Genomic DNA, 177,485 nt, shown 5'->3' with positions numbered 1-177,485 from the left:
GGAAACCCCTTAAGGGGCGCGGGGAACTGCGCGACCAGCCACGGACGGCGGCCGGTCGCGACTCGGCGGGAGCCCCCTGGAGGGGCGCGGGGCTGTGTCGATCCGCGGCTCCGCCGCGTGGGCGCTCAGCGGACGGCGACTTGTAGCCGTGCTGGAGCGGAAACCCCTTAAGGGGCGCGGGGAACTGCGCGACCAGCCACGGACGGCGGCCGGTCGCGACTCGGCGGGAGCCCCCTGGAGGGGCGCGGGGCTGTACCGATCCGCGGCTCCGCCGCGTGGGCGCGACCAGCCACAGACGACGGTCAGCCGCGACTCCGCCGGACGGCGACGGCGGCTGGGCCTACGGCCTGATGAACTGCGGCCCCTGCGGAGGCAGCTGGAACTCCCCGCCAGTACCCACCGGCTGCGGATACCCGTACGCCGGAGGCGGAAAACCGTACCCCGCCTGCTGAGGCACCGCACTCGTAGGCGCCTCCGGAGGCAACGGCCGGGACACCTCCGCCGACGGCTCGCCCACAGCCTCCGGCACCCCCACCCCCTCCGGTCCCACCGCCGGAGGCAACTCCGCCTCGGACTCGTCCACGGAGATCCCGTAGTCCGTGGCCAGCCCCCGCAGCCCGTCCGAATACCCCTCCCCGAGGGCCCGGAACTTCCACCCGTCACCCCGCCGGTACAGCTCACCGCAGATCAGCGCGGTCTCCTGCCCCGTCTGCGGCTTGACGTCGAAGTACGCCAGCGGCTCACCCCCGGCCGTGGACGGGTCGTACAGCGAGATCCGCAGGGAACGTACGCGGTCGAACGTCACCCCGTCCGCCGATGCGACCAGCAGAATCCGGCCGACACTGGACTCGACACCGGAGAGATCTGTCTGGATCGTGTCGGTCAGGCCCTCGGCGACCCGTTTCTTGCCGAGCCGCCAGACCTGGCCGGAAGGGTGCCGGGGCTGGTTGTAGAAGACGAAGTCCTCGTCGGAGCGCACGCGACCGTCGGGGCCGAGGAGCAGCGCCGAGGCGTCGACGTCGGGCACGCCCTGCCCCGTCGTCCAGCGCAGCACGGCGCGCACCGTGGTGGTTTCGAGCGGGACGTTCGACCCCTTCAGCATCGCGTGCGTCATGCGGTCATCCTGCCTTCTCGGTCCTGGTCACGACAATGCGGGGGTGGGCCTGCCGTATGGGCGGCTGTGCGCACCTGCGTTACCTGAAATTCATGCCCTGCGGGAACCTGGGACATGGAGCCCTACGTACTATTACCGGCCACTCACATCATCACTTAGGTCAATCCGATACCACGGGGGAGCTTTATGCGTCATTTCGGGCACATCGCCCCAGAGGTACGGCGACGCCTCTTCCATCAGGAGCCGTGCGAGTTCACCGCCGGTTCCCCCGCCCGGCTGCTCTCCGCCGCCCTGGGCGCCACGCTGTACAGCCCGGCCACCAGGCCGCGGCTCGCCGACGACATCGTCAAGCAGTCGGCCCGCGGCGTGGTCTCGATGGTGCTGTGCCTCGAGGACTCGATCGACGACGCGGACGTGCCGGGCGGCGAGGAGAACCTCGTCCGCCAGTTCACCGAGCTCGCCGCCCGCGAGCCGTACGCCGACGACCCGCCGCTGCTGTTCATCCGGGTGCGCACCCCCGAGCAGATCCCGGACCTCGTCGACCGCCTCGGCCCCGCCGTGCGGGTGCTGTCCGGCTTCGTGATGCCCAAGTTCACCGAGGAACGCGGCATCCCCTTCCTGGAGGCCCTCGCCGCCGCCGAGGCGGCCTGCGGCCGGCGCCTGTTCGCGATGCCGGTCCTGGAGTCGCCCGAGCTGCTCTACCGCGAGTCGCGCGTGGACACCCTGGAGGGCATCTCCCGCGCCGTCGACAAGTACCGCGACCGGGTCCTGGCCCTGCGCCTCGGGGTGACCGATTTCTGCTCCTCCTACGGCCTGCGCCGGGCCCCCGACATGACCGCCTACGACGTCCAGATCGTGGCCTCCGTGATCGCCGACGTGGTCAACATGCTCGGCCGCGCCGACGGCACGGGCTTCACCGTGACCGGCCCGGTGTGGGAGTACTTCCGCGTGCAGGAACGTATGTTCAAGCCCCAGCTGCGGCGCAGCCCCTTCCTGGAGGGCCAGGCAGAGGAGCTGCGCGAGGCGCTGCTCGAACACGCGATGGACGGACTGCTGCGCGAGATCACCCTCGACCAGGCCAACGGCCTGACCGGCAAGACCTGCATCCACCCCTCCCACGTCCTGCCCGTGCACGCGCTGTCCGTCGTCAGCCACGAGGAGTACAGCGACGCCCAGGACATCCTGCGGCCGGAACGGCACGGTGGGGGTGTACTGCGATCGGCGTACACGAACAAGATGAACGAGGTGAAGCCGCACCGCGCCTGGGCCGAGCGGACCGTGCTGCGCGCCGAGGTGTTCGGCGTGGCGCGTGAGGACGTCGGTTTCGTGGAGCTGCTCGCCGCCGGGATTCCCGGCTGAAGACACAGGAACTCATGACTAACGCAGAGAACAACGGAGTCTGGTCCGGCACCTGGGTCGCCGAACGGCTCGGGGTCGAACTCATGGGCGACGACAGCCTGACGGCACTGCTGGGGCTCGCGCTGCGCCGCAACCCCAAGCGGGCCCATCTGCTGGTCTCCCATGTGCTCGGCAAGCATGTGCCGCAGTCCCCGTCCGTGGTGCACGGTCACGGCTTCGCCCTCGGCCGCCGGGTGCGCGAGCTGCTCGGCGCCGAGGAGGCGGCCCGCGCGGTCGTCCTCGGCTACGCCGAGACCGCCACCGGGCTCGGCCACAGCGTCGCCGACGGCCTCGGCCCCGCGCCCTACCTGCACTCCACCCGCCGCCCCGTTCCCGGCGTGGCCCGCGCGGGCGGCTTCGAGGAGTCCCACTCCCACGCCACCTCCCATCTACTCCTCCCGGAGGACCCGGCCCTGCTGGTCGGCGACGGCCCGCTGGTCCTGGTCGACGACGAGTTCTCCACGGGGAACACGGTGCTGAACACCGTCCGGGATCTGCACGAGCGGTATCCGCGCGGGCGGTACGTCGTCGTCGCCCTGGTCGACATGCGCTCCCCGGCGGACACGGCCCGCATGGAGCGGTTCGCCCGGGAGATCGGGGCGCGGGTCGACCTCGTGGCGGCGGCCTCGGGCACGGTGCGGCTTCCCGAGGGGGTGCTGGAGAAGGGGCAGGCCCTGGTGGCGCGGCACGAGGCCGGGGGTGCCGCTGGGGGTCGTTCGTCGGCTGCGGCGCCGTCGTGGCCGGTCGCGCAGTTCCCCGCGCCCCCAGAAGGGGCGCGAGCAACCCCCACCGGCCCACAGTCGCCCGACCGCCGCGTCACCCGGGTGGACCTGCGCTGGCCCACCGGCCTGCCCGACGGGGGCCGCCACGGCTTCACGCAGGCGCACCGGGAGCGACTGGAGTCCGCGCTCCCCGCCATGGCCGCCCGCCTGGCCGACGCCCTGCCCGGCCACGCGCGCCGCGTCCTCGTCCTGGGCAACGAGGAGCTGATGTACGCCCCCCTCCGCCTCGCGCACGCGCTGGAGCAGCGGCTGCCCTCGGCGGAGATACGGTTCTCCACCACCACCCGCTCGCCCGTCCTCGCCGTCGACGACCCCGGCTACGCCATCCGCACCCGCCTGGTCTTCCCCGCGCACGACGACCCCGCCGACGGCCCCGGCGACCGCTACGCCTACAACGTCGCCGGCGCCGGCTTCGACACCGTCGTCGCCGTCGTCGACTCCACCGGCGACACCCCCCTGCTGCACGCCCCCGACGGCCTGCTGGCCCGGCTCGCGGCCCATGCCCCCCAGGTCCTGCTCGCGGTCGTACCGTCCTACGTCCCCGAGCCCCTGGTCGTTCCCGAAAGGCCCGCCATGCTGTCCGAGCCCCTCCGCGGCCCCGCCTTCTCCTCCTACGCGCCCGACGAGGTCGGCTGGCTGCTCCAGGACCTCTCGGACGTCACGCTGGAGGCGCCGACCGAGGAGCGCGAGGAGGCCATCCAGAGCGGCGGCGCCCACTACGCCGAGTCGCTGCCGGTGGAGTACCAGCCCAGCGCGCAGTACCAGCAGCTGTTCCAGACCGCGCTGGAGGAGTCCGCGGCCCGGCTCGCCCAGGCCGTCGGCGCGGTCACCGAGCTCGTGCTCGCCGAGCGGTCCCCCCGCCCCGTACTGGTCTCCCTGGCCCGCGCGGGCACCCCGGTCGGCGTGCTGATGCGCCGCTGGGCCCGTCACCGGCACGGCCTCGACCTGCCGCACTACGCCGTGTCGATCGTGCGCGGCCGCGGTATCGACGCCAACGCCCTGCGCTACCTCGCCGCCCATCACGACCCCGCCGACGTCGTGTTCGTCGACGGCTGGACCGGCAAGGGCGCCATCACCCGCGAACTCGCCGCCGCCATCGAGGAGTTCGAGGCCTCCGGCGGCCCGGCCGGCTTCGACCCGGAGATCGCCGTACTCGCCGACCCCGGCTCCTGCGTGCGCACCTACGGCACCCGCGAGGACTTCCTCATCCCCTCCGCCTGCCTCAACTCCACGGTCTCCGGGCTGATATCGCGTACGGTGCTCAGGTCCGACCTGGTCGGCGCGGACGACTACCACGGCGCGAAGTTCTACCGCGAACTCGCCGGCGCGGACGTCTCGGTGGCCTTCCTGGACGCGGTGTCCGAGCGCTTCGACGAGGTCGGGGACGCCGTGGACGCGACGGTGAAGGAACTCCAGTCCGGCGACCGCGAGCCCACCTGGGAGGGCTGGGCCGCGGTCGAGCGCATCAGCGAGGAGTACGGCATCCACGACGTCAACCTCGTCAAGCCCGGCGTGGGCGAGACCACCCGGGTGCTGCTGCGCCGGGTGCCCTGGAAGATCCTGGCCCGGGTGGGGGCCGGCGCCGACCTCGACCACGTACGGCTGCTCGCCGAGCAGCGCGGCGTGCCCGTCGAGGAGGTCGCCGAACTGCCCTACACCTGCGTCGGGCTGATTCATCCCAAGTACACGCGCGGCGCGACGGGCGCCGACGGAAAGGCGGTGGCGCTCTGATGCCGGTGCTCGTGGCGAGCGATCTGGACCGGACGCTGATCTACTCCTCGGCGGCCCTTGCCCTGACCATGCCGGACGCGCGGGCACCACGCCTGCTGTGCGTCGAGGTGCACGAGAGCAGACCGCTGTCGTACCTCACCGAGACCGCGGCGGGTCTCCTGACGGAACTGGGCGACGCGGCCGTGTTCGTGCCGACGACGACCCGGACCCGTAAGCAGTACCAGCGCATCAACCTGCCCGGCCCGGTGCCGGAGTACGCGATCTGCGCCAACGGCGGACACATTCTCGTCGACGGCGTCTCCGACCCCGACTGGCAGGCCGCGGTCGAGGCCCGGCTCGCCGACGAGTGCGCGCCGCTCGCGGAGATCCGCGCCCACCTGGAGGTCTCCGCCGACCCGGTCTGGGTCCGCAAGCACCGCGTCGCCGAGGACCTGTTCGCCTACCTCGTCGTGGAGCGCGAGCTGCTCCCCGAGGAGTGGGTGAAGGAACTCGCCGTCTGGGCCGAGAACCGCGGCTGGACGGTGTCCTTGCAGGGCCGCAAGATCTACGCCGTTCCGAAGCCGCTGACCAAGAGCGCTGCGGTGCGGGAGGTGGCCCGCCGGGCGGGCGCCGACCTCACGCTGACGGCCGGGGACTCGCTCCTCGACGCGGATCTGCTGCTCGTCGCCGACCAGGGCTGGCGCCCGGGCCACGGCGAACTCGCCGAGGCGGAGTGGTCGGCCCCGATGATCACCGCCCTGCCGGAACGGGGCGTACTGGCGGGCGAGCGCATCCTCCGCGAGTTCCTGAAGGTGGTGCGGGGAGCGGACTGAGCTTGCTTGGCTGAGCTTGCTTCTAGGGTCGCGAGGTGACGTGAGCGCCCTTCTCGGGGGCGCGGGGAACTGCGCGACCACAGCCACGACGCGGCTTTTAGGGGCGCGGGGAACTGCGCGACCAGCCACGACGCGCCCGCACCCGACAACACACCACCCCAAGGGGCGCGAGGAACTGCGCAAGCTTTTAGGGGCGCGGGGAACTGCGCGACCAGCCACGACGCGCCCGCACCCGCGCAATGACAGCACTCAGCACACCCTGCCGGGCGCGGCGGCGCAGCACTACGAGTGTGGGCCAACAACCGTTGGCCCACACTCGTATGCCCATATCTGTTGGCTCAGCCGCAGCAGCCTCCGCCGCAGCAGCCTCCGCCGCAGCAGCCACCACCGCCACCGCCCCCGCCGCGCGGCGCCGCGGCCGGCGCACCGGCCGAGCCGCCGACCGCGACGGCCGACAGCAGCTTGACCGTGTCGTCGTGACCCGAGGGGCACGCGGCCGGCGCGGAGGACTCCGCCATGGGACGGCTCAGTTCGAACGTGTCGCCGCAGGTGCGGCACCGGTACTCGTAGCGAGGCATGCGCACAGGCTAACCGGCGTCCCCGGAATTCGGCCCTCGGGTTCAACCCTTGTCGTACGGTCGGCCAGGGTCCTTCGGCGGCAGCGCCGCACGGGTCTCCGCGTCCGGATCAGGTCCCGGGTGGCGCGCCTCGGCCTGCTGCGGGTGGCGGGCCTTCCAGTACGGGTTGTCGTGCGGCAGGGCCGAGCCGACCCTTCCGTACATGCCGAAGAACATCAGCAGCACGCCGACGACGAAGCTGAACATCACGTTCTGGATCTGGAAGGCGAGGAAGTTGTAGTCCGTCTCCAGCAGGGCCATGTTCACGAAGCCGCTGAGGATGAACAGCACGCCCAGGATCATGTTCAGCGTGGACGCGAAGTTCCCGCCGATCACCATGCCGACGAACAGCAGCACACCGACGCAGATGGAGAGCACGCTCAGCGCGCCGTTGGTGTTCAGGCCGATGACCTGGTCGCCGCCGGTGTCGAAGAAGCCGATGTTGTTCGTGAGCCCGAGGATGCCGAAAGCCAGGAGCGCCAGCCCCATCAGCCCGGCCCCGAACCGGTAGACCTTGCTCAGCCGGTGGTCGACGGGAAGGTGTTCGTCCAGCCTGATCCGGCGGCGCGATCCGGTGGGGAACGCGTGTGTGGCCATGTCCGCCTCCCTTGGGTGCGGTGGTAGCGGAGGCCGTACGTGTTCCCAATATCCGCCCGCCCCACCCCGTGGTGCAAACGGCGGACCCTCAGTGACCGCCGCCGCGCTCCTCGCGGATCCGCCCCACGACCTGGGCCACACCGCGCCGGACCGCCTCGGTCTCGGTCAGGAAGTGCCAGTAGTCGGGGTGGCGCCCCTCCAGCGTGCCGACGGCCCGCTCCAGCCGCGCCACCGACTCGTCGAGCGGGCGGGCGTGCCGGGGGTCGGGGGTGTTGCGGCCGGCCATGGCGAGCCGCTGCGCGTCCCGGATCGCGAACCGGGTCCGCTCGATCTCCTGCCGGGGGTCCTTCTGCACGGCGTTCAGCCGGGTGAGCCGGTCGCCGGCCGCGGAGACGGCCTCGTCGGTGCTGTTCAGCAGGGCCCGCACGGTCGACAGCAGGGCCGTCGCGTCCGCCCACCGCTGCTCCGCGCGGGCGGTGCGCGCCTCGGCGAGCTTCCCCTCGGCCTGCCGTACGTGCTCCTCGGACTCGTCGGGAACGTGCTGGAGGTCCTGCCAGCAGGCGGCCGTGAAACGCCGCCGCAGCTCGCTGAGCACGGGCTCGACCTGGCCGGCCCGGGTGGTGAGGGCCTGGGCACGGGTGCGCAGGGACACCAGCCGGTGGTCGATCTCGGCGGCCCGTTCCGGCAGCCGTTCGGCCTCGGCGCGGATCGCCTCGGCCTCGCGGGACACCCGCCCGGCCCGCTCCAGGGTCTGCGGCACGCCGTGCTGTCCGGCGCCCTGGTTGAGGCGGGTCAGTTCCGGGGCGAGGGCGGCGAGCCGGGCGGCCAGGTCGTCGGCGCGCAGCCCCGAGCCGCGCGCGGCGTCCAGCGCGTCGGACGCGGCCAGAAGGGCCTGCCGGGCCCGCTCCACGGCGGGCGCGAGCCGGGCCAGCTGGGTCTCGGCCTTGCCGAGCAGCGGGCCGAGGCCCTGCTCGAACCGGTCGAGGTCCTGCTTGACCCGGACCAGCTCGTCCTTGGCGGCGGTCAGCTCGGTGCGCGCGCGGGCGGCGGCTGAGGCCTCCAGGTCGTCACGGTCCAGGTCGTGGGCGTCGACGGCCTGGATGTAGCGGTGGCTGGCCTCGTCGATCCGGCGGCCCAGATCCGCGAACCCTTCGACGGCGCGCCGGGCGGCGGGGGAGGCGTCGACGGCGGCGATCGTCTCGATGGAGATCCGCAGATCCCGCTGGGCGGTGTCGAGTTCGTAGAACGCGGCCGCAGCGTCGTCCTTCGCGGCCTGCGCCTCCGCCCGCTGGCTGTCCGCCCGGCCGCCGAACCAGCGCCGGGTGCCGCCTCCGGCGAACGCGGCGGGCAGCGCGAGGGCGACCGCGAGCGGCAGCGCGGTCAGTGTCAGCGTGTCCCGCAGGGCCCGCCGCAGCGGTGAGGCCGGGGTGCGTGGGGGCGAGGGGCGTCGGGCGCGCGTCGACGGCGAATACGGCTGCGGTGGTTTCGCCGTCACATCCCTCTCCCGTGCTGTCGCGCCCTGCCGGTGTCATTCTCCCACCGGTTAAGGACGAACACACGGCCCGGTCAGTTCGCGGGGCGGACCATGAATTCGGGTGCGGGCGTGGCCGGGAGGTCAGTTCAGGGTGCTGACAGTGATCCTTCCGTCGCCCGTGCGCGCGGACAGGACGTGCTTGCTGGACTCGTCGCGGGGGACCTCCACGTCCACCGATCCGTCACCGGTGTTCGTCGTCACCCGGTATGCCGTCCGGGGCACTTCGAGGTGCACGGAGCCGTCGCCGGTGCGGGCGTCCACCAGGTCCGGTACGGCGCCCAGTTCGAGGTGGACGGAGCCGTCGCCGGTCCGGGCCCTGATCCGCCGCGCGTCCACGTCGGCACGGATGGAGCCGTCCCCGGTGCTCAGGTCCAGCGGGCCGGTGCTGTCGCTGACGCGGACGGAGCCGTCGCCGGTTCTGACGCTGAGGGCCGAGCGGAAGCCGCTGGCCTCGACGTCGCCGTCGCCGTCCTCGACCTTCACCGCGATGCCGCGCGGCACCTCGATACGGTGTCTGGCCTGGCAGTCGGCGAGGAATCCGGAGCAGTCCACGCGCAGCTTCAGCAGGTCGCCGGACATGGACCAGCTGATGCCGGGGCCGTCACCGATCACCACCTTGCCCGCGAACCACCGGGTGACGCCGACGCGGTCCTCCGGTCCGCCGTCCACGGCGACGATCTCCAGCGCCGAGTCCTCGGAGTCGACGGTCAGGGTGCGTCCCTCGAGCGCGAAGGAGCGTCGCTCGGGGTCCTTGTCGTCGCCGGGGGAGGCGCACCCCGTGAGTCCGGCGAAGGCGAGCGCGACGACACCGGCCACGGCGGCCGTGCGAGGCGTGAGGACGGAGCTGCCCATGACGATTCCCCCTGGTCTTCCCTGAAGACGACTGCGCCGGGCCCGGCGGCCCGCGCGACACCGTCGACCGTACGGGCCGGGCGCGGTCCGCGGGATCCGGGCTGCTCCCGGATCCTTGGTGGGGTTTTCCCCCGCACCCTCTCGGGGGCGCCCAGGGGCGCGCACTAAGGGTTTCGGGGCACCGCCCTGCGCCATGTAGGCTGTCGACTCGTCCTCGGGTGCGTAGCTCAGGGGTAGAGCGCCTGCCTTACAAGCAGGATGTCGGCGGTTCGAAACCGTCCGCGCCCACCAGAGACCGTCTGACCAGGGATTATCAGTCAGACGAACCACGTGAAGCGGCTTGGCTCCGGTATCAGACCCGGTTAGGCAAGCCGCTTCGCTATGTGGAACTTGCCTAGCCCAGGACACGCAGGAGCTACCCGTGTCGGCACAGGCCAGGAAGAGTCCTCTCAGGGCGTCTCAGGGAACCACCAGGAGCACCACGCTCCGATCCATCCCCAGCCAGCCAGACCGGTCAGACATCCGTCAGGCCACAGTCCAGGACTACGGAACCCATCTCAGGGCCAGCAACAACAAGCACGGTCGGCCATTCACGGAGAAGACGGTTCGGTCCTACGTGGAAGCTGTCAGGGCCCTGGATCAGTGGATGAGCCGAGAGGGCATGGAGGGAGACTTTCTCTCCGTCGAAACGGACACGCTGAACCTGTTCTTCCGGGCCTACTTCCAGGCTCACAGCCAGGGCGGAACCAATAGCACGCAGAGGAACCTTCGCCCGTTCTTCGTGTGGCTGGAGGAGGAGCACGACCACACCAATCCGTACCGAGACAAGAAGCTCCAGCGGTACGCACCTCCCTCTGCCAGTAAGCCCAAGACCCTGAGCCAGGAGTTCATTCGGGATCTGCTCAAGGTCACAGGCAACGGCAGTCCGAAGGTTCGGGAGTTCGAGAAGGTGAGAGACCACGCAGTCATCAGGGTTCTCACGGAGGGGCTGAGGGCTGAGGAGTTGCTGTCTCTCCGTCTGGATTCCCTCGACCTGGAACAGGGATTGGCTCAGGTAGTTCCCCTCAAGGATGCGAGAGCCACGGGAGAGGGCAGGATCATCCCGCTTCAGCCCAAGACTGTGGTTGCTCTGAGCCGGTACATCAGGGCCAGGGAGACTCACAAGATGGCCGACCTGGATTGGCTCTGGCTGGGCACTCGGAATCGTGGGCACCTCACCTACTCCGGTCTCTATCGGATGGTGAACCGCAGGGCCAAGGAAGCTGGGTACGAGGGATGTCACCCGCATCAGTTCCGGCACACAGCAACAGATGACTTGCTCTCTGCTGGTGTGTCGGGAGAGGACGTCATGACTATCCAGGGATGGAAGGATCCCACCATGCTCCGTCGCTATGCCTCAGACATGGCCGTGAGTAGGGCTGTGAAGGTGGCTAAGAAGCTGGGGGATAGGTACTAGCCCTCTCCGGTGGGGATGCTCCAGACGTCCGCTCCCCCGGAAGCTGAGAGGCAATGAGAGGGGTCGTGCTCCGGTCTGTCGTACCTGGGCGTGGTCCCGTGTGTGCCCGCTTAATCAGACGACACGAACCATCCCCAACATGGTGTAATAGAGGTACGGCAGGCGTACCCAAGTTCAGGTGCCTGTCCGTCTCCATTGGTTGGTTACGCAGTAGTTGAGGCTCGGTTCTCGTGGGGGAACCGGGCCTCTTCCTTTTGGCGGTGGTTACCCAAAACCAGTGGAGTTCCCAGGGTGGGGGTTGAGGAGAGATCACCCCCACACCTGCATCCGTTGTTACCCAAAGACCGATGGAGGTCAGGCAATGCGCAAGCACTACACCCGCACTCTCACTGGCTACCGCTGCATCAACCCGCAGTGCCGAGAGGAGTTCGATGACAGGAAGACTCTAGGGAAGCACTACGGCAAGGGAGGGGCTTGCATTCACCCACTCAGGATGGGAGCGCGCCTAATCCCCAACCTAGACATCAGCCCATACCACTGGAGCAAGGCAGCGTAAGACCCTGTACGGCCAGGAGAGAGGCTGAGAGGGCATGGCGAGACAACTACATACACCCACTCGCGAGAGGCCCTGAGAGAACCAGTCTTGGGGTCTTTCGCGTAGGTGGGGGAGCATCACTACCGGGGATGGGCGAGACGACTCGCCGCATCCCCTTGCACGTAAGCAGGTACCACCAATGGAGTTCGACCTATTCGAGGAGAAGCATGACGGAGTAGCTGAAGTTAGCTGCGCAATGAGTGGAGAGATCGAGCATCGAGGGGAAGCGAGAGAGCGAGGATTCGGGAACGGAAACCTGACCCTCTGCGATGCTCATGTGTTCGTGCTTGCCGCGTGGAGGAATGACCAGACAGCTAAGGAAGTGACTGAACTGTACGAGGCAGGGCTAATCACTGAGCACTCTGAGGGAATCACTTACTCAGTAGAGATGGACAACGGCAACGCCAAGACCGGGATGACCGAGAAGGGAAACCTTGGCCGTCTGATCAGGGTGAGCAAGGAACAGAACGGGGGGAAGCCCGTAAAGATCCTGGCCCTGTGGGAGGGAGGCAGGACAAGGGAGCTACTAGCACACCACCAGTGGCGAGACATTCGAGTGCCAGACCAGATGGAACAGTTCCGCCTTACTCCAGAATACCGCGCATGGACGGAGGCTCAGGGAATCCCTGGGAAGTACCGGGTAATGGTCGAGGAGTACGAGCGAGAGCAGAGCAGGAAGCTGCGCAACCGCGTAGACCTATTCAAGGAGGACTGATGTACAAGGTAACCAGCACTGAGGCCAGGGACGTGGTGGCCGATCTGCTAAGGCGAGTGACCCAGGGAAACGAAACCGTGGGAATCACGAGGTACGGGAAGGTGGAAGCGGTGCTGATCTCCAATGAGCGGTACGAGAAGCTGATCCGAAACCTGATGGAAGACAAGTAAGGGAACACCCTCTGAGCCTGGGGCCCTGCAAAGGCGGGCACCCACTCAATACACATCTGACCCTGGCCTGAGTGGTCGGGGTTTTTCTATGCCCAAGGAGGGGCTATGACCGAGAACGAGAAGACGTGCGCTGGACCAGAGTGCGACAGGCCGGTAAGGGCGTACGGACTATGCGCCACTCATGCACGGCAGAAGCTAAGGGGTCGTGACCTAATCCCTATCGGGTCGTACGTGAGGCCAGCAAAGGAGGGGTGCGACTTCCCCGAGTGTGACCGCAAGCATTACGCAAAGGGCCTGTGCTTCCAGCATTACAAGCAGCAGCTAGCAGGGAGGGAGCTAAAGGTGATCGGGGAGAACCGAGAGCGAGTGTGCAGCTTCCCCAACTGTGGACGTAAGCACCTTGCTCTAGGTCTATGCAAGCAGCATTACAGGGCGAAGAAGGCAGGGCGGAAGCTGGAGCCGATCAGGAAGTACACGAAGAAGGAGGAGCAGGGATGAGCAACGGACACTACGGCTGCCTCAAGTGCGGGAGGGAAATCCACCGCGACCACCTCTGCGATACCCACTGGAACCAGGAGCGCATATCTGCCGGGTCAAACAGAGAGATATGTCAGAGCAACACGAGCGACCTACTGGAGATCACGGGGATTGACTATGAAGCTTACTGGGAGGGTGATGAGTGGGTGGTCGAGATCTTCGATGATGAGTATGCGGAAGTGTTCGACAACTCCACTCGGATCATCGCGCTGAATACTGGCAAGCCAGTACACGAATGTCAGGTAGCGGCGGCATTCATCTTCGGGGTCAATCTGGGGGCACTAACGCTGGACGATCTACCGGAAGTCAGGGAGAGCGTGAGGGGGATCCTGGATCTCTTCCCGACGAACTACAGGGAATGGGAACTCTGACGGCCGAGATAAGGGTCAGCCGGCTCGGGGTCAGAACTGAATACGGAAAGCACACTTCAGAGGGGTCTCTGTCCAATGCGATAGAGGCCCCTTCTGCATGACCAAACCTGGGGCCCTGCAAAGGCGGGCACCCACTATCCAACCAAGGAGTAAGGCATGAGCAGCAACACTGCACTAGCAACGCTTGAGACCGAGTACATCCCAGAGTGGGACGGCAAGGTATTCACGTGGGAGGAGGCACTAGCGGCAGCGGAGGAAGTAGAGGACTTCATCGTTGACGGGGCTATCTCCAGTGCCACGACCCTTCTCTATGGAGAGAGCAAGACAGGGAAGTCCTACCTGGTGTGCGCTCTCGTGGCAGCAATGGTTACGGGCGGAACCTTCCTGGATAAGGAAGTGGATGACAGGCCATGGAAGGTGGCAATCCTCGGAACGGATGACAACGCACAGACCGAGTACGTCAAGCGAATCAGCACTGCACTCCCAGAGGGCATGGTTCCCCCGGTTGACATCTTCCAGCTGCCCATCATGCGGACCCCTGCTAAGTGGAAGTCCCTACACAAGAAGATCCTTGACCAGGGCTACAACTTCGTGGTTATCGACTCCCTGACTCAGGCCATTAACGGAACCATCAATAGTGACGAGACCATCCGAGACTTCTTCGATGGGGTGCGCCTGTTCGTGAACTCCGGGATCCCAGTCCTAGTAGTGGCTCACTCCTCCGAGAAGACTGGACCCAACGGGAAGTCTGACCTACCCCTAGGGTCCAGCACAATCACGCAGTCTGTCAGGCACAGGGTCTACGCCTACCGACAGAACGGCCGAGTGTTCCTCAAGTTCAAGGGGAACCACATCGCCGAGGAATACCGCATGACCCTTGCTCCTGGTGCAGGTGCTCGATTCACCGTTCTGGAGGAGAAGTCTCTTGCGGCACTGGCCGAGGAGAACGCCAAGAAGAAGGCCGACCGAGAGGCCAAGAAGGAAGCTGCGGCACAGGCCAAGGAGCAGGCAAAGCAGCAGAGGACTACTGCGACTCTGGACCGTAACGCCCGTATCGCCGAGTACGTCGTGACCAAGTGCCAGGGAATGAAGCCTGCGACTGTGGCTGACAAGCTCTCTCAGGAGTTCGGTGGGTCCAAGACTACGTACACCACGAACCTCTCTGGTGGCCGTGCCTATGGGGCTCTCCTGTCCGTGGATGGGGCGTACTGCTGGACCCGCAAGGAGGTCTGAGCCGGGAAGTTGTTGGGATTGTTGTTGTTGTCCCTCCCCCCCTATATAGGTGTTGTTAAGCCACAACAACAACAACTCCACACCACCACCTGCACCTATATACCCCCCACCCACTTTGAGAGTCCTTGACGGGCAGGTCGGGGGTTAACCCCTCCCCTGCCCTATCCATCGGAGAAGGAATGAGGGGGGTTCTTGGGATGACTCCGGTCCCGAGAGTCTTCGAGGGACGGAGAGTAGTCGGCATGTCAGGTCTGTCAGGTCTGGCTATGTCTCGCAGGAACCCCTCTGCTTACCCGAGTCCATGTTGCATTCGTGAGAGGTCACACTCTCATCCTCCGATCCTGGGTTAAACAACCCCGGGTCTCATCATCCATTCACCAGTCCCGAAGGAGGACTAACCATGCCTGTACGCACCTGCCCTTGGCTGCTGGACAACGGCTCTATCTGTTCTGCACCACCCAAGGATGACCGACACCGAATGGGGCTGTGTGGGCTTCATTCCTCCGTCCAGTACATGAGTCAGCTAGCCACACAGGGCCGACTACTGAACGAGCTAGAGGTAACGGAGCACAGCCCAGGATTCACCTACGTTGCTCTCACCTCCGATGGGAACTACCGCATTGGCCATGCCGGAACCTGGAAGCTACTCCTACCCAAGCTGAAGAGGGACCACGGGAATGGGGAGCTAAGCAAGGTGGTGGCCCTACTCGACGGAGGAAAGAGCCGTTACCTGACTCTCGTGCACATCCTCTCTCCGTTCTGGATTCAGGGCATGAGCAACACCTACGTACCGGACCAGGAGCTAGAGGGAATCGTTAGCCGACTACCCCTCTCCGGTGAGTACGACAAGCTACCTCGCAGTCTCACCGGTAAGCCGGACCTATTCACCTGGTAACGCGTTACCGACCAAGAGGGTGCCCGTAGGTACAGGGCATCGACGTAACCGTTACTCGTCTGCGTTACTCAACCAACCAGCGTTAGGCGTTACTCGTCTGGCGTTACTCACGAAGGAGATTCCATGTACGACGTTACTAACGAACTGCGAAGCGTTAGACGTACCCGTAAGACCGTTAGCGTTACTGTCTGGATCATTGCCGGTGCAGCCATCATCTTCAGTCTCATGACCGGTGCACCTCTGGTCTCGGCTCATTCTCAGTGGGAGTGGACTGGCTGGCTTCTACCGGTCCTGGTGGATGCGGCCCTAGTCCTATCCCTATCCGCTGATGCCGTACTAAGCAAGCACGGACTAAAGGGAGGGAGGTGGCCAACGGGGTTCAGGTGGATTACTGGCCTAGCTTCCCTGTTCCTCAACACCTGGGGCTCTCTATCCTCCGGTGACTGGGTGGGCGTAGCTATCCACTCCGTTGCTCCGGTCATTCTCATCTGTGCGTCTGAGGTGGCACCGATCTACCGCAGGAAGTTCCGAGACCTGGAGCTAACGCTAACGGAGGAAGTAACGGTAACGGTGGTAACGCAGTCGCTAACGCCGAAGATCAGTAACGCCGACGGTAACGCCACTGGTGTCGGTAACGTTCGAAGGGGCAGTAACGGAGCCAGGAAGAGTAACGGCAACGCCGAGAAGAACAAGGCTGCCATCCGTCGGGCGTTCCTGGATGGACTAACGCCGACACAGGCAGCGGAGAAGATCGGAGTAACGAGGGGATACGTTAGCCAGCGTTACAAGGAGATCAGGGCTGAGCTGAAGCTGACTACATGAGAAGGGGGAGCCGACTGGGTCGATCGCCCCTCTCGTGGATACTTTCAGTCCCGATCCTCCCGGTCCTTGTTGTAGAGGATCAGCCCTCCCATGGCTATGAATCCAGCCAGAGCAATTGGAGCGTAGCTGGCAAAGTCCTTATCCGTTGCGGCGGCGACGAGGAACCCGCCAAACGGAACCATCCCTGCCCCGATCGCTCCCCCGATAGGAGGTCTCCCAAGTACCCCGATGAACCACGCTCCAGCTATGAGAAGAAGGGTTCCCCACCAAGGCAGGAAGAACGAGGAACCCACCACACCAAGACCGAGCAAGAACCCCAAGCATCCCATTGCACATCCCCTCCCGATTCAGTTAACGCACGGAGTATGACAGAAGATCTGCCCCGAGAAACACGAGAGACCGGGGGCAAGGCTCCCCGGTCTTCTGTGTGAGGACGCTCTCTCATCTCCGCTTGTCTCGGCACTGGTAGCAGGAACAGGGCGGGTATTCGGAGGTCATGAGCACCTCCCCTGCCTGAATCACTCGGGCCGGTTTGATGACCGTCTTCTCTCCGGTCTCTCTGTTCAACCGGTACACCTCGATGCGCAGCGTCGCGAGAGGTGGTGCGTCTGTCTCGTCTGCCATGCCATGCATCGTGTGTCCCCAGTTGGGACGAACTTGGACCTGCGCAGGGACAGTTGGAAGGTCTGGGCGGTACCTTCGAAGAAGGCCCAAACGTCCCTGGGAGAGCCCTTGAACACTGCCCTACGATCAGCTATGGAGTCAGCCGGTCTCTCACCCAGACAGCTAGCACTGAGGGTCGGGATCTCCGGGAAGACGGTGGAACGGTGGATCACCAATGACGAACTGATCCCCCACGCCAGGAACCGTGATGACGCATGCAAGGCATTGGGAGTGGATGAGGAAATGCTCTGGCCTAAGGCAGTGAAGGAACGGATCAAGACGGGCGGAGACAGGGAGATCCTTCACAGCTATCCTTACCGATCTGCCTGCCCTTCCAATGTCTGGGGAGAACTGACAGAGCAAGCCACGTCGGAACTGTTCTTCGCCGGATACACGAACTACTTCCTGTGGACCCAGGTCCCGGACTTCCCCGGAATCCTGCGGAGGAAAGTGCGAGAGGGATGCCGCATAAGGTTCCTCCTGGGAGACCCCAATGGAGAAGTGACCCGACAGCGGGAAACCATCGAGGACGTGGCCCTTACCGTCTCCACTCGAATCAGGATCACCCTGGAGAACCTGGAGAGGCTAAGGGATATCGAAGGGATTGAGGCTCGATTCTCTTCTCCGGAAGATGCCGTCAATCACGTGTCCCTCTCCGTGTTCCGGTTTGATGATGAAGCACTGGTCACACCCCACTTGGCCAGGCTCGTTGGGCATGACTCACCCCTCCTGCATCTCCGGTCCATGGGCAAGGGAGGCATGTTCTCCCGCTTTTCTGACCATGCAGAGGAACTGTGGGAGAGGGCTGTTGCTATCCAGTCGGAGAAAACCACGGCCTAGGTCCACAGAAACACGACCTAGCACGGTGTAACTACTACCTACGCGCCGTTATTGCTATTGCGGAGACGACTGGTGACTAAGCACCTGCTCATCCTCCTGTCACACCTACCCCACACACGACACAGGGGTAGGTGATGTGGGTCACAGCTATTTATGGTGGAAATTTTAGGGGACTCACCTCCACCTCCACAGCGCCATTTAATAACCCCCGGGTTGTCCTAGTTTGTCCGCCGGGAAGTGAACACGTTCGAGAACCCTGTGGCCTGCGAGGACTCTGGACCGTCTGAATTCACCGGGAAAGCGGGAGAGGGGAAGAGGCGGGGGCCTCTCTCTTGTATTGATAAGGGCGCTGGATATCTCCATAAGGGCAGGGCAATACGGGACCGGAGAGAAGGCAGCACAGTCCCATCACCAGGGGTCAGGGCGCGATCACCACTCCACCCTTGACCTACCCCGTGCGTGTCCGCCTCCAGGGCTGTGGGGACGTGGCTGGACCCGAGGGGCCTAGGTGGGGGAGATAGGCCAGGAGAGAGGCGTACAGAGGTTTCCCCTGGTCAGGACTAGCGGTGACACCCACCAGAGGCGGGCCCGTCACCGGCCAGGGGGAGGGGAAGCAACTTGACTAGCTGGCCCTACGCAACCTGCCTGACTGGGCATGAGGGGTTGGCAAGGGTGCATCTTCCCTGGTAACAGTGGGGTCCTAGTCAAGCTGCCTTACAAGCAGGATGTCGGCGGTTCGAAACCGTCCGCGCCCACCACGGGAAGACCCCGACCGGTTCCGGTCGGGGTCTTCGTCGTGTTCAGGACTCCTCACGGGGCGGGCCGACGTGCTTGAGCCGGGAACGGGCCGTGACGCGGTCCGAGCCGGTCAACTCCGACCAGTAGCGGTGGGTGGTGACGAAGACGGCCAGTTCGTGTTCGCGGCGGCGGAGCTTCTCCACCTCGGCCTGCTCGTCCTCGGTCCAGCCGGGGGAGGCGGGACGTTCGACCTTGCGCCAGCCGGCGGTGTCGTGGAAGCCGTCGAGGGGCGTGACCGACCAGGGGAGTCGTTTCAGCAGGGCCGAGAGCTCGGCCCGGACCTGATGCAGCTCCTCCTGACCGGCAAGGAGGTCGCTCGGGAAGTCGTAGGTCGTAGCCACGCGGCAATGCTACGCCTGTTCGATTTTGAGCTGCGAGCCGCTTCGCGTGGTTCACGCGAAGGAGTGTTCCCCTTGGACTGTTCGAACGAGCGTCCGAGTGTTCGGCGCCTGTGAAGAGCCTTTCGTGACGGGCCCCGTACCGCGTCCACAGCGGGACGTCCCCACCGAGACGCCCGTGCCCGCGCGTCCCACGACGAACGGGTGCCCCCGGCGCGCTCGGCGCCCGGGACACCCGTCGCTCACCGCCGTGTCGCTCAGCCGGACGTGGCCCTCAGCTTCTCGACCAGGCTCGTCGCCACCGGCACCGGCACGCCGTGGCGCTCCGCCGCGCGCAGCAACGCCCCGCCGATCGCCTCCACTTCGAGCGCCCGGCCCGCCTCGGCGTCCCGCTGCATCGAGGACCTGGTGGCCGCCGGGAAGGAGTCGTAGCGGGCCAGCGCCTGGGCCGGGTCCGAGGGGCCGCCGGCCGCGCCGCTGACCGCCGCCGTCTCCGCCACCAGCGCGGTCAACTCCTCGCGATGGGTGGTCCGTACGTCGCCGAGCGGCAGGCCGTGGTGCGTGGTGAGCAGGGCGAAGGGCGCCAGGAAGGACATCTTCGCCCACAGCGCGGCCGCCTCGTCCGGGACGACCCGGGTGGCCGGACCGGCCGCCGAGAGGGCCGCCGCCAGGGCGTCCAGGCGCTCGGCCGGGACCCCGTCGCCCGCCAGGTCGATCTCCGCCATGGGGCTGGTGTGCTCGATCCGGCCCGGTGCCACCCGCGTCGACTCCACGCGGATCACCGCGGGCGCCACCCGGTCGGCGCGGTAGCGCTCGCGCAGGGCGGCGGGGTGCTCCACGCCGTTGAGGAACGGCACGAGCAGACCGTCGCCCAGCGCCTCGGCGGGCACGCGCGCGACGGCGTCGGCCAGCGCGGTCGCCTTCACGGCGACCAGGCAGGCGTCGACCGGTTCGCGCAGCTCGGTGTCCGCCTCCACGCGCGCGTGGAAGTCGCCGAAGAGGGTGCTGCGGACCTCGATCCCGGAGGTGCGCAGCGTGCCGGCGGTCTCCTCGCCCGCCAGGCAGATCACCCGGTGGCCGGAGCGGGAGAGCAGCGCCGCGAGCAGTCCGCCCACGCCGCCCGGACCCAGTACGGCGACGGTGAGTTCGTCGTGTGCCATGGGATGTGGCTCCTTGTCGTCGGTCGGCCCCGGTGCGGTGGCCGCCTCGGTGTCGATCATCACAGAGCGGGCATGCCCGTGGAAGCCTCCGGCCCCCCGCGGGGGCGGTCACCGGGGGCCGTTCCCCCGGTCCGCGGGCGGGTGCGAGGGCGTCGCGCGGTGACGGGTGCCGTACCGGTCTCAGCTCGCCCTGTGGGCGGTCCGGCCTCTGACCTCGAGGCCGGAGAGCAGTTCGGCGGTGGCCTCGGCGACGGCGTCGACGGCGTGCTCGAAGACCTCGCGGTTGTGCGCGGCCGGGGCACGGAAGCCGGACACCTTGCGGACGAACTGGAGGGCGGCGGCCCGGATGTCGTCCTCGGTCGCCTCCTCGGGGAGCGCGGGCGGGCGGAGGGTCTTGATGCTGCGGCACATGCCCCAAGTCTCCCGCCCGGGCACGGCTCCCGCAGTCGAACCCCGGTCTCGGCCCTGCAGTTCCTCCCGGCCCTTCGGGTCCTTCTGACCCTCCTGGCCCTTCCGCCCCGGCAGGCCCTACGCCGCCTCGGTCGCCGCCCGCGGCCGCCGCATCAGGTACGCCGCCCCCGACCCCGCCGCGAACAGCGCCAGCACCGACACCCCCGTGGCCAGCCAGCCCGCGCCCAGCCAGTGCGCGCCGAAGTACCCGAGGGCGACGCTGTACGCGGCCCAGGACAGGCCCGCCAGCGCGGACCAGGGCAGGAAGTCGCGGACGCGGCTGTGCGCGGCACCGGCGCCGAGGGAGACGACCGAGCGGCCCGCCGGGGCGAACCGGGCGAGTACGACCAGGGCGCCGCCGCCCCGGGCGAGGGCCGCGCCGAGACGTTCCTGCGCTAGGGCCAGCCTGCGGGAGCGGGCGATGGCACGGGCGGGCAGACTGCCGTCGCGCCGGGCCAGCTTGTACGCCACGAGGTCGCCCAGCACCGACGCGGTGGCCGCGCACAGGGTCAGGGCCAGGATGTCCGGGACGTCGTCGGGGACGCGCCCGGCCGCGGCGGCACCCGACCCGGCGGCGGCCGCCGTGGCCCCCATGATCACCAGGACGCCGCTCGGCAGCACGGGCAGGAACACGTCGAGCAGCACCGAGACGCCCACCAGGGCGTAGATCCATGGGGCACTGGCCAGCAGCCCCAGACTCTCGAACACAAGAAACTCCCCGTCATTCCCCCCCGTGGCCCGGCCCTGCCGCGGTGGTGCGCGGAAATGCGGCGAAGGGGGCCGTTGACAGCCACACAGCGTACGCCGGGCGTGTGACATCAGGTACACAGGGGGTTAGGGCCCTTGTCACGCGGCGGGTCGCGGGCTCCCGGCACGCCACGCCCCCTGCTCCTCCGTCAGTCAGACGCCCTCCGCCGGCTGGACGCCCTGCTCCTCCGTCAGTCAGACGCCCTCCATCAGCCGGACGCCCTCCGTCAGCCGGACGCCCCTACTCCTCCGTCAGCAGGACGTCCTCCACCGTCACCAGCCGCGCCCCGTGCCCGCCCTGCGACGCGTCCACGCCCCCGCCGCCCCGGCCGCCTCCGCCGTCGGGCCGGGCGCGTTCCAGGCGCAGGTCCGCGCCCCGCCCCCGCAGGGTCAGGGTCATCAGGTGGTTGCCGAACCACGGCCCGCCCGTCCGCCGCCAGTCGACGGAGGGCCGCGGCACCCCTCCGTGCCCCGCGAACCGGCGCCCCAGGGCCCGCCCGAACCGGCTCCAGCCGAAGCGGAAGCCCAGCCTTATCGAGCCGGGGATCGCGTTGTGGACGGGGGAGCAGGTCAGCTGGAGCGCCCGCGCGGTGGGGCCGGAGCCCTCGGGCCAGGACGGCTCGGCGACATAGGCGTGGTGGACGTCACCGGAGAGCACCAGCACGGTGGCGGGCGCCCGCGGTCCAGACCCGGCCTCGGCGATCAGGTCCGCGAGCGCCTCGAAGGACTGCGGGAACGCCGCCCAGTGCTCCAGGTCGGCCGCCCGCCGCAGCCGTTCCCCGAACCGCGCCCAGCGCTCCCCCTTCCCGCCCGTGCACAGCGCCGCGCTCCAGCCCTCCGCGTCGTGCACCAGGTGCGGCAGCAGCCAGGGCAGGGAGGTGCCGATCAGCAGATGGTCGTAGTCGCCCGGGGAGTCCAGCGCCTCGGTACGCAGCCATTCCGCCTCGCCCGGGTCGAGCATCGAGCGCGCACCCTCCTCCAGCACCCGCGCGGCCCGGCTGTCCACCATCAGCACCCGCACCCGCCCGAAGTCGCGCCGGTAGCTCCAGCGCACGGAGGCGGGCTCGGTGTCGGCCCGGCAGGCGAAGGCGCGCAACTCGTCGGTGCCGTCGGGGACTTCGCGCACGGCGGCGTAGACCGGGTCGGCGGCCAGTTCGACGGGGGTGAGGTTGCCGAGGTGCTGGTGGACCCAGTACGACATCAGGCCGCTGAGCACCCGCTCGCGCCACCAGGGCTTGGCCCGCATGTCGGTGACCCAGGCGGCGGAGGTGTTCCAGTCGTCGACGATGTCGTGGTCGTCGAAGATCATGCAGCTCGGCACGGTGGACAGCAGCCAGCGCACCTCGGGGTCGAGCCAGGACTCGTAGTAGAGCCGGGTGTACTCCTCGTAGTCCGCGACCTGGGTGCCCGGCGGGTCCGTGACGTCGCGGCGCGCGGCCAGCCATTCGCGGGTGGCCGGAGAGGTCTCGTCGGCGTACACCTGGTCGCCCAGCAGGAGCAGGACGTCGGGCCGCGGCGCGGAGGGGTCGGCCGCGAGGCGGGCGGCGAGGGTGTCGAGGGCGTCCGGGCCCACCGGGTCCTTGCCGCCCGCCGGGGGCGCGGCCCAACGGCAGGAGCCGAAGGCGACACGGACGGTTCCGGCCGCACCGGGGCCCACCTCGCAGGTGCGGATCTCGGAGGCCGGGAAGGCCGACCCGGGCTCCGGCCACACGCGCGTGCCGTCGAGGAACACCTCGTACGGCGTCGAGGTGCCGGGCGTGAGTCCGCCCACCTCGACCAGGGCGTAGTGGTGCCCCGCGATCTGGAAGGTGCGGGTGCCGCCGCCGGAGCCGTCGGCGCAGCGCACCTCGGCGGCGCAGGGGCGGCTCGTCTCGACCCATACGGTCGCGGACGAGCCGCCCGTGTATCTCAGCAGTGGTCCCAGCCGGAGTTCCGCCACGTCGTCGCCCCTTTTTCCGTCGCCCCCGTACGGTACGGAACGACGGGGGCCTGCGGCGAGGTTCCGCGCGGAATGGCGGATCAGCGGCCGGGCGGGGGAGCGCCGGTCAGCAGGGGGCCAGGTAGTTCTGGAGCGCTGCCTTCTCGGCGGAGTCGACCGAGAGGCCGTAGTAGTACTTCACCTGGACCCAGGCGCGCACATAGGTGCAGCGATAGGCGGTGCGGGACGGCATCCAGGTGGCCGGGTCCTGGTCGCCCTTGGCCTGGTTGACGTTGTCGGTGACCGCGATGAGCTGGGGGCGGGTCAGGTCGTTGGCGAACGACTGGCGCCTGGAGGTCGTCCAGGAACCGGCGCCGGAGTCCCAGGCCTCGGCCAGCGGGACGAGGTGGTCGATGTCGAGGTCGGAGGCGGCGGTCCAGGTGGCGCCGTCGTAGGGCGAGTACCAGCTGCCGCTGACGGAGGCACAGGCGGAGTCGGTGACGACGTTCGAGCCGTCGCGCTTGAGGACCGTCTCACGGGTGTTGCACGCGCCGGAGACGGTGATCCAGTGGGGGAAGAGGTCGCGGTTGTAGCCGGTGCGGTTCTCGGTCGCCACGGTGAGCGAGGCGAGGTAGCTGCGGGCGGTGGCGCCGCTGACCGGCGTGGGGAGCGCGGCGGAGGCGCTCGGGCCGTTGAGGAGGGACGCGGAGGCGAGGAGACCGGTGAGCGCCGCGACTATGCTCAGGCGTCGACGCGCGTAGAACTTGGCCATGTGAACTCCCTGGCGATGTGGGGGTGTTGGCGAGCGGGCGTGGGAATGCTCGCTCTGGTGCGTTGCGTACAGGTGTGCGCTCGGTGAGAAGTTAGTGACGCGCGCATGACACGACAAGATTTACGTTCGAACTTTCTCTCGCGTACCATGGGCACCGCAGAAGGGGAGTAGCTCTTCGCCGGACCGTCGACATACTGCTCAGCTCAGCTGGGCCGGCGCCCGGAACCGGACCTCCGTCAAGGACGGCGGACCGGCCAGCGAGACCTTCGGCAAGCAGTGCACACCCGTGCCCTCCGGCACGGGTGACGTGTGCTGTCCTTGCCGAGGTCGCGTCCGAAGGGTCAGCGCACGAACTCGGTGGGGGCGGTCCCGACCGATTGTGGAACGTTGATCAGTCTCACTGTCATGGCGGTCGTCTTCGGCGTCGTCTTCCTCGCCGAACTCCCCGACAAGACCGCCCTCGCGGGTCTCGTCCTCGGCACCCGCTACCGCGCCTCGTACGTCTTCGTCGGTGTCGCCGCCGCCTTCGCGGTGCATGTCGTGCTCGCCGTCGCGGCGGGGAGTGTGCTCACCCTGCTGCCCGCGCAGATCCTGTCGGCCCTCACCGGCGTGCTCTTCCTGGGCGGCGCGGCCGTGCTGCTGCTGAAGAAGGACGAGGACGAGGGCGAGGTCCGCAGGCCCGAGAACCAGTCCTTCGGCAAGGTCGCCGGGGCCGGGTTCATGCTCATCCTGGTCGCCGAGTTCGGCGATCTCACGCAGATCATGACGGCCAACCTCGCCGCCCGCTACGACGACCCGCTCTCGGTCGGCCTCGGCGCGGTGCTCGCGCTGTGGGCGGTCGCGGGGCTCGGCATCGTCGGCGGCAAGGCGCTGATGAAGCGGGTGCCGCTGAAGCTGATCACCAAGATCGCCGCGATGCTGATGCTGGCGCTCGGTCTGTGGAGCCTGTGGGAGGCCGTGACGGCCTAGTGCGGTGACCGGCCGGGGTGCCTGTCCGGGGTGGCCGTGACGGTCTGGTGCGGTGACCGGCCGGGGTGCCTGTCCGGGGTGGCCGTGACGGTCTGGTGCGGTGACCGGCCGGGGTGCCTGTCCAGGGAGGCCGTGGCGGCGTCGGGCTGTGACCGGTCGGGGCGCCTGTCCGGGGTGGCCCCGATCGCCCCGTGGCGCCTGCCGTGCGTGCTCGGGCGTGTCTTCGTCGGCCAGGCCCCGTGCGGCCGGGCTCGCGCGCTCGGGCGCGTCCTGCCTGTCGTGCTCCGGCACGCGCGCGTGGCGAGGTGACACCGGGGGCGCGAGCTGAACGGCGCGTGAAGATTTCTCCACATGCTCGCCGGATGCCGGAATTGTTTTGTACCGTAGAGAAACAAAGTGGCCCCCGCCCGTTTTCCCTGACCGGCGGGCGGGGCCGCCTTGTATCGCACCCAGGGGGACCGTCCGACGCCCCCTGACCATGCTTGGAGCTATCCCGATGACGGCCACCACCGTGCTCACCGCCCGCGCCCTCCTGCTCGACATGGACGGCACCCTCGTCAACTCGGACGCCGTCGTGGAGCGCATCTGGCGGCGCTGGGCCGAGCGGCACTCGCTCGACGGCGACGAGGTGATGAGGGTCGTCCACGGCCGCCAGGGCCACGCCTCCATGGCCCTCCTGCTGCCGCACCGGTCCATGGAGGCCAACCACGCCGACAACGCGCGCATGCTCGCCGAGGAGACCGCCGACATGGACGGCGTGGTCCCCGTACCCGGCGCGCACGCCTTCCTCGCGTTCCTCGGCGGCCTGCCGCACGCCCTGGTGACCTCGGCGGACGTCGGCCTGTCCACCGCGCGGATGGCGGCCGCCGGGCTCCCGCTCCCCGAGGTGCGGATCACCGCCGAGTCCGTCGGGGCCAGCAAGCCCGACCCCGAGGGCTTCCTCAAGGGCGCCGCCGAACTCGGTATCGACCCCGCCGACTGCGTCGTCTTCGAGGACTCCGGCGCGGGCATCGCGGCCGGGCGCGCCGCCGGGATGCGTGTCGTCGGCGTCGGTCCGCGTGCCGGAGCCCACGCCCCGGACGTGCACGTGCGCGACCTCACGCGGATCCGGATGGAGACGGCGGCCGACGGCACGATCCGGCTGCACGTCGACCAGGCGTGACACGGCCCCCATGGTGAAGCGGCCCCGCGGTGACGCCGCCGGGGAGCGGGGCCGTTACGGCTCCGAGGTCTCCGACTCCAGCATCGCCCGGGTCGGCTGGTCGTAGACGCCCATGTCGGACACCTCGAACAGGCCGCGGGCCCACTGGTAGTTGCGCAGGGCGTTCTCCAGCGGGTGGTTGAAGTTGCCGTTGACGTCGCCGTTGTAGAGGTACAGCTGGCGCAGCCGGGCCTGGAGCTCTGCGACCTCCGGCCCCTGGTCGCCCCGGCGCAGCACCGGGCCGTCGGCCGGAGCCGTGGTCTCCGGGTCCTCGGAGACCAGCGGGCTCGCCTCGGACACCGACGGAGTGGGCGAGGCCGACGCCGAGGGCGACTCGCTGGACTCCGAGGGCGACGGCGAGGCGCTCTCACTGGCCGACGGGGAGGCCGACTCGGACGGCGAGGCCGAGACCGAGGGGGACCCCTCCGCGCTGTCGCCCGGGGTCGCCGACGGCGAGGCCGCGTCACTGCTCGGCGTCTCCGGTGCCGCCTCCCGCACGTCCTCCGCCGTCGCGGTGTCCCGCGAGGGCGTGTCGTACTGGAACAGCCCGCTCGCCAGCCCGGCCGCCGCCACCACGGCCACGACGGCCCCGGCGGAGGCGATCAGCGCGGTACGCCGGGCACGGCCGCGACCGGCACCGCCGCCCGCCCGGCGCGACGGCGGGCCCGGCTGCCCGGCGTCCGAGGCCTCGAACAGCCGCAGGTCGTGGTCGCGCGGCGGCTCCACGGAGAGCCCCAGCGGGGTCGGCAGGGCCGTGGTGGGGGCCTCGGGCACCCCCTGCGCCCCCGCGGCGCCTGTCGCTCCGGCCGGGTCGCCCGGCGCGCTCCGGCCCGCCTGCGGCACGGCGGACAGCTGCATGGTCTCCTCGGCGTCGGCCTGCGAGGCGCGCGGAGCGGTCGGCGCCGCCGCGGGAGTCCCGGCAGAAGGAACCCCTGCCGAGGGAGCCCCGGCCGGCCCCTGGGCGCCATGCTCCGCGGGACCCCGCTGTGCCGGGTCCGAGCCCTGGCCCGTGGCCGCGGGCTTCGCGTTCGCGCCCGCGGCGTCGAGGTCGACGTACGGGCGGATGCGCAGCGGGTTGAAGTCCTCCGCCGCGGCGGCTTCCGCCGTGCGGGACTGGACGAGGGCGTCGGAGGCGCGGCGGCCGCAGCCGCAGGACGGGGTGTTGTCCGGGGCGCGGGACGCTCCGCACTCCGGGCATGGTTGTCCCTGCTGGTCTGCCACGTGTCCGTCCCCTCCCCTTGCGAGCACACGTGATTATGCAGACACCACCCACCGCACCCGCCCCAACCCCCCGGAATACAAGGCTCCCCCCGGCCCGCGAGGGGCACTCGACAGGCCATAACGGGACACACCCACCACGATGGAGTGGTACCGCGAGCCTCGGGAGGTCCGCATGGCCGACGACGCGCAAGGGGCCACCACCCCGGTGCTCCCCCCGGACAAGGGGACCGCCGGTCAGGAGAACGTCCCCGGCAACGTCCTCGTCTCCATCGGCGCCCTGCTCCTCGGGATGCTGCTCGCCGCGCTCGACCAGACCATCGTCTCCACCGCGCTGCCGACCATCGTCAGCGACCTGGGCGGCCTGGAGCACCTGTCCTGGGTGGTCACCGCCTACATGCTGGCCGCCACCGCCGCGACCCCGCTCTGGGGCAAGCTCGGCGACCAGTACGGGCGCAAGCGGCTGTTCCAGGCCGCCATCGTGATCTTCCTGATCGGCTCGGCGCTGTGCGGGCTCTCCCAGAACATGGCGGAGCTGATCGCCTTCCGCGCCGTGCAGGGCCTGGGCGGCGGCGGGCTGATGGTGCTGTCCATGGCGATCGTCGGCGACCTGGTCCCACCCCGCGAACGCGGCCGCTACCAGGGCCTGTTCGGTGCCGTGTTCGGCGCCACCAGCGTCCTCGGACCGCTGCTCGGCGGCCTGTTCACCCAGCATCTGAGCTGGCGCTGGGTGTTCTACGTCAACCTCCCCGTCGGCGCCGTCGCGCTCGTCGTCATCGCCACCGTGCTGCGGCTGCCGCCCAAGCGGACCAGGCACGTCATCGACTACCTCGGCACCTTCCTCATCGCCTCCGTCGCCACCTGCCTGGTCCTCGTCGCCTCCCTCGGCGGCACCACCTGGGACTGGGGATCGCCGCAGATCATCGGTCTTGCGGTACTGGGCGCCGTACTGACCGTGCTGTTCGTTGCGGTGGAACGGCGGGCGGCGGAACCCGTGCTGCCGCTGAAACTGTTCCGCATCCGCACCTTCACCCTGGCCGCCGTCATCAGCTTCATCGTGGGCTTCGCGATGTTCGGCGCGATGACCTTCCTGCCGACCTTCCTCCAGGTCGTGCACGGCATCAGCCCGACCATGTCCGGTGTGCACATGCTGCCGATGGTGATCGGGCTGCTGCTGGCGTCCACCGTCTCCGGCCAGATCGTCAGCCGCACCGGCCGCTGGAAGGTCTTCCCCGTGGCCGGCACCGGCGTCACCGCGCTCGGCCTGCTGCTGCTCGCGCAACTGGACGAGCACAGCTCGACCACCGAGATGAGCGCCTTCTTCTTCGTGTTCGGCCTGGGACTCGGCCTCGTGATGCAGGTGCTGGTCCTGATCGTGCAGAACGCCGTCGGCTACGAGGACCTCGGCGTCGCCACCTCCGGCGCGACCTTCTTCCGCTCCATCGGCGCGTCCTTCGGCGTCGCCGTCTTCGGCTCGGTCTTCTCCAACCGGCTCGCCGACCAGCTCACCGACGCCTTCCGCGGGGTGCGGCTGCCCGCCGGGGTCTCCGCCGACTCGCTGGCCGCCGACCCGCGCGGCATCCGGTCGCTGCCGTCGTCGCTGCGGCCGGACGTGCTGCACGCGTACGCGTCCGCGATCACCGATGTGTTCCTGTACGCCGCCCCGGTCGCCGTCACCGGCTTCGCGCTGGCGTGGTTCCTGCGGGAGGACCGGCTGCGGGCCTCGGTCACGGCGCCGGACGTCACCGAGACGCTGGCCAGCAACCCCGTCGAGCGGACCTCGTACGACGAGGTGTGCCGGGCGCTGTCGGTGCTGGGCACCCGCGAGGGGCGGCGGGAGGTCTACCGGACGATCACCGAGCGGGCCGGGTACGACCTGTTGCCCGCGGCGAGCTGGCTGCTGCTGCGGATCAAGCGGTACGGCTCGGTGGAGCCGGCCGTGCTGGCCGAGCGCAGCCCCGTGCCGCTGGCGGTGATCATGGAGGCCGCGCGGCAGGTGGAGGAACGCCGCCTCGCCACCCGGGCGGGCCTCGACCTCAGTCTCACCCCGCGGGGCGAACTGGCCGCCGAGCGGCTGTGGCGGGCCCGCGAGGAGTCGCTCGCGGAGCTGCTGGGCGACTGGTGGGGCCCGGACCGTCCCACGGATCTCGTCCAGTTGGTCAAGGAGCTGAACGACGAGCTGTGCGGCTCGGAGCGGGAGCAGCCGTACGACGGCGGGTCGGTGCAGCGTTTCGCCTGAAAGCGCGGTTCACGCCTGACCGGTTGGGGTCGGGTGTCATTCCCGACAGGCCCGGGGCGGGCGGGGCAAACCGTTTTCCGGCGGTCGTTTCAGGCGGCCCGCGCAGGCAACCCGGCTCCCGAGGCGGCCCCGCCAGGGGCTCGTCCGGACCGAGTATGCGGAAGGCATCCATGTCCACTGGACTGATCATCGCTCTGGTCGTGATCGGCGCCGTCCTGGTCGTCGCCGTAGCCGCCCTGATGGCACTGCGCTACGGCCGCTCGCACGGTCGCGGCGATCTGCGCAAGCGCTTCGGACCGGAGTACGACCGGGCCGTCACCCGCCACGACGGGGACACCAAGGCCGCCGAGCGGGACCTCGCGCGGCGCGTCGCACGCCACGGGGATCTGCGCATCGAGCCGCTGGACCCCGACCTGCAGGAACGCTTCCAGGCCCGCTGGGCGGCCGCGCAGGAGCGGTTCGTCGACGCTCCCCGCGAGGCCCTGTCCGAGGCGGACCATCTGCTCGGCGAGGCGGCCGAGGCGCGGGGCTTCCCGGACAGCGGGCACTACGACGAACAGCTCGCCGCGCTGTCCGTGCACCACGCCCGGCATGTGCAGGGCTATCGCCATGTGCACCGGCTCGCGCACGCGTCCGAGCACGCGCCGGGGTACGCGCCCGAGCAGCCCGCGACGGCCGGGCACGGAACGGCCGGTGACGGCGTGTCCGGGAACGGCGCGGCCACCGAGGAGATGCGTACGGCCATGATCGAGGCGCGCGAGCTGTTCCAGGACCTGGTGGGCGCGGGTGCCGTGGGATCGGGGACGAAGGGGAGTCGAGTCAAATGACCGAGGTGACAGGACGTACCGGCGGCACCGTCGCTCCGTTGCTCGCGCGCGACGAGTGCGACCGGCTCGAGCGGCGGTTGCGGCATGCCGTCGCCGAGTTCGTGGACGAGCCCAGGCATGCCGTGGAAGAGGCCGACCGGGCCGTGGAGGAGATCGCCACGCGGTTCACCGACGCGGTCGCACGGCGGCGGCGTGGGTTGCGGATGGCCTGGGAGGCCAGTGACGCCCCTCGGGGACAGGCCGATGACACCGAGTTGCTTCGGCTTGCCCTGCGCGACTACCGGGAGCTGGCGTTGCTGCTGTTGCACGACGGTGCCGAGTCGCACGGTGCCGAGTCGCACGGGGATGTCGGGCGGCGTCGGCATGTCAGTCCCGGGGCGCCTACCGCCGAGGACATCGGGGGGCGGGATGAGGCTCCGCCTCCTGCGTCTGATGCCGAGCGGGGGGCCAGGGCCAAGTCGGGGGACGACTCGCCGATTGTCGCGCCTACGCCGCCGGCGCGGTGACGTTTCGTTCTTCGGGCGCGGGGGCGTGGGGGCTGGTCGCGCAGTTCCCCGCGCCCCTGGAGATGCGCGGTTCCTCGCGGCCCCTCAGGGATGCGTGGTTCCTCGCCCCCTTTTGCGGGTGCGGGTGCGGGTCGCGCAGTTCCCCGCGCCCCTAAAAAGGTGCGCTGCTCCCCGTGGCCCTCAAAGATGCACGATGCGCAGTTCCCTGCGCCCCCAAAAGAAGGTGCGTGGTTCCTCGCGCCCCTCGAAGAGGGGCTAGGGGGCCGGGGGGTTGTGGGTGGTGCGCCAGTGGTGGGCTATTTCGTCGACGTCGTAGGGCTTGAGGCCCAGGGGTGGGCCTGGGGGTGGGCGGAACATCATTTCGCGGATCTTGGGGTTGATGGCCTCGATGATGCGGCGGGCGCTCTGCTCGGTGGGGGCTCGTAGAGCGGCGGCGAGGGCGTCCTCGGCCTCCTTGCGCAGGGCCAGGGTCGGCGGCAGGACCGCGAGGCCCTCGCGGGCCATCTTGCGCCGGACCCACCACAGCTCGTCGTAGGGCTGCTCGAGCTCGCTCGGCAGCGGCTTGCCCGCGCCCGGCAGTCCGGCGAACTCGCCCCGCGCCTCGGCGTCACGTATCTGCTTGTCGGTCCAGGACTCGAAGCTCACGCCCGGTGGCTTTCGCTCGGTCATGAACCCATTGTGCCGGACGTGATACCGCCGGGCGTTTTAGTATGCGGCGGCGGCTCCCAACCGGGCCGTCGTCCAAGGACCTTCCACTGGGGAGCGCACGTGCTCGAACTGACCATGGCCACCGTCTCCGGGCAGGAAGCGGGTGCCACGGCCGGCATGCTCATGGCCGACGCACCCACCGAGCCCGGTGCCGTGCTGCGGGTGGGCCGCGACAAGTCCCTGTGCCGGCTGGTGACGCCGGAGGACTGGTTGTTCATCTCCAGGGCGCACCTGGAGTTCCTCTGCGGCCCCGACGGGGTCTGGCAGGTGACGTGGCTGCGCGGCTCGCAGGCGGAGCCGTCCTCGGAGGTCCGGCTCGCGGTCGGCGAGTACGCCCAGACCATCCCCTACGGCGGCAGCGTCCGGCTGCCGCGCGGCGGCAACGGCGAGATCGTCGTCCAGGACCGCACCGCGCCGCGCAGCGTCAACGTCGGCTTCTACCACGAGGTCTGAGCCCCGCGGCGAAGCCCGGTCGGGCGAGCACGTCAGGCGAGCACGCGGGCCAGGGCGAAGCCGTCCCAGCCCTTCACGCCCACGGTCTGGACCGCCGTGCCGTCCAGCCGCGGATGCGAGGCGATGAGGTCGAGGGCGGCCCGCGTGCCCTGGACGTCGGGGGCGCCGCTGTCGGCGTCGAGGACCCGCCCGCCGCGCACCACGTTGTCCAGGACGATCACGCTGCCCGCGCGGGTGAGCTTCAGCGCCCACTCCACGTAGTGCGCGTTGTTGGCCTTGTCGGCGTCGATGAACACCAGGTCGAAGGGCGGCGGGTTCTCGTCGGCGAGCCGGGGCAGCGTCTCCAGGGCCGGTCCGGTCCGGACCTCGGCGACCTTGTCCAGGCCCGCACGGGCGAGGTTGCGGGCGGCGACCTCCGCGCGCTGGGGCTCGTACTCCAGGGTGACCAGACGGCCGTCCTCGGGCAGCGCGCGGGCCAGCCAGATGGTGCTGTAGCCGCCGAGGGTGCCGATCTCCAGGACCGTGCGGGCGCCCTGGATGCGGGCGAGGAGGTGGAGCAGCTTGCCCTGGGGGGCGGATACGGCGATCTCGGGGAGGCCGGCGGCCTCACTGTCGCGCAGGGCCGCCCGCAGCCCCTCGTCGTCGGGCGCGAGCTGAGCGGCGAAGTAGGCGTCCACGGCTTCCCACTGCTCTGACTGGCTCATGCACCTGTGCCTTTCATGTCTTCGTTGCCTTCATATCTTCGTTAGAGTCGCTAACTACTCGTGTCTGCGAATCTAGCCGGAGGACGCGGCCCGCACCGCCGATTTCACGCCGTTGGCGTTTCCGCCGCGCCGGGTGTGCGCGGACGCCCGGCGCCGACCCGGCCGCAGCGCGAACACGGCGCCCGCGGCGAGCGGCACCAGCACCCCGCCGACCGTCAGCAGTCACGGGGGGACGAGTTCCCCGAACCCGCACGGATCTCCGGCGACCGCGAACTGGCCCACGGCGACGGACGGCACCTTCCGGCAGGTCGTCCACGAGGGCCGGCTGTGCACGGTCGCGGGGCGCGTGCCGTCACCCCCGCGCCCGCGCGTACCCATTCGAACGGAAAGTCGAAGCGGAAACCGGCCATCCCCCAGCCCTCCGTACAGCCGCCGTCTACCCCCTGTGCGACGGCCCCGCCCAAGATCCGATTCCCGCTCGGGGGCACTTCTCGGCGATCGGGACGGACTCCGCGCAGGCGGCCGAATCCCCGCACGACTATCGTCATTCGGACAAAACGAGACGGACGTCAGGTGAAGCGGGGGTAGCCTGCGTCTCTCCCGGGGGCGGCGCGAAACCCCCGGGGTTCGCGGAGGACACCTCACCCACGCACGCACGTGGACGGACGGGGCGGGAGGCCGACGAGGCGTGGCGAATGCGGAGCACAGCGGGCGACCGGCGGAAGCCTTCGGAGCGACGGCCGTCGGCCCGGCCGGGACCCGCCTGCGCGCGGCCCGGCTCGGTCTGTGGACGATCGCCCTCGTCCTCGCCGTCAGACAGATGGCCGTGGTCGTCGGCTCGCCCCGCGGTGAACGGCTGACCGACCTGGAGACCTGGGTCGGCCCCGAGGGCGTCCTGCACGTCGAGGGCTCGCTCTACGACTCCACCCGCTTCACCGGCACGCCCTTCGGCGGCCTGGTCCTCAAGCCGCTCACCCGCGCGGCGGAGGAGGCGCTCGGCTGGGGCTGGACCTTCGGCACCCTGCTGCTGGTGGTCGCGCTCGGCCTGGTCGCCGTCCGCGCGCTGCCCCAGCCCGCCGGCCGGCGCACCTCGCTGTTCGCCGCGCCCGTGGCGATCTGCCTGCTCATGCTGTCGCTGCCGGTGCGCAACACCCTCTGGCTCGGCCAGACCAGCATCATCCCGGTCCTGCTCGTCCTGCTCGGCTGCTTCGCCATAAGAGGCGAGCGCGCGGGCGGTGTCCTGATCGGCCTCGCGGCGGCGCTCCAGCCGATCCTGCTGCTGTTCGCGCCGCTGCTGTGGTTCACCGAGCGGCGCCGGGCCGCCGCCACGGCCGGGGCCACCTTCGGCGCCGCCACCGTGCTCGCCTGGGCGGCCATGCCCGACGACTCCCACACCTACTGGGTGCACCACCTGGCGGGCGTGGGTCTCGGCGGCAAGGCCGACGCGCTCGCCAACCAGTCCCTGCACGGCGCCCTGCTGCGGCTAGGCCTCTCCGGGCCGCTGGAGATCGCGCTGTTCCTGACGCTGGGCGCCGCCGTCGCCGTCCTCGGCCTGCGCCGGGCCGTGCGCTACGCCCGCGACGGCCAGCTCCTGCTCGCCGTGGCGATCACCGGCTGCACGGCGGTCGTGGTCGCGCCGACGGCCTGGCAGCACCAGTTGCTGTGGGTGCTGCTCGCCGTGGTGGGCCGGGTCGGCAAGCGGGCCTCGGACCGCTTCGTCTGGCCGGTGGCCGTCGTCCTGGTGATGACGCTCCCGGCGAAGATGATGCTGCCGAACATGGCCTCCCTGTACCCGCTGCGGGACAACATGGTCCTGCTGGCCGCCCTGGCCGCCGCGGCCTTCCTCCCCTTCCTGTCCCGGACCTCGCCGTACTACCAGGAGCCCGTCCCGACCCGGTACGCCCCCCAGGTCCCGGCCCGCTTCCGGCACGTCCCGCTGCTGCCCTTCCTGCGCCGGGTGCTCAGCCGCCCCAACCTCCTGCTGGAACTGCTGCTCATCCGGGTCACCTACGCCGCCTACCAGCAGGTGCGGCTCGCGGCGACCGGCGGCACCAACGAAGGGGGGCGGGCGCGGGCCGAGGAGCACGGCGAGCAGATCCTGTCCCTGGAGCGGTTCCTGCGCCTCGACATCGAGCACGCGGTGAACCACGCGGTGGCCGGGGTCGGCTGGCTGCGGGAGTTCTTCGACTTCTACTACACGTCGTTCCACTTCGCGGTCCCGCTGACCGTCCTCGCCGTCCTGTACTGGCGCCGCCCGGTCGACTACCGCTGGGCCCGCTCCACCCTCGGCCTGACCACCCTGCTCGCCCTGGTCGGCTTCTGGCTCTACCCGCTCGCCCCGCCCCGCCTGATGCCCGGGCTCGGCGTCATCGACACCGTGCACGGCGTCCAGGACTTCTCCCAGCCGGACTACGGCACCCTGACCGCCCTCACCAACCAGTACGCGGCGATGCCCTCCCTGCACTTCGGCTGGTCCCTGTGGTGCGGCCTGGTCATCGCGATCGTCGCGCCCAGGGCCTGGATGAGGGCACTCGGCCTGCTCCACCCGCTGTTCACGGCCTCCGCGATCGTCGCGACCGGCAACCACTGGATCCTGGACGCGGTCGGCGGCGCGGCCGTCGTCCTCGCCGGCTTCGGGCTGGCGTACGTCTTCCAGGGCCCGCGGGCGAAGGCGGTCGCGGTCGTCGCGACCGAGGAGCGGCACCTGGTCAAGGGCACAGCCGCGAGCTGACCCCTCGCCCGGCCCGCCCCCTCCCACCAGACGTGCTTCAACTGTCGGGTGCAGGGAGGCAGGTTGACCACAATATTAGGTTGTGCTAATTTTTTGCGTGGCTGAACCCTATGAGCTGCGGTTCTTTGAAGACGTGTTGGACTGGATCAAGGTGCTCGCGAAGGAAGACCCGGACAGTCATCTCCACGTGATAGCCGCTCTGGAACGGCTGCAGGAAGTGGGTCCTGCGCTCCGTCGGCCGACCGTCGGGGCGATCGAGAAGAGTCGCTACCGGAACATGCGGGAATTACGTCCACGCAGCGGCGGGACGGTGAGCATCCGGATGCTGTTCGTCTTCGACCCGGAGCGGCGGGCCATCTTCCTTGTGGCGGGCAACAAAGCGACTGGTCGGCAGTGGGCAGCTTGGTATTCCAAGGCGATCAAGGAGGCGGACGGCAAGTACGCGGCTTATCTTGAGGCGCTGGAGCAGGAGAAGAAGGAAGGGCAGGGCAGATGAAGCTCGGCACCATGGCCGACCTCACGGCCGACATCACCCCCGAGAAGCGCGAGCGCATCGACGCCATCAAGGCGGAGCTGGTGGATGCCGAGCGTGGGCATGAACTGGCCGCTCTCCGTAAGGCGCAGGGTTTCACTCAGGTACAGGTGGCCCGGGCCATGGGCGTCACCCAGGGGCGGATCAGCCAGATCGAGCGGGGCCTTGCCCGCCTGGACACGTCGACCATGGCCGCGTATCTGCACGCCATCGGCGGCGAGCTGACCATAACAGCCACCGTGGGGAACGTTTCGGTGAAGCTGTAGGACGGAGCCTGGTCACGCCCCGAAATGATCTCCGTCGGCGTGGGGACGGTCGGTGTCGACCTCGAACCACACGGTCTTGCCCCCACCCGGCGCCGGACGCACACCCCACTTCTCCGTCACCGCCCCGACGAGACGCAGCCCCCGCCCCGACTCCGCGTCCGGCGGGAACTGCGTCACCGGCAGGGGCGGTTGCGGGCTGCCGTCCGTCACCTCCACCCGGACACCCGCCGTCTGCCGCAGGATCAGCAGCGTGCAGCGGCGGTCCGGGACGTGCCGTACGACGTTCGCGACCAGCTCCGTCAGGGCCAGTTCGGTCGCGTCCGTCAGCGCCGCCATGCCCCACTCCGCCAGCAGCGAGCGGGCGATACGGCGGATCGGGCCCGCGGAGTGCTCACCCACCATGAGGCTCATGCGGTAGTGGGGGCTGTAGGGGGCCAGGAGCGTGGGGGGAATGTATTCGTTCACGGTACGAGGCTGGCCTGCGGTGACTACGGTGGGCTACCGAACGGATACAACGGGGCCCGCTGTGGGCGCCGTTGGCCTGAGGGGAGCTGCGCGTGACGCACGTCAACGTCCTCGACCCGGGCGCCTCGCCGCTCGACTACTACGGCTTCGAGCTGCGGCGACACCGTGAGTCCGCCGGGCTGACGCAGCGCCAGCTCGGGGAGATCGTCAGCTACACGGGGTCGCTGATCGGCCAGATCGAGACCGCCCGAAAGGTGCCCACGCCGGAGTTCAGCGAGCGGGTGGATGCGGCGCTGGGGACGGGGGGTCTGCTGTCGCGGCTTGTAGATCTGGTGTTGCGGTCTCAACTACCCGTCTGGTTTCGGCAGGTTGCGGAGCTGGAGGCGCGGGCCGTCGAGATCTGCACCTTCCAGACCCATATGGTGCATGGCCTGCTTCAGACCGAGGGCTACGCCCGTTCCGTCCTCGGCGCGATGGACGAGACCGACCTCGACGACCGCACGGCGGTCCGGCTCGCGCGGCAGCGCATCTTCGAGAAGGACGAGTCGCCCGTCTTCTGGACGGTGCTCAGCGAGGCCGCGCTGCTCCAGGGGATGGGCGAGCCGTCGATGATGCGTGATCAACTCGCCCGCCTGCTGGCGCTGGAGGGCGACCCGCGGATCAACGTCCAGGTGCTGCCGTTTTCGGCCGGGGCACACGCGGGACTGACCGGCTCGTTCACCGTCTTCCACTTCGACCGTGACCCCGCCATCGTCTACACCGAGGGCTACGGCGCCGGTCATCCGACCGCAAATCCGGACACCGTCAAGGACTGTTCGCTCCGTTACGATCATCTCCGGGCCGCCGCACTGTCCCTCAAGGATTCGGCGGAGTTGATCCGGCGAGTGATGGAGGAACGCTATGCAGAACCAGGCGATTCGGTGGCGTAAGTCCAGCTACAGCAGCGATCAGGGCGGCGAGTGCGTCGAGTGCGCGCCGATCGGGGCCCTGGCCTGGCGCAAGTCCTCGTACAGCGGCGACCAAGGCGGCGACTGCCTCGAAGTCGCCGAATGCCCCAGCGCCGTCGCCGTCCGCGACTCCAAGAACACCGCGGGCCCGACCCTCACGCTCAGGCCCGCGGTGTTCACGGCGTTCACGGAGTGGGCGGCGGCTACAGCCGCTGAATGATCGTGCCGGTCGCCAGTGCGCCGCCCGCGCACATGGTGATCAGCGCGAACTCCCTGTCCGTGCGCTCCAGTTCGTGCAGGGCGGTCGTGATCAGGCGGGCGCCCGTCGCGCCCACGGGGTGACCGAGGGCGATCCCACCGCCGTTGACGTTGACCTTCTCCAGGTCCTGGTCGAAGACCTGCGCCCAGCTCAGTACGACGGACGCGAACGCCTCGTTGATCTCGACGACGTCGATGTCGCGCAGGGACATGCCCGCCTTGCCGAGGACGGCCTTGGTCGCGTCGACGGGGCCGTCGAGGTGGAAGTGCGGGTCGGCGCCGACCAGGGCCTGGGCGACGATCCGGGCCCTGGGCCGCAGCTTGAGGGCACGGGCCATCCGCTTGGACGCCCACATGATGGCCGCGGCGCCGTCGGAGATCTGGGAGGAGTTGCCGGCCGTGTGCACGGCGGTCGGCATCACCGGCTTCAGCCCGGCCAGGGCCTCCATGGACGTGTCGCGCAGGCCCTCGTCGCGGTCGACCAGGCGCCACATGCCCTGTCCCGCGAGCTGTTCCTCCTCGGTGGTGGGGACCTGGACGGCGAAGGTCTCCCGCTTGAAACGTTCCTCCGCCCAGGCGGTGGCCGCGCGCTGCTGGGAGAGCAGGCCGAGGCGGTCGACGTCCTCCCGGGAGAGGCATCGGCGGTGGGCGATGCGTTCGGCGGCCTGGAACTGGTTCGGGAGGTCGACGTTCCACTCGTCGGGGAACGGCTTGCCGGGGCCGTGCTTGGAGGCCGAGCCGAGCGGGACGCGGGACATGGACTCCACGCCGCAGGAGACGCCGACGTCGATGACGCCCGCCGCGATCATGTTGGCCGTCATGTGGGAGGCCTGCTGGGAGGAGCCGCACTGCGCGTCGACGGTCGTCGCGGCCGTCTCGTAGGGCAGGCCCATGGTCAGCCAGGCCGTGCGCGCCGGGTTCATGGTCTGCTCGCCGGCATGCGTCACCGTGCCGCCGACGATCTGCTCGACGCAGTCGGCGGGGATGCCGGTGCGGCCGAGGAGCTCGCGGTAGGTCTCGCCGAGAAGGTAGGCGGGGTGGAGGTTGGCGAGCGCGCCACCGCGCTTGCCGATGGGGGTGCGGACGGCTTCCACGATCACGGGTTCGGCGGCCATGGGTGCGGGTCCTCTCGGGCGGGGGGTGAGGGGGCTCTGAGGCGGCAGGGGACGGGCGCGCGGGCGTGGGTCTCCTTCGGAACCGGAATTAGTACGTGTTCTAGTTCTGTGAGCAGTCTGCGGATGTGATGCGGGTCACCGCAAGGGTCTTGCAGGTTGTAGCCGGTCGAACTACCTTCTCCGCGACCTCTTTCTGATGCATCGTCAGATAATTGGGAGCGGCCCATGTCCTGTCCCGCGCTTCCGGAGGGGTTCGACTTCACCGACCCCGACGTGCTCCACCACCGCGTGCCCCTGCCGGAGTTCGCCGAACTGCGGCTGGCCGAACCGGTCCGCTGGATACCGCAGACGGGGAACGTGGCCGGCTTCCAGGACGAGGGCTACTGGGCGGTGACCCGGCACGCCGACGTCCGTTACGTCTCCACGCACCCGGAGCTGTTCTCGTCGACCCTCAACACCGCGATCATCCGCTTCAACGAGCGCATCGAGCGCGACCGGATCGACGCCCAGCGGCTGATCCTGCTGAACATGGACCCGCCCGAGCACACCCGGGTGCGCCAGATCGTGCAGCGCGGCTTCACGCCACGGTCGATCCGGGCGCTGGAGGGGCGGCTGCGGGAGCGGGCCCGCGCGATCGTCGAGTCGGCGGCCGGGCGCGAGGGTGACTTCGACTTCGTGACGGAGGTCGCCTGCGAGCTGCCGCTCCAGGCCATCGCCGAACTGATCGGGGTGCCGCAGGACGACCGCGCGAAGATCTTCGACTGGTCGAACCGGATGATCGCCTACGACGACCCCGAGTACGCCGTCACGGAGGAGGTCGGCGCACAGTCGGCCGCGGAGATCATCGCGTACGCCATGAACATGGCCGCGGAGCGCAAGCGGTGTCCGGCGCACGACATCGTGACGACGCTGGTGGCGGCGGAGGACGAGGGCAATCTCGCCTCGGACGAGTTCGGGTTCTTCGTGCTGATGCTGGCGGTGGCGGGCAACGAGACCACGCGCAACGCCATCACGCACGGGATGCACGCCTTCCTCACGCACCCCGTGCAGTGGGAGCTGTTCAAGGCGGAGCGGCCGGGGACGGCGGCGGAGGAGATCGTGCGCTGGGCGACGCCCGTGGTGGCGTTCCAGCGGACGGCGACGCAGGACACGGAGCTGGGCGGGAAGCGGATCCGCAAGGGCGACCGGGTGGGGATCTTCTACGCCTCGGCCAATCACGACCCGGAGGTCTTCGACCGCCCCGAGGTCTTTGACGTCACCCGCGACCCCAATCCCCACCTCGGCTTCGGCGGGGGAGGTCCGCACTTCTGCCTGGGCAGGTCGCTGGCCGTGCTGGAGATCGAACTGATCTTCAACGCGATCGCCGACGCGATGCCGGGGCTGCGGCTGGCGCGGGAGCCGCGGCGGCTGCGGTCGGCGTGGATCAACGGGGTGAAGGAGTTGCGGGTCACCACGTCCTGAGCCGCGGCGGGAACGCGAGAAGCGGCGGCCCCGGGGATCGGGGGCCGCCGCCGTCACGTGAGCGGTGGGGAGGTCGTGCAGAACTGGGTGCTGCTGCCGCTCGTGGTGGTGCTGGTGGTGCCGGGGGTGCTGGTGCTGCTGACGCGGCCGGCATCGTCGGCTCAGTACCAGCCGTTGGCCTGCCAGAAGTTCCAGGCGCCGACGGGGGAGCCGTAGCGGGAGTTCATGTAGTCCAGACCCCACTCGATCTGGGTGGCGGCGTTGGTCTTCCAGTCGGAGCCGGCCGCGGCCATCTTGGAGCCGGGCAGGGCCTGGACCAGGCCGTAGGCGCCGGAGGAGGGGTTGGTGGCGTCCACGTCCCAGCCGCTCTCGTGCTCGACGATCTTCGCGAACGCGTTGTACTGCGTGGCGTTCGGGATCATCTTCTTCGCGATGGCCTGGGCCTCGTTCGCGGAGACCGTGGTGGCGGCCTGGGCGGGGGTCGCGGTCAGCGCGAGGCCGGCGGCGGTGCCGACGATGGCGGCGGTCGCGAGGGCCTTCTTCGGGGACAGGGCGCGGCGGATGTGAGCGAGAGACAAAACAGAACCTTTTCCTCGGGGGCATGTCCGTCGCGGCACTCCCGTGTACGTCCGGGACATGCGTCGGCGCCGAGGCCCGTGGGCTTGTCGGCGCCGTGCGACGTCATCCAGAGAAACAGGCTCGAGGGGCGTCCGCAATGACCGCTTTTACTAGTTGTGGTCGCATCTGCGAGGTGGGTCCCCCCTGTGACCTGCCTCTCAAAGTCCAGGTCAGAGCAGGTTATGGCATGCTCATGATGTCCTAGTTTGTCTACTACGGGGCTTCGTTGGTGACTTGGGTCATGTGGGGTGCTTCACCAGCGCCGTGACCCCTGGTGCGCGGCCCTTCACCCACCGGGGCCGCGGAACGTGACCCGGGCCTCGAAAGCGGCCCTGCGGGTGGCTCGGCGGAGGGCCTTGAGGAGGGTGGGGCCGAGGGTGACGGTGAGGACGATCGTGCACAGGGCGCGGCCCAGGTCCCAGCCGAGCGAGGTGGCCGCGCAGTAGGCGAGGAAACGGACGAGGTTCGAGGCCGGGCCCGCGCCGGGGTCCATGGCGATGGTCGTCGTCTCGGGGCTCATGAAGGTCCAGCCCTGCATGTTCATGAGCGTGCCGTAGCCGAAGGAGGCCACGAAGCCGTACACCGTCAGCATCAGGATCTCGGCCCGGCCGCGCAGCCGGTCCACGCCCGGCAGCAGGCCCGCGCCCATCGTGAACCAGCCCGCGATGAGCATCTGGTACGGCAGCCAGGGGCCCACCCCGCCCGTCAGCAGGCCCGAGGCGAACATCGTCACGCAGCCCAGGACGAAGCCGAAGCCCGGACCGAGGACCCTGCCGCTGAGCAGCATCAGGAAGAACATCGGCTCGATGCCCGCCGTGCCCGCGCCGATCGGGCGCAGGGCGGCGCCCGCGGCCGCCAGCATGCCGAGCATCGCCACGGCCTTGGGGCCGAGGCCCGACTCCGCGATCGTCGCCGCGACCACCGGCACCAGCAGCGCGAGCACACCCGCGAACAGCCAGGGCGCGTCCTGGGCGTGGGCCACCGCCGAGGCCTCGGGAGGGGCGAAGAAGGACCAGGTCAGCGAGGCCACACCGACGGCGCTCACCAGGGCGAGGGACGCCTTCGACCGGGGGCCGAGGCGGACCGCGCGGGCCTGGCGGGAGGCGTCCGGGGCCGGCCTCGCCCCGGTCTTCCCGGTCCTGAGGGGCTTCGGCGTCTTCGGCGTCGTCCGGGTCGTCCGGGTCTTCGGGGCGGGGATCATCCGAGGGCCCTTCTTACCTGGGCCACGGTCAGCCACTTCTGCGGGGCGAGGATCTTCGCCACCTGGGGCGCGTAGGAAGGGGAGGAGGTCACCACGTCCTGGGCCGGGCCGTCCGCGATCACCTCTCCGTCGGCCAGCATGACGACCCGGTGGGCCAGCTCGGCCGCCAGTTCCACATCGTGCGTGGCCAGCACGATCGCGTGGCCCTCGGCCGCCAGGCCGCGCAGCAGCGTGACCAGGCGGGCCTTGGCCGCGTAGTCCAGGCCCCGGGTCGGCTCGTCCAGCAGGAGCAGGGGCGGGCGGGCCGTGAGGATCACCGCCAGCGCCAGGGAGAGCCGCTGGCCCTCCGAGAGGTCGCGGGGGTGGGTCTCGTCCGCGACACCCGGCAGCAGCTCCGACACCAGCGCGCGGCAGGTGCCCGGCTCGGCCCCGGCGTCCCGGTCCGCCTGCGCGCACTCGCCCGCGACCGTGTCGGCGTAGAGGAGGTCGCGCGGTTCCTGGGGGACCAGGCCGACCCGGCGGACCAGCTCGCGCGGCGGTGTGCGGTGCGGGACGGCCCCGCCGGTGCGGACCGTGCCCGACTCGGGCTCGACCAGGCCGACCAGCGCGGAGAGCAGCGTCGACTTCCCGGCGCCGTTGCGGCCCATCAGGGCGATGGTCTCGCCCGGGGTGACGGTGAGGTCGACCTCGCGCAGGGCGGGGACGCGGCCGCGGCGCACGGCCAGGGAGCGGGCCTCGGCGACGGGTCCGCCCGGGGAGGCGGGGCCGGCGTCGGGGGTCCGCGTGGCGGCCGCGGTGGCCGTGGTGGTGGCGTTCCGGCGCCCGGCGAAGAGGCGGCGGAGGCGGCCGGGGGCCGGTATCGCCGGGGCGGGGAGCGCCGCTTCGGGCCGGGGTACCCGGAACTCCCGCGGCTCCGCCGGATGATCCACGACCGCGTACGGGTCCTGGTCGCGCAGTCGTTCGCGCAGGTCGCCCGCCCTGCGCCGGGCGTCGCGGACCGTCAGCGGCAACGGCGACCAGCCCGCCGCACGGCCGAGGCCCACGACCGGCGGGAAGACGGGGGAGACGGCCATGACCTCCGCCGGGGTGCCGAGGACCGGCGGGGCACCGGGGGAAGGGAGCAGCAGGACGCGGTCGGCGTAGTGGACGACCCGTTCCAGGCGGTGCTCGGCCACCAGGACCGTCGTGCCCAGGTCGTGCACCAGGCGCTGGAGGACCGCGAGGACCTCCTCCGCCGCCGCCGGGTCCAGCGCCGAGGTCGGCTCGTCGAGGACGAGGACGTCCGGGTGCGCCGTGAGCACCGACCCGATGGCGACCCGCTGCTGCTGCCCGCCGGACAGGGTGGCCAGCGGACGGTCCCGCAGCGGGGCCAGGCCCAGCAGGTCCAGCGTCTCCTCCACCCGGCGGCGCATCACGTCCGGGGCCAGGCCCAACGACTCCACGCCGTAGGCGAGTTCCTCCTCCACCGTGTCCGTCACGAAGTGGGACAGCGGGTCCTGGCCGACCGTACCGACCACGTCCGCGAGGTCGCGCGGCCTGTGCGTACGGGTGTCGCGGCCCGCCACCGTGACCCGGCCGCGCAGGGTGCCGCCGGTGAAGTGCGGGACCAGGCCGCCGACCGCGCCGAGGAGCGTGGACTTGCCGACGCCCGACGGGCCCACCAGCAGGACGAGTTCGCCCTCCGGGACCTCGAAGTCGACGCCCCGCACCGAGGGTTCGGCAGCGCCCTCGTAGGTGACGGAGACGTCCTCGAAGCGGATCACGACGGCTCCTCGGGGGACTTCGGTGGCTGCGGGGACCGCGGCGGGTTCGGGGGAGGCGTGACGAACGCCGGGAGCAGGCCCAGCAGACAGGCCGCCGCGGGCCAGAGGGGCAGTTCGGGGGCGACCAGCGGGATCACTCCGGGCTTCAGGGTGCCGGGCAGGCGGACCGCCGCGACGGACATCAGCGCCGCCACCGCCGCGCCCGAGCCCGCGACCAGCCAGGCCCGCGCGTCCCAGCGGTCGGGGCGGTAGCGGGTGCGCGGCGTGCGGCGGCCGCCCAGCCGGAGTCCGGCGACCGCGGCACCGAGCCCGGCGACCAGCACGGCCGCACCGTAGCTGCCGCCCGCCGCCGTGAGCAGGCCGTACATACCCGCGCACACGCCCAGCAGTCCGGCGATCGTCAGCGCCGTCGTCGTACGGCGGACCGCGGCGGGGACCTGGACCGTACGGCCGTATCCGCGCGAGTCCATCGCGGCGGCGAGGGCGACGGAACGCTCCAACGCGCCCTCCAGCACCGGCAGTCCGACATGCAGCAGTCCGCGGACGCCGCGGTCCGGACGGCCGCGCAGCCGGCGCGCGGCCCGCAGGCGCTGCACGTCGGCGATCAGGTTCGGGGCGAAGGTGAGCGCCACGACGACGGCGACACCGGTCTCGTACAGCGCGCCCGGCAGGGACTTCAGCAGCCGGGACGGGTTGGCGAGGGCGTTCGCGGCGCCGACGCAGATCAGCAGCGCCGCCAGCCGCAGGGCGTCGTAGAGCGCCCAGACCAGGCCCTCGGCGGTCACCCTGCCGCCCAGACGGATGCCCTGCGCCCAGTCGGGCAGCGGCACTTCGGGGAGTCGGAGCAGGACCGTCGTGCCCGGGATCGGCGAGCCGAGGAACACCGCGAACAGCAGCCGGACGCCGATCACGGCGAGCGCGAGCTTGGCGAAGGCGCCGTAGGAACGGGCCCAGGGGGCGTCGGGGCGGCGGGCCGCGACGACATAGCCGGAGACGGCGACGAGCAGTGCGAGCAGCAGGGGGTTGGTGGTGCGGGTGGCCGCGGTGCCCAGTCCCAAGGCCCACAGCCACCACGCACCGGGGTGGAGCGCGGTGGCCGTCCGGTCAGGCACGGCGGCGTGCCTGCCAGAGTCCGGCGGCGCCGAGCAGGACGACCACGCCGACACCGGCGACGAGCCCGAGGGACGGGCCGTCGTCCTCGGTCCCGCCGGCGGTGGTCCCGTTCCCGTCCTTCGCCTCGGCGGCGGGTCCGTCCCCGCCCGACACCTGCTCGCCGCAGCCCTGGCGCGGGTATCCGCTGATGGCGCAGAGCAGGGCGTTGGTGTCGTAGCGCAGGGGCTTGGCGACGGAGGCGAGGGCCTCGGCGGTCGTCGCGTCCGGCTCGACGCTCGCGCACACCGTGCGGGCGGGCGGCGGCCGTTCGCCGGACGGGGCGTCCCCGGGGGTGCCGAAGTCGAGGACCAGCGCGACGCGCTTCCTGCCCTCCCGCGCCGGGGTGTCCGCGCAGACCGTGGCGAAGTCGGCCTCGCCGCGCGGCTGGTCGGCGTCCTGGGAGTCCTCGCTGACCGCGAACCGGAAGCCCTGGAGGTCGCCGTCCGAGGGGCGGGCCGTGGCCGGGCCCTGGGTGGCGTAGACCCAGCGGGCGCCGTCGCGGTCCCAGAAGGACCAGTAGCGGTAGCCGGTGGCGTGGGCGGACTGGGCCGCGACGGTGAGGGTGAGCAGCAGCGCGGCCAGGATGGCCGGGACGAACCGGGCCTTCCCGGACGGCTGGAGGGACCGCAGGGTCACGGCCGGGGCTTCCGGCGGGCGCTGATCAGGAAGCCGATGCCGATGCCGCCGACCAGGCCGACGCCGACGATCCACCAGACGCTGACGCCCTCGTCGTCCTCGTCCTTCTCGTGCTCCTTGTCCTTCGTCCCGGCGCTCTGGGACGGGCTCGCCTCCGTCGGGGCCGGGCCGGTCGCGTTCAGCAGGGCGACCAGGTCCTCGCCGCCGAAGGCGCGCGGGTCGATGCCGCCGGCCTGGGCGGCGAGGACGAGCTGCGCGTAGGCGGCGGGGCCGCTCTGCGCGGCCCAGGTCAGGGCGTTGGACTCCAGCCAGCGCGCGGAGGCCGCGGCCTGCTCGCCGAAGCCGGCGGCGGCCAGGGCGATCACCGCGTCGGCGGTGTTGCCGAAGTCGGGCTGGTCCTCGGCGCCGGGCATCGAGGACATCAGGTGCTTGTCCTCGGCCAGGGCACCGGCGAGGTAGGAGGCTCCGTTGGCGGCGGCCCGCTCGCGGTCGCCGGGCTTCGCGCAGGAGGGCGCGGCCTTGTCGGCGGTGGCGTTCGTCCCGGCCAGGGCCTCGCCGAGGGAGCCCAGGACGGCGGCGGCGGTCGCGTCGGCGTTGGCGAACAGCTTGCCGCTCTTGTCGGGCTGGTAGGCGAAGGCGCCCGCGTCCTCGCCCGCGCAGGGCAGGGCGAGCGTGAGCAGGGCGTCGTAGGGGGACTTGCCGGCCTTCACGACCTTGTCGGGCCGCTCGCCCGCGGCGACCAGGGCGCCGATCACGACGGAGGTGGAGTTGGCGTCGCTGGCGCCGCCGGGGTTGTAGCCCCAGCCGCCGTCCTTGTTCTGGACCGACTTCAGCCAGGCGACGGCCTTGCCCGCGACCTTCTCCTCGCCGCCGGTGGCGGTGAGGGCCTGGACGGCGGCGGCCGTGGCGTTGGTGTCCAGCATCGTCCTGGCGTCGCAGGCCTTCGCCGGGTCGGGGCGGTAGGAGGCGAACGCGCCGTTCGCGCAGGCCTGTCCGGCCAGCCAGTCGACCGCCTTCGGGGCGGGGACCACGTTCTGCTCGGTCTGTGCGAGGAGGGTCAGCGACTGCCGCCAGACACCGTCGTAGGTCGGGTCGCCGGTGCCGTACAGGCCGTCGGGGAGCTGCGCCGACGGTGACGGCGAGGGGGCGGCGACGGCGGGCACGGCGGCACCGAGTACGGCGACGGCGGCGGCCAGGGCCGCTGCGCTGCGGCGGACGATCATGATCGGAGGGTGCCTCTCCCCTAGGGGAGCCGGGCAGCACGGGACGACCCCGGGCGGCTCGGCCCCGTATACCTCGACGGTGCCGTGCGGCGGCGGCTGCCGACGCGCGTGAGCCGGTCACGATTCCGTTGCGGGGCAGTCCGGCTCGCAGGGTTTCCTGCTCACGGTTGCGGGTCAGCGCCGGAATTGCACCGGCTTCCCCCCGTACGGGTGTGATGACGACGCCGTCACTTTACCGGCCCGTGGGCGGGTGGCCGTGGGGCGCCTGTCACACCGCCACGTAGGCCACGGGGGTGCTGCCCGGCACGGCCTCCGCCCGACCCTGTTTCACCAGTCGCCGCAGGTGGGCCTCGGCCTCCGATACGGCGATGGTGCGGGAGCCGTAGGGGATCTCGGACCAGGGCCGGTTCCAGTCCATGCGCTCGGCGAGCTGCCAGGGCGTGAGGGGCTCGGTGAGCAGGGCGAGCAGGCCGCTCAGCCGGGCCTCGTGATGGGCGAGGAGTTCCCGGACCCGGCCGGAGGCGTCGGTGAACGGGTGCTGGTGGGCGGGGAGCACCTCGGCGGGGGCGAGTCGGGTGAGCCGTTCCAGGGAGTCGAGGTAGTCGCCGAGCGGGTCGGTGACGGTGGTGTCGTCGGGGTCCTCGTAGAGGCCGATGTGCGGGGAGATCCCGGGCAGCAGATGGTCGCCGCTGAACAGGCGGCCGTGGCCGGGCCGGCCGGCCGGGTGGCGCTCCTCCAGGTGCAGGCAGACATGGCCGGGGGTGTGGCCCGGGGTCCAGATCGCGCGCAGGCGGCGGCCGGGCAGGGGGAGGAGGTCGCCGGGGACGATCTCGCGGTCGGGCAGGGCCGGTGCGAGGCCGGGGAGCGGGCCGCGCGCCTTGCGCAGGGGCGCCACGTGGGCCTCCGGGGCGCCCGCCGCGGCCAGTTTGGCGGCCATGTAGGCGTACCAGTGCCCGGGGCTGCTCTCGCGCGTGCGGCGTACGACCGCCGCGTCGGCCGCGTGCATCGCGATCCAGGCGCCGGACGCCTCCCGCACCTTGCCGGACAGGCCGTGGTGGTCGGGGTGGTGGTGCGTGACGACGACGCCGTGCACCTCCTCGGCGGACGTCCCGCAGGCGGCGAGCCCCTCGCCGAGCGCCTCCCAGGAGGCGGGGTCGTCCCAGCCGGTGTCGACCAGGACCGGGCCGCGGTCGGTGTCGACGACGTACACCAGCGTGTGCCCCAGCGGGTTGTCGGGGATCGGCACCTCGACGCCCCGTACGCCACCGCCGTGATCGACCACTCCCGCCATCGGCTCTCCCCCGCTCGACCGGACGTCCGGGACACCGCACAGAGGCCTCCCCGTGGGCCTAGGGCCCTTCTGGCGGATCTCCGCGGCGTCGCGACGCCCGGCACGCACCCGCGGCGCACGGCGCGAAGGGACAGGTGGCTCCGCCACGTGACCCTCCGCACCGCACGCCGAGCGCACGCACCGAACACCGCTCCTTCTCCCCGGAGATCCGTCAGAGGGGCCCTCGTCCACTATAGCCAGAACTGATGATCCGTCAGATAGTCATGCCATCCGATCCGCCGGCGGGGACGGGGGTGCCCGCGCGCCCCGTCAGCGTATGCGTCTGTTTCTGGCATCTTGCTGCAAAAGTAGTGAAGTACGGCAGATAGGGATGTTGTGATGACGCTGCAAGGACCCCGGGCCGTCACATCGAGGCGTGCGTCCGGCCGCCCGGCCGGCTTCGCGCGCGCCGCCGGAGCGACCCTGACCGCGGCCGCACTGCTCTGCGGGTGCAGCGCGCTGAAGCCCTACACACCACCTCGGCCCGTGACGGAGGACTCCCTGACGTTCTACGTCAGCCCGGACGGCGACGACGACAACGACGGCCTGTCCCCCAAGTCCGCCTGGCGCACCCTGAAGAGGGCGGACGAGGTGTCGTTCGAGCCGGGCGACCGGCTGCGGCTCCAGGGCGGCCGGCGCCTGGTCGGAGAGCTGACCATCGGACCGGAGGAGGCCGGCAGCGTCCGCGAGCCCGTCGTGATCGACTCCTACGGGGCCGGGAAGGCCACGATCGCCACGCGCGGGACGGCGGGCATCGCGGTGCACAACACCAGCGGAGTGGAGATCCGGAACCTGGCGATCACCGGCGACTCCGCCTCCCGCCGCCACGAGGACGGCATCAGGTTCTTCAACGACCTCGACGAGCGCAGGCGGCTGGCGCACGTGAGGATCTCCGGCGTCGACGTCTCCCGGTTCCGCAACGGCATCAGCATCGCCGCCGCCGCGGGGTCCCTGGGATTCCGCGACGTCGCCGTCACCGACTCCGCGACACACCACAACCAGAACGCCGGACTGGTCACCGTGGGGCCGCGCTTCGAGGCGGACGACCCCGACTACGCGCACCAGAAGGTCACGATCACGAGGGTCCGGGCGTACGCGAACTCCGGCGACCCGAAGGAGCACGACCGCAACACCGGCAGCGGCATGGTCCTGGGCAGCATCCGGCAGGCCGTCGTCCAGCGGTCCGCGGCCTACGACAACGGCGCGAAGTCCTCAGCCCGGGCCGACGAGGGCCCCGAGGGCATCTGGACGTACGACTCGACGCGTGTGGTCATCCAGAACAACATGGCGTACCGCAACCGCACCGGATCGCAGGTCGACGGCGGCGGCTTCGGGCTGGACAACAACGTGTCCCACTCAGTGCTCCAGTACAACCTGGCCTACGGCAACGACGGCCCCGGCTTCCTGGTCTACTCGGGCGAACCGACCAACATGCACAAGGACAACACGGTCCGGTTCAACTACAGCTGGGACGACGCCCGCAAACTGCCCGTCTACGGCGGCATCGTGGCCTACGGAACCCGCCTGCGCGACCTGGACATCTACAACAACACCGTGCTCCAGCGGTCCCCCGAAGGGGGCGAGCGGGCACCGGCGCTGCGGCTGCGCGCGGGCATCAGGAACGTCACCATCCGCAACAACATCCTCGTCACGGACGGCGCGCCCGTCCTGGACTCCGACACCCTCTTCGGTCAGGACCGGGTCCGGATCCAGGGCAACGACTACTACAGCACGGGCCCGTGGAAGCTGGTCTGGGGCGACGACGTCTTCGCCGGGCTGGACGACTGGCGCGACTCGTCCGGCCAGGAGGAGCACCGCACCGTTCCCACCGGTTCGACCGAGGACCCCTGCCTCGTCGACGCCGCCGCACCGGTGACCGACCGGGCGGGGGCCGGCAACCTCGTCGCCACCTGCGGCGGCCTGCTGGCGGGCGCGATGCCGCTGCGTTCCGTCGGCGTCGACCCCGGCCCCGTCGACTACTTCGGCGAACGGCTGAGCACCACAACGCTGGTGGGCGCCGCAGCTCCGCCGCGTCCGTCCGACGGGTCACCCACCCCGCGGCCGCGGCCCGAGGCCTGATCCACCGCGCCCCGCGGCCGGTCCGGCCGCGGGGCGCGTGCTGCGACGCCGCTACAGTGCCGCGGCAGCCAGAGCCGGCGCCGAGCGGCCGAGCGCGCGGACGGTCCAGCCGGCCGACCGCCACAGGGCGGCGTCGAGGTTGTTGCGGGCGTCGAGCAGCCGTGGACTGCGCACCACCCGGGCCATCTTGTCCGGGTCGAGCTCCCGGTAGCTGTCCCACTCCGTCAGATGCAGCACGACGTCCGCGCCCGCGCAGGCCACCGCCGGCTCGCTCTCGTAGCGCAGCTCGGGGTGGGCCAGCCGGGCGTTGTGGATGCCCTCCGGGTCATGGACCCGGACCTCGGCCCCCTCACCGTGGACGGCGGCGGCCACCGCGAGGGCGGGCGAGTCCCGTACGTCGTCGCTGTTCGGCTTGAAGGTGGCGCCGAGGACCGCGATCCGCCGCCCGGTGAGGCACCCGCCCGCCAGCTCGCGGGCGACGTCGACCGTACGCCGGCGCTGGCGGAGGTTGACGGCGTCGACACCGCCGAGGAAACTCAGCGCGTCCCCGACGCCCAGCTCCTCGGCCCGCGCGGCGAACGCCCGGATGTCCTTGGGCAGGCAGCCGCCCCCGAAGCCGAGGCCCGCCCGCAGGAAGCGGCGCCCGATACGGGAGTCGTGGCCGAGCGCGTCGGCGAGGGTGACCACGTCGGCGCCGGCCGCGTCGCAGATCTCCGCCATCGCGTTGATGAACGAGATCTTGGTGGCGAGAAAGGAGTTGGCCGAGACCTTCACCAGCTCCGCGGTGGCCGGGTCGGTGCTCAGATACGGGATCCGCGCCGCCAGCATCGGGGCGTACACCTCGCGCAGGGTGCGATCGGCGCGCGCCGAGGTGACGCCGACGACGATCCGGTCGGGCCGCAGGGTGTCCTCCACCGCGAAGCCCTCACGCAGGAACTCCGGGTTCCAGGCGAGCTCGACGTCCCGGGCCGTCGCGAGCCGGGCCGTGAGACGGGCCGTCGTTCCCACCGGCACCGTGGACTTGCCCACGATCAGGCAGGAGTCCTCCAGACGGGCGGCGAGACCGTCGACGACGCTGTCGACGTGACGCATGTCGGCGGCACCCGAATCGGCGCGCTGAGGTGTGCCGACGCAGACGAAGTGCACCTCGCCGAAGCGCGCCGCCTCCTCGAGCGAGGTGGTGAACCGCAGCCGTTTCGAGGCCAGAGCGCGCGTCAGCACCTCGTCGAGTCCGGGCTCGAAGAAGGGTGGTCTGCCCTCGGTGAGGGCTCTGATCTTCTCGACGTCGACGTCGACGCCGAGGACCTCGTGCCCGATGTCCGCCATGCACGCGGCGTGCACGGCACCGAGGTATCCCGTCCCGATGACGGTCATGCGCATGAGAGTGCTCCTGTCGTGGGTAGCTGTCAGCCGGCCGCGTAGCCGGCGGGGTTGAGTTCCTGGAAGCGCCAGGCGTCCCGGCACATGACGCCGAGATCACGCTTCGCGGTCCAGCCCCAGGCCGCGGCCACCGCGCGGGGATCGGCGACGAGCTCGGCGACGTCGCCCGCCCGCCGTCCGGTCACCTCGTAGGGGACGGGGCGTCCGCAGGCACGCGCGAAGGCGTTGACGAGGTCGAGAACCGACGACCCCACACCCGTGCCGAGGTTGAAGACCCGCATCCCCTTCTCGTCGTCGAGGTGCTCCAGCGCGCAGCGGTGACCCTCGGCCACGTCCATCACGTGGATGTAGTCACGGACACCGGTCCCGTCCGGGGTCGGGTAGTCGTCGCCGAAGACGCTGAGCCGCTCACGGCGGCCGACGGCGACCTGGGCCAGGTACGGCATGATGTTGTTCGGGATGCCCCGGGGGTCCTCGCCGAGCAGCCCGCAGGGGTGGGCGCCGACCGGGTTGAAGTACCGCAGCGCCAGCACGCTCAGCTCGGGCAGACGGCGGCACATGTCGGCCAGCAACTGCTCGCAGATCCACTTCGTGGAGGCGTACGGGTTCGTCGGCGCGGCCGGATCCGCCTCCGTCAGCGGCACCTTGGTCGCGTCGCCGTAGATCGAGCACGACGAGGAGAACACCAGCCGGTGCACACCGTGCGCCTGCATGGCCGACAGCAGGGCGGTCGTCCCGCCCACGTTGATGTCGTAGTAGGTGACCGGGATCTCGACGGACTCGCCCACCGCCTTCTTCGCCGCGAAGTGGATCACCGCGTCGACGGCGTGGGCCGCGAAGACGGCGTCCAGCGCGCTCCGGTCCCGCAGGTCGGCCCGGTAGGTGGTGACGGGGCGGCCGGCGATCTTCGCGACCCGTTCCAGCGCCTCGGGCGCGCTGTTGGAGTGGTCGTCCACGACGACGACCTCGTGTCCGTGCGCCAGGAGTTCCACGCAGGTGTGGCTGCCGATGAAACCGGCGCCGCCGGTGACCAGGACTGTCATGGGGGACATGCAGGATCCCTTCGCGGGAGGTCTGAGGGGTGGGGGACGGCCCGGGCCGGGGTCACCAGGCGAAGAGGCCGGCCGCGTAGACGGGGAACAGCCCCACGGCCAGCGCGAGCGGCAGCAGGGCGAGCAGTCCCAGGAACATGGGCAGCCGGGCCGTCCGCAGGGCCCGGAACCGCGAGACGCCCGCGCCGCGGGCCATCCCGCCGACGTGGAGCACGGTGACGGCGAGGGAGACCAGGGCGTATGTGAAGGAGCCCAGGATGCACAGGAACACGTAGCCCGCCGCGGGGCCGGTCAGCTCACCGATCACGGCACAGGCCGACAACGTGGTGGTGATGATCAGAAAGGGCGCGACGAGCCTCAGCGGCAGCCGCTCCAGCCCGTCCGCCGACTTGGGCGTCACCTTGAAGACCACCGGCCTGGGCCGGAGCCGCTGCCACACCGCCGCGGCCACACCCCAGGCGACGAACGGCCAGCGCGAGAGGCTGAACAGCACGCTCTCCCAGCTCACCACGGGAGCCTTGGCCGGCCGGAGCAGGCCGCGTCTGCGCACCAGCACGATGAGCAGCATCATGCACACGGACAACACCCAGTAGTGCGCCAGGAAGGACAGGTAGTTCACGTTCATCCACGGCAGCCCGGTGACCGCCGCGACGGGGGGCAGGGCGATGCCGGCCACCGTGGTCAGGGCGAGGAGCGGGTAGTACAGCAGCGCGAACGCGAACCTCACGCGCAGCGCGCCCCGCATACGGCCGAGGTGGCGGGGCAGCAGGCCGAGGAGCATCACCGCGAGGCTGCGGGACCACTGGAACTCCTGGGTGACCATGGCCCCGAACGTGATGGGGCCCTCGCCGTGCGCCTCGGCGTCGATCGCGAACGCCCCGTGCCAGCCCGCCGAGTTCATCAGGAACGTGGTCGAGAAGTCCTCGGCGAGCTCGGGCCCGACACCGCCGATGTCCCGCAGCGCCTCGGTGCGCACCGTGTAGTGGGAGCCGATGCACATGGGGGCCAGACCGGCGCTGTGACCCAGTTGCACCGCTCCGTGGAAGACGGCCTCCCGGTGCAGCCGGCCCCGGACCGACCAGGAGACCCCGGCGTTGGAGTCGCACACGCTGGGCGCCGCCACGTATCCGATGGCCGGGTCGGCGAACGGCCGCACCATCTCGCGGAGATACGTGGGAGCCGGCACGTGGTCGCAGTCCAACTGGGCCACGACGTCGTAGCGTTCGTAGCCCCAGTGGTCGTAGAAGAAGGCGAGGTTGCCCTCTTTGCAGCGGGTGCGGCGGGGCCAGGTCGCGCGGTGGTAGTCGGGCCGGTCCCGGCGGCACGAGACCCCCACACCCTGGGCGGCGCACCAGTCGAGGATCTCGTCGGTGGGGTCCTCGTCGCACAGCCACACGTCGTAGCTGTGGGGGAAGTCCTGGCGGAGCATCGCCTCCAGCGTCGTGCGGGCGATCTCCCACGGTTCCGAGGGCGCGCGGGTGACGACGAACCCGGTGCGCAGCCGGGGCACCGCGATCCGCGGGTCGAAGCGGCGCAGCCGGACGACCGTGAGGAAGAAGTACAGGGGCAGCAGCACGAGGTACAGCAGCAGCGCGCTGTTGATGCTCAGGCCGAACCAGCCGGCCCGGTGCTCGGGCCGCAGCCACCAGACCCAGAACGCGACCAGTCCGGCCAGCCAGCCGAGGGTGAGGAGGGCGACCTTCGCCCGGTCCGCCCTGCGGAACTGACGGACGAAACTGCCCGGCCGGGTGGGGAGTTCACGGGGTGGCCGGGAGAACACCGGGCCGTCGGCGGAGATCCCGGCGACGGCGCCCAGGGACAGCTCGCGGATCTGGTCCTGGAGCGGGTCCCCGGATCTGGGTCTGCCCGGAACGAGCAGACCGGTGGCTGGGGCCTCGTCCACGAGGCCGGGGTCCGTCGAAGACATGTGGGCGCGCTCCGAAGTGTGCGGGGTGGCGGCGCGACGTCCTCACGGCCGCCCGGTCGGGGAGCAGCCGGCGGAGCGGGCCACGGGGTGCCGTGCCCTGCCCGGCCGGGAGTGAAGGGGGAGGAGAGGCGGGAAGAGGGGCTCGGAGCGGCGCGGGGCGTCGCGGAGGGGACCGGGCGTCCTCAGAAGGGGGCGGTGGCGGGGGCCGGGGCGTCCGAGACGGGTTCCGGAGCGGCCTCGGTGCGGCGCTCGGGAAGCGCGGCGGCCGGGTCGCCCGGGCGGAGCGTGGGCACGGCGGCGAGGTATCCGGCGGGCAGTGGGGTGCTCTCGTCCTGGCCGCCGCGGATCGCGGCGGCCGCGGCGGAGAGCTCGGTGGGACGGGAGGCGAACCACTCGACCGTCCGGCGCAGCCCGTCCTCGACACCGACCTCGGGCGTCCAGCCGAGCACTTCCCGTGCCCGGGTGATCACCGGACGGCGGCGGCAGGGATCGTCGACGGGCAGCGGGTGGTACTCGACCGGGGACGGTGAGCCGGTGAGCTCGAGCACCTTCTCGGCCAGCTCCGTGACGGTCTGTTCCACCGGGTTTCCCAGATTGAAGGGGCCGAGTTCTCCCGAGTCGAGCAGTGCGAGAAGGCCTCGGACGAGGTCGTCGACATAGCAGAAGCTACGGGTCTGCTTTCCGTCGCCGTAAATGGTCAGCGGCTCGCCCATGAGGGCCTGGGTGATGAAGCTGGAGACCACCCGTCCGTCGTGCGGGCGCATCCGCGGGCCGTAGGTGTTGAAGATGCGGGCGATTCCGGCATCGACGCCGTGGGTGCGGTGATAGGCCACGGAGACGGCCTCGGCGAATCGCTTCGATTCGTCGTAGACGCTGCGCGGTCCGACCGGATTGACGTTGCCCCAGTACGACTCGGCCTGGGGGTGGATCAGGGGGTCGCCGTAGACCTCGCTGGTCGACGCGAGTACGAAGCGGGCCCGCTTCTCCCGCGCGAGGCGCAGGGCGTTCTCGGTGCCCCTGCTGCCGACGGCGAGGGTCTCCAGCGGCTGTCGCAGGTAGTCGGGCGGCGAGGCGGGACTCGCCAGGTGGGCGACGGCGTCGACCCGGCCGGGGACCTCGGCGGTGACGCTGACATCGACGTGCATGAACTCAAATGCGGGGTCGTGCAGCAGATGTTCGACGTTCCTGGGGTCGCCTGTCGACAAGTTGTCCAGGCAGACCACTTGATCCCCGCGTCTCAGCAGGGCATCGCAGAGATGCGAGCCGAGAAAGCCGCTGCCGCCGGTCACTACAACGCGCATGTGTTTCTCCAGGGAAGGGGGTCTGGAAAGCCACGCACCTCTCTCCCCTTGTCTGCCGTTGACGCACGTGTCGCCGGGAAGAGATCAGCTCTCGAGAATGCACGACGATCATACGGACGGAATTGGGATATTCCGGGCATCGCATTTGGGACTCCACCGTTTGGCGGAGGGGGTGTGGCCCGGTGGTCGGGGGCTCGGGGTTCCGTGCTTTGTGCGGTCGGGGGTGTTCGGGGTGCTCGGGGGTTCCGGGTCGGCGGGGAGCGCTTCCAGGCTTCGCGTCCGTCGGCATGTCGGTCCGCCGGTCCGTCGGCTCGTCGGCATGTCGACCTGCTGGTCTGTCGGCCTGGCGGCCTGCTGGCCCGTCAGCATGCCGACCTGCTTGCCTGCTGGCCCGTCAGCATGCCGACCTGCTTGCCTGCTGGCCCGTCAGCATGCCGACCTGCCGACCTGCCGGCCTGTCGGCCTGGCGGTCCGTAGGTCCGGCCCTCCGTCGCGCCCTGTCCCGCCCCGGCGGGCGGGCTCCCTCGTGCCGCGGCTGCCTGGCTTACTGCAACTAGAACTGGTATCAGTTCTGATACATCGTCAGAACTGGCTGCCCGGGGAGGCGTTCGGCCGTGACGGAGATCGTGGAGCATGGACAGCTGTTCATCGGCGGGAAGTTGACCGACCCGCTCGGACGAGACGTCATCGAGGTGATCTCGCCGCACACGGAGGAGGTCATCGGGCGGGTGCCGCACGCGTCGGCCGGGGACGTGGACCACGCGGTCGCCCTGGCGCGGCGGGCGTTCGACGAAGGACCCTGGCCGCGGCTGCCGTTGGAGGAGCGGATCGCGGTCGTCAGCCGGATCAGGGACGGCATCGCCGCCCGACACGAGCAGATCGCGCGGGTGATCTCCGCGGAGAACGGGTCGCCGTACTCCTGGAGCGTGCTCGCGCAGGCGCTCGGCGCGATGATGGTGTGGGACGCGGCGATCACGGTCGCGCGGGGGTTCACCCACGAGGAGCGGCGCGACGGTGTGCTCGGGCGCATCATGGTGCGGCGCGAGCCGGTCGGGGTGGTCGCGGCCGTGGTGCCCTGGAACGTCCCGCAGTTCGTCGCCGCCGCCAAGCTGGCGCCCGCGCTGCTGGCCGGCTGCCCGGTGATCCTCAAGCCCTCGCCGGAGGCGCCGCTGGACGCGTATCTGCTCGGCGAGATCGCCCGTGAGGCCGGGCTGCCCGAGGGGGTGCTGTCGATCCTGCCCGCCGACCGGGAGGTCAGCGAGTACCTCGTCGGGCACCCCGGGGTGGACAAGGTCTCCTTCACCGGGTCGGTCGCGGCGGGCAAGCGGGTGATGGAGGTGGCCGCGCGTCGTCTGACGCGGGTGACGCTGGAGCTGGGCGGCAAGTCGGCGGCCGTGGTGCTGCCGGACGCCGACGTGGCGACGACCGTCGCGGGCATCGTCCCGGCCGCGTGGATGAACAACGGCCAGGCGTGCGTGGCCCAGACCCGCATCCTGCTGCCGCGCTCACGGTACGAGGAGTTCGCCGAGGCCTTCGCGGCGGCGGCCGGCGCCCTCGTCGTCGGCGACCCGCTGGACCCCGCGACCCAGGTCGGCCCGCTGGTGGCGCGGCGCCAGCAGCAGCGCAGCCTCGACTACATCCGGATCGGCCAGGAGGAGGGCGCCAAGGTGCTCACCGGCGGCGGCCGCCCGGCCGGGCTCGACCGTGGCTGGTACGTCGAGCCGACCCTCTTCGGCGACGTCGACAACTCCATGCGGATCGCCCGCGAGGAGATCTTCGGCCCGGTGATCTGTCTGCTGCCCTACGGCGACGAGGCCGACGCGGTCCGCATCGCGAACGACTCAGAGTACGGGCTGAGCGGCAGCGTGTGGACGGCGGACGTCGAGCGGGGCATCGAGGTCGCCCGCCGCGTCCGCACCGGCACCTACTCCGTCAACACCTTCAGCCTCGACATGCTCGGGCCGTTCGGCGGCTACAAGAACAGCGGCATAGGGCGCGAGTTCGGCCCCGAGGGGTACGGCGCCTATCTGGAGCACAAGATGATCCACCTCCCGGCGGGGGCGTAGCCGCCATGGGCGACCGCTGGCACGTCGAGGTCGACCGCACCCTGTGTATCGGCTCCGCCCAGTGCGTCCACCGCGCCTCCCGCTCCTTCCACCTGGACACCGCCCGCCAGTCCCGCCCCCTCACCCCCGACGTCGACGCCGACGAACTCGTCCTGGAGGCGGCGGAGAACTGCCCCGTGGAGGCGATCACGCTCACGCTGCTGGAAAGCGGAGAGGCGGTGTTCCCGCCGGAGGAGTAGGCGCGGCCCGGGCGGCCGAAAAAAATCTTGACTTCAGGGGGTTCTGTCCGGCTCTGGGCGTTCTATCCTGAAATCAGCCTACGAGGCGAGTGAGGGAGTCCGAACCGGCGTAGCCGACTTCGGCGGGGAGCAGCGTATCCGCCGTCGCCGACGTCGACGGTCCGGGCTGAGAGGCCGGAAGGCAGCAGCAGGGCCGGAAGGCGACCCCCAGAACCTGATCCGGACCATACCGGCGAAGGGAACCCGTCTCGTAGGTCTTCTTGTGCGCTCAGAGCTCAGAGCTCAGAGCTCAGCGCTCAGCGCCCAGTGATCGGCTCTCGGCCGTCAGGCCTCGGCTCTCAGTCCCCGGCTCTCAGTCCTCGGTCGGTGCCGTCACGTCGATCAGGCGGCAGACCGTTTCGATGTCTATGCGGACCTGGGCGATGGAGGCGCGGCCCGAGAGCCAGGTGATGAGGGCCGAGTGCCAGGTGTGCTCGATGACGCGGACGGCGGAGAGCTGCGCCGGGGTCGGGGAGTCGAGGCCCATCGCGTCGAGGATGATCGCCGTGGTCTGGCGGGAGACCTGGTCGACCTCGGGGGAGACGCTGCGGTCGGCGAAGGTGAGGGCGCGGACCATCGCGTCGGCGAGGTGGGGCTCGCGCTGCAGGGCGCGGAAGGCCCGCATCAGGGTCTCCGCCACCCGCTCGGCGGCGGTCTCGCCCGTCGGCGGCTTCTTCCTCAGGGTGCCGTGCATGTGCTCCAGCTGGTCCTGCATCGTGGCGACCAGCAGATGCACCTTGGAGGGGAAGTAGCGGTAGAGCGTGCCCAGGGCGACCTGGGAGGACTCGGCCACCTCGCGCATCTGCACGGCGTCGAAACCGCCCTGGCCGGCCAGCTGGGCGCTCGCGTGCAGGATGCGCCGGCGCCGCGCCCGCTGCCGCTCGGTCAGCGGCGCCGACGCCTGGCGCGCGTCACCGGCTTCCACCTTGGCCGGCTTGGTTTCCGCAGGCATGGGTCCCGTTCCGTGACAGTCGGTGAGGAGGGGTGGGAGAAGGAGTGATCGGAGGCAGCATGCCAGGCTTCGGCCGTGGCGTGAATCACCTGATCCACTTCTCACAGCACGGCTACCTGCCGGTAGATTCGGATCCTCTTGAACGATCAAGTCTGTAACTTGTTCTAGATTAGCGTCCCGCGTAATCTCGCGGCACAGTGCAGGCAGAAGGGGGCCCAGGGTGACCGCTGAGGCCAGTCAGGCGGGCCCCTCGGCGGGGCCCGCGGCAGACGGCGAGCGACCGCTCCGTATCGCCCTCCTCACGTACAAGGGGAACCCGTTCTGCGGCGGCCAGGGCGTCTACGCCCGCCACCTCTCGCGTGAGCTCGCCCGCCTCGGTCACAGCGTCGAGGTCATCGGCGCCCAGCCCTACCCGGTCCTCGACGAGGGCGTGCCGCTCACCGAGCTGCCCAGCCTCGACCTGTACCGCCAGCCCGACCCGTTCCGCACCCCGGGCCGCGGGGAGTACCGCGACTGGATCGACGCCCTCGAGGTCGGGACCATGTGGACCGGCGGCTTCCCCGAGCCGCTGACCTTCTCCCTGCGCGCCCGCCGCCATCTGCGCGCCCGCCGCGGGGAGTTCGACGTCGTGCACGACAACCAGACCCTCGGCTACGGCCTGCTGGGCGACGTCGGCGCGCCGCTCGTCACCACGATCCACCACCCCATCACCGTCGACAGACAGTTGGAGCTGGACGCCGCCGAGGGCTGGCAGCGGCGCTACTCGGTGCGGCGCTGGTACGCCTTCACCCGGATGCAGAAGCGCGTCGCCCGGCGGCTGCCCTCCGTGCTCACCGTATCCGGCACCTCCCGCCAGGAGATCGTCGACCACCTCGGCGTACGGCAGGACCGTGTCCACGTCGTCCACATCGGCGCCGACACCGACCTGTTCTCGCCCGACCCCTCCGTGCCGCGTGTGCCCGGCCGGATCGTCACCACCTCCAGCGCGGACGTCCCGCTGAAGGGCCTGGTGTACCTCGTCGAGGCCCTGGCCAAGGTCCGGACCGAGCACCCCGACGCCCATCTCGTCGTCGTCGGCAAGCGGCCCACGGAGGGCCCCGTCGCCACGGCCGTCGAACGCTACGGTCTCGAAGGCGCCGTCGAGTTCGTCAAGGGCATCTCCGACGCGGAACTCGTCGGCCTCGTCCGCTCCGCGGAGGCGGCCTGCGTGCCGTCGCTCTACGAGGGCTTCTCCCTGCCCGCCGCCGAGGCCATGGCCACGGCCACGCCGCTGGTGGCGACGACCGGCGGTGCCATCCCGGAGGTCGCGGGCAAGGACGGCGAGACATGCCTCGCCGTACCGACCGGCGACGCGGGCGCCCTGGCCGCCGCGCTCGTACGGCTGCTGGACGACCGGGACCTCAGGACCCGGCTCGGCGCGGCGGGCCGCGAGCGCGTGCTGTCGAACTTCACCTGGGCCCGCGCCGCCGAAGGCACGGCCGCCCGGTACCGCGAGGCCATCGCCCTCTCCCGCGCCGGGGCCCTCTCCACGGCCCCACCAGCAGAAGCAGTCTCGACCCCCGAAAGCAGGGCCACGTGCTGACCGTCGACTTCTCCCGGTTCCCGCTCGCCCCGGGCGACCGCGTCCTGGACCTCGGCTGCGGTGCCGGGCGGCACGCGTTCGAGTGCTACCGGCGCGGCGCGCAGGTCGTGGCGCTGGACCAGAACGGTGAGGAGATCCGCGAGGTCGCCAAGTGGTTCGCGGCGATGAAGGAGGCCGGGGAGGCGCCCGAGGGCGCCACCGCCACCGCGATGGAGGGCGACGCCCTCGCCCTGCCCTTCCCCGACGAGTCCTTCGACGTCGTGATCATCTCCGAGGTCATGGAGCACATCCCGGACGACAAGGGCGTCCTCGCCGAGATGGTCCGGGTGCTCAGGCCGGGCGGCCGGATCGCCATCACCGTGCCGCGCTACGGCCCCGAGAAGATCTGCTGGGCGCTCTCCGACGCCTACCACGAGGTCGAGGGCGGCCACATCCGCATCTACAAGGCCGACGAGCTGCTCGGGAAGATCCGTGAGGCCGGGCTCAGGCCGTACGGCAGCCACCACGCGCACGCGCTGCACTCGCCGTACTGGTGGCTGAAGTGCGCCTTCGGCGTGGACAACGACAAGGCGCTGCCGGTGCGGGCGTACCACAAGCTGCTGGTCTGGGACATCATGAAGAAGCCGCTGGCCACGCGCGTCGCCGAGCAGGCGCTGAACCCGCTGATCGGCAAGAGCTTCGTGGCGTACGCGACCAAGCCGCACCTGCCGCGGGTCGCCGATGGAGCCGAGGGCACGGCCGTCACCGAGGGCACCGCCGTCACCGAGGCGGCCGGCAAGTGACCACTCCCCGGACGGAACACCTCGTCCTGCCCGGGGTCCTCACCGCCGAGCAGGCCGCCGCGACCGTCGCCGGCATCCTCGCCGTGCAGCGCGAGGACGGGGCGATCCCGTGGTTCCGCGGCCACCACCTCGACCCCTGGGACCACACCGAGGCCGCGATGGCCCTGGACACGGCTGGCGAGCACGAGGCCGCCGAGCGGGCCTACGACTGGCTCGCCCGGCACCAGAACGAGGACGGCTCCTGGTACGCGGCCTACGCGGACGGCGCGTTCGACGACGTCACCGACCGCGCGCGCGAGACCAACTTCGTCGCCTACATCGCCGTCGGCGTCTGGCACCACTACCTGTCCACCGGGGACGACGTCTTCCTGGACCGTATGTGGCCCACCGTCTACGCGGCGATCGAGTTCGTGCTGCGCCTCCAGCAGCCGGGCGGGCAGATCGGCTGGCGCCGCGACGACGACGGCACGCCGACCGCCGACGCGCTGCTCACCGGGTCCTCCTCCATCCACCAGGCCCTGCGCTGCGCGCTCGCCATCGCCGAGCAGCGTGAAGAGGCGCAACCGGACTGGGAGTTGGCCGTGGGCGCGCTGCGGCACGCCATCCGGCGGCATCCGGAGCGGTTCCTGGACAAGGGCCGTTACTCGATGGACTGGTACTACCCCGTGCTGGGCGGTGCGCTGACCGGGGCGGAGGCCAAGGCGCGCGTCGAGGAGGGCTGGGACGAGTTCGTCGTGCCCGGTCTCGGGGTGCGGTGCGTGGTGCCCAACCCGTGGGTCACCGGCGGTGAGTCCTGTGAGCTGGCGCTGACGCTGTGGGCGACGGGGGAGTCCGACCGGGCGCTGGAGGTGCTGAAGTCCGTTCAGCATCTCCGGGACGAGGACAGCGGGCTGTACTGGACGGGGTACGTCTTCGACGACGACGCCATCTGGCCTCTTGAGCTGACGAGTTGGACGGCGGGGTCGTTGTTGCTGGCAGTCGCCGCGCTCGGGGGGCACGAGGCGACGTGTGCGGTGTTCTCGGGGGAGCGGTTGCCCTTCGGGCTGGATCCTGACTGTGGTAGCTGCCGCGGCTGAGGGGTTGTCGCTTCCGGGGGTGCGGCCGGGGTGCGGGTTGTGGGGGCTTGTCGCGCAGTTTCCCGCGCCCCTAGGGGGTTGTCTCGTGTGTCTCTGAGATCTTGCGCGGTGGTTGGGGTTTTGCGCAGTTCCCCGCGCCCCTTGGAGTTCGGGCGCTTCCGTGTGTCGGGGTGCGGGGCGGTTGTGGCTTGTCGCGCAGTTCCTCGCGCCCCCCAAAAAAGACTGCCTCGCGGCTGTGGGAGGGCTCAGTGGCGGTGGACCCTGTGGGCTATGGCGTGGCCTATGAAGAGGTAGACGACGGCTGCTAGGCCGTAGCCTGCGACGACCCGGGCCCAGGCCTCGTCGAAGGTGAAGAGGTCGTGGGACCAGCCGGCCAGCCAGCGGGCGCTGTCGTGGATGAACTGGACGAAACTGTTGGACGGGTTGGCGTCCAGCAGGTACATCAGGATCCACAGGCCCAGGATGAAGGCCATGATGTCGGCCACGATCGCGATGACCCGGCCGGCCTGGTTGGCGCTGCTGTATCGAGGGGACATACCCTCCGGGTTGCCTCGTCCGGCCGTTCGAAACCATCCGGCCATTCGCCTTGCATTCCCCGGGAGTCGGCGCGTCCGGCCCGTCGTGTTCCATGCGGTCGCTGACGTTCCTGACCCCCTGAGTGGCAGAAGGGCCGCTGTCCGTGTCCGGAGCAAGTCCCTTTTGAGAAGCCCGGACTTACGACACTTCGGTTACGCAGGCGCCGGGTCCCGAGGCATGTATACCTCGCTCTGCCGCTGGCGCTGGGCGGGCTGATATCGCTGTCGGTCCCGGGCAATCTGGCGCGGCCCTTCGAACGGATCACGACCGTCGAGGCGCGGATGGCGTCGAAGTCGCACCACTCCCGGCGGGGACATCGTCCTGCGCGCTCCCTACGGCTCCGGCCGGCCCGCCGCCACCCTCGAGATCGCCTGCGAGGCGGCAGGCGTCCGTGAGGAGTTCCCCGTCGACGAGGACGCCGGCGGCGAGTTCCAGGCCCGCTGGCTGGGCAAGGTCCGCACCTGGGGTCGCGGGGCCGGTGAACTGAGCCCGGACCCGGTGGCCATCTTCCGCCGCGGGCAGGGGAGTTCGGTCGCAGAGGCCCCGGGTGCCGGCTGCGGTCGGGAGGATCAGGAGTTCAATTCCGCCAACACGCGCAGTGACTCCCGGTCCGGCGCCAGGGCGAGCAGGTCGGTCACCGGGCCCGCCCGCCACGACTCCAGCCGCTCCGCGACGCGTTCGCGCGGACCGACGAGGGAGATCTCGTCGGCGAACGCGTCCGGGACGGCGGCGACGGCCTCCTCCCGGCGCCCGGCGAGGAAGAGTTGCTGGACCCGCCGGGCCTCCTCCTCGTAACCCATCCGCGCCATCAGGTCGGCGTGGAAGTTGCGGACCGCGTGGCCCATGCCGCCGATGTAGAAGCCGAGCATGGTCTTCACCGGCAGCAGCCCCTCGGCGACGTCCGCGCAGACGCGGACCTGGGCCATGGGGGCGACCAGGAAGCCCTCCGGCGCCTCGGCGAGGGCCTTCTCGTACAGGTGCGCCCGGGTCGGCGACCAGTACAACGGCAGCCAGCCGTCGGCGATCCGGGTCGTCTGCGCGACGTTCCGCGGCCCCTCGGCGCCCAGCAGGACCGGCAGATCGGGTCGCAGGGGGTGGGTGATCGGCTTCAGCGCCCTGCCCAGGCCCGTGCCGTCCGGCCCGCGATAGGGAACGGGATGGAACCGCCCGTCGGCCTCGACCGGGGCGGCCCGCCGCAGGACCTGCCGTACGACGTCGACGTACTCCCGGGTCGCGGTCAGCGGGGACTTCGGGAACGGCCGCCCGTACCAGCCCTCCACCACCTGCGGCCCCGACAGCCCGAGGCCGAGCGTCATACGGCCGCCGGACAGATGGTCGAGGGTGAGGGCGTGCATGGCCGTGGTGACGGGGGAGCGGGCCGCCATCTGCGCGACCGCCGTGCCGAGGCGGATACGGGTGGTGTGCGCGGCGATCCAGGTGAGCGGCGTGAACGCGTCCGAGCCCCAACTCTCCGCCGTCCACACGGAGTCGTACCCGAGGCGCTCCGCCTCCCGGGCGAGCGGGAGGTGCCGGGGGTCGGGGCCGCGGCCCCAGTAGCCGAGCGCGAGACCGAGTCGCATACCCGTCCCTCTTCCTGACGTACCGTCAGATACGGCGTAAGGGTACGGCAACGGCCCCCCGCCCGGAAGGGCGAGGGGCCGTGCGTGCGTCAGGAGCGCTCAGCGGCGCTCAGCCGCGCTGGATGCCGCTGGTGTCCTGGAGGACACCGCGACGGCCGTCCTGCGTCTGCGCGACCAGGGTCCCGCCGCGCTGCTCGACCGCCAGGTACCAGGTGCCCGGGGCGAGTTCGGCGATCGGGGACTGCGAGCCGTCCTCGGCGAACAGCGGACGCGGGACCGGAACCGCGAACCAGAACGGGGAGAAGTCCCCGCCGCCGCCCTGCGGAGCCTGCTGCGGCTGTCCGCCGAAGGGCTGCTGGGGCTGCTGCGGCTGACCACCGAACGGCGCCTGCTGCGGCTGACCCGCACCCGGGTAGCCGTAGCCACCGGAGGGCTGGCCGCCGCCGTAGGGCTGGGGGGCGGCGGGGCGGGGGGCGGGCAGGAGCGGGGCGCTCAGCGCGGGGACGATCGGCGCGGCAATCACGCCGCCCGCGAGCACGAGGCCAGCGATCAAGCCGAGGATCAGGCCCACTCCCGCATCCTCGACGTCGATCGTCCACCACAGCAGGGCCCACGCGGACGCGATGCTCAGGGCGGCGCCGACAGGACCCAGCTCAAGTCCGGCGATCTTGCGCGGCTGAGGGAGCAGGCGGGCCAGCACCACGAGTGCGGCACCTGCCACACCCAGCATGTAGGTACCGAGGCCGAGGCCGAGGTTGAATCCCCAGGCGTTCGGGATGTCGACCGCCTCGCACACCGAGTCGGGGGCGTCACAGCCGGCCACATCGAGCAGCGACGCGATGAAGAGCAACACCGCTGCTCCGATCACCACGCCGTCGCCCCGAGTGAGGGAGCGGATATTCACTACTTGTCCTTCGTCAGTCGTCGTCTCGTCATCGGCAGCGATGACACTATCGTCCGAACGATCAGGGCGTACGCCCGGATCACGGGCGAGGTCATCACCCCCGCAGGAAACTCACGATTCCCTCGGAGATCCCCCGCGCGGCCTTCTGCCGCCACGCGCCGCTGGTGAGCAGCGCCGCGTCCTTGCTATCGCGCATGTTGCCGCACTCGACGAACACCTTGGGAACTGTTGAGAGATTGAGACCGCCCAGGTCCTCCCGCGTGACGAGACCGGTGCCGTCGCCCACGTAGTTGGAGGGCGCGCTGCCGGTCGCGCGGACGAAGTTGCCCGCGATGCGCTCGCCGAGATCGCGCGAGGACGCGACGATCGGGCGGGTGTCGGCGGCGCCCGAGTTCACGGCCTTCGGCAGGATTACATGGAAGCCGCGGTTGCCGGTCCCCGAGCCGTCGGCGTGGATCGAGACCACCGCGTCGGCCTCCGCCAGGTTGCCGATCCGGGCGCGCTCGTCGATGCACGGGCCGTACGGTCGGTCCGCGTCGTGCGTCAGCTTCACCGTCGCGCCCTGCTGTTGCAGCAGCGTGCGCAGCCGGTGGGCCACGTCGAGGGTGAACGTGGCCTCCGTGTAACCGGAGTTGGTGGAGGTGCCGGTGGTGTCGCACTCCTTGCGGGCGGTGCCGATGTCCACCTTGCGGTTGATCTCGGTGGTGTGCCGGAAGTTGCCCGCGTTGTGGCCGGGGTCGATCACCACGACCTTGCCCGCGAGGGGGCCCGAGGACGCCGCCGAGGTCGCGGACGGGCTCGGCGTCGGGTCGTCCCGGCCGGGCGCCTCGTCACCGGGGGCCGGGGACGCGCCGCGGGTGGCGACGTCCGGGGTCGCGGCGGGGGTGGACGAGGCCGCCGCGCGCCGCGGACCGCCCTCGTCCGCGGCCGTCGTCTCGTACACCAGCCAGCCCAGCAGCGCGCCCGGCACCAGCGCCGCGAGGGCGACGGTCAGCGGGCGGCGCCCACGGCGCGGCGGGGTCGGTTCGAATCCGGGACCTGTGTACGACACGCCTGCCACCTTAAGGGCCGTTCCCATACCGCAGGGCCCGGGGGCCTGCGGCCGCCGAAGTGTCCGCCTCGACACCTGACGGCGAGTAATTGAATTCGCAATTTATCAGAGTCGAAGCTCAGGGCTCCCTCAAGTCGCATCAACATCGGTGGTTCCTGTGTTCTCTTTGACCGAAGGTGATGCAAACCTGCTCACCGTGAACGAGGGGGAACGATATGGCCCGACGAATACGCCATTACGCGCTGACAGTTGCCGTCGCTACTGCCTGTCTCGCAGGCACGGTAAGCACTGCCCAGGCGCAGAGCGATGTCAGTGACCTTTCCGCTGCGGCTGCCCCGGCCGGAGACGTTGCCGACCCGCAGTTCGCTCCGTGGCTCCGCAAGCTCGTGAATGTGAAGTCCGCCGGGACGAAGTGTGGCAAGACCGCCATCGCGGCGGCATCGGGGCGCGGAAGGATGACACTTCGCATCGATGAGACGAGGACCGCGTCCAGCACGTACTCGAAGCACATCGACGCGACTTACAAGATCATAAGTGCGGGCGTCGGATGGGATGTCACGAAGTCTCGGAGCATTACCGTCAGTGGTAGCAAGGAAGTGCCTAACGGAAAATACGGCACCCTGACGGCTTACACCAAGTATTCCGGGAAGAAATTCGACGTTCAGGACACGACGACCCAAGAAATTATCCAGAAGAACAAGAGGGCTTGGAGGCCAATCGGCGTCTGTTTCAAGTACAAGCAGAGCTGAACGGTCGGTCTTTCGACCCGGCGGGTCACCGAGTCGCTGTCCGATGCTGGTCACCGTGTGGTCTCGCAGGTCCGGATGGGCTCCTGATGGAGATGGGCCCCAAGGCCAGCTCTGGGTGACACGGCAACGGCATTGGCTACGTCTGCCTTGAGGCAAGCCGCCTGCAGTGTCTGTGAGCGCTGCACGCGGCTTGCCGTGCGTATCCTCTCCGCGTAATTGGGATGCCGGGCGCGGCCGGCCCGTACTACGGTGACGTCGTCCAGGTGCGAAGGCCGCGGCTACTTCTCCTCCTAAGAAAAGATCGCCGCTGCCATCCCTGATCTCTGGACACCTGGCACCTCGTCCTGACGGTTCAGATTCCCGCGCCCGTGCGGCGCAGCACCCTCATCGAGCCCGTCGCCGAGACCTCCGTGAACGCCCCGGAGGCGAGTGCGCGCAGGTAGACGCGGTAGGGGGCCTGGCCGGTGAACTCGTCCACCGGGTCCGGGAACACGTCGTGGACGACCAGCAGCCCGCCCTCGGCGACATGCGGGGCCCAGCCCTCGTAGTCGCCGCTCGCGTGCTCGTCGGTGTGCCCGCCGTCGATGAACACGAAGCCCAGCGGGGAGTTCCAGAAGGCCGCGATCTGCGGCGAACGGCCGACCAGCGCCACCACGTGCTCCTCCAGGCCCGCGCGGTGCAGCGTGCGCCGGAACGTCGGCAGCGTGTCCATCAGGCCGATCTCCGGGTCGACCGTCTCCGGGTCGTGGTATTCCCAGCCCGGCTGCTGCTCCTCGCTGCCGCGGTGGTGGTCGAGCGTGAGCGCGCTCACCCCGGCCGCGCGGGCCGCGTCGGCGAGCAGGATCGTGGACCGCCCGCAGTACGTGCCGACCTCCAGCAGCGGCAGTCCCAGCGCCCCCGCCTCGACCGCGGCCGCGTACAGCGCGAGTCCCTCGTCGACGGGCATGAACCCCTTCGCGGCCTCGAAGGCGGCGAGGATCTCGGGCTTGGGGGCCGCGGCCATGCCGGTCCCTTTCGGTCGTACGTACAGGTCAGGCGGCTTATGCTGCCGCACCCCCTGCTGTGGGGACGACAGGGGGTGCGTGTGACGCGGCTTACGCGACGGCGGAACCCGTCAGCCCGGCTTCCGTCCGTCCGGCTCCCGTCCGTCCGGCTTCCGTCCGCCCGGTTCCCGTCCGTCCGGTTCTACGCGGTGACCGCTTCGTCGGCCTTGACGGTGGGAGGGAGGCAACGGTCCGGGCGGCTGATACGGCGCGTCACGGGCCGGGGGGCGTGGGTGTGCGGCTCAGAGCCAGCCCTGGCGGCGGGCCTCGCGCAGGGCCTCCGCGCGGTCGCGGGTGGCTGTCTTGTCGATCGCGGAGGAGAGGAGGTCGTGGACGGCGGACTCGGGCAGCCGGAGTGCCGTGGCGATGCCGGCGACCGTGGCGCCGTCGGCGGAGGCTCTCAGGACGTCGCGTTCGCGGGCGGTCAGCGGGCTCGTGCCGGTGCCGTGGGCCGCGGTGGCCAGGGCCGGGTCTATGACCGTCTCCCCGGTCAGGACCCGGCGGATCGCCGCCGTCAGATCCTCCAGGGGGCCGTCCTTCACCAGGAAGCCGGCCGCTCCCGCCTCCAGGGCCAGGCGCAGGCGGTCGGGTCCGGCGAAGGTGGCGAGGATCAGCACCCGGCAGTCGGGCACCTCGTCGCGCAGGGCGGCGGCGGCGTCCAGGCCGCTCATGCCGGGCAGTTCGATGTCCACCAGGGCCACGTCGGGGCGGTGCACCAGCGCGGCGTCCACGATCGCGTCCCCGCCGGCCACCTGGGCGACGACGTCCAGGTCGGGTTCCATGCCCAGCAGCACCGCCAGCGCCCCGCGCCGCATGCCGTGGTCCTCGGCGAGCAGAACCCGGACGGATCTGGCGGGACGGTACTCACGGGGCATTTCGTTCACGGTTCAAGAGTAGGTCGGCGGGGCCGGTCCGGAGCCCTCCGGGCACGGACGGTTCGGTGGCGGCGGCCCCCGGGTCGGGGTGACGGGTGACCTCCGTCTCTCACCTGACATACCGTCAGGAGCCTTCACAAGTGCACGCCCCTGGGTTATACAAAGGTCGCCGGACTGGAACGCGTTCTAGGTTCGCCCGTGACGGCCTCGGTGCGGTCGACGGTGCGGACGTCCGCACCGAGGTCTCAGACCCGTCAGGAGCCCCATGCCCATCGATGCCGCCAAGGCGCTCGCCGCCGAACCCCGCTCCGGCGAGATCGCCTGGACCGCCAAGGACGTCCTGCTCTATCACCTCGGCATCGGCGCGGGCCTGCCCGCCACCGACCCCGACGAACTGCGCTACACCCTGGAGAGCCGGCTGCACGTCCTGCCGAGCTTCGCCACGGTCGCCGGTTCCGGTGCGCCCGGGGTGATCAGCGGGCTCTCCCTGCCCGGCGTCGAGGTCGACCTCGCCCGGGTGCTGCACGGCGGTCAGGTCCTCACCGTGCACCGGCCGATCCCGGCCGCCGGGGAGGCGACCACCACGTCGTCGCCGGCCGCGGTCTACGACAAGGGCAAGGCCGCGATCCTGGTGCTGCGCACGGACGTGGCCGACGCCGACGGGCCGTTGTGGACCAACGACGCCCAGATCTATCTGCGCGGAGAGGGTGGCTGGGGCGGCGACCGCGGCCCCGACACCAGGACGGCGCCGCCGGCCGGGCGGCCCGACCGGGTCCTGGAGCGGACCGTCCGCGAGGACCAGGCCCTCCTCTACCGCCTCTCCGGCGACTGGAACCCCCTGCACGCGGACCCCGACTTCGCCAAGACCGCCGGATTCGACCGGCCGATCCTGCACGGGCTGTGCACCTACGGCATCACCCTGAAGGCGGCCGTCGACACGCTGCTCGGCGGCGAGGTGACGCGGGTGCGCTCCTACGCCACCCGGTTCGCCGGGGTCGTCTTCCCGGGCGAGACCCTGCGCATCCGGCTGTGGGCGCAGGACGGCGGTGTCGTCCGGGCCGAGGTCACCGCCGTCGAGCGGGGCGACGCCCCGGTCCTCACGGACACGGTCGTGCACCACACCTGACCGGGGCGAACCGAACCGCCCCCGAGCCGGGCGACCGTCACCGTGCCCGGGCGGAACGTCCCCGCACCGCACCCGAGCCGGGCGACCCTCACCACGCCCGGGCGGAACGCCCCCGCACCCGACCCGGAGGACCGCGCACCACACCCGAGCCCGAACGAGCCCCGGAGCGGGCTCGACCCGAGGGGAGCCGCACCATGCGCGCAGCCGTACTGCACGAGACAGGCCAGGAGAAGCTGGAGGTCCTCGAGGACGTCGAGGCGGTGGGCTTCGGTCCCGGCCGGGTCAGGATCCGGGTGCGGGCCACCGGCCTGTGCCACTCGGACCTGTCCGCGATGAGCGGCGTGCTGCCGCAGCCCGCCCCCTTCGTCCCCGGCCACGAGGGCGCGGGCGAGGTCGTCGAGGTGGGCGAGGGCGTCACCCGGGTCAAGCCCGGTGACCGGGTCGTGGTGTGCTGGCTGCCCGCCTGCGGCGCCTGCCCCGCCTGCCGGCGCGGGCAGACCGAGCTGTGCCTGGCCGGGTTCATGAACGCCGGCACCCCCAACTTCAAGCGCCCCACCGGCGACGTCTTCGGCTTCGCCGGGACCGGCACCTTCGCCGAGGAGGTCGTGGTCGACGCGGGCTGCGCGGTGCCGATCCCCGACGACGTGCCGTACGACATCGCCGCGCTCATCGGCTGCGGTGTCACCACCGGGCTCGGCGCGGCGCTCAACACGGCCGACCTGGACGCCGGTTCGTCGGTGGCCGTCATAGGCTGCGGCGGCGTCGGCATCTCGGCGATCCAGGGCGCACGGCTCAAGGGGGCCGCCGAGATCGTCGCCGTCGACCCGGTCGCCTCGCGCCGCGAGGCCGCGCTCAGGTTCGGCGCCACGAGGGCGGTCGCGCCGGAGGAACTCGCCGACGCCAAGCAGCAGCTCACCGGCGGCGAGGGCTTCGACCACGTCTTCGAGGTCGTCGGCCGCTCGGCCACCGCCCGCACCGCCTACGAGACGACCCGGCGCGGCGGCACCCTGGTCGTCGTCGGAGCGGGCGCCATGGACGACCATCTGCGGCTCAACATGTTCGAGCTGTTCTTCGACGAGAAGCGGATCCTGTCGTCCATGTACGGGGGCGGCGACGTGCTCCGTTCCTACGAGCGCACGATCGCCCTGTGGCGGGCGGGCCGGATCGACCTGGAGGGCCTGATCACCCACCGGGTGCCGCTGGCCGAGATCAACGAGGCCCTCGACCAGATGCGCACCGGCGCCGCCCTGCGCACCTGCGTGGAGATCTGATGTCCCCGCCGCTCCAGGGGCGCACCGCGATCGTCACCGGCGCCGGGCGGGGGCTGGGCCGGGCCGAGGCGCTCGAACTCGCCCGGCTCGGCGCGGCCGTCGTCGTCAACGACTACGGGCAGCCCGGCCGGGACGGCTCGGGCGCGGCCGGCGCGGGGCCCGCCGAGGAGGTCGTCGCCGAGATCCGCGCGGCGGGCGGCACCGCGCTCGCGCACACCGGGGACGTCGCCGACTTCGCCCAGGCGGGCGCGCTGGTCGGCCTGGCCGTCGCGGAGTTCGGCGGGCTCGACATCCTCGTCAACAACGCGGGCATCCTGCGCGACCGCATGGTCTTCTCCCTGACGGAGGCGGACTGGGACGCGGTCGTCCGTGTGCACCTCAAGGGCCACTTCAACACCACCCGCTTCGCCGCCGCGCACTGGCGGGAGCGGTCCAAGGCGAGGGGCGGGCCGGTGTACGGGCGGATCGTGAACACCTCCTCGGAGGCGTTCCTGGCGGGCTCCGCCGGGCAGCCCAACTACGCGGCGGCCAAGGGCGGGATCGTCGGCCTCACCACCTCCACCGCCCTGGCGCTCGCCAAGTACGGCGTCACCGTCAACGCCATCTGTCCGCGCGCCCGCACCCGGATGACCGAGGACGTCTTCGCGGGCCTCGCGGCGCCCGAGCAGGGCCTCGACCCGCTCGCCCCCGAGCACGTGGCCCCGCTCGTCGGCTATCTCGCCGCACCGGCCGCCGCCCGGATCAACGGGCAGTTGCTGGTGGTGCACGGCGGCATGGTCGCCGTCGTCGAACGGCCGAGGGTGCGGGCGCAGTTCGACAGCGAGCAGGAGACGTTCACGTACGACGAGCTCGACGCGCTGCTCACGCCGTACTACGCGGCCCGGCCGGACGGCGAGACCTTCGCGGCGGCGGAGGTGCTCGGGCTCAAGCGGAGCTGAGGCCGTATTCGGGCGGGTCGCGACCGGAGGGGGAACGGTTGCGGCGGGAGGGGGAACGGGCTGTGACCGGAGGGGGGTCGGCTGCGGCGGGAGGGGGAACGGGCGCAGCCAAAGGGGGAACGGCCGCGGCCCCGCACACCGGGTGGTGTGCGGGGCCGCGGACTCGTACCGTCCGGCCGGCCGTCAGGCCGCCGCCGTCTCGGCCGGCTGCTCCGCCGGCTTGCGGTGGCGCCCACGCGGGGCCGACTCGGTGTCCTGCACCGAGACCGGGCCCCGGTGTCTGCCGTGGCCGACCGCGTCGTGGACGTCGGCGGAAAGCCGCTGGGACGTACTGGCGTCGCTCATCGAAGAATTCACCCCGTCAAACATGATCTTCTTACAGCCGGGGGAGTCTAACCGGCACACCTCGGGTCGAATCCAGGCGGCCACGCCAACCGCCACTACTTCGTTACAAGACGCCCGAGCGGTGCCTCGGCGAGCGGCACGGGACGGGGTGCGACGGGAGCCGGGGGGTCCGGTTCCGCCGGCTCGCCCGGGGCGTCGTCCGGGTCGGGGGGCACCTCCGAGGCGGCCGTGCCGTCCCGGACCGGATCCCCCGGTCCCGTCGCACCCGCGGCCCCCGTCGTTCCCCCGGTCCGCGCCCACGGCGCGGGCCACTCGGCCACACCGCAGGGAGCGCCCTCGGTGACGTACGGCAGACGCAGCACGCCCTCCCCGGTCCACAGCCCGGAGCCCGCGAGCCAGCCCGGCGGCGGCGCGAGATGACGCACCCGGCGCTCGGCGGGCCGCCACACCCCGACCCAGCTGCCCACCGGCCCGTCCACCCGCAGGGCCACCGCACAGCCCTCCGGCGTCAGCACCTGCCCCGGCTGGATCGCGAACGGTGTGACCGCGCAGCCCTCCCCGCGCAGGCTCTCCGGGAACCGCACGGGCAGCGTGCTGCCCAGCACGCCCCAGCCCAGCCGTTCCACGCCCGGCGAGGGCGCGTCGGAGCCGATCAGCAGCAGACCGCTGTCCGGGTCGGCGCACAGCAGCCGGTCGTCGCTGTGGGGGGAGATCTGGAGCAGCGGCGACACCTGCCCGCCGCGGGCCAGGTCGACCGCGACCGTCTTGGTCACGCCCGCCACCTCGCGGTCCAGCGCCAGCAGCCGGCCCGCCCGGTCCAGCCAGACCCCGCCCGAGCAGCGGCCGGGGATCTCGGCGACCAGTTCCGGTCCGAAGGCGCCGCCCGCCACCAGCCACACCTCGCCGGCGCCCGGAGAGACCGTGAGGGCGTAGACCCGGTCGCCGCCCGGGGCCGGGGGCAGCAGCCGCGCGCGGCCCTCCACCGCGCCCAGCGGCAGCTCACCCGTGCCCGGACCCGTCGGGTAGAGCAGCGAGAACAGCTGCCGTCCCTCGGTGCGGCGGCTGATCAGGACCCGTCCGTCGGCCAGCGGCTGCACCTCGGTGCCGGGCTCCTCCGGCTGGTCGCCGGGCAGCGGTACCGCGTACGGCTCGGGGCCCAGCGTCCAGCGCTCCGGGAACCAGGAGTCGCCGCTGCGGGCGAGGCGGGCGGCGTAGGAACCGTCCGCCGTGATGACACACCCCGTCGCCGGTCCGCGGTCCTCCGCGTCCGCCGCGGCGGGTTCGATCGCACAGGCAGTCATCGTTCGGTCACCTCCGGCGACGAAGCTAGTTTTCGCACGCACAGACGTGGGACCGCCGGGCTGGCCCTTCACACGAAGGGGTGGCCGGGCCGCGGTTCGCCTGAGGGAACAGGGGCGTGTGTGCTCGGCGGTGTGCGGTGAGGCCGCCGTAGCCGTCCACGAGGGCCGTCGCGGCCGTACGCCAGGACCCGTCACGGCCGTCGTCCGAGGCCGGTTCCGGCCGTCGTCCGAAGCCGGTTCCGGCCCGCGATCCAGCCCGTTCCTGCCGCCGCCGAGGCCCGTCGCGGCCGGAGGCCGGGGAGCCGCGGCGGTGGGCGGCCGTGTCCGCGGGAGCGGCGCCGGTTCAGGCGCAAAGCGCAGCCAGGTAGCCTTTCCCCGTGCCCCGTCTGTCTGAAGTCATCGCCGCGCTCGACCACCTGTGGCCCGCCGAGCGGGCCGAGTCCTGGGACGCGGTCGGCACGGTCGTGGGTGACCCCGAGCAGGAGGTCATCAGGGTCCTGTTCGCCGTCGACCCCGTCCAGGAGATCGTCGACGAGGCGGTGGAGCTGGGCGCCGACCTGCTGGTCACCCACCACCCGCTCTACCTGCGCGGTACGACGACCGTCGCGGCCTCGCACTTCAAGGGCCGGGTCGTGCACACGCTGATCAAGAACGACATCGCGCTGCACGTCGCCCACACCAACGCCGACACCGCCGACCCCGGCGTGTCCGACGCCCTGGCCGGCGCCCTCGACCTCAGGGTCGTGGGGCCCCTGGTGCCGGACCCGACCGACCCGAACGGGCGCCGGGGCCTCGGCCGGGTGTGCGAACTGGACCATCCGCTGCCGCTGCGCGAGTTCGCCGCGAGGGCCGCCGAACGTCTGCCCGCCACCGCGCAGGGCATCCGGGTGGCCGGCGACCCCGAGGCCGTCGTCCGCACGGTCGCCGTCAGCGGCGGCTCCGGCGACAGCCTCTTCGACCAGGTCCGGGCGGCCGGCGTCGACGCCTTCCTCACCGCCGACCTGCGCCACCACCCCGTCTCCGAGGCCCGCGCCCACGGTCCCCTGGCGCTGCTCGACGCGGCGCACTGGGCCACCGAGTGGCCCTGGTGCGAGCTGGCCGCCGCCCAGCTCGACGAGATCTCCGACCGCCACGGCTGGGACCTGCGCGTCCACGTCTCGAAGACGGTCACCGACCCCTGGACCATCCACTCCCCTTCCCTTGGAGCCCCCAACTGAACGCCGCGCCCGCCGACCAGATCCGCCTTCTCGACGTCCAGGCCCTCGACGTACGCCTCCAGCAGCTCGCCCACAAGCGCCGCTCGCTGCCCGAGCACGCCGAGATCGAGTCGCTGACCCGGGACCTCACCCAGCTGCGTGACCTGCTGGTCGCCGCGCAGACCGAGGAGAGCGACACCGCCCGCGAGCAGACCAAGGCCGAGCAGGACGTCGACCAGGTCCGCCAGCGCGCCGCCCGCGACCAGCAGCGCCTGGACTCCGGCGCGGTCACCTCCCCCAAGGACCTGGAGAACCTCCAGCGCGAGATCGCCTCCCTCGCCAAGCGGCAGGGCGACCTCGAGGACGTCGTCCTGGAGGTCATGGAGCGCCGCGAGTCCGCGCAGGAGCGGGTGAGCGAGCTGACCGAGCGGGTCTCCTCCGTCCAGTCGAAGATCGACGACGCGACCGCCCGCCGGGACGCGGCCTTCGAGGAGATCGACGGCGAGGCCGCCACGGCCACCAAGGAGCGCGAGGTCGTCGCCGGTTCGGTCCCCGCGGACCTGCTGAAGCTCTACGACAAGCTGCGCGAGCAGCAGGGCGGCATCGGCGCGGCCAAGCTGTACGCCCGCACCTGCCAGGGCTGCCGCCAGGAGCTCGCCATCACCGAGCTCAACGAGATCCGCCAGGCCGCGCCCGACACCGTGGTGCGCTGCGAGAACTGCCGCCGCATCCTGGTGCGTACGTCCGAGTCCGGTCTGTAAGGGGCCCCGGGCGTGCGGGAGTTCGTCGTCGAGGCCGACGGCGGGTCGCGGGGCAACCCCGGCCCGGCCGGATACGGCGCGGTGGTCAGTGACGCGGTGACGGGGGAGACCCTGGCCGAGGAGTCGGAGTTCCTCGGGGTCGTCACCAACAACGTCGCCGAGTACCGGGGCCTGCTGGCCGGTCTGCGCGCGGCCCGTGCGCTGGACCCGGAGGCCGTCGTGCACGTCCGGATGGACTCCAAGCTCGTCGTGGAGCAGATGTCGGGGCGGTGGAAGATCAAGCACCCCGACATGAAGCCGCTCGCCCTGGAGGCGGGCCGGGTGTTCCCCGCCGACCGCGTGACCTACGAGTGGATCCCCCGGGAGCGCAACAAGCACGCAGACCGGCTGGCGAACGAGGCGATGGACGCGGGCACTTCGGGTCGGACCCGGGCCGCGGCCTCCCCGGCCAGGGAGAAGGCCCCGGCCGCAGAGGTCGAGGCCAACGTCAAAGCCGGGGCCGAGGTCGAGACCAGGGCCGAGGTCAAGGTCGAGGCCGGGGTCGAGGCCAGGACCGGGGCCGACGCGCGGGCCGCGAAGAGCGTGGCCGCCCCAGCCCCCGGGTGGGCCCCGGCCGACATGGGCGCACCCGCCACCTTCGTGCTGCTGCGCCACGGCGAGACCCCGCTGACGCCCGAGAAGCGGTTCTCCGGCAGCGGCGGCACCGACCCGTCCCTCTCCGCGGTGGGCCGTGAGCAGGCCGAGCGCGTGGCCGCCGCCCTCGCCAGGCGGGGGACGATCCAGGACGTCGTCGCCTCGCCGCTGGCCAGGACCCGGGAGACCGCCGGGTTCGTCGCCGACCGGCTCGGGCTGGAGGTCACCGTCGACGACGGGCTGCGGGAGACCGGCTTCGGCGCGTGGGAGGGGCTGACCTTCGGCGAGGTGCGGGAGAAGTACCCCGAGGACCTGAACGCCTGGCTGGCCGACCCCGAGGCCCGGCCCACCGGCGACGGCGAGAGCTTCGCCGAGACCGCCGTGCGGATCGCCGCCGCCCGCGACCGGCTGATCGCCGCGTACGCCGGCCGCACCGTCCTGCTGGTCACGCACGTCACGCCCATCAAGACGCTGGTACGGCTGGCCCTCGGCGCCCCGCCCGAGTCGCTGTTCCGGATGGAACTGTCGGCCGCCTCGCTCTCCGCGATCGCCTACTACGCCGACGGCAACGCCAGCGTGCGGCTGTTCAACGACACCTCGCACCTGCGCTGAGCCCCGCCGCCTCCCGCGCGAGCCGTTCGACGCGCGGCCAGTCGCGGGCGGCGACCGCGTCCGCCGGCAGCATCCAACTGCCGCCCACACAGCCGACGTTGGGCAGGGCCAGATAGTCGGGAGCGAGCGCCGGGCCGATCCCGCCGGTCGGGCAGAACCGGGCCTGGGGGAGCGGCCCGGAGAGCGACCGCAGGTACGCCGTGCCGCCCGCGGCCTGTGCCGGGAAGAACTTCATCTCCCGCACCCCGCGCTCCAGCAGCGCCACGACCTCGGACACCGTCGACACCCCCGGCAGGAACGGCAGCCCGGACCCGCGCATCGCCGTCAGCAGGGCGTCCGTCCAGCCGGGGCTGACCAGGAAGCGCGCCCCGGCCGCCACCGAGGCCGTCACCTGCCCGGGCGCGAGGACGGTCCCGGCCCCGACCACCGCCTCCGGCACCTCCTCGGCGATCGCCCGGATCGCCTCCGGCGCCTGCGGCGTCCGCAGCGTCACCTCGATCGCCGGCAGCCCACCCGCGACCAGCGCCCGCGCCAACGGCACGGCATCGGCGACGTCGTCCACCACCACGACAGGCAGAACGGGCGAGAGGTCCAGGACGGAGACAGCCATGCCGCACATCCTGCCGACACCCCCCAACACACGCAAAGCCCATTGCACACCCTGCAACGCCCCCGCTTGGGGGGCGCGGGGAACCGCGCAAAAAACAACGACGCCCCCGCACCCGCGAAACCGGCGAGCAACCCCCTCAGGGGCGCAGGGAACTGCGCGACCAACCACGACGGACCCGCACCCGCAGAACCGGCGAGCAACCACCCCCAGGGGCGCGGGGAACTGCGCAAACACCACGACGGACCCGCACCCGCAGAACCGGCAGGCGAGCACCCCCCTCAGGGGCGCGGGGAACTGCGCAAACACCACGACGGACCCGCACCCGCAGAACTGGCAAGCCACCACCCCCAGGGGCGCGGGGAACTGCGCGAACACCACGACGGACCCGCACCCGCCCCCCACGCCCACGGCGAGCAGCGCACCACCAGACACGAGCCCGCGAACCAGCTCAGTGAACCTCGTCCACCAGCACGTCCAGCGACCAAGCCGTCCCCACCCTGCCCGGAGCCTCCGCCTCCACGGTGTAACCCAGCTCCCGCAGGGCCTCCACCAGCTCAGCCGGACTGCCCGGCACGGAACCCGCCGCGAGCAGACCCCGCACGATCCGCCCCTTCGTGGCCTTGTTGAAGTGACTGACCACCTTCCGCGTCGGCGCGTGCAGCACCCGTACGGACGCCGTACGCCCCGCGACCTCACCCTTCGGCTTCCACGCCGCCGCGTACGCCGCCGACCTCAGGTCCAGCACCAGCCCCGACCCGGCCGCCTCCGGCAGCACCTCGGCCATCGGCGCCCGCCAGTGCCCGGCCAGCGCACCCAGCCCCGGCAGCTTCACGCCCATCGAACAGCGGTAGGAGGGGATCCGGTCGGTGACCCGCACCGCGCCCCAGAGCCCGGAGAAGACCAGCAGCGAGCGCGCGGCGCGCCGCTTCGCGGCGGTGTCCAGCGTGGCCAGGCCCAGGGCGTCGTACAGCACACCCGTGTAGACCTCCCCGGCCGGACGCGTGCCCGCGGTGCGCAGCTCCGTGTTCTTCGCGACCTCGCCCCGCAGCCCCTCGCTCAGCCCGAGCACCTCACGGGCCTTGTCCTCGTCCGCCGCGCACAGCTCGACCAGCTCCTCCAGCACGGCCGCCCGCGCCCCGGCCAGCCCCGGCAGCGACAGCGACTCCGGCTTCAGCGGGGCGCCACGGCCGGACGCGGCCTTGCCTTCGGAGGGCGGAAGCAGGACGAGCACGGGTCTTTCTCCTTCGGGTCGGCTCGGGACAGCGTACGGCGTGCCGCCCCGCCCGCCCCGCCCTACGCTCGCTGTATGCCCCGCCGTCCGATCCGCGTGACCGGTGCCCCGCAAGCCCCCCTGCGGGCCGCGCTCGCCGCGCTCCGCGCCGAGCTCGGCGTCCCGGCGGGCTTCCCGCCCGAGGTCCTCGCCGAGGCCGAACGCGCCGCCCGCGACCCCGCCCTCCCGGTGGAGGACGCGACCGACATCCCGTTCGCCACCGTCGACCCCCCGACCTCCACCGATCTGGACCAGGCGTTCCACCTGTCCCGGCAGGGCACCGGCTACCGCGTCCGGTACGCCATCGCCGACGTCGCCGCGTTCGTCGTCCCCGGCGGCGCGCTGGACGCCGAGGCCCACCGGCGGGTCATGACCCTGTACTTCCCCGACGCGAGGACCCCGCTGCACCCGCCCGTGCTCGGCGAGGGCGCCGCCAGCCTGCTGCCCGGACACACCCGCCCGGCCGCGCTGTGGACGATCGACCTGGACGCCGACGGCGACCCGCTCGCCGTCGACCTGCGGCGCGCCCTCGTGCGCAGCCGGGCCAGGCTCGACTACGCGGGCGTACAGCGCGAGCTCGACTCCGGCACCGCCGAGGAGCCCCTCGAGCTGCTGCGTACCGTCGGCCGTCTGCGCGAGGCACTGGAGGCCGACCGCGGCGGCATCTCCCTCAACGTGCCCGAGCAGGAGATCACCGAGCACGACCACGGCTACGACCTCGCGTACCGCGCCCCGCTGCCCGCCGAGGGCTTCAACGCCCAGCTCTCCCTGCTCACCGGCATGGCGGCCGCCGACCTGATGCTGACCTGCGGTACCGGGGTCCTGCGCACCCTCCCCGCCGCCCCCGACGGCGCGGTGGGCAGGCTGCGCCTGAGCGCCAAGGCCCTGCGCGTCGACTGGCCGCACCACGTCTCGTACGCCGCGCTGGTGCGCTCCCTCGACCCCCGCGAACCCCGGCACGCCGCCTTCCTCCAGGAGTGCACGGCTCTGCTGCGCGGCGCGGGCTACACCGTCTTCCGCGACTTCGACCTCCCGGAGATCACCACCCACTCCGCCGTCGCCGCCCCCTACACCCACTGCACGGCCCCGCTGCGCCGCCTGGCCGACCGCTACACCACCGAGATCTGCCTCGCCGCGGCGGCCGGGCAGCCCGTGCCCGAGTGGGTCCTCGCCGCCCTCGACGCGCTGCCCGGGGAGATGGCCGGCGGTGGCCGCCGGGCCGCCCAGGTCGAACGCGGCAGTATCGACATCGTCGAGGCGGCCCTGCTCGAGAACCGCGTGGGCGAGATCTTCGACGCGTGCGTGATCGACCTGGCCGACGACAGGCCGACGACCGGCACGGTCCACCTGGAGTCCCCGGCGATCGTCGGCCGCGTCGACGGCGACGCCCTCCCCCTGGGCGAGCGCCTGCGCGTCCGCCTCACCGAAGCGGACCCGGCCAGGGCGAAAGTACGGTTCGTGCCTGCTTGAGGGCCTGTGCCGTGACGTCGTGTGCCACGATCGAGGGAACGGTTCCCGATCTCTTGGACAGGTGATCAGCCGATGTCCCAGCCTGGCGAGCGACCGAAGGAGGGGCGTGACATGACTGCCGTCGCCCATGAGCCGCTCACGCAGGACGAGGTCCTGCTGGAGGGCTTTCTCGCCCTGGAGACCCCGGAAGGATTCCGGGCGGAGCTGATCGAGGGGGAGATCGTTGTGACACCGCCGCCGGACGGGGATCACGAGGACCACATCGGGCTGATCGTGAGCCAGGTGATCAGGCGATCGCTCACCCACATGCAGTTCTCCGGGAACAAGGGCCTCAAGCTGGAAGGCAGCCCGAGGGACCACGTCATCCCGGACGGAACGTTCGCCCCCATGGAGCGGCGTCTCTACCGGGGAGCCGAGCCCTGGATGCCCTGCGAGGGCGTGGCCCTGGTGCTCGAAGTCACCTCCTCCAAGCCGGCCGCCGACCGTGAGGTCAAGCGCCGCTGCTACGCCCGGGGCGGCATCCCCCTCTACCTGCTGGTCGACCGCGACGCCGCCTCGGTCACGCTCTTCAGCGACCCCAAGGGACACGACTACCGCGAGCACATCACCCTCCCCTTCGGCAAACCCCTCCCCCTCCCCGAACCCTTCGGCTTCGACCTGGAGACCGCGGACTTTCTCTGACCCTCCCGGCGTTGCACCCTGTGGACCGGAAGGGGGCACGGGGTGGCGGAGCAGGCACGGTGGACGAGGGCGCGGCTGGGGCGGTGCGGCCCGTCGCTCGACCTGCTGACCGCCCGCTTCCAGAGGCACGTCTACGCCCCGCACGCGCACGAGGAGTTCACGATCGGGGTCTGCGTCGGCGGGACCGAGATCATCGACTACCGCGGCGGGCACATACGCACCGGGCCGGGCTCGATCGTCGTACTGGAACCGGGGGAGATGCACACCGGCGGCCCCGCCACCGGCAGCGACGGGTACGCCTACCGGGCGCTGTACGCCGACCCCGCACTGCTCCGGGAGGGCACGACCGGCACCCCGCACTTCCGGGAGCCGCTGCTCGACGACCCCGAGCTGACCGCCGCGCTGCGGGTGACCCACGCCGAGCTGGCCACCTGTCCGGACCCGCTGGAGGCGGAGTCGCGGCTGCCGTGGCTGCTCACGGCCCTCACCCGGCGCCACTCCACCGCCCGCGCCACCCTCGACCTGGTCCCCGGCGCCGACCGCGTCGCCCTCGCCGTACGGGACCGTCTGGCTGACGAGCTGCTCGCCCCGCCCTCCCTCGCGGACCTCGCCGCGGATCTGGGCCTGTCCCGCTACCAGTTGCTGCGCGCCTTCCGGACGACCATGGGCGTGCCGCCGTACGCGTGGCTGGCGCAGCACCGGGTCAGCCGGGCCCGTGGGCTGCTGGAGGCGGGGCTGCGGCCGGCCGAGGTCGCCCCGCTCGTCGGGTTCGCCGACCAGGCGCATCTCACGCGCTGGTTCCGCCGGGTGCTGGGCGTGACCCCGGCCGCGTACCGCAACAGCGTTCAAGACGGCAGGGGCTGATCCGGCCGAGACTCGGGGCATGACTGCACGCGGCTGGTTCCTGTTCTCCCTGATGGGAGTCGTCTGGGGCATCCCCTATCTGATGATCAAGGTCGCGGTGGACGAACTGTCCCCGTCGACGGTGGTCTTCGCGCGCTGTGTGATCGGCGCCCTGCTCCTGCTGCCCTTCGCGCTCCGCCAGCGCGGCCTCATGGACACTGTCCGCGCCCACTGGCGCCCCATGCTGGCCTTCGCGTGCATCGAGATCGTCGGCCCCTGGTGGACCCTCACCGACGCCGAACGCCATCTGTCCAGCTCCACGGCGGGCCTGCTGATCGCGGGCGTGCCGATCGTGGGCGTGGCCATGGCCCGCTTCTTCGGCGCCTCGGAGCACCTGGGTGCGCGGCGGATCGCGGGGTTGACCGTCGGACTCGGCGGTGTGGCGGTGCTGACCGTCCCCCACCTCACCGGCGGGGACGCCCGCTCCCTCGCCGAGGTCCTGGTGACGGTCGTCGGCTACGCGACGGCACCGCTGATCGCCGCCCGCTGGCTCAGGAACGTCCCCACACTGCACCTGATCACGCCCTGTCTGGCGTTCTCGGCGGTCGTCTACGCCCCCGCGGCGGCGGTGACCTGGCCGTCCGCGATGCCCTCCACGCAGGCGCTGACGGCGCTGGCGGGCCTGGGCGTGCTCTGCACGGCGCTCGCCTTCGTGGCGTTCCTGGAGCTGATCAAGGAGGCCGGCCCGACCCGGGCGACCGTGATCACCTACGTCAACCCGGCCGTGGCGGTCGCCGCCGGCGTCCTCTTCCTCGGCGAGGAGCTGACCGCGACGATCGGTGTCGCCTTCACCCTCATCCTGGCCGGTTCGGTGCTGGCCACGGCCGCCCCTCGCAGGCCGGTAACATGGTCGCCACGGCAGACGAGCCGGGCGGGCGGCCGCGTGAAGTCCCTCAGGGGGCTTCCCGAGGAACGTCCGGGCTCCACAGGGCAAGGTGATGGCTAACGGCCACCCGGGGTGACCCGCGGGACAGTGCCACAGAAAACAGACCGCCCGGCGCTCAGGCACCGGGTAAGGGTGAAACGGTGGTGTAAGAGACCACCAGTGCCCAGGGCGACCTGGGCAGCTAGGTAAACCCCACCTGGAGCAAGGTCAAGAGGAGCCGCTGTAAAAGGCGGCTCTGCGCGGACGTTCGAGGGCTGCCCGCCCGAGTCCGCGGGTAGACCGCACGAGACCGGCGGCAACGCCGGTCCTAGATGGATGGCCGTCGCCCCGGCCCCCGCGAGGGAACCGGGGAACAGAACCCGGCGTACAGCCCGACTCGTCTGCCCTTGGGTTCTCACCCGGCCGTCCCGGTCGGCCGCGGTGGCTGGGGCCGATGACGGCCTGAAGCAGACGCCCGTGCCGGGCAGGAGGCGGCCGTCGAGGTCGCGGGACCGGGCGACGGAGTCGGTGTGCTCCATTCGCTGTTCCGGAAGGCCTTGCGGCCAGGCCGCGCGGAGACCTCGCGGCTGTGGAGTAGACGTTCCGTAGCCATCGCTTCACGCATTGGTGAGCTGACCGTAGAATTTCGCATCCAGGGGGGATTAGCGGGACTTGCGCGGCCACCGGGACAGTACGGATCTCTGTGGCCTCGCTCTGCGCAGGCGTCGGAGGGGACTGCCGCCGACGCCGGTGCTCCGTCGACCCAGAAGCGACAACATCAGGGACCAGCGTGACGAACTCGGTTGCCTTCGGGGGCAGTCAGGAATTCGACCGCCTCAAGGCGATGCTCGAGAGCTGGCGCACCTCTCTGGTGGACCTGAGCGGCCGCAACCGGCTGCTCAACTTCCGCCACACGAAGTCGGCGACACTGGAGATCTCTACCCCGTCCGCACAGGAGCTCGTCGAAGGCCTGGCCCGCGGCTGGGACTTCGCGCCGCTCCCGGACGAGGAGCCGGCGGCCGACGAGGGCAGGCAACCCGGCGACGTGGTCCTGGCGAAGAAGGGCGACCGCACCGACGGAATCGTCACACAGAAGACCACGGCGCCTGCTCTTCTGCGCGCGCTGAACAGCCTGCGCGCCAAAGCGACGCAGGTCTTCAACGACTACGGCCTGTGGACCCTCAACCTCGGCGTCGGCATGCTCCGCTGGCGTGAGGACGGAGCCGAGGCGGACAGCGACGCTCCCCTGGTCCTGATGCCGGTGGTCATCGAACGTGCGCGCAACGGCCGGATCCGACTCAGGGCGAGCGAGGAGGAGGAGCCGCGCCTCAACCCCGCCCTGAAGGTGAAGCTGGAGCAATTCCATATCGACTGGACGCCGGTCGGCGAACAGGATCCTTCGGACCTGGGGGCGGTGCTCTCCGCCGCGGCTCGCGCGGTGGCGGGCAAGGCGGGATGGCAGCTCTCCGACCGTGTGGTGCTCGCGCTCTTCGCCTCCCACAAGGAGTCGATGTACCAGGACCTGCTGGACAACCAGGACCGGGTTCTCGGCAGTGACCTCGTCCGGGCGATGGCTCTCGGCCCGAACTCAGGACTCGCTTCCGACCGTTTCGACTTCGAGGAGATCGAGCTCGGCCGGATCGATGAACTGAGCCCGCCCGAGGACAGTCCGCTCGTGCTCGACGCCGACGCCTCGCAGCGGCAGGCCGTTGCCGCAGCCGTGGCCGGACAGTCGTTCGTCCTGGACGGCCCGCCCGGCACCGGCAAGAGCCAGACGATCACCAACATGATCGCCGGTCTGATGCACGCCGGCCGCAGTGTGCTCTTCGTCAGTGAGAAGGCGGCGGCCCTCGACGTCGTCCTCGACCGGCTGAAGTCGGTCGGGCTCGACTCGTACGCCCTGGCGCTCCACAGCCACAACACCAGCCGCAAAGCGGTGGCCCAGGAGCTGGGTCGGGCTCTCGCGGAGGAGCCGCGCGCGCCGCAGCTGTCAGAGCAGACCCTGGCCCAGGCGAGGGAACTCCGCCTCGCCCTCAGCGCTTACGCCGAAGCGATGAACGAGGTCCGCGACCCGCTGGGACGGACCCTGCACGATGTGCTCGGCCGCGTCGCCGGACTGTCCGAGGCGCCGGTCGCCTATCTGAGTCAAGGCGACGGCACTCCCACGGGGGCAGAGGCGACGTTTCGCGCCGCGACGTTCGGCGACGAGGACCTGCGCCTGATCGTCGAGGCGACAGAAGCCATTTCCGACGCTTGGGAGGCGGTCGCCGATCCGTCGTTCCCCTGGCGGGACCTGCGATCCGGTCTGCCGCATCCACGTCCTGTGCTTGAGCAGGCCCAGGCGGCGCGGGATGCGCTCGCGACAGCGGTCGACCGGTACCGGGATCTCGCACCCGAAGGTGCACCTCACACAGATCAGAGCGGAATCGATCGGCTGATCCTTCTCCTACGGCTGCTCGACGTCCGGAGTCCTGTCCCGGAAGCATGGCTGACCACGGATGCCTTCGCCGACGAGGTGGACGACCGGGTCGACGCTTTCCTGGCGGAACTGCGCAAGGTGCAGCGTACGAGCGCTGCCGTCCGGGCGACGGTGGGCGAGCGATGGGAGGAGTTGTCGACGAGGCTGACGGCCGTGCCGGGGGAAGCCGAGAAGACGCTCTCGGCGATGGCGCCGCGCGGCCTGGACCTCGCCGGACTCACGGAGGAGCAAGCGCGACAGCTCGCTGGGGAGTTCGACGCGACGGCCGGTGTGCTGGAGCGGACCCGCCAGAGCCTCATCGATGTCAGCCACCTCACCGGGCTCACGAATCCCGTCAGCCCCGAGGAAGCACGTCATCTGTGCGACGTGATCGCCGTGGCCGGTACCGAGCACCGCCCTCTTGCACAGTGGCTGGTCCCTGATGGCCCCGCGCAGGCGGAGGAGGCGGCGGTCAGAGGGGTCGCCGACGCGGTGAGCGACTTCTTCGCGAGACGGGACCAGGTACTCGCCGCCCAGGCCCTGGCCACGGGCCACGCGGGCCCGGGATGGGCCGAACTGAGTCCAGAGACGAGTGCGGAGCGACCGGCCAACGAGCAGGCCCTCGCCGCATTGAAACCGCCTGGCGCCGACATCGCGTCCTTGACCGGCCCCGAGGCCGCGGAGCTGGCCGGGCGATTCGACACGCTCGCCGAAACCCTTGAGACGGCTGCCGAGCACGCCGACTCCGTGGCCGAACGGCTCGGGTGCGACCGGTCACAGGCGACGTCCGAGGCCGAGGACCTGGCCACGCTCGTGGAGCTGGCCACAGCCTCGGACCGCATGCTCGAAGCATGGCTCGACCCCGAGGCGCTTCCGGGTGTCCGGGCAGCCGTCGCGGAGATCTCCTCGGCCGCGGAAGACCTGGCTGCCGCAGAGGCGGCGGCGCGTGACACCTTCCTGCCCGAGGTCGTCTCCACGCCCGAACTGCCCGAAGCGGTCCACCGGCTGCTTGAAGGCCGCCAAGGACTGGCCGGAATGCTGTCCAGCGGCATCCGGGCAGACCGGAAACTCGTGGCCGGCCTGACGCACGGCGGCTCGTGGCGCGGCGAGCTGTACGACAAGCTGCCACTGGCAGACGCCTGGTGTGCCGCGCACCGGAAGCTGCGGTCGCTGGCCACGACCCACGCCGAGCTGATCGGCCGCTATCGCGGCGCTGCGTTGCCCGAGGTCGCGGCACTGCGCAGGGCGCTCGTACACGCCGAAACGGTCCACGCCCTCGCGCCGGAAACCGTCGCCGACCCCTACCGCCGCGGGCTGCTCGCCACTCACCTGGCCGACGGCCGGGAGCCGCATCCCGTACTCGTCGAGCAGGGAAGGTCGCTGCGCGGCGAGCTCGCCACCTGGGCAGGGGGCTTGGACAGTCCGTCGCTGGCACCGCATGCGGCTGACCTCACCAAGCAGCCGCTCGACGCCGTAGCCCGGTGGCTGCGGGCCCATCTCACCCCATTGCGGCAGGCTGTCGCACTGCTGGACACCGTGACCTCTGTCGGCCGCCGGGACGAGGGCCCCGGTTCCCGGCACACGCTCGCCTCCGCGCGCACGGCGGTCGCGGCCGCGCACGCGGCACAGGAGGAGACCGCCGCGTTCGCCGCTCAGGCGGTAGCGGACCGCAGCCTTCTCGGCCCCTGGTATCGGGGCCTCGACACGCAGGCGGACGACCTGCACGACGCCGCGCCCAACGGCGTGACGGGCTACGAGCCGACGGGACAGCTCCTGCGCCGCGGCGTTGACCTGATGCGACAGCAACCGGGCCCGTACACCACGGGGCTTCAGCGCGAGTCGCTGGGTAGGTACGCCACTGAAGGACATCTGAGCACCGAGGCCCTGCGGGCCGCCCTGGACTCGGCTCGGCTTGTCGCCCGTCTCGCATCCGGCACGCTCGCGGAACCGGAGCGCCGGAACAGCCTCGTCAAGGTACTTGCCGACGGTCGGCCCGAACCGCGCGAACTCCTCGCGCAGGTCCGCCAGATTCGCCGTGACCTGGACCTGTGGCAGGAGTGCACCGGGCAGCCCCACCTCGCGGCGGTCGGCACGGCACTCGCCGCCCGGCCTCTGGACCGTGCGGCGAGCTGGCTCCGCGCGCACGTGGAGCCCTTCGAGGACGCGGCCGACCTCATCCGCTCGACCGCCCGCGTCATGGACGACGGGACGGGCCTCACCCTGTCCCGGGCCAGGGGAGCGGTGGCCGCCGTGGTCTCCGCCCGCGACGCCGAGTCCCTTCTCGCCGAGAACGACGCCACCTACCGAAGTCTCCTCGGTTCCCTCTACCAGGGCGCCGGGACAAGTCGCGATGCGATCCTGGATGCCGTGGACTGGGCCCAGAAGACCCGGCGCACCGCACATGGCGGCCACTCCGCTCCTCTGTCGCCGACTGCGGCCCGGCTCATGCTGGCCGCGCCGCCCGATCCGTCCGTAGCGTCCTGCGCCAGCGACTGGAATCGTCAGCGCGAGGCACTCGTCGATTGCTTCGAGCCTGAGCGGTCCGAAGAGCTGCGACGCGAGCTCGCCGACTGCCTCACCGCCGCCCAGTCCGTCCTCTCCCGCCTCGACCGCGACCCCTTCGGTCCGGAAGCGTGGACCAGCTGCGCTGACGCACTGACCCTGCTGCGGCGCTACCACCTCGACGGGCTCCCCGACCAGCTCGCACGCCGCGAGGTCTCCGCCGAGGATTTCCCCGCCGCGATGGAACGCGCGGTCCTCACCGCCTGGGTCGAGCACCAGCTCGCCACCGACCAGAGGCTGAGGCCGATGCGGGCCGTGGAACGCGACCAGTTGGTGAAACGCTTCCAGAGGGCGGATCAGGATCTGGTGGCGGCGGCACACGCCGAGGTCATCGCCGCGTGCAACTCCCGCCGCCCTCGACGGACTTCGGTCGGGCAGGCCGCCGTCATCCGCCGCGAATCCGAGAAGCAGCGTCGTCACATGCCTGTACGGCACCTGCTGCAGCAGACCCGTGATGTCGTACGGCTGGTCAAGCCCTGCTTCATGATGAGTCCGCTGACGGTCAGCCAGTTCCTTCCACCGGACTTCGAGTTCGATGTCGTCGTCTTCGACGAAGCGTCTCAGGTGCTCCCCCAGGACGCGGTGAACTCCGTCTACCGCGGCAAGGCCCTCATCGTGGCGGGTGACCAGAAGCAGTTGCCGCCGACCTCGTTCTTCTCTGCGACCGGCGACAGCGACGACGGAGATGAATGGGACGACGACGCCACCGACAGCTTCGAGTCCATCCTCGACCTGTGCAAGGCCAGCGGAGTCCTGCGGGGTCTGCCCCTGCGCTGGCACTACCGCAGTCGGCACGAGAACCTGATCGCCTTCAGCAACCACGACTTCTACGACAACTCCATGGTCACCTTCCCAGGCGCGCTGGAACAGGGACCGGACATCGGCGTGGAGTTCATCAAGGCGGACGGCGTCTACGACCGCGGTGGAAGCAGCGACAACCCCATCGAGGCCACCAAGGTGGCCCAGCGCGTCATCCACCACTTCGACACCCGTCCCGAGCACACCCTCGGAGTGGTCGCGCTGTCGAAGTCGCAGGCGGAGGCGATCGAGGAGGCGGTGCAGAAGGCGAGGGCGGCCCGCCCGGACCTCGACCGCCACTTCACGGAGGGCCGGCTCGACGGATTCTTCGTCAAGAACCTCGAAACCGTCCAGGGCGACGAGCGCGACGTCATCATCCTCTCGATCGGCTACGGCCCCGACCACCGGGGCAAGCTGCTGTCGACCTTTGGGCCCATCAACAGGGAGGGCGGCTGGCGACGACTCAACGTCGCCGTGACGCGCGCCCGGCGCCGCATGGAGGTCGTCGCCTCCTTCCACGGTGGTGACCTGCCGGACAGCGCCAACAAGAGCGTCCAGCATCTGAAGCGGTACCTGCAGTACGCCCAGCACGGTCCTGCGATCCTTCAGACGGAGGCCGCCGATCCGGACGCGGCTCCGGAGAGCCCCTTCGAAGAGGAGGTCATCGCCGTCCTGCGCGGCTGGGGATATGAGGTCCAGCCGCAGGTGGGGGTCGCAGGGTTCCGCATCGACATGGCGGTACGGCACCCAGGCGCGTCCGGTACGTACGCGCTGGGCATCGAGTGCGACGGCGCCATGTATCACTCCTCGCGGGCGGCGAGGGACCGTGACCGGCTCAGAGAAGCGGTCCTGCGCGACCTGGGCTGGAGGCTGCATCGGATCTGGGGTACTGACTGGTACCGGAACCGGCGGGATGCGATGGCGCGACTGCGCGCCGCGGTGGAGGCGGCATGCGCGGAGGATCCGCACACGGTGCGGGCAGCATCGCCCGTGGCCCCGGTGGACGCCAGCGGTAACGGGGGCGGTTCGGCGGACGGCGAGGACGGCGAGGGCGGCCCCATGAGCACCGGGCGCGGCGAGCCCGCGGAAGGGCCGTCCGGCGGGCCGGCCGTCCCACGAGTGGAGTTCGTGACCGTCGACGCCGGCCCCGCGCCCTGGAGCCGTCCCTACCAGGACGTCGACCTTGCTCTGTTGGCAGCGGTACGTGAGAGGTCCGGCCGCCAGCGGGGCATGCGAGCTGTGGAGTTGCAGGACCCCGACGCCCTCGACGTCGTGGCGGACGTGGCGCTGTGCGTGGTCGAGGTGGAAGGGCCCGTCGAGAAGGAAGTGATCTACACCCGCGTCCGTCTTGCGTGGGGCCTCGGACGAGCCGGCCAGGTGGTTCGCGACCGTATCGACCGGGCTCTGCGCCGCCTGCTCAAGCAGGGCAAGATCGTTCACGTCGGCACGGCGTACGACAGGCCCGGCCACCAGACGGAGTTCGCCCGCACGCCGACGGAGCGGTGCGCCCGGCGAGTCGCCGAGGTTCCCGCGGCGGAGCGGCAGCTCGTGCTCACCAACGTGGTCGACGAAGGACCGGGCGTGCACCGCGAGGATCTGCTGCGAGAGGCTGCTCGCTTCTTCGGGTGGGCTCGGCTCGGAGCCGATATCCGGGACGCGCTGACCGGCGACATCGACGCATTGATCGCCGCGGGGGATCTGACAGAGACGGAGGGTGGCCTGATGCCCGCCGAGGGTTCCTGATCCGCTGCGGTGGGCTCTCCTCGTATCGTCCGGAGGGCCCGCAGAGCCTGTCGGCCCCATTCGGCCGGTACGACTGTCAGTGCCGGAAGGTACGCTCACCCATATCGTCAACGCGGCCCGACGGGCTTCCGCTCCGCCCCGGTGGAGTCTCGAAGGACATGCCCCCACCCGCACGAGTCTTTTCGTGCTGCCTGGGGGAAGTCCTTGCTGTTCCGCGCGTCCGCCAAGACGGTCGCCGTCATGGCACTCGACGGTTCGCTGTTCCTGCACCTCACCGACAAGTTCGTCCACATGCACGGCTATCGGCCAGGCGCCTCGGAGGTGCGTTCCTGGGAGCGCAGCATCCCGGTCCTGGCCGCCGCGCTCAACGACGCCGGCCTCGGCGACGTGGAGGTCATGCTGGAGTACGCGCTCCCGCTGAACAGCAAGCGGGCGGACGTCGTCCTCGCCGGTGTGCACCCGGTCACGGGGGAACCGTCCTACGTGGTGGTGGAGCTGAAGCAGTGGAGCCAGGCGCTGCCGCATGAGGACGACCCCACTCTGTGCCATGTCGACGCCTACGCCCATCCTGTCCTCAACCCCATCGAGCAGGTGCGCCGCTACTGCGAGTACCTGGTCAACTTCAATGGCGCGGTGGCGGAGTGCGCGCACCGGGTCGCGGGAGTGGCCTACCTGCACAACGCCACCGAGTTCGGTGTGACAGGGCTGCGGGAGATCGAGCGTGACGGCCGCGGACTCCTCTTCACCGAGGAACGCCGCGGCGCCTTCCTCGACCACCTTCGGACGAGGCTCAGCGACAGGCATCTGGGTGCCCAGGCGGCGGACGAACTCCGTGCGGGCGCCACGGTGCCGTCGAGGCAGCTCATGTCCGTGGCCGCCGAAGAGGTGCGTGAGCGCTCGCAGTTCGTCCTCCTGGACGAGCAGCAGGTCGCGTACCGCATGGTGCTCAATGCCGTCGAGAAGGCCAAGCACGCCGACCGCAAGGAAGTCGTCGTCGTCACGGGCGGCCCCGGCACGGGCAAGAGCGTCATCGCTCTCCAACTGCTGGGTGAGCTCTACCGGCGCGGAGTCCCGGCACTGCACGCCACCGGCTCACAGTCGTTCACGAAGACGATGAGGAAGGTCGCCGGAGCCCGCAAGCGGGAAGTCCAGGACCTGTTCAAGTACTTCAACAGCTTCATGACCGCCGAGAAGAACAGTCTGGGTGCCCTGATCTGCGACGAGGCACACCGCATCCGCGAGACCTCGGCCAACCGCTACACCCGCGCCGAGAACCGTACCGGCAGGGCGCAGATCGACGAACTCATCGATGTCGCCCACGTGCCCGTCTTCTTCCTCGACGAGCACCAAGTCGTACGCCCGGGTGAGATGGGTACGGTGGCCGAGATCGAGGCGGCAGCGGCGAAGCGGGGCATCCCCTGCTATGTCGTCCCGCTGGACAGCCAGTTCCGCTGCGGCGGCAGCGATGCCTACCTGCGTTGGGTGGTCCGCCTTCTCGGCCTGGAGGCGGGCGGGCCGGTCGGATGGGAGCCGGACGGCCGCATGCAGTTGCTCGTCGCCGACAGCCCGGGAGAGCTGGAAGCCTTCCTCGAGGCCCGTCGGACGCAGGGCTACGGTGCCCGCATGTCCGCGGGCTACTGCTGGCGCTGGTCTTCGGAACCCAGGCCCGGAGCCCCGCTCCCGCCCGACGTCGTCATCGGCGACTGGGCCCGTCCCTGGAACCTGCGCGGCGACCGCGCCGTCTCCGGCGCGCCCCCGGCCGCCCTGTGGGCCACCGACCCGGCCGGCTTCGGACAGGTCGGCTGCGTCTACACCGCCCAGGGCTTCGAGTACGACTGGTCCGGCGTGATCATCGGCCCCGATCTGGTCTGGCGCGGCGACCGCTGGATCACGGACCGGACCGCGTCGAAGGACCCGGTCTTCAAGAAGTCCACATCCGACACGGACGTGGATCGCCTGATCCGCAACACGTACAAGGTGCTGCTGACCCGGGGCATGGTCGGCACGATCGTGTACTCGACGGACCCGGAGACGCGGGAGAAGCTGCGGGAGCTAGCGGGACAGCCGACACGGAAGCCGGCGGTGATCTGACAGCGGTACCGACGGCCCCGGCCGGAGTCCGGTCGCCCGCGGGCTGCCCCGGCCGAGCATCCAGCCGACGCTTTCCGCACGCACCGGGTGGTCAGGCTGTCCCACTGCTTCCAGGCGCTCGGCGAGCGTGCGCCATTCTGCCGCGTCGTCCTCGCGGATCTGCACGTTCGCGGGAGAGTCCCCCAGGTCCACGGCTGTGGTCAGGCGGACGCCGCCGTCCGGAAGCCGCTTGGCCTCGGCGGCGTCCAGTCACCGGCCGAGCGGGACCGCCGGACCAGCACGGGCTTGCCGTCGAGGCTGTCCTGCCAAGTGCGGCCCTCGAGCAGATACTCGTGCCGCCCTTCGGAACGCGAGGTACGTCGGCCCTTCGACAAAGCCACCTTTTGCTCGGCCTTGCCGTTTTCGCACTGCGCAGCTCGGCGGCGACTTCCAGCCGGACCGCGGTCAGCAGCTCGCCCACCGGATACGGACGGGTCGACTCCTGCGCCATCTCCACCCCGAGGTGATCGGCTCATCGTCCTGACATGCGCCGGACCCGGGCGCACACGGAAGAGCGAGCCTACGGACACAGGGGAAGGGCGAATGTGTTTCCGGTCAGCGGCCCCTCGGCGGGGAGGACAGTGCTGCGAAAAGCTGCGGCCGCAGGCGCTCAACCCCGATGATGTCAAAGGTCTGTTGAAGCCCGTTCACGAGGTTGGTGACCGAGGTCCGACCCGTCGGGCACGGTCGCGATTGGCAGGGGGAACCGTGAAGCTCACCTATTTCCGCTTCGAGGGCACGCCGCAGGAGCTCGACGCGTCCGAGGCGGTCCGCGAGCTTGTCCGGCAGCAGTCCGGGACCGTCGACACCACTCGTCGGCCGCCTACGGTGGTCGCCGATCCCGACAGCGATGACTTCGTCGATTTCGGCTGGCTCGTCGAGGGCGATGTGCCGGGTGTCCCTGAAGAGGGCCAGGAGACGGTGAAGGCGCAACTCGCCTTCAATCCCGCTGCCCAGCAGTTCGTCGACTTCCTGGCGGAGGCGGCCTCCTGGGAGAGCGTGGGAGCCCACGGCATCAAGCGCAAGACATGGCGAGAAGGCGATCCGCTCGACTACTCGGGCTACCTCCGACTCCGCCGCAAGGGCAGCCAGTACGGAGGCTTCGCCTATTCCTTCGCGTCGACGGGCGTGATCAACTTTCGTCTGCAGCACAGCGACGAGATCACGCAGCTCGCACCGGATGCCTACCCGCTCACCAAAGGGAATTACCAGTACAGGGTGAACATTCAGATCCGTGATGAAAGCACCCTGAAGCAGGCGCTCGCCCTGGCGAAGCTCGCTTACGAGGCCACCTGACGGCTGCCCTGGCCGGATGCGTCGACGGCTGGGCGGTTCGCGGCGTCGGGTAAATGTTCGACATGAGCGGATATTCTCCCGGTCATGTTCTTTGGCCCGATCTTCACGACCTCTTCTCATGTCGTGGCCAGCCATTAGGATCTGCATGCAGGGTTTGACCATGGGAAAAGGTCGCCCTGGAAGGAACGAGGAGCGGGGAACAGGCATGCGGGAAGGCCGGTGGGTCACGGTCACCGAGTCCGAGTTCGATCACGAACGCCGTGGCCTGGACGCGATCCGGGAGAAGCTGCCGGACTCCGATCCCTGGCGCGCCTGGTCGAACTTCACCTTCACCGCGAACACCGGCCATGTCCGCGAGGTCGACCTGCTGGTCGTCGCCCCCGGCGGCGTCTGCATGATCGAGTTGAAGGACTGGCACGGCTCGGTCACCTCCGAGAACGGCACCTGGGTGCAGACCACTCCCGGTGGCCGCCGCCGTACGCACGGCAACCCGCTGCACCTGGTCAACCGCAAGGCCAAGGAGCTGGCCGGCCTGCTCGCGCTGCCCGGCAACAAGCGGGTCTGGGTCGCCGAGGCCGTCTGCTTCACGGACAACAGCCTGCGCGTACGCCTGCCCGCCCACGACCAGAACGGCGTGTACACCGTCCACCAGCTGGTCGAGATGCTCAAGCAGCCCCCGCGTGACGAGCGGCGCCGCATCACCGCGATCGGCTCGCGCGAGATCGAGACGGCCCTCAAGCACATCGGCATCCGCAAGAGCGACGCCCAGTACAAGGTCGGCCCGTACGAGCTGGAGCGGAAGTCCTTCGACTCTGGGGAGACCTGGGCCGACTACCTCGCCCGCCACAGCGACCTGCCCGAGGCCGCCCGGGTCCGCATCTACCTCAGCGAGCGCGGCTCCGACGCCTCCCTGCGTCAGTCCGTCGAGAACGCCGCCCGGCGCGAGGCCGCGGTCCTGGGCCGTTTCAAGCACCCGGGCGTGGTCGCGCTCAAGCAGTACTTCCCCTCCGGGCACACCGCCGGGCCCGCGCTGATCTTCGACTACCACCCGGACACCCTGAAGCTGGACGAGTACCTGGTCCAGTACGGCGAGAAGCTGGACATCCTCGGCCGGATGGCGCTGGTCCGCCAGCTCGCCGAGACCATGCGCTCCGCGCACTCCAGCCGCATCCACCACCGGGCACTCGCCGCCCGCTCGGTGCTCGTCGTCCCCCGGCCGCGCGGCAGGAAGGGCCGGGCCGTGGGGGAGGAGGCCGCCTGGCTCACCCCGCACCTGCAGATCTCCGACTGGCAGATCGCCACCCAGCGCAGCGGCGACTCCTCCCAGGGCCAGGGCATGACCCGCTTCGCGCCGACCGCCCTGTCCGCGATGCACCTGGCCGACGACGCCGACGCCTACCTCGCCCCCGAGCTGACCGCCCTCAACCCCGACCCGGTCCACCTCGACGTGTACGGGCTCGGCGTCCTCACCTACCTGCTGGTCACCGGCAAGGCCCCGGCCGCCAGCCAGGCCGAGCTGCTGGCCCGCCTGGAGGCGGGCGAGGGCCTGCGCCCCAGCTCCCTCGTCGACGGCCTGTCGGAGGACGTGGACGACCTGGTGCAGGCCGCCACCGCCTACCGGCCGGGCCAGCGCCTGTCCAGCGTGGACGAGTTCCTGGAGCTGCTGGAGGTCGTCGAGGACTCCCTGACCGCCCCGGCCTCGGCCGCCACCGGCACGGAAGCGCCCGGCGAAGAGGACGGGACCACCGCCGACAAGGACCCGCTGGAAGCCGTCGCCGGTGACGTGCTGGCCGGCCGCTGGGAGATCCGCCGCCGCCTCGGCACCGGCTCCACCAGCCGCGCCTTCCTCGTCCGCGACCTCCAGGCCGAGACCCGCAAGACCCGCCCCCTGGCCGTGCTCAAGGTCGCCCTCTCCGACAGCCGGGGCGAGATCCTCGCCCGCGAGGCCGAGGCCATGGGCCGCCTGCGCCCCCACTCCGGCATCATCCGCCTCGTCGAACCCGAGCCCCTGCACATCGGCGGCCGTACGGTCCTGGCGCTGGAGTACGTCGGCGACGAACGCGACGACACCGGGCAGGGCGGCGAGGCCGGGGCCCGCCCGCGCCGCCGCGAGGAGACCGTCGCCCGCCAGCTCCGCGAGAACGGCCGCCTCCAGGTCGACCAGCTGGAGGCGTACGGCGACTACCTCTTCGGCGCCGTCGACTTCCTGGAGGGCGAGGGCGTCTGGCACCGCGACATCAAGCCCGACAACATCGCCATCCGCATCCGCCCCAACCGCACCCGCGAACTCGTCCTCATCGACTTCTCCCTCGCCGGCTACCCGGCGAAGAGCACCGACGCGGGCACCGACGGCTACCTCGACCCCTTCGTCGACGCCATCACCCGCGGCTCCTACGACTCGCACGCCGAGCGGTACGCCGTCGCCGTCACCCTGCACCAGATGGCTTCGGGCGAGCTGCCCAAGTGGGGCGACGGCAGCGTCCTGCCCCGCATGACCGAGGCGAAGGAGTGGCCGTACCCGACGATCGCGGCCGAAGCCTTCGACCCGGCCGTGCGGGACGGCCTCGTCGCCTTCTTCCAGAAGGCCCTGCACCGCGACGCGGCCCAGCGGTACCCCGAGCTGAAGCCGATGCGGGACGCCTGGCGCAAGGTCTTCCTCGACGCGTCCCAGACGGTCCCGTCCAGCCACCGGGCCCGCGCGTCGGCCCCGGCGCCCACGACGACCGGGGAGGGCCTGCCCGCCCAGGGCGCCGCCGCGGCGGGGATCGCGGACGCCGAACCCGAGAGCGCCGAGCAGCAGCGCGACCGGCTCGCCGCCGAGGTCACCCGGGACACCCCGCTGACCGTCTCCGGCCTGACGCTCGCCGCGCAGTCGTTCCTGTACGGCCTGGGCATCACGACCGTCGGCGAACTCCTCGACTACAGCCGCCGCAAGCTCGTCAACGCCCCCGGCCTGGGCGCCAAGACCCGCAACGAGGTCCAGCAGCGGCAGCGCGAGTGGGGCGAGCGACTGCGCGAGATCCCCGTCTCGCCGCTCACGCCGAAGGGCCGCGCGGAGGCCAAGGAGGAGCTGGAGCAGCTGACGGCCGCCGAGTCGGCCCTGGTCGGCCACCTCGCGACGGGCGAGTCGGCGGGGACGCTGCCCGTCCGCACGCTGCGCTCGGTCAGCCTCGACACCCTCGCCACCGTCTTCGTGCCCGCCGTCAACAACAACGGCTCCAACCGCAACAAGGCGGAGATGGTACGGCTGTTGCTGCGCCTGCCCGACGAGCACGGCGTCCTGCCGGACATCGGCGTCTGGCCGAAGCAGAAGGACGTCGCGGAGGCCCTCGGGCTGAGCTACGGCAGTGTCTCGCTGTTGCTCAAGGACGAGCGCAAGCGCTGGAAGGCGGAGCCCGCCGTCCAGGCGCTGCGCGAGGAGATCATCGACCTGCTGGTCGGCATGGGGCGGGTCGCCTCGGCGGTGGAGATCGCGGACGCCCTGGCGGTCCGGCGCGGCACGCACCTCGCGGGGCGCGAGCAGCGGCGCGCGATGGCGCTGGCGGCCGTACGGGCCGTGGTCGAGGTGGAGCAACTGGTGCCGCAGGAGGCCGAGTTCCAGCACCAGCCGAACCGCAAGGCGACGGACGAGTCCCTGGGCGCCGGCCTGCTCGCCCTCGACGTGCGGGAGGACGACGGCCCGGACACCCCGACGGCACCGGGCCTGCTGGAGTACGCGACCCGCCTCGGCCGTACGGCGGACCGGCTGACCAAGCTGGACACCCTGCCGACGGCCGCGACGGTCCTGGCCGAGCTGGGCGCGCTGACGGTGCCGCCGGGCGCGGTGAACTGGGACGAGCGGCGCATGGTGGAGCTGGCGGCGGCGGCCTCCGTGAACGCCGCCGCCACGCCACGCCTGGAGATCTACCCGCGCGACCTGCCGCTGGTCCGGGCGCTGCGGCTCACCCAGGCCGGGCTCGTCCGCTGGATTCCTGGTGTACCGGAGGGGCGGCAGCCCGGCCTGACGGGAGAGGACGTGCACGAGCGAGTGCGCGCCCGCTTCCCCGAGCTGGTCGTGGTCGACGGCCGGGGCGGCACCTCCCACGACCTGCCGACGGGCGGCCCGCTGACCAAGGCCCTGCGCGACGCGGGCTTCGAACTGTCGCTGAACACGCGCGAGGACACGGGCACGCTGCGCTACCTGCCGACGCGGGTGGACGACGCGTCCAGCTACCTCACGACGGGCGCGTGGCGCCAGTCGACGCGTACGGGCGCGGTGACGCGGTACGCGGATGACCCGCAGCTCGCGGGCGCGGTACGCGCGGAGGAACGGCTGCTCGCGTCGGCCCGCCGGGACGGGTTCCGGGTGCTGACCGTACGGCAGCAGTTGGTACGGGACGCGGTGCGGGAGCTGGGCGCGGAGCGGCTGGGCGCGGGCGCGGTGTCGGTGACGGAACTGTTCCTGGAGGCCCTGCACGCGCAGGTCACGCCGGGCACGAAGCCGACCTGGGAGACTTTGCTCAAGGCGGACGCCGCCGAGCCTGGGTCGAAGGGTGCCGTGAAGTTCGCGGAGTACGTGCGGACGGCGTGGGGCGCGGTGGAGCCTCGGGTGGCGGCGCTGCTGGGAGATGGTGGTGGCGATGGGGCTGGTCCTGTTGACCCTGCCGGTCCTGCCGGTCCTGTGCTGCTGACGGAGGCCGGGGTGTTCGCGCGGTACGACGCGATGGGCGTCCTGGACCGGCTGGCGTCGGCGGCCCGGCGGGGTGGGCGGGGGCTGTGGCTCCTGGTCCCGCAGAGCGACCCGTCGCGTGAGCCCCGGCTCGGGCAGGTGGCCGTGCCGTACCAGGCCGGCCTGGGGGAGTGGATTCAGCTTCCGGACACGTGGGTGGGCAACGCCCATCGCGGGTCCGGTGAGGGCGAGGGCGCGGCGAGTGCCGGTGCCAGTGGTGTCGAGGGAGACGTCAAGTGATCGACCGCAAGGCTCTGTTGAACGACCTGAAGCATCAGGTCAAGGCGGTCGAGGCCGACCTCGGGCGACAGGTGAAGGCGCTGGGGGAGGTGGGAGCGCGGCTGAAGGCCGAGCACGACCGGGCCTTCAAACTGGGGCGTACGGCGGCGACGTGGACCTCGTGGCTGGACGAGCGGGTCACGCAGGTCGCGGTGGCGTGGGTGCTGGGGACGGTCTTCGTACGGTTCTGCGAGGACAACCGGCTGATCCCGGAGCCGTACCTGACGGGGCCGGACGGTGACCGGCGGGAGCTGGCGGAGTCTCGGTACGACGCGTACGTGGAGTCGGACGAGGACCCGACGTACCGGGGCTGGCTGGAGAAGGCGTTCGAGGAGCTGGGGCAGGGGCAGGCGGGTCGGCTGCTTTTCGACAAGCGGCACAACCCGCTGTACCAGGTCCCGCTGTCGCATGACGGTGCGCGGGAGCTGGTCGAGTTCTGGCGAGGGAGGGATGAGGCGGGCGTCCTCGTCCACGACTTCACCGACCCGCTGAACGAGGACGGCACGGAGGGGTGGGACACGCGGTTCCTGGGCGACCTGTACCAGGACCTGAGCGAGGCCGCGCGGAAGACGTACGCGTTGCTCCAGACGCCGGAGTTCGTGGAGGAGTTCATCCTCGACCGGACGATGAATCCCGCGGCGCGGGAGTTCGGGTACGAGGAACTGAAGATGATCGACCCTACGTGTGGGTCGGGGCACTTTGTGTTGGGGGCGTTTCGGCGGCTCGTGCGGCTTTGGGGGGAGGGGCAGCCGGGGCGGGATGTGCATGAGCGGGTGCGGGCTGCGCTGGACTCGGTGCACGGGGTAGACATCAATCCGTTCGCGGTGGCTATTGCTCGGTTCCGGTTGCTGGTTGCGGCTATGGCGGCGAGTGGGGTGCGGACGCTGGCGGAGGCTGCGAAGTACGAGTGGCCGGTTCATCTGGCGGTGGGTGACTCGCTCATCAAGGCCCGGCAGTTGGAACTCACGCTGGGCGGGGACGAAGATGGTCTTGATGACCCACTGGCCTCGTTCGCCTACGCTACAGAGGACGTGCACGAGCACCCGGGCATTTTGCAGTCCGGGCGATATCACGTGGTGGTTGGTAACCCGCCCTACATTGCGGTCAAAGATAAAAAACTGAACGCACTGTATCGGGAGCTGTATGACGCTTGCGCTGGCTTGTACGCGCTCTCCGTGCCGTTTGCTCAAAGGTTCTTCGATCTGGCCAAGCGGGGAGTGGCTGGCGGTGCCGGCTATGGCGTGGTGGGCCAGATCACTGCGAACTCATTCATGAAGCGCGAGTTCGGCACCAGGCTAATCGAGGAGTATTTTGCGCACAGGGTCGAACTGACGGAAGTAATTGACACGTCTGGTGCCTATATTCCTGGACACGGGACACCTACCGTCATCCTGATCGGCACCAGCCGCGAGGGGAAGGACCGCTCATCGAGCATCCGTACTGTGCGAAGCGTGCAAGGGGAACCGGGTTCTCCCGAACGGGCTGAGGACGGTGTTGTGTGGAACGCCATCGTAAAACAGATCGATTCTCCAGGATCGGTTAGCTCATGGGTTTCCGTCGACGACTTGGAGCGGTCTCGCTACTTCAGTAAGAAGCCCTGGGTTCTGGCAGATGGGGGCCTAGAAGTCCTTGAGCTGTTGAGCGCTGCAAGCGTGAAAACCTTGAACGCTCTGACTGTTCGGGTGGGGTTCTATGGGGACACCCACGCGGATGAAGCGCTCACGCTTCCCTCGCATGTTCTGCGTAAGCGTGAGGCCGAAGAAGAATTCATCGAGCCTATCAGCTTTGGGGATGAAGTTCGCGATTATATGGCCCGCCAGGCCAGTTATGTGATTCACCCCTATAATGAGGAGCGAATGGTCGCCTCATTGGATGCTATGCCAAATATTGGGCGTATCCTGTGGCCCAACCGAACCGAACTTGGGAATCGTGCCACTTTCTCCGGTGGTACATATTTCAGCGATCGCCGCCCTTGGTGGGAGTGGCATCAACTGCCTAAGGATGTTGATGCAAATCCCTGGTCTATCGCGTTTGCTGAAATCGCTACGCACAATCACTTCCTCGTGAATCGCGCGGACTCGGTGTTGGGGCGAACTGCTCCAGTGATTAAGCTGCGTAAAAACGCAAAGGAGAATGATCACCTGGCGATCCTTGGGTTGCTCAATAGTTCTACGGCTGCCTTTTGGCTAAAGATGAGTTGCCATAAGAAGGGGGGGAGTCCAGAATCGGGCGGCGGTGAATCTGATCAACCTTGGTCTTGGAGCTTTCAATTCAACGGCAGTAACGTTGAAAGATTTCCGCTACCCGGTGTCGTCCCTGTAAAGTTTGCTGCGGCGGCTGATCTTGTGGCGAGGCGACTAAGTGAGGTGACTCTGACCATAAGGGCGTCCGGTGCTGTCCCTTCGAGTGCTTCGCTACGAGAGGGCCGCAAGGCGTGGAGGTCTGCCCGGGCCCGCCTGATCGCCCTCCAAGAAGAGCTGGACTGGCAGGTCTACTCCCTTTACCACCTCCACTCCGAAGACCTGCGAGTATCCGAGGACCCCGACGACCCAAGCATCCCTGAACTCGCCCTCGGCGAGCGCGCCTTCGAGATTGTCCTCGCCCGTCGCGTAGCCGCAGGCGAGGCCAGCGACGAGTGGTTCAAGCGGCACAACTCCACGCCCATCACGGAGATCCCCGCCCACTGGCCTGCCCCCTACCGTGAGATCGTCCAGAAGCGCATCGACGCCATTGAGTCGAACCGCGCCATCGGTATGGTCGAGCGCCCCGAGTACAAGCGTCGCTGGGCAACCGAGGGCTGGGACGCACTTCAGGAGAAGGCCCTCCGCTCCTGGCTGCTCGACCGCATGGAGAACCGCGACCACTGGTTCGACGAGAACGGTCAGCCCACCATCCTCACCCTGGGCCGCCTCACTGACGCCCTCTCCCGCGATGAGGACTTCGTCTCCGTCGCCAAGCTCTACGCGCCTCGCACGGAACTCGCGAAGGTCGTCGCCGAGCTGATCACCGACGAGCACGTGCCGTTCCTCTCCGCCCTGCGCTACAAGCCCTCCGGGCTGAAGAAGCGGGCCGACTGGGAAGAGGTGTGGGACCTCCAGCGCAAGGAGGACGCCGCGCCCGACGAGCCCGCCAAGCGGAAGATCCGGGACTCCATTCCCGTGCCGCCGAAGTACACCTCGGCCGACTTCCTCCGCCCGTCCTACTGGAGGGCGCGCGGCAAGCTCGACGTGCCCAAGGAGCGGTTCATCTCCTACGGGCAGACCAACGCCGCCACCCCCGAGCTGTACGGGTGGGCCGGCTGGGACCACCGCGAGCAGGCGCAGGCCCTCGCCACGTACTTCACCAACACCGCGCTGTCCACCGAGGAGATCACGCCGTTCCTCGCCGGCCTGCTGGAACTCCAGCCGTGGCTGTCCCAGTGGCATAACGAGTTCGACATGCTCTACAGCGGCTCCCCGGCTGACTTCTTCGCCGGATACCGCCAGCAGAAGCAGGGCGAGCACGGACTCACCGACGACGACCTCCGTGCCTGGCGTCCTCCGGCCGCGACCCGAGGTCGTCGCGCAGCAGCGAAGCCGTAGCCAGGAGTAGTTCGACGTCGGTCGGTTCAGGGGCCACCCGGGGCGTGCGCGGGTGGCCTCCTTGCTGCACGCGCAGTTCCGCCCACACGGTTTTCCCCGGGGCGGCATGGCGAGGGGCGACCCCCCAGTCGTCCGAAAGGGCGGCGACGAGGAGCAGTCCCCGGCCGGACTCGGACAGCGAGTCGGTCACCGGAGCGCTGGACGGAGGCTGCTTCTCGGCGCGGGTGTCGGTCACCTCGACCCGGACGATGCCCTCGCCCAGGACGAGGTGAAGGTGGAAGTCCCGGCCGGGGACGTGCCCGTGGCGTACGGCGTTGGCGGCGAGTTCCGCCGTGATGAGGGTGAGTGTTTCGTTGACGTGGCTGGTGTAGAGGTGGCCCCAGTCGTCCAGGCGGTGTGAGACGAGTCGTCGAGCGAGGCGGGCACCGCGAGGCGTTGAGGTGAAGCGCATGGTGAACTCGCGTTCGGGTGCGAGGTGCCGTGGCATATGCCCGTTCGGGGGAGTTGCTGACTTCATGGGGTAAACGGTCGCGGACTCTGCGTAGCTTTGACCAGGAGTGATGTGCTGACGAGTACGGGCTGTACACGCGGGCGGTGCGCTTGTACGTGGTGGTGGGCGTGACCGGTTTCCGGGCCCCGAGTTGGCCGACCGGGCGGTGTACGAGAGGAGCTGCGGCGTGGACGACGAGGTTCAGCAGCCGGAGTACGAGGTCGGAACGGGCATGCTGTGCGTGTTCGGGAGGCAGTTGAAGCTGTTCCGGGAGCGGGCGGGGATGGACCGCGCGGCGCTCGGATCGCTGACCGGGTACTCGGCCTCGACGATCGCGTCGTTCGAGCAGGCGAGACGTATCCCGCCGCCGAAGTTCATCGACCGGGTCGATGAAGTGCTGGACGCGGGTGGGGTGTTGAGTGCCAGCAAAGAGGAGGTGGCTCGGGCTCAGTACCCGGCGTTCTTCCGGGACGCGGCCAAGTTGGAGGCCGAAGCGGTTGAGCTTCATGTGTACGCGAACCAGGCGGTCCCCGGGCTGTTGCAAACGGAGGAGTATGCGCGGGCCATCTTCATGATGATGCGACCGCCCATGGCTGACGAGCTGATCGAACAGCGAGTGTCCGCGCGCCTGGCCCGGCAGGAGATCTTGTCCAGTCGTGATGCGCTGCTCGCCAGCTTTGCCATCGATGAGGCCGTGCTGAGGCGTCCGATCGGAGGACGAGGAGTCCTGCGCGGCCAGCTTGAGCACATCCTCCTGACGGGGGAGCGGCGGAACGTCGAGATCCAGGTGATGCCGCTCGACCGTGAGGAGAACGCCGGAATGGCTGGTCCTTTCACCTTGATCGAGACGAAGGAAGGGCGGAGGATCGCGTACGCCGAGGTACAGAACGTGAGCCGCCTGCAGACGGAGCGGGAGCGGGTCCGGGCGCTGGAGGTCAAGTATGGAATCATCCGGGCGCAGGCCCTCACTCCTCGTGAATCATTGGCGTACGTAGAGAAGTTGCTGGGAGAGCCATGAACGCGCACGTACATCAGCAGCACATAGACGAGTCGGCGTGGCGCAAGAGCAGCTACAGCAGCGAGGAGGGCGGCGAATGTGTCGAGGTCGCCGCCCTCCCCGGCACGGTCCACATCCGCGACTCAAAGGACACAACCCGCGCCGCCCTGGCCGTACAACCCACGGCGTGGACCGCGTTCATAGAGTTCGCGGCACTCTGACAGGCGCAGGGCACGAGCAGGGTCCTCGGCCGGCGGGACGGGCCCGCCTCTGTGTTGGGGCCGGACGGGTAGGCCGACGTCACCCATGGCGTGAACGACGGGCGAACCCGCGAGCAGCTCCGTCACGCGTCGGCGCCCTGCTCCAACTCCGGAGCCGGGCGCCCACAAGGAGCGGGTTCGTAAGGCCCTCGGGCCCGGCAGAGCGCGTATCGAGCCGTGAGCATGTGGCGTAGGCCGTAGGCGGGGTGCTCGACGCCCTTCAGCGCACCGAGGAATCAGACTTGCGAGTCCTCGGGCGTCGGCGGTGTGCTAGGTGTCAGCCCTGGCCAAGACTCAGGCGCCTGGCCGAACGCGCGACGACCGGCCCGCACCGCCAGAGCGGCGAGGGCAGCGTTGGCGCCCCCACCGATCACGGCACCGATGCCGAACGGCGCCACGCGACCGAGAACGATGATCCCCTGCTTGGTCCCGTACTTCGTGATGAAGTTCGGCCCCAGGACTCTGTTGATCTGGCGCAACGTCTCGACCGGCACTTTGGCGACGACCTGGCGTCCCCAGTGCTGCCCCGTACGTCCGGCGACCTTGCCGATGGTGGTGGAGCCGCTGCCGCCGAGCATGACTCCCATCACGATCGTCCGGCGGCGCTCGACCTCGTCGATGGGGACTCCGTGGACCTCGGCGACCGACAGCGCGAAGAGGGCGCTCAACTCCAGGGACGAGAGGGTCTCGCCCGCCGACAGTGCCAGTGCGACTCCCGTGCCGACGCCGGGCGCCGCCGCGGTTCCCCCCACCGCGGCACCCGTCCCGGTCAGGGCGCTGACATACATACGCTCCAGGCTGCGGATCACCTGGGCCGGTGTCGCCTCCGGGTTCCGCTGGCGGGCCCGTGCGATGTTCTTGCGCACCAGCGGGGTCTGGAGGTCGATCGCCTTGTCCAGGAGTTCGAGCACTCGCTGCCCACGTCCGGCTGCTTCCGGATCCGAGCCGTCGCCGTCGTGGGTATCTGCTGCCATGCCTTGACCCCCAAGTCGCCATTCCTCTAAAGGAAGTTGTCACTCAATCAGCCGAACGGATCGTGCGCCAGCGGGTCTTGTGATGCCGAGCAGGCAGACCGTCCGGCGGACGCGGACAGCGTCCGAGACGCGGTCGGCCGGTCCTGCCGGGCTTGTTCCCGCCCCCACCGAACTCGGCCATATGTGCGATAAATCCAAGCCGATTTGATCACACATGTTCGATTTCCCGATAGAACGAAGGGGTTCATGCCGGGCGTCGGCTCGGCACGCAACTCGAGGGGGATCGGCATGTCTTGGATACGTGAACGCCATGTCAGGCGGAAAGCGGCGGGGGCGGCGTTAGCCGTCACTGGAGTGCTGGCGCTCGTGTCACCGCCCGGAGCCGTGGCCGCCGCTCAGGGTGGCAGCGAAATGGAGGTGTTGACCACGACGCTTCCCGTGGGGGCGTCCGCGCCGACGCTCGAGGCGCTGCAGCGGTCGGGGGCCGGTTGGAAGGCCGCGCTCGCTGTGCGGGACAAGGATACCGCTGCCGGTCAACTGCCGCGTGAGGCCGTCCTGCCCGCCGGGTCGGGGTTGCGCAAGGCTTCCCGGCCGTCGGGGATGTCGGACGAGATGGCCGGTCGCGTGCCTCTCGCGGCGACATACCCTGAGCCGTCGCGGTCCATGACCAAGGACGAGTGTTGGAAGGGGCTTCAAGAAGGCCGCTTGTTCGCGGTCAAGTCCCGGTACGCCATGTGCGCGGGGATGCAGTTCGTGCAGACCTGGGCGCACCGTGGCCGCCCGGTGGGACAGAGCACGTTCCGGCTGCTGGTGATCGAGACGGTGCCGAAGAAGGCGGACCGGACGATCCGCGTGCAGTATCTGTTCAGCGACTTCCGCAAGTCGGGTACCACGAAGACCAGCGGACTCAAGGTCAACACCGACGGTGACGTGAAGATGTGGCCCGGATCGGCGCGCAAGCGGTACGGCGGAAGCGTTCCGCCGACGCTGAGCTTCGACCAGCTCAAGAACAAGCCGGAGTACAAGCACACGGTGCTGGTGGAGGCAGGGCAAGGTACGGGCCGGGACGACGTGGTGAACATGGCCTACGAGCCGTTCGTCCAACTGAGCTTCCCCGCACCGTACGTATCGCCGGACACCGAGCGCGTCAGTGTCGGCCTGTTGGTGGGCCGGTGGGACGCCGCAGGGTACTTGTTCAACAAGACCGGTGGGGGCAACCCGAAGAAGAAGGGCGGAGCGGCGCTGCCGCTGGTCCCAACCCTGCCCTACAGCTCGAAGGCCGGCGCTCCCGAGCGCGCGGTCGCGCTGCACCTGAAGGACGCACATACCAAGCCCGGGGTGACGAAGCCGGTGAACGCGAACAAGCGCGTGCCGGGGTTCGACCTGAACCGGCCGCTGCACCGCCTCCAGCACGACGCCAGGCGGTACAAAGCCAACCGCAGCGCCGCCGTCGCGACCTGCGTCAGGTACTGGGGCCCCAACTACGCCACCAGCGTCCCTGGTGTGCCGCACGAGTGCGACGAGTACCCGTTCGCCAGTACCTACGAAGGCGCCGCGCAGAGCACGTACGAGCCGGCCAAGCCGAAGGACAACTTCTCCGCCAGGCCGCTGCCCAAGACCGACAACGGTGCCGCCGGCAACATCCTGAAGGTCTTCATGGACCGGAACCGGATCCTGGACGGGTACGAGGGGAGGGCTGAGCTGGACGCGTATCTCGTCTCGATCTCATGACCTAGGACACCCGGCGGGCGGGGCGGAACTGCCCGCTCCGCCCCGCCGGGCGGCAGACTTTCACGCGTCGGCGGGCCAGCACTGCACCAGGTAGCGCTCCACGCCCTCCGGCACCTCGACCGGGGCCCGGCGAGCCACCTCGGCCCGGCCCGAACAGTACGCCCGGACCTTCCAGGTCGCCTTGGCCGCCCCGAGCTCGAGGCGGCCGCCTCCGACGCCCGACATCGTCTCCACCGTCAGCGCCCCGCTGGTGGAGTGGATCGCGGCCTCGCCCTGGGCCTCCCATCTTTCGCTTCCGTCGGGAAGGGGCTCGCCTGTCCATACCTCGAAGACGAGCGTGGCCTCGTGGGTGTGCCCGGCGCTCTCGAAGTCCAGTCGCCCGTCGAAGACCGTCAGAAAGGGGCGCTGCCGGGTCTCGTCCCGTTCCTCGGGAAACGGGACGGGAACCTCCATGTCGTCTTCGTCCTGGAGCGCGAACCCGTAGAAGTCCACCATCACTTCGACAGTCTCCCGCGTGACCAACTCCGCCACGGAACCCCTCCCGCCATGCCTGTTCACCAACCCGGTTCTCGGACGCTACCGCCGGTGTCCTACCCGTATCGGGCAGAACAACCGCAAGAACCGGCGGAGGACGGCGTCCGGACGTCCGTAGGATTGGCACGTCGTGGGTATCGCCGCCTACCCGGTGCGAAGGGGGACGGGCCGTGTCCGGCTCAGAGCTTGACGACCAGCACGCGGTCGGCGCACAGCTTGCGCATGTCGTCCTCGTCGGACGTGAACACGGTGACCGGGCCGGGCTGCCGCAGGGCGACGGCGGCGAGGGCCGCGTCGATGGCGTACTTGTGGCCGTGCAGGCCCGTCTCCTTCAGGAGGCCGGTCGCCTCCTTGGCGATCTCCTCCGTCACCGGCTCGACGCGGATCTTGGAGAGCGCCCAGTGCCATTTGGGGAGGTGGCGCGTGGGGTCGTATGCCTCGACGAGAGTCATCGAGGTGGTGACGACCGGGATACCCGCATCGTCGGCGTGCTTCAGGTAGGCGCCCATGCGACGCTCGCCGCGCACCCACTGCGAAAGCCCTTCGCTGTCGAGTACGTAGACCCGGTTTCCGGTCACGCGGCATCCCGCTTCGGCCCGTGCGGCTGCTCACCGGTCTCGGAGGCGCCGGCTCGCTCGGCGTGCTGCCGTTCCAGGTCGCGGTGCTCGGCCTCGACCTCGGCCAGTTCCGCCTCGGTGATCTCCCCGTACTCGGACTCCCACCACCCCACCGCCTCGTGCAACCGCTCACGCTCCCGCTGGCGCTCTATGGCGTGCGTGACATAGCGGCTGAAGCCGCCGGGGCCGACCTCGGCCCGGATGGCCTCGGCGAGCTCCTCGGGAAGCGTCACGGTGTACTTCTTGGTTGCCATACCATCGACCATACCGAGGGTCTGATCAGGCAGCCAACCAGCAGCAGACATCTCCATACGATCGAGTACGAGAGGCGGCCTAGGCCGCCAGAAGGAGAGCGAGACCGGTAATGGCCCAGCCGCCCCTCCTCCGCGATGTCATCGACATCAAGAAGAAGATCTCCACCTCCGACTTCGTGCTGTCGCTCGCCGAGGCGACGACACCCGAGGGCGCCCGGAACGCGCTCAAGGACTACGTCGTCACCGAGCGGCTGCTGGAGAACTTCGACGAGGCGCTGGCGCTCATCAAGTCCTCGCTCGACGGGCACCGCTCCAAGGCGGCCTACCTGCACGGCTCGTTCGGTTCCGGCAAGTCGCACTTCATGGCGGTGCTGTACGCCCTGCTCAGCGGCGACCCGACGGCCCGCGCCCGTACCGAGTTCGACCCGGTGCTGACCAAGCACGAGTGGCTGACCACGGACGGCAAGAAGTTCCTGCTCGTGCCGTACCACATGCTCGGTGCGAAGGCCCTCGAGCAGCGGGTGCTCGGCAGGTACGTCACGCACGTCAAGAAGCTGCACCCGGACGCCCCGACCCCGCAGGTGTACCGGACCGACTCCCTCTTCGCCGACATCCGGGCCAACCGCGCCACCTACGGCGACGAGGCGGTCATCCGCGGCCTGGGCGGCGGCGACGCGGACGACGACGAGACGGACGAGTGGGGCGAGGGCTTCGCCTGGACCCCGCAGCTCCTGGACACCGCCCTCGCCGCCGAGGAGGACCACGAGGGCGGCACCCCGCTCGACCTGCGCAACCCCTCCACCCCGGCCGAGCTGCGCGCCAAGCTGGTCAACGACGCGAGCACCAACCTCTTCCCCGGCTTCGCCCAGAACGCCGCCGAGGACGAACACGGCTTCATCTCCCTGGACGCCGGTCTGTCCGTCATCGCCGAGCACGCCAAGTCGCTCGGCTACGACGGACTGATCCTGTTCATGGACGAGCTGATCCTCTGGCTCGCCACCCTCATCCACGACCAGAAGTTCGTGGCCCGCGAGGCCGGCAAGATCACGAACTTCGTGGAGGGCGGCGACTCCCGCCGCGCCATCCCCGTCGTGTCGTTCATCGCCCGCCAGCGCGACCTGCGCGAACTCGTCGGCGAGGAGGTGTCCGGCGCGGCGGAGGCCTCCATCCAGGACACCCTGAACCTGGCCTCCGGCCGCTTCGACCAGATCACCCTGGAGGACCGCAACCTCCCGCAGATCGCCCACGCCCGCATCCTCAAGCCGAAGGACGCCGACGCGGAGCGGCTCGTCGACGCGGCCTTCGAGCAGACCAGGCGGGTCGGCACCCAGGTCTGGGACACCCTCCTCGGCTCGGACAAGGGCACGACCGGCGCGGACGCGGAGTCGTTCCGGCTGACGTACCCCTTCTCGCCGGCGTTCATGGACACCCTCGTCCACATCTCGTCCGCGCTGCAGCGCTCCCGTACCGGTCTGAAGCTGATGGGCCAGCTGCTCGCCGACCACCGCGACGAGATCCGGCTCGGTCAGCTCGTCCCCGTCGGCGACCTCTACCCGGTGATCGCGGAGGGCGGCGACAAGCCGTTCACCGACAGCCTGAAGGTCGTCTTCGAGGCCGCCGACAAGCTCTACAGGACCAAGCTGCGGCCCTACCTCCTCAGCTCGTACGACATCACCGAGGACGACGTCAGGCAGTACCGCACCAGCCCCGAGACGGTCACCGACCCGCAGCGCGCCAACCGCTGCCGGATGTTCGTCGGCGACAACCGGCTCGTGTGCACCCTGCTGCTGTCGGCGCTCGCGCCCAGCGTGCCCGCGCTGGCCGAGCTGACCATCCGGCGGCTCGGCGCGCTGAACCACGGGTCGGTCCTCGCGCCCATCCCGGGCGCCGAAGTCGGCATCATCAAGAACAAGGTCGCCGAGTGGGCGGCCAGGTTCCCCGAGATCAAGGAGACCGGCACCGACGCCAACCCCGGCGTACGGCTGGAGCTGTCCGGCGTCGACGTCGACTCCGTCATCGCCAACGCCCAGGTCAACGACAACCCCGGCAACCGGGTCGCCCTCGCCCGACGCCTGCTGTCCGAGGAACTGGGCGTCGAGCACGGGCAGTTGAGCGACCAGCTCGGCTTCGTGTGGCGCGGCACCTCCCGTACCGCCGAGATCGTGTTCGGCAACGTCGCCGACGAGGACGAGCTGCCCGACCACGACCTGATGCCGCAGGAGGACGGCCGCTGGCGGATCGCCATGGACCTCCCCTTCGACGAGGGCGAGTGGGGCCCGGTCGACGACGTCAACCGCATCCAGCGGCTGCGCGAGCGCCAGCAGGGCGAGCGGTCCCGTGTCGTCGCCTGGCTGCCCGCGCACCTGTCCGCCCAGCGCTTCGCCGACTTCCGGCGGCTCGTCGTCATCGACAAGGCCCTCGCCGACGAGCACCGCTTCGACACCCAGTACGCCGGCCACCTCAACGCCGACAACCGCAGCCGCGCCAAGGGGCTCCTCGAAACACAGCGCGAGGCTCTGCTCAAGCAGGTCAAGGGTGCCTTCAAGCAGGCATACGGGCTCGCTCAGAAGCAGCCGGCCGACGTCGTGCCCGACTTCGAGGACCACCTCGTCCCGCTGCCCGACGTGGACGGCCTCACCCTGGCCTTCGGGCAGAGCCTGCACGACGGCATCCGGCACGTCGCGGGCAAGCTGCTCGCCCACCAGTACCCGGCGCACCCCGACCTCGACCCCGACGGGAGCGGTGTCGCCGTCAAGGCCGCCGACACCAAGAAGGTGTTCACGCACGTCCGGGCCGCCGCCGAGGCGCGTGACGGGCGGGTGGAGGTCCCGGCCGCCGACCGCAAACTCATGCAGCGGATCGCGGGGCCCCTGCGCCTCGGGCAGCAGAAGGAGGCGTACTTCGAGCTGTCCCGCTACTGGGCCGACCACTTCCGCCAGCTCGCCAGCGCCCAGGGCGTCACCGGGGACCTGTCCCTGATCACGCTGACCGACTGGACGGACAAGCCCGACCCGCGCGGCCTGCCCGACTTCCTCGCCCGGCTCGTCGTCGCCGCGTTCGCCGAGATGGACGACCGGGTGTGGGTGCGCGGCGGCACCGTCCTCGACCCCGCGCCCGAACTGTCCGCGATCAAGGACCACGACGCCCTGCGCAGTCAGCCGCTGCCCACAGAGGCGGACTGGGACACCGCACGGCAGCGCTTCGAGACGATCTTCGGGGCGAAGCCGCCGGCCCTGCGGCGCGGCCGGATGGTCAACCAGTTCGCCCGCCAGATCATCGAGGCGGCCCGCACGTACCGCGACCACGCGGCCGACCTGGTGCACCAACTGGAGGCCCACGCCTCCTTCCTCGGCCTCGACCAGACCGCCGACACCGGACGCCTCGCCCTCGCCCGCCGCTCCCTGCAGCTGCTGGACGCGCTCACGGCGGAGGCCGGCAAGGGCGCGGCCGGGGCGAAGAAGACCGTGGAGGCCCTCGCCTCCTTCGACCTGGGCGAGACCAGTGCCGACCGGTACGGGACCTCCATCAAGCAGGCCCGCGGTGTCGCGGAAGCCGTCGCCTCCGCCCCCTGGAGCACCCTCGAACTCGCTGCCGGACTCGGCCCCGAGGGCGCGGCGCTGCTCGACTCGCTGCGCAACGTCGCCCGTGACGACCAGCGCACCGCGGACCTGCGGGACGCCCTGGCCCGCACTCAGCGCGAGGTCGTCGCCCTGGTGAAGCGCGCCCAGGCCGCCGCCGTCCCGCCGCCCGCGCCCGTCGCGCCGCAGCCCACGGCCGACGACCTGTCGCTGAACACACCGACCAGCGACCCGCGCATTCCGTACACCCCGCAGGAGCCCGTCGCCCCGGCTTCCTCCGGCAGCGGCTCCGCGCGAACGGCCGGTGGCCGCCGTACGACCGTGGCGCGCGCCGCCGCTGACCTCCAGGCGGAACTGTCCGAACTGGCAGCCCGCCACCCCGACGCGACCATCGAGATCACCTGGAAGGTCGTCGAATGATGGACACCGTCGCCGCCGCTCCGGGCGCCGTCCGGCTGAACACCGCGACCGTCACCCAGTACCTGTCCTCGCAGTCCTCCCTCGCCGCCTCCCTGACCGGTGACGGCGGGGGCAGGCGCCGAGTGGTGCTGCTGCGGTCCGCGCCCCAGTGGGACGGGCCGGCCGAACCCGCCTGGGGCGAGGGCCGCACGGCCGGTGTCGCGGCGGCGCCCTCACCGCTGGCCGTCCACGAACTCGTCCTCGACCATCTGGCGGGACGCCGCCACGGCCCCGCCGTGCTGGTCGTCCTCACCGACCGGGAGCAGAGCGAGCTCGACCCGGCGATCCTCGCCCGCGTCCACAAGCTGCGCATCGACACCGTCGACAGCTGGGACGTGGTCCGCGAGGCGTTCGGCGCCCGGCAGATCGACCCCCGGCTCAAGGACGTCAACTGGGCCGCCGAGGCGCTCCTCGACGCCACCCCGCCCGGCGGCTGGCCCGCCGTTCCCGGCGGCTGGCTGTCCCGCCAGTACGCCCTCACCGCGCTCGCCCAGCGCCGCCTGCGCCTGGGCCGCTACGACACCGAGGACGGCCCGCGCCGCCCGGGCGACGACCGGCTCGACGCCGGGGCCCTGCTGCACTGGTCGACCAGGCCCGGCGCCCCCGAACGGTTCCTCGCCCTGCGCGGACCCGAACGCGCCGGACTGGCCGCCTTCCTCGGTGAGGAGGACCAGGCGGGCCTCGCCGGACGCGCCCTGCTCGCCCTCGTCGACGCCGAACGCGGCGCGGACGCCGCCGCCTTCGGCCTGGTGTGCACGGCCCTGTGGCAGCACGCCGCCCCCGCCCCCGAGACGTACCAGGCCCGGGGGCGTGCCGAACGCTACTTCGGGGACCGGCCCCCGGCACTCGGTGAACAGCTCGACGCCCTGGTGACCGTCTTCGGGCAGACCGCCGAGGAGTACGTCACCGCGCTGCTGGCGGCCGGACACCGCACCGGCGGCACCGAAGCCGAGCAGGCCCGCGAGGCACGCCGCACCACCGGCACCGTGCTGGACCGCGCGGCCGTACTGGCCCGCCAGTTCGGCGCGGAACACGCCGTCGCGGCGAGCCCCGTCCTGCGCGGTGGCCTCGACGCCCGGTTCACCGCGGTCGGCCAGGCCCTCACGGCGGGTGACACGCCCGCGGTCGGGGACGCCGTACGCCTCCTCCAGGACCATCGGCTCGCCGTGGAACCCGAGGAGTCGGCCCGCGTCGAACGGGCCCGCATGGCAGAGCGCCTCGCCCGCTGGCTGGCCACCGATCCGCCCGCCGACGCCCCCACCGTCGCCGACGCCATACAGCGGCACGTCGACGAGACCGGCTGGGTGGACCTCGCCCTGGAGCACATCGAAGCGGGCGGCGACCGGGACAGTGTCCTGAAGGCCGCCTACGACACGCTGGGTGCCCGCGTCAGGGACCACCGCCGGCAGATCGACGCGTCCTTCGCAGCGAACCTGGCCTCCTGGACGCAGGCCGGTACCCAGCCGGGCCGCATGCTCACCGTGGAGACCTTCCTCGACCGCGTGGTCGGACCGCTCGTCCCGCGCGGGGAGGAACGCCGAGTGCTGTTGCTCGTGCTCGACGGCATGAGTGCGGCCATAGCGAACGAACTCGGTGAGGAACTGCGCCGCTCCTGGGCGGAGTTCGACCCGCTCCCCGTTGAGGGCGCGCCGCTGCGGCGGGCTATGGCAGCCGCCCTGCCCACCGTGACGGCCGTGTCCCGCACCTCGCTCTTCGCGGGCACCCTGATGAAGGGGACCCAGGCCGACGAGAAGCGGCTCTTCCCCACGCTGAAGCTGTGGGGCGGAGCCCCGGCCGCCGTCTTCCACAAGGACGACCTGCGCACCGAGACCGCGGGCGACACCTTCGGCCCGGCGCTTGACGAAGCGCTCGCCGACGGCAGGACCCATGTCGCCGTCGTCCTCAACGCCATCGACGACCGGCTCGCCAAGGAGCAGAAGCTCGGCGACGGGGCCTGGCGGGTCGATGACGTACCCGGCCTGCGCGACCTGCTGAGAGTGGCGGCGGACCAGGGCATGGCGGTCCTCGTGACCAGCGACCACGGCCACGTCGTCGACCGGCACGGCACGAAGGTCGACACCGCGGCCGAACCCGCGTCCGCACGCCACCGCCTGCCCTCGGCGGGTCCGCTCGCCGAACGGGAGATCGCCCTCACCGGACCGCGCGTCGTGTGGCCCGAGCCGGGAGCTTCCATCGTGGCGCTGTGGGACGCCGACTCCCGCTACACCGCCCTCAAGGCCGGCTATCACGGCGGGGCCTCCCTCGCCGAGGTCACCATCCCCGTGCTCGCCTTCCTGCCCTTCGGCGCGGAACCTCCGAAAGGCTGGCGGGAACTGGGCGACCAACGGCCGCCGTGGTGGGCCCCGGAAGAGACCGCCACCACACGGCCGAGCAGCGAGCCCACGGCCGCTCCGGCGGCCGCAGCGGGCCCCGCTGCCAAGAAGCCGGCGGGGAGGGCCAGGAAGGACCAGGCGGAAGTCGCCCGGACGCACGACGCGCTCTTCGACGTCGCGCTGACCGCCGGGGCGGACGACGCCCTGCTCACCCCGACCGTCGTCTCGCGCGTCGAAGTACTGGTGACGGCACTGCTCGATTCGGAGACGTACCAGGCACAGCTCGGCGGGCTCGCCCGCAAGCCGCAGCAGGAACAGGTGCACAAGGCCCTCGCCGCCCTGCTGGACGCGGGCGGCACGCTGCCCGTGACCGCCCTCGCCCAGCGCGCCGGCATGCCGGTGACCCGGGGCGACGGCTTCGCCGCCGTCCTGCGGCAGCTCCTCAACTACGACGGCGTCCAGGTTCTGGAGACCCTGCCGGACGGCCGCACCGTGAGGCTCCACGAGGCGTTGCTGCGCGAGCAGTTCGCCCTCGGGGCGGGCTGACCGGCGACACGGCTCGGGGCGCTTCGGTGAGCGCCCCGATCCGTTGCGTCACGGCGCGAACGCCCGCAGCACGTTCGCGAAGGTCGTCAGCTCGTCGAGCATCTCCTGCGGAAGCGGCTTCTCGTCGAAGTGGGCGATCCGGTTACGGATGTCCTTCACCCGTTTCAGCAGGCCGATGAACTGTTCCCGGGGCATGTTGGGCCACTTCAGTGCCGCCCAGTTGCGGTCGGCCCGTTCGGCGAGGGACTGCTTGGTCTGGTCGCCGTCGAGGAGCCTCAGGTAGTCGCCGAACATCAGGTCCGACACCTGGCCGGTGCGGTGCTCCGGCTTCTTGTTCGTCTGGACCGCCTTGACGGTCTCCGTGTCCAGGGCGGCGCCCAGGCAGCGGCGCAGCAGCGACTCGATCTCGCCCACGATGAAGAAGGGGCGCGCCGCACCCTCGAAGCGGTCGGTGACGTCCGCGGCGGTGACGATGCCCGAGAGGCAGCCGTCGTCACCGCGGACGAGCAGGTATCCGTGCTCGCGGATGACGGGGAGGGCGGCGAAGAACTCCTGGCGGGCGTCGTGGACGGGCAGCGAGTCCTTCTCCATGGCGTTGTCGAGCGTGGCCGGCTTCCCCGCCTCGTACATCTTGGCGACGGACCCCCAGGTGACGACACCGTGCACCTGGGCCATGCCGGTGGTCACCGGAATCTGGGAGAGCCCCTTCGTGCGCATGAGGAACGTCGTCTGGGACAGGGGCGTGCCGGGACCCACGGAGACCAGTCCGCGCCGGGCCGACGGAATGTCGCCCAGCAGCAGCCGCTGCGGCAGGGAGTGTGAGGGCAGTGCCTCGTCCGTCCCGTCGGTCTCGTCGTCCGGGTCGACGGGTGTGCCCTGCGAGGGAACGGACGCCAGCGGAACGACGTCGACGGTGCTGCGCAGACCGCAGACGGCGAAGTCCGGCAGTGTGGTCAGCCCCGCGTCCGTCAGCGCCTGCGAGATCCGGTGCACCGTGCGATGGTCGCGGACCCTGACCTGGAACAGGTCGAGGATCTCCTGCACCGACACGGCCCTGCCCTTGAGCGAGGTGACGTCCCCCTCGTGCGGCCTCGTCGTCATCGAGCGTCGTCCTCCGGCAGGTCACGGAGCATCGTCCTCTTGCCCATGACGGAGTGCACGAGTTCCTGCAACTGCTTGGAGCGGTCACGGTAGAAGCGCTCGTAGTCGTTCCCGCGCAACGTGTCCGGATCGATCAGATGGGTGGTCAGCACGTCGTCGAACCACTCGGGGCGCATGTCGGACGCGGCGATCATCGCGGACAGGTACGACGACGGCGCACCCGTCATGTCCATCGCGGCGCGGTAGGACAGGGGGGTCTTGTTGACGATCGAACTCGTGGGCAGACCGTGGCTGTCGCCCCGCCGGAAGTACGCCTTGGGGAAGATCTGCCGTACGTCGACGCTGTACTCGTCCAGCCTGCCGGGACTGAGCGGAGCGGTCGTGTGGTGCCAGTCCACCGCCCCCTGCCTGATCAGCAGGGCGTAGATCCCCTTGTACGCGGCGCTGTTGCGGGTGGTGAGGGTGTCGAGCCGGTCGGCGAAGAAGAACGCCTCCGTGACCGTCTCGGGCGCCCGGTCGTCCTGCCCGATCCACGGGACGAGTTGCTCCACGTCCCGGGTGAAGCGGGTCTCCGTGGAGCCGCCGTACATCTCCCCGAGCACCCCGCACCAGTACCACTGCTCGACCTTCTCCTGCGCCCCGAGACCGTCCGTCGCGGTGTCGAGGATGGCGCGGACGGCCGCGAGCGGCACGAGCTGCGTCTTGTACGGCAGGTCGTTGGGCCGGACGATGCACTGCCGTTCCAGGAAGTCGCCCACCCAGGCGAAGGCGTCGGCGAGCTTCGGCGCCAGGCGTACGAAATCCTCCAGGGGAAGGTCCAGCAGATCGCGGCGCTTGCAGGACACCGTGGTCCCGACGCCGTCCCGCTTCCGCTCCCAGGTGCGCACCAGAGCGATGGCCTGCAGGAAGTCGATGCTGCTCAGCCCGTTCTCGAGGCCGCTGTCCAGGCGTCCGAAGACCGGGTACTTGGCGGCCAGCGCCTGCTTGATCTCCCGCCACACCTCGGGCAGCTGGTAGTAGTCCCCGGTCCGCTCCACGTAGTCGCGGTCCCCGGCGTAGGTCGCGGTGAGCAGCTCGAAGACGTTCAGGGGCACGCCGCCCGTGTTGACCCGCTCGAAGACCGCGCAGACGGCGTCCATGGAGGTGGAGGCGGCCAGCCGGATCATCGGCACCTGGAAGGCGCGGACCTGCTGGAGGACCGCCTCGTCGAACTGGCCCCACAGGTCCCAGTTCCGGTCCTCGTCCGCCTTGATGTACGACTTTTTCCAGTCGTTCACCCGCGGACCGTCGAAAACGAGGTGCAGTGGGAAGAGGCCGGCCGCGCACTCGGCCTCCGTGGTGCTCAGATCCAGCACCACTGTGCGGTTGAAGTCCGCGCGGAGGACCTTGTCCGCCGGGACGGACACGACGGCCTCGTCACGGTCCGAGGACGGCCCGACCGCCTTCGCGATGTCGACGTAGTACCACCGCTGGATGTGCTTGCCGCGGGCGTCCGCGGTCTCCACCGGGGCGTCCAGCCACAATGCCTGGAAGAGCGAGGTGAGGCGTTGCTGCCCGTCCAGCAGAAGCAGGTCGGCCGCCGGATCCCCGTCCGGCCGGGCACCGGTGAGAGTGCGTGATCGGAACCGGGTTGCGCCGCCGGTCTGCAGCGTCATCACCACACCCAGCGGGTAGTCGAGCGTGACCGTCGCGATGATCGCCCTGATCCGGTCGTCGTCCCACTTCCAGTTCCGCTGGAAATCGGGCAGTTGTAAGGAACCCGAGGCGACGTCCGCCAGGACGTCCTTCAGTTTCACGTTGTCGAGGGCCGCCATGTGACTCCACTTTCCACCGTGCCGCCTGTACGGAGAGTGATTCCAGCAGCGCGTTCCGCCGACCGTCAACCGGTTCGCGGAACTGGGGGCGTCGCGCGGGAGCTGCCGTGCGTGACCGATGGGGCCGCCCGGAACGTACCGCTCTCGTACATCGATGCCCGAGGGGGTGAAAGACTGCTTTCGTGAGCACCATCGGATCCAGGCGCCCCGCGCAGGTCAGCGCGGCCCGCCGCCGTACCGTCGTCGACGCCCTGCGCCGCGGGGCCGTACCCGAGAGCGGGCTCGATCTGCTCGCCACGGGACTCGACCGGTTCGAGGCGGCCCTCGACGCCGAACTGGACGCCGTCGAGTCCGGCGGGTCCGTGTTCAAGGCCGTGCGAGGTGAGTACGGGTCCGGCAAGACGTTCTTCACGCGCTGGCTCGGGGAACGTGCCAAACGCCGGAACTTCGCGGTGGCCGAGATTCAGATCTCCGAGAATGAGACACCACTCCACAAGCTGGAGACCGTCTACCGTCGGCTCACCGAACGCCTCACCACCTCGAGCTTCCCGCCCAGCGCGCTGCGCCCCGTCGTGGACGCCTGGTTCTACGCCCTGGAGGAGGACGCCCTCGCCGACGGCGCGACGGAGGCGGATCTGCCCGGCGAGGTGGAGAAGCTGCTCGTCGCTCGGCTCGCCGAGGTCTCCCGGCACGCCCCTTCCTTCGCCACCGCGCTGCGCGGCTACCGTGCCGCCCTCGCCGAGGGCGACGAGGCGACCGCCGCCGCCGTGCTGGCGTGGCTCGGCGGCCAGCCGCACGTCGCCGCCTCCGCCCGCAGGTCCGCCGGGGTGCGCGGCGACCTCGACCACTTCGGGGCGCTGGGCTTCCTTCAGGGACTGCTCACCGTCCTGCGCGACTCCGGGCACAACGGGCTCTTCGTCGTCCTGGACGAGGTGGAGACACTCCAGCGAGTCCGCTCCGATGCCCGTGACAAGGCGCTCAACGCCCTTCGACAGCTCATCGACGAGGTGCACTCGGGCCGCTTTCCCGGCCTCTATCTGGTCATCACAGGAACCCCTGCCTTCTACGACGGCCAGCAGGGGGTGCAGCGGCTGGCCCCGCTCGCTCAGCGTCTGGCCACCGACTTCACCACCGATCCGCGCTTCGACAACCCGCGCGCCGTGCAGATCAGACTCCCCGGCTTCGATCAGGAGTCCCTGGTCGGGCTCGGTCTCACCATCCGTGACCTGTACGCCGATGCCGCGGACATGCCCGAGCGTGTGCGCAAGGTAGTCGACGACGCTTATGTCGCCGACCTCGCGGTGGCCGTCGGCGGGGCGCTGGGCGGCAAGGTCGGGGTCGCCCCCCGGCTGTTCCTGAAGAAGCTTGTCGGGGACGTGCTCGACCGGGTGGACCAGTTCGACGACTTCGACCCCCGACAGCACTACCGGCTCACCGTCGCCGACCACGAACTCACCGATGTGGAACGGAATCTCGCCGCCACGGTCTCCGGTGACTCCGCGTCGGCCGACGACATCGACCTGGAGCTCTGATGGCGGACGCGGGACTCCCGGACGAGAAGCCACCGGGTGACCAGCACGCCGACGTACTCGACCGACTCGACTCCGTCGTGCTGCACCACATCGTCAACACCCTCGGCTGGCCCGATCTGCGCCCGCTGCAGCGGGCGTCGATCACGCCGCTCGTGGAGGGACAGGACGCCGTACTTCTGGCGCCGACGGCGGGCGGCAAGACCGAGGCGGCCTGCTTCCCCCTGCTGTCGGCGATGGCTGAGCAACGGTGGACCGGCACTTCCGTGCTGTACCTGTGTCCGCTCAAGGCACTTCTCAACAACCTGGTCGTCCGCGTCGACTCCTACGCCCAATGGCTGGGGCGGCGCGCCGCGCTCTGGCACGGTGACACCAAGGAATCGCAACGGCAGCGCATCCGGGCCGAGGCGCCGGACATCCTGCTGACCACACCCGAGTCGCTCGAAGCGATGCTGATCGGCGTCAAGACCGACCAGGCCCGCCTGTTGGGGAGCGTGCGGGCCGTCGTAGTCGACGAAGTGCACGCGTTCGCCGGGGACGACCGGGGATGGCACCTGCTCGCCGTGCTCGAACGGCTGGAGCGGGTCACCGGACGGCCCATCCAGCGCGTCGGGCTCTCGGCGACCGTGGGCAACCCGGCCGAGTTGCTGCACTGGCTGCAAGGCGCGGGCGTCGGCAACCGCACCGGTCAGGTGGTAGCCCCAGGAGTGCACCTGCCGACCATGGATGCCGGCGGACTCGGTGGGAAAGCATGTCCCGAGCCGTCCAGCGGACCTGCGGGCGAAGTGGAACTCGACTACGTCGGCTCCCTCGACAACGCGGCCAAGCTCATCGCGGCGCTGCACAGAGGTGAGAAGCGGCTCGTCTTCTGCGACTCGCGCCGCCAGGTCGAGGAGCTGGGCGCGGCGCTCCGCGCGCGCGAGGTGACTGTCTTCCTGTCTCATGCCTCGCTCTCCGTCGACGAACGCGCCCGTTCCGAGCAGGCGTTCGCCGAGGCGCGCGACTGCGTCATCGTCTCCACGTCGACCCTGGAACTCGGCATCGACGTCGGTGATCTCGACCGCGTCATCCAGATCGACTCACCGGCCTCCGTCGCCTCGTTCCTGCAGCGCATCGGCCGTACGGGTCGCCGTTCCGGGACTGTGCGGAACTGTCTGTTCCTCACCACCCATAAGAACACGCTGCTGCAGGCGGCAGGCTTGTTGCTGCTGTGGTCGCGGGGCTGGGTGGAACCGGTCGTCCCCCCGCCCGAGCCGCGACACCTGGTGGCCCAGCAACTGCTCGCCGTCACCTTGCAACAGCACAAGCTGGGCGATCAGTTGTGGGACCGGCAATGGAACGGGCTGGCACCTTTCGACAAGTCCGCTGCTCCCATCCTGCGTTTCCTTACTGAGGAGGGCTTCCTCGACAGCGACGGTGGGATGCTGTTCGTCGGCCCGGAGGCAGAACGCCGCTTCGGTAAAAGGCATTTCATCGAACTCACCGCCTCCTTCACCGCTCCTCCGCAGTTCACCGTGCTGTCCGGGCGTACAGAGATCGGCCGTACCGACCCGAGCGTCCTCACCGAGGAACGCCCCGGCCCCAGGCGCTTGCTGCTCGGTGGACGTAGCTGGCAGGTCACCTACATCGACTGGCTGCGCAAGCGCGTCTTCGTCGAACCGGCCGATGGCGGCGGTATCGCCAAGTGGATGAATAGCGGCGTCGCCGGACTGTCATACGCCCTGACGCGTGCCATGCGTGAGGTGCTGCTCGGCACCGACCCACCCGTCTCCCTCACCCGGCGGGCGGAGGCGTGTCTGGCCGAGCAGCGCGAATCCGACGCGCCTGACACCGTCCACCCGGGCGGGACGTTGATCACGCGGGTCGGCGCCGACGTCCGTTGGTGGACCTGGGCCGGCTACCGTGCCAACGCCACGCTGGCGGCCACCCTCCAGTCGGTCACCGACCCCCTGCAACGGCCCACCGACAGCTGGCTGCGCCTGCGCGAGAACGTCACGCCGGCCGCCTGGCGCGTGGCCCGTGAGAGTGTCGGCGAGAACCTCGTCCTGCCCGACGTGGACCGCCGGGCCGTGCGCGGGCTGAAGTTCTCCACCGCCCTTCCGGAGCGTCTCGCCGTGGCCACGGTGGCGGCCCGCTTGGCCGACTTCGAGGGCGCACGCTCGGTGCTCGGCGAGCCGGTGCGCTTTCAGCACGAGGGCTGAGCCCCCATGGCCTCAGGCCTGGCCTGACCCAGTGGCGGCAAAGCCGCCCCCTCACCGCCGGATCGACCACCCCCGCTCGCTGAGCGTCGCGCTCAGGGCCGGAGCCGCCGCCGGGGCGACCATGAGCTGCACCAGGCCCGCCTGCCGACCGGTCGCGTGGTCGATGCGGACGTCCTCGATGTTGACCCCCGCGCGTCCGGCGTCCGCGAAGATCCTTGCCAGTTCGCCCGGTTGGTCGCTGATGAGGACGGCCACCGTCTCGTAGGAGGCCGGCGCCTCGCCGTGCTTGCCGGGCACCCGGACCCGGCCCGCGTTGCCCCGGCGCAGTACGTCCTCGATGCCCGCCGCGCCGCCGCGCCGCTTGGCCTCGTCGGCGGACTGCAGGGCTCGCAGCGACTCGACCGTCTCCTCCAGGTCGGCCGCCACCCCCGCCAGCACCTCGGCGACGGGAGCCGGGTTGGCGGAGAGGATCTCGATCCACATCCGGGGGTCGGACGCCGCGATCCGCGTGACGTCGCGGATGCCCTGGCCGCACAGGCGCACCACCGTCTCGTCCGCGGCCTCCAGCCGTGCGGCCACCATCGAGGAGATGAGCTGGGGCGTGTGCGAGACCAGGGCGACGGCCCGGTCGTGTGCCGCGGCGTCCATGATCACGGGTACGGCGCGGCAGAGCGCGACCAGTTCGAGGGCGAGGTTCAGCACCTCGACGTCGGTGTCCGGCATCGGTGTGAGCACCCAGGGCCGGCCCTCGAAGAGCTCGGCGCTCGCCGCGAGCGGGCCCGAACTCTCCTTGCCCGCCATCGGATGCGTGCCGATGTAGGAGCGGAGGTCGAGGCCCAGGTCCTCCAGCTCGCGCCGGGGCCCGCCCTTGACGCTGGCGACGTCGGCGTACCCGCGTGCCACCCCCGCGCGCATGGCCTCGGCCAGCACGGAGGCGGTGTGCGCGGGCGGGACCGCCACGAGCGCGAGGTCGACGCGGCCGGGCGGCGGTTCGTCGCTGCCGGCGCCGAGGGCCACCGCCGTCCGGGCCCGGTCCGGGTCCCGGTCGGCCACATACACGGTCACTCCGCTCCCGGCGAGCGTCAGGGCCACGGACGTGCCGATCAGCCCCGCTCCCACGACCAGGGCCGTCTTCATCGGACGCCGTCCCCGGACCGGGCCGCCGGGTCGCACGACAGGGCTGCGAGTCCTTCGTGCGCGTTCCCGAGGCGGTTCGCCGGGCCGGGTGAGAGGGCTGCGGGCCCTTCGTGCGCGTCCCTGGACCGGGTGGCCGTGTCGCGTAAGCGGGTTGCGAGTCCTTCGTGCGCGTCCGCGGGTCGGGTGGCCGTGGCGCGTAACGGGGCTGCGTGTGCGTCCGCGGGCCAGGGCGCCTTGGCGTGTAACAGGGCTACGTGCCCTTCGTTCTGCTGCTCAGTGTTCACGTGCTCCGTCCAGATTCGGAGGGACCTTTCACCGGGACCACGCCGGTCCGGGCGAGGGGGCGTTAGCCGTTCGTGCGTACACCGGGGCCCGCGTGGCGCGTCAGTCGTCCCAGTGCTCGAGGACCCGGCGCCGGATGTGCTCCGGATACGCCTGGGCGAAGGAACTGTGCGGGAGCCGGCCCTCGCCCGGGGCGGGCAGCAGGCCGTCGTGGAAGACGATCGGGCCGGACTGGGCGGCGCGCTCGTCGTGCGTGTAGCAGTTGAGCAGCGGGTGGACGAAGCCGTACCACGCCTCCGACCGGTCCAGCGGGTGGATCCGGGTGGCGAGCGCCCAGAGCAGGTCGGTGTCGTCGGCCGGGTCGATGTCGTCGTCCAGGACGAAGGTGGCCGCCGTGGCCCGGCCCGAGTGGGACTCGGAGAGGACCTTGCCGATCCGGTGCGTGAGTTCGGCCGAGTCGACGTGGGGCAGTCGCTCCCGCCAGTCCTGGGGGACGGTGACCACCATCCAGTGCGACGCCGCGCGCAGCGGTGACCAGGCGGTGGTGACCGGAATCCCGGCGGCGCGCAGTTCCGCCAGCACCTCCGCCGCCTGGCCGACGCCCGTGACGGTGTGGAACTCGTCCACCGGCCGGCCCTCGGCCACCAGGGGCCAGATCGGGTCGTCGCGATGGGTGATGGCCTCGACCGTGTACACCGGCTGCATCGACGTCTCGGTGGAGCCGTAGCCGGCGAACTCGCCGAACGGCCCCTCCCGCGCGTCGCGGCCCACCGACAGGTGCCCCTCGATGACGATCTCCGCGCCCGCGGGCACCTCCAGGTCCACCGTCTCGCACCGCACCACGTCGACCGGCTCGCCGTGCAGCGCCCCGATGTAGCCGGCCTCGTCGACCCCCGGAGGCAGCGGGACGCCCCCGACGAACGGGACGGCCGGGTCGCCGCCCTGCACCAGCGCGTACGGCATCGGCTCGCCGATCCTCACCCACTCCTGCCAGATCATGCCGATGTGCTGCGCCGGTATCACCAGGCCGGTCATGTGCTTGCCGTCGATCAGCATGATCCGGGCGATGGACCAGTTGGTCCACCGGCCGTCCGGTGTCCTCGCGACGATGATCCCCCAGGTGTTGGCGTAGGGGCCGCCGTCGAACTCGTGGACGCGGGGCACCGGGAAGCGGTCGAGGGTGGCGTCGTCGCCCAGCAGCACGTTCTGCTTGCAGGGCGCGTCCTCCCGCGCGACCAGCCGCGGGGGGACGGGCCGCGCTTCGCGTGTGCGGGCCAGGTGGTCGACCAGTTCGGCCGCGGTGGCCTCGGCGGGCAGTCCGACGGACAGGGCGACCCGGGCCAGCGGCTTGCCGGGGGCGGCGCTGAGCGCGGCCGGCGCCCCGAGCAGCCTGAAGCCCGGCGCGACGCCCTCCACGTTCTCGAACAGCGGGGCGGGCGACTGCCGTTCGCAGGAGAGACGAGTGATCGCGGCGGCCTCCAGGTCGGCGCTCACCGGCCGCGTGACGCGGCGCAGGTCGCCGAGGGACTCCAGCGCGTCGAGGTAACCGCGCAGCTCGCCGAACCGGATCACCGGCCCGGCCGTGGGGCCGGTGGTGGGGCTGGTCATGAACGGGTGCTCCTCTGCTTCGTTCCGTTGTGGCGTGACGCGGGGACGTCGGCCGCGAGGCCCGCCCGCTCCTGCGGCGGCCGCGGGAAGCCGTCCCAGCGCCGGGCTCCGGCGGCCTCGAGCCCGAACTGGTCGAGGACGCGTACGACGATGTGGTCGACGATGTCGTCGACCGACTCCGGCCGGTTGTAGAAGGCGGGCATGGGGGGCACGATCGAGACGCCCATGCGGGAGAGCTCCAGCATGTTCGACAGATGGATCTCGTTGAGCGGGGTCTCCCGGGGCACCAGCACCATGCGGCGCCGCTCCTTGAGCGTCACGTCGGCGGCGCGGCCCAGCAGGCCCTCGGCGTACCCGGCCCGGATGCCGGCCAGCGTCTTCATGCTGCAGGGGATGATCACCATGCCGTCGACGGGGAACGAGCCGGAGGAGATCGCCGCCCCCTGATCGTCGGGCGAGTAGGTGACATCGGCCAGCGCGGCCACCTCGCGGGAACTCAGGCCGGTCTCCAGCTCCATCGTGACCCGCGCCCAGCGGCTGAGCACCAGATGTGTCTCCACCTGCGCGTTCCTGTGCAACTCGGTGAGCAGTCGCACGCCCAGCACCGCTCCGGTGGCGCCGGTCATTCCCACGATCAGCCGCATCTCCTGCCTCCCCCAATCTTCCGTGTACGGAATATCCTTGTACTGAATATACTGCCCGTCATGACGAACACAAGCCCCAGACCCCGGCCGCAACTGGAAGAGGCCCTGCCGCATCAGCTGCGCCGGGCCGGGCAGGCGTGGACGACGCTGTGGCAGCAGCGCCTGCCCGACCTGACAGGTCCTCAGTTCGCGGTGCTGCTCGCCCTGGACGACCACGGCAGCCTGGACCAGTCCGCGCTCGGGGCCCTGGCGGCGGTCGACCGCTCCACGCTCACCGTCCTGCTGGACCGCCTGGAGGCGCGCGGTCTGGTCACCAAGGAGATGGACCCGGCGAACCGCAGGCGCCGCATCGTCTCCCTCACCGCCACCGGCCGCCTGCGGCTGGCCGAGGCGGCCGAGGAGGCCGCGCGCCTGCACGCGCGCGTGCAGGACCTGCTGGGCGAGCGGCGGATGGGGCAACTGGTCGAGATGCTCCGCGTCCTGGGCGACATGACGGTGTAGCCCGGTGGCATAAGGGCGTAGCCGGGTGGCATGACGGTGTGGCCCTCCCGTCGGCGCGCGCGGACCCCGGGGGGCCGGAACCCAGGGGTCCACGCCGCTGACCGGCAGCTCCCCTCAATGGAGGGATGGGCCCCCGGAGCCGGCGCTGGAAGTGTGATCAGCGAACCGACTGGCTCCGCCTGGGAGGGCTGACGCATGTACAGACCGGCAACCGTGCAGAGGCTCGCCGGCCGCCTTTCCGGTCCGGTGCTGGGACCCGGCGACGACGGCTACGCCGACGAGGTCGCCGGATCCAACCGGGTCTCGCGGCACCGGCCCGCGATGGTCCTCGGCGCACGGGACGCCACACAGGTGCGCAAGGCCGTCGCCTTCGCCGCCGAGACGGATCTGCCGACGGCCGTCCAGGCGACCGGTCACGGCCCCGCACGTGTCACCGAGGGGACCGGACTGCTCATCAACGTCCGCCGGATGACCGGAGTGACGATCGACCCCGCCGCCGGGGTCGCCCGGGCCGAGGCGGGAGCGCGCTGGCACCAGGTCGTCGACGCGGCCGCCGCCCACGGACTCGCCCCGCTGAGCGGCTCCTCGCCGCTGGTGGGAGTGGTCGGCTACACCCTCGGCGGCGGACTGGCGCTGCTGTCCCGCGCGTACGGCTTCGCCGCCGACCACGTCACCGCGGTGGACATCGTCACCCCCGACGGACTGCCGCGCACCGCCACCGCACGGCGGCACCCGGACCTCTTCTGGGCGCTGCGCGGCGGCAAGGGCAACTTCGGCGTGGTGACCGCCGTCGAGTTCGGGCTCGTCCCGGTGACCCGGCTCTACGGCGGCGGACTCCACTTCCCCGGCGACAGCGCCGCCGAGGTGCTGCACGCCTGGCGGTCGTGGACGGAGTCCGTGCCGGAGGAGACCGCCTCCTCGCTGGCGCTGCTGCGGATGCCCGACCGCAAGCCGGTCCCGCCCTTCCTGCGCGGCCGGCTCGTGGTGCACGTCCGCGTCGCCCACCTCGGCCCGGGCGACGAGGGGGAGCGGCTGGTCAGGCCCTTACGCGAGGCCGCCCCGGCGCTCGTGGACACGCTGGGGGAGATGCCCTACACCCGCTTCGCGGACATCCACGACGACCCGGCGCTCCCGGTCCCCCACGACGAACGCTCCGCCATGCTGCGCGAGCTGGGCCCCGACGCGGCCGACGACCTGCTCCGCCTCGCGGGCCCCGGCAGTGACTGCGCGGACTTCATGGTCGAGCTCCGGCACATGGGCGGCGCGCTCGGCAGGCAGGCCGAGGTGCCGGGCGCGGTCGACCACCGCGACGCCGCGTACTGCCTGACCACGCTCGGGCCGCCGGGGACACGTACGGGACACGTCGTGGACGGCATGGCGCACCGGGGAACGGGCCGCAGCCATCTCAACTTCCTCACCGGACCGGGGACCGCCCGGCTGGCCGAGCGGGGCTACACGCCCGCCGACTACGCCCGGCTGGGCGAGATCAAGTCCCGGTACGACCCGGAGAACCTCTTCCGGTTCAACCACAACATCCCGCCGCGTGCACAGCGCCTTCGGCCCCCCGAAGCCGCCGACCCGGCACACCTCACGAACCCTCGAAGGGAAGACTCTCGATGACGACCAACAGCGCGGTGCAGGCCCCGCCGCGAACCGCACAGGGCGCGGCTTCGACCGGACTCAGGCTCGGCGCGCTCTTCGGTCCCGTGATCTTCGGAGTGACGGCCGCGGGCGTGGCCCTGCCCGACGTCGCCATGTCGATGGAGGTCCGCCCGGCCGTCGCCGGCTGGGTGCTGACCGCGCACGCCCTCGCGCTCGGCGTGGGCACCGCGTTCTTCGGACGGCTCTCCGAGAAGTGGGGCGTGCGCAACAGCCTCCTCACGGGAGCCCTGTTCCTGGCCGTCGGCGCGGTGCTGTGCCTGGTCGCCCCGAACTTCGGCACCTTGATCGCCGGCCGGTTCGTGCAGGCGGCGGGCTCCGGCGCCATCACCTCCAGCGCCCTCACGCTCGCGTCGGCGGCGGCGCCCGAACTCCGGACCAAGATCCTGGGGATCTTCGGGGCGTCCATGGCGCTCTTCTCCTCCACCGCCACCCTCATGGGCGGCATGGTGACGGACTGGATGCACTGGCGGCTCACCCTGGTGCTGCCGGCGCTCTCGCTGCTGCTGGTCCCCTTCTGCCTGGAGCTCGCGGCGGCCCGCCCGGGCTACGGCAAGGCCGTCGACGTGCTCGGCGGTGTCCTGCTGGGCACCGGCGCGACCTCGCTGCTGCTGCTCATCCAGGCGTCCTCCCTGGACCTCGACACCCCGCTGGTCGTCGCGCTGGCGGTGCTCCTCGTGCTGTCGGTGGCCGGCCTGGTGATGCACATCGGCAGGCGGCCCGACGGGTTCCTTCCGCGTGACCTGGCCACCGACCGGACCTTCCTGGTCTCCGCGGTCATCGGCGTCGGCGGTTACGCCGGGCTGTTCGCCGCCATGTACGCGGTGCCGCAGATCCTGACCGTGCAGTACGGCTGGGGCGTGTTCAAGATCGGCGCCTGGCTGCTGCCGGGCGCGGTGGTCGGCGCGGTGGCCGCCCGCGTGGCCAGCAAGCTCACCGCCAGCAAGGGCGGCAGCCTGCTGCTGGCCGGCGCCGCCGTGAGCTGCGCGGTGTTCCTGGGGACCGTCGGCGTCGTCGACGGCGGCATCGTCGTCATGCTGATCGGCACGTCGATGGGCATGGCGACGTTCGCGGCCACCCAGGTGCTCACCACCGCCGTGCTGTCCAGCCGTCTCGAGCCCGCCCAGCGCGGCGGTGCCATGGGCGTGCTGAACCTGCTGTTCTTCGTCGGCGGCGGCATCGGCTCCGCCGCGGCCGGCACGCTCTCCGAGCACATGGACCTCACCAGCGCGCTCGCCGTCGTCGCGGCGCTGCCGCTGCTCGCGGGTCTGGTCGCCCTGATGCTCCCGCCCGCCCTGGCGCAGCAGGAGGCCTGAGCGCACGGTGCGCGGCCGGGGCCCGCCCCGCGGGACGGGCCCCGGCCGCGTCGGCAAGGAGTGGGAAGGCTCCGGGCCGCGTCGGCAAGGAGTGGGAAGGCTCCGGGCCGCGTCGGCAAGGGGCGGGAGGGCTCCGGGCCGCGCCGGCGAAGGGCGTGAGGGCTCCGGGTCGGGTCGGTGAAGGGCGTGAGGGCTCGGACTGCGTCGGCGAAGGGCGGGAGGGCTTCGGGTCGCGTCGGCGATGAGTGGGAAGGCTCCGGGCCGCGCCGGCGAAGGGCGAGAGGGCTTCGGGCCGCGCCGGCGAAGGGCGGGAAGGCCCCGGACCAGGCCGGCGAAGGGCGGGAGAGCTCCCGGCCGCGCCGACGAAGAGCCGGAGGGCCCAGGACCGCCCCGGCGAAGAGACGAGAACGCCCCTCCCTGGTTCGCTGCGACGGGAACCGGGGGAGGGGCGTTCTCGTGCGCCGGGTCAGCAGGCCGGGGCGCCGGGCTCGGAGTTGAGGTCCAGGAACGCGGACAGGATCCGCCGCAGCCCGTCGCGTTCCACGCGGAGCTGGTCGTTCTCCTGGCGCAGCTGCTCCATCCGGTCGGCCGCGACGGTGTTCGGCGAGGTCCGCGAGAGCAGGGTGACACCGGCCGGACAGGCCGGGTTCCCCTGCGAACGTGCCGGGGGCGGCGCCAGGACGTCCGAGTGCCGCGGCCCCACCGGGGAGAGCCGCCCCACCAGGATCGACTCGTGCAGGACGCGCAGGTCGCGGGCCGGTTCGATGCCGAGATCCTCGGAGAACCGTGTCCTGACGGTGCGGAAGGTCTCCAGGGCGTCCGCCTGGCGGCCCGAGTGGTAGAGCGCCAGCATCAGCTGGGCGCAGGCACGCTCCCGGAAGGGGTTGTCGGTGACGAAACCGGTGAGTTCGCCGATGATCTGCTGGTGCCGCCCCAGATTCAGGGCCACGTCGAAGTACTCCTCCTGCACCGTCAGCCGCTCCTCGTGGAGCCTGACGACGAGCGCGGCCAGCGCCGGGCTCTCGATGCCCGCCGTGACCGGACCGCGCCACAGCGCGAGAGCGGACCGCAGCAGCCTCTCGGCGCGCTCCAGCTGGTTGTCGCGGATCATGGCCCGCCCCTGGGAGACCAGGCGCTCGAAGGTGAACAGGTCAAGGTCGTCGTCGTGCACCCTGATCCGGTAGCAGGACGGGTGCGTCTCGATCACGCTGTCGCGCTCACTGCCCCCGAGCATCCGTCGCAGGCCGGAGACGCAGATACGGATCTGTCCGTGGGCGGACGCGGGTGGCTGGTCGTCCCACATCGCGTCGACGAGCCGGTCGAGGCTCACCATCTGATTGGGCTGCAGAAGCAGCGCGGCTAATAACTTCTGCCTGCGGGTTCCGCTTATCTCGATTTCTTCCCCGCCGTTAGTCACGAGCAGCGGGCCAAGTATTCGGAACGCATATTCGGCGCACATATCCATACCCCCGTGCAGTGATGTGCGAAAGTTGAAGCGCGGGCGATCCAACGCCCGTGACCGCGCCAACAAAGCTGCCATCGGCATTATGGGAATGTCGATGGCAACTTTGGTAGTCGGCGCGGCGAAGCAGGTGCGCAGTATTTCCTGGTCCCCCCGGGAAATATTACTCGTAGCGGTAGAACCTCGTGTGGTCCAGCAGGTCGGCGGGCGTCATCGTGTACCAGGGCGCGAGCTTGGTGTGCAGGGAGGGGACGTCAGGGTGCTCCTCCACCGGCAGGTACTGCGGAACGTCCGGGTGCTGCTGCTGCCAGATCGACCAGGCCCTGTCGAGGAAGCAGTGGTGCATGAAGAAGATGGGGTCGTTGGGCGACCCGATGTACAGCATGTGGCCACCGACCCAGGTGTGGCCGGCGCCGTGCAGCTTGCCGAGGTTGGCCTCGTAGGGGAACTTCGCGTACCCCTCCAGGTGGTTGCGCAGGGACTGGGTCTCGGTCCCGTAGCCGGAGGTGTAGTTGAAGGGCGGGGTGTCGTACGTCGGGATGGCGAGGGTGTCCTCCAGCTCCTTCGCCGTCCCCAGCTCGGGGTTCGTGGTGCCGAAGTCGCGGACGAGGTAGTCACGGTCGTCCGCGGTGTAGTGGCCGTTGAACGCGGGGTGCTCGTCGCCCACCGGGACCACGCTGACGTTGAGCTTCCAGCCGTTGCAGCGGGCGAACGGGCCGGTCATGACCTTGCGGTCGCCGGGCCGGCCGTTGCCGCCCATGAAGTCGTCGGCCCACAGCGGCGAGTCCGGGCTCCGGTCCCTGGTCCAGTCCCAGTAGGGGATGGTGACGGTGGGGTCGAACTGCTGGAGCGCCCGCTCGAGGACCAGCAGGTACTGGCGGTGCCACGGGAACAGGCCCGGGCTCATGTGACCCCAGCGCTTGCCGACGCCGCCGTCCTTGTCCAGGTAGTCGCCCGAGTTGATCTGTATGTGGATCCGGACCAGCTCGTCGTAGACGCCTGTCTCCTTCACCCGCAGCAGCGCGCGGATGAAGCGCCGCTTCTCCCTGGCGGTCATGTCGAGGTGGTTCTTGCGGACGGGAACCATGGGTTTCTTCCTTCTCGGTTCTCTCGCTGCCGGGTCAGGCATGGTGGTGGCCGCCGGACGGCAGCAGGTTCGCGCCGCGCAGTTCGTCGACCGCCTGGCGGCCGGCTGCCAGCGGGGTCGGCTCGAACCGGTAGTGGCACATCGCGCTGAGGTAGGCGCCCTCGCCCAGCTTCATGAGGTGCAGTTCCCTGCCGTCTATGTGCACCTTCTCGGTGCTCTTCGACACGGTGATCGTGCGGCCCCTGTACTGCTCGGTGTAGAGGTCCGCGGACTCCTCGGCCGGCCGCGTCCCGGCCGCGTCGTCGTTCGCGGCGGCCCAGGTGTTGCCCGCGTGGATGACGGCCGCGGGCACCGCCGCGACCGCCGCGGCACCCGCCACGCCCTTCATCACGTCACGTCGTTTCACTCTCGTCCTCCCGATTGACAATCCGCCGAACAGTGGTATGCGACCCGCGCCAGCCTTCCAGGGGGATATATCGACGAGCTATCGCGACGGTGGTGCCGCGGAGATCCGTCAGAAGGGCCCTAGTCCTGGGCCGAACCGGCGGGACGCGGCACGATGTTGTGGTTGAACCGGAAGAGGTTGTCCGGATCGACCTGGGCCTTGATGCCGGCCAGCCGGGCGTAGGTGGCCGGTTCGTAGCCGCTCTCGGTGAGATGCGCGGTGTCGGGACTGGCCAGGAAGTTGAGATAGCGGCGCCCGGTGCTCCACGCCGCCATGCCGTCCACCACCAGCGGGGGCCGGTTGTCGGGGAGGGAGAGGGTCGACAGCGCGAACGCGGCGTCACGGTGGTCGACGGCGTTCGGCACCTCGGGCGGCCGCCCGACCGCGCCACCGAGCTGCCGCAGCTCCACGACCAGGTCGATGCAGTCGGCGCCCGGACCGGCCAGCTCCAGCAGCGCGTCGATCGCCGTGCCGTCCAGCTCGCGCAGCATCGACGAGCGCTCGTTGTAGGGGATCGGCTCGGTCGGGTCGTTGTGGATCTCCCCGCACCTCGTGTACGGCATGTCGGCCAGGGTGTCGAAGACCAGCGGGCCCGACGCGCGCAGCGGCGCGACCAGCTTCTCCCCGTCCTCCGCCGAGCCCAGGTAGGCGATCCGGACGTGGACGGTCAGCGTGCCGCGCAGGAAGGGCGGGATCGCCTCGACGTCCGGCAGCCGCAACAGGGCCAGGGAGGACGTGAGTTCCTCCGGTACGGTCGAAGTCCACGCGCTCCAGGCGTGCAGGACGTCCGAGGCCGCCTCGCCGGCGAAGAAGAGTCCGCCGCCGTACAGCCGCGACACCGGTACGAGGTCGAACTCCAGCGCGGTGACGACACCGAAGTTGCCCTTGCCGCCGCGCACGGCCCAGAAGAGGTCGCTGTCCTGGTCGGCGGTGGCCCGGTGCGACCGGGCGTCGGGGGTGACGATCTCCACGGCGGTGACATGGTCGGCGGCGTAGCCGTACCTGCGGGCCATCAGCCCGAGTCCGCCGCCGAGGGTGTAGCCGATCACCCCGGTGAGCGGGGAGGAGCCGTTCAGCGGGGCGAGGCCGTGCTCGGCGGCCGCCTCGACGACCTCGAACCACTGGGTACCGCCCTCGACCCGGGCGGTCCGCGTGACCGGGTCGACGCTCACGCCCCGCATCCGGCGGGTGCTGATCAGCAGGCCGCCGTCCGCCGCGACGGAGGGGCCGTGGCCGGTGGCCTGGACGGCGACCGGCATCCCGCGGGCGGCGGCGAAGGCCACGGCCTCGCGCACGTCCCCGGCATCGGCCACGACCGCGATCAGCTCCGGGGAGTGCTCGGTGATCTGGTTGAACCCGTTGAGCTCCTGGGCGAAGCCGTCGTCTCCCGGCAGCAGGACCCGTCCGCGGAGCCGTTCGGACAGTTCCGCCGTGTCCGGCCGCACGATGCTCTTGCCTGTGGTCATCCTCAAGTCCTCCCGGACCCCGTTGTTTGTCGGGACGGGAAAACTCTTCCAACCGGGCGGGCCGCATCCCATCCCCCGTTTGAGGAGGATGTGGACGACCGGCCGCCCTCGCTGCCGGCGGACGGCGCGGACGGGACGACGGACAGCACGAGGCCGCGCCCGGCCCGGAGGGGACGAGCGCGTCGAACCTCTTCACGCCGCCGGTCCGGGCCGGCTGTCCCGGGTCCGCCCGGCCGCCCGGCCGGGACCGCGCCACGAGCGCGGCGCGGTCCCACGCCGTGGACCGCGCGACGACCACGATCACCCCGACTCAGCCCCGGACGACGGCCTGCGCCCAGTCCTCGTCGGGCCCGAACAGCTTCCGTGGCTTCATGGCGTCCAACTGCTCCGCCAGCAGCGCGGTCGGCACCAGCGTGCCCTCGGGCACCGCGCCGGCCACACAGGGCACCCCGAGTTCCGCCTCGACGGACGCGGCGAGCGCCATCGCGGCGTCCGCACCGTGCGGGCCGGGCACCTCGATCTCGACGACCAGACGGTCCTGTTCGGCCCTGGCCCGCCAGAACAGCACGCCGTAGGAGGCCGGGAGCCGGTAGACCAGCTCCTCCACCTGGACCTGCCCGACGCGCCGCCCGGCGACCGTGTGGCCCTGGCCGATCCGGCCCATCACCCGCACGGTCGGGAGCTTCCACTCGCACGGGCAGTCCTCGTACCGCAGCTCCACCAGGTCCTCGAGGTTGTAGCGCACCAGCGGCATCGCCTCGCGGTAGAGCGGGGTGATGACCAGCTGCCCGGTGCCCTCGGCGGTGACCTCGCCGGTCTGCGGGTCGTAGATCTCCGGCAGCACCCGGTCGGCCCAGAAGTGCAGCCGGCCGTACGGGCAGTCGCTGCCGAGCGGGCCGACCTCGGTGCAGCCGTACTCCTCGATGACCGGGGCGCCCCAGATCTCCTCGATCCGGCGGCGGCGCGCACCGCTCATCGGCTCGCCCGCCACGTAGAGCGCCCGCAGCGACTTGAAGGAGTCGGCGGGGTGGCCGGCCGCCTTGGCCGCCGCGACCCACATCAGGGCCTCGCTCGGGGTGGACCAGGTCAGCGTCACCTCCAGGTCGCGCAGCACGCGCACGACCCGCGAGTAGGGCACCGCGAGGGAGCGGCAGTCGCCGGGGACGACGGTCGCGCCGCCGCGCATGGCGGCCCAGTGGGCCATGTGCCCGGCGAGCACCAGCCCGTAGGGGATGCGCACCAGCATGGTGTCCCGCGGACCGAGCGGGACGGTCTTGCGCAGGAACCGGTCGGCCAGATCGGTCCACTCCGCCTCGGTGAAGTAGGCGGGGGTGGGGTTGCCGGTGCTGCCGCTGGACTCGTGGTACGTGGCCACGCGTTCCCTGGGCACGCCGAGCATGCCGAAGGGGTAGCTGTCGCGCAGGTCCGACTTCCCGGTGAGCCCCACCTCGGACAGTTCCTGCCCGGGCCGAAGGCGCTTCGCGTAGAACGGCGACCCGAGGGCCTGCCGCAGTGTCGGACCGATCCGTTCCCGCTGGAGTGCCCGCAGTTCGTCGAAGCTCTTCCAGTCGCCGATGGCCGGCAGCGCGCTGGGCGCCGGTCCGGAGCCGGCCGCCTCGGCGTTCGAGGCGAGGGTCACAGGTCGCCTCCCGCCCGCGCGGCCTCGGTGATGGCGCCGGAGGAGATCATCTCCACGACCGCGGCGATGTCGCCGTCCATCTGCCGGTCCTTGGCGGCGAACGGGGCCTCCTTGCGGATGCGCGTGTGCACGGCCCTGGTGCGCGGGCTCATCTCGTCGACGCCGCGCAGCTCGACGGCCTGGCAGGCGGCGAGGAGATGGATGGCCGCGACCTCACGGGTCAGTTCGATCACGTTGCGGGCGTCGCGCGCCGCGATCGGGGCCATGCTGACCTTGTCCTGGTTGTGCGCCTCGGTGGAGCGGGAGAACGTGGAGGCCGGGCCCGCGTGCTTGAGCGCCTCGGCGGTGAGCGACGAGCACGCGATCTGCATGCCCTTGAAGCCGTGCTGGAGCCCGGCCTCGGTGTCGTCGTCGTCCACCCGGGCGATCAGGTTGGGCGTGAGGCCGTTGTTGAACTTCTCGTCGACCAGGAGCGCGAGCTGACGGTCGAGCAGGTCGGCGACCCCGGCGACGGCCGTCTTCAGCGAGTCCATCGCGGTGACCACGTGCCCGCCGTAGAAGTTGCCGCCGCTGTACACGGCGCCCGTGGAGGGGTCGAACAGCGGGTTGTCGCTGGACGAGTTGATCTCCACCGTCATCCAGGTGCGGACCCAGTCCAGCATGTCCCGCAGCACGCCGTTGACGTGCGGGGCGCAGCGCAGCGAGTAGCGGTCCTGGATGCTGCGCGTGAGCTTCTGGTAGTGCCGGCCGTCCAGCGGGTCGTTCAGGTCGACGACCTGGTCGTAGGTCATCGCGAGCTCGGAGCCCTCGAGCAGCGAGTGGATGAGCGCGGCGCTGGCGCCCTGGCCGCCGTGCGGCTTCTCGTCGTGGATGAAGGGCGCGTAGTGGCCCCGGTTGCCGAGCAGGCCCTCGCTGGCCAGCGCGGTGCAGATGTCCGCCACGTCGGCGAGTCCGGCCGCCGCCTCGGTGTTCAGGACGGCGAACGCCGAGCTGAAGGAGGTGCCGTTGATCAGCGCGAGACCGTCCTTGGCCTCCAGCGTCACGGGTTCGAGGCCCAGCTCGGCCAGCACGTCGGCGGCCCGGCGTATCTCGCCGCGGTGGCGCACCTCGCCCTGGCCCGTCAGCGCGTAGGCGAGATAGCAGAGCGGGACGAGGTCGCCGCTGGCTCCGACCGAGCCGCGCTCGGGGATGGTCGGCAGGATGTCGTGCCGGAGGAAGTCCAGCAGCAGGTCCACGACGGGGAGGCTGACGCCGGAGTTGCCCCGGGCCAGGCAGTTCGCGCGGATCAGCAGGGTGGCGCGCACGACCTCGTCGGAGGCCAGCGGACCGGTTCCGTTCAGGTGGTAGCGGATCAGCTCGTTCTGCAGCCGTGCGGTCTTCTCCGGCGATATCTGCCGGTTGACGCTGTCACCGAAGCCCGTCGTCACCCCGTAGATGGGCTTGCCGGTCGCGAGGATCTCCAGCTTCAGGTTCCGGGAGGCGTTCATCGCCGTGAGCGCGTCCTCCGAGACCGTGAAATCCGAACCTTCGCGGGATGCGGCGGCCACGGCCTGACCGATGCTCAGACCGTGCCCGTCAATCTTTATGGTCGTCACTTGTGGACACCTTTCTCGCCGGTTACCCACGAGTCTTGACCGCCGATGTTTCCCGTCGATATCGGAAACGCGCGGCCCGCGATATGTGGACGAGATGCCGAAGAAACCCGCCCTCTTCAGGGTTGGTTCATGACCGGCACGGAGAAATGAGGAATCCCATGATCGCCAATGGCGCGTTCGGTAGGCGACTCCGCCTGCGGCGCCTCTTCCGAAACGATTCCGAACGGCTGCTGATCGTGCCGCTGGACCATTCGGTGAGCCAGGGACCGATCACCGGCGGCGAGGGGCTGGACGCGCTGGTGGGCCGGCTGGCCACCAACCGGGTGGACGCGGTCGTCCTGCACAAGGGCAGTCTCCGGCACGTCGATCCCGCCTGGTTCGCCGGCACCTCGCTCATCGTCCATCTGAGCGCCGGCACCGTGCACGCCCCCGACCCGGACGCCAAGTACCTGGTGGCCGGGGTGGAGGAGAGCCTGCGGCTGGGCGCGGACGCGGTGAGCGTGCACGTCAACCTGGGTTCGGACGGCGAGCAGCGGCAGATATCCGACCTGGCGGCGGTCGCCGACGCCTGCGACCGCTGGAACGTGCCGCTGCTGGCGATGATGTACCCCCGCGGCCCCAGGATCAGCGATCCGCGCGACCCCGCCCTGGTGGCGCACGCGGTGACCCTGGCCGCCGATCTCGGGGCCGACCTGGTGAAGGCCCCGTACGTCGGCTCGGTGACGGAGATGAAGGAGATCACCTCCCGCTCACCCGTCCCGGTCATCACCGTCGGCGGTCCGCGCAACGAGGACGAGAGCCAGGTCCTGGCCCACGTCAGCGAGGCGCTGAGCGCGGGCGTCGCAGGTGTGGCCATGGGCCGCAACGTCTTCGAGGCGCCCGATCCCGGCGTCATGGCCGCGAAGCTGGCCGACCTCATCCACAGTGAGTGACTTCTAGGAGCCCTACGCATGAAGCTCAGTTGGCTGGACATCCGCAACCTCGACGAGGCCCGTGACGCCATCGTCCAGGAGGCGCTGCATCAGCGGATCGACGGCATCGTCGCGGCGGACCCGGCGGCGCTGGAGGGTCTGCCCCCGACCGTGACCAAGGTGCTGTTCCCCCGTGGCAAGGCCCTCCCGGAGGACTTCGGCGAGGCCACCGTGGTCATCGTGGACCCCGACTTCCACAAGATCACCCCCGCCGAGCTGGCGATCAAGCACCCCGGCCTCGAGTTCGGCCGGTTCGTGGAGATCGTCGACGCTAAGACGCTGGAGGACGCCTGCCAGTCGGCGCGCACCGAACAGTGGAGCCTGCTGCTGTTCCGCGACCCCACCAAGATCCCGCTGGAGATCGTCATCGCGGCGTCCGCCTCCTCCCGGGGCAGCCTGATCACGGTGGCGGCCGACGTCGAGGAGGCCGAGATCATCTTCGGTGTGCTCGAGCACGGCTCCGACGGCGTGATGATGGCGCCCCGCAGGGTCGGCGACGCGACCGCCCTGAAGACCGTGGTGAACGCCGAGACCCCCGACCTGGCCCTGACCGAGCTCGAGGTCGTCAGCACCGAGCACGTCGGCATGGGCGAGCGGGCCTGCGTCGACACCTGCACCTACTTCCGCAAGGACGAGGGCATCCTGGTCGGGTCGCACTCCAAGGGCATGATCCTCTGCGTCAGCGAGACCCACCCGCTGCCGTACATGCCGACCCGCCCGTTCCGGGTGAACGCCGGCGCGATCCACTCGTACACGCTGTCCAAGGACGGCCGCACCAACTACCTCAGCGAGCTGAAGGCGGGCAGCAAGATCGTGGCCGCCGACGTGGAGGGCCGCACCCGGCTCGTCACCGTCGGCCGGGTCAAGATCGAGACCAGGCCGCTGATCTCGGTGAACGCGGTCTCCACCGACGGCCGCGAGGTCAACCTGATCCTCCAGGACGACTGGCACGTGCGGGTGCTCGGCCCGGGCGGCAAGGTCCTCAACAGCACCGAGCTCAAGCCCGGTGACAAGGTGCTCGGCTTCCTGCCGACGGAGGACCGGCACGTCGGCTACCCGCTCGACGAGTTCTGCCTCGAGACGTGACGTAGTGGACGCGCTTCTGTTCGTCCCGGTCCGGGCCCACGGCCTCGACGGCGCGCCGGCCGTCGTGCGTACGGCCCGGCCGGGCGCCGGCCAGGAGCGGGTCGGCCTCGCCTTCACCGGCGAGGAACGGCTCCACGCGGCGCTGGGGCCCACCCAGCGGTGGATCCGGCTGTCCCGGCCCGCGCTCCTGGCGCTGCTGCGGCCGCTGGAGATCGAGGAGATCCGTGTCGACCCGCTCTACGTCGGCCCGGAGATGCCGAGGATGCCGGAGGAGGCGGACCTGCCGGCCGTGGACGCCGACGCGGACGGGCCCGTGCTCGCCGGCGTGCCGCGGCACGTCCAGTGGCTGCCGGACGAGGTGTGGTGACGGCCGGCTCCGGCCGCCGTCACCGGCCTCGAACCGCCAAGTAGCGTACGGTGGTAATCAGTTCGAGAAAGGCAGGCCTACCTCAACTTCTCTAGGACCCTTCTGGCGGATCGCCGTGGGAGAGGGACCCTAGGCCACCCCGGAACGGAGTGCCGGAGCATGCCCACCGCCATCGGTCGCGACGAACTCATCTCACGTGCCGGACGTGCCGACAGCCCGCACACGCTGTTCAGCACGCTCGCGACGCAACTGCGCAGGGTGGTCCCGTACGACGCCGCCGTCTGGCGGGCCACGGACCCGGAGACCGGCATGGTCACCTCACCGATCTTCGCGGAGAACGTCGAGGACCACAGCTGCGCCGTGTACTGGCAGTACGAGCTGTTCACGGAGAAGATCAACCTGTTCCGGGACCTCGCGCTGGCGCCGGTGCCGGTGGCGAGCCTGTGGGAGACCACCGGGGGCGAGCCCGAGCGCAGCTCCCTGTACCGGGGCTTCCTGGCGCCGCGCGGGGTGCACGACGAGCTGCGGGCCGTGCTGCGCGTGGACGGCCGGCCGCACGGGTACGTCAGCCTGTTCCGCGAGAAGGGGCGCGCCGAGTTCAAGACCGGGGAGCGCCGGTTCCTGGAGGATCTGGGCACACCGATCGCCCGCCTGCTCAGGGCGTACGCCAAGCAGCGCCCCGAGCCCTCCGGTGACGTTCCGACCGGCACAGGACTGCTCCTGTTCGACGCCAGTGGCGCCCTCGTCTCGGCCAACGACGAGGCGCGGCGCTATCTGGAGGAGATGCCGGAGGGTCCCGCCTCGCTCACCGCGCTCGGCATCCGCGTACCGCTGTGGGCGCACGGCACCGCGATGCGGGCCAGGGCGATCGCGGAGGGGCGCGGCGGCGAGCCCGCGCGGATCAGGATGCGCACCCGCAGCGGCCGCTGGCTGGTGTGCCACGGGTCCTGTCTGCGGGAGGCCGACGGACGGGTGGGCGTCTCCGCGGTGATCATCGAACGCGCGCCGGTCTCCGACGTCACGCCGCTCGTCGTGCAGGCCTACGAGCTGTCGGAGCGCGAGCTCGAGGTCACCCAGCGGGTGGCGCGCGGCCTGTCCACCCGGGGCATCTCCGAGGAGCTCCACCTGTCGCCGCACACCGTGCGCGACCACATCAAGGCGATCTTCGAGAAGCTCGGCGTGACCAGCCGCGGCGAGCTGGTGGGCCAGTTGTTCACCGAGTACTACGACCCCATGGGCCCGGCCTCCACCGGCAGGCCGTAGTCGCGAGGGATGTTCCCCGGCCCGTCGGCCGAAGGAGGGCCCTCCGGGCCGGCTGATCCGGCACGTGGCCCCGGGGGCTCGGCCCCGTCGGCCGACGGAGGCGTCCGTCGGCCCGGGCGGGGCCACGTCCCTGCTCCCCGAGCGGCGTCCCCTACTCCCCGAGCAGCGCTTCCTGCTCGTCGAACAGGGCCTGCTGCTCGGCCTGTTCGTCCTTGCTGAGCTGCCTGTTGCGGGTGCCGACCACCACCGCGGTGGCCGCGGCCGTCGCGGCGAGGGCCGCGGGGACCATCCAGCCGCGGTCGAAGACATGGCCGAGGGCGTGGTCGAGGGAGAGGCGGCCGGGACCCGTGATCGCGAGGCCGGTGGCGGCCAGGCCCAGGGTGGCCGCGTACTCGTAGCCGCCGGACTGGTTGAAGAAGCCGTTGGGGGCGTGCACCGCCGCGGCTCCCGTCATCGCGCCGGCCGCCGCCGCGCCCGCGGCCGGGGTGGCCAGGCCCAGCATCAGCGCCGCGCCGCCGCCCGCCTCGGCGAGTCCGGCCGCCCGCGCGCTGGCCTTGCCCGGCCGGTAGCCGACGGACTCCATGAACTGGCCCGTGCCCTCGATGCCGTGGCCGCCGAACCAGCCGAACAGCTTCTGCGCGCCGTGCGCGGCGAGCACGCCGCCCGTGGCCAGCCGGAGCAGCAGCAGGCCCAGATCACGTCGTTCGTAACAGGTCACGATGACTCCAGAAGAGAGACGTCCCCCGCTGTGCGTGTCGTCCTCCACCGTCGCACCGGGACCCCTCGGCGGCCGTGCCCGTACGGCCGTTCGGGTGGCGGTCGGCCCGGTGACGGGGGCGGCCGCGTACTCCGGTGGCGGGGCCGTGGGGCCGGTGTGAGGCTGACCGCATGACGATTCAGACCGCCAAGCTCAGCGACCCGGCCGTCCGCGCCTTCGTCGCCGCCGTCAACGCGCACGACCGCCGGCGGTTCATGGACCTGATGACGCCCGACGCGACCATGTCCGACGACGGTTCCGACCGGGACCTCACCGACTGGATCGACCGGGAGATCTTCTCCTCGCACGGCCACATGGACGTGGACCGGGAGATGAACAACGGCCGTGACCTGCTCGCCGGCTACCGCAACGACACCTGGGGCGAGATGCGCACCCGCTGGCACTTCGAGGTGTCCGAGGACGGCAGGATCTCCCGCTTCGAGACCGGCCAGGCCTGATCCGCGAGGATCAGCTGGTCATGCGGCAGCCGTTCCACGTGCCGGTGCGTACCCCGTCGTCCCGGACGGGGTCCACCCCCACCCGGCGCCGTGGAACGGCTGCCGCCTCCCCCCTCGGGTTGGCCGGAATCACAGAGCCTCAAGTGTGAAGCTCTTGTGTAGGAGAGTTGAGCATAAGCCTCCTACCGGCCGCAATAGGGCGGAGTTTCAAAATCCGGTTGGGCAATTCCCCGGGCGGGCAAGGCCCGTGGGCGCCGAACCGCGACCGCGCTCGGCCGGCAGGGCGTACGGCGAAGGTCCCGCCCGCCCCGCCGCGCGCGCCCCGGGCCGTCCTCAGCCGCGGCCGACGTACGGCATCGCCGTGGCCGGCACCGTCGCGAACCGGACGTTCGCCGCGAGCGGCAGCCCCGCCATGTGCCGTACCGTGCGCGCCACGTCGGCCACGTCCATCACGGGGTTCGGGCGCCACGCGCCCGTCGGCCCGGAGCGCACCCGTCTGCGTGCGGACCGTCATGTCCGTCGCCGGCGGGTCAGTCCGCCGGGGGCCAGGCGTCGCCCCACTCCGCGTCGCGGGCCGCCTTGTAGAGGTCGCCGTGGCGCTTGGTGACCGTCGTACGGCGCAGGTGCTCGTCGGCCTCGCACAGGTCGAGGAGCACCTGCCCCTTGCGGATCTGCGGCCGGCGTACGACCCGGGCGGGCGCGGGGGAGACGGGGGAGCCGTCGGCGGGCGGGCGCGTCGCCGCGACGTAGGCGAACTTCTCGTCCTCGTACGGCAGCGAGCCGCCCTTGACCTGCCGGTGCAGCGAGGAGCGGCTGACCCGCGCCGCGAAGTGGCACCAGTCCTCGCCCGGCACGATCGGGCAGGCCGCGCTGTGCGGACAGGGCGCGGCGACGCGGAAACCGGCGGCGATCAGCCGGTCCCGGGCCTCGATGACCCGGGCGTAGCCGTCCGGGGTGCCCGGCTCGACGATCACCACGGCCCGAGCGGCGGCCGCGGCGCTGTCCACGAGGGCCCGGCGGTCGGCCTCGGCGAGCTCGTTGAGGACGTAGGAGACGGTGACGAGGTCGGTGCTCTCCAGGGTGGGCGCCGCCCCGATCCGCGAGCGCCGCCACCGTACGCCGGCCAGCGCCGGGTTGGCCGCCGCGATCTCCCGGCCCAGGGCCAGCGCGGGCTCCGCCCAGTCCAGCACGGTCACCTCGCGCGGCCCGTCCCAGGTCGCGCTCACCGCCCAGGTCGCGGCGCCCGTCCCGCCGCCGACGTCCACCTGGCTGCCCGGCACCCAGCCGGGCACGGCCCGCGCGAACGCCTCCAGCGCCGCCGACACCGCCTCGAAGGTGGCCGGCATCCGGTACGCGGCGTACGCCGCCACGTCCGCCCGGTCCCGCAGGATCGGGGCGTCGGTGGGGGTGGCCCCCCGGTAGTTGGCGATCAGCCGCTCGACCGCCTGCGCGGCCTGCCGGGGCGGCAGACCGTCGAGCAGCCCGGCGAGAGCGGCGCGCAGGGTTTCGGCGGGGCTTACGGGGGCGTTCACCCCGCGATTCTCTCAGCTCCGGCGGGCCCCTTCGCCGCGGCCGCCGTCGCCCCCTTCGGCCTCTCGGCCCTGTCTCCAGCCGCCCCGCCGCCTCAGGCCTTCGCGACCGCCCGCGCCAGCCGGGTCGCCGCCGTCGCCCGAGGGCGGCTGTCCGGGGGCCGCCGGCACGGATGCACGGTGTTGGCCAGCAGGACGAGGAAGGTGTCCGTCGCCGGGTCCAGGACCAGGGACGTGCCCGTGAAGCCGGTGTGCCCCGCCGCGCCCCGGCCCGCCAGCTCGCCCATGAACCACGGCTGGTCCAGCGCGAACCCCAGCCCCGGCGGCGTCAGCAGCAGCTCCACGAAGTCGGGCCCGAGGATGCGGGCGGGCCCGTGCGAGCCGCCCGCCAGCAGGGCCCGGCAGAACACCGCCAGATCACGGCCCGTGGAGAACAGCCCCGCGTGCCCGGCCACCCCGCCCAGCGCCCAGGCGTTCTCGTCGTGCACCTGGCCGCGCAGCATCCCGCGGTCCGCCTTCGCCCACGGCCGCCGCTGGTCCTCCGTGGCCGCCGCCCCCGGGCACGGCCCGAACCGGGTGGCCGTCATGCCCAGCGGCCGGGTGATGCCGTCGTGGACCAGCACGTCCAGCCCGCGCCCGGTGACGCGTTCCAGGACGTGCTGGAGCAGCAGCATGTTCAGGTCGGAGTACACGTACTCGCCCGGCACACCCGTCGGCGCCTCGGCCCGCAGCATCGCGAGCCGCTCGGTGGCGTCGGCGCAGTCGTACAGCGGCAGCTCCGGCCGCAGCCCCGAGGTGTGCGTCAGCAGCTGCCGTACGGTGACGCCGTGCCCGGCGGCCGCGTGGAACTCCGGCAGATACGCGCCGACCAGCGCGTCCATGCCCAGCGTGCCCCGCTCGATCTGCTGCACCGCGGCCACCGAGGTGAACAGCTTGGTCAGCGAGGCCAGGTCGAACGGCGTGTCCACGGTCATGGCGACCCGCCGCCCGGAGGGCAGTTCGACCCCGGCGCCGGCCACCGGGTCCCAGCCGGCGTACCGCACGGCCCAGCCCGCCGCCTCGGCCACCGCGAGCACCGGGCCGCGCCCGGCGACCACGACGGCGCCCGCGGCCCAGGGCCGCTCCCCGGACGTCAGCCCGCGCACATGGCGGACCAGGGCGTCGATCTCCCCCGGGTCGAGGCCCGCCCGCAGCGGCGTGCCCTCGCGAAGCCTCGGCGCGCTCAGCTCTCCTCCCCGGACCCGGAGCCCTCGGTCCCGGCCGCGCCCTCGCGCCACCGCCGGCCCGCCAGGCAGCCCAGCGCCGCCACGGCCGCCACCAGCTGCACCACGGCCATCGGCACGGCGGTGTCCTCACCCGCGATCCCCACCAGCGGGGAGGCCACGGCACCGACCAGGAACGAGGAGGTGCCGATCAGCGCGGACGCCGACCCGGCCGAGTGCCTGGTGCGCAGCAGCGCCAGCGACTGGGCGTTGGGCAGGATCACGCCCATCGACGTCACCAGCACGAACAGCGCGGCGGCGACCGGCACCAGCCCCGTGGCGCCGAACACGCCCAGCGACATCACCAGCAGCGCGCCCGCGGCGAGCACCGCCACCGCCAGTCCCGCCACCAGCACCCGTTCCAGCCGGACCCGGCCCACCAGCACCTTGCCGTTGAACTGCCCGGCCGCCACCAGTCCCACCGAGTTCAGGCCGAACAGCAGGCTGAAGGTCTGCGCCGAGGCCCCGTGGATCTCCTGCACCACGAAGGGCGAGGCCGAGATGTACGCGAAGAGCGCGGCGAAGGCGAAGGACCCGACGAGCGTGTACCGGGTGAACGGCCCGTCGGCCAGCAGCCCGCGGATCGAGCGCAGGGTCTCCCCGATGCCGCCGCGATGCCGCTCCTCGGGGGCCAGGGTCTCCGGCAGCCGGGTCCACACCAGCCCCAGCAGCAGCACCCCGATCACCGCCAGGACGACGAACACGCCCCGCCAGTCCGTCACCCGCAGGACCTGACCGCCGATCAGGGGCGCGACGATCGGGGCCGCGCCCGAGATCAGCATCAGCGTGGAGAAGAACCGGGCCATCGCCACGCCGTCGTACAGATCGCGGACCACCGCCCGCGCGACGACGATCCCGGCGGCGCCCGCGAGCCCCTGCGCGAGGCGGCACGCGACCAGCGCCTCGACGGTGGGCGCCACGGCGCACAGCACGGTGGCGACGACGTAGACCGCCAGTCCGGCGAGCAGCGGGCGGCGGCGGCCCCAGCGGTCGCTCATCGGACCGACCACGAGCTGGCCGAGCGCCATGCCGGCCAGACAGGCGGTCAGCGTGAGCTGCACGGTGGCGGCGGGCGCGCGCAGAACGCGGGCGACCTCCGGCAGCGCGGGCAGGTACATGTCCATCGCCAGCGGCGGAGTCGCCGTCAGACCGCCGAGGACGAAGGTGACGAGCAGGCCGGTCCGGCGTGCCGCAGGCACGGGCGGCCGCTTCGTCGGTGCGGCCGCCCGTGACAGATCAGGCGTCGAGGCCCCGCCCTCGCCCATGCGCTCCTCGCTCTCCATCCCTCTTCGAGCCGTGCTCCACCGGCCTATGCTCTCAGCTCGAACACAGTGCTGATTGATTGTGGCCGACCGAGGATGGGGCGGGAATGGCTGACGGCGTGCGGTGGGGGATTCTGGCGACCGGCGGGATCGCGGCGGCCTTCACGGCGGATCTGGTGGATCTGCCGGACGCGGAGGTGGTGGCGGTGGCCTCGCGCACCGAGGCCTCGGCGAAGGCGTTCGCCGAGCGCTTCGGGATCCCCAGGGCCTACGGCGACTGGGCGTCGCTGGCCATGGACGAGGACATCGACGTCGTGTACGTCGCCACCCCGCACGCCTCGCACCGGGCGGCCGCTGGGCTGTGCCTGGAGTCCGGGCGGAACGTGCTGTGCGAGAAGGCGTTCACGCTGAACGCCCGCGAGGCCGACGAGCTGGTCGGGCTCGCCCGGGAGCACGGACGCTTCCTCATGGAGGCCATGTGGACCTACTGCAACCCGCTGGTGCGGCGGCTGAAGGCCATGGTCGAGGACGGCGCCATCGGCGAAGTGCGCACGGTCCAGGCGGACTTCGGGCTCTCCGGCCCCTTCCCGCCGGACCACCGGCTGCGTGACCCGCGCCAGGGCGGGGGCGCGCTGCTGGACCTGGGCGTCTACCCGGTGTCGTTCGCGCAGCTCCTGCTCGGCGAGCCCGCGGACGTCGTGGCGCGAGCGGTGCTCTCGAAGGAGGGCGTCGATCTCCAGACGGGCGCGCTGCTCTCCTGGGAGAGCGGCGCCATCGCCTCGCTGCACTGCTCCATCATCGGCGGTACGCCCGTCCGGGCCTCGGTCACCGGCTCGCAGGGCCGCATCGACATCCCGGACGGCTTCTTCCACCCGGACCGCTTCGTGCTGCACCGGGACGGCCGTGAGCCGGAGGAGTTCGCCGCCGATCCCGCGCACGGGCCGCGCACCACCCTCAAGCACGAGGCCCGCGAGGTCATGCGCGCGCTGCGGGCCGGGGAGACCGAGTCGCCGCTGGTGCCGCTGGACGGCAGCCTCGCCGTGATGCGCACGCTGGACGCGATCCGCGAGCGCATCGGGGTGCGCTACCCGGCGGAGGGCTGAGCGGCTTCCGGGGGGCCTGGGCGTCGTCCCGGGTGATGGCTGAACGGCTTGCCGGGAGCTGTCTGAGCGTTGTCCCGGGCGATGGTTGAGCCGCTTCCCGGGGGATGCCTCGGCGTCGTCGTCCCGGGCGTTTCCTGGGTGGTGCCTCAGCGTCGTCCCGGGTGATGGCTCAGCGCCTTCCCGGGGGTGCCTGGGCGTCGTCCCGGCGTCGGCGATGACGGAGGAGGTCCAGGCGAGACGCTCCGTCTCGCCTCCTGGTATCGTCGGGGCATGGTCGACAAGCCCGCCCCCGACGCCAGCCGCCGCAGCGAGAAGTCCCGCCGCGCGATCTACGACGCCGCCCTCGCCCTCGTCGGCGAGGTCGGCTACCCCAAGACCACCGTCGAGGGCATCGCCGCCCGCGCCGGGGTCGGCAAGCAGACGATCTACCGCTGGTGGTCCTCGAAGGCCGACGTCCTGCTGGAGGCCTTCCTGGACCTCGGCGAGCAGGCGGCGCAGGCGGCCCACGAGGCCGGACGGACCGCCCCGGAGACCTACGCCCTCCCGGACACCGGCGACCTCGCCGCCGACCTCAAGTTCGTCCTGCGGGCCACCGTCGACGAACTCCTCGACCCCCGCTTCGACGCACCCAGCCGGGCCCTGGCCGCCGAGGGCGTGGTCAACGAGCAACTCGGCCGCGAGTTCGTCACCAAGCTCCTCGAACCCCAGCTCCAGCTCTACGTCGACCGCCTGCGCGCCGCCCAGGACGCCGGGCACGTCCGCCCCGAGGTGGACCCGCGCATCGCCCTGGAGCTGTTCGTCTCCCCGCTCGCCCAGCGCTGGCTCCAGCGCACCGCGCCGATCTCCCACGAGTACACCGACACCCTCGTCGACTACGCCCTCCACGGCCTCGTCCCGCGCCCCTAGGGCCCTTCCGGCCGCTGTCGGCCGCGTCACCCCGCCCCGCGGCACCTGGCACCCAGTGCCATTCCGGGTGCCGTAAGGTCGGGAGACAAGTCATGGAAATCCCGGCAAAGCACGCCATCGGCGCTGATCCCGGTGTGGATTACGTCTCGTCCCACCCTTCCCGGTTGTCGGCTCCTGCCCCCCGGAGCGCAGGATGGTGGGACGATGAGGCATGCTGTCCGCACCACAGCGAGGCGAGGGGACAGATGAGCGCGGAGTTCGCCGGCCCGACCGGCCTGCGGGGCCGAATCTCCCAGTGGCTGCGCCGAAGCGGCCCGGAACCGGCCGCCGCCGACGACGGCCGCGAGGCCCTGCTGCTCGCCACCGCCGCGGCCGGTCTGCCGCTCGCGCCCGCCGCTCACCCGGCCCCGGGCTACGGCTGCTCCTGCGACCGCGTCGGCTGTCCCACGCCCGCGCGGCACCCGGTGTCGTTCGCTTGGCAGACGCAGTCCACCACCGACCGCGCGCAGGTCGAGCGCTGGGTCCGGCATCAGCCCGAGGCGAACTTCATCACCGCCACCGGCATGACCCACGACGTCCTCGACGTGCCCCGCGAGGCCGGGCGTGAGGCGCTGGAGCGGCTGCTCGCCGACGGGGTCGAGGTCGGGCCGGTCGCCGAGAGCGACGACGGGCGCATGTACTTCTTCACTCTCACGCGGGGTACGCCCGAGGACGAGGACGAGTGGTGGCCGTGCGAGCTGGACTGCCATCCCGAGACGATGGACGAGCATCCCGGGCTGCGGTGGCACTGCCGGGGGTCGTACGTTCTTGTGCCTCCCGCGCGGTTGCCCGGGGGTGAGGGGGACGGTGTGCACTGGGTGCGGGGGCCTGAGTTCGCGTTGCCGGAGCCGTTGATGTTGTTGGAGCGGCTTACTGACGCGTGTGCGCGGCATGTGGGTGGGCAGGGGTCGGCCACCTGGCCGTCGCGGGGGTAGGGGTTTTGGCGGGGGTGGCTCTCCTGCGGGGCGGGTGGGGTTGGTCGCGCAGTTCCCCGCGCCCCTTGAAGATGCGCAGTTCCTCGCGCCCCTGAAGATTCGCGCCGTTCCCCGCGCCCCTGAAGATTTGCGCCGTTCCCCGCGCCCCTCAAGGATTGCGCCGTTCCCCGCGCCCCCGAAAAGATTGCGCCGTTCCCCGCGCCCCCAAAAGGGTTGCGCAGTTCCCCGCGCCCCCTGAAAGGTTGCGCAGTTCCCCGCGCCCCTGGAAAAGGTGGGTCAGTCGCCCTTGGCTGCTGTCAGGCCCTGGATTCTGCCCAGCATTCTCAGTTGGGGGGCGGCTGTGCCCTGTCTGGGGTTGAGGACTGCCTGGTTGGAGACGAACTCCATGGTCAGGGACTGTTTGATCTCGCCGGTGGTGAGGGCGAGCACGTCGTCGTTGGGAGCGGGTACGGTCGCGCCGGCCGCGGCTGTCTGCTTCTCGTAGTGGTGGGTGCCGAAGAAGACCAGCGCGCCGCCGTCGGCGGTCCGCAGGGCCAGTGGGGCGTAGTCGCCCCGGGAGAGCGGCTCGTCGATGTACTGGCGTACGAGACCGGGCCGCTTGGCGTTCTGCTCGCGCAGGTCGCGCCAGGCGGAGGTGTGCGTGCCGTCGGCGAAGGCGTTGCCGCCCTCCTTCAGATACGTCACATAGCCCTGGCTCAAGTCCTCGGGTGCGACGGCCAGTTCGGGGGAGTCGGCCGGGACGGCCTCGACATGACCGTCCTTGTCCTTCTTGAACTCCGGTACGTCGCCGGGCGCTACGAGCGTCAGGTACGCGACCTCCCAGGGCGCCTCCTGGCGGTCGCGGGTGAACACCAGCAGCCAGCGGGCGTCGCCGCCCTTGTTGCCCCGGGCGTCGGCGAGGAACCAGCGCGGCCAGCCCGGCTTCTCCACCACCGTGAACTTCGCGTCCGTCAGCTCCAGCGGGGTGTGCGCCGGGTTCCCGTCGGGGTGGTTGACGCGGCCCGCCTTCAGCCGGGCCGCGTCTATGTCGGCGAGCGCGCCGGTGACATGCCCGGCGTCCAGGGAACTGTCGTAGGCCTTGTCGGCGGCGTTGTACGCGGTCGTGAACTCGCGCAAGGCCTCCGCGGCCTCGGACGCGGTGGCGGCGGGGAGCACCTCGCGCTCCCCGTGCACCACCACGCATCCGTTCGCGGTGAACGACAGGACGGCCACAACGGCCGCCGCTGTCAGGCCGTTACGGTCACGCCTGCGAAGTCTCAGACGGCTGCGATCCCTGGTCATCGGGCTCCTTCACCTTCCCCTTCCCGGAGGCGAACCCTACCGGGGCGAGGAACAGCGCGAGCGTCGGGATCAGGTACAGCAGCCACACCGTGACCTGGAGGACGGTCGGTTCGGGCTGGAAGTTGAACACGCCCTTGAGCAGCGTGCCGTACCAGCTGTCCGGCGGGATCGTGCCGCTGACGTCGAAGGCCTTGCTGGTCAGACCCGGTACGAGGTCGGCCTCCTGGAGGTCGTGGACGCCGTACGCCAGTACGCCCGCCGCGACCACGACGAGCAGGCCGCCGGTCCAGGTGAAGAACTTCGCCAGGTTGATCCGCAGGGCGCCCCGGTAGAACAGCCAGCCCAGCAACACCGCGGTGGCCAGGCCCAGTCCGGCGCCGATCAGCGGGCGCGGGGAGCCGTCACCGGCCGCGCGCACGGACGTCCACACGAACAGGGCGGTCTCCAGGCCCTCCCGGCCGACGGCGAGGAAGGCGGTGGCGACCAGGGCGGCCGTGCCCATCTGGAGCGCGGAGTCCAGCTTGCCGTGCAGCTCTGTCTTCAGATGCCGGGCGGTGCGCCGCATCCAGAAGACCATCCAGGTGACCAGGCCGACGGCGACGATCGACAGTGAGCCGCCGAGCAGCTCCTGTGCCTCGAACGTCAGCTCCTGGGAGCCGAATTCGAGGGCGCAGCCGAAGCCGAGGGCCACGGCGACCGCGACGCCGATGCCGGTCCAGATCGGCCTGAGCGCGTCGCGGCGGCCGGTCTTGACCAGATAGGCGATCAGGATGCAGACGACGAGGCTGGCCTCCAGGCCCTCCCGCAGTCCGATCAGGTAGTTGGAGAACACCGCTCAGGCCTCCTTCGCGAACAGCGTGCGGCCCCACCAGTCGTCCTTGTCGCGGACGCCGGGCGGGACGGCGAAGACCGCCGAACCCACGTGCTGGATGTACTCGTTGAGGGCGTCCGTGGCGAGGTTGCGCTGGACGGGGATGAAGCCCTTGCGCACGTCGCGCTGGTAGGCGAGGAAGAACAGGCCCGCGTCCAGGCGGCCGAGACCGTCGGTGCCGTCGGTGAAGGAGTAGCCGCGGCGCAGCAGTGTCGCCCCGCCGTTGGCGTCGGGGTGGGCGAGCCGTACGTGCGCGTCGGGCTTCATCGCCTTCAGGAACGGCTCGTCGCGCTCCTTGGCCTTGCCGACCGGCGCGCCCTCGCCCTTGTCGCGGCCGAAGATGTCCTCCTGCTCCTGGAGGGAGGTGCGGTCCCAGGTCTCGATGTGCATCCGGATGCGCCGGGCGACGAGGTAGGAGCCGTCGGTCATCCAGTCGCTGCCGTCCTCGGGACCGACCCAGACGAGCTTCTCCAGGCGGTCGGTCTCGGTGCCCGCGATGTTGCGGGTGCCGTCCTTGAAGCCCATCAGGTTGCGCGGGGTCTGTGCCTCGGGCGTGGTCGAGGAGGTCTTGCCGAAGCCGAGCTGGGACCATCTGACGACGACCTTGCCGAAGCCGATGCGGGCCAGGTTGCGCACCGCGTGCACGGCGACCTGGGGGTCGTCCGCGCAGGCCTGGATGCACAGGTCGCCGCCGCTGCGGTTGCGGTCGAGGTTGTCGCCCGCGAACTTCGGCAGGTCGACCAGGGCCTCGGGGCGCCGGGCCGCCAGGCCGAACCTCTCGAACAGCGACGGGCCGAAGCCGATGGTCAGGGTGAGCCGGGAGGGCTTGAGGCCGAGGGCCTCGCCGGTGTCGTCCGGCGGTGCCTCGGGCAGCCCGCCGAAGCCGCCCTCGCCGACCGCCTGTCCGGCGGTCATCCGGCGGGCGGCCTCGGTCCAGTCCTTGAGCAGCCGGACGAACTCCGCGCGGTCCCCGGTGGTGACGTCGAAGGACGCGAAGTGCAGCCGGTCCTGGACCGGGGTGGAGATACCGGCCTGGTGGGCGCCGTGGAAGGCGATCGCGGCGCCCGCCTCGGCGGCCGGCAGCGCGTCGTCGCCCGCGTCGCCGTCGCGGGTCAGGGCGACCGCGCCGCCCGCCGCGGCGGCGCCGAGCGCGAGGCCCGCACCGCCCCAGCCGAGCAGCGCGCGACGGGAGGGCGTGGCCCGGGTCCCGTCGGCCGCGGGGGTGCCGTCCGCGCCGGCGGAGGTCGCCGGGGTGCCGTCCGTGCCGGCGGTGGTCGCCGGGCTGTCCTTGCCGGTCATGTCCGTTTGCCCCTCGCTCACTTGGCGACGACGGCGGCGGCGAGCCGGGAGAGCGGCTCGGCGAGCGCGTTCACCGCGTCCGACAGCTCCTTGCGGTCGGCCTCGCCGACCTTGTCGTACGAGGTGAACTCGTACGAGTTCTTGTTCGCGCGGTACTTGTCGAGCAGTGTGTCCAACGCGGCGAACTGCCTGTCCAGTTCGGCGGTGAGCTCGGCGTCGTTCTCCTGGGCGACCGGCTTCAGCAGCGCGTAGGACTTCTCGGCGCCCTCGACGTTGGCCTTGAAGTCGACCAGGTCGGTGTGCGAGTAGCGCTCCTCCTCGCCGGTGACCTTGCCGGTGGCGACCTCGTCGAGCAGTTCCTTGGCGCCGTTGGCCATGGAGGTCGGGGTGATCTCGGCCTTGCCGACCCGGTTCTGCCAGTCCTTCAGGTCCTTGATCAGCAGGTCGGCGAGCTCCTTCTCACGGTCGCCGATCTTCTTGTCCTGCCACAGGGCCTTCTCCAGGCGGTGCCAGCCGGTCCAGTCGGTGGCCGGGTCCTGGCCGTCCTCCAGGCCGTCCTCGCGCACGTCGACCTTGGGGTCGATGTCGCCGAAGGACTCGGCGACCGGCTCGGTGCGCTCCCAGCCGATGCGGGAGCCGGCGTAGGCGGCCTGCGCGGCCTTCAGGTCACCGGACTTGACGGCCTGGGCGAACTTCTCGGCGAGCGGCAGCGTCTCGTCGGCCTGGGCCTGCACGTAGGCGCGGTACTCGGCGACGGCCTTGTCCAGGCGCGGGTCACGCTTCGCGGCGGTGTTCTTGCCGGTGGCCTTGATGGCCTGGCGGATGCCGTCGCCCTTCATGCCGGGCTTGCACGCGATCTGGTAGTCGCCGGCCTTCACCTCGGCGGTGACCCGCTGCTTGGTGCCGGGGCCTATGTTCTCGCGCTCGGTCACCACGCGGTCGTCCGGGAAGAGGACGTAGACCTCGGTGACCTTCGAGCCCTTGTTCTCGATGGCGAGTTCGAGGTGCCCGGCGGGCACCTCCTTCTTCGACACCTCGCACTTGTCGTCGGTGGCGGTCACGTTGATGACATGGTCCGAGCCCTCGCCGGCCTTGCTCTTCTCGGTGCATCCCGTAACGGCGGTCAGGGCTGCCGCGGTGGCGGCGGCGGTCACGACGGTGAGGCGGGCGGCACGCATACGGACTCCAGACAAGCGGCGGAAAAGCGACGTGACCCACGCCATACGGTGCGGGTAGGCTCACCTAACTTATCTGAGGCTTACCTGTGTGATACCCGTGCGTGTGGTGATTCAGCTCTCACGGAAGCGGAATGGGCACGGGCCGATCACGGTGGCTCAAAACGGGTGTCATGGAAGGGTCAAGAGAGCGTCAAAGTCCCGGGCCCCGAGGCGCCCGCACGACTCACCGCCCGGGCGCCCGCACCGGCTTCGGCGCCGAACTCCCGTCGGGCAGCACCTCCCAGACCGCCGGAGGCGGCGGCGGAGCGGCACGGGAGGAAGCGGCGGCACGACCGGCATGGTCACCGGCGGCGGCCTGCCGCCACGGCGCCAGCGCTCCCGTCGCCGCCGGGGCGGGCGTGGTGTCCTCGCGATGTGCCGCCGCCGCCCGCAGGCATGGCACCCGCCCCGTGGGAACGGGGGTCCGTGCGGGAGGGGCGGCCACCAGGTCACCTCTCCCGCACGAACGGCGCCGACCGGTGGTTCAATTCCCCGGTGACTGACTACGACGTGCTGCGCGTCTTCTGTGCGCCGAACGGCGGATACGGCAACGAACTGGGCGTCGTCCGCGAAGGCTCGACCATGCCCGAGCGCGAGGAGCGCCAGATGTTCGCCGCCAAACTCGGCTTCAGCGAGACGGTGTTCGTCGACGACCCCGAGCGCGGTGTCGTCGACATCTACACCCCCACCCTGCGGCTGCCGTTCGCCGGCCACCCGTGCGTCGGTGCCGCCTGGCTGCTGGACGTGCCCGAACTGATCACCCCCGCCGGGCAGGTGGGCGCCCGCCAGGACGGCGAGTTCAGCTGGATCGAGGCCCGCGCGGACTGGGCCCCGCCACGCACCCTGCGCCAGTACGGCTCGGCCGCCGAGGTCGACGCCCTCCCGATACCGCCCAAGGGCGAGTGGATCTACGCCTGGGCCTGGGAGGACGAGGCCGCAGGCCGCGTCCGCGCGCGGGGCTTCCCCGGCCGCGACGACGGCATCGACGAGGACGAGGCCACCGGCGCCGCCGCCATGCTCCTCACCGCCCAACTGGGCCGAGCCCTCAACATCACCCAGGGCACCGGCTCCCAGATCCTCACCGCCCCCCAACCCCACAACTGGATAGAAATAGGCGGCCGAGTCCTACTGGAACGCTAACCACCAGGCGACGCAGTCTTTTAGGGGCGCGGGGAACTGCGCAATCTTTTAAGGGGCGCGAGGAACTGCGCAGTCTGTTCAGGGGCGCGGGGAACTGCGCGACAAGCCCCGACGGTGCCGCACACACCACGAAACGCCAAGCCCAGCGGCAGCGCTCACGCAGTGAGGGGATACTCGGCCCCCAGCGCCCTGAACACCGCCGTATTCAAAGCGAAAGCGTCCCGGCACTCGGCCACGACCCGCTGCCGCTCCAGTTCGTCCGCCGCGAGAGCGTCCAGCCGCTCCCGATACCCCCGCTTGAACTCCGCGGGATTCGAGATCCCCTCAAAGACGTAGAACCGCACCCCGTCCCCCTTGCGCGCGAACCCCCACGTCCGCTCCGCCCGGTCCCGGATGATCTGCCCACCCGACAGATCGCCGAGATACCGCGTGTAGTGATGGGCGACATACCCCCCGGGCCACTCCTCGGCGCACTCCCGCACCCGGTCCGCGTACACCCGCGTCGCCGGCAACGCACTCAGCGTCGACCGCCACCCCGGCCCCCGCAGATGCTCGAGATCCCGCTCCAGCGCCCCCAGCCGGAACAGCTCGGGCCGGACGAAGGGCCCCGCGACCGGATCGGCGGCCAGCCGCCCCGCCCCGGCCTCCAGCGCCTCGTACACGAACCACAGCTGCTCGGTGTAGCGCGCGTAGGCGTCCACGCCGAGCCGGCCGCCGAGCAGATCGCTCATGAACGTCGAGGTCTCCGCCTCCGTGTGCTGCTCGTGGGATGCGGTCCTGATCACGGTCGAGAAGGAGTCCATGCGTCCATCCTTCTAGGTCAGGGTCCTGAGTCAAGAGGTTTGCCGACGTCCTGTCGGTAAGACGCTACAAGAGGAAACCCGCCCTCACCAGGGGAAACAGATGAGGACGGGTGTACGGGCAGGTCACGGCAGGGTGAGGATCTCCGCCCCCGACCCGGTGACCACCAGCGTGTGCTCGAACTGCGCGGTGCGCCTGCGGTCCTTGGTCACGACCGTCCAGCCGTCGTCCCACATGTCGTACTCGTGGGTGCCCAGCGTCAGCATCGGCTCGATCGTGAACGTCATCCCCGGCTGGATCACGGTCGTCGCGTGCGGGCTGTCGTAGTGCGGGACGATCAGGCCCGAGTGGAACGACGAGTTGATCCCGTGCCCGGTGAAGTCGCGGACCACGCCGTAGCCGAAGCGCTTGGCGTACGACTCGATGACCCGGCCGATGACGTTGATCTGGCGCCCCGGCTTGACCGCCTTGATCGCGCGGGTGAGCGACTCGCGGGTGCGCTCCACCAGCAGTCGGCTCTCCTCGTCGACGTCACCCACCAGGTAGGTCGCGTTGTTGTCGCCGTGCACCCCGCCGACGTACGCCGTGACGTCCAGGTTGACGATGTCGCCGTCGCGCAGGACGGTCGAGTCCGGGATGCCGTGGCAGATGACCTCGTTGACGCTGGTGCACAGCGACTTGGGGAAGCCGCGGTAGCCGAGCGTGGACGGGTAGGCGCCGTGGTCGCACAGATAGTCGTGCGCCACCTTGTCCAGCTCGTCCGTGGTGACGCCCGGCGCGATGATCTTCGCCGCCTCCGCCATCGCCCGCGCGGCGATCCGGCCCGCGCGGCGCATCGCCTCGATCGTCTCGGGCGTCTGCACCTCCGGACCGGTGTACGGCGTGGGCGCCGGCTTGCCGACGTACTCGGGACGGCGGATGTTTCCGGGTACGGAACGGGTGGGAGAGAGCTCCCCTGGTACGAGCAGCGACTGGCCAGACATGCCAGCGAGTCTAAGACAGCGGTCATGGGGGACCATGTCCGTGGCGAAAGGAGCCGGTCATGGCCGTGTTCAAGAAGCGCACCGTCGGCAAACCGGGCGAGTGGTACTACTGCCTGGAGCACAAGAAGGTCGAGGAGGGGCCCGAGTGCCCCGCCAAGGACCGCTTCGGCCCGTACACCAGCCGCGCGGAGGCCGAGCAAGCGATGGCGACCGCCCGTGAGCGCAACCTGGAGTGGGAGAACGACCCGCGCTGGCACGACGCGCCGACGGGGGGACAGGGCACGGACGAGCACTGACGGCCGGGCCCGGGGCCGCGTCGCGCGCCACGCCTTCGCGGACCCGCCCGCCCGTCAGGCCCGCGCCCGTACCTCCGCCTTCACGGACGCGGCGGCCGCCTCCCGCTGCTCACGCACCCGGGCCGCGTGCTCGTCCGTGCGGGCGTCGTACGTCATCAGCTTCGGCAGGCACAGCGCCAGCAGACCCACCCCGCCCGCGCACAGCAGCCCGCCGGACCAGACCGACGCCCGCACGCCCCACCACGCGGCGAACCCGCCCGACCTGACCTGGCCGAGCGTCGGCCCGACCGAGTACGACAGCAGCTCGATCCCGGCGAGCCGGCCGCGCAGCTCGTCGGGGATCGTCTGGTTCCACATCACCCCGCGGAAGATCCCGCTGACCATGTCACAGCCCCCGGCGACGGTCAGGAACAGCAGCACCAGCCACACGTTCCCGCAGACGCCCGCCGCCGCGATCGCGAGACCCCACAGCGCGGCCGCGAGCACCACCATCCGCCCGTGCCGGTGGATGCGCGCGGTCCAGCCGCTGGTCACGCTCACCAGCAGCGAACCGAACGGCACCGCCGCGTACATCAGTCCCAACGCCCACTCGGCGCCCAGGTCGTCCGCCAGGAACGGCAGCACGGCCAGCGGCATCGCCAGGAACATCGCCGCGAGGTCCACGGCGTAGGTGCCGAGCAGCTCCTTGCGGCTCCAGGCGTACCGGGCGCCCTCGGCGATGGCCTTCAGGGAGGGCCTGGCCGCCTCGTGGGCGGCGGGCGAGGAGGCGAGGGGCACGATCAGCGCGACCGACACGGCGAAGGTGACCAGGTCAGCCGCGTACGCCCAGCCCAGTCCCGCGTACGCCACGACCACGCCCGCCAGCGCCGGGCCCGCGACCCCGCCGACGGTCCAGCGCAGCGAGTTCAGCGAGGCGGCGGCGGGCAGATGCTCGTGCGCCACGATCCGCGGCCACAGCGAGTCCAGCGCGGGCCGTTGCACGGAGACCAGCGCGGAGGACAGCGCGGCCACCAGGAACAGCGGCCACACCGCGGGCTCCGGCAGCAGCGCGTTCACCAGCAGGATCACGCTCAGCAGCCCCTGCCCCACCTCCGACCACAGGATCAGCCCCCGCTTGTCGAGCGCGTCGGCCAGCGCCCCGCCGTAGAGCCCGAACACGATCAGCGGGATCAGCTCCACGGCCCCGATCGCCCCGACCGCCGCCGCGGACCCCGTCAGCTCCTTGATCTGCACGGGCAGCGCGACGAACGTCAGAAAGCTCCCGAAGTTGGAGACCGCCCCCGCCACCCACAGCAGCCGGAAGTCGCGCGAAGCCCGCCACGGAGCCAGATCGGGAAGCAGCCCGCGCGAGCGGGAGGGGGGTTCGGGGGAGTCAGTCACGACGGGCCATGCTCGACGCCCCACCCCACCACCGCAACCGAGTTTCGCCCCGCTCGACAGCGGACGTACGGGAGCCGCGTACGGCGGGGAGGGGGAGTGGCGGGGGGTGTCCGCCCGCAGCGGCCGCCGGGAACGTGCCCCGGCTCCCGTGGGAAGCCAGCTCGGCGGACCGAGGACGGACACCCCCCGGCGCGCCCCCGCACCACGACGACGAACCGCAAGAAACCCCACCACCCGCACTCACGCTCCAAAGCCGAGCCCTCAAGGGGCGCGGGGAACCGCGCGAGCAACCCCCACAACCCGCACAGTCACCACCCACCCCCCCAAGGGGGCGCGGGGAACTGCGCGAACACCCCCACAGCCCGCACCCTCCCCCCGGCGGACACCCACCCCCCAAGGGGGCGCGGGGAACTGCGCGAACACCCCCACAGCCCGCACCCTCCCCCCCCGGCGGACACCCACCCCCCAAGGGAGCGCGGGGAACCGCGCGAACACCCCCACAACCCGCACCCACAACCCGCACCCACGCCCCGGAGCCAACCCACGCCCCCCGCCCACCACAACCCCGCACGTAGAGTCGCCCCATGACCTCTACCGACAGTGCTGCACAGAAGGCCCCCGCCAAGGACCCCTGGGACCTTCCCGACGTCTCCGGGCTGGTCGTCGGCGTGCTCGGCGGGACCGGACCGCAGGGCAAGGGCCTCGCCTACCGCCTCGCGCAGGCCGGCCAGAAGGTGATCATCGGCTCCCGCGCCGCCGAGCGCGCCGAGGCGGCCGCGGACGAACTCGGCCTCGGCATCGAGGGCGCCGACAACGCCGAGACCGCCCGCCGCAGCGACGTCGTCATCGTCGCCGTGCCCTGGGACGGCCACGGCGCCACCCTGACCTCCCTGCGCGAGGAACTCGCCGGGAAGCTCGTCGTCGACTGCGTCAACCCGCTCGGCTTCGACAAGAAGGGCGCCTACGCCCTCAAGCCCGAGGAGGGCAGCGCCGCCGAGCAGGCCGCCGCCCTGCTGCCGGACTCCCGGGTCACCGCCGCCTTCCACCATCTGTCGGCCGTCCTGCTCCAGGACCCGGAGATCGAGCGCATCGACACCGACGTGATGGTGCTCGGCGAGGAGCGCGCCGACGTCGAGATCGTGCAGGCCCTGGCCGGCCGTATCCCCGGCATGCGGGGCGTCTTCTCCGGCCGGCTTCGCAACGCCCACCAGGTCGAGTCCCTGGTCGCCAACCTGATCTCCGTCAACCGCCGCTACAAGGCCCACGCGGGACTCCGCGTCACGGACGTATGAGCCGATGGGGGACACTGATGGACATCAGCAGTGTCCCCCGACAGGAGCCGATCCCCATGCCTCCCGTGCCCCCGCCCCGCCGGGCCCGGCGTCTCGCCCTCTACGCCCTGGCCGTCTGCCTCCTCGCCGTGGCCGCCGCCGTCGTCTCCTTCGCGCAGGGCAGCTGGCTCGGGGTCGTCTGGGTGCTGCTCGCCGGTCTGTCCTCCAACATGACCTGGTACTACTTCAAGCGCGAGCGGGCCGGCCGGTCGGTCACGGGCTGACCGAGCAGACATCGGCCGTACCGCGCCAGAAGCGGTACAGGTCGTAGCCGCAGTACGTGTCGAAGTCGCTGATGCCGAGCCCTCGCAGGACCGCGTCGACCATGTCGAAGAACACGCTGTTCACCGAGGGGATCCACAGCAGCGCGAACACGATCAGCAGCCCGAACGGCGCCAGCGGCTCCACCTGGCGCCGCACGTTGTACGACAGCCAGGGCTCGACCACGCCGTAGCCGTCCAGGCCCGGCACCGGCAGGAAGTTCAGGATCGCCGCGGTCACCTGGAGCAGCGCCAGGAACGCCAGCGCGAACCGGAAGTCCCGGGGCACGCCGTCCAGCGCGTCCAGCCAGAACGGGGCCGTGCACACCAGCGCGAACAGCACGTTCGTCAGGGGACCCGCCGCCGAGATCAGGCTGTGCCGCCAGCGGCCCCTGATCCGGCCGCGCTCGATGAACACCGCGCCGCCGGGCAGACCGATCCCGCCCATGATCACGAACAGCACGGGCAGGACGACGCTCAGCAGCGCGTGGGTGTACTTCAGCGGGTTCAGGGTCAGATAGCCCTTGGCGCCCACCGAGATGTCCCCGCTGTGCAGCGCGGTGCGCGCGTGCGCGTACTCGTGCAGGCACAGCGACACGATCCACGCCGCCGTCACGAACAGGAACACGGCCAGCCCCGGCTGCTCCGCGAACCCTGTCCAGGTGGCCCAGCCGGTCACCGCCGTCACGGCCGCGATCCCGACGAAGACGGGACTGATCCTCCGGTCGCTGTGCCGGTTCGTGGCGGTGGTCATGGCGCGGGACACCTCCGTACTCGGTCGACTGGCCGACCGTACCTGTCATGACGGGACAACGTAACGGGAACCGGGGAGGGTTCCTGGGAAGGGGGACCCCCTCCGGCGGCACCCGCCGGAAAAACCCGTGCCGAGCCCCCCGCCCCACCGGAGAGAATGGACCCCGTGCGCTACCGCATCCTCGGCACCACCCAGGCGCTCCGCCACGACGGCACCCCCGTCCCGGTCGGCGGGGCGCGGCTGCGCGCCCTGCTGACCGTGTTCGCCCTGCGCCCCGACCGCGTCGTACCGGCCGGACTGCTGGTGGAGGAGGTGTGGGAGGGCGACCCGCCCGCGGACGCCACCGGCGCGCTCCAGGCGCTGGTGGGCCGGCTGCGCCGGGCCCTGGGCGCCGACGCGGTCGTCTCGGCCGACGGCGGCTACCGGCTCGCCGCCGCCCCCGACGACATCGACCTGCACCGCTTCGAGCGGCTCACCGGCGAGGGCCTGCGCGCCCTGGCCGACAGCGACCCCGCCAAGGCCGCCGCCGTCCTCGACGACGCCCTCGCCCTGTGGCGCGACCCGGCCCTCGCCGACCTGCCCGACCGCACCGCCGAGGCGGCCCGCTGCGAGCAACTGCACCTCGACGCCCGGCGCGCCCGGCTCACCGCCGCCCTCCGCCTCGGCCACGCCGGCCGGGCGCTGCCCGAGCTGACCGCCCTGTGCGACACCCACCCCCTCGACGAGCCGCTCCAGGCGCTGCGCCTGGCCGCCCTGCGCGACACCGGCCGCACCGCCGAGGCCCTGGCCGCCTACGACACCGTGCGCAGGCTCCTCGCCGACTCCCTCGGCTCCGACCCCGGGGCGGAACTGCGCGCCCTGCACGCCGAGTTGCTGGCCGCCGCGGAACCCGCGCCGACGGCCCGGCCGCCGCGCGGCAACCTGCGCGCCCGGCTGACCTCCTTCGTCGGCCGCGAGGACGACATCGCCGCCCTGCGCGAGGACCTCGCCGCCGCCCGGCTCGTCACCCTCCTCGGGCCCGGCGGGGCCGGCAAGACCCGGCTCTCGCAGGAGGCCGCCGAGGGCGTCACCGAACTCGCCCCGCACGGGGTGTGGCTGGCGGAGCTGGCCCCGGTCGACGACCCGGCCGCCGTGCCCGAGGCCGTCCTCACCGCGATCGGCGCCCGCGAGACCGTCCTGTACGGCGCCGGCGCCGAGAGCATGCGGGCGGCCGTCGCCGACCACCACCACGACGACGCCGTCAGCAGGCTCGCCGAGCACTGCGGCCGCCGCCGCATGCTGATCGTCCTCGACAACTGCGAGCACGTGATCGACGCCGCCGCCCGGCTGGTGGCCGAGCTGCTGGCCCGCTGCCCCGGCCTGACCGTGCTGGCCACCAGCCGCGAGCCGCTCGGCGTGCCCGGGGAGCTGGTGCGCCCGGTCGAGCCGCTGCCCGAGCCGTACGCGCTGCGGCTGCTCGCCGACCGCGGCGCGGCCGCCCGGCCCGGCTTCCGCCCCGACGAGGACCCCGAGGCCGCCGCGGAGATCTGCCGCCGCCTGGACGGCCTGCCGCTCGCCATCGAACTGGCCGCCGCCCGGCTGCGGATGCTCACCCTGCGCCAGATCGCCGACCGCCTCGACGACCGCTTCCGGCTGCTGACCACCGGCAGCCGCACCGTCCTGCCCCGCCAGCAGACCCTGCGGGCCGTCGTCGACTGGTCCTGGGACCTGCTGGACGCCGACGAACGCGAGGTCCTCGGACGGCTGTCGGTGTTCGCGGGCGGCTGCGACCTCACCGCCGCCGAGGCCGTGTGCGGGCCCGCCGCCCTCGACGTGCTCGGCCAGCTCGTCGACAAGTCCCTCGTGGTGGCGGCCCCTTCGGGCACCGGCGGGATGCGCTACCGGTTGCTGGAGACCGTCGCCGAGTACGCCCGCGAACGGCTGGACGAGGCCGGGCAACGCGCCGCCGCCGAGCGCGCCCACCTCATCCACTACCGCGAACTCGCCCGCACCACCGACCCGTTGCTGCGCGGCCCCGGCCAGCGCGCCGCCATCGACCTGCTGGAGCTGGAGTACGAGAACCTGCGCACCGCCCTGCGGCACGCCGTCGCCGAACGCGACGAGCAGGAGGCGCTCAGCCTGGTGCTGTCGCTGGTCATGTACTGGCAGATGCGCGACCTGCGCCACGAGAGCCGCAACTGGTGCGCCGAGGTGATGACCCTCGGCCCCGACCCCTTCGCCGAGCCCCTCCGGCGCGCCGCCCCCGTGTGGGAACGCCTGACCTCCGCGCCGCCGCCGCTGACCGGCGAGGCCCTCACCGAGGCCCGGCGCGGAGTGCACCTGGCCCACCTGGCCTGCATGGAGACCGAGCTGGACGCCTGGCAGACCCCCGAGGCCCAGGCCAAGATGCGGCTCATCGCCGCCACCTACGAACCCGGCCAGCCGCAGACCTGCCGCGTCCCCGGCATGCTCTGGTTCTACGCGGTGATGCTGACCGGCGACATCGACCGCGTGTACGAGATCATCGAGGCCTGTGTACGCACCTGCCGCGACACGCCCGGCTTCGACTGGGAACTGGCCGTGAGCCTCCAGATGCGGGCCAACTTCCGCGCCAACCACAGCGCGTGGGCCACGGACGCCGAGCGCGACGCCGAGGAGGCCCTGGCGATCTTCCGCCGGATCGGCGACAACTGGGGCTACGCCGAGGCCCTCTCCGCGCGCGGCGAGGCCCGCGAACGGCACGGCAGGTTCACCCTCGCCGCCGCCGACTACCAGGAGGCCCGCGACTACGCCGAGCAGCTCGGCGCCCGCTCCCACACCGCCGTGCTCGCCTCCCGGCTCGGGGCCGCCCTGCTGGAGGCGGGGGAGGCCGAACGCGGCGAGCGCATCCTGCGCGAGGTGATCGCCGAGCACGAGGGCACGCTCAGCGAGGGCATGCCGGCCGCCCGGCTGTTCCTGGCCGGCTGGCTCGGCGTGACCGGCCGTACCGCCGAGGCGGGCGAGCAACTGCGGCTGCTGCGCGGGGAGTTCCAGCTGGCGCACTTCATCGTCTTCGACGCGTTCATCCTGGGCGCCGAGGCCTGGCTGGACGTGTGCGAGAAGCGGTACGAGCAGGGCCTGGACAAGCTCCGCGAGGCCCTGCGGATGGCCGAGGACCCGCTGTCCCGGGCCATGCAGCCGAGCATGCGCTCCGCGTATCTGTGGGTCGCCGCGCTCGCCCTGGCCGAGCACCTGGAGGGCCGCCGGGCCGCCGACGCCGCCCGCTGTCTGGGCGCGGCCGACGCCGCGCTGCCGACTGCCCATGTGCCCTCCCTGCTGGAGCGCACGGTCCGCGGGCGCGCCGAGGCCGCGATCCGGGCCGTACTCGACCCCGGCGCCCACGACACGGCGTACGCCGAGGGCGGCGGCCTCTCACCCGTGGAGGCCGCCGCCCTGCTGTGAGCGCACGCGCTCAGGTCTTGGTGCGGAACTTGTGGATGGCGACCGGCGCCATCACCGCGGTGATCGCCACCGACCAGCCCACCGTGATCCACAGGTCGTGGGCGACCGGTCCGCCGATCATCAGGCCGCGGGCCGCGTCGGCGAGCGTGGACAGCGGGTTGTAGTCGGTGAAGGCCTGGAGCCAGCCGGGCATCGACTGGGTCGGCGCGAAGATCGACGAGCCGAACTGCAGCGGGAACAGCACCAGGAAGCCCATCGCCTGCACCGACTGCGCGTTCTTCAGCACGACGCCCAGGGTGAGGAACACCCACATGATCGAGGAGGCGAACAGCGAGGCCAGTCCCACCGCCGCGAACACGCCCGGCCAGCTGGTGATCTCGAAGCCGACCAGCACGGAGACGCCCATCAGGATCGCCGTCGCGAACAGCATCCGCGCCAGCTCCACCGTGATCTTCGCGAACAGCACCGAGCCGCGCCCGATCGGCAGGGACCGGAAGCGGTCCATGACACCGCTGTTGAAGTCCTGGCTGAAGCCGGTGCCGACGCCCTGGGACAGGGTCATGCTCATCATCGCGACCATGCCGGGGATGACGTACTGCACGTACTGGTCCTGGCCGCCGCCCAGCGCCTGGCCGATCGAGCCGCCGAAGACGTACACGAACAGCAGGGTGAACACGATCGGCATCAGCAGGGCGTCGAACATCGACTCCGGGTCCTGCCGGATCCACAGCAGGTTGCGCCGGACCAGCGCGCCGGTGTGCCGCAGATGCGCGCGCAGCGTGATGCGGGAGTCGACGGGGACGGCGGCCGGGACGGCGGCGGTGGCGGCGCTCATACGGCGACCTCCTCGAGGGCGTCGGGGGACTCGGTGGACTGCGGGACGCTCGCCCGCTGGCCGGTGAGGCTCAGGAAGACCTCGTCCAGGCTGGGAAGTTCGGTGGTGACGGAGGCGAGGGTGATGCCGAGCGCGACGGCGGCGCCGATCGCGGCGGTCAGCTGCTCGTCGCTGAGCACGGGCACCAGCACCGAGCCGCTGTGCGTGTCGACCTCGGTGGTGGCGAGGCCGGTGATGCCCAGCTCGTCCAGCGCCGAGGCGAGCCGGCGCGCCCGCAGCGGGTCGGCCGGTCTGATCCTCAGCCGGCGCCCGCCGACCCTGGACTTCAGCTCGTCGATCGCGCCGCCGGCGATGACCCGGCCCCGGTCGACGACCGTCAGCTCCGAGGCGAGCTGCTCGGCCTCCTCCATGTACTGGGTGGTGAGCAGCACGGTCACGCCGTCGCCGACCATCGCCTTGACCTCGTCCCACACCTCGTTACGGGTGCGCGGGTCCAGGCCGGTGGTGGGCTCGTCCAGGTAGAGCACGGACGGGCGGCCGATCATCGACGCAGCCAGGTCCAGCCGCCGCCGCATACCGCCGGAGTACGTCGACGCCGGGCGCCGGGCGGCCTCCGTCAGCGAGAAGCGCTCCAGCAGCTCGTCGGCGCGGGTGCGGGCGTCCCTGCGGGACAGGTCCAGCAGCCGGCCGATCATGTAGAGGTTCTCCCAGCCGGGCAGCTTCTCGTCCACCGAGGCGTACTGCCCGGTCAGCCCGATCACCCGGCGCAGCTGCCGGGGCTGGCGCACCACGTCGTACCCGGCGACGGTCGCCTGCCCGGCGTCCGGAGCGAGCAGCGTCGACAGAATCCGGACCAGCGTGGTCTTCCCGGCGCCGTTCGGCCCGAGCACCCCCATCACGGTCCCCTCGCGCACGTCCAGGTCGACCCCGTCCAGCGCCTTCGTCTCCCCGTAGTGCTTCACCAGCCCCCGCACGGTCACGGCGACGCCCGTTCCCCCGGGCCTGTTCTCGATTCGCGTCATGCCCCGAAGATGCCAGCCCCGACCGACAGACCCCCGACATCCCACCGACAGCCCACCTACACCCGGCCCCCAGCCCGCCCGGCGCTTGTGGACGAGCCCCCCAGCCCGCCCGGCGTCAGAGGACGATCCCCAGCCCGTCCGGCGCTTGAGGACAAGGCCGCTAAGGCCGACCTCCCGCCCGCGACCCCCGCACCCCCCCACCCCCCAGCCCGTCCGGCGCTTGAGGACAAGGCCGCTAAGGCCGACCGGGGGTCAAAGGGGCGCAGCCCCTGGGGATGGGAACGGGTAGGGGCGGCGGGGGCGAAGAAGAAAAGGGGACAGCCCGTCGACGGGGGACGATCGACGGGCTGTCCGTGGTGCCGCGTTGGCTCAGCGCAGCGCTCAGTGGACGGAATGCCCCTCCGCCGGGAACGCCCCACCGACGACATCCTCGGCGAACGCCTTCGCCGCGTCACCCATGACCGCCCGCAGATCGGCGTACTGCTTGACGAACTTCGGCACCCGCCCCCCGGTCAGCCCGAGCATGTCGGTCCACACCAGCACCTGCGCGTCCGTCCCGGCCCCCGCCCCGATCCCGACGGTCGGGATGTGCAGCGTGCGCGTCACATCGGCGGCCAGCTCCGCCGGCACCAGCTCCAGCACGACCGCGAACGCGCCCGCGTCCTGCACGGCCTTGGCGTCGCGCAGCAGCTTGTGGGCCGCCTCCTCGCCACGCCCCTGCACGCGGTAGCCCATGGCGTTGACGGACTGCGGGGTCAGACCGATGTGGGCCATCACCGGGATGCCGGACTCCACCAGCAGCCGGATCTGCTCGCAGGACCGCTCGCCGCCCTCCAGCTTCACGGCGCCGACCCCGGCCTCCTTCACCATCCGGGTCGCCGAGCGCAGCGCCTGCACGGGACCCTCCTGGTAGGACCCGAAGGGCAGGTCGCCGACGATCAGGGAGCGCCTGGTGCCGCGGACCACGGCCGCGGACAGCATGGTCATCTCGTCGAGGGTGACGGGCACGGTGGTGTCGTAGCCCAGATGACAGTTGCCCGCCGAGTCGCCGACCAGGATCACCGGGATCCCGGCCTCGTCGAACACGGACGCGGTCATCGCGTCGTAGGCGGTGAGCATGGGCCACTTCTCGCCCCGCTCCTTGGCGAGGGCGATGTCACGGACGGTGATGCGGCGGGTGCCCTTGCCCCCGTACAGCGCCTTGCTGCCGTCGGAGGGTGTCTGCTGCGCAGTCTGGACAGCCGAAAGCTGCGTCATTGCAACGGCTCCTTACGTCATCTCGAGGCGCCCTGACGGCGTCCCCGGACCACGTCCATGGTGGCACTTCGCCCCACGGAGAGCCAGGGCGCTACGAGGAGACACTGCGCACGTGCCTCGCCCGCCGAATGTGCGCGTTTCGTTACAAGGGGAACTGCACCTGGAAGGAAGGCCGTCCTGCGGGACAGGAACGGAGCCGATCATCCCCTAGGGTCTTAGACGCGGGGGGACGACGGTGTGTGCACGGCAGGTAGCGAGGCGACGGTATGGCGCAACAGGCGTACGCAACGGAGACGGACAACGGCGGACCGAGGTCCGACCGTCCCGGCCCAATGCTCCGGCGCCTGGCCCACAGACTGGTCGACAACTGGCGCGGCGACCCCCGCATCTGGCGCCGGGGAATCGTCCTCGCCGTCCTCGCGCTGCTGCTCGCCCTGGTGATGCTGCTGCACGCGCAGATCCCGAACGTGGTCGGCAACCTGGGCAGCCTGAGCGAGACCTTCCTGCCGTGGTTCGGGCTGCTCGTCCCCGTGCTGCTGGTCCTGGCGTTCGTACGCAGGTCGGCCACCGCGCTGATCGCGCTGCTGCTGCCGACGGTGGTCTGGCTGAACCTCTTCGGCGGGCTGCTCACCGACAAGCCCGCCACCGGCGGCGACCTGACCGTCGCCACGCACAACGTCAACGCCGGCAACGCCGACCCCGAGGGCACCGCCGCGAAGGTGGCCGCCTCCGGCGCTGACGTCGTCGCCCTGGAGGAGCTGACCGCGGCGGCGGTGCCGGTGTACGAGAAGGCGCTCGCGTCGACGTACAGGTACCACTCGGTGCAGGGCACGGTCGGACTGTGGAGCAAGTACCCGCTGAGCGGGGTCCGGCCGGTCGACATCAAGCTGGGCTGGACCCGGGCGATGCGCGCCGCGGTGTCCGCGCCCGGCGGACAGGCCGCGGTGTACGTCGCCCATCTGCCCTCGGTGCGGGTGAAGCTGGAGGCCGGGTTCACCGCCCGCCAGCGCGACAAGAGCGCCGACGCGCTCGGCGAGGCGATCGCCGGCGAGCCGCTGGAGCAGGTGGTCCTGCTCGGCGACCTCAACGGCACCATGAACGACCGCGCCCTCAACGCCGTCACCGCGCAGCTGCGCTCCACCCAGGGCGCGGCGGGCAGCGGCTTCGGCTTCAGCTGGCCCGCGTCCTTCCCGATGGCCCGCATCGACCAGATCCTGGTCCGCGGCATCGAGCCGGTGAGCTCCTGGACCCTGCCGCAGACCGGCAGCGACCACCTTCCGCTGGCGGCCAGGCTCCGGCTCGCCTCCTCCGACTGACGTGGCGGGCGCCGCCTTGGCGGTGCTGGGCATCGGGGTGGCGGCCGTGGCGTACGCGGTGGACCGGCGCGAGGGCGCGGTCGCGGGCGGCCGGGGGCCGCTGGTGGCCGGCTCCGCGCGGCAGGAGCCGGAGCGGGTGGCGGGCTGAGGCCCCCGTCCACGGGAACGGCGTCGCCGGGTGCCCCCGTGGCACCCGGCGACGCCGTTCTCCCGCGTCACCCGGCCGTCAGACCGACTCCCGCCAGCCGTTGGTGATCGGCAGCCGGCGGTCCTTGCCGAAGCCCTTCGGGGAGATCTTCGTGCCCGGCGGGTACTGGCGGCGCTTGTACTCTGCCGTGTCGACCATGCGCAGCGTCTTCGTCACCAGCGCGGCGTCGAAGCCCGCGGCGACGATCTGGTCGGCGCCCTCGTCCCGGTCGACGTACCGCGCGAGGATCGCGTCGAGCACCGGGTAGTCGGGCAGCGAGTCCGTGTCGACCTGGCCGGGGCGCAGCTCGGCGCTCGGCGGCTTGGAGATGGAGTTCTCGGGGATCGGCGGGGTCTGGCCGCGCTCCGCCGCCGCCCGGTTGCGCCACTCGGCGAGACGGAAGACCGACGTCTTGTAGACGTCCTTGATGGGGCCGTACGCGCCCACCGAGTCGCCGTACAGCGTCGAGTACCCCACCGCCAGCTCGGACTTGTTGCCGGGCGCGAGGACGATGTGGCCCTCCTGGTTGGAGATCGCCATCAGCAGCGTGCCGCGCAGCCTGGACTGGAGGTTCTCCTCCGCGAGACCGGTGAGCCCGAGCGACCCCATGTAGGCGTCGAACATCGGCTCGATCGCTACGGTGCGGAAGTTGAGGCCGGTGCGCTCGGCGAGCTCGGCCGCGTCGCCCTTGGAGTGCTCGGAGGAGTACTTCGACGGCATCGAGACGCCGTACACGTTCTCCGCGCCGACCGCGTCGCAGGCGATGGCCGCGACCAGCGCCGAGTCGATACCGCCGGACAGACCGATCAGGACCGACCGGAAGCCGTTCTTCCTGACGTACGCCCGCAGGCCCACGACCAGCGCCGAGTAGACCTCCTCGTCGTCGTCGAGGCGCTCGGCGTACGCGCCGGTGTGCTCCGGCTCGTAGGCCGGGACCGGGTCCTCGGACAGCACCAGGCGGTCGATGCGCAGACCGTCGTCGACCACGCCCTCGGGGGCGTCGTCGGCGGCCGCGGGCAGGTCGAGGTCCAGCACCACGCATTCCTCGGAGAACTGCGGCGCCCGCGCGATCACCTCGCCGGAGCCGTCCACGACGATCGAGTCGCCGTCGAAGACCAGCTCGTCCTGGCCGCCGACCATGGCCAGATAGGCCGTGGTGCAGCCGGCCTCCTGGGCGCGCTTGCGCACCAGGTCCAGCCGGGTGTCGTCCTTGTCGCGCTCGTACGGCGAGGCGTTGATCGACAGCAGCAGCCCGGCCCCGGCGGAGCGGGCGGCGGGCACCCGGCCGCCGTCCTGCCACAGGTCCTCGCAGATCGCGAGCGCCACGTCGACGCCGCGCACCCGCAGCACCGGCATGGTGTCGCCGGGCACGAAGTAGCGGAACTCGTCGAAGACGCCGTAGTTCGGCAGGTGGTGCTTGGCGTAGTTCAGCACCACCTCGCCGCGGTGCAGCACCGCGGCGGCGTTCTGCGGGGCGCCCGCCGGCTGGCCGAACCGCGGCTGGGCCCGCTCGCTGCGGTCGAGGTAGCCGACGACCACCGGCAGCTCCCCGAAGCCCTCCTCGGCGAGCCGGGCCGCGAGCGCCCCGAGGGCCGTGCGGGAGGCCTCGACGAAGGAGGAGCGCAGGGCCAGGTCCTCGACGGGATACCCGGTCAGCATCATCTCCGGGAACGCCACCAGGTGGGCTCCCTGCTCGGCGGAGTGCCGGGTCCAGCGGATGATCGTCTCGGTGTTCCCGGCGAGGTCACCGACGCGCGAGTCGATCTGATTCAGGGCGAGGCGAAGTTGAGGCACGCGCCCAGTGTAATCGTCAGACCGACGCGATGGGGTGGCGGAGGGGTGTGGTCCGGCCCACGGGCGCCTCCGGCGGCTGGGCGCTACGGCGGGGGTGTGGCCCACGGGGCCGGCGACCGGGCGGCCGGGCGGCCCGCGTATGCGGGCAGGGGCGCGGCCTGACGGCCTGGGGCCCTTCTGATGGCCGGGCCCCTTGCGGGTGCTCCTCCTGCCAGGCCACCGGCCGCGTATCGCGCAACACGCCACCACCCGAGAACCGCCCCGAGGCCCAACGCCCCAAGGGGCGCGGGGAACTGCGCGACCAGCCACGACCGGCCCGCACCCGCGACACCCCACGGCCGACCCCGCGCACCCCGTTCGGGCAGGGCCGGGTCGCGGCATGGGGTTTCGGGGTGGCTCCGCGTGGGCGGAGCGCGGCCGGACCTCGGTCCCGCGGGGCGGCGTCGCGGGCCCGCGACGACGGCCGACCACCAGCCCACGAGGCGGGGCGGCGGCCCCCGGCCGACGCCTGGTGCGGTGCGGCCGGACCCTGGACGGGCGGAGGAGCCGCGGGTTCACGTGGCGGGGTGCGACCCCGTGCCCGCACGGGCGGAGCGCGGCCGGGAACCCGTACCCCGAGCCGAAGCCGGGCGGCAGCCCTACGCCTCCGGCGTCGCGCCGCGTTCCTTCAGCATCCCCGTCATCAGGTCGATCTCCGACTGCTGGCCCTCGACCATGCCCTGCGCGAGCTGCTTCTCCACCTCGACCCCGCAGCGCCGCGCACAGCCCTCGGCCATGTGGATGCCGCCGCGGTGGTGCTCGGTCATCAGCTGGAGGTAGTACACCTCGGCCTTGCGTCCGGAGAGCGTCTGGAGCTTCTCCATCTGCGCGTCCGTGGCCATGCCGGGCATCAGCGCGCCCTCGCCCTCGGAGGGCATGTCGCCCATGCCCATCCAGGCCATCGGCGGCTTCGCCGACACCTTCGGCAGCTCCCACAGGTCCAGCCAGCCCAGCAGCATGCCGCGCTGGTTGGCCTGCGTCTGCGCGACGTCGTAGGCGAGGCGGCGCACCTCCTCGTCGTCGGTGCGGTCGCGCACGATGTACGACATCTCCACCGCCTGCTGGTGGTGGATCGCCATGTCCCGGGCGAACCCGGCGTCGGCGGAGTCCGCCGCCGGCGTCCGGTCCGCGCCGTCGTCCTCGGTGACCGCGTACGTGAGCGCGCCGACCGCGACCAGGGCCGCTGCCGCGGCCCCGGCGATCCACCCGGCCTGCGCGCGCCTCACTCCGCCAGCCCGCCCTGGCAGGCGGCGCCCTTCTCGGGCGTCTGGTCACCCTGGACGTACTTCTCGAAGAACTTGTCCACGTTCGGGTCCTTCGCGCTCGTCACCGTGCGCTGGTGGCCCCACGCGGAGAGCATGATCGGGTCCGTCTGCTTCTCGTCCGGGCTCATCAGGGTGTACGGCGTCTTCTTCACCTTGGCCGCGAGCGCGTCCACGTCCGCCTTGGCCGCCTTGGAGGTGTACGTCACCCAGACCGCGCCGTGCTCCAGCGAGTGCACGGCGTGCTCGTTCTTGAGCTCCTTGGCGTAGACGTCGCCGTTGCAGTTCATCCACACCTGGTTGTGGTCGCCGCCGACCGGGGGCTCGGCGGGGTACTTCACGTCGGTGCCGACGTGGTTGCGGGACAGCGTGCCCTTCCAGGTCTTCACCCCGTCCTCGCCGGTGACGAACTTCCCGGTGGTCTTCTTGCCGTCGCTCGCGGTGTCGTCCTTGTCGTCGCCCTGGGTCTGCACGAGGACGACGCAGCCTATGACGAGACCGGCGACGACCACGGCGCTGGCGGCGATCGTGAGGATCCTGCCGCGGCGCTCGCGGGCACGCTCGGCCCGGCGCATCTCCTCAATACGGGCCTTGCGCTCGGCGCTGTTCTTGTTCTTCGCGGAACCCATGGGGGAGCCCCTTCTGGGGAAAGGAGGACGGTCGGGTCGCCTGATCGTAATGGGATACGACAGTCTGTTCGTAGCGAGGGCTCCGGATCGACCGGTCCGGCGGACCGCGGAGCTGTGCGGTCACCCATTACGCCAGAGCCTCCCAGCAGGCAAGATGGGCTGCGGAGTGTCCATCCGCCGGCCTCCGGGCGTTCAGCGGGGAGTCGGCCGGACGATCATGGCCCGCAACGCGCATGAAACGCTGTTGTGGTGGGATGCTCAGGTGCCCGACCGCCGCTCTTGGCGCGGGAGCAGGCGGCCTGACCAGCAAGGATGGGGAAGCGGAAGATGGACAAGCAGCAGGAGTTCGTGCTCCGGACGTTGGAGGAGCGCGACATCCGGTTCGTACGCCTGTGGTTCACGGACGTGCTGGGCTTCCTCAAGTCCGTCGCCGTGGCCCCGGCCGAGCTCGAGCAGGCCTTCGACGAGGGGATCGGCTTCGACGGCTCCGCGATCGAGGGCTTCGCCCGGGTCTACGAGTCCGACATGATCGCCAAGCCGGACCCGTCGACCTTCCAGGTGCTGCCGTGGCGCGCGGAGACCCCGGGCACGGCCCGGATGTTCTGCGACATCCTGATGCCCGACGGCTCCCCGTCCTTCGCGGACCCCCGCTACGTCCTCAAGCGCGCCCTGGCCCGCACCTCCGACCTGGGCTTCACCTTCTACACCCACCCGGAGATCGAGTTCTTCCTGCTGAAGGACCGCCCGCTGGACGGCTCCCGGCCCACCCCGGCCGACAACTCCGGCTACTTCGACCACACCCCGACCAACGTCGGCATGGACTTCCGCCGCCAGGCGATCACCATGCTGGAGTCGATGGGCATCTCGGTGGAGTTCTCCCACCACGAGGGCGCGCCGGGCCAGCAGGAGATCGACCTGCGCTACGCCGACGCGCTGTCCACGGCCGACAACATCATGACCTTCCGGCTGGTCATGAAGCAGGTCGCGCTGGAGCAGGGCGTGCACGCGACCTTCATGCCGAAGCCGTTCTCCGAGCACCCCGGCTCCGGGATGCACACCCACCTGTCCCTCTTCGAGGGCGACCGCAACGCGTTCTACGAGTCCGGCGCCGAGTACCAGCTCTCCAAGGTCGGCCGTTCCTTCATCGCGGGCCTGCTGCGGCACGCGGCCGAGATCTCCGCGGTGACCAACCAGTGGGTCAACTCCTACAAGCGCATCTGGGGCGGCTCCGAGCGCACCGCGGGCGCCGGCGGCGAGGCCCCCTCCTACATCTGCTGGGGCCACAACAACCGTTCCGCCCTGGTCCGGGTCCCCATGTACAAGCCGGGCAAGACGGGTTCCGCCCGAGTGGAGGTCCGCTCCCTGGACTCCGGCGCCAACCCCTACCTCGCCTACGCCGTCCTGCTGGCCGCCGGCCTCAAGGGCATCGAGGAGGGCTACGAGCTGCCCCCGGGCGCCGAGGACGACGTCTGGGCCCTCTCCAACGCCGAACGCCGTGCCCTGGGCATCGAGCCCCTCCCGCAGAACCTCGGCGAGGCCCTGACCCTCATGGAGGGCAGCGACCTCCTCGCCGAGACCCTCGGCGAGCACGTCTTCGACTTCTTCCTGCGCAACAAGAAGTCGGAGTGGGAGGAGTACCGCTCCGAGGTCACCGCGTTCGAGCTCCGCAAGAACCTGCCGGTGCTGTAGGCGCGGGCCGGGACGGGTTTCCCGCTCATTACCGCCCTGGGGGCCGTCAGTCGCCGACTGACGGCCCCCAGGCGTTTCCGGCCCCCAGGCGTTTCACCGTGCCCGGGCTGGCGCGGTGGGCGGGGACGGCGAAGGGGGCCGACGGGATCGTCGGCCCCCTTCGGTTCGGTGTGTGCGGTCAGCGGTTCTTGTTCAGGTCGGCGCCGAACAGGCGCAGCAGTTCCTTCTCCACGACCGGGGTGAGCGCCTCGACGTAGGGGTCTGCGAGGTGGCCGTAGTCGCGGTAGACCATGGTGTTGCCGACGACGACGGGGCAGTTGCCCGAGGGGGCGCAGACCCAGTCGTAGGGGTTGAGGGTCGCGACCTTCTCCGCCTCGGCCGCCGCGAGGATCGCCTTGGTGACGGCGGGGTTGCGGTCGGCCTTGGAACGGTCGTGGGCGCAGGAGGCCAGGTCGTCCGGGTTGGCCACCGCGCAGTCCACCGAGTTGTTCTTCGGCCAGGGGGTGTCCAGCAGCGTCAGCACACGGGTGCGGCCCTGCTGGAGCATCCGGTAGGTCTCGGCCTGGCCCTTGCCCCAGACCTCGGCGATGTCGCCCTCGCCCCACAGCTTCGCGGACTGGGAGCTGGAGGTGATGACCAGGTCGGGCCGCATCTCGCGGATCTTGTCGATGGTGACCTTCCGCCAGGCGTCGCAGGTGGCGTAGGGGCCGTTGTTGTAGGCGATGGTGATCTGGGAGACCTTGCAGGCGTTCTTGGTGAACGAGTACAGCCGCCAGTGGTGCTTGCGGGCGAGCGCGTCGAACGCCGGGAACCACTGGGCGACGTGCGAGTCGCCGAAGAGGACCACACTGCGCTCGGCGGTCTTGTCGCCGTAGAGGCAGGGCTCCTTCTGCGTCTCGTCGTTCATGGTCAGGGCGCAGCCGTCGGTGTAGACGGCGGTCCGCTTGTACGCCACGTCCCGCATGCTCGGTTCGAGGTTGGAGGGGAGCTTGTCGACGCGCTCCTCCAGCAGCCGGTTCAGCGTGGCCTGCGGGTCGGAGGCCTGGGCGAGGGCCTCGCGGGTGTCCTGCCGGGCGGAACCCGAGGCGAGGCCCGGCGGGAACTGCGCGGCGACGACCGCGGCCAGCGCGGCGACGGCCGACAGACCGAGGCCGAGGCCCAGACCCCGCATCGCGCGGGCCTTGAACGCGCGGTGGAAGCGCATCGGGTTCTCGACCAGGTGCAGGGTCAGCCAGGCGAGCGGGATGCCGCACAGCGCGGCGATCAGCCGCAGCGGGCCGTCGTGCTCACCGAACCCGAGGGCGGCCGGGACGATGAGGATCAGCGGCCAGTGCCACAGGTACCAGGCGTAGGAGATGCCGCCGATCCAGACGGCCGGGCGCAGCGAGAGCAGCGCGCCGGCGCCGTAGCGGCCGCCCGCCGCGCCGCAGGCCAGGACGGCGGCGGCGCCGACGACCGGGACGACGGCGTTGTAGCCGGGGAAGCGGGTGCTCTCGTCGAAGGCCACGGCGCCGTAGGCGATGGCCGCCAGGCCCGCCCAGCTCAGCACCGCCGCGATCGGCTGCGGGATCTCGTGCAGCCGGTGCGCCGCCAGGGCCAGCAGGGCGCCGACCGCCAGCTCCCAGATACGCCCCTGCGAGGCGAAGTACGCCCAGGACGGGGACGTCGCGGTGAGGTCGAGGTTCACCGCGAAGGAGGCCGCGGCGAGCGCCAGCAGCGGGATCGCCAGCAGGGCCCGGCGCCGGAACAGCTTCAGCGCGACGATCAGCACGATCGGCCAGATCAGGTAGAACTGCTCCTCGACCGCCAGCGACCAGAAGTGCTGGAACGGCGAGGGCGGCACGTCCGTGTTGAAGTAGTCGGTCCCGGCGTCGGCCAGCCGGAAGTTGACGACGTACCAGGCGGAGGCGATGGCGTCCTTGGCGTAGTCCGCGAAGCGCAGGGGGCCGAGGAACAGCCAGGAGCCCGCGAGCGTCGCCAGCACCACGAGGGTGGAGGCGGGCAGCAGACGCAGCGCGCGGCGGGCGTAGAACTTGCCGAGGGCGATCTTGCCGGAGCGCTGGTGCTCGCGGAGCATCAGCGAGGTGATCAGGAAGCCGGAGATGACGAAGAAGACGTCCACTCCGATGTAGCCGCCCGCGATCTGGGTCACCCCGGCGTGGGAGAGCGCCACGAGGGAGACGGCCACCGCGCGCAGGCCCTGGATGTCGAGCCGCATCCCCGCGTTGCCCGTCGGGGCGGCCCCCGGCCGGTCGCCGGTACCGCCCTCTCTCGCTTCCGGAATCGGCGGGGCTTCGTCGGCTGCGGACCGAGGCTGGCGCGCGATGCGGAGGACGGGCACCGTGTGGTTCTCCTTGCTCGTGGGCGTCGCCGAGACACGCGCTTGCGCTCACGCCCGCCCCGGCACGGTCCGGGGCTCGTCATCGGCGGGCTGTGCGTCACGGCCGGAACCGGCGAGAGGCCGACGCCGGTGATCGCCCCGGAGGCAGACGTACGAACCTACCGTCCGGCGGGTCCACGGGTGAACGCATGGCAGTCACATGGTCATAACAAAGGGTGCTCCTGGGTTTGAATTCAGGTGAACTCGGACTACCGGAGGCCCGCGGAGTGTCGAAACTCACGCCGCACTCAAGCCGACTGGAGCACATCACGCGGCGCGCACGGCGCGGCACGACGTGGCACGGTCGCGGACACCGCAGGACCCGGCCGCGACGCGGACACCGCAGGACCGGCCGTGACGCGGACACCGCGGGACCGACCGTGACGCGGTCGCCCACGGCACGACGTGGGGCGGTCGCGGATACCGCTGGGACCGGCCGTGACGTGGTCGCGGAGACCGCCAGGACCGGCCCGTGGTCGCGGAGACCGCCAGGACCGGCCGTGACGCGGTTGCCGGAGGCGGTCGGGCCGCCACCCGCAAACGCCTCCAGGGCGGACCGGGAAACGGGGACCGCGACTACCCCCGCGACGCCCCTTACCCCAGCTCCGCCAGCCG

General features: G+C 71.2%; 146 protein-coding genes, 2 tRNA genes, 1 other RNA gene, 2 pseudogenes and 2 riboswitches. Of the genes and pseudogenes, 75 read left to right on the top strand and 76 right to left on the bottom strand.

Going from position 1 to position 177,485, the window contains the following annotated elements; genetic code table 11:
* Positions 1–340: 340 nt before the first annotated feature.
* The gene (locus ACFYR0_RS19305) at positions 341–1,114 is read right to left on the bottom strand and encodes a TerD family protein (protein ID WP_389329074.1); all 774 of its coding nucleotides are present in this window, start codon (positions 1,112–1,114) and stop codon (positions 341–343) included.
* Positions 1,115–1,300: 186 nt separating this feature from the next.
* Here ACFYR0_RS19305 and ACFYR0_RS19300 point away from each other — a divergent pair, with 186 nt between their 5' ends.
* From ACFYR0_RS19300 to ACFYR0_RS19290, 3 genes are read left to right on the top strand one after another with little or no spacing between them, the layout of a single operon-like run.
* A complete protein-coding gene (locus ACFYR0_RS19300; protein WP_389329071.1) occupies positions 1,301–2,473 on the top strand; it encodes an HpcH/HpaI aldolase/citrate lyase family protein in 1,173 nt (390 codons plus the stop codon).
* Between the two features lie 14 nt (positions 2,474–2,487).
* Positions 2,488–5,025 carry a phosphoribosyltransferase gene (locus tag ACFYR0_RS19295; protein ID WP_389329068.1) on the top strand — a complete coding sequence of 846 codons (2,538 nt, stop codon included), beginning with the start codon at positions 2,488–2,490 and terminating at the stop codon, positions 5,023–5,025.
* Positions 5,025–5,837, top strand: coding sequence for an HAD family hydrolase (locus ACFYR0_RS19290; protein ID WP_389329065.1), 813 nt, complete (start codon positions 5,025–5,027; stop codon positions 5,835–5,837). Before ACFYR0_RS19295 ends, ACFYR0_RS19290 begins: the two co-directional genes overlap by 1 nt.
* A 338-nt stretch (positions 5,838–6,175) precedes the next feature.
* Here the strand turns inward: ACFYR0_RS19290 and ACFYR0_RS19285 are convergent, their stop codons facing one another.
* From ACFYR0_RS19285 to ACFYR0_RS19270, 4 genes are all read right to left on the bottom strand, one after another.
* Positions 6,176–6,415, bottom strand: a complete 240-nt coding sequence (locus tag ACFYR0_RS19285) for a zinc ribbon domain-containing protein (RefSeq protein ID WP_389329062.1) — start codon at positions 6,413–6,415, stop codon at positions 6,176–6,178.
* Between the two features lie 42 nt (positions 6,416–6,457).
* Positions 6,458–7,051 carry a DUF4383 domain-containing protein gene (locus tag ACFYR0_RS19280; protein ID WP_389329059.1) on the bottom strand — a complete coding sequence of 198 codons (594 nt, stop codon included), beginning with the start codon at positions 7,049–7,051 and terminating at the stop codon, positions 6,458–6,460.
* A gap of 88 nt (positions 7,052–7,139) precedes the next feature.
* Complete coding sequence (locus ACFYR0_RS19275; protein WP_389329056.1) at positions 7,140–8,546, bottom strand: hypothetical protein; 1,407 nt, start codon at positions 8,544–8,546, stop codon at positions 7,140–7,142.
* A 120-nt stretch (positions 8,547–8,666) separates the two neighbouring features.
* Positions 8,667–9,437 carry a DUF4097 family beta strand repeat-containing protein gene (locus ACFYR0_RS19270; protein ID WP_389329053.1) on the bottom strand — a complete coding sequence of 257 codons (771 nt, stop codon included), beginning with the start codon at positions 9,435–9,437 and terminating at the stop codon, positions 8,667–8,669.
* A 216-nt stretch (positions 9,438–9,653) separates the two neighbouring features.
* Here ACFYR0_RS19270 and ACFYR0_RS19265 point away from each other — a divergent pair.
* The 9 genes from ACFYR0_RS19265 (at position 9,654) to ACFYR0_RS19225 (ending at position 16,231) form a co-directional block, all read left to right on the top strand.
* Positions 9,654–9,728: transfer RNA gene (locus tag ACFYR0_RS19265), tRNA-Val, on the top strand.
* A 130-nt stretch (positions 9,729–9,858) separates the two neighbouring features.
* Positions 9,859–10,893 carry a tyrosine-type recombinase/integrase gene (locus ACFYR0_RS19260; RefSeq protein WP_389329050.1) on the top strand — a complete coding sequence of 345 codons (1,035 nt, stop codon included), beginning with the start codon at positions 9,859–9,861 and terminating at the stop codon, positions 10,891–10,893.
* A gap of 734 nt (positions 10,894–11,627) precedes the next feature.
* Positions 11,628–12,203, top strand: a complete 576-nt coding sequence (locus ACFYR0_RS19255; protein WP_389329047.1) for a hypothetical protein — start codon at positions 11,628–11,630, stop codon at positions 12,201–12,203.
* Entirely contained in the window at positions 12,203–12,373 is a 171-nt protein-coding gene (locus ACFYR0_RS19250) for a type II toxin-antitoxin system Phd/YefM family antitoxin (protein WP_389329044.1), read from the top strand. Before ACFYR0_RS19255 ends, ACFYR0_RS19250 begins: the two co-directional genes overlap by 1 nt.
* Before the next feature lie 105 nt (positions 12,374–12,478).
* Positions 12,479–12,871, top strand: coding sequence for a hypothetical protein (locus ACFYR0_RS19245; RefSeq protein WP_389329042.1), 393 nt, complete (start codon positions 12,479–12,481; stop codon positions 12,869–12,871).
* Complete coding sequence (locus tag ACFYR0_RS19240; protein ID WP_389329039.1) at positions 12,868–13,281, top strand: hypothetical protein; 414 nt, start codon at positions 12,868–12,870, stop codon at positions 13,279–13,281. The genes ACFYR0_RS19245 and ACFYR0_RS19240 overlap by 4 nt, the downstream gene beginning before the upstream one ends.
* A 156-nt stretch (positions 13,282–13,437) precedes the next feature.
* Entirely contained in the window at positions 13,438–14,514 is a 1,077-nt protein-coding gene (locus ACFYR0_RS19235; RefSeq protein ID WP_389329036.1) for an AAA family ATPase, read from the top strand.
* 400 nt (positions 14,515–14,914) lie between these two features.
* Positions 14,915–15,409, top strand: coding sequence for a hypothetical protein (locus ACFYR0_RS19230; protein ID WP_389329033.1), 495 nt, complete (start codon positions 14,915–14,917; stop codon positions 15,407–15,409).
* 123 nt (positions 15,410–15,532) lie between these two features.
* Positions 15,533–16,231 (top strand): DUF2637 domain-containing protein, encoded by a 699-nt coding sequence (locus tag ACFYR0_RS19225; protein ID WP_389329030.1) that lies wholly within the window; start codon positions 15,533–15,535, stop codon positions 16,229–16,231.
* A 44-nt stretch (positions 16,232–16,275) separates the two neighbouring features.
* Here ACFYR0_RS19225 and ACFYR0_RS19220 read toward each other — a convergent pair whose 3' ends face one another.
* Positions 16,276–16,551, bottom strand: coding sequence for a hypothetical protein (locus ACFYR0_RS19220; protein WP_389329027.1), 276 nt, complete (start codon positions 16,549–16,551; stop codon positions 16,276–16,278).
* A gap of 412 nt (positions 16,552–16,963) precedes the next feature.
* Between ACFYR0_RS19220 and ACFYR0_RS19215 the strand changes: the two genes are divergently transcribed.
* Both ACFYR0_RS19215 and ACFYR0_RS19210 read left to right on the top strand, forming a co-directional pair.
* Positions 16,964–17,734, top strand: a complete 771-nt coding sequence (locus tag ACFYR0_RS19215; RefSeq protein WP_389329024.1) for an XRE family transcriptional regulator — start codon at positions 16,964–16,966, stop codon at positions 17,732–17,734.
* A 670-nt stretch (positions 17,735–18,404) separates the two neighbouring features.
* A tRNA-Val gene (locus ACFYR0_RS19210) sits at positions 18,405–18,492 on the top strand.
* Positions 18,493–18,534: 42 nt separating this feature from the next.
* Here ACFYR0_RS19210 and ACFYR0_RS19205 read toward each other — a convergent pair.
* The 6 genes from ACFYR0_RS19205 to ACFYR0_RS19180 form a co-directional block, all read right to left on the bottom strand.
* A complete protein-coding gene (locus ACFYR0_RS19205) occupies positions 18,535–18,873 on the bottom strand; it encodes a hypothetical protein (protein ID WP_389329021.1) in 339 nt (112 codons plus the stop codon).
* Positions 18,874–19,127: 254 nt separating this feature from the next.
* A complete protein-coding gene (locus tag ACFYR0_RS19200) occupies positions 19,128–20,030 on the bottom strand; it encodes a ketopantoate reductase family protein (RefSeq protein WP_389329018.1) in 903 nt (300 codons plus the stop codon).
* 180 nt (positions 20,031–20,210) lie between these two features.
* Positions 20,211–20,441, bottom strand: coding sequence for a DUF2277 domain-containing protein (locus tag ACFYR0_RS19195; RefSeq protein ID WP_389329015.1), 231 nt, complete (start codon positions 20,439–20,441; stop codon positions 20,211–20,213).
* 117 nt (positions 20,442–20,558) lie between these two features.
* On the bottom strand, positions 20,559–21,188 hold the full coding sequence (locus ACFYR0_RS19190; protein WP_389329012.1) for a DedA family protein: 630 nt from the start codon (positions 21,186–21,188) through the stop codon (positions 20,559–20,561).
* Between the two features lie 280 nt (positions 21,189–21,468).
* Positions 21,469–23,166, bottom strand: a complete 1,698-nt coding sequence (locus ACFYR0_RS19185; protein ID WP_389329009.1) for an alkaline phosphatase D family protein — start codon at positions 23,164–23,166, stop codon at positions 21,469–21,471.
* A 106-nt stretch (positions 23,167–23,272) separates the two neighbouring features.
* On the bottom strand, positions 23,273–23,917 hold the full coding sequence (locus ACFYR0_RS19180; RefSeq protein ID WP_389329006.1) for an HNH endonuclease family protein: 645 nt from the start codon (positions 23,915–23,917) through the stop codon (positions 23,273–23,275).
* A 387-nt stretch (positions 23,918–24,304) separates the two neighbouring features.
* Here ACFYR0_RS19180 and ACFYR0_RS19175 point away from each other — a divergent pair, with 387 nt between their 5' ends.
* Together ACFYR0_RS19175 and ACFYR0_RS19170 are read left to right on the top strand one after the other, a co-directional pair.
* Entirely contained in the window at positions 24,305–24,886 is a 582-nt protein-coding gene (locus ACFYR0_RS19175; protein WP_386380407.1) for a TMEM165/GDT1 family protein, read from the top strand.
* A 496-nt stretch (positions 24,887–25,382) separates the two neighbouring features.
* Positions 25,383–26,048 carry an HAD-IA family hydrolase gene (locus ACFYR0_RS19170; protein ID WP_389329003.1) on the top strand — a complete coding sequence of 222 codons (666 nt, stop codon included), beginning with the start codon at positions 25,383–25,385 and terminating at the stop codon, positions 26,046–26,048.
* Positions 26,049–26,102: 54 nt separating this feature from the next.
* Here the strand turns inward: ACFYR0_RS19170 and ACFYR0_RS19165 are convergent, their stop codons facing one another.
* Complete coding sequence (locus tag ACFYR0_RS19165) at positions 26,103–27,308, bottom strand: peptidoglycan-binding domain-containing protein (RefSeq protein ID WP_389329000.1); 1,206 nt, start codon at positions 27,306–27,308, stop codon at positions 26,103–26,105.
* A 172-nt stretch (positions 27,309–27,480) separates the two neighbouring features.
* On the opposite strand from ACFYR0_RS19165, the gene ACFYR0_RS19160 reads away from it, so the two are divergent.
* From ACFYR0_RS19160 to ACFYR0_RS19150, 3 genes are all read left to right on the top strand, one after another.
* Positions 27,481–29,544 (top strand): DHA2 family efflux MFS transporter permease subunit, encoded by a 2,064-nt coding sequence (locus ACFYR0_RS19160; protein WP_389328997.1) that lies wholly within the window; start codon positions 27,481–27,483, stop codon positions 29,542–29,544.
* A 170-nt stretch (positions 29,545–29,714) separates the two neighbouring features.
* Positions 29,715–30,371 (top strand): hypothetical protein, encoded by a 657-nt coding sequence (locus tag ACFYR0_RS19155; RefSeq protein WP_389328994.1) that lies wholly within the window; start codon positions 29,715–29,717, stop codon positions 30,369–30,371.
* On the top strand, positions 30,368–30,877 hold the full coding sequence (locus ACFYR0_RS19150; protein ID WP_389328991.1) for a hypothetical protein: 510 nt from the start codon (positions 30,368–30,370) through the stop codon (positions 30,875–30,877). The genes ACFYR0_RS19155 and ACFYR0_RS19150 overlap by 4 nt, the downstream gene beginning before the upstream one ends.
* A gap of 255 nt (positions 30,878–31,132) precedes the next feature.
* Here ACFYR0_RS19150 and ACFYR0_RS19145 read toward each other — a convergent pair whose 3' ends face one another.
* The gene (locus tag ACFYR0_RS19145) at positions 31,133–31,546 is read right to left on the bottom strand and encodes a DUF1992 domain-containing protein (protein ID WP_389328988.1); all 414 of its coding nucleotides are present in this window, start codon (positions 31,544–31,546) and stop codon (positions 31,133–31,135) included.
* Positions 31,547–31,645: 99 nt separating this feature from the next.
* Between ACFYR0_RS19145 and ACFYR0_RS19140 the strand changes: the two genes are divergently transcribed.
* Positions 31,646–32,038, top strand: a complete 393-nt coding sequence (locus tag ACFYR0_RS19140) for a hypothetical protein (RefSeq protein WP_389328985.1) — start codon at positions 31,646–31,648, stop codon at positions 32,036–32,038.
* A 32-nt stretch (positions 32,039–32,070) separates the two neighbouring features.
* Here the strand turns inward: ACFYR0_RS19140 and ACFYR0_RS19135 are convergent, their stop codons facing one another.
* Positions 32,071–32,742 (bottom strand): O-methyltransferase, encoded by a 672-nt coding sequence (locus tag ACFYR0_RS19135; RefSeq protein WP_389328981.1) that lies wholly within the window; start codon positions 32,740–32,742, stop codon positions 32,071–32,073.
* 72 nt (positions 32,743–32,814) lie between these two features.
* Positions 32,815–32,946 (bottom strand): hypothetical protein, encoded by a 132-nt coding sequence (locus ACFYR0_RS19130; protein WP_389328978.1) that lies wholly within the window; start codon positions 32,944–32,946, stop codon positions 32,815–32,817.
* 484 nt (positions 32,947–33,430) lie between these two features.
* On the opposite strand from ACFYR0_RS19130, the gene ACFYR0_RS19125 reads away from it, so the two are divergent.
* From ACFYR0_RS19125 to ACFYR0_RS19115, 3 genes are all read left to right on the top strand, one after another.
* Positions 33,431–35,473, top strand: a complete 2,043-nt coding sequence (locus tag ACFYR0_RS19125) for a bifunctional glycosyltransferase 87/phosphatase PAP2 family protein (RefSeq protein ID WP_389328975.1) — start codon at positions 33,431–33,433, stop codon at positions 35,471–35,473.
* A gap of 97 nt (positions 35,474–35,570) precedes the next feature.
* Complete coding sequence (locus ACFYR0_RS19120; RefSeq protein WP_389328972.1) at positions 35,571–35,969, top strand: type II toxin-antitoxin system RelE/ParE family toxin; 399 nt, start codon at positions 35,571–35,573, stop codon at positions 35,967–35,969.
* The gene (locus ACFYR0_RS19115) at positions 35,966–36,271 is read left to right on the top strand and encodes a helix-turn-helix domain-containing protein (protein ID WP_386380420.1); all 306 of its coding nucleotides are present in this window, start codon (positions 35,966–35,968) and stop codon (positions 36,269–36,271) included. The genes ACFYR0_RS19120 and ACFYR0_RS19115 overlap by 4 nt, the downstream gene beginning before the upstream one ends.
* Before the next feature lie 12 nt (positions 36,272–36,283).
* On the opposite strand, the gene ACFYR0_RS19110 is transcribed toward ACFYR0_RS19115, so the two are convergent.
* Positions 36,284–36,736 carry an ATP-binding protein gene (locus ACFYR0_RS19110; RefSeq protein WP_389328969.1) on the bottom strand — a complete coding sequence of 151 codons (453 nt, stop codon included), beginning with the start codon at positions 36,734–36,736 and terminating at the stop codon, positions 36,284–36,286.
* Positions 36,737–36,828: 92 nt separating this feature from the next.
* Between ACFYR0_RS19110 and ACFYR0_RS19105 the strand changes: the two genes are divergently transcribed.
* Complete coding sequence (locus tag ACFYR0_RS19105) at positions 36,829–37,665, top strand: helix-turn-helix domain-containing protein (RefSeq protein ID WP_389328966.1); 837 nt, start codon at positions 36,829–36,831, stop codon at positions 37,663–37,665.
* Positions 37,637–37,903, top strand: a complete 267-nt coding sequence (locus tag ACFYR0_RS19100) for a DUF397 domain-containing protein (protein WP_389328963.1) — start codon at positions 37,637–37,639, stop codon at positions 37,901–37,903. The genes ACFYR0_RS19105 and ACFYR0_RS19100 overlap by 29 nt, the downstream gene beginning before the upstream one ends.
* Here the strand turns inward: ACFYR0_RS19100 and ACFYR0_RS19095 are convergent.
* Positions 37,887–39,056: a steroid 3-ketoacyl-CoA thiolase gene (locus ACFYR0_RS19095; protein WP_389328960.1), complete on the bottom strand. Its 1,170-nt coding sequence runs from the start codon at positions 39,054–39,056 to the stop codon at positions 37,887–37,889. The two genes, ACFYR0_RS19100 and ACFYR0_RS19095, sit on opposite strands and share 17 nt — an antisense overlap.
* Positions 39,057–39,281: 225 nt before the next feature.
* On the opposite strand from ACFYR0_RS19095, the gene ACFYR0_RS19090 reads away from it, so the two are divergent.
* Entirely contained in the window at positions 39,282–40,517 is a 1,236-nt protein-coding gene (locus tag ACFYR0_RS19090; protein WP_389328957.1) for a cytochrome P450, read from the top strand.
* 161 nt (positions 40,518–40,678) lie between these two features.
* Here the strand turns inward: ACFYR0_RS19090 and ACFYR0_RS19085 are convergent, their stop codons facing one another.
* The 7 genes from ACFYR0_RS19085 to ACFYR0_RS19055 form a co-directional block, all read right to left on the bottom strand.
* Positions 40,679–41,095, bottom strand: coding sequence for a transglycosylase SLT domain-containing protein (locus tag ACFYR0_RS19085; RefSeq protein WP_389328954.1), 417 nt, complete (start codon positions 41,093–41,095; stop codon positions 40,679–40,681).
* Between the two features lie 326 nt (positions 41,096–41,421).
* The gene (locus ACFYR0_RS19080) at positions 41,422–42,336 is read right to left on the bottom strand and encodes an ECF transporter S component (protein WP_389328950.1); all 915 of its coding nucleotides are present in this window, start codon (positions 42,334–42,336) and stop codon (positions 41,422–41,424) included.
* Entirely contained in the window at positions 42,333–44,099 is a 1,767-nt protein-coding gene (locus ACFYR0_RS19075; protein ID WP_389328947.1) for an ABC transporter ATP-binding protein, read from the bottom strand. The genes ACFYR0_RS19080 and ACFYR0_RS19075 overlap by 4 nt, the downstream gene beginning before the upstream one ends.
* Entirely contained in the window at positions 44,096–45,211 is a 1,116-nt protein-coding gene (locus ACFYR0_RS19070; protein WP_389328944.1) for a CbiQ family ECF transporter T component, read from the bottom strand. Before ACFYR0_RS19070 ends, ACFYR0_RS19075 begins: the two co-directional genes overlap by 4 nt.
* Positions 45,204–45,887: an SCO2322 family protein gene (locus ACFYR0_RS19065; RefSeq protein ID WP_389328941.1), complete on the bottom strand. Its 684-nt coding sequence runs from the start codon at positions 45,885–45,887 to the stop codon at positions 45,204–45,206. Before ACFYR0_RS19065 ends, ACFYR0_RS19070 begins: the two co-directional genes overlap by 8 nt.
* Complete coding sequence (locus tag ACFYR0_RS19060; protein ID WP_389328938.1) at positions 45,884–47,110, bottom strand: prenyltransferase/squalene oxidase repeat-containing protein; 1,227 nt, start codon at positions 47,108–47,110, stop codon at positions 45,884–45,886. Before ACFYR0_RS19060 ends, ACFYR0_RS19065 begins: the two co-directional genes overlap by 4 nt.
* A 111-nt stretch (positions 47,111–47,221) precedes the next feature.
* A riboswitch (cobalamin riboswitch) is annotated at positions 47,222–47,352 on the bottom strand.
* A gap of 26 nt (positions 47,353–47,378) precedes the next feature.
* Positions 47,379–48,401 carry an MBL fold metallo-hydrolase gene (locus tag ACFYR0_RS19055; protein ID WP_389328935.1) on the bottom strand — a complete coding sequence of 341 codons (1,023 nt, stop codon included), beginning with the start codon at positions 48,399–48,401 and terminating at the stop codon, positions 47,379–47,381.
* A gap of 378 nt (positions 48,402–48,779) precedes the next feature.
* On the opposite strand from ACFYR0_RS19055, the gene ACFYR0_RS19050 reads away from it, so the two are divergent.
* Positions 48,780–50,519, top strand: coding sequence for a right-handed parallel beta-helix repeat-containing protein (locus ACFYR0_RS19050; protein ID WP_389328932.1), 1,740 nt, complete (start codon positions 48,780–48,782; stop codon positions 50,517–50,519).
* Between the two features lie 51 nt (positions 50,520–50,570).
* Here ACFYR0_RS19050 and ACFYR0_RS19045 read toward each other — a convergent pair whose 3' ends face one another.
* The 4 genes from ACFYR0_RS19045 to ACFYR0_RS19030 all read right to left on the bottom strand — a co-directional run bounded on the left by ACFYR0_RS19045 (position 50,571) and on the right by ACFYR0_RS19030 (position 56,179).
* Positions 50,571–51,899, bottom strand: coding sequence for a UDP-glucose dehydrogenase family protein (locus ACFYR0_RS19045; RefSeq protein WP_389328929.1), 1,329 nt, complete (start codon positions 51,897–51,899; stop codon positions 50,571–50,573).
* Between the two features lie 26 nt (positions 51,900–51,925).
* A complete protein-coding gene (gene galE, locus ACFYR0_RS19040) occupies positions 51,926–52,951 on the bottom strand; it encodes a UDP-glucose 4-epimerase GalE (RefSeq protein ID WP_389328926.1) in 1,026 nt (341 codons plus the stop codon).
* Positions 52,952–53,003: 52 nt separating this feature from the next.
* Positions 53,004–54,878: a glycosyltransferase family 2 protein gene (locus tag ACFYR0_RS19035; RefSeq protein ID WP_389328923.1), complete on the bottom strand. Its 1,875-nt coding sequence runs from the start codon at positions 54,876–54,878 to the stop codon at positions 53,004–53,006.
* Positions 54,879–55,060: 182 nt separating this feature from the next.
* Positions 55,061–56,179, bottom strand: a complete 1,119-nt coding sequence (locus ACFYR0_RS19030; RefSeq protein WP_389328920.1) for a UDP-glucuronic acid decarboxylase family protein — start codon at positions 56,177–56,179, stop codon at positions 55,061–55,063.
* Positions 56,180–56,793: 614 nt separating this feature from the next.
* On the opposite strand from ACFYR0_RS19030, the gene ACFYR0_RS19025 reads away from it, so the two are divergent.
* Both ACFYR0_RS19025 and ACFYR0_RS19020 read left to right on the top strand, forming a co-directional pair.
* Positions 56,794–58,245, top strand: coding sequence for an aldehyde dehydrogenase (locus tag ACFYR0_RS19025; protein ID WP_389328917.1), 1,452 nt, complete (start codon positions 56,794–56,796; stop codon positions 58,243–58,245).
* Between the two features lie 5 nt (positions 58,246–58,250).
* Positions 58,251–58,484 carry a ferredoxin gene (locus tag ACFYR0_RS19020; RefSeq protein WP_389328914.1) on the top strand — a complete coding sequence of 78 codons (234 nt, stop codon included), beginning with the start codon at positions 58,251–58,253 and terminating at the stop codon, positions 58,482–58,484.
* A gap of 81 nt (positions 58,485–58,565) precedes the next feature.
* Positions 58,566–58,742, top strand: a riboswitch (TPP riboswitch).
* 94 nt (positions 58,743–58,836) lie between these two features.
* Here the strand turns inward: ACFYR0_RS19020 and ACFYR0_RS19015 are convergent.
* The gene (locus ACFYR0_RS19015) at positions 58,837–59,475 is read right to left on the bottom strand and encodes a TetR family transcriptional regulator (protein ID WP_389328911.1); all 639 of its coding nucleotides are present in this window, start codon (positions 59,473–59,475) and stop codon (positions 58,837–58,839) included.
* A gap of 220 nt (positions 59,476–59,695) precedes the next feature.
* Between ACFYR0_RS19015 and ACFYR0_RS19010 the strand changes: the two genes are divergently transcribed.
* From ACFYR0_RS19010 to ACFYR0_RS19000, 3 genes are read left to right on the top strand one after another with little or no spacing between them, the layout of a single operon-like run.
* Positions 59,696–61,057: a glycosyltransferase family 4 protein gene (locus ACFYR0_RS19010; RefSeq protein ID WP_389328908.1), complete on the top strand. Its 1,362-nt coding sequence runs from the start codon at positions 59,696–59,698 to the stop codon at positions 61,055–61,057.
* Positions 61,051–61,839 (top strand): class I SAM-dependent methyltransferase, encoded by a 789-nt coding sequence (locus ACFYR0_RS19005; protein ID WP_389328905.1) that lies wholly within the window; start codon positions 61,051–61,053, stop codon positions 61,837–61,839. Before ACFYR0_RS19010 ends, ACFYR0_RS19005 begins: the two co-directional genes overlap by 7 nt.
* On the top strand, positions 61,836–62,915 hold the full coding sequence (locus ACFYR0_RS19000) for a prenyltransferase/squalene oxidase repeat-containing protein (protein ID WP_389328902.1): 1,080 nt from the start codon (positions 61,836–61,838) through the stop codon (positions 62,913–62,915). Before ACFYR0_RS19005 ends, ACFYR0_RS19000 begins: the two co-directional genes overlap by 4 nt.
* A gap of 245 nt (positions 62,916–63,160) precedes the next feature.
* On the opposite strand, the gene ACFYR0_RS18995 is transcribed toward ACFYR0_RS19000, so the two are convergent.
* The 4 genes from ACFYR0_RS18995 to ACFYR0_RS18980 all read right to left on the bottom strand — a co-directional run bounded on the left by ACFYR0_RS18995 (position 63,161) and on the right by ACFYR0_RS18980 (position 67,026).
* Positions 63,161–63,451: a hypothetical protein gene (locus ACFYR0_RS18995; protein ID WP_389328900.1), complete on the bottom strand. Its 291-nt coding sequence runs from the start codon at positions 63,449–63,451 to the stop codon at positions 63,161–63,163.
* 609 nt (positions 63,452–64,060) lie between these two features.
* A complete protein-coding gene (locus ACFYR0_RS18990; protein ID WP_389328897.1) occupies positions 64,061–65,071 on the bottom strand; it encodes an LLM class F420-dependent oxidoreductase in 1,011 nt (336 codons plus the stop codon).
* 109 nt (positions 65,072–65,180) lie between these two features.
* The gene (locus tag ACFYR0_RS18985) at positions 65,181–65,975 is read right to left on the bottom strand and encodes a DUF5336 domain-containing protein (protein WP_389328894.1); all 795 of its coding nucleotides are present in this window, start codon (positions 65,973–65,975) and stop codon (positions 65,181–65,183) included.
* Between the two features lie 94 nt (positions 65,976–66,069).
* Positions 66,070–67,026 carry an N-acetylmuramoyl-L-alanine amidase gene (locus ACFYR0_RS18980; protein ID WP_389328891.1) on the bottom strand — a complete coding sequence of 319 codons (957 nt, stop codon included), beginning with the start codon at positions 67,024–67,026 and terminating at the stop codon, positions 66,070–66,072.
* A 215-nt stretch (positions 67,027–67,241) separates the two neighbouring features.
* On the opposite strand from ACFYR0_RS18980, the gene ACFYR0_RS18975 reads away from it, so the two are divergent.
* On the top strand, positions 67,242–67,775 hold the full coding sequence (locus ACFYR0_RS18975; protein ID WP_389328888.1) for a hypothetical protein: 534 nt from the start codon (positions 67,242–67,244) through the stop codon (positions 67,773–67,775).
* 352 nt (positions 67,776–68,127) lie between these two features.
* On the opposite strand, the gene ACFYR0_RS18970 is transcribed toward ACFYR0_RS18975, so the two are convergent.
* Positions 68,128–68,778, bottom strand: coding sequence for a class I SAM-dependent methyltransferase (locus ACFYR0_RS18970; RefSeq protein WP_389328885.1), 651 nt, complete (start codon positions 68,776–68,778; stop codon positions 68,128–68,130).
* A gap of 282 nt (positions 68,779–69,060) precedes the next feature.
* Complete coding sequence (locus tag ACFYR0_RS18965) at positions 69,061–69,693, bottom strand: DNA-binding response regulator (RefSeq protein WP_389329154.1); 633 nt, start codon at positions 69,691–69,693, stop codon at positions 69,061–69,063.
* Between the two features lie 265 nt (positions 69,694–69,958).
* Between ACFYR0_RS18965 and ACFYR0_RS18960 the strand changes: the two genes are divergently transcribed.
* The 3 genes from ACFYR0_RS18960 (at position 69,959) to ACFYR0_RS18950 (ending at position 73,028) form a co-directional block, all read left to right on the top strand.
* Complete coding sequence (locus ACFYR0_RS18960; RefSeq protein ID WP_389328882.1) at positions 69,959–70,819, top strand: MaoC/PaaZ C-terminal domain-containing protein; 861 nt, start codon at positions 69,959–69,961, stop codon at positions 70,817–70,819.
* A 194-nt stretch (positions 70,820–71,013) separates the two neighbouring features.
* Entirely contained in the window at positions 71,014–72,090 is a 1,077-nt protein-coding gene (locus tag ACFYR0_RS18955) for a Zn-dependent alcohol dehydrogenase (RefSeq protein ID WP_389328880.1), read from the top strand.
* Positions 72,090–73,028: a 3-oxoacyl-ACP reductase gene (locus ACFYR0_RS18950; protein WP_389328877.1), complete on the top strand. Its 939-nt coding sequence runs from the start codon at positions 72,090–72,092 to the stop codon at positions 73,026–73,028. The genes ACFYR0_RS18955 and ACFYR0_RS18950 overlap by 1 nt, the downstream gene beginning before the upstream one ends.
* A gap of 183 nt (positions 73,029–73,211) precedes the next feature.
* Here ACFYR0_RS18950 and ACFYR0_RS18945 read toward each other — a convergent pair whose 3' ends face one another.
* Both ACFYR0_RS18945 and ACFYR0_RS18940 read right to left on the bottom strand, forming a co-directional pair.
* On the bottom strand, positions 73,212–73,373 hold the full coding sequence (locus ACFYR0_RS18945; protein ID WP_389328874.1) for a hypothetical protein: 162 nt from the start codon (positions 73,371–73,373) through the stop codon (positions 73,212–73,214).
* A gap of 95 nt (positions 73,374–73,468) precedes the next feature.
* Positions 73,469–74,674: a hypothetical protein gene (locus ACFYR0_RS18940; RefSeq protein WP_389328871.1), complete on the bottom strand. Its 1,206-nt coding sequence runs from the start codon at positions 74,672–74,674 to the stop codon at positions 73,469–73,471.
* 377 nt (positions 74,675–75,051) lie between these two features.
* Here ACFYR0_RS18940 and ACFYR0_RS18935 point away from each other — a divergent pair, with 377 nt between their 5' ends.
* Genes ACFYR0_RS18935 through ACFYR0_RS18925 form a run of 3 tightly spaced genes read left to right on the top strand, consistent with a single transcriptional unit; the run spans position 75,052 to position 77,876 of the window.
* Complete coding sequence (locus ACFYR0_RS18935) at positions 75,052–75,891, top strand: Nif3-like dinuclear metal center hexameric protein (protein WP_389328867.1); 840 nt, start codon at positions 75,052–75,054, stop codon at positions 75,889–75,891.
* Complete coding sequence (locus tag ACFYR0_RS18930) at positions 75,888–76,631, top strand: zinc ribbon domain-containing protein (protein ID WP_389329151.1); 744 nt, start codon at positions 75,888–75,890, stop codon at positions 76,629–76,631. The genes ACFYR0_RS18935 and ACFYR0_RS18930 overlap by 4 nt, the downstream gene beginning before the upstream one ends.
* A 12-nt stretch (positions 76,632–76,643) precedes the next feature.
* Complete coding sequence (locus ACFYR0_RS18925) at positions 76,644–77,876, top strand: bifunctional RNase H/acid phosphatase (RefSeq protein WP_389328864.1); 1,233 nt, start codon at positions 76,644–76,646, stop codon at positions 77,874–77,876.
* Here the strand turns inward: ACFYR0_RS18925 and eda are convergent.
* Positions 77,851–78,486 carry a bifunctional 4-hydroxy-2-oxoglutarate aldolase/2-dehydro-3-deoxy-phosphogluconate aldolase gene (gene eda, locus ACFYR0_RS18920; RefSeq protein WP_389328861.1) on the bottom strand — a complete coding sequence of 212 codons (636 nt, stop codon included), beginning with the start codon at positions 78,484–78,486 and terminating at the stop codon, positions 77,851–77,853. The two genes, ACFYR0_RS18925 and eda, sit on opposite strands and share 26 nt — an antisense overlap.
* A 448-nt stretch (positions 78,487–78,934) precedes the next feature.
* Positions 78,935–79,717 (bottom strand): peroxide stress protein YaaA, encoded by a 783-nt coding sequence (yaaA, locus tag ACFYR0_RS18915; RefSeq protein WP_389328857.1) that lies wholly within the window; start codon positions 79,715–79,717, stop codon positions 78,935–78,937.
* Between the two features lie 75 nt (positions 79,718–79,792).
* On the opposite strand from yaaA, the gene ACFYR0_RS18910 reads away from it, so the two are divergent.
* The 10 genes and pseudogenes from ACFYR0_RS18910 (at position 79,793) to pglX (ending at position 103,230) form a co-directional block, all read left to right on the top strand.
* Positions 79,793–81,226, top strand: coding sequence for an RNB domain-containing ribonuclease (locus ACFYR0_RS18910; protein WP_389328854.1), 1,434 nt, complete (start codon positions 79,793–79,795; stop codon positions 81,224–81,226).
* Positions 81,227–81,337: 111 nt separating this feature from the next.
* Positions 81,338–81,907, top strand: a complete 570-nt coding sequence (locus ACFYR0_RS18905; RefSeq protein ID WP_389328851.1) for a Uma2 family endonuclease — start codon at positions 81,338–81,340, stop codon at positions 81,905–81,907.
* Between the two features lie 42 nt (positions 81,908–81,949).
* Positions 81,950–82,771 carry an AraC family transcriptional regulator gene (locus ACFYR0_RS18900; protein WP_389328848.1) on the top strand — a complete coding sequence of 274 codons (822 nt, stop codon included), beginning with the start codon at positions 81,950–81,952 and terminating at the stop codon, positions 82,769–82,771.
* Positions 82,772–82,790: 19 nt separating this feature from the next.
* Positions 82,791–83,570: pseudogene (locus tag ACFYR0_RS18895) on the top strand (DMT family transporter); the annotation flags it as partial.
* A 103-nt stretch (positions 83,571–83,673) separates the two neighbouring features.
* An RNA gene (rnpB, locus tag ACFYR0_RS18890) (RNase P RNA component class A) lies at positions 83,674–84,079 on the top strand.
* A 386-nt stretch (positions 84,080–84,465) separates the two neighbouring features.
* Positions 84,466–91,236 (top strand): DUF3320 domain-containing protein, encoded by a 6,771-nt coding sequence (locus ACFYR0_RS18885; RefSeq protein ID WP_389328845.1) that lies wholly within the window; start codon positions 84,466–84,468, stop codon positions 91,234–91,236.
* A 204-nt stretch (positions 91,237–91,440) separates the two neighbouring features.
* Entirely contained in the window at positions 91,441–93,327 is a 1,887-nt protein-coding gene (locus tag ACFYR0_RS18880) for a DNA/RNA helicase domain-containing protein (RefSeq protein ID WP_389328842.1), read from the top strand.
* 747 nt (positions 93,328–94,074) lie between these two features.
* Positions 94,075–94,662 (top strand): hypothetical protein, encoded by a 588-nt coding sequence (locus tag ACFYR0_RS18875; RefSeq protein ID WP_389328839.1) that lies wholly within the window; start codon positions 94,075–94,077, stop codon positions 94,660–94,662.
* A gap of 205 nt (positions 94,663–94,867) precedes the next feature.
* On the top strand, positions 94,868–99,610 hold the full coding sequence (gene pglW, locus ACFYR0_RS18870) for a BREX system serine/threonine kinase PglW (protein ID WP_389328837.1): 4,743 nt from the start codon (positions 94,868–94,870) through the stop codon (positions 99,608–99,610).
* Positions 99,607–103,230, top strand: a complete 3,624-nt coding sequence (gene pglX / locus ACFYR0_RS18865) for a BREX-2 system adenine-specific DNA-methyltransferase PglX (protein WP_389328834.1) — start codon at positions 99,607–99,609, stop codon at positions 103,228–103,230. The genes pglW and pglX overlap by 4 nt, the downstream gene beginning before the upstream one ends.
* On the opposite strand, the gene ACFYR0_RS18860 is transcribed toward pglX, so the two are convergent.
* Positions 103,157–103,747, bottom strand: coding sequence for an ATP-binding protein (locus ACFYR0_RS18860; protein WP_389328831.1), 591 nt, complete (start codon positions 103,745–103,747; stop codon positions 103,157–103,159). The two genes, pglX and ACFYR0_RS18860, sit on opposite strands and share 74 nt — an antisense overlap.
* Before the next feature lie 160 nt (positions 103,748–103,907).
* Here ACFYR0_RS18860 and ACFYR0_RS18855 point away from each other — a divergent pair, with 160 nt between their 5' ends.
* Entirely contained in the window at positions 103,908–104,738 is an 831-nt protein-coding gene (locus ACFYR0_RS18855) for a helix-turn-helix domain-containing protein (RefSeq protein ID WP_389328828.1), read from the top strand.
* Positions 104,735–104,938 carry a DUF397 domain-containing protein gene (locus ACFYR0_RS18850; RefSeq protein WP_389328825.1) on the top strand — a complete coding sequence of 68 codons (204 nt, stop codon included), beginning with the start codon at positions 104,735–104,737 and terminating at the stop codon, positions 104,936–104,938. Before ACFYR0_RS18855 ends, ACFYR0_RS18850 begins: the two co-directional genes overlap by 4 nt.
* Before the next feature lie 275 nt (positions 104,939–105,213).
* On the opposite strand, the gene ACFYR0_RS18845 is transcribed toward ACFYR0_RS18850, so the two are convergent.
* Positions 105,214–105,951, bottom strand: coding sequence for a hypothetical protein (locus ACFYR0_RS18845; RefSeq protein ID WP_389328822.1), 738 nt, complete (start codon positions 105,949–105,951; stop codon positions 105,214–105,216).
* 354 nt (positions 105,952–106,305) lie between these two features.
* Between ACFYR0_RS18845 and ACFYR0_RS18840 the strand changes: the two genes are divergently transcribed.
* Positions 106,306–107,682: a hypothetical protein gene (locus tag ACFYR0_RS18840; protein WP_389328819.1), complete on the top strand. Its 1,377-nt coding sequence runs from the start codon at positions 106,306–106,308 to the stop codon at positions 107,680–107,682.
* A 60-nt stretch (positions 107,683–107,742) separates the two neighbouring features.
* Here the strand turns inward: ACFYR0_RS18840 and ACFYR0_RS18835 are convergent, their stop codons facing one another.
* The 3 genes from ACFYR0_RS18835 to ACFYR0_RS18825 form a co-directional block, all read right to left on the bottom strand.
* Positions 107,743–108,213: a hypothetical protein gene (locus ACFYR0_RS18835; protein WP_389328816.1), complete on the bottom strand. Its 471-nt coding sequence runs from the start codon at positions 108,211–108,213 to the stop codon at positions 107,743–107,745.
* A 182-nt stretch (positions 108,214–108,395) separates the two neighbouring features.
* Positions 108,396–108,794 carry a PIN domain-containing protein gene (locus tag ACFYR0_RS18830; RefSeq protein WP_389328813.1) on the bottom strand — a complete coding sequence of 133 codons (399 nt, stop codon included), beginning with the start codon at positions 108,792–108,794 and terminating at the stop codon, positions 108,396–108,398.
* Positions 108,791–109,087, bottom strand: a complete 297-nt coding sequence (locus ACFYR0_RS18825; RefSeq protein WP_359566255.1) for a hypothetical protein — start codon at positions 109,085–109,087, stop codon at positions 108,791–108,793. Before ACFYR0_RS18825 ends, ACFYR0_RS18830 begins: the two co-directional genes overlap by 4 nt.
* Before the next feature lie 110 nt (positions 109,088–109,197).
* On the opposite strand from ACFYR0_RS18825, the gene ACFYR0_RS18820 reads away from it, so the two are divergent.
* A complete protein-coding gene (locus tag ACFYR0_RS18820; protein ID WP_389328809.1) occupies positions 109,198–113,085 on the top strand; it encodes a phage resistance protein in 3,888 nt (1,295 codons plus the stop codon).
* Positions 113,082–116,003, top strand: a complete 2,922-nt coding sequence (gene pglZ, locus ACFYR0_RS18815) for a BREX-2 system phosphatase PglZ (RefSeq protein WP_389328806.1) — start codon at positions 113,082–113,084, stop codon at positions 116,001–116,003. Before ACFYR0_RS18820 ends, pglZ begins: the two co-directional genes overlap by 4 nt.
* 48 nt (positions 116,004–116,051) lie before the next feature.
* Here the strand turns inward: pglZ and ACFYR0_RS18810 are convergent, their stop codons facing one another.
* Both ACFYR0_RS18810 and ACFYR0_RS18805 read right to left on the bottom strand, forming a co-directional pair.
* Positions 116,052–117,104, bottom strand: a complete 1,053-nt coding sequence (locus ACFYR0_RS18810; protein WP_389328803.1) for a CBS domain-containing protein — start codon at positions 117,102–117,104, stop codon at positions 116,052–116,054.
* Positions 117,101–118,918 (bottom strand): DUF262 domain-containing protein, encoded by a 1,818-nt coding sequence (locus ACFYR0_RS18805; RefSeq protein ID WP_389328800.1) that lies wholly within the window; start codon positions 118,916–118,918, stop codon positions 117,101–117,103. The genes ACFYR0_RS18810 and ACFYR0_RS18805 overlap by 4 nt, the downstream gene beginning before the upstream one ends.
* 182 nt (positions 118,919–119,100) lie before the next feature.
* On the opposite strand from ACFYR0_RS18805, the gene brxD reads away from it, so the two are divergent.
* Complete coding sequence (brxD, locus tag ACFYR0_RS18800; RefSeq protein WP_389328797.1) at positions 119,101–120,450, top strand: BREX system ATP-binding protein BrxD; 1,350 nt, start codon at positions 119,101–119,103, stop codon at positions 120,448–120,450.
* Entirely contained in the window at positions 120,450–122,648 is a 2,199-nt protein-coding gene (locus ACFYR0_RS18795) for a DEAD/DEAH box helicase (RefSeq protein WP_389328794.1), read from the top strand. Before brxD ends, ACFYR0_RS18795 begins: the two co-directional genes overlap by 1 nt.
* Positions 122,649–122,699: 51 nt before the next feature.
* Here the strand turns inward: ACFYR0_RS18795 and ACFYR0_RS18790 are convergent, their stop codons facing one another.
* The 3 genes from ACFYR0_RS18790 to bagM form a co-directional block, all read right to left on the bottom strand.
* Positions 122,700–123,785 (bottom strand): prephenate dehydrogenase, encoded by a 1,086-nt coding sequence (locus ACFYR0_RS18790; RefSeq protein WP_389328790.1) that lies wholly within the window; start codon positions 123,783–123,785, stop codon positions 122,700–122,702.
* Between the two features lie 384 nt (positions 123,786–124,169).
* Positions 124,170–125,675 carry a bagremycin/ferroverdin biosynthesis UbiD family decarboxylase BagN/FevL gene (gene bagN, locus ACFYR0_RS18785; RefSeq protein WP_389328787.1) on the bottom strand — a complete coding sequence of 502 codons (1,506 nt, stop codon included), beginning with the start codon at positions 125,673–125,675 and terminating at the stop codon, positions 124,170–124,172.
* The gene (gene bagM, locus ACFYR0_RS18780; RefSeq protein WP_389328784.1) at positions 125,672–126,319 is read right to left on the bottom strand and encodes a bagremycin/ferroverdin biosynthesis UbiX family decarboxylase BagM/FevK; all 648 of its coding nucleotides are present in this window, start codon (positions 126,317–126,319) and stop codon (positions 125,672–125,674) included. The genes bagN and bagM overlap by 4 nt, the downstream gene beginning before the upstream one ends.
* Positions 126,320–126,379: 60 nt before the next feature.
* On the opposite strand from bagM, the gene bagL reads away from it, so the two are divergent.
* From bagL to bagJ, 3 genes are all read left to right on the top strand, one after another.
* A complete protein-coding gene (gene bagL / locus ACFYR0_RS18775; RefSeq protein ID WP_386380463.1) occupies positions 126,380–126,820 on the top strand; it encodes a MarR family transcriptional regulator BagL/FevM in 441 nt (146 codons plus the stop codon).
* 195 nt (positions 126,821–127,015) lie between these two features.
* Positions 127,016–128,440: a bagremycin/ferroverdin biosynthesis FAD-dependent oxygenase BagK/FevA1 gene (gene bagK, locus ACFYR0_RS18770; protein ID WP_389328780.1), complete on the top strand. Its 1,425-nt coding sequence runs from the start codon at positions 127,016–127,018 to the stop codon at positions 128,438–128,440.
* Entirely contained in the window at positions 128,437–129,795 is a 1,359-nt protein-coding gene (bagJ, locus tag ACFYR0_RS18765) for a bagremycin/ferroverdin transporter BagJ/FevB (RefSeq protein ID WP_386380465.1), read from the top strand. The genes bagK and bagJ overlap by 4 nt, the downstream gene beginning before the upstream one ends.
* 466 nt (positions 129,796–130,261) lie before the next feature.
* On the opposite strand, the gene bagI is transcribed toward bagJ, so the two are convergent.
* The 6 genes from bagI to bagA all read right to left on the bottom strand — a co-directional run bounded on the left by bagI (position 130,262) and on the right by bagA (position 137,489).
* The gene (gene bagI, locus ACFYR0_RS18760) at positions 130,262–131,212 is read right to left on the bottom strand and encodes an AfsR/SARP family transcriptional regulator BagI/FevR (protein WP_389328776.1); all 951 of its coding nucleotides are present in this window, start codon (positions 131,210–131,212) and stop codon (positions 130,262–130,264) included.
* Positions 131,213–131,420: 208 nt separating this feature from the next.
* Positions 131,421–132,344: a bagremycin/ferroverdin biosynthesis o-aminophenol oxidase BagH/FevF gene (gene bagH, locus ACFYR0_RS18755; protein ID WP_389328773.1), complete on the bottom strand. Its 924-nt coding sequence runs from the start codon at positions 132,342–132,344 to the stop codon at positions 131,421–131,423.
* A 34-nt stretch (positions 132,345–132,378) separates the two neighbouring features.
* A complete protein-coding gene (gene bagZ / locus ACFYR0_RS18750; protein ID WP_389328770.1) occupies positions 132,379–132,750 on the bottom strand; it encodes a bagremycin/ferroverdin biosynthesis copper chaperon BagZ/FevE in 372 nt (123 codons plus the stop codon).
* Between the two features lie 119 nt (positions 132,751–132,869).
* A complete protein-coding gene (gene bagG / locus ACFYR0_RS18745; protein WP_389328766.1) occupies positions 132,870–134,255 on the bottom strand; it encodes a bagremycin/ferroverdin biosynthesis FAD-dependent oxygenase BagG/FevA2 in 1,386 nt (461 codons plus the stop codon).
* 310 nt (positions 134,256–134,565) lie between these two features.
* Positions 134,566–135,894 (bottom strand): bagremycin/ferroverdin synthetase BagE/FevW, encoded by a 1,329-nt coding sequence (gene bagE, locus ACFYR0_RS18740; RefSeq protein WP_389328763.1) that lies wholly within the window; start codon positions 135,892–135,894, stop codon positions 134,566–134,568.
* Entirely contained in the window at positions 135,891–137,489 is a 1,599-nt protein-coding gene (gene bagA, locus ACFYR0_RS18735) for a bagremycin/ferroverdin biosynthesis tyrosine ammonia-lyase BagA/FevW (RefSeq protein ID WP_389328760.1), read from the bottom strand. The genes bagE and bagA overlap by 4 nt, the downstream gene beginning before the upstream one ends.
* Before the next feature lie 158 nt (positions 137,490–137,647).
* Between bagA and bagB the strand changes: the two genes are divergently transcribed.
* The 4 genes from bagB (at position 137,648) to bagY (ending at position 141,176) form a co-directional block, all read left to right on the top strand.
* The gene (bagB, locus tag ACFYR0_RS18730) at positions 137,648–138,421 is read left to right on the top strand and encodes a bagremycin/ferroverdin biosynthesis DhnA-type aldolase BagB/FevI (RefSeq protein ID WP_389328757.1); all 774 of its coding nucleotides are present in this window, start codon (positions 137,648–137,650) and stop codon (positions 138,419–138,421) included.
* 18 nt (positions 138,422–138,439) lie between these two features.
* On the top strand, positions 138,440–139,546 hold the full coding sequence (gene bagC / locus ACFYR0_RS18725) for a bagremycin/ferroverdin biosynthesis 3,4-AHBA synthase BagC/FevH (protein ID WP_389328754.1): 1,107 nt from the start codon (positions 138,440–138,442) through the stop codon (positions 139,544–139,546).
* 4 nt (positions 139,547–139,550) lie between these two features.
* On the top strand, positions 139,551–139,913 hold the full coding sequence (locus tag ACFYR0_RS18720; protein ID WP_389328751.1) for an SAV_915 family protein: 363 nt from the start codon (positions 139,551–139,553) through the stop codon (positions 139,911–139,913).
* A gap of 159 nt (positions 139,914–140,072) precedes the next feature.
* Positions 140,073–141,176, top strand: a complete 1,104-nt coding sequence (gene bagY, locus ACFYR0_RS18715; protein WP_389328748.1) for a LuxR family transcriptional regulator BagY/FevT — start codon at positions 140,073–140,075, stop codon at positions 141,174–141,176.
* A 151-nt stretch (positions 141,177–141,327) separates the two neighbouring features.
* On the opposite strand, the gene ACFYR0_RS18710 is transcribed toward bagY, so the two are convergent.
* On the bottom strand, positions 141,328–141,894 hold the full coding sequence (locus ACFYR0_RS18710) for a DoxX family protein (protein ID WP_389328745.1): 567 nt from the start codon (positions 141,892–141,894) through the stop codon (positions 141,328–141,330).
* A gap of 170 nt (positions 141,895–142,064) precedes the next feature.
* Between ACFYR0_RS18710 and ACFYR0_RS18705 the strand changes: the two genes are divergently transcribed.
* On the top strand, positions 142,065–142,391 hold the full coding sequence (locus ACFYR0_RS18705; RefSeq protein ID WP_389328741.1) for a nuclear transport factor 2 family protein: 327 nt from the start codon (positions 142,065–142,067) through the stop codon (positions 142,389–142,391).
* Positions 142,392–142,724: 333 nt separating this feature from the next.
* Here the strand turns inward: ACFYR0_RS18705 and ACFYR0_RS18700 are convergent.
* The 4 genes and pseudogenes from ACFYR0_RS18700 to ACFYR0_RS18685 form a co-directional block, all read right to left on the bottom strand.
* A pseudogene (locus ACFYR0_RS18700) lies at positions 142,725–142,914 on the bottom strand (3-oxoacyl-ACP reductase); the annotation flags it as partial.
* 7 nt (positions 142,915–142,921) lie between these two features.
* On the bottom strand, positions 142,922–143,923 hold the full coding sequence (locus ACFYR0_RS18695) for a small ribosomal subunit Rsm22 family protein (RefSeq protein ID WP_389328738.1): 1,002 nt from the start codon (positions 143,921–143,923) through the stop codon (positions 142,922–142,924).
* Between the two features lie 92 nt (positions 143,924–144,015).
* Positions 144,016–145,197, bottom strand: coding sequence for a serine hydrolase domain-containing protein (locus ACFYR0_RS18690; protein ID WP_389328735.1), 1,182 nt, complete (start codon positions 145,195–145,197; stop codon positions 144,016–144,018).
* Positions 145,143–146,447 (bottom strand): multidrug effflux MFS transporter, encoded by a 1,305-nt coding sequence (locus tag ACFYR0_RS18685; protein WP_389329148.1) that lies wholly within the window; start codon positions 146,445–146,447, stop codon positions 145,143–145,145. The genes ACFYR0_RS18690 and ACFYR0_RS18685 overlap by 55 nt, the downstream gene beginning before the upstream one ends.
* A gap of 104 nt (positions 146,448–146,551) precedes the next feature.
* Between ACFYR0_RS18685 and ACFYR0_RS18680 the strand changes: the two genes are divergently transcribed.
* From ACFYR0_RS18680 to ACFYR0_RS18670, 3 genes are all read left to right on the top strand, one after another.
* Positions 146,552–147,547: a Gfo/Idh/MocA family protein gene (locus ACFYR0_RS18680; protein ID WP_389328732.1), complete on the top strand. Its 996-nt coding sequence runs from the start codon at positions 146,552–146,554 to the stop codon at positions 147,545–147,547.
* Positions 147,548–147,817: 270 nt separating this feature from the next.
* Positions 147,818–148,453 (top strand): TetR/AcrR family transcriptional regulator, encoded by a 636-nt coding sequence (locus ACFYR0_RS18675; protein WP_389328729.1) that lies wholly within the window; start codon positions 147,818–147,820, stop codon positions 148,451–148,453.
* Positions 148,454–148,698: 245 nt separating this feature from the next.
* Positions 148,699–149,427 (top strand): bifunctional DNA primase/polymerase, encoded by a 729-nt coding sequence (locus tag ACFYR0_RS18670; RefSeq protein WP_389328726.1) that lies wholly within the window; start codon positions 148,699–148,701, stop codon positions 149,425–149,427.
* A gap of 276 nt (positions 149,428–149,703) precedes the next feature.
* Here the strand turns inward: ACFYR0_RS18670 and ACFYR0_RS18665 are convergent, their stop codons facing one another.
* The 4 genes from ACFYR0_RS18665 to efeO are packed head-to-tail and all read right to left on the bottom strand — an operon-like array spanning position 149,704 to position 154,056.
* A complete protein-coding gene (locus ACFYR0_RS18665; protein WP_389328723.1) occupies positions 149,704–150,708 on the bottom strand; it encodes a hypothetical protein in 1,005 nt (334 codons plus the stop codon).
* Positions 150,668–151,540, bottom strand: coding sequence for an iron uptake transporter permease EfeU (efeU, locus tag ACFYR0_RS18660; protein WP_389328720.1), 873 nt, complete (start codon positions 151,538–151,540; stop codon positions 150,668–150,670). Before efeU ends, ACFYR0_RS18665 begins: the two co-directional genes overlap by 41 nt.
* A gap of 3 nt (positions 151,541–151,543) precedes the next feature.
* Positions 151,544–152,878: an iron uptake transporter deferrochelatase/peroxidase subunit gene (efeB, locus tag ACFYR0_RS18655; protein ID WP_389328717.1), complete on the bottom strand. Its 1,335-nt coding sequence runs from the start codon at positions 152,876–152,878 to the stop codon at positions 151,544–151,546.
* A 17-nt stretch (positions 152,879–152,895) separates the two neighbouring features.
* Positions 152,896–154,056: an iron uptake system protein EfeO gene (gene efeO, locus ACFYR0_RS18650; RefSeq protein WP_389328714.1), complete on the bottom strand. Its 1,161-nt coding sequence runs from the start codon at positions 154,054–154,056 to the stop codon at positions 152,896–152,898.
* Between the two features lie 534 nt (positions 154,057–154,590).
* Between efeO and ACFYR0_RS18645 the strand changes: the two genes are divergently transcribed.
* Positions 154,591–155,235 (top strand): PhzF family phenazine biosynthesis protein, encoded by a 645-nt coding sequence (locus ACFYR0_RS18645; protein WP_389328712.1) that lies wholly within the window; start codon positions 154,591–154,593, stop codon positions 155,233–155,235.
* A gap of 155 nt (positions 155,236–155,390) precedes the next feature.
* Here the strand turns inward: ACFYR0_RS18645 and ACFYR0_RS18640 are convergent, their stop codons facing one another.
* Complete coding sequence (locus tag ACFYR0_RS18640; protein WP_389328710.1) at positions 155,391–156,038, bottom strand: heme oxygenase (biliverdin-producing); 648 nt, start codon at positions 156,036–156,038, stop codon at positions 155,391–155,393.
* A 123-nt stretch (positions 156,039–156,161) separates the two neighbouring features.
* Positions 156,162–157,019, bottom strand: a complete 858-nt coding sequence (map, locus tag ACFYR0_RS18635) for a type I methionyl aminopeptidase (protein ID WP_389328708.1) — start codon at positions 157,017–157,019, stop codon at positions 156,162–156,164.
* A gap of 59 nt (positions 157,020–157,078) precedes the next feature.
* On the opposite strand from map, the gene ACFYR0_RS18630 reads away from it, so the two are divergent.
* Positions 157,079–157,315, top strand: coding sequence for a hypothetical protein (locus ACFYR0_RS18630; protein ID WP_389328706.1), 237 nt, complete (start codon positions 157,079–157,081; stop codon positions 157,313–157,315).
* A 54-nt stretch (positions 157,316–157,369) separates the two neighbouring features.
* On the opposite strand, the gene ACFYR0_RS18625 is transcribed toward ACFYR0_RS18630, so the two are convergent.
* Positions 157,370–158,695, bottom strand: coding sequence for an MFS transporter (locus ACFYR0_RS18625; protein WP_389328704.1), 1,326 nt, complete (start codon positions 158,693–158,695; stop codon positions 157,370–157,372).
* A 584-nt stretch (positions 158,696–159,279) separates the two neighbouring features.
* Between ACFYR0_RS18625 and npdG the strand changes: the two genes are divergently transcribed.
* Positions 159,280–159,987 carry an NADPH-dependent F420 reductase gene (npdG, locus tag ACFYR0_RS18620; RefSeq protein WP_389328702.1) on the top strand — a complete coding sequence of 236 codons (708 nt, stop codon included), beginning with the start codon at positions 159,280–159,282 and terminating at the stop codon, positions 159,985–159,987.
* Positions 159,988–160,043: 56 nt separating this feature from the next.
* Positions 160,044–160,250 carry a hypothetical protein gene (locus tag ACFYR0_RS18615; protein ID WP_389328700.1) on the top strand — a complete coding sequence of 69 codons (207 nt, stop codon included), beginning with the start codon at positions 160,044–160,046 and terminating at the stop codon, positions 160,248–160,250.
* Here the strand turns inward: ACFYR0_RS18615 and ACFYR0_RS18610 are convergent.
* Entirely contained in the window at positions 160,240–161,040 is an 801-nt protein-coding gene (locus ACFYR0_RS18610; RefSeq protein ID WP_389328697.1) for a site-2 protease family protein, read from the bottom strand. The genes ACFYR0_RS18615 and ACFYR0_RS18610 overlap by 11 nt on opposite strands.
* Positions 161,041–161,196: 156 nt before the next feature.
* Between ACFYR0_RS18610 and ACFYR0_RS18605 the strand changes: the two genes are divergently transcribed.
* Positions 161,197–164,460, top strand: a complete 3,264-nt coding sequence (locus ACFYR0_RS18605; protein ID WP_389328694.1) for a BTAD domain-containing putative transcriptional regulator — start codon at positions 161,197–161,199, stop codon at positions 164,458–164,460.
* A 10-nt stretch (positions 164,461–164,470) separates the two neighbouring features.
* Here ACFYR0_RS18605 and ACFYR0_RS18600 read toward each other — a convergent pair whose 3' ends face one another.
* From ACFYR0_RS18600 to panB, 3 genes are all read right to left on the bottom strand, one after another.
* Positions 164,471–165,295, bottom strand: a complete 825-nt coding sequence (locus ACFYR0_RS18600) for an ABC transporter permease (RefSeq protein WP_386380498.1) — start codon at positions 165,293–165,295, stop codon at positions 164,471–164,473.
* A complete protein-coding gene (locus ACFYR0_RS18595; RefSeq protein WP_389328690.1) occupies positions 165,292–166,317 on the bottom strand; it encodes an ATP-binding cassette domain-containing protein in 1,026 nt (341 codons plus the stop codon). The genes ACFYR0_RS18600 and ACFYR0_RS18595 overlap by 4 nt, the downstream gene beginning before the upstream one ends.
* A gap of 381 nt (positions 166,318–166,698) precedes the next feature.
* Positions 166,699–167,574, bottom strand: a complete 876-nt coding sequence (panB, locus tag ACFYR0_RS18590; RefSeq protein WP_389328687.1) for a 3-methyl-2-oxobutanoate hydroxymethyltransferase — start codon at positions 167,572–167,574, stop codon at positions 166,699–166,701.
* Between the two features lie 332 nt (positions 167,575–167,906).
* Here panB and ACFYR0_RS18585 point away from each other — a divergent pair, with 332 nt between their 5' ends.
* Positions 167,907–168,890, top strand: a complete 984-nt coding sequence (locus tag ACFYR0_RS18585) for an endonuclease/exonuclease/phosphatase family protein (protein WP_389328684.1) — start codon at positions 167,907–167,909, stop codon at positions 168,888–168,890.
* A 1-nt stretch (position 168,891) separates the two neighbouring features.
* Complete coding sequence (locus tag ACFYR0_RS18580; protein ID WP_389328681.1) at positions 168,892–169,038, top strand: hypothetical protein; 147 nt, start codon at positions 168,892–168,894, stop codon at positions 169,036–169,038.
* 78 nt (positions 169,039–169,116) lie between these two features.
* On the opposite strand, the gene ACFYR0_RS18575 is transcribed toward ACFYR0_RS18580, so the two are convergent.
* The 3 genes from ACFYR0_RS18575 to ACFYR0_RS18565 form a co-directional block, all read right to left on the bottom strand.
* Positions 169,117–170,871 carry an NAD+ synthase gene (locus ACFYR0_RS18575; RefSeq protein WP_389328678.1) on the bottom strand — a complete coding sequence of 585 codons (1,755 nt, stop codon included), beginning with the start codon at positions 170,869–170,871 and terminating at the stop codon, positions 169,117–169,119.
* Between the two features lie 638 nt (positions 170,872–171,509).
* Positions 171,510–172,136, bottom strand: coding sequence for a DUF305 domain-containing protein (locus ACFYR0_RS18570; protein ID WP_389328672.1), 627 nt, complete (start codon positions 172,134–172,136; stop codon positions 171,510–171,512).
* Positions 172,133–172,801, bottom strand: a complete 669-nt coding sequence (locus ACFYR0_RS18565; protein ID WP_389328669.1) for a DUF3105 domain-containing protein — start codon at positions 172,799–172,801, stop codon at positions 172,133–172,135. Before ACFYR0_RS18565 ends, ACFYR0_RS18570 begins: the two co-directional genes overlap by 4 nt.
* Positions 172,802–173,128: 327 nt before the next feature.
* Here ACFYR0_RS18565 and glnA point away from each other — a divergent pair, with 327 nt between their 5' ends.
* Positions 173,129–174,490: a type I glutamate--ammonia ligase gene (glnA, locus tag ACFYR0_RS18560; protein WP_386387683.1), complete on the top strand. Its 1,362-nt coding sequence runs from the start codon at positions 173,129–173,131 to the stop codon at positions 174,488–174,490.
* A gap of 178 nt (positions 174,491–174,668) precedes the next feature.
* On the opposite strand, the gene ACFYR0_RS18555 is transcribed toward glnA, so the two are convergent.
* Entirely contained in the window at positions 174,669–176,831 is a 2,163-nt protein-coding gene (locus tag ACFYR0_RS18555; protein WP_389328665.1) for an acyltransferase family protein, read from the bottom strand.
* Between the last annotated feature and the right edge of the window lie 654 nt (positions 176,832–177,485).

Source organism: Streptomyces sp. NPDC005017 (genome assembly GCF_042873115.1).
Lineage (GTDB): Bacteria > Actinomycetota > Actinomycetes > Streptomycetales > Streptomycetaceae > Streptomyces.
The sequence above is the reverse complement of the archived record's forward strand: the minus strand, read 5'-3'. Positions and strand labels throughout refer to the sequence as shown.

Coding starts and splice junctions, on each gene's coding strand:
- ACFYR0_RS18585 (WP_389328684.1), top strand. CDS start 167,907: ATGCTCCGGCGCCTGGCCCACAGACTGGTCGACAACTGGCGCGGCGAC.
- bagG (WP_389328766.1), bottom strand. CDS start 134,255: ATGACCACAGGCAAGAGCATCGTGCGGCCGGACACGGCGGAACTGTCC.
- glnA (WP_386387683.1), top strand. CDS start 173,129: ATGGACAAGCAGCAGGAGTTCGTGCTCCGGACGTTGGAGGAGCGCGAC.
- ACFYR0_RS18565 (WP_389328669.1), bottom strand. CDS start 172,801: ATGGGTTCCGCGAAGAACAAGAACAGCGCCGAGCGCAAGGCCCGTATT.
- ACFYR0_RS18605 (WP_389328694.1), top strand. CDS start 161,197: ATGGACCCCGTGCGCTACCGCATCCTCGGCACCACCCAGGCGCTCCGC.
- bagJ (WP_386380465.1), top strand. CDS start 128,437: ATGACGACCAACAGCGCGGTGCAGGCCCCGCCGCGAACCGCACAGGGC.
- ACFYR0_RS18600 (WP_386380498.1), bottom strand. CDS start 165,295: ATGAGCGCCGCCACCGCCGCCGTCCCGGCCGCCGTCCCCGTCGACTCC.
- ACFYR0_RS18950 (WP_389328877.1), top strand. CDS start 72,090: ATGTCCCCGCCGCTCCAGGGGCGCACCGCGATCGTCACCGGCGCCGGG.
- ACFYR0_RS19155 (WP_389328994.1), top strand. CDS start 29,715: ATGTCCACTGGACTGATCATCGCTCTGGTCGTGATCGGCGCCGTCCTG.
- ACFYR0_RS19180 (WP_389329006.1), bottom strand. CDS start 23,917: ATGGCCAAGTTCTACGCGCGTCGACGCCTGAGCATAGTCGCGGCGCTC.
- ACFYR0_RS19030 (WP_389328920.1), bottom strand. CDS start 56,179: ATGCGCGTTGTAGTGACCGGCGGCAGCGGCTTTCTCGGCTCGCATCTC.
- ACFYR0_RS18810 (WP_389328803.1), bottom strand. CDS start 117,104: ATGACGACGAGGCCGCACGAGGGGGACGTCACCTCGCTCAAGGGCAGG.
- bagC (WP_389328754.1), top strand. CDS start 138,440: ATGAAGCTCAGTTGGCTGGACATCCGCAACCTCGACGAGGCCCGTGAC.
- ACFYR0_RS19250 (WP_389329044.1), top strand. CDS start 12,203: ATGTACAAGGTAACCAGCACTGAGGCCAGGGACGTGGTGGCCGATCTG.
- ACFYR0_RS19170 (WP_389329003.1), top strand. CDS start 25,383: ATGACGGCCACCACCGTGCTCACCGCCCGCGCCCTCCTGCTCGACATG.
- ACFYR0_RS18945 (WP_389328874.1), bottom strand. CDS start 73,373: ATGAGCGACGCCAGTACGTCCCAGCGGCTTTCCGCCGACGTCCACGAC.
- ACFYR0_RS18975 (WP_389328888.1), top strand. CDS start 67,242: ATGGCCCGACGAATACGCCATTACGCGCTGACAGTTGCCGTCGCTACT.
- ACFYR0_RS18685 (WP_389329148.1), bottom strand. CDS start 146,447: ATGGGCGAGGGCGGGGCCTCGACGCCTGATCTGTCACGGGCGGCCGCA.
- bagK (WP_389328780.1), top strand. CDS start 127,016: ATGTACAGACCGGCAACCGTGCAGAGGCTCGCCGGCCGCCTTTCCGGT.
- ACFYR0_RS19295 (WP_389329068.1), top strand. CDS start 2,488: ATGACTAACGCAGAGAACAACGGAGTCTGGTCCGGCACCTGGGTCGCC.
- ACFYR0_RS18990 (WP_389328897.1), bottom strand. CDS start 65,071: ATGCGACTCGGTCTCGCGCTCGGCTACTGGGGCCGCGGCCCCGACCCC.
- ACFYR0_RS18905 (WP_389328851.1), top strand. CDS start 81,338: ATGACTGCCGTCGCCCATGAGCCGCTCACGCAGGACGAGGTCCTGCTG.
- ACFYR0_RS19115 (WP_386380420.1), top strand. CDS start 35,966: ATGAAGCTCGGCACCATGGCCGACCTCACGGCCGACATCACCCCCGAG.
- ACFYR0_RS19300 (WP_389329071.1), top strand. CDS start 1,301: ATGCGTCATTTCGGGCACATCGCCCCAGAGGTACGGCGACGCCTCTTC.
- ACFYR0_RS19290 (WP_389329065.1), top strand. CDS start 5,025: ATGCCGGTGCTCGTGGCGAGCGATCTGGACCGGACGCTGATCTACTCC.
- ACFYR0_RS19015 (WP_389328911.1), bottom strand. CDS start 59,475: ATGCCTGCGGAAACCAAGCCGGCCAAGGTGGAAGCCGGTGACGCGCGC.
- pglZ (WP_389328806.1), top strand. CDS start 113,082: ATGATGGACACCGTCGCCGCCGCTCCGGGCGCCGTCCGGCTGAACACC.
- ACFYR0_RS19255 (WP_389329047.1), top strand. CDS start 11,628: ATGGAGTTCGACCTATTCGAGGAGAAGCATGACGGAGTAGCTGAAGTT.
- ACFYR0_RS18995 (WP_389328900.1), bottom strand. CDS start 63,451: ATGTCCCCTCGATACAGCAGCGCCAACCAGGCCGGCCGGGTCATCGCG.
- ACFYR0_RS19050 (WP_389328932.1), top strand. CDS start 48,780: ATGACGCTGCAAGGACCCCGGGCCGTCACATCGAGGCGTGCGTCCGGC.
- ACFYR0_RS18610 (WP_389328697.1), bottom strand. CDS start 161,040: ATGACCACCGCCACGAACCGGCACAGCGACCGGAGGATCAGTCCCGTC.
- ACFYR0_RS19090 (WP_389328957.1), top strand. CDS start 39,282: ATGTCCTGTCCCGCGCTTCCGGAGGGGTTCGACTTCACCGACCCCGAC.
- efeO (WP_389328714.1), bottom strand. CDS start 154,056: ATGCGTGCCGCCCGCCTCACCGTCGTGACCGCCGCCGCCACCGCGGCA.
- efeB (WP_389328717.1), bottom strand. CDS start 152,878: ATGACCGGCAAGGACAGCCCGGCGACCACCGCCGGCACGGACGGCACC.
- ACFYR0_RS18595 (WP_389328690.1), bottom strand. CDS start 166,317: ATGACGCGAATCGAGAACAGGCCCGGGGGAACGGGCGTCGCCGTGACC.
- ACFYR0_RS19280 (WP_389329059.1), bottom strand. CDS start 7,051: ATGGCCACACACGCGTTCCCCACCGGATCGCGCCGCCGGATCAGGCTG.
- bagY (WP_389328748.1), top strand. CDS start 140,073: ATGCCCACCGCCATCGGTCGCGACGAACTCATCTCACGTGCCGGACGT.
- ACFYR0_RS18795 (WP_389328794.1), top strand. CDS start 120,450: ATGGCGGACGCGGGACTCCCGGACGAGAAGCCACCGGGTGACCAGCAC.
- ACFYR0_RS18670 (WP_389328726.1), top strand. CDS start 148,699: ATGAGCGCGGAGTTCGCCGGCCCGACCGGCCTGCGGGGCCGAATCTCC.
- ACFYR0_RS19230 (WP_389329033.1), top strand. CDS start 14,915: ATGCCTGTACGCACCTGCCCTTGGCTGCTGGACAACGGCTCTATCTGT.
- ACFYR0_RS19145 (WP_389328988.1), bottom strand. CDS start 31,546: ATGACCGAGCGAAAGCCACCGGGCGTGAGCTTCGAGTCCTGGACCGAC.
- bagL (WP_386380463.1), top strand. CDS start 126,380: ATGACGAACACAAGCCCCAGACCCCGGCCGCAACTGGAAGAGGCCCTG.
- ACFYR0_RS18630 (WP_389328706.1), top strand. CDS start 157,079: ATGGCCGTGTTCAAGAAGCGCACCGTCGGCAAACCGGGCGAGTGGTAC.
- ACFYR0_RS19035 (WP_389328923.1), bottom strand. CDS start 54,878: ATGTCTTCGACGGACCCCGGCCTCGTGGACGAGGCCCCAGCCACCGGT.
- ACFYR0_RS19150 (WP_389328991.1), top strand. CDS start 30,368: ATGACCGAGGTGACAGGACGTACCGGCGGCACCGTCGCTCCGTTGCTC.
- ACFYR0_RS18910 (WP_389328854.1), top strand. CDS start 79,793: ATGCCCCGCCGTCCGATCCGCGTGACCGGTGCCCCGCAAGCCCCCCTG.
- ACFYR0_RS18705 (WP_389328741.1), top strand. CDS start 142,065: ATGACGATTCAGACCGCCAAGCTCAGCGACCCGGCCGTCCGCGCCTTC.
- panB (WP_389328687.1), bottom strand. CDS start 167,574: ATGACGCAGCTTTCGGCTGTCCAGACTGCGCAGCAGACACCCTCCGAC.
- ACFYR0_RS19080 (WP_389328950.1), bottom strand. CDS start 42,336: ATGATCCCCGCCCCGAAGACCCGGACGACCCGGACGACGCCGAAGACG.
- ACFYR0_RS19235 (WP_389329036.1), top strand. CDS start 13,438: ATGAGCAGCAACACTGCACTAGCAACGCTTGAGACCGAGTACATCCCA.
- ACFYR0_RS19055 (WP_389328935.1), bottom strand. CDS start 48,401: ATGGCGGGAGTGGTCGATCACGGCGGTGGCGTACGGGGCGTCGAGGTG.
- ACFYR0_RS19270 (WP_389329053.1), bottom strand. CDS start 9,437: ATGGGCAGCTCCGTCCTCACGCCTCGCACGGCCGCCGTGGCCGGTGTC.
- ACFYR0_RS19045 (WP_389328929.1), bottom strand. CDS start 51,899: ATGCGCATGACCGTCATCGGGACGGGATACCTCGGTGCCGTGCACGCC.
- ACFYR0_RS19160 (WP_389328997.1), top strand. CDS start 27,481: ATGGCCGACGACGCGCAAGGGGCCACCACCCCGGTGCTCCCCCCGGAC.
- ACFYR0_RS18675 (WP_389328729.1), top strand. CDS start 147,818: ATGGTCGACAAGCCCGCCCCCGACGCCAGCCGCCGCAGCGAGAAGTCC.
- map (WP_389328708.1), bottom strand. CDS start 157,019: ATGTCTGGCCAGTCGCTGCTCGTACCAGGGGAGCTCTCTCCCACCCGT.
- ACFYR0_RS18790 (WP_389328790.1), bottom strand. CDS start 123,785: ATGAAGACGGCCCTGGTCGTGGGAGCGGGGCTGATCGGCACGTCCGTG.
- ACFYR0_RS18940 (WP_389328871.1), bottom strand. CDS start 74,674: ATGACTGCCTGTGCGATCGAACCCGCCGCGGCGGACGCGGAGGACCGC.
- ACFYR0_RS19100 (WP_389328963.1), top strand. CDS start 37,637: ATGCAGAACCAGGCGATTCGGTGGCGTAAGTCCAGCTACAGCAGCGAT.
- bagB (WP_389328757.1), top strand. CDS start 137,648: ATGATCGCCAATGGCGCGTTCGGTAGGCGACTCCGCCTGCGGCGCCTC.
- ACFYR0_RS19245 (WP_389329042.1), top strand. CDS start 12,479: ATGACCGAGAACGAGAAGACGTGCGCTGGACCAGAGTGCGACAGGCCG.
- ACFYR0_RS18680 (WP_389328732.1), top strand. CDS start 146,552: ATGGCTGACGGCGTGCGGTGGGGGATTCTGGCGACCGGCGGGATCGCG.
- ACFYR0_RS18860 (WP_389328831.1), bottom strand. CDS start 103,747: ATGAAGTCAGCAACTCCCCCGAACGGGCATATGCCACGGCACCTCGCA.
- ACFYR0_RS19305 (WP_389329074.1), bottom strand. CDS start 1,114: ATGACGCACGCGATGCTGAAGGGGTCGAACGTCCCGCTCGAAACCACC.
- bagN (WP_389328787.1), bottom strand. CDS start 125,675: ATGACCAGCCCCACCACCGGCCCCACGGCCGGGCCGGTGATCCGGTTC.
- ACFYR0_RS18845 (WP_389328822.1), bottom strand. CDS start 105,951: ATGGCAGCAGATACCCACGACGGCGACGGCTCGGATCCGGAAGCAGCC.
- npdG (WP_389328702.1), top strand. CDS start 159,280: ATGACCTCTACCGACAGTGCTGCACAGAAGGCCCCCGCCAAGGACCCC.
- ACFYR0_RS18805 (WP_389328800.1), bottom strand. CDS start 118,918: ATGGCGGCCCTCGACAACGTGAAACTGAAGGACGTCCTGGCGGACGTC.
- ACFYR0_RS18955 (WP_389328880.1), top strand. CDS start 71,014: ATGCGCGCAGCCGTACTGCACGAGACAGGCCAGGAGAAGCTGGAGGTC.
- ACFYR0_RS18825 (WP_359566255.1), bottom strand. CDS start 109,087: ATGGCAACCAAGAAGTACACCGTGACGCTTCCCGAGGAGCTCGCCGAG.
- bagH (WP_389328773.1), bottom strand. CDS start 132,344: ATGGTTCCCGTCCGCAAGAACCACCTCGACATGACCGCCAGGGAGAAG.
- ACFYR0_RS19195 (WP_389329015.1), bottom strand. CDS start 20,441: ATGTGCCGCAGCATCAAGACCCTCCGCCCGCCCGCGCTCCCCGAGGAG.
- ACFYR0_RS18970 (WP_389328885.1), bottom strand. CDS start 68,778: ATGGCCGCGGCCCCCAAGCCCGAGATCCTCGCCGCCTTCGAGGCCGCG.
- ACFYR0_RS18960 (WP_389328882.1), top strand. CDS start 69,959: ATGCCCATCGATGCCGCCAAGGCGCTCGCCGCCGAACCCCGCTCCGGC.
- ACFYR0_RS18665 (WP_389328723.1), bottom strand. CDS start 150,708: ATGACCAGGGATCGCAGCCGTCTGAGACTTCGCAGGCGTGACCGTAAC.
- ACFYR0_RS19225 (WP_389329030.1), top strand. CDS start 15,533: ATGTACGACGTTACTAACGAACTGCGAAGCGTTAGACGTACCCGTAAG.
- bagM (WP_389328784.1), bottom strand. CDS start 126,319: ATGCGGCTGATCGTGGGAATGACCGGCGCCACCGGAGCGGTGCTGGGC.
- eda (WP_389328861.1), bottom strand. CDS start 78,486: ATGGCTGTCTCCGTCCTGGACCTCTCGCCCGTTCTGCCTGTCGTGGTG.
- pglW (WP_389328837.1), top strand. CDS start 94,868: ATGCGGGAAGGCCGGTGGGTCACGGTCACCGAGTCCGAGTTCGATCAC.
- ACFYR0_RS18965 (WP_389329154.1), bottom strand. CDS start 69,693: ATGCCCCGTGAGTACCGTCCCGCCAGATCCGTCCGGGTTCTGCTCGCC.
- ACFYR0_RS18850 (WP_389328825.1), top strand. CDS start 104,735: ATGAACGCGCACGTACATCAGCAGCACATAGACGAGTCGGCGTGGCGC.
- ACFYR0_RS19285 (WP_389329062.1), bottom strand. CDS start 6,415: ATGCCTCGCTACGAGTACCGGTGCCGCACCTGCGGCGACACGTTCGAA.
- ACFYR0_RS19060 (WP_389328938.1), bottom strand. CDS start 47,110: ATGATCGTCCGCCGCAGCGCAGCGGCCCTGGCCGCCGCCGTCGCCGTA.
- ACFYR0_RS19095 (WP_389328960.1), bottom strand. CDS start 39,056: ATGGCCGCCGAACCCGTGATCGTGGAAGCCGTCCGCACCCCCATCGGC.
- ACFYR0_RS18820 (WP_389328809.1), top strand. CDS start 109,198: ATGGCCCAGCCGCCCCTCCTCCGCGATGTCATCGACATCAAGAAGAAG.
- ACFYR0_RS19135 (WP_389328981.1), bottom strand. CDS start 32,742: ATGAGCCAGTCAGAGCAGTGGGAAGCCGTGGACGCCTACTTCGCCGCT.
- ACFYR0_RS18640 (WP_389328710.1), bottom strand. CDS start 156,038: ATGGACTCCTTCTCGACCGTGATCAGGACCGCATCCCACGAGCAGCAC.
- galE (WP_389328926.1), bottom strand. CDS start 52,951: ATGTCCCCCATGACAGTCCTGGTCACCGGCGGCGCCGGTTTCATCGGC.
- ACFYR0_RS18615 (WP_389328700.1), top strand. CDS start 160,044: ATGCCTCCCGTGCCCCCGCCCCGCCGGGCCCGGCGTCTCGCCCTCTAC.
- ACFYR0_RS19240 (WP_389329039.1), top strand. CDS start 12,868: ATGAGCAACGGACACTACGGCTGCCTCAAGTGCGGGAGGGAAATCCAC.
- ACFYR0_RS19020 (WP_389328914.1), top strand. CDS start 58,251: ATGGGCGACCGCTGGCACGTCGAGGTCGACCGCACCCTGTGTATCGGC.
- ACFYR0_RS19200 (WP_389329018.1), bottom strand. CDS start 20,030: ATGGCACACGACGAACTCACCGTCGCCGTACTGGGTCCGGGCGGCGTG.